Raw genomic sequence first — 230,686 nt, forward strand, 5'->3', positions numbered from 1 at the left:
AACACGCCAACTGGCCAACGCTCGAATGCAAGGACACAAGGTGCTCGATAACGCCATTAAACGCCTTATCGATACCCGCTCTAACACTGGCTGGACAACCGATGGCCATACTGGCATGGATGTGCAAGTCTTTGCCACAGGCCCTGCGGCTACGATATTTGCTGGGCATCAAGATAATACTGATATTGCCAACAAAATAATAAGCCTATTACCCAAGGTGATGCCAGCTCAGCAATCGCATACTCAAGACGCCCCAAAAGCGGCGGTGATAACGCCAGCAACCGTAGAGGACAAAGTGCAATCACCAACACAAAAGCCTAACGCCGCTAACGTCACACTCGTCCAGTAACAGGCACTTACCACAGCGTGATTAGTCCCTAATGTGCTTAACTTTTCAGTTTAAGTTGGCAAAATACATGAGGGGCTTAAGTGCTGAACTTAGTTTTGACCTATAGGCGTTGGCGACTTCACTCTGGCGTGCTGTATGGTTAAAGCTGCACGCCAGATGCGCTTAACATTAGCTAGTGATGATGAATCGTCACCTTCAATTTATGCTCCAAGCACAATATAAAGATGATGGTGAAGCTGTAAGATGTGAAGCGTTAACACATGGCGTCTCCAGACTAAAAAGAGACTTAACTCCATATAATTAATAGGTTAGCCAAAAATCAGCTCAGCAGCAGAATAAAATGATTATTTATAATCTCTGCCCATGGGATATAATCCCTGCAAATTTTCCCTATGATATTGGTTATTCGTGCTATCTAATCCATCACAACTGATCGTAAGAAACAGTCATCTACTTGAATCAAAAGATGTTTTACTGCTCAACATCGAAGGCGACTTATTAGCAAAAGAGCTACTGAGCGTCGCGAATAAGGTCAGCACCTTAGCACTGGATTTCAACCACCATTTACCACTATTACCCTACGGCTCTGAGCGGCTACAACTGAATTTTGGCCATCAAATGACCAATGATGAGCGATTCGATTGTGTCGTGCTGTTTTATCCTAAGTCTAAAAGCTTAGCGCCCTACCTACTGAATTTAGCCGGTCTGCACCTTAAACCAGGTGGGCAACTGCTGGTAGTGGGTGAAAATAAGGGTGGAGTGCGCTCACTAACTAAACAGCTACCAAACTACTTTGATGCAGTTAGCAAACTGGATAACGCTCGCCACTGTTTGTTATTTAGCGCCGAGCTAATAGAAGCCGCACCGCAAATGAATCTCAATGACTGGGTCAGCCGCTATACACTCGATACTCCACAAGGCGCATTAACCATCTGTAATTTGGTGGGAGTATTTAGCGAAAAACGTTTAGATGAAGGCACGAAGTTACTGCTTGAACATTTGCCGAAACTCTCGGGTAGAGTGCTCGATTTTGGCTGCGGCGCCGGCGTGATTAGCGCCGCCTTACTCAAAGCAGACCCCGCTATCACAATGGAGTGTGTCGATATTAACGCCATGGCACTAGCCTCATGTGAGCTGACGCTCGCGGCCAATAATATGACCGCTAAAATCTATCCATCAGACGGCTTAGCACAAACCCAGGGGCAATTTGACGCGATTATCTCTAACCCGCCGTTTCATGATGGCTTACATCGCACCACGAATATCGCCACCCAATTTGTACAAGATAGCGCACAAAAACTCACTCGCGGTGGACAATGGCATATCGTCGCCAATCGCCACCTGCCCTATAGTGAGGCTATCGCTGGCACTTTTAAGGGCGTCAATGTCAGCGCTGAAAACAATAAGTACAAGGTTTACTCGCAACGCAAATGACCTATTGTTAACGCTAGGATGAAGAGATTAGCTAGCCGCCCCCCTGTCGCCTAGCTTTTTTCACTGTAGCCCACTGGCGGAAAAGTGAATTCAACCGCCCCCCATCAAGCCTTAACACCCACTGCTGTTATCATGGCGTATTGATAAATAATTTAATGATTTAATTTGATTAGTATTGCGAGACCCAGCTCAACACTTAGCAAATTAAGGCTTCATTGGCTAAACTTTATGCTGTTATACTCGAGTGACTAATAATAAGAGTCAACTTGTGGAAACACTTATGCTGTCCCCTGAACTAATCGAACTAAGCAGTGATGGTACATTAGCTCAACTCAAAGTGACCCCGGCTATCCACGGCCCCATTTCCGTCGAGATGATTAACCAACTACTTTCGTTGAGCGAATTTTGTCAGCTATATCCACTGAAACCTGTTATCGATAAAGCCGTCATACAAGTCAACCAACTTATCGATCAAGATGACGGCCACAGCCCCCAACTGTTTAACATTGCAGAGCGCCGTGATGGCAAGCTTGAATTTAAGCTTGCCGAAGACAAGATGAGCGCTGCAATGACCCTCACCGCAGCATGGGGTGGCAAGGAGATCAGCTTGCCCAATATTCTTAACGCATTAAAGCAACAAGCTATCTGTATGGGGTTAAGCAAGTTAAAAATTCAATCAGCACTGCAGCAATTAACCCAGCTGCGTCCGGGTGAGCAGTGCACCGAAGTGATAGCCCACGGCAAAGCAGCAATTAACGGTGTCCACGCCAGCATTGAACGTAAAGTGCCCCTGGCGAGAGAACGTTTACTGCAGCCACAAAAGCGCGAAGATGGCACCGTCGATATGCGCAATCTCGGTGAGGTCATCATGGTCAAACCGAATGACGTTTTAATGATTAAAACACCTGCAACTCATGGCTCTGAGGGTTATAAAGTCAACGGCGAAAAGCTCACCCCAGTGATAGGCAAAGATATAAAAATGGTCGCTGGCAATGGAACTCACTTCTTAAGAGATTGCCACAACACGCTTATCGCCAGTAAAGCTGGCCAGCCTGTCGAAACCACTAACGGCATGCAGGTTGACGATGTACTGCAAATAAAAGATGTCGATATCGGTTATGGTAATGTCGATTTTAAAGGCAGCATCTTAATCACAGGTGACGTCCATGAAGGAATGGTCGTTAAAAGCAGTGGCGATATTACCGTCATGGGCTTTGTCGATTCGGCCCACCTTATTGCGCAAGGGGATATCACCGTCAGTAAAGGGGTGATCGGCCGCCAGCTAAAAGATGAGCGACTGTCGACCACTTTAGAGGCGAAGGGGCAGATCTCGGCACAATTTGTACAGTATTCAAATGTTACGGCCGACAAAGATATCCTGATCACCAAACAACTGCTGCACAGTCACACCGAAACTCAATCTCGGCTCACCGTCAGTGATGCCAATGGTCGTCGAGGCGATTTAGTTGGTGGCATAGCCAAAGCGAATAAAGGCATCAAGGCGGTGATCATCGGTGCCACCGCGGGCACCAAAACAGAAACCTATTGCGCCATGCACTTAGGTGAGCTGAAAGAGGCATTAAAACAGCTGGATCAAGGTATCAAACAGATGGTGGTCGCTAGGCTCAATATTGAGTCAAGGTTAAACAAGTTGCCACCAAAAGCCAGTTGGCAAGATGATGAGTTGATGGTTGAACAAGTCAAAGGAATGCTCGAAGAGAAACATCGTATTACCGCCGAATGCGCCCGTGAGGAGGTGGAATACACCTTACTGCAACGAGAAGTGGAAGATTATTATCAGCAATATCGGATCGAAGCCAGTAAACATATTTTTGCCAATGTTGAGCTGCATATAGGCCCAGCTCACCAGCGAACCCAGCGCGAACATGGCCCCTGCATTGTGAACAATCATAATCATGAGATCAGCTTCGACTATAGCCGTCATTGACCAGTGTCATCTCTGTCTCAATATTCTCAGGTATAACTTAGTGTTATACCTGTTTCATATTTAGCATATTTACAGGCATAATTCGCCCATATGATGCCCAATCAACAAGAGATATGACGTGGAACTCCTTAAGATAGACTGTTTAGGTAAAGAGCTAAGATTAGAGGGCTCAATGGCGGGCTGGCAACAACTGTATTGGGGCGGACAATTAGTGTCGGCGCTACCGGCATCTGCCAATAATGAGGGCTTAAAACAGCATCAGTTTGAACTAAAAAATCCATTAGCTGATGGCCAGCCGAGCATCATAATCACCCTATCTATTGACCTAGCATGGCAACCTTTTCATTTAGAATACAGCCTATTAAAAGACGATGACATCATCACTCAAGGCAGCCGTAACAGCAAAGACATAGAACAACAAACACCGGTACAACCGATAGCAGCCAAGCCACAATTTAGCTGGGTTGGTTTAGGCTCATTGGGATTTAAGTTATTTAAGAGTGCCAAGGTGATCAAGGTGGTACTTGCTGGTGCCAGTGTGGCCGCATACTCTTGGCTCTTTTCGCTGCAATTTGCTTTAGCGCTTATCGCCTGCTTAGTGTTTCATGAATATGGTCATATCCGCGCCATGCAATATTTCGGTATGAAAACAAAAGGGATTTACCTTATCCCTTTCATGGGCGGCTTGGCGCTTAGTGACGAAAAAATCAATACCCGTTGGCAAGATGTGGTGATCTCTATCATGGGGCCCACCTTCGGCCTATTGATGTCGCTGGCGGCATTATTGGCTTACTGGGCCACTGGCAATATCTTTTTTGCCGGATTAGCCACCTTTAACGCACTACTAAACCTATTTAACCTATTGCCAATTTTACCCTTAGATGGCGGCCATATTCTTAAAAGCATCAGTTTTTCGATGAATAGTACGCTGGGGCTTATGGCCTGTATCGCTGGCGCCGCAGTGGGTGTGTTTATCAGCTATACACTAGGGTTAGCACTACTGGGTTTCTTACTCTTAATCGGCAGCATGGAGATAGTGTTTGAATGGAAAACGCGTCATCAGAGTCATCTATTGCCATTAGACAGATACGGACAACTCTTCTCGGCGATTTGGTATCTGCTAACGGTTGGGGCCTTGGTAGCTATCATCTGGTATTTCGCGGGTAGCGGCGACGACATGCTCGGCCTGCCATTGAAAATACTACAAAGTTAAGCCACTGAAATCGGCAATAAGAAAGTAGGCCTAGCCCTGCTTTCTTATGCATGGCCATGATAAGAGCAAATTACAGGCATAAAAAAACCTGCTAAAAAGCAGGCAAGTGTCTCTCATCAAGCGATTTGGTACAGATGGCGAGACTTGAACTCGCACGGCCGTTAGGCCACTAGCACCTGAAGCTAGCGTGTCTACCAATTCCACCACATCTGCAATGTCATCGACAAAAAAACCTGCTATAGAGCAGGTTAATTATCTCTCTATGAGAGTATTTGATAATGGTACCGAAGGACGGACTTGAACCGTCACTCCCGAAGGAAACGGATTTTGAATCCGTCGTGTCTACCAATTCCACCACTCCGGCTTATCAAATAGACTTTGCTAAACAACATCTCCTTAGCAAGTGAACAGAATTATACCTTCGCTTTAGCCAATGGCAAGTCTTTTGAACACGATTAATTATCGAATGAGCAAATTTCACTCGCCTGGGAAGTGGATAAACCCAACATCAACCTTGCGAATAAATAATAACACGATCACCAGCACAGATTTAACCAAATTAATGCAGATCAGAAACGCTTTGGCATCATTAATTGATCAAGATCAGCATACTGCATATCTAATAGCGCTAATTTAGCTGTGACATCTTTATAAACATCTGCGAAAGAGGACTTCTCAAATGGCATTTTGGTTAGATTTAATGTTCGGTAACCCCATTGGTTTAATGTCTATGTTAGTTATCTTCACCACCATTGGAATAATGTCATACATCATGTGGCTGTTTATATCGAAGTCAAAACCAGAATAGATAGGGTCTTTTAAGGCTCAGTGTTAATACACATTTCTAATGCAAAGGGGGCTTACGCCCCCTCTTTTTATCTCAACATCACTCAAGCAGCGTGTTTGCGGCTTGGCACCATACTATGAATAAAGTGCGGTCTAGCTTTCATCAACAACTGGATCTGCTCTTGATTAGGCTCACCTTGCGGCAAGCGTAGAACTTGACGATTAAGGTGACTCCTTGCTGCCATTGAGATTTTATAATCGGCAGTGGGCCCTTGAATTGCATAATGTTTCTTATTACCTAAATACTCTAAAATATTACTCTCGAGTAAGCTTTTTACTGCCGCCTCATTTTCAGGCAGGGTCAAAATGGTTTCACCTTGTAAGAAAAACTCGCGCAGTAATGCCCGCTCCGTCGGATCGAGTAACAGCACCTTCTTTTCAATGACTTCAAGGGTGCGCTTCCCTTTGAGGTGTGTAATCGCCTCGTCGATAAAGTAGTTCGCGACTTTCATCAACAGATAAGCCATACCAAGCAGCAGCCCTAATCCAATAATATGTGCGTGCTGATTAACCAACCCTTCTAACTTAAGCGTACTAATCACCGATAGCGGCGCGAACATCAAAGCCGCACTAACTAATGTCAGCCATAGGATTAAGTTAAACATCACTTGCTTTGGCGTTGCATGTTTAAAAAGAGTTAAATTCAACTTTTCCATTGTATTATCCAGTGTCAAAAAATCTGCAGTAGTTAAATAATGCAAATTAGATACCAAAAATGAGTTGAATTACGCCTAAGATAAAATAAAGGTAACTCACTAAAAATAGACTGGTTTCAACGCTATATTACGTAATGTAGCGAGAGCCTAAAAGAGATGTACTTTATCGGCTTTATATGAAGTGTATGCGATGGTGAGCGAAATAGAACGCCGTTGGATCTGAGCTTATCTATCATTTATAGAGATCTATAACTCAAAGACAAATGCCTTATCCCTTTAAGCAGCTCAACTAGCAACCCAAGGGTCAATCATTAAAGGCGAATCGCACAATGGGATGCCATTGGCATCGATAGGCGCTCTTAATCGCCATCATTTGAGCCAATATACTGACAGTCGCAGTTAAACCAGTTTGCTTGCGTCACCACTAACTAACACCGACCAGTCACTTATCAGCTCATATTGCAGGCTTTACTTGTTATAAGCTTTAGCCGCAAGCTTGCTCAGCACTCTACTGACGGCGACAAAACCAAAGGTGCCAGTCACTACCGTTACTGCACCAAAACCTGATGCGCAGTCCATACGCATACTACCTTCGGCCGTCGCCTTGGTATTACAAACGCTACCATCACCTTGAGGATAAACCAATTGCTCAGTCGAGAACACGGCTTCAATACTAAAGCGCCGCTGCAGGTTTTTGGAAAAATGGTACTCACGGCGCAGTATATTTCTGACTTTAGCCAGCAAGGGATCTTGGTAGGTCTTTGCTAAATCAGTTACCTGTATTTGAGTGGGGTCCGTTTGCCCTCCCGCACCACCGACTGTAACGATGGGGAGTTTTTGCCGCTTGCACCAAGCAATAAGCGCCGCCTTAGGTTTTACCGCATCAATACAATCGATGACGTAATCGAGCGAGCCACCGGCCTTTTTACCGTTAAAATACTCAGCAAGATTATCGAGAGTGATGAAGTCTTCCACCTCATTAACTCGACACTCAGGGTTTATCTGCCGAATACGCTCTGCCATCACCGCAACCTTAGACTCACCAACAGTCTCTTTTAGTGCATGCAACTGTCTGTTGGTATTAGTCACGCAGATATCATCGAGATCGATTAAGGTAATTTCACCTATACCGCTGCGTGCTAATGACTCTGCAGCCCAGGTGCCTACCCCACCAATTCCCACCACTGCCACATGGGACTGTGCAAACAGGGTTAATGCCTTAGCACCATAAAGGCGACCTATGCCGGCGAATCGATTTAAGTATGCATCTGTATGTGTTGGCAAGCTCAAGCTGTACTCCAAAATAGAGATTAAAAAACGTGTCGATTTTATCCTAAACCCTAGCAAAGCGAAAACGAAACCCGTGCAATATACGCTGAGTTAACCTTAACTCAATGCAGGCGATTAACCTTATATTTACTACGTACACAGCCAAAACTCTTACTCACCATGTATTACATGGTGCCTTTTCAACCGCATTTATTCGACTTGATACTAAGAAAAACACACTTTGTTGATCAAAATACAACTGTTCAACAGAATTATCACACCACTAGGCTGCATTACTCTGTAAATAAACTACAATGTTAGCTGCTACTTATTCAGAAAAACTTAATTAACCTTGTTAATTAGTCGCTTGAGTGTGTCAGCAGGAGAACAAATGCGGCTTACGCCTAGCGATTACTTTTTACACAAGATGAGCAAATTGTTTGCAAAACTTGACTAAAAAGCTTTCTCAATCGGTAAAAGTTTGATCTAAGCCACAATTTTAAAACCACAAAAAGGTACACTGCAGACCATCTTGTTGCGAGTAGGGATGCTCGTAACAAAATATGGAAACGATGTTAATAACCATTACAAAATGGAACAGAACTCAGTTCTTGGGAGCACAACACATGAAAAAATCTTTAATCTCTGCATCAATCGCCTCAGTACTCACTTTGGCTTCATTCGGTGCGCTAGCCGATGGCCCTAACTTTTACGGTCGTTTAGACCTAACCGTGACAAACTCAGACACGGGTCTAACTACACAAGAAGGTAAAAAAGGCACCATTCTAGAAAACAACTTTTCCAACCTAGGTGTTAAGGGTAGCGAGAAGATTGCAGACGGCTTCGACGTTGTTTACCAAATGGAATTCCAAGTAGAGAACACTTCATCTAAAGGTGATGTATTTAAGGCGCGTAACACTTTCCTAGGCCTTAAGAGCGCCGCTGGTACTGTACTTGTAGGTCGTAACGACACTGTATTTAAACAATCAGAAGGCAGCATCGACCTATTTGGTAACAGTAACGCCGATATCGACCGTTTAGTTGGTGCTCAGTCACGTGTAGCTGACGGCATCTGGTACTACTCACCAAAGATTGCTGACTTAGTCACCGTCAACGCAACTTATCTGATGGAAGATAACCATGCCAGCGATAAAGAGCAGTATGCATTTAGTGCAACGGTAGGTGACAAGAAGTTTAAAGCGCAAAACTACTATGTCGCTGCAGCTTATAACAAAGGTATTGCTGGTATCGATGCCTACCGTGGTGTAGCTCAAGTTAAATTAGGCGATTTCAAAGTGGGTGGTCTATTCCAAAACTCTGAAAGCGTTGTTGATGGTTCAGAAGATGGCAACACTTACTTCGTTAACGTCGCTTACAACCTTAATGGCGTTAACCTAAAAGCTGAATACGGTAAAGATGAAGCTGGCTTTGGTAAGTACTCTAAACAAGCTCAAGATGGTACTGACATCGATGTACAAGTTATCACAGTTGGTGCCGACTACCGCGTAGCTAAATCAACACTGGTATATGGCCACTATGCTATGTACGAAGGTGATTACAAAAATGCTGGCGGCGTGACAGTAGATTTAGAAGATGATGATGTATTCACTGTTGGTGTACGTTACGACTTCTAATCGGCTGAGTCTCTGACTCTAGTTCGATAAAAAGGCGACCTTAGGGTCGCCTTTTTGCAATTTGTTATAGGTTCTTGAAATAAATAACCTAACCCTTTCTCACCAAGCGATACACTGATTCAGTTAACCAGGGCACCTGTTTGCTAACAAAGCGGGGGTTTTGATCCAGCACATCATCACAGCGTAAACGCTCAATCTCGAAGTATTCGCTCATATTAGCCATCACCCAATCGTCAGATACGGCAAATGGTGGGCCATTAAGGGCGGCCTGAGGGTAATCTAAGGTAATGAGTAAACCAATACTTTGGGGGGCGATAAGCTTGGCTAGCTGCTTAACATATTGCTGGCGCATCGCCTCGGGCCACGCAATTAGGGCGGCTCTATCATAAAAGGCAGTGCAGTGCGCAGTCAGATGAGTCGGTAAGGTAAATAGGTCACCTTGATAAAGGGTTACCTGCTCGGTGCTATAACGTGTATGCTCCCCTAGGGGTTGAACCTCGACACTTAATTCATTGTCGGTGAAAAACTGCTCAACGGCATCTTGATTGAGCTCGCAAGCAACCACTTCTAGCCCTTGTTCTGCCAAATAACACAGATCTAAACTCTTACCACACATGGGCACAAATACACTTGCCCCCGACGCCACATTCAACTGCGGCCAGTGTTCAATCAATAATGGGTTAACCTCACCGAGATGAAAGCCTATCTGTTGCGATGCCCACTTTTCGTGCCAAAAACTTGGTTGCATATCCTGCTCCACTGCGACTCATGACAAATAATCTGCAGGATACTCTACTGCCAAGTGTTGGCGAGTGTAAAACTAAGCTTAACTAAACGCACGAAAATCAGGCAATATTTAATACCTTTTGTACCCGTCTGAGCCAGACGCAGTTTTCACACTCACAGTTACGCCGTGACAAATGATGTGGCGTTAAGCTCGAATCGATAAAGTCGACTGCGATCAACAACTGTTGTTTTAGCTCTTGCACCGATTTTTGCTCAACGGCCACCAGCTCATCATTATGGTTCATCCAAGTACATTCCATTCCCTGATGACAATGAATACATTGCATATCCGTACTGTTAAAAAAACCGGCATGAGGGCAAAACTTTAACTCCATCGACTGCACAATACGTTTTCTAGGGTATTCTAATAACTCTATTAACAGGGCTTTATCGGGTTGTGACATCACACCCTCCTACTTATCGGGTATAGCGCTTCATTTACGCGGTTAATATTATATTAGCTTCAGGTTACCTTTATGGCTGTGGTTCAGAATTGATGTAGGTCAACATCAGCAGCGAAAAAATCAGTTAGGAGTCCCAAGTATGAAAAATCTCGCTATTGTGCAGTTGCCGTTGTTCTTGTTATAAAAACATATTCATTATTAACGATACCCATCATGGCCAATATCAGTGCAGCAACGCCGCAGTTACAGCATTTCTATATCTCTGAAGAGCAATCCATCTATCTGCTCAAGGCCGATGATGCGCGCAAACATAGAGCCTGGATCCGCCTATGCAAACAGCAGTTATTCAAATTAGGCTACCAAGAGATAGAGTTAGTCGGTAAAGGTGCTTACGGCTTTGTTTTTGCGGGGGTTGATGCCCAGCATAATGCTCACGTATTTAAATTTTCACGCATGACCCTGCCGCAACACATTCAAGACCGCCTCGAAGAGGAAGCCTTTATGCTATCGCAGGTGACCCACCCCAATGTGCCACCTATGATTAAATTTGAGCGTGTGGGCAAACAGGGCATTTTAGTGATGGCAAGGGCTCCTGGAGAAGATCTCGATAAACTCTGCCTGCGCAGGGGCGCACTGCCAGTGGCGATGATCATGAGCATTGCTCGGCAACTCGCTAATATCGTGCAGTATCTGCATCATGGCCGCCCCCTTGTCCATGGCGATATTAAACCTTCTAACTTAGTTTACGATGTTGACAGCCAGCATCTGTCATTAATTGACTGGGGCTCGGCAGTCTTTGCTCAGCGTGATGGCGAGGGCAATCCGGTTAATGGCAATGTGATGGACCTGCTCTCAAATGATCAACAACATACTAATGCACGCATGGGGGATGTCTATTTCATCGGGGAAGAGCAACTCAATGGCACATTGTCGAGCCCAAGGTTCGACGAGCAAGGGGTTGCAGCCACCTTATACGCTTTAGCTTCGGGGCAAGCTAGCCGCTTTGGCAGCAAGGTGATCCCCGCCGCCAGTATCGGCTTGCCCATTGAGCTTGCCCGCACTTTAGATGGCATGCTCAGTGACGACCCCAAAATTCGTAATCAAGCTGGCGACTATTTTCTCAAAAGCATGGCCCATAGCCATCGATTACATCTACCGGAGTTACCTCAACCGGCCCTTAAACCGGACATTCCGGTATGGTCTCTGCCCCGCAGCAAGGAGGTCGAAACTGTCAGTTACAGCTCGCGTAAATCGTTTCTTAAAGAGCACAATAGTGACGACCCCATCGCAAAGATGGACGATCTACAGCTTGAGAAATACTATCGCAACTTTATGGCGGGTATGGGTGATACCGAAAAAGGCTTTATCGCCGCCGTTGGCCGAGTCGGGCAATATTCAATCGTCGGCGGACTGGCGATTCATTGGCAAGAGTCTGGCGTATATATCGACTCCAACCTCGCGACCTATAACAGTGAGGAAAAAGCAGCATTAGTGCGGGCGGTGAATAATATGGTGACCTTAGCGCGGGGAATTCGTCGCATTGGGGTGTTTAAGGCCTGCTTCTTTAATGCTCGAGATACCTTGCATCTTGAGCGCAGCGATACCAGCCAGCCCTTTAAGCTCAGCCCAGATCAACAGCTTCCCTTTGAAGTGGGTGATGTGCCCTCATTAGAAGATAAGTCGCGGCTACACTCATATTTTGAAGATGGCCGCGATCCCGATGAAAACCTCGAACTCCCTAAAGCGATTATGACTGAGTTGGGCTGGATAAATCAGATTCATCACACTGGCTGTATTATTTTCGAAGTACTGCCTAACCACATGAAAATTCACAGCTATTTACGCTTACTCAATCCTAGGAAACAGGCGGCATTTCGCGCCAGTTTGGACAGGATCTTAAGCCATGTAGATAAAATACAGGGCAAAGGGGTCTCTGGTTTTATGAAATTACCTTATAAAAATACTCGCCGTTTTAACCATATCGACAGTAAACCCGAGCACTTTTACCCTAAAAACCCTAAGGCGCTAGGTGCAGATGATTAGTGTTTCGGAGACTGTTTATCGTCATCCTTTGCACTATCTTGTTTATCGTCCAGGCGATGAGTATCAGTCTCATCCTGCTTGTGTTCATAATCGCCATCGAAAGTATTGCCTTTATCCCCTTTAAAGGGATCATCACCAAAGGGCGAGCGCCCATTGGCTGAGTCATGAGGATTAAAAGGGCCTTGACCAAAACTGGCGTGAAAGCCACCTTGGCGTAGCACTTTCAATTGCATACGTTTATAGAGTAACCCCGCCAGTGGGATACGCGTAATAGGAGTCAGCAACAGTAAACCGATAAAGTCAGTCACAAATCCAGGGATCAGCAGGAGCAAACCAGCAATGGCCAGCATCATCCCTTCGACAATCTCCTGCCCTGGCGCCTCCCCTCGTGCCAGCTTTTGTTGCACCTGCATGAGGGTGTGGATCCCTTGACTACGGACCAAGGACACCCCAACCACCGCCGTCAATAAGACTAATCCAACCGTGGTCCAACTGCCTAAGGCTTCACCGACACGGATCAGTACGTTTAACTCAATGACTGGCACCAGTACAAAGATCACTAATAGAATAAAAAACACACTGACCTCACTAAATAATTTTTAATTCATTGAAAACTAAATGGGGGTGAAAGGGTCTACTTTCAAGTCGGGCAATTACCCCTAGCGGTAAAGCCTGAGCAAATTAGCTGGGATAATCTCACTATTTTAAGCGTCGTTTAATGCAACGAGGCAGTAAAAGTCGTAAAGTATCCGCCATTGAGAGTGACGCTGTTATGTGCCGGCCAGTCAGTAATAAACTGAGCATTGACCACTACAACATAAAATCACAACCGAAGAAGACCATAATACCATGCATGATACTTGTTTATTAGTCATGACAACGTGCCCAACCCAAGACAGTGCGATCGCCATCGCGCGCGCTTTAGTGGATACCAAGCTCGCTGCTTGTGTGCAACTGTCCGCTCCGGTGACGTCGGTGTACCTTTGGCAGGACAGCATTTGCGAAGAGCAAGAGATCTCGCTGCAAATCAAATGCCTCAGCCAAGCCTATGATGCAGTTGCTGAACTGATATTAACTTTGCATCCCTATGATGTGCCAGAACTTATCGCTACCGAGATAGCTTATGGCTCTGCTGCTTATTTAGATTGGATAAAAGAAACCACACAAATATGAAAAAATTACTGTTCATCGCTCTCGCTTCATTTCTATTGCTTGCCCCCAGTGCACATAGCGAAGGCATTTTCGGCGCCAATAAATTCGATTTTCTAAAGGATGAGCCCAAGCTAATGCCTGTGGATGAGGCATTCGTATTCGATTTTAAACAACAAGACCAACGCCTTGAGCTCAGCTGGGTGATTGCCGATGGCTACTATATGTATCGCGACAAACTTAAGTTTGAAGCGGACGGCGCCACGCTTGGCGAAATACAACTCCCCCAAGGCAAAACCCATACCGATGAGTATTTTGGCGAGCAGCAAGTATATTACGCTTACGTTGAAATCCCGGTGGCCATTAAACAGGCGGCTAACAATGGCACGCTCAGCGTAACCTTTATGGGCTGTGCCGAAGGCAAACTCTGTTATCCGCCCACCAAGCGCAGTGTACAGCTGAGTGACGTCGCCGCTAACGAGGGGATCTTACCGGCAAGCGATAATGTCACGACTGGTACTGCGGCTAATCACTCGCCAGCATCTAATACGCCTATCACAGAACAAGATTCACTAAGCCAGATGTTATCGGGCGATAACCTACTGTGGACCTTAATCATCTTCTTTGGTTTAGGCATTGGCCTCGCATTAACTCCCTGCGTATTCCCCATGTACCCTATTTTGTCGGGCATTATTGTCGGTCAAGGTGAAAAACTATCAACAGCCAAAGCGTTCAGCTTATCGATGGTTTACGTTCAAGGTATGGCAATCACCTACTCCTTACTTGGCCTTGTTGTTGCCTCCGCGGGAATGAAATACCAAGCCGCGTTGCAACACCCTGCGGTATTGATTGTATTAGCCATGTTGTTTTTCGTGCTCAGCTTATCCATGTTTGGTCTATACGACTTAAAACTACCCTCGAGCTGGCAAGAAAAAATGAACCGCTTCTCCAATAATCAAAAAGGCGGCAATGTTGCTGGCGTGTTCTTGATGGGCGTGATTTCTGGTTTAGTCGCCTCACCTTGTACCACTGCGCCACTCTCGGGCGCACTGGTGTATGTGGCGCAGACTGGCGATCTACTGCAAGGCTTTTTGGCGCTATATGTGTTGAGCATGGGCATGGGCTTACCACTACTGATCATTGGCTCCTCAGGTGGCAAACTCCTGCCAAGAGCCGGCGCATGGATGGATGTGATAAAAACCATCTTTGGCTTCCTGCTGATTGCCGTGTCCATCATCATGCTAGGCCGTATCTGGACCGGGCTCACCTCGGATGTCCTATGGGCACTGTGGGGCGTGAGCTTGGCCGGTTACCTGATGCACCAAAATAAACTGACTGAATTTAGCTGGAAGCAAACCGTTCGTTCGGTATTACTATTATTGATGCTGTTAGCTAGCTTCTCTTACGGCTTCCAAGCGGTCATGACAAGCCTGGGTTTCCAAGCGCATAACGGCAATCAAACCAGCAATCATATGGTGAGCCACAAAACCATCAAGTCACTGGCCGACCTGCAAATTGAAATTGAGGCCGCCAGTGCACAAGGTCAACCTGTGATGCTCGATCTCTACGCCGATTGGTGCGTCGCCTGTAAAGAGTTTGAAAATATCACCTTTAAAGACGCCGCTGTGCAGCAACGTCTCGCCCAAATGGTATTTTTGCAAGCCGATGTGACTAAAATGGATAAACTCGATGTGGAGCTGTTAGAACATTACGACGTGTTAGGCCTTCCTAGTCTGTTGATGTTTGATGCTCAAGGGCAGTTGCGTGACGAGCTGCGGGTCACAGGTTTTATGAAGCCTGCGGCATTTGCCAGTCACCTCGATCTCGTCCTAGAGAAATAACCGCCATAAGCCACTGATGATATCTATTTTTTAAAAACCTCCTTCGGGAGGTTTTTTGTTATTCGCCAGCAAGCAATAGCGTCTTACCACGGATAAAAGTGGCTCTGTACAGTGATTTTTTATTTATTGTTAATCTAAATCTTATATTATAAGTGCTGTTTAGTGTCATGGAACACACCTCATCCCCCAAGGAGCAACATGGAACCCGCCATACTCATCATTACCTTAGCCTGTGGCATCTTAGTTAGTCGTATCGGATTACCCCCCTTAATAGGCTATTTAGTGGCGGGCTTTATGTTGTTTTTGTTTGGCCTAGATGAAACCAGCTTGCCACTGTTGGAGCAGCTCGCCAATTTAGGGGTCACGCTACTGCTATTTGCTATCGGGTTAAAGCTGGATCTGCGCAGCTTATTTAAAGTGGAAGTGTGGGCAGGCTCCAGCCTGCATTTAATTGGCTCTATGCTGTTTTTGGTGCCGCTACTCAAACTACTAGGCTTAATAGGACTAGAACAACTGAGTGGCTTAGATCTAGAGCAATTGGCCCTACTCGCCTTTGCCTTGAGCTTTTCAAGTACCATTTTTGCCGTCAAAGTACTCGAAGATAAAGGTGACATGCAATCCCTTTATGGCCGAGTCGCTATTGGTATTTTGATCATGCAAGATATCTTTGCGGTCGCATTTTTGACTATATCCAAAGGTGATATCCCCTCCATCTGGGCGCTGAGTTTGCTGTTATTACCCTTTGCTAGACCACTTATTTATAAGGCATTCGACCGTGTGGGTCACGGCGAGCTGCTGGTTCTCTTTGGCCTAGTCATGGCCTTAGTGGTAGGCGCGGGCCTATTTGAATTGGTCGGTTTAAAACCGGATTTAGGCGCCTTGGTTGTTGGTATCTTACTAGCAGGACACGCCAAATCATCGGAACTGGCTAAATCATTATTTTACTTTAAAGAGCTATTTTTGGTCGCCTTCTTCTTAACTGTCGGTCTAAATGGATTACCTAGCTTTAGTGATATTGGCGTTGCCGCGCTGCTGGTCTTGGTGATACCGATTAAGATAGTGCTCTTCCTCTATCTATTGACCTACTTCAAGCTGCGCTCGCGCACCTCATTGATGACCTCATTTAACCTAGGTAACTACAGTGAGTTTGGCCTCATTGTGGCCGCTGTTGCCACCAGTAAAGGCTGGTTACCGGCCCATTGGATGGTGATTTTAGCGGTGGCATTAAGCCTTAGCTTCCTCTTTGCCGCTCCGCTAAACGCCGCTTCCAGCCGTTTATATCAAAAGTACCAAAGTCGCCTACAGAAGCTAGAGCGCCATCCACTGCATCCTGAAGACAGACCAATACGCGTCGGTAATCCACGCTTTCTAATCTTAGGTATGGGCCGAATAGGTTCAGGAGCCTACGACGAGCTAGCCAATAAATTTGAAGGCGAAATTTTAGGAATTGAACATAAACAGGAGTTAGTGGATTTTCATCGAAGCGAGGGGCGAAACGTGGTGCAAGGTGATGCATCCGATACCGATTTTTGGGAAAAGCTCGATCGCGCGCCGAACCTAGAATTAGTGCTGCTGGCGATGCCCCAACATACGGGTAATGAGTTTGCCGTTGAGCAACTTAAGCGTTTAAATTATCAAGGTAAGTTAAGTGCTATTGTACAATACAGTGAAGATGCACTCTCACTCAAAGAGGCGGGAGTCCACAGTGTATTTAACCTCTACGAGGCCGCTGGCGCGGGTTTTGTTGAACATGTTATCCACGAGTTGCAATCGGGCCAGCAACACGACGCGGATATAGTTGTCGAATCCACTAACGCCAGCTAAATATCTAAGCATCGGTTGATATTGGCTACCTGCTATCCCATTGATAACAGGTAGCCAGTGAGCATTTACTGGCACAAGCTATTATTGCTCAGCCCCATTATTTAAGGCTCTACGGCGCAAGTTAATTTCGTCTCCCCCCTGCGCCGATTCCCCCCTTCCCTTAGCATCCACGTTGATCTTACCCACATAGACACTATGATTGACATGATATTCGCCGATAAACAAAAACTGCGTTACACAATCGGTAAACTCATGATATAAAAATGACAAGGAACGAATCACGACCCAATAATGGCGTGAAAATACTGTGACCAGTACTTGGCGCAGAGAGTGATCACCCTTTTCAGAGAAGCTTGATAGCATGGCAAATCCCGCGCAACGCGCCAATAAATTATTTGTGCAAACCTTTGGCACCAATGCTGACGATCTCTATCGTGCCCCAGGACGTGTTAATTTGATCGGTGAACATACCGATTACAATGACGGTTTTGTATTGCCTGCTGCAATTAATTTTCACACCATCATCGCAGTAAAAAAACGCGAAGATGATCGCTTCAGAGCAGTATCCGATGTCTATCCTGGCAAAATTAACAGCTGGCACTTTGGCCAAGAAGGCAAGATGGATCCAGAGGACGGTTGGATAAACTACCTCAAAGGCTTTACTGCCGCGATGGCCGCTTCAGGCTTACCAGCCAAGGGGATGGACATCGCTGTGGTGGGTAACGTGCCTTTGGGCGCAGGGCTATCATCTTCGGCGGCATTAGAAATCGCTTTCGGCACGGCCATCAACGAATGCAGTCAGCTACGCCTCTCTCCGTTAGCCGTTGCTCAAATGGCCCAGCGTGGTGAAAACCAATACGTGGGTTACGCCTGTGGCATTATGGATCAAATTATCAGCGCACTGGGGCAACCCGATCATGCGTTATTAATTGATTGTGAAGATCTCGACAGTGAACCCGTACCAATACCCGAAAGCCTGAGTCTGATCATCGTTAACTCCAATCTCCCGCGCGGTGAAGTCGAGGCACAAGAAGCGATACGTCGTCAGCAGTGCCAACAGGTGGCGGATCACTTTGCGATCGACAGCCTACGTCACTTGGACTTAACGACCTTAGAGACCGCTCGCAGCGAGCTGCCGGAGCTTATTTATCGCCGCGCACGCCATGTGCTCAGCGAAAATCGTCGCACTCAAAACGCCGCCCATGCTCTGCAGGCCGGTAACATTGCCCGCTTAAGTGAGTTGATGGCGCAATCTCATGCCTCGATGCGTGATGATTTTGAAATAAGCTTGCCGGAAATCGACACCTTAGTTGAAATCATCGCTCAGGTTGTCGGCCAACAAGGTGGAGTGCGTATGACAGGCAAAGGATTTGGTGGCTGCGTCGTTGCGCTAGTAGACCATGAACTGAGCGATACTGTGGTGGCGGCGATTGAAGCCCAATATCAAGTGAGAACTGGGATTGAACCGACCGTTTATCTATGTTCGGCCAGTGGTGGCGCTAGCCGCATTGACGAAAGCTGGCTTGAGGGTGAGCTTTATTAAGCGTAAATCCTGTCGCTGAAATATTGTTTTTGCATTCGGCCTTTTAGCTCCTTAACGACAACCGCCAAGGTAATGCTCGAGGGCCGTTAGTCGCAAGTCTGTGCCACAACAGATTTTAGAGACTACAGCAAAGGCAAAATGTGTGGGGAAACAGAGGATAAAGCGTCGTTTAAGGTGAAGGTAGAAATTACTCAACAATAGGCACATCTAAGCGGTTAATCGGGGGTTAATCGATATTGTTAGATAGAGGCCCTAGTTTACACTAGAACCTCATACCCAAATGACAAACACTAACATCAAACCTCATACCTAACTGACAAGCGGGTTGATACAAGCTGACACTTAACTTTCATCGTCATCCGACCAATCATCGAAACCATCATCTATGCTGTCGACTTCCAATTCAACGTCATCATCGTCATCATCTGAATCTAAATCGACATCAATTTTCACTTTCTTTGGCGCCGGTGCAGGCTTAGCATGTATCGCTTCAACCCAAGCAGAATGCTGACGCATAAACTGTTCTCGGGTAACCTGCCATTTAGCATCATATTCTGCTTTAGCGGCTTTGATCTCCTCATCCGTAAGGTCATGCAGGTTTACCTTAACAATATCAACTGCATATTCAATCACGGCATCTCTTGCCGTGTTATAAAGATAAACGCGTCCCGCAGAGGCTTCAGGGAACTCTTTATCATGAATGAGAATGGTGTTACCTCGAGCAGTACGCAGCTCACCATACCAGACAGATTCTTTAGAAGTGTCATACATATATGCTAATACCCTTAAATCAACACATACCAATATAAAATTATTAAGCTGACAATTTCGTTAGCTTAGTCATTGTCATCACTCAGAAATAACCTGCAGCGATGCTTGCGCACATTCTTAATAAAAATCGGCAGAAATCAATAGCCAAATCGATCTATTTCATCTAATTGCTATCAAATTGTGCATTCTGCAGATACTCATATCGAATTTAGCCGATCAAATCAGTTATTCAAGTTTTTTCTAAACACAAGCACCATCAACCTCCTCATCGATGTGGCCTGTTCGCTGCTAGCACTATCCTTGTTCAGCTGCCATATTAAGCACAATTTTCCCGGTATGCTGACCGGACTCCATCAAGCGGTGCGCCGCGACCACATCGCGAAAGGCAAACTCAGCAAACAGCCGAGGCATGAGTGAATGTACCGAGGAGGTTGCAAATAAGGGCCATACTTGCTCACGTAATGCATCAGCTATTTTCGCCTTCGCCGCTATCGATTGTGGCCTGAGTGTCGCGCCAGTCCAAGTAATGCGCTTGGCCATTAAGCGAAACACATCAACATTCGCCGTCACGCCGCGTAACAGCGCTATGGTCACTAAACGCCCCTCCAGCGCCAAGGCTTTCAAATTAAGATTAACCATATCGCCCGAGGCCATGTCGAGCACGACATCGACGCCCTCAGGGGCTATGGCTAAAATCTGCTCCAGTAATGTGTCATCTCGGTAATTAAGCGCGTGATCGGCGCCTAATTCGAGGCAATAATGACATTTTTGCTGGCTCGAAGAGGTGGTGATAACCTTGGCGCCAAATTGCTTAGCCAGAGCGATAGCGGCCGAGCCTATGCCCCCCGAACCACCGTGAATTAATACCGTTTCTCCAGCTTGCAAGCCACCACGCATAAATAGGTGCCCCCACACGGTAAAAAATGTCTCAGGCAGCGCCGCCGCTTGGGCCAAATTAATCCCGTGAGGGATGGGTAAGCAGTGGTCAGCCCAAGTCACCACCAGATCGCTGTAACCACCACCAGGTACCAAGGCGCAGACTTGATCGCCAATACACCACTGCGTCACTGACTCACCAAGGGCGACAATGGTACCCGACACTTCAAGCCCTAACACTGGGCTAGCCCCCTCTGGCGCAGGGTAAAGCCCTTTACGCTGGGCGATATCGGGGCCATTAACCCCAGCGTAGTGTACCTTAATCAATACCTGTTCGGGCGCAGGTGACGCCACCTCCCCCTGAATCAAAGAGATCACCTCTGCCTCGCCAAAGTGACTAACATGCGCCTGCAGGCAAGATAACGTACTTTTATTCATGGGGGATCCTCTTATTCATTGAAATGTCAGTGGCTGGCCTCGATTTAGCTATCTCATTGCATTAAAGTTTGTATCAATCCCTAATAATTCAACCCTCTATATAGCAATAAATTTCACTGTATTAAATCAATCACGTCAAAAACATCATACTTAAAGGGCATAATTACCCACTTTGATATAAATTAAGGCTAATAAAAAACCCAGCTTTTACACTGGGTTCATATATGGTTTGAACTTTAACTTTACAGTTTTAAATAAACCGTCTGCTAAAATGGGATATCGTCATCCCAACCATCATCCAAATCTGGAGTAAAGTTTTGCTGTGGCTGTTGCGGCGCTGGACGCTGCTGTGGTGCCGCTTGTTGCTGCGGAGCCGCTTGAGGCTTAGGTGCATAAGCCGGCGCTGCAGGAGCCGTTTGCTGCTGTGGCGCGCCATAGCCTTGCTGAGGAGCGGCTTGTTGCGGCGCTCCATAACCCTGCTGCTGCGGCGCTGCTTGTTGTGGTGCTGGGCGTGAAGCGGGAGCGGCTGGCTGCTGTGCGTATTGGTTTTGCTGTGGCGCGTAACCACCTGCACTTTGTCCCATACCGCCTTGCTGACCACCTTGACCACGGCTGTCTAGCATCTGCATTTCACTGGCATTGATTTCAGTTTTGTAACGGTCTTGGCCAGTTTGCTGGTCTTGCCACTTACTGGTTTGCAGTTTGCCTTCGAGGTAAACTTTAGAGCCTTTCTTTAGGTATTCACCCGCGATCTCCGCTAAGCGGCGATACATGACGATGTTGTGCCATTCTGTACGCTCTTGCACTTGACCTTGCTGGTCTTTCCAAGACTCACTGGTCGCCACTGTAAAGTTGGCTACGGCATTGCCATTTGGCATGTAGCGTACTTCAGGGTCTTTCCCTAAGTTACCGACCAAAATTACCTTATTGACACCACGACTGGCCATTGAAATCTCCTGCGATATTCTTACAAATCTAATATAAATACTGCTTAACGGGTGAGGTCAACTCAAGTCCCAAACAGTTAATTGACAGAGCCTAACACAGCTCGCGCTTGTCTCAAATCGAAAAGCTCATCAACTTTCAAATAAGCGACTTTCTCCTCAAGTACCACGATAGCCTCGGCTACACCAGGCAGCTGTGACAACTTAGTGGCCATGGCTCTGGCTTCCTCTTTGCCCTCAACTTCGGCTTCTAAGGTGTAGCTCTTTAATAGCACGGGATTTTCCATGCCTAAGGTTAATAGTAACCAAATAAACATCAAGCCTAATGCAACAGCAAATACCCCAGCCGCGCCGACCAATTGGTAAGCTCCGCCGCCAAGCAAGCCGCCACAAAATGCCCCTAGAAATTGGCTGGTCGAATACACGCCCATGGCAGAGCCTTTATCCCCTACCGGACAAAATTTAGCAATCAAGCTCGGCAGTGAGGCTTCAAGATAGTTAAACCCTGTAAAAAACAGCACAATCGCAGCACTGAGTACCACTAAGCTATTTGCAAATAACGCCATTGAAGCGAGCGCTGCCATCATGATTAACAGGGCAATTTGAAAGGTGGCCTTGGTGTTTTTCTTTTTCACGCCGATGATGATCAACGGCACCATAAGGAAAAACGCGCCAATAAAAGCAGGGAAATAGAGCATCCAGTGCTTTTCTTTAACTAAACCCGCATCGACCAAATCCAATGGCAATGCCACAAATACCGCCGTTAACACCAGATGCAAAATAAAAATACCGGCGTCAAGCCTGAACAGCTGCGGATCTTTGAGCATGGCTTTAAGCTTAGCTGGCGCCGCAACCGTATCGCCTTTTGGCGCTTGGCTAATAGGGTTTGGCACCAGCAACTGTACAATAACCATGCCCAGCAAGGCTAAACCTGCTGTCATAGCAAACAGCCCTGAGAGGCCAAGATGCTGCGCGACAATGGGGCCGACCAGCAGCGAAAGCGCAAAGGAGAAACCGATACACATACCGATAATCGCCATCACTTTAGTGCGCTGCTCATCGCGAGTTAAATCGGCAGCTAAGGCTAAAACGGCCGCGGCAATCGCGCCCATCCCCTGCATAGCGCGTCCGGCAACCACCCCATAAATAGAGTCCGCCATGGCTGCAACTACGCTGCCAATAGCAAACACCAACAAGCCAATTAAAATAATTGGCTTGCGCCCATATTTGTCTGACAAGATCCCCATTGGGATCTGCAACACCGCCTGAGTTAACCCATACGCCCCGATGGCAACCCCCACCCATAATGGCGAGAAGCCCTCTAAGTGTTGCCCATAAAGCGCAAACACTGGCATGATCATAAACAAGCCCATCATGCGCAAACCAAATACACTGGCTAACGAAAACGCGACTTTTTTCTCAGTCTTAGACAGTCCATTATTGGCCATTTTTCGCCCTGATATGAATACATTAATAAGCCGTGCATGTTATCACGAAGCGTGGATTTAGCTCAAAAAGAAAAATTAAAGATGCGATGTATATGTAACCTCAGATCGGTTTAACGTAACACTGAAATCACGTTGAATTCTGCTGATGTAATATTGAGTTGTGGCTTATTCTCTTTGAGTTGATAAGCCACTAAACCTCCTATCACATTAAGCATGAAACCATGTACGCTGCGGTGCCGCGTATGCTCTATTTGTGAGATGTTTTTTAGCTGGTCATTGATTGTTTCGATAATAAATCGTCTAGAAAGCATGGCTCTATCCCATAATGATAAAGCCTTTGCTTTCATGTTTTTACGCACGTTATTAACGATAGTTACCCCACGTTCTAATAGGTCGCCTGCTAACGCTTTGCCGATATACCCCTTATCAGCATAGAGTTTATCCATTGATTCAACGACCATACCTTTTACGGGTTTCGTGTCATGCACATTCGCAGGTGTTATTTTGGCTGCAACGATGCCGCCTCGATGGTTCACAATAAGATGAAGTTTAAAACCATAGAACCAGCCCATCGTGCCTTTTCCTCGGCTGGCGAGACCTGCTAGCGTTTTATGCCTTGGAATTCGTAAATTATGACAAACCTTAATGCTCGTTGAGTCAACGAATTCGATGCCTGTTGGGGCGCTTTTTAAAGAGGAAAAATAACTGCACATTGGAATGACTGTACTCGGCATGACTTCAAGAAATCGAGTGTAGCTGAGTAAGTTTGGAAAATCAGATTTGTAGAAACGAGCCAGATATCCTGTGTAAAAATTCTTGAAGTCACGATGATTAGACATATGGAAGGCAATGATAATTGTCATAATTTCACTCATCGTCATTCTGCCAGCGCGCTTACGCTTGCGGGTTCCATCAGTTAGACACTGTTGTTCCTGTAACCCTCCCTTATATCGATCATATTTTGAGAGAGTTTTCCTCAATTAATCGCTCATATAATTTAGGCGGTAAATCATTCAGTGATTCATGTGGCCGATCATAATTATATTCTTCAATCCAACTATCTGTGATTTCCCTTACTTCAGTCAAGCTATTGAACAAGTAACAGTCTAATACTTCATTTCGATAAGTGCGGTTGAATCGCTCAATATACGCATTTTGCGTTGGTTTTCCTGGCTTAATAAAATCTAACTTGATGCCATGTTCTTCAGCCCATATCTCAAGTGCATGTGAGATAAATTCTGGCCCATTATCTTGCCTTAATCGCTTTGGGTAACCACGGTAGGCTGCGATTCTATCCAGCACGCGTATAACCCTCTGTGCAGGTAAGCTCGAGTCCACTTCGATGGCTAACGCTTCACGATGATAATCATCAATGACATTAAATGTTCTGAAAGACTTGCCTGAAAATAAGTTATCACTCATAAAATCCATAGACCAGCATTCATTAGCCTTTGCTGGAACGGCCAGTGGCTCAGGCTCTCGAGAAGGTAAGCGCTTTTTACCTTTACGCCGTAAGTTAAGCTTCAAACCACAATAAATACGGTACACACGTTTATGGTTCCATTTATGGCCTAGGAGCCGTAGCCGCTTAAATATCTTCCGAAACCCATAGGCCTTATGTTTTTCAGCAATGTCTGATACTGCCTCAATAATATCATTATCATCTATACGTTTAAGTTGATAATAATATGTGCAACGACTGATGTTTAACGCATCACAAGCCAGCACAACACCTAGGCCAAATTCATTAATGGCATAGTGGGCTAATACCTTTCGTTCTGCTGGCCTTATAGCTTTTTTTCAACAATATCTTTGAGTGCCATATTTTGTAAGCTGACATCAGCAAACATCTTTTTAAGTTTGGCGTTCTCGGCTTCTAATTCCCGCATACGGGTTAAGTCAGAGGCTTGCATCCCACCGTACTTAGATTTCCATTTGTAATAGGTACTTTGACCTACATTATGTTTGCGACATAACTCAGGCACAGTCTGTGCACCAGACTCGCCTTCTTTGAGGATGTTGATAATTTGGCTTTCAGTAAAACGTGTCTTTTTCATGTGATTCTCCATTTGGTTTAGTGTAAATGGAAAACTCTATTTAAAACATTCTGATTTTAAGGGAGGGTTACATTCCCATTGAGGAATAAAAGCATTACAAAAATCATCGACATCACAAAATACATCCACTAAATTATTCATATGCCCTCTGCGTGATTGATTAATCTTGGTCGAGAGATCTGATCACAAAGAGGGCTATTAGTTCAATTTCTTATCTCGAGTTCAGGTTATGTAGCTATTCAATCACAAAGCCATAATCGTTCGTCAACATTCCCCCTATCGCTTTTGTGTGAGCTTGCTATGACCTGAGACAATTTTTATGCGATAATCAGTCTCTTTTTTATTCGGACAATCAGAGAGACAGATGGACAAGATTGAAGTTCGTGGCGCCCGCACCCACAATCTAAAAAACATCAACCTGACAATCCCAAGGGACAAGCTGATCGTTATCACCGGCCTATCGGGCTCGGGTAAATCGTCATTAGCCTTCGATACCCTTTATGCTGAGGGGCAGCGTCGTTATGTCGAATCCCTCTCTGCTTATGCCCGTCAGTTTTTAAGCTTAATGGAAAAGCCCGATGTAGATCATATCGAAGGCCTAAGCCCAGCCATCTCTATCGAGCAAAAATCCACCTCTCATAACCCACGTTCAACCGTGGGCACGATTACCGAAATCTACGATTACCTAAGATTACTGTTTGCCCGTGTCGGCGAGCCAAGATGCCCCACCCACAATCAACCATTGGCGGCGCAAACCGTTAGCCAGATGGTCGACAAGGTGCTGGAGATGCCAGAGGACAGCCGCTTGATGCTGCTCGCACCAGTGATTAACGATCGCAAAGGTGAACACGTCAAACTGCTTGAGAGCCTATCGGCACAAGGGTTTATCCGCGCTCGTATCGATGGTGAAGTGTGCGACCTGTCCGATCCGCCAACCCTTGAACTGCACGTCAAGCACACCATTGAAGTGGTGGTCGACCGTTTTAAGGTGCGTGAAGATATCACCCAGCGCTTAGCGGAATCATTCGAAACCGCCCTTGAGCTTTCGGGGGGGATAGCCACCGTCGCCTCTATGGATGGCGATATCGACGAGCTATTGTTTTCTGCCAACTTTGCCTGTCCACATTGTGGCTATTCTATGGCCGAGCTCGAGCCGCGTATTTTCTCGTTTAACAATCCGGCTGGCGCCTGCCCCACCTGTGATGGTTTAGGGGTGCAACAGTTTTTTGATGCCGAACGCGTGATCACCAACACTGAGTTATCCCTTGCAGGCGGTGCGATCCGCGGCTGGGATAGACGCAACTTTTACTATTTCCAGATGCTCAGTTCATTGGCCGAGCATTATAAGTTTGATGTCGAAGTGCCCTATGAGCAGCTCAGCGATAAAATTCGCCGAATCGTACTACATGGCTCGGGTAAAGAGAGTATCGCGTTTAAATACATCAACGATCGTGGCGATGTCGTGGTGCGTAACCACCCTTTCGAGGGGATCTTAAACAATATGGACAGGCGCTATCGTGAGACCGAATCTAATTCGGTGCGCGAAGAGTTAGCCAAGTATATTAATACGCAAGCCTGTAACAGTTGTGGCGGTTCGCGTCTGCGCGAAGAGGCGCGTAATGTCTTTATTGAAGATCTTAATCTGCCAAAGCTGACCGAATGGTCAATTGGCGAGGCGATGAGCTATTTTGAGCAGCTATCACTCACAGGTCAGCGCGCGCAAATTGCCGAAAAAATCTTAAAAGAGGTACGCGATCGCTTAGGCTTCTTGGTCAATGTCGGGCTTAACTATTTGAGCTTGTCGCGCTCTGCCGACACCTTATCTGGCGGAGAGGCGCAGCGTATTCGTTTAGCCAGCCAGATTGGCGCAGGTCTTGTTGGCGTTATGTATGTTCTCGACGAACCTTCCATTGGCTTGCATCAGCGCGATAACGAACGTTTACTGCAAACCCTCATTCATCTAAGGGATCTGGGTAATACCGTTATCGTGGTTGAGCACGATGAAGATGCAATCCGCATGGCGGATCACATCATCGACATCGGCCCAGGTGCTGGGGTTCATGGTGGTCAGGTGATTTGTGATGGCACCTTAGATGACATTATCAGCTGTAAAGACTCGATAACTGGGCAATATATCTCTGGCATTAAGCAGATCCACATCAGCGAAACGCCAGCGCAATATAATCCAGAGCAAGTTATCGAACTGTTTGGCGCAACTGGCAACAACTTGCAAAACGTTGACTTAACCATACCCGTAGGCCTGTTTACCTGCGTGACGGGAGTGTCAGGCTCAGGAAAGTCAACGCTTATCAACGACACCTTTTATAAGATCGCTCATCGTCAGCTAAATGGTGCCACGGTCGATGAACCCGCCCCTTACAAGCGAGTAGAGGGGATGGATCATTGCGATAAAGTGGTCGATATCGATCAAAGCCCCATTGGCCGTACACCGCGATCAAACCCAGCCACCTATACCGGCATCTTTACCCCTATTCGTGAGCTGTTCGCCGCGACCCAAGAAGCCAGAACCCGTGGCTATAAGCCGGGGCGTTTCTCCTTTAATGTGAAAGGTGGACGCTGTGAAGCCTGTCAGGGCGATGGTCTGATCAAAGTTGAGATGCATTTCCTACCCGATGTGTATGTACCTTGCGATAGCTGTAAGAGTAAACGCTATAACCGTGAAACCTTAGAGGTGCGTTACAAAGGCAAGAATATTCACGAAGTGTTAGAGATGACCGTTGAGGAAGCTCGAGAGTTCTTCGATGCCGTACCAGCCATTGCCCGTAAGCTACAAACCTTAATGGAGGTTGGCCTGTCTTATATCGGCCTTGGCCAGAGTGCAACCACCCTCTCTGGCGGTGAAGCACAACGGGTCAAACTGGCCAAAGAGCTGTCAAAACGTGACACAGGCAAGACCTTGTATATCTTAGATGAGCCAACGACTGGCTTACACTTTGCCGATATTCAGCTATTACTAGATGTACTGCATCGCCTTAAGGCTCACGGCAATACCATAGTGGTGATTGAACACAATCTCGATGTGATCAAAACCGCCGATTGGATCATCGATCTTGGCCCTGAAGGCGGCTCAGGTGGCGGCACCATTTTGGTCAGCGGTACTCCTACGCAAGTAGCTGAGCATCCAACGTCTCATACCGCGCGCTTCCTTAAGCCTTTACTCAAGGCGTAAGCCAACTCGCGTTGCTCTATTAAAGATAACCGCCAAAGCCAGTATGAAATCATTCTGGCTTTGGCGGTCTTTATCAATTAATTCTGGCTTTGACTGTCTTTATTAATTAATTGTAGCTAAGTTATAGCCTAGCCCACCACCCAAGCTAGGTGCCCATGAGAGTGCTCAATCCTGCTCGCATCATCACCCTCATCTCGCTCTTGTTCGCCTTTACGCTGCTCTTGTCCGCTTGTAGCAGTACAGACGATGCTTGTCACCGCCAATTGCAGCTCAATTGGGCCAATCAGACTCAGCTCCTAGAGGATGTAAACAAATTAAGCTCGCCCGCTTTTGCTGGGCGTAAAACCATGACGCTTGGCGCAGCAATGACCCGAGACTACCTTAACCTGCGTATGCAACAGGCGGGCTTAATGCCTTGGCCTAGGCTGCACGCCCCACTTCCCTCTAATGCCCCTCCGCGCGATAGGGAATTTGACCAGCACTTTAGCTATCAATATCAGTTTACTGAGCGCCAGGGTGTCAATCTCATCGGCATGCTACCTGCAACTCAAGCTAGCGACCAATGGCGGCTGATTGTCGCCCACTATGATCATTTAGGTACACAAGACACCGAGATTTACCCAGGCGCCGACGACAATGCCTCGGGGATAGCCGCGATGCTAGCGCTGGCTGAGCATGCCAAGGGCCAGCAGCGGCCAAGTCATTTACTCTTTATCGCCACCGATGCGGAAGAACCAGGGCTCTATGGCAGCAAAGCCTTAGTCGCAATGCTACAAGATGACAACAGCCAACCTGCGATGGCACAAATTGAATTCGTGATTAATTTAGATATGGTGGGGCGCCCCAACCGCCACCACACCCTCTATATAGAAGGGCGCCAAAATTTTACCCAATTTACAGCGATACAAAACCGTTTAAGGCAAACGGTAGGGTTGTGTATCAGAGCCAATCACCCACCCGAAGCGGGTAAATCGATACAAAGGATAGATTGGTTAAGATCGTCAGATCACATCTCCTTTTATCAAGCCGGCTTGCCTTGGCTCTATTTGGGTATTCCACCCCATAGCGATTACCATCAAACCAGTGACATCGCATCAAAGCTAGATATCGAGTTTCTAGCAGCTGTTACAGAAACGGCTTACAAACTACTCATTATCGACAGTTATCTCTTAAATAACCGAGCAAAACAATAGATTAATTTGTAATTTATTAAAAAACAACTCACTGTTAATTATAGACTTTAGCTGTAAAGCCCCCTGTTTACCCCTAAAAATCAGACTTAAGTGGTAGCCAATCTATCAACTCACTGCTATAATAATCGGCTTACTGATACTTTTCGGTGCGGGAAGTCGACACGGGGTTGATTTTCTGTCTATAAAATCTTTAGTGCAGTCTCTGCACTTTGCTACACCACAAGGCTACAACCCATGTCATCCAATGAAAAAACTTTCCGCGAACTCGGTCTTGCCGAGCCTTTGTTGCGTGCTCTTGACGAGCTTGGTTACGAAAAACCAACGCCAATTCAATCTGCTAGTATCGAGCCACTTATGGCCGGTAAAGACATTTTAGGTCAAGCACAAACCGGTACCGGTAAAACCGGTGCATTTGCGCTGCCGCTATTAAATGCGATCGACCCAACGTCAAATACGCCACAAATTTTAGTATTAGCCCCAACTCGTGAGCTTGCCGTGCAAGTCGCCGAAGCATTTGGTAGCTATTCAAAATTCATGAAAGGTATGCACGTACTGCCGATTTACGGCGGCCAAAGCATGCATCAACAACTTAATGCATTGCGTCGTGGTCCACAAATCATTGTCGGTACGCCTGGCCGTGTAATGGATCATATGCGTCGTGGCACCCTTAAGCTTGATACGCTTAAAGCTATGGTGCTCGATGAAGCCGATGAAATGCTAAAAATGGGCTTCATCGATGATATCGAATGGATCCTAGAGCACACGCCGAAACAACGCCAGCTTGCATTATTCTCAGCCACTATGCCTGAGCAAATTAAGCGCGTTGCCAATAAGTACCTGACTGAACCAACGCACATCAGTATCGCTGCTAGCCATACTACGGTTGCATCAATCGAACAACGTTTCGTTCAAGTATCGCAACACAACAAGCTAGAAGCCCTAGTACGTGTGCTAGAAGTTGAAAATACTGAAGGTATTATCATCTTCGTTCGTACACGAAACAGCTGTGTTGAACTGGCAGAAAAGCTTGAAGCTCGCGGTTATGCTTCATCACCACTACATGGTGATATGAACCAACAGGCTCGTGAACGCGCCGTTGATCAGCTAAAACGTGGTCAGCTTGATATTATTATCGCTACCGACGTGGCGGCACGTGGTCTTGACGTTGAACGTATTGGTCACGTTGTAAACTACGATATCCCATACGATACCGAAGCCTATGTTCACCGTATTGGTCGTACTGGCCGTGCTGGTCGTACAGGTATGGCAATTCTGTTTGTGACGCACAGAGAAATGCGTATGCTACGTACCATTGAGCGCGCGACTAAGAGCCGTATCTCGCCAATGGACGTGCCTAGCCCAGAGACTGTGACCGAGCGTCGTCTTTCTCGTTTAGGTGAGCAGATTTCTGAAGTCATTGCTAAAGATTCTTTAGACTTCATGAAAGGCGCTGTTGCACAACTATGTCAAGAGTTAGAAGTCGATACTGATGTACTTGCAGCGGCGTTACTACAGCAAGTTCAGAAAGATCGTCCATTGCAGCTACCTAATATCAACGAACGTCAACGCGACAGTCGTGATGAGCGTAGCAGTCGTGAACGCGGTGAACGCGGTGATCGTGCTCCTCGCGAACGTACCCGTCGTGATTCACGCCCAACGCCAAGCAATCTAGGAACGGCTGATACCTTAAAGGATCATCCAGACGTTAAGATGTGCCGCTATGTTATCGACGTGGGTCGTGACCATGGTGTTGGTGTCGGTAACATTGTTGGTGCTGTGGCTAACGAAGCCAACATCGACAGTCGTTATATTGGACAAATCCAACTATTTGATTCAATGACCGCCATCGACTTGCCAGACGGCATGCCAAAAGATGTATTACAACATCTGAAGAAGGTGCGTGTATGTGGTAAGCCACTTAACATCCGTGAAGCCGGCACCGAACTGCCAGCAAGCGCGGGTGATGACAGCCGTCCACCACGTCGTCGTAAGCCAGCAGGCGACCGTAAACCACACCGTAAGGGTGGTAAAGACAACGCCTAATTAGGCCGAGTCCGGCTCACTTAAAGCCACCATGTGTTGACATAACCTAGCGTGGCTAAATAAGAGAGTTACCTCATCGCAAACGCGACAAAAAAGGAGCCTAATGGCTCCTTTTTTACGTTTCCCTAATAAGATTTATGTTGCTGAGATTGACTCAGCGTTACCAGAAAGCACTGAGCATACAAACCGCAATGTCGCTATCCAAGCGCGCCTTTATCTATATCAATCTATGCGTTTCAATCCAGCCTGCTGCTCTGCCATTAATGCGGCGGCGCAGACTTGGCAAATACACGCATCGCAGCGAACATTAACGGTTAATGATGCCTTTGGCACAAACGCCTGCCGCTGACACCAACAAGAGGCGCTGGGCTGCTGGTTGGCGATAGCACACTGATTTAATTGCTGGCATAGGGGGCAGTTTATCGCTGCACCTAATATCAAGTTTGACTCAGCAGTCGCAACCGCTTTGTTGTGTGTCATACCTCATCATCCCCAATAAAAAAGGAGTGTCAGCAACCAAGCTAACACCCCTTAATTCAGATTATTATACGGCAATCGCAGAGCCTATTAACGCCTAAGATTACTGTTTATCAGGATTCACGGGGTAAGATTGGCTACCTAAAACTGCGCCACCATCAACCGATTGACCATAATAACCTTGGTGCTTATGGTATTGCTTCTGTAGCGCTTCAACATCCCCCTTAAAGCGTGGATCTTGTGGGCGATCTTTCGAATTAATGTAAGCTGCAACATCCCAAGCTTGTTGGTTTGTCAGCTGAATACTCTTACCAAATGGCATATTCTCGTAAATGAAGTTCGCTGCAGTATTGACCCTGTGCATGCCTGCGCCCCAGTTAAAGCTCTGTGGCCCCCACAATGGCGGTAAGCTATAAACACCCGCAATAGCAAGCCCTTGGCCATCATCACCATGACAGGCTTGACAATGCGCTTGGTAAACCGTAGCTCCGCGCTCAGGAGAATAGGCTAACTCAGGCTTTTCAATCGGTGGAAAACCACGACCAGGAAGCTTTGCCAACTCATCGATATTCATCGCAGCTTTAACCGCCGCGGGCAGAGCAAAGTCTTCACGCTTGCCGCCTTTGAGCAACTCTGCATCGCTCAATTCTGGCACTTCGCCCGTCACTTGATATTGATCCATCAAGCCGCTCATGGCCAACCAGTAGGAATAAGCAGATAACGCCACTAACTCGTCACTGCCATCTGCCGGTGCTTTCCCGTTCATCGAGTAGGTAAAGCAACCTTGAATACGTTCTTGATAGCTGTTGACCTTATCGTTTTTCTTACGATAAGCAGGGTAAGCCATATAGGCAGCCCATAGCGGTGATGCATTGGGTTTACGCCCTGCATCCATATGGCAGTTAGAGCAGTTCAGCTCGTTACCGACATATTTACCACGTAACTGCTGAGTATTAACAAACAGCTGATAACCCTGTTTAACTTTATCGCCAAATGCCCCTTGAGGTATGGCACTCATCTCTCTTGGCGTTAAATAAACCGTATCATCTGACTTTGGCTTGACTTGTAATTCAGCCTGTTTGTCAGGTAACTCAGCGGCAATAACTAGGCTTGGCACACAGAGTCCAATCAACGCTATCAAAGCACTGCGTAGCGATTTAACATGATTCATGGTCAGACTCCCTATTTGATCTCGGCAAAATACTTGGCTAACGCATCAATCTCTTCTGCGGTTAGCTTATTTGCAATGGTCCCCATCATTGCATCTACATCACCCTTGCGAGTGCCCGCTTGCCAAGCAAGTAACTGGGTCTTGATATAGCTTGCCTGCTGACCAGCAAGACGTGGGAACTGGCCCCCACCTATGCCAGACGGACCATGACAGGTGACACATGCTGGGATCATTCTGTCCCAGTCACCTTGATACACTAATTCTTGGGTTGGGTCGCTGTACACTGCGGCTTCACCGCGAAGGTGAACACTGACTTCAGGCACTTCTTGAGATGAGAAATAGTCCGCGACAGGCTTAATTGCATCACCTTGGAGCACCATAGACATAGGCGTCATGCTGGCATTTTGGCGTTGGCCTGTTTGGAACAACTTGATCTGCTGAGTGATATATTCAGCAGATAGCCCTGCTAATCTTGGGCCTAATGGCTCAACACCTTGCCCTGTTGGGCCATGACATGACGCACACAATTGTGCTGATGGCGGCATCGCCATTGGCTCTGCCAATAAAGGCATCGACAATAACAACAAAGCCGAACCTAACGTTATCGATCTCATAATATCCTCCCGATTATAACTGCCCTTAATGATAGAGGGATTCGAACGAATAAGGTAATGGATTTCATCAAAAAAATTATAAAAGCTCCCCGAAAAACAAAAACGCATCCGTTCAATAACAGGATGCGTTCAAACATAACGATGGCAACACAACCTAGACTTATTGCCCTGGACGAACCCCTAAAGTATGGCAAATCGCATAAGTTAGCTCGGCACGGTTCAAGGTGTAAAAATGAAAATCTTTAACTCCTTCTCGCGATAACACTTTCACCATATCAATGGCCACATTAGCACCTACCATTTGTCGTGTCGCAGGGTCGTCATCTAAGCCTTCAAATTGGTTATGTAACCAGCGGGGAATCGACACATTGGTCATGCCAGCAAAGCGTTTAAGTTGCTTAAAGTTGGTAACAGGTAAGATGCCTGGAATAATTTCAACATCAATACCCGCGGCCACGCAACGATCACGAAAACGTAAGTAGGACTCGACATCGAAGAAAAACTGCGTGATAGCACGGTTGGCCCCTGCATCAATTTTCTTTTTTAAATTAATCAGATCCGCTTGCGCATTGGTCGCATCAGGATGGCCTTCTGGATAAGCCGCTACCGAGATATCAAAATCGGCCACCGAACGTAATAGGCGCACCAAATCATTAGCAAATCGAGTGGGCTTGGCACTGCCCTCGGGTAAATCGCCACGCAGTGCCACTATGTCACGCACTCCGGAATGCCAATAATGCTTGGCCAGCTCAACTAGCTCTTCATCACTGGCATCCACTAAGGTCAGGTGCGGCGCAGCCACCAGATCGGTTTCTTTCTGAATGCGTTCAATCACCCCGTGGGTACGATCACGTACGCCGGAATTAGCGCCATAGGTTACCGAGACAAACTTAGGCTTTAACGGTTCGAGACGCCTGATTGAGTTCCACAAGATCTGTTCCATCTCAGGGGTGGCTGGCGGGAAGAATTCAAACGAGACGTTAATGTCACCATTAAGCTCAGACAAGCTTTGGTTTAATGAGTTTGCATGTTGCGCGTGGTGAAAAGCCATCTTTATTCCCTCAGACGTTCGACGATAGTACTTAGACGTTTGGACGTCTATATGTCTACATACTAGAGAAACTCAGTTCTAAGTCAAGCGTAAAAGTTAACCAAAATTAAAATAGTCTATTCGCCTCTACAACAAACCGATTACAGCATGAGCGACATGAGCATCAAGCCATTGTTACATAAAATGTATTACCTGCTTACCGACAAGGTGTTGCCGATATAACTACCGGCTGGATAACAGAAATTTTCCAAGAAAAAGCGAATAATGTGGCATTGAGATGAAGTATTAGATGCACTATATAGCGGCATTATCGACAAAAAAAGCGGCCCAAGTGCTAACTTGGGCCGCTTAAGGTATGACGTCTGAGAAGAGGTTACTCTTGCAATAGATCGCGGCAGATCTGCGCCAGATCCGATTGCACCGCAGCAGCGGTGACTTCACGGCCGGCACCTGGACCACGAATAATCAAAGGATTATCTTGATAAAAGTGACTACGAATCACAAACACATTATCACCGGGCGTTAAGTTAGCATAAGGATCGTTGCGATCCACCCACTCAATCCCGACCTGCGCTGCAAGTTGACCGTCACTGTGTTGCAAGGAAGCCACATAGCGCAACACTTTATTTTGCTCCGCAGCCGCTTGATATTGACGTAGCATCTCAGCATCTAGCTCACTGATACGCTCGATAAATTCAGCCAACGGGAGCTGCGCAAGATGCGGCGGCACTAAAGAGTGCAGCGCAATATCATCAAGCTCAATATCATGGCCTATCTCTCGCGCTAAGATAAGCAATTTACGCTGCATATCTCGCCCCGACAGATCGTCACGCGGATCGGGCTCTGTCAGCCCAAGCGCCTTAGCCTGCAGCACCAATTCAGAGAAGGGTTTAGTACCATCGAAATGTTCAAACAACCAGCATAAGGTGCCGGAAAAAATCCCCCCCACCGCTTCGATGGCGTCGCCACTGTTATGTAAATCATTTAGGGCATGTTGCACGGGTAATCCCGCACCACAACTGGCATTGTAGCGCCAAAAAAGTCGACGATTATCCAGCTGCTGTTTTAATTCTTGATAAAAAGGTAAAGGCCCACTGCCAGCCAGCTTATTGGCGCTAACCATATGAATACCACGGGCAAAAAATGCTGGATACTGCAACGCTAAATCGGCGCTAGCACTGATATCTAACGCGATAAGTTCATCACATTCAACATGGCGTAATCGTTCAAACAGGTGGCTGTAATCCCAAGGGGTTGCTTGCTCATTAAATTGCTGCTGCCAGTGATTAAGATCGATATCGGTCTCGCTTAATAGCGCCAGCTTGGAACTCAGTAATCCCACCAACTCGAGACTGACCTCAAGCTCCTTGTTTAATACCGGTCTCGCCCGCTTAAACAGCTCAATCCACGCATCACCAATATTACCAATACCCAGCAGTAATACTCCGATACGTTTACGCGGGCCAGCGCAGCGACGATGTACCTTTTGCGTCAATAGGCTCACCTGCCCCTTAGGGACCAAAGTGACCAAACTTAGGCCATCGTTACACAATGGGTGAGCATCGCGGCTTAATAGACGTGAAAAACCCCGGCGATAAAGTGCAGCATCGGCACTGACCAACGCCACTAAGCCTAAGTCTTGTCGCACCTCTAATGCATCGATCCCCAGTGCTTGAGTATTGACTTCAAATATCGCCCGCGCTTGTTTTTCACTCTCGTGGGTAAAGGCCAGCTCTGCAAGGCCAGACGCCGATGACCAGTAGGCCAAGGGAGCCAGTCCTGCCTTAGCAAAACACTCTAATAATTGAGGCAGCTCGGCATTAAAGCTTAAGCTAAACAACGACACGCTAGGTAGACTAGTAACGACGGGCGCGCTAGCCGATAAGCTCTTAGGCGCAATAAGCGTAAAATCGGTATGGGGCGCATAACTCGAGCGCACCGCTAGGCTCACGTTAGTGTCAAACAGTGGCTGTAAGGTACGGTTATGCAGTACCGGCGAACCAAGATGGGCTAAGCGATTAGCCTCGGTTAATGACATGCTTTTGAGCAGGCGTGCATCGTTAATGCGATTGGGATCGGCATTAAACACCCCTTCCACATCGGTCCAAATGGTCACCCGTTCAATATTGGCGAGGCTGGCCAGCAAGGTGGCGCTAAAGTCTGAACCATTACGGCCCAGCAACAGGGTATCGCCCTTATCATTAGCACAGATAAAACCGGTGATCACTAGGCGTTCATTAGGGTGAGCATTCAGCATCGCCTGCACTTTTTGCTTTGATTGCCCTATGCGAATTTGCGGTACCGCCCCTTCATCGGCCACTAATAAAGTGCGCGCATCCACATCGACTGCCCCGACGCCTGATTCACGCAGCAGCGCGGCAAGTAAACGCGATGACCAGCGCTCGCCAAAACTAACCACTTGATTGCGTTGGTAATCCGTTAAATCGGCAAGAGAAAGTAATGTGCTGAGTTGGGATTTATCGGTCGATAGACGCTCGCGCAAGCTGCGCGCCTGTTCGTTAGATAACAGTTGCTCGATCAGATTTTGCTGGTAACTGATCAACACTTGCAACTCTTCTTGCCACAACAGACCGGACTCGGTTAGCTCAAGTAATTTATATAAAAAATTAGTACTCTTGCCCGCAGCAGAAACCACGATGAGATCATCGCTATGGCCATGGGTGAGTAATATATGAGCGACACGGCGGTAACAATCTGCATCCGCTAAACTAGAACCGCCAAATTTATGCAAATGACATCGTGTCATTTTTTGCTCCTCAATACCTTTAACAACTTACCGCGATAGCCGCATCTAAACCCGCTTGAATATCTGCCACCAGATCGTCACCATCTTCAATCCCAACAGATAAACGAATAAGGGTATCTTTCACCCCTGCCTCTAAACGAGCCGCTGGCTCCATCGCTCTGTGGGTCATGGTAGCAGGAACCGCCACTAAGCTCTCTACTCCACCCAAGCTTTCGGCTAAAGAGAAGTATTCTAACGCATTTAAAAAGGCAATAAGCTCTGCTTCGCCACCTTTTAACTCAAAACTGAGCATGGCACCAAAACCTTTTTGCTGTTTTAACGCGATCTCATGGCCTGGATGGTCCGCCAAACCAGGATAATAGACCTTATCAACGGCGCGATGACGGGTTAGCAAAGCCAACACCTGCTGTGCGTTGGCTTGATGCTGACGCATTCTCACCGCAATTGTTCTTAAGCCGCGTAGGGTCAAATAGCTATCGAAGGCTGAGCCGGTTAACCCTAAGGTATTAGACCACCAATGTAACAGCTCACCCACTTCAGCATCTTTAGCGACAACCGCGCCGCCGACCACATCGCTATGCCCGTTGATATATTTAGTCGTTGAGTGGATCACTATGTCAGCGCCGAGCAACAGAGGTTGTTGCAAGATAGGCGATAAAAAGGTGTTATCGACTACCACTAGCGCCCCCACTTCATGGCTCTGGCTCGCAATCGCTGCGATATCAACCACGCGCAGTAATGGGTTCGAAGGGGTTTCTAACCAGACCATTTTAGGTTGGCGAGCAATAACGTCTGCCAAAGCAGCGGCATTCGTTTGGTCAACCACTGCCAGTTTAAATGCCCCTTTCTTGGCGAGGTGGGTAAATAGTCGATAGCTGCCGCCATAGCAATCGTGCGGCACCACGAGTAGATCATCGGGCCCCAGTAAATTGGTTACTAAGGTGATGGCCGCCATGCCAGTGCATGTCACTATGCCTGCCGCCCCACGTTCCAGCTCCGCTATGGCGTCAGCCAAAATACAGCGAGTCGGATTACCCGAGCGGCTATAATCAAAATCTCTCGGTTGTTGATGGCCATCAAAGGAGTAATTGGTCGACAAATAGATGGGCGGTACAACGGCACCATATTGGGTATCGGATTCTATCCCCCCACGCACAGCTGCCGTGGCTAATTTACGCTCAGTCATCTTTTACTCCTAAAGTTAAATCGGCGGCAGTCATCTATACTTTATAGATGTCTGGACGTCTAAATGTACCTAAGGCAAGCGGTAGCGTCAACATATTTAGACGTTTAGACGTCCAAACATGTAGAAATCTATTTGCAATTAACAAAAATTAGAGGCAATAATTTGACTGTACCCGGTAAGGGTATAAAATCTGCCCCGAATTTGAGAATTAACAGGTGAGTCAATGACTGAGTGGAATGGCGATTATATCAGCCCCTATGCTGAACATGGTAAGAAGAATGAGCAAGTGAAAAAAATCACTGTCTCTATTCCCCTCAAGGTGCTTAAGATTTTAACCGACGAACGCACTCGTCGTCAGGTGAATAACTTACGCCACGCTACAAACAGCGAATTGCTTTGTGAAGCTTTTTTGCATGCTTATACTGGCCAACCTTTACCCCATGATGATGACTTGTCAAAAGACAAACCCGACAGTATTCCAGCCGAAGTGAAAAAGCTGATGACTGAGATGGGCATCGAATGGGAAGACGTCGAGTAAATCGACTTTACCTATCCTGTTTTGCTAAAGAGGGATCGCACTGCGATCCCTCCTCTTTATCACGTCTAAACACACTGCAACCCCTGGTGGTATAGTGCCTGAACTTATGATTGATCCCATGATCCTTGGCCTAGCGTCGCTGATCATCTTTATTGGCGCCCTAACCCAAAGCCTGATCGGTTTTGGCTTAGCCGTTGTCGCCTCGCCGTTACTCTATCTCGTCGACCCAAGCCTAGTGCCCGCACCTGTCATTATGATGGGCTTTTCTATCGCCTTACTCACCCTGCTAAGAGAGAGGCGCGCACTGGAATTTAACGGCTTACAATATGCTTTACTGGGGCGTATCCCTGGCGGAATATTAGGCGCAACCTTATTATTGCTAGCACCACAACCAGTATTGGGATTAGCCATTGCAATCATTGTGGCTCTAGCCGTGGTTCTGAGCCTATTCAAGCTACGTCTCCCCATAAATCGCAGTAATCTTTTTATGGCGGGCATATTGTCGGGGATCTTTGGTAATATCGCTGCCATTGGTGGACCGCCAATGGCTATTTTACTCTCGGGAAAAGACGCCAAACAGTTTCGCGCAGCCTTGTCAGCCTTCTTCATCTTTAGCTCAATGATCGCCTTAATCATTTTGGCTTTCAGTGGATTACTCACACTGCGTCATCTGTATCTTTCAATGCTATTGCTACCATCGGTCCTGCTAGGCTTTGTAGTTGCTAATCGTATTGTCGGCGGCATCGACAAACAAAAAACCCAACGCCTTACCCTGATATTGTGCAGTACAAGTGCGCTGATCTTAGCGGTAAAATCGATTATAGAACTAACGTAACGACCTCAAATAGGTGTCCGTAAAAGGGAATAAAAATCAGCAAACAAGATAATCACTAAAAATGATATGAGGTTCGGATCACGCCCCCAATGGCATCATCACTGCCAAACAGCCCGGTTAAGTCCAGATTAAAGGTGCGACCAATACTAAAGCCTGTACCAACCGAATACAGGTCGATTGCGGTATTGTTTAAATTGTGGCGATAACCCACACGTAACGCCAACCAATCCGTGGTTTTTAGCTCCCCTGCGAAGCGCCAATATTGTGTACTAACCACTTCATCGAAACCTTGATGAGCATTCAAATCGATATCACTTGTTAGGGTAAGTGCAGCCCAATCATAAGCCACCCCAGCAGTATATAAAGGCTCAACTCGATAAGTAAATTGCCGCCCTAATGACTCTACACTCTGTTGTTTTGGGTCGATTAAATTGCGTCCAGACAAGCCAACGGTTAGCCCATTAAAAGGCTTAATTACCACACCAACATCAAGATTAAATACCGTATCATCATTACGATAGGGGGAATCATTACCACTATCAAAAGTCACGTTATTCGCATTAACTACATAATTGTAAGTGTCGATACGCTGTATTTTGGGCGAGAGCCCAACCGATATTGGCATGTTGACAATTGATAGAGGAAAACTCAATACAACGCCAACATCAGACACTCCCCCCGACACCAACGCCCCGAGAGAGCCTAACTCTGAAACATTTGCAGGATTGTTAACATCAAAATGGTCTAAATTGCTTTGAATCGCATCTGCAACACCTACCGCCTCGATATAAGTCTTATGAAACAGTGTCATTGGCATCTGCACCGTCGGCAAGACAATCGATGTACCTTGTGTCGCAGAGGTTCTCTCTGCTTGCGGCGATGCAATCCCCCGCGCCTCTTTAGTCGCATCTAACACTGACAAGGCAGGATGATTGAAGAGATCTCCATGTTGATGACTTACGGCAACGTGTGAACTGTTTAAAGCAGAGTTATGTACACCATCATATTGCTGCTCGGCAAAGGAAAACCTAGTGAGACTCATCAGCGTGATTAACACTATTATGCTAAGGCACTTCATTCCCTTTTCTCCCCCCTCCGAATAATGGTCATTTTAAGCGTGTTGAAAGATTAGTACGCTCGATTGTTAAAGATAGTTCATTTCTTAAGTGCTAGATGATATGGCAAGTAAAAATACTGATATTTAGCCCGTATTTAACCTTTACTCCCCCAGCCTCTGCTGCGTAAATATGCTCGATAATCCACTATGGCTGATAAGATCAAAATACTGCCCATCGCGACGTATTTCCCAAAAATAACGCCCCCTTTCGACGACAATCACAGCGTTAGCGATAACAAGTTCATTAACATTACAGCCATTATTTAGCAGATGTTTAACTACAAAAGTGTGATTCACCTCCACCAGTAATTGATAGCCAACACCTCATCCCTGCAAAAACAGCAAACAATAAAAGGCTTTTAATACAAAAACTTAAACCACATCAATTAGATTAATATCAATGATATTTTTATCAATTAGATTTTTATTGTAAAGGTGATCAACCTCAAACTCACATCTCGACTCCTTTAGTAAACTTTTTAACAACAAACACCCGCTTTGTTTAATAAAAAATCACCACGGGTGGTGATTAAGGAAAGATGATGAAAAACATAGTAAAAATTGCAACGTGCATCATGCTCACATTCTCGTTAGGCGCCCAAGTTTATGCCGTAGATGGCGGTAACCCGAAAAAAGGTAAACACCTCTACAAGAAAGAGTGTAAAGCCTGCCATAGCAAAGGCGATGCGGGCGGTGAAATCACTCCGATGAGTAAAACCATGAGCCAGTGGGATCGCTATTTTAAACGTGATCAACACAAGGTTAAGCCTGAGGTTTTTGAGCAACTCTCCGAAAAAGACCGCTTGGATATTCAGCAGTTTCTTTATGACCATGCGGCAGATTCCGATCAACCACAGACTTGCGGTTAAGACTCACTAAGCCCATCTACTGCGCACCTCGCGCGACGGAGAGACAAAGATGCGTACACTACTATCGATTTTAATTGCCAATGCATTAGCCTTTTCTGGCGGCGCGTACAGTGCCGTTCAAGAACAACAAAAGCTGGCAGACTTAAAACAGCAACTAGCTGAGCTATCAGAAGAAATTGACGATATTAATAGCCGCGTAGACAAAAATGAGCGCCACACAGCACTGGATAGAATCCAACTCACAGGAGATTTTCGTACCAAGGCTCATTCATTGCATTATCAAAATGTCACTTGGAACCCTGCCATCAAAGTTGACTTCAATGATTTTGGCCAAAAAGCCATGTCTGGCACCTTTGGAATGCCAAACGATGCCAACTCGCCATTAGGCAAGATGTTAAGCGCCAACCCTGAATTAGCCAGTGCGTTCCAAAATGGCATGTTGCAGGGAGTAATGCCTTATGTGCTGGCGCCAAAATCGGTACAAGATATCGATAATGATATTTTCTATACCACCCGCCTCAGACTCAATCTAAAAGCCAAAGTATGGGACAACGTTGGCTTTTCAGCTCGATTAAGCATGTATAAAAACTGGGGGGACTCAACTGGCACCCAAGTATTTGATTCATGGCGTTCGTTCACCATGGATGGCAGTAGTAGCGGCAATACCAGCGGCGACTGGCTCAGAGTCGAGCGCGCCTACTTCGACTGGAAAAACATCGGTGGCACCAACACCTATCTTTCTATCGGTCGTCGTCCCTCAACCTACGGCCCACCCTCTCATTACAGAGAAAACGAGAAGCGCGGCGGCACCCCATCAGGTCACTTAGTCAACTTTAACTTCGATGGCGCCACCTTAGGTTACAACTTAGGCGAGATCACTGGTATTGATGGCCAAGTAGTGCGTTTCTGTTACGGCCAAGGCTTTGAGTCACAATGGGGTAATGGCGAAATGTTTGGTGATATCGTCACCAAAGATACGCATCTAGGTGGTTTTAATATCGACGCCATCAACGACGGTAACCACTTCCTGCAATTTACTCTGTTTGGTGCCAAAGACATTAACGACGGCTTCAAAGGCACCATGGCTTTTCCTACTCAACTGGCAGGCATTTTTGCCCCAACCATGTACCAAGATATGCAGAAGTTTGAAAACTTCAACTTTCAAACCCGGGTACAACCTAGTGGGGTGATTGGTGACATGTATTTAGGGGGGGTCGGTTACGCCTATGAAAGCGATGAGGATATGAAGCTATTCGCCTCTTTTGGCTGGACACGAGCCGAAGGCAACGGCAATGCCGGTATGTTTGGCGGCATGTTAAGTGATGCGGTATTTGAAGCACAGCTCAACGCCGACGGCAGCGAAATTATCATGATGCCAGACGCCGCCGATAGCGCCGACACTAAAGATGGGTACGGCGTTTATGTCGGCATCCAAATTCCGGCGCCTTACGGTAAGTTAGGTCTGGAATATAACTATGGCTCTAAATACTGGACTCCGTTTACTCAAGCGCAAGACGATCCTATTGGCAGTAAGCTTGCCACCCGTGGTCATGTTGCCGAAGCCTACTACATGTTTGATATCAACCCACGTATGTTTATCAAACTGGCAGGGCTGTATTACGACTATGAATACACAGGTAGCGGTACCCCTGTTGGCGCGCCGCAAAAAATTGATGATGTCATTGAAGGCGGCGCTTATTCGATGCTGCCTGTGGTCGACACCGCCTTTGACATCAATGCCTCGTTAACAGTCAACTTCTAAACTTAGACTATCCCCCGGCTCACGCCGGGGGTAGGGATCACCCGATGAAACATCCACGCTTTTTAATCTCGATAATGGCCATGGGGCTATTGGGACTGGCCAGCGCCAATGCCGCAGACAATCCCCATAAAGACGCCATTGAAGGCCCCTTTACCCAAGGGACACAAGTCACGGCACAATGTGTTGAATGTCATGAAGATCATGCTAAAGACTTTATGAAATCATCCCACTGGACGTGGGAATTGCAACAAGAACTTCCCGGACGCACAGTTAAACGTGGCAAAAAAAATGCCATCAATAACTTTTGCACCTCAATCTCGGGTAACGAACCCAGGTGTACTAGTTGCCATGCCGGTTATGGCTGGAAAGACGACAGCTTCGACTTCACCGACATGACCAAGGTCGACTGCTTGGTCTGTCACGACACCACAGGGACCTATATTAAAGATCCTGCCGGTGCGGGTGAAGCGCTAGCCAAGGTCAACCTTGAGCGCGTAGCGCAAAATGTCGGTATGCCAGTCCGCGATAACTGCGGTACTTGCCACTTCTATGGCGGCGGTGGAGATGCGGTTAAACATGGCGATCTCGACTCCTCCATGGCTTACCCAGATAAGGCAACCGATGTCCATATGGACAGCGATGGCAACGACTTCCAGTGCCAAACCTGCCATGCTACCGAGCAACATCAAATCAGCGGTAATGCCATGGGTGTATCACCAGGCGGCACGAATGACATTGGCTGTGAAAGCTGCCATGAAGCTGCGCCTCACAGCAATAACCGCCTTAACACCCATACCGCTAGTGTGGCTTGTCAGACATGCCATATCCCCTTCTTTGCGCGCAATGAGCCCACCAAGATGAGCTGGGATTGGTCTACTGCTGGTAGCGATCAAGAAGAAACCGTCGATGAATATGGCAAGCACACCTTTATGAAGAAAAAAGGCAGCTTCGTGTGGGCTAAGATGGTAGCTCCTGAATATGCTTGGTACAACGGCAAAGCCGATGCCTACATGGTCGGCGATAAAATGGATCCCACCAAGATAACTAAACTGACTTACCCCATAGGCGATATTACCGACGCTACCGCTAAGATCTATCCGTTCAAAGTACACAGAGGCAAACAGATCTACGATAAGAAACAAAATATCTTTGTCACGGCCAAGGTTTATGGCAAAGGCGGCTACTGGAAAGATTTCGACTGGGATAAAGCCGCCAAACTGGGTATGGAAGCTAACCAAGCATTAACCGAGCAAGGTATCACATACAGTGGCGAGCATGGCTTTGCTGAAACCGAAATGTGGTGGCGTATCAACCATATGGTATCACCATCAGCTCAAGCTCTTAAATGTAACGACTGCCACAACAAAGGCACTCGTATGGATTGGCAAGCCTTAGGTTATGACGGCGACCCGATGAAAAACAAGCAAGGAGTAAAGCACGCTAAGTAAAGTTAAAAAGCGAGTCAGTATCCCTGCAATAACTGACAATGACTCCCCCGAAAGCCGGGGAGTCATTGCTTTAACAACACGAGACACTTTTTTGATATTAGGCTAGGGCCTGTTGAGCTTTGCAGGTTAAATTTCGTTCGAGACTGAAACGTTTTAATCGAGGCGAGTGGATTGCAGCCTAGTCATCTAAGCAAAATTCACTTAACAAAGAGTAAAACGTTTTTAGCCGAACCCTTCGGGCAGCGTTTGTTGATCATTTCTACTGCGTTCTCAGCTTGTTATGTAGAATAACTACACCACAAAGCTTCTGCCTTGTATAAATACCCAACAATTGGCTACAAAAATAACCTTGAAAGATCAACAGGCCCTTGCGATTTGCAGTCAATTTATGCCTTACCGCCAGCCGCTGTCGACTTATGTTCTGAATTCCCCCATTCGTAAATAGATAACTTTGTTCAATTTACAGCCTATAGCCATAATGCTAATGTTAATGTTAACAAAAAGTAAATACCAACTATTTTTCTGGGCTCCAGAAAGCGGCACAGGGTGGGTAACTCATGATTCAATCCTTTCGTCTATTGCTCAACAATAAGTCTTTTGTCGAGCTTTTACTATCGTCGACAATGATCAATTTGTTATCGCTAGCACTGCCATTAACCATGTTACAAATCTACGATCGCATCTTACCCAATGAAAGCTTCGGTACCGCAAGCATTTTAGCCATTGGCGTGAGTCTTGCCATTTTACTCGAATTACTCTTGCGCTATGCTCGTAGCTGGTTACTCGGTGCTTCTGCTGCAAACTTTGAACTAAAAACCACCACCCAAGTGGTAGAGCGCCTACTAAAAGCCGACTACCAACAGCTAGCTTCATTAGGTACAGGTAAAGTATTCCACGCTCTGAATAGTATTAGCACAATGCGCGAGATTTACTCAGGCCAAGCGGCTGTCGCATTAATGGATTTGCCATTTGTCTTTATCTTCCTTGCATTAGTCGCCTATATTGGTGGCCCATTAGTCTTTATTCCGCTAGTGATGTGGTTGCTTGTGGGGCTACGAGTGTGGCAAATCGGGAAACAGTTATCGGCGGCCACCAGTGAGCTGGCCACCAGCGACAATGAGCGTACGAGTTTACTCATGTTAGTGTTATCCGGACTGACGACCACTAAATCAATGGCGCTAGAATCGCGGATCACATATGCCTATAAAGAAATTAACCATCGACGTTTAGCACAGCAAAACCAAGTTGATTGGCTCTCTTGTAAACTCCAAGAGCTTATTCAGGGGGCTGCACAGGCAACGACTTTAGCCATAGTGTTAATTGGTTGTTTTGAAGTCCTCAATGGCGACCTCACCACAGGTGGCCTAGCTGCATGCTCCATTTTAGCTGGCAGAGCAGTTGCCCCATTAAGTGCCATAGGCAGTTTACGGGCAAAATTTATTGCCGCTCAAAATGCGATGTTGGATGTCAATGAGATCGTGGCTACCCCCCAAGAGTCCTTTAACGGCAAACAGCGCTATCAGCAAAAACTGCCCGCAGGTCCCATTAGCTTCCAGCAGGTGAGTGCCAATCAAACCAGTGCCAAATTAACTGACCTCAGCGTTGAGATCCCAAGCGGTAGCATGGTCACTATCACCTCTAATCCTCTGACACATGCTAGTTTGTTGCTCAGTACTGTCGGCGCATTTCACCAAGTAACACAAGGCCAAATTACGATTGCAGGCATAGCCCAAGGTGACCATGATGCTCACGAATATCGCCAGTCCATCTGTTATGCCCCGCCTTGGGCGACACTCTTTTCAGGATCAATTTTAGATAACATGACCCTATTTAGGCATGAGCGTGACAGTCAGGCGATGGCATTGGCCGATCAGCTAGGATTAGCCGATACGATTGCCCAACTTCCAGCTGGATACCAAACCAGAGTAGCGAGTAACGATAACCACCTACTCAATCAAGGCGCTATAAAACTGATTTCTCTGGTAAGAGTATTGGCGCAATCACCTTCAATACTGTTACTCGATGAACCTATGGTGTCACTCGATGCTGACTCTCAGACACGACTGTTGTCCTTATTAAAAGAGAGTAAAGGAGAAATGACCATTCTGGTTGCGTCCCACTTTAAGGATGTCGCTCACATCAGTGATTATTGCATTAATATTGATCAAACAGGCTCAGCGTCCATGGCTCCAACAACCGAGGCTGCAGAATGAATACCGATAACAAGCAATATCAAAACCTTAAGACACCATTGGTTAACCTCCTAAGCCAATTGGGGTTAAACGGGCAATCCAGCAACGTACAACAAAGTGATTTAGCCGATGAATTGACCTATTTAGAAGCCTACATCTTACTCAAAAAACATCATGTTGGCGTCAGTGTCCAAGCCATAGATTCGGCACTTCTGAGCCACAGCATCTACCCCTTTCTCTTACTCCCCGTCGATGGCGAACCCATAGTTGCCCGCCGAAGCGAGCAACAATATCAATACTTGGACAAGCACCAACAATGGACCAAACTAAACTCACTGCCATCTCATGGTTATGTCTTTATTATCGACAGCTTGCCTTCGAGTGCTAAGAAAGCGAGTTCATTCGCCACCCACTTACGCAAACAACGTAAGTGGTACGCACCGGTATTTTGGCTCAGCCTTCTCTCAAGTTTAACGGGATTAGCTATTCCCTTATTTACCATGGTGGTTTATGACAGAGTCATTGGAGGGCAAGCACCAGAAATATTGCCCAATATCGCTTTGGGCGCGATATTGGCATTGGGCATATTTATTGGAAGTAGATTGATCCGCGCCAGAGTGGTTGCCACTAGCAGTAATCGCTTTGCTCGCGATCTGTCAGGGATCACTTTTAACCGCTTACTGAGCATGCCACTCACTGTACTCTCACGTGTTGGGCTGTCAAACCATTTAGCCAGAATACGCAATGCTGAAAAAGTACGTAGCCTTATCTCTGGCCCCAATGGTACCGGCCTGCTGGATCTCCCTTTTACCCTAGTAGCGCTGATAGCCATAACCTTACTCAGTGGCTGGCTGGTGCTGGTGCCCTTATTGATGTTACTGCTATTCTACTGGATCATGAAGGTGCTCACTCAGTTTGCTCAAGCAGCCAGCCCCACCATCAGTAACGAATATCAGGCCAGTCTCAATGAATTAGCCAAGCAACTGCTGCAGTTGAAAGCAGCTGGTGAAACCCAAGCTTGGTACCGTCAGTTTGTACGCCGCTGCCAAGAGCATTGCCGGCAACAATTTTTGTATAATAAGCGCGCCGGACTCAACAGCGCAGTTGCTCATGCGATGGGACTTTTTACCGCGCTGGCCACAGTATTTACCGGTGTATTTTTAGTGCTCAATCAAAGCATATCACCGGGTGAATTGATTGCCTGCGTCATGCTCATTTGGCGGATTACTGGGCCAGCACAATTGGCTTTTGCATCGCGACAAAAACTCACCATGATGAACGGGGCAATCAACCAATTTGATCGCTTTATGGCGGTCACCACTGAATTTAATCAACTCAGATTAGACGCACCAGACAGGCAAAAACCCCCAGCAATTTCATTTAAACACCTTACACTACGTTACAGCGCCGACAGCGAACCGGCCTTATCTGGTATCACTTTTGATATAGACGCTGGCGAGACAGTGGCCATCATTGGCCCTAACGGTTGCGGTAAAACCTCATTATTGCTCAGCACTATAGGAGTCATTGATACTCAAGCGGGCTACGTCACTATCAATGGTAAAAACCTCAAACAGTTTGACCCCGAAATTTTTCGTCAATGGGCGGCCTACAGCCCAACTCACAGCGATATTATGCCAGGCAGTCTTGCCGATAATTTACGCTTAGCCAAACCTGATGCCACCGATGATCAATTACGGCAAGCCTTAGAAGATGCTGGCGCTGGCGCATTATTGCAAGCATTAGATAACGATATTAATACCGATTTATATGCCCAAGAAAGCAGCATGCTAGCCGCCGTTGAAAGCGGTTACTTAAGCCTTGCACGCGCCCTACTCAAACGCTCTTCGCTACTTGTGATGGATGAGCCCATAGCGAACCGTAATCCTTATGCTAAAAAAGCTTTTATCAGCGCCTTAAAGCAACTTAAAGGACATACCACTATCTTGTTTACCAGCCACGACCAGGAGTTAATCCAACAGGCTGATAAAGTCGTTATTTTAGATAAGGGCACGGTGATCTATGCCGGTCCACTTCCAGAACAAGCTCCCCCCCCAGCAAACAAATTAACGCCCACATTGGAGGCTTCAATATGAATGATCACCAGCTTAGCCAAAGCTCTTGGCCAGAACATGAATTTACTGAAGCCATTGAGTCACCAGCGGAAAAGCGCGTCATCAAGCGCATCACCATATTCATTACAGCTGTAGTCGTGATCATGGTGATTTGGTCAATATTGACCAATATAGAAGAGATAGCGAAAGCCAAGGGGCAAGTGGTGCCATTAGGGCATAGGCAAGTAATTCAAAGCCAACTCGGCGGCACCCTTGCTTCTATCGAAGTTGCCGAAGGCGATATGGTCAAAAAAGGGGATATCATTGGCCACTTTGTCGCAATCGACAGTCAAGCCGTGGTCGAAGAACTTCTCAGTAAACAAGCCAATTTAGAGCTTAAAATAGAACGTTACAACGCTTTTATTGAAGGCAGAGAAGCCGATTTTGACACCTACACCATCAGCCACCCTTCTCTAGTACAAGAACATCTGAAAAGCTTGGCTCGCATGAATCAAGAGAAGCAAGCTTTAGTGCAACTATCACAGTCAGATATCGCCAAATCAGAGGCAGAACTTGCAAGTATCGAGCAGGAGATCCCTCCGCTTAAGAATCAAATTAACTCGGCGCAGCAGACGCTTAAAATGATGAATGCGGTCAAAGAAGCGCAAGCAGTATCAAAACTGAGCATGCTAGAGTCGCAACAAAAACTCGACGCCTATATTCGTGAATTAAAAGGCCTTCAAGGCAAAGAAGTCGTGCTAGCGCGTAATATCGAAAACTTACAAAAACAACTCGAACAAAAACAAGCTAGCCTATTCAACGAGGTAGGAGAAAAGCGTGCCGATACACAAGCAGAACTACTTGGAGTACTGGCACGCTTAAAGTCATCAAACTCTCAAGTGCTGCAAAATACATTACATTCACCAGTCGATGGCATCATTCAATCGCTACCCAACACCTCCTCGGGTAGTGTTATTCAACCGGGTGGTACTGTTGCCGTTATTGTGCCCACCACCCCAACAGCCCTATTAGAAGCTAAACTGTCTCCAAGAGATATCGGTTTCGTCACCGTAGGTCAGCACGCTCGAATTAAAATTGATGCCTTTGATTATAGCCGTTATGGTGCCATCGATGGTGTGGTTAAACGCATCTCACCTAGCACGGATGCCGACGAAAAGGGCGGCGTATTTTATAAAGTACAAATTGCGATCGAAAAACCCTATTTTGGCGATCAACCCGGTAAGTTAGATCTAATTCCCGGTATGACAGGCGAAGCCAATATCGTCACAGGTGATAAAACCGTATTTCAATATTTATGGAAACCTGTATTTACCAATATCACCCAAGCTTTTGGTGAACGATAGGAAGCTACGCTATGAGTCAAGATAAACACTCGCCAACAAAACAAATGGGGCATGACACCGAAGCGAAAAAACGAGACGACAAGTCAAAGCGTAAAGCCAGAGCTATCGATAAAGATGTTGAACGACTCAAGGCAAAAGAGTACCGAGATGCCCAGCTTAATACGCGTTTTAACCAAGATATGGTGGCAGCCAAACCATGGAGCCACCCACTTGCTGAGCAAGAAGATGATGATGCACAAGGTGGTCAACTCACGGCAACGAACACCGTTGCCGACGCCGACGCCAAACCAGCAAACAGCAGCGAGGTCATCACCCAGCTTAGAGATATCGACCCGATTAAGGCAACACCGAACGACGAGATAGCACTATCCCCTAGCCCAGCATCAACGCTACCGCCACCAGAACTAAGTTCACCACCTCGCTCAGCAGAAACTACTGGGATAACGCCATTTTCAGGGTTTGAGCCACCAAGTAACCAATTGAGCTCATTATCGCCTATTCCCCAAATACTTAAGACCACTGGAGCGACGCCGGCATTTTCGATCACTATGTCACCAAGCCCCAAAGCGCCCTCTAAAACGGCTCAACCAATGTTGCTAACCCCCTCTGTGCAGCCACAAGTATCCACTGGCACTGGCACTGGCACTGGCACTGGCACTGGCACTGGCACTGGCACTGGCACTGGCACTGGCACTGGCACTGGCACTGGCACTGGCACTGGCACTGGCACTGGCACTGGCACTGGCACTGGCACTGGCACTGGCACTGGCACTGGCACTGGCACTGGCACTGGCACTGGCACTGGCACTGGCACTGGCACTGGCACTGGCACTGGCACTGGCACTGGCACTGGCACTGGCACTGGCACTGGCACTGGCACTGGCACTGGCACTGGCACTGGCACTGGCACTGGCACTGGCACTGGCACTGGCACTGGCACTGGCACTGGCACTGGCACTGGCACTGGCACTGGCACTGGCACTGGCACTGGCACTGGCACTGGCACTGGCACTGGCACTGGCACTGGCACTGGCACTGGCACGAATGAAAAGCCATTAGAGATACAGAGTCAAGAACAAAATCAACATGTTAAAGAAAATAGCCCTGTTGATACAGTTAATGGTCAACTTACCGCCCATGGTAATGGCAGTGATGCAGTTACTTGGTCAACTTCTAACTTACAGGGACAGTTTGGTAGCCTCATTTTAGATTCGCAAACAGGTCAGTGGCATTACGTTTTAGATAACAATTCACCTCAAACAGATGCCCTATCTTCTGGCGAGCATCAAACCGAACAGTTTGTTATTAAAGCCACTGATAGCCAAGGGCATTCAGTCAACACACTTATCAGTATTGAAGTGGAAGGTACCAATGATCTCCCCACTATTTCAGGGCTGCACCATGCAAGTCTTAACGAAATGGGAACTGTTGATACTGTTAGCGGTCAATTAATTGCCACAGATCCAGACCATGCAGACACCTTAACTTGGGCGGTAACAAAGGCTTTAGGCCAATATGGTCACCTCATTATTGATCCCACTACTGGTGCCTGGCAGTATCAGTTAGACAACAGTTCAGCAAGTACCCTTGGGCTACATAATGGTCAAGTAGTTACTGAAACATTTAGTGTTACCGCCACAGACAGTAGTGGATTACCTGTAAATCAAATCGTCACAATTGAAATTCATGGGACAGATGAGATCGCTCTAATTAATGGCGTATCCAGTGCTTCTTTGAACGAAGATAGAGATGTTAATTTGGGGCAACTGCATACGAGCGGGCAGCTTACTCTCATTGATCCTGATGCTGATCAAAGCCTGTTTACTGCAGCCTCATTGCAAGGCCAATATGGCAGACTGTCGATAGATGAACACGGCCACTGGACTTACACCGCTGATAACTCACAAGCCGTGATTCAAGGGCTGAAATCGGGTGAGTCACTCACGGATACCGTGCTGGTTCACTCGGTTGATGGCACTTCACAGCAAGTCACTGTCACCATTAACGGCACTGACGATAACGCGCTGATTGCAGGCTCTTCAACGGCCAGCTTAACTGAAGATAAAGACCTCTACCAAGGCCAACTGCGTGTCGATGGCGCACTCACCGTAACTGATGCAGATAATGGTCAAGCCCAGTTCAATGCTGAAAGTCTGCAAGGCCAGTTTGGTACCTTGTCGATTGACTCAAACGGCCACTGGACTTACACCGCCGACAATGCCCAAGCGGCTATTCAAGGGCTGAAATCGGGTGAGTCACTCACCGATACTTTATTGGTCCACAGCATCGATGGCACCGAGCAAAAAGTCACTGTCACCATTAACGGCACTGACGATAACGCGGTAATTACAGGCTCTTCAACGGCCAGCTTAACTGAAGATAAAGACCTCTACCAAGGCCAACTGCGTGTTGATGGCGCACTCACCGTCACTGATGCTGACAACGGTCAAGCCCAGTTCAATGCTGAAAGTCTGCAAGGCCAGTTTGGTACCTTGTCGATTGACTCAAACGGCCACTGGACTTATACCGCCGACAATGCCCAAGCGGCTATTCAAGGGCTGAAATCGGGTGAGTCACTCACCGATACTTTATTGGTCCACAGCATCGATGGCACCGAGCAAAAAGTCACTGTCACCATTAACGGCACTGACGATAACGCGGTAATTGCAGGCTCTTCAACGGCCAGCTTAACTGAAGATAAAGACCTCTACCAAGGCCAACTGCGTGTTGATGGCGCACTCACCGTCACTGATGCTGACAACGGTCAAGCCCAGTTCAATGCTGAAAGTCTGCAAGGCCAGTTTGGTACCTTGTCGATTGACTCAAACGGCCACTGGACTTATACCGCCGACAATGCCCAAGCGGCTATTCAAGGGCTGAAATCGGGTGAGTCACTCACCGATACTTTATTGGTCCACAGCATCGATGGCACCGAGCAAAAAGTCACTGTCACCATTAACGGCACTGACGATAACGCGGTAATTGCAGGCTCTTCAACGGCCAGCTTAACTGAAGATAAAGACCTCTACCAAGGCCAACTGCGTGTCGATGGCGCACTCACCGTGACTGATGCTGACAACGGTCAAGCCCAGTTCAATGCTGAGAGTTTACAAGGCCAATTTGGTACGCTGTCGATCAACGAGCAGGGCCATTGGACCTATATTGCGGATAACAGCTCTGCACAAATCCAAGCCTTAAGTAATCAACACAGCCTAACAGAAACTCTCTCAGTCAAATCTCTTGATGGCAAAGAGCAAGAAATCATAGTAACAATTCATGGCGCCAATGATGGTGCCATTATAACAGGTGTAGACCGAGGAACTGTTCAAGAAGGAATTGATGGTAACCCTAAACAACTGACAGCCTATGGTGAGTTGAGCGTAGCCGATATTGATACGGGAGAAGAGCATTTCAAACTTCAGCTTGGGGTATTTGGTAGTGAACATTTAGGGCAATTTGCAGTTTTACCTAATGGTCATTGGTCCTATGTTGTTCATAATGAGGATCCAAGGGTTCAAGCCTTAGGGGCAGGTATTGTTATCACTGATTCTCTGCAAATAACTAGTGCAGACGGAACCCAACATACAATTTCAGTTGATATAACAGGGACCAATGATGCACCTACTGTGCAGGGTGGTGTCACTTTAGCAACGGGCACTGAAGATACCTCGGTGATAATTACACAAGCAAGCCTGTTAGCAAATGCAAGCGATGTTGATCAAAATGATGTTGGCATGCTGAGTGTCCATAACTTAACAGCGGATCATGGAAGCATCGCCTCAAACCCTGACGGCAGCTTTACCTTTACCCCAGAAAAAGACTACAACGGTGATGTGCACTTTAGTTATGACGTGAAAGATGCCCATGGTGGGGTAACGCATACAGGGGCTAGCACCACCTTAGCGGCTGTCAACGACAATCCAGATGTGGCGCCAATTTCTGAACATATTAATGAAGATGATCTGCACACCCACGCCTTAAATCTACTGCAAGGCGCTACCGACAAAGAAGGTGATGCACTAAATATTAGCCATTTAACCTTCGCCATTGATGGGCATTCTCCATCCGCACAATTGCCAAGCGGCCTGTCACTCGCACCGGATGGACACACTTTATTAGTCGATGCCACCAGCCCTGCTTTTCAACACTTAGCCAGCGGACAAACTGCACAAATTACAGTCTCCTACTTTGTTGAAGATGGTCATGGGGGAAGCAGTCCACAAACGGCAAATTTAACCATTGAAGGGACGGATGACAAAGCCACACTAATCTCCAATGTCATTCAACTGACTGAGACTCAAGCCTTAGATAGTCAACACACTATTTATCATGGTCAACTTCAACTCGTCGACCCTGACAGTGGCGACCAAACCGACTTTGTTTTCAGTGGCCAATATTTAGGCCAAGGCTACGCACCAGGCACTTTGACAGTTTGGCCTGGTGGCAAGTATCAATTCTATTTAGATAGCGCGACCAATCGCGACGCCGATAAGCTAATTGCCAGTTTGCATAGCGGTGAGTCGATGGAAATCCCCTATCAAGTAGAAACCAGCGACGGTCAAAAACTGACTATTATGGTTAAGGTCATTGGCGAAGACAATCAAGCCGGTATTGAGGTGGGTAAGTATTCTAGCCTAACAAATGATGTGTATGAAGATCGGCTCAGTCCAGCCAATACACCAAACCAAATCTATAGCGGGGGGAACCTCAAAGTAATCGATCCCGATCACCACCAAGCGGGCTTTGTTGCTCAAAGCCTCAATACCCCAGAGGGTCACTTCTGTATTAACGAACGAGGTAATTGGTCGTATCTAATTGACAATACAAAAGTTCAACACCTAGGTGCGAATGAAACCATACAAAAAATATTTACGGTTTCATCTATTGATGGCTCAGCAACGCAAAGCATTACGGTCACGCTGCATGGTACCAATGATGCACCTGTGGTAAGTAGCGCAATTAGGCTTAATACGGGCATAGAAGATACCCAGATAGTACTCACCCCAGCACAATTACTCGCTAATGCCACTGATATAGACGATAACGATGCAGGTAAATTAACCATTGATAACCTGCATGCCGATCATGGAAGTATCGCCTCAAACCCTGACGGCAGCTTTACCTTTACCCCAGAAAAAGACTACAACGGTGATGTGCACTTTAGTTATGACGTCAAAGATGCCCATGGTGGGGTCACACATACGGGCGCTAGCACTACGCTAGCGGCAGTTGATGACAAAGCCATCATCGACGGTTTAGACACCGGAGATATTAACGAAAGTAGCAGACCAAACCGCTCACCCGATCATGCCCAACCTGGCATGGGTGAAATTACCAATGATCTTTTATATGCCGACGGCAAACTCAATATTGTTGATGGCGATATTGGAGAAAATACGTTTGATACTAAAGGCTCAGGATATAATTACCACGGACAATATGGTCATCTTATGTTACTCGAAGATGGCACTTGGCACTACACAGTAGAATTGGGCCAACAGGCTTCAGGTGTGGGCTCAACCATTGATAAGCTGGGCGAAAATGAAACCCTGACCGATACCATTAAAGTGTTTTCCAAAGATGGTACAGGCCACGATATCGTCATTACCATCCATGGCGATAATGACAAGCCTTATTGCTCATCTGAAGTCGCCCTGAATTCAGGACACGAAGACACTGCTCAGGTATTAACCCTCAGCCAATTACTGCAAAACACCATAGATGTTGACGCCAATGATCTGGGCAAACTCAGTATTGCTAATCTGCATGCCGATCATGGCTCCATCGCCTCAAACCCTGATGGCAGCTTTACCTTTACCCCAGAAAAAGACTACAACGGTGATGTGCACTTTAGTTATGACGTCAAAGATGCCCATGGTGGAGTTACGCATACAGGTGCTAGCACTACGTTAGCCGCTGTTGATGATGCCACACAAATATCAGGCCCTAATACAGGGACAGCCACAGAAGACGTCGCAGCAAATTGGTGGACAGGCATTCCTGGTAAACTTGATTCCATGGACGACTGGCAAGTCATTTCTATCACCGACAGTGACAGCCATGTAGATCAAGTACAGGTTGAGTTTGCTGGCAAACAATATACTTGGCACTTAGGCCAAGACTTAGACATCATGACACCCCTTGGGAAATTTGAGCTACATTCGATCACGTCAGGCGCGGATGCTGGCAAATATGCTTGGTTATATATTGGTGACAACAATAACCCAGAAGTACAAGGCCTCAAGTCGGGTGAATCGCTAAATGAAAGCATTAAGCTCATCGCCCCCGACGGCACGACATTCCCGCTATCTGTTACCATTCAAGGTACTGATGACGGCATCATTATCGACACACATGGCACATTAGCCCATGTCGTCGAAAACAGCTCAGTTAGTCACAATATTAGCGGGCAACTTATGGCACATGATGCCGATACCCATGATAACGTGACTTGGGGCCATACCCCTCAAGCAGGGGTTGCAGGTCAATATGGTACCTTCCATGTTGATAGTAATGGAGCTTGGCACTTTGATATTGACAGCGCCAAGGCGGCAGAACTTGGGCAAGGGCGTGTCTATTATGAACGTTTCACCATTGAAGCGACGTCAAGTGATGGCAGTCACACCAGCAAATCTGTTTCTATTGAAATCGAGGGAAGCAACGACAACCCTCGAGTGACAGGTAGCCTTACTCTTAGCCAAGGCAGTGAAGACAGCGACTACATCATCACTCCAGCGGAGCTATTACAAAACGCGACCAATGTTGATATCAATGATCGCGGCTGGTTAAGAGTGAGTAATCTTAACGTTGACCATGGCAAAATCACGCTGTCAGCAGACGGCAACTATGTTTTCCACCCAGAGAAAGATTATAACGGCAGTGTCCATTTTAGCTACGATGTGATCGATCGTCATGGAGGCGCTACGCCAGCGAGCGCTAACCTAGATCTTCAGGCGGTCAATGATGCCCCCGTCATTAGTGCGGATGTGGTGTTAGCAAACGGCTCAGAAGACACAAAAGTACAACTCACTTCTGCAGTATTACTCGCTAATGCGACCGATGTTGATATCAATGACATTGGCAAACTTAGCATTGATAACCTGAATGCAAATCATGGCTCCATCGCCTCAAACCCTGATGGCAGCTTTACCTTTACCCCAGAGAAAGACTATCACGGTGACGTGCACTTTAGTTATGACGTTAAAGATGCCCATGGTGGGGTCACGCATACTGGCGCGAATATTAGCTTGTCCGCAGTGAATGATGCTGCCACCATCGACGGGCAAACGCATTCATCCGTATCCGCCTCGGTGACAGAAGACAGTAACACACAGGTGATCAGCGGCCAATTGACTCTCGTTGACACTGACAATGGCGAAGATAAGTTCAGTCTCAACACGCCCATGCAAGGGGTTTATGGCCACTTAACCATAGATACCGATGGCAATTGGCAATATCAGCTCGACAACAATTTAGCCAGCACGGATAACTTAGCCGCTGGGCAAGTGGTCAGTGACAGCTTTACGGTGCACTCACCTGACGGCACCGCCAGTAAAACAATCAGTGTGATGATCCATGGCCACGATGATGCTCCTAGCCTTAGTCTGAATGAGGGCGGCGCAGTGCAATCACTCGATCTGCTCGGTGGCCTAAACGCAGGTAAAGTTAGTCAAATGCAGTTTTCAACCGATGGAGTGCACTACAGTAGCCAAGTGCCCGATGGCTTTGTGCTTGCCAGTGACGGGCACACCCTACAGGTTGATCCAGCCCATACCAGCTACAATCACCTGGGCAACGGCATCGCGCTTGGTATTCACATACAATATCAACTGGAGCAAGGCGCGGGGCATTCAAGCCTATTAACCCAACAACAAGCGAATGTAGTGATCTCAGGGACCAGCGATCGCCCCATCATTCATACCTTTACCCCGCATGCTGACCAGTTCAGCGGCCCGGTGTCGGGCGATCTATTGCAAGGCGTAGCCGATATCGATGATAATGCCCATCTAACCTTGCATGATCTGCAATTTAAAGACCCCAACACCCATCACTATGTAACAGTACAAGCAGGACAAAGCCATAATATGACTGGCGTAGGTACCATAGCCATCAACCAGAATGGTCACTACACCTTTAATCCGGATAGCCACTTTAGCGGCCAGACACCTGCATTTATCTATCGAATCACAGATACCCATGGCACACCGCAGGACAATAGCCAAAGCACCTTAATCATCCATATTGACGCCAATCACGCGCCAACAGTGCAAAACTTAGTGGTCACCACCGATGAAGATCGGGCTCTGCACTTTAGCCAAAGCCAATTTGGTTACCAAGATAGTGACAGTGACCCTATCGACCATATTACGATTACCCAGTTGCCCGACCCCAGCGAAGGACAACTGTTGTTAAATGGTCAGCCAATAGCCCAATCTAGTCAGGTCATGGCTAGCGAACTGAAGGATTTAGTTTTTAATCCCAGTCCCAATTATCATGGTCAGGCTCATTTTAACTTTACCGTTAACGACGGCCATCAAGACTCAAGTGAAAGCCAAGCGGAAATCACCATTTCATCAGTCAACGACCGCCCACTGCTGTCAATTAATCAAGTGACTCATACCCAAGGTTACTTAGTTGAAACCGATGTCGATACCGGTGATAGCCATAGTTTTTCGGTCATCCAAGGCACAGGGCAGTTCGGCACTTTGAGTGTCGACGCCACCACGGGAGCCTATTGCTACACACAAAACAGCTCGGTGGCAGGAATGGCCTACGATAACAGCCAGCGAAGTTACACAGGCACCGACATTTTTGAAGTAAAAGTGACCGATAGCCAAGGGGCACAAGCAACGAAGTACATTACATTTGCAGCCCATGCCAGCCTCTCATCAGCAGGGGATCATCTGCAAGTCAGTACCTCTGTACCAACACAACCCTTGGTGACTGACACTCCACCCATACTAGGAGCCACACGAATAGCGCCATCAAACAGTGTCAGCATAGATTTAGCCACATTAAGCGACACGGGCGACTCAGCAACTGACAGTGTCACTAAAGACAACAGCCCTACAATCGTTGGCCAGACGAGTACGCCTTTCTCTCAGGTTTCGATTTTTGACAATGGTCGCCATGTTGCCTCGGTTCGCTCCGATGAACAGGGGCATTATCAGGTAGATCTTGCCGCACTTCCCGATGCGACTCATCATTTCAGTGCGATGGCTTTAGCACCTAGCGCTACCACGCCAGCAATATCTCCAATCCTTGATGTCACCATAGATACCCATATCGATATCATGGTCGACCCGATAACCAATGACAATATGCTTGAGGCAAGTGAGCTCAATCAGCCACTCACAATCAGTGGCACAGCCACTGGCATCGAGGATGGTCAAGTAGTGACCATCTCCATGGGCGGGCACCACTACTCAGCAACTGTCTATCAAGGGAGTTGGCACACTGAGCTGTCTGTCGCAGAAGTACAGAGCTTACCTGGCGGACTAGTAAATGTTGTTGCCTCGGCCGTCGATCATGCAGGCAATGCCTCCTCATTCAATAGTCCCTTATTTGTTGGTGATGCTGCCAATCCAATACCATCATTGAGCTTTAAAACCCCACCAACGCCAACAGGCGTTGGCGATGTTGGCTCACATATCTCGGGCGATTTGATTGCGCCGCCATTGATGCAACAACTCAGCCCAACGTTAGGTAGTGGTGGTTGGGCAATTACCGATGGTCACGGCCACACATCAACCAGTTTACATGGCCAATACGGTACCTTGACCATAGACCCTGCAACGGGTCATGTTGATTACCTCTTTAGCCAAGCCCCTAAGGTTAGTGGAAAAGATGCTGGCGGGACGCATAGGGCAGGTGAAAAAATATCAGAAGAACACCACGATATTTTTCAGGTAGTATATCACGATGCCCATGCATCAAATGTTGATGTAAAAGTGAATCTTGATGTGACATACATTCATGGTCGCAGTGGACAGAACCAAAGTACCACTCAGCTTGTCGGCATGACGGTCACACCAGACACCTCGATGGCGCCATCTCCCAGCCATGCTGCACCTGTGATGCATGATGCACCGCAAAACGATGAGGTAACAAGGGTGACAATTGATGACATCGACCTATCCGGTGACACCATAGATCATCAAGCAGATAGTCCAGCCGTCGCCAAAGCAGAGACAGAGACCGACGCAGAGGTAGCTCATGCTGCACTCCCTTTGCCTGCGGCACCTGTCGATCACTACCTACATATGGTGGGTCTGACTCAAGGAGATATTACCTCACCTACAGATACCCCCATGATGGCCGCTCTGCCGGATGTCACCACGTTAGCCAGTCATGATGTGGACAGCGATATGCTTGATACCCTAACCCACGACCACTTTGACAACCCTCTGTCGGACGAGGAGCCACACCGAGACGAACCAAGGCATATACTTGATGACTCCATTGATGATATAGAGCATCAATCCAATGATGATGACTTATTACACAATGCGCTTAACGATATGCATAATCACACCTAAGCCACATTAGTTGTCACTAAAATGGCCAATTCGATACAGCTTTTTTATCGAGTTGGCCATTTTGTCTCACACCCTCGTCAACCATGGCTATATAAGCTGCTTAATCCTATGAATAACCACAAAAAATGTGGCATTAAAATTGCGTTAGTAAGAGACCATTTTCTGCGGCAAGCTATATGAGTTGTAATAGCAACAGACTGAAACATATTAATCAATTTACAGGTGAATTCGGCGGAGCTTTTGCCGATTTAGGCACTTTTTTACCTTTAGTGCTTGGCCTTATCGCCCTGAATCACTTCTCGGCTCAAGGGATCTTTATCGGCTTTGGCCTGTTCGCCCTATTTAGCGCCTTCTACTACCGCAGGCCGATACCTGTACAACCGATGAAAGTGATTGCCGCGCTCGTGATAGCCCAAGGGTTAACCCCCGGCATGTTGCAAGCCAGCGGTATAATGATGGGGGTAATTCTTTTAATCTTGGCTTATAGTGGCGCCATTACTTGGATGGCTAAACAGCTGTCGCCTGCCATCAGCATTGGAATACAATTGGCCATAGGGTTACAACTGATTTGGATGGGGGCCCAGATGATGAGCGACACTTGGCTCATCGGTATCTTGACCTTTAGTACCCTGTTTGCCAGCCGTTTCTTACCCCTGCCCTACCTTGTGATGCCTTTAGTGCTAGTGGTCGGGATTGTATGGCAATATAACAGCGGCTTCGCCCCTAGCTTTACACTGGCAGCCAGCAACGATTGGCAACTGGGCTGGCCCAGCATGCAAGAGTGGGCCTCTGCCGCCGGATTATTAGTCCTGCCGCAGCTAGCACTAACGCTCACCAATGCGGTGATCGCTACCTCAGCTATGGCGAAAGAAAAGTTTCCCCACGATGCCAATCATCACCCAGACAGATTTTCACCTCAACGCCTCGCTACCAGCTCTGGTTGGGCCAACCTGTTATTAGCCCCTTTTGGCGCAGCCGCCATGTGCCATGGCGCTGGAGGGCTAGCGGTGCAATATCATTTTGGTGCCAGAACCTGGATTGCACCAGCCCTGTTTGGCACCAGTTGCTTACTCATCGCCCTATGTTGGGGTGAGAACATCGCGAGTCTACTCTCGCTTATCCCCTTAGCGGTGCTCGGCAGCCTGCTTGCCATTGCTGGAGTGCAGTTGGCATGGTCAAAACGCTTTATCGACGGTAAACCCTTTTGTATTTTTGTCATTCTCTCGACCGCGACGATCTGTTTATTTGTCAATACCGCAGCGGGCTTAGCGACAGGGATGATATTGGAGATGGGGCGCCGTCACTGGCACACCATCTCAGATTTACGCTCATGACCATTTGCTGATAACCCCGTCGGTCAGTGAGCACCGCATTACTTAAGATAGGATAACTCAGTTTGCAACTGCAATAACTGCTGCCGCTCATCCTGCAGTTTATGTTGGTACTTCATCACCTTGTCTTGCTTGCCTTCCGCCTTAGCTTCCTTTAATGCTTGGGTATACTCGGCAATATCTTGGTTAACATCGTCAATATCCTCAATCAACTCCTGGCGTAACGCTGCATTGCTGCAGTTAGCTTTAGCCGCTTCAAGTGCCTTAGTTAACCCATTAACTTTATGTGAGTTATGCTGTTTTTTAGCCTGTGCTAGCTGAGTTTCAATTTCACAAAATTTTCTTTCACAGCCCATTAAATGTGTGCAATCGCTCGATGCCATGACCATAGGCGATGGCAACAGCATTAAGGCCGAAACCGCTAACATCTTTTTAATACGTAATTTTTTCATCGATATAACCTCTTTATGGTGGCACTAGCTAATAATAAATAGGGATGCTGACGTTTATTTCAAGGTCAACAATAGCAGGCTGTTTGGCTGAGTTGCCGAGCTCACCTGTAGGCAGGAACCGTGTGCAAGTATCACTGAGAGCTACTTGACCTAATGCCAGAAACAAAAATGCCGATGAGGGTAACCCTCATCGGCATCTATCAACACTGCAGGCTAAAAGCTATTGCTAACTAATGGGCAAATCAACAATTGACCATCGAATTGGCGATTAGCTAATTCTTTGGCGAACCGCCTCAAATAAACAAATACCCGTCGCGACCGATACATTTAAACTCGAAACGCTGCCCGACATTGGGATGGAGGCAAGTGAATCACAGCTCTCACGAGTCAAACGACGCAGGCCCTTATCTTCGGCGCCCATGGCGATGGCTAGCGGTCCTTTAAGGTCGGCTTGATACAGATTATGCTCAGCTTCACCTGCTGCACCGATGATCCAAATCCCCTTGTCTTGCAGGCTCTTCATGGTACGTGCGAGGTTAGTCACCTGAAACAGTGGCACCACTTCAGCCGCGCCACATGCTACCTTGCTAACCGTTGGGGTTAGGCCAACCGAGTTATCACGTGGCACGATGACGCCGTGAACACCTGCGGCATCAGCGTTACGTAAACAAGCCCCCAGATTATGTGGGTCGGTAACGCCATCCAGGATAAGCAAAAATGGGGTGTCGGTCTTTTCCACTAAGGCTAACAGATCGTTGTCGTTAAGCTGTTTAACTGCTTTAACGCGAGCCAAAACCCCCTGATGTTGGGTGCTACCCGCTTTCTCATCAAGCGCCTTACGCGATGTTTTTTGAATTGACACGCCATACTGGGCGGCGATTTCAAGTAGTGGGATTAAGCGTTGATCGTCACGACCTTGCAATACCCACATCTCAATCACACGTTCGGGACTATGGTTAAGCACTGCTTCAAGTGCATGAATGCCGAAGGTGATATCTTGTTTTTTCATTAATATATTTTCTCTTATTACTGCGCTTATTACTTAGTGACTTTACGCTTTACTGGCTTACGTTTTTTGGCGCCAGTTTTGGCTGCATCCGCTTTGGCTTTAGCTGCACCACCTTTAGCCCCATTGGTTTTACGCTTGGCGGGGGCTTTGGCGTCTGCCTTGGGATTACCGGCTGCGGTCTTAGCGCTACTGCGTCGAGGTTTGCGGGCCGTTTTATCGCCAGTCCCTTTACCTTGCTTAGCACCTTCAAGGTTAACCCGCTCACGGGCCGTCAGCGGGTTATTACTCTTACCTCGCCTTGGCGAGCGTCCCTCATCACCAACCATCACAAGATCGATTTGGCGATCATCAAGATTCACGCTGGCCACTTTAACCGTCACCGGATCGCCAATCTGATACACCTGACCAGAGGCTTCGCCCACAAGGCGTTGACGCATATTATCGTAATGATAATAGTCACCGCCTAGGCTAGAGATATGTACTAAACCATCGATAAACAAGTCACTTAGGCGTACAAACAGACCAAAGTGAGTCACCGAGGCGATCACAGCTTCAAAGGTATCCCCCACATGATCTCGCATAAACTCACATTTAAGCCAATCGCTGACATCTCGGGTGGCTTCATCGGCGCGGCGCTCAGTGGTTGAACACTCTTCGCCGAGCAGGTCTAACTCTTCAATCTGGTAATGGTAACCCCCATCTGGGGTCCATTTATCTTTGCCTTCACCTCGCTCCTTGGCTAATAGGTAGCGAATGACGCGATGTAAGATAAGGTCGGGATAGCGGCGAATGGGCGAAGTGAAGTGGGAATACTCCTCTAGTGCCAATCCAAAATGCCCTTGATTATCTGGGGTATAGGTAGCTTGGCGCATCGAGCGCAGCAACATTACCTGTATCAGTTCAGCATCGGGTCGGTCGGCAATCTGTTCCATTAAGGCTTGATAATCAGCCGGAGTCGGCTCTAACCCACCAGCCATGGTGAGTCCACGCTCTTTAAGGAAGTCCTTAAAATTAGTGAGTTTTTGCTCTGATGGCGCTTCATGCACTCGATATAGCACTTCACCTTTATGCTTTTGCACAAATTTAGCCGAGGCAACGTTAGCCAAAATCATACATTCTTCAATGATTTTATGGGCCTGGTTCCGATGACGCTGCTCAATACGCTCAATCTTACGATCGGCGTTAAACACAAACTGAGTCTCTGTAGTTTCAAAGGCAATAGCGCCGCGCTTAGCGCGGTTTTGCTCTAAGACCAGATACAAAGATTGCAGCGTCTGTAGATGCGGGAAGATAGGTTTGAGCTCATCGCTCACCTCACCACCTTCGAGCATATCGGCAACTTGGGTATAGGTTAAACGTGCGTGAGAGTGCATCACCGCTGGGTAAAACTTATAACCCGACAGTTTACCTGAGGCTGAGATAGTCATTTCTGCCACCATGCACAAGCGATCGACCCCTGGATTGAGTGAACACAGGCCGTTTGACAGCTTCTCTGGCAACATAGGGATCACTTGCGATGGGAAGTAAACCGAGTTACCTCGTGCACGCGCCTCTTGATCCAGCGCCGATTCGGTGCGCACATAATGACTCACATCGGCAATGGCAACCCATAAGCGCCAGCCACCGCTTTTTTTAGTTTCGGCATAAACGGCATCATCGAAATCGCGTGCATCTTCACCGTCAATGGTCACCAAAGGCAGCTTACGCAGGTCGACACGACCTTGCTTTTCCTCTTCGGTTACCTCATCGGGGATCTTGCGCAGTTTCTTTTCGATAGCGCTCGACCAAGTGTGGGGAAGATCGTAATTACGTAATGCAATTTCTATCTCCATACCGGGTGCCATCTCTTTGCCTAACACTTCAACCACTTTACCGGCAGCCTTGATATGGCGGCCTGGACGACGGGTTAATTCGACTACTACCACATCGCCTTGACGGGCGCCGTTGCGATCTTCGTTAGGGATTAAAATCTCTTGGGTGATACGTTTGTCATCGGCGATGACAAAGGCCATGCCTGAGTCGATATGAAAACGGCCCACCAATGGGGCGGTGCGCTGATGAGTTAGGCGCACAATACGTGCTTCGCCGCGCCCTTTTCTATCGACGCCAGCTTTTTGAGCTAAAACCTTATCACCGTGAAAATACATCAACATGTCACGGTTATTGATATAAAGGTCATCACCCCCTTCGTCGAGCTTTAAAAAGCCAAAACCATCGCGGTGGCCAATCACAGTGCCACTGAGTAGGTCCATGCGCTCAGGTAAGCCATAGGCTTGCCCGCGCGTAAAGACTAGCTCACCATCACGTTCCATCGCGCGTAGACGACGACGCAATGCTTCTAATTGCTCTTCATCAACAATGTTGAGTGCATCTGCAATTTTTTCGCGATTGAGGGGTGATTTTTGTGAGCGCAAGTATTCTAAAATATACTCACGGCTGGGGATGGGGTTGTCGTACTTCTGTTGTTCACGCTTTAAATGCGGATCGTTGATCATTCAATATCCAAAATGTCAGCCCATGCTTAATTGCTTGGGGCAATTACCGGGATCTCAGATGCTCCTGCTTTGCCCTCTTAACTGCACTGGCGGGCATTTTTGCTTCTAGCACCATCAATAATTGTAAGGCTTGTTGTTTCATCGCCTCATCACTAAATACATCATTGTATAGCCAATGATAACCCATTTCGTAATCTCGTGGGCTACCATAGCCTTCGCCAAACAACCTCACTAACATCATACGTGCAGGAAGATCGCCACTGGCGGCAGCGGGCAGTGTGTATTGCACTGCACGCTCTCTATCTTGGATGACAAACTTACCATCTCGGTAATATTCGGCAATCCTAACCATGGCTTCGGCGCTACCTTGTTCGGCGGCATCGCGAAGCAATGAAATACCCCTTGGCGGATTGGCGGTCACGCAAATCCCATAATTGAGCATTTCAGCCCAAAGGTACTGATACAGCGGTTGTTTCAGCACTTCGGCACGGGCCTCAATATCTTGCAGTAACTGGCAGTCGTCACTGGTGACTCGAGTGAGATACGATTTATCTCGTATCATATCAATCAATTGTTCTTGGCTGTAAACTTCAACAGCCTCGGTATCTGCGTAGCTGGTTAAAGATAAGGAACTCAAAATAATAAAGAATACCAATCGTAGCATAACAAAATTCTCTATATCGATTTCGCGCCCTGTATCACCTGTAGGAACACAGTCATTGGGCAGTATAACTTATCTTATCGGCAGCTGGGCATATACCTTAATAACGCTCGTCTATCTATAGCCGTTTCTTTTGCCTGACTCAATAAAAAGGCCGCTTAACGCGGCCCTTATGATTAACTAAACGGATTCACCAGAATCATGGTCTCGTTTCTATCGGGACCCGTTGAGATAATATCGACTGGCGTTTCCAGCAACTCTTCAAGACGCTTAATGTAGTTCAATGCCGCTTGTGGCAATTGATCAACAGAAGTGGCGCCGAAAGTAGTTTCACTCCAACCAGACATGGTTTCGAGTACAGGTGTTACCTGCTCGTAACCTTCAGCCGCTAACGGAGTCGTAGTTGCTACAGTACCGTCTGGGTATTGATAGCCAACACAGATCTTAACTTCTTCTAGGCCGTCTAAAACGTCTAGTTTAGTTAAGCAGAAACCGCTAACACTGTTGATTTGAACGGCGCGCTTCATTGCGACAACGTCTAACCAACCTGGACGACGCTTACGACCAGTAGTGGCACCGAACTCGTGACCCTTAGTACCTAAGTAGTCGCCGATTTCGTTTTTCAATTCTGTTGGGAAAGGACCTGCACCAACACGAGTGGTGTATGCCTTCATGATACCCAAAACGTAATCTAGATGACGTGGACCAAATCCTGAACCCGTTGCAACACCACCGGCGGTAGTATTAGAAGAGGTTACGAACGGATAAGTACCATGGTCAATATCTAATAACGTGCCCTGAGCACCTTCAAATAGAATTGGTTCGCCAGCTTTGCGTGCCTGATCAAGCAGCTCAGATACGTCTGTACACATGCTCTTCAAGTAATCAGCAATGGCTAGAGCATCTTTCAATGTCTCTTCGTAATCAACTGCTTCACACTTGTAGTATTCGGTCAGCATGAAGTTATGGTAAGCCATAACTTCTTTTAGTTTAACGGCAAACAATTCTGCATCAAACAGATCACCTACACGTAAACCGCGACGAGAAACTTTGTCTTCGTATGCTGGACCAATGCCACGACCCGTAGTACCAATAGCATTGTTGCCACGCGCTTTTTCGCGAGCGACATCTAACGCACAATGGAATGGAAGGATCAAAGGACACGCTTCAGAGATAAGTAGACGTTCCTCTACAGGTACGCCACGCTCTTTAAGCATGTTGATCTCAGTCATCAGAGCGTCTGGTGCTACCACCACGCCATTACCAATAATGCATTTCACATTATCGCGTAAAATTCCTGATGGAATAAGATGAAGAACGGTTTTGTCACCATCGATAACCAGTGTGTGACCCGCATTGTGGCCACCTTGGTAACGAACGACATATTTGGCCTGTTCGGTAAGTAGATCGACTATCTTACCCTTTCCTTCGTCACCCCATTGGGTGCCGAGAACTACGACGTTTTTGCCCATTATTTGCTGCAAGGTAGTGGTTAAAACGGGATTTTAGCAGATCTTAGGGGGGAAGTGGCAAGTAATTTATGAAAAAATAATCAATATGATCACCCCTGCAGTGACTAAACTACCGCCCAGCCTCTGAAGAAGACTTTGATTTTGATTGGAAATGTCTTGTAAGTAAGCACGCCAACGATTAGGGAATAATAAAGGTCCAATACCTTCGATAACCAGCACTAAACCGAGCGCAAGCATGATTAATTGCAGTGACATAAACAGCGTTCCTTAAATAGGACAATGAAATAATCTCAATCCTAAAAATAGCAGAATTTAGTTATAAAAAAACCCAGCGTAATGCTGGGTTTTTGAATTTTCGAAGCGAAATATTAACGCTTAGAGAATTGTGGCTTACGACGTGCTTTACGTAGACCCACTTTCTTACGCTCAACTTTACGAGCATCACGGGTAACGAAACCAGCAGCGCGTAGAGATGGACGTAGAGCTTCATCAAGTTCCATCAGTGCACGAGTGATACCGTGACGGATTGCACCTGCTTGGCCAGTGGTTCCACCGCCTTTAACAGTTACATAGATGTCTAGCTTGTCAGTCATTTCAACTAGCTCTAGAGGTTGACGAACAACCATACGAGCAGTTTCACGACCAAAGTATTCGTCAAGTGGACGTTGGTTCACGACGATGTTACCACTACCTGCTTTAGCGAATACGCGAGCAGTAGATGTTTTGCGACGGCCAGTGCCGTAGTACTGAGTTGCAGCCATTTGCTTAATCCTGTTTAGATATCAAGAACTTGAGGTTGTTGTGCAGCGTGGTTATGTTCTGTACCAGCGTAAACTTTAAGTTTACGGAACATGGCACGTCCTAAAGGACCTTTAGGTAACATACCCTTCACTGCTTTCTCGATGATCATTTCAGGCTTATGATCTTGCAGCTTTTCAAAGGTGATCTGCTTGATGCCACCGATGAAACCAGAGTGCGAGTAGTACACTTTGCCTTTCGCTTTATTACCAGTAACAGTAACTTTCTCAGCGTTGATAACGATGATGTAATCGCCAGTGTCAACGTGCGGTGTATACTCTGGCTTGTGCTTACCACGTAAACGGGTAGCAATTTCAGTAGCGATACGACCTAAAGTTTTACCTTCAGCGTCAACAACATACCAGTCGCGAGTAACGGTTTCTGGTGTAGCAGTAAAAGTAGTCTTCATTTACAAAAACCCAATGTTAAAATTCTGTCTCACATGCCGTCATTCATTATTAAATAACAACACAAAAAGTGCCATTCCCCGCCCCTTCGAGCAAAGAATAAGGCTTTACAACTTCCACCGTATAGATGGAGTAACGAGGGCAGGTCGCGAATTATAGACAAAGCTGAGTTAAAAATCATCTAATTTTTTAGCTAATTTAAATGATTTACCCCGCGTTACGCTAATCGTACTTGGGTAACAGAATAAATTAATCGTGATTTTGATTACTTCAGCAGTTAACGCGCCAATCATGGCGCGTAACTCATTGGGATAATCAACGTTTATAAACCGATATCTTTAAGGGAGGTGTTCCAATGCTAAATAATCATGGGATTGCATTTCAATAAGGCGTGAGCGGCAGCGCCTAAATTCAAATGAGAGTAACCCCTCAGTATAGATCTGCTCCAGCTCAACTTCAGCCGAGATAATCAATTTAACGTTGCGCTCATAAAACTCATCAACCATGGCGAGGAAGCGCCGAGCAATATCATCGCCTGTCGTATTGCTCCCCATCTGCTCGACTCCGCTGAGCAATACCGTATGATAAAGGCACGCCAACTCCATATAATCGCGCTGGCTACGGGGACCATCACACAGGTCTCGAAAGTTGATGAGCAGCACACCTTGCGCTTGCTGACGTATGGTGATTTCGCGGCCATCGATATCAATTGGCGCGTAAGATATTTCTGACTCTGGCGCTAACTGAGCAAAATAACTCAGCAAATTTTTATCGGCCTGTGGATCAAGAGGATAGTGGTATATTTCGGCTTGCTCTAAAGTGCGCAAACGGTAATCGATGCCACTATCAACATTTAAAATTTCACAATGTTTATTAATCAAGGCTATCGCCGGTAAGAAACGGGCACGCTGCAGTCCATTTCGGTACAACTCATCGGGAATAATATTAGAGGTAGCAACTAATACCACCCCTTCAGCGAAGAGGGCTTCAAATAGCGTGCCGAGCAGCATAGCATCGGTAATATCCGAGACAAAAAACTCATCAAAACAGATCACCTGATAACGTTCGGCCATCCGCTTAGCAATCACCAATAAGGGATCTCGCTGACCTTTTAGCCCATCTAAATCCAAATGAATTTGGTGCATGAAACGATGAAAATGGGCACGCAACTTTTTATCACCCGGCAAGGCATCATAAAAGGTGTCCATCAAATAGGTTTTACCACGTCCCACGCCGCCCCAAAGGTATAAGCCTTTCACTTGGGAAGTCGATTTACCCATAAAGCCAAATAATTTTGCCAATCCTTTAGGGGGCTGCTGGCTTACGATAAGTTCATCATAGACACGTTGCAGCGACTTAACCGCTTGTTCTTGCGCGGGATCATGGGAGAAATCTGTTCGCTGTAAATCTTGCTGGTAATGTTCCCAGGGAGTGAGATGTGACACGTGAAATATTCTCTTCTATCCTTAAATCAACGAGGCGATGTTAGCACGAGCAATGCTAAATCTCATAAATATCTACTTAATTCCATCTAACTAACATCAACCATCACACCAACCTAACTCACTGATTAGGTGAATTAAACCATTAAAATACGTTCATTTAGACTTAAGTCGCATACGCTGTACGATAGTCGAAAATAACAACTACACTAGAACGGCTATACGCTTAACAAGTGGCACTTGTACATATCATAAAAACATTGAGGGATGACTCAACGGCATGGATTCAGCACTTTTAAGTAAGCGTACCTAAGTCATACCACTCAGACAAAAGACGGCAAAACAGCGCCACGAAATGCTCGCCATAAGCGCAATACAACCATTAACAAGGCACTGAATAAATGACAAAAAAATTAACCTTTGTTAATCAAGCTGAACTTTGCGTAAACGAGTACGGTCGGAGTGAATAACAGATTTAAGATTAATGACTTGATATGAGGTAAATCAACCTTATATCTATGATTATCATAAGTCCATTATCCCAACTATTGGAGTCATGACATAAATGAAAACAAAATTATCACTACTATCAGCAGCGTTACTAGGTGCTAGCCTCATGGTGATGCCTGCCGTCTCTCAGGCAGCGATTCCATTAGCGGTGGGTGGTCAAGAACTCCCAAGCTTAGCCCCTATGTTAGAAAAAACTACCCCTGCGGTGGTCGCCGTAGCAGTATCAGGAACCCACGTATCTAAGCAACGACTGCCCGACGCGTTCCGTTATTTCTTTGGGCCAAATGCCCCACGCGAACAGGTACAAGAACGCCCCTTTAAAGGCTTAGGTTCAGGGGTGATTATCGATGCCGACAAAGGTTATATTGTCACCAATAACCACGTGATCGATGGCGCAGATGAGATCTTAATCGGTTTGCATGACGGCCGTGAAATAGAAGCTAAATTAATCGGTGCAGATGCTGAATCCGATATTGCTCTATTACAAATTAAAGCCAAAAATCTAGTGGCATTAAAGCGTGCCGACTCTGATGAACTAAGGGTGGGTGACTTTGCAGTGGCCATTGGTAACCCCTTTGGTCTGGGGCAAACTGTCACTTCAGGTATTGTCAGTGCTATGGGCCGCTCAGGGCTGGGGATTGAGATGCTAGAAAACTTCATTCAAACCGATGCGGCCATTAACAGCGGGAATTCGGGAGGAGCCCTAGTCAACCTTAATGGCGAACTTATCGGTATCAATACTGCGATTGTGGCCCCAGGCGGCGGTAACGTAGGTATTGGCTTTGCGATCCCAGCCAACATGGTCAATAACCTCGTTGAGCAGATCATTGAACATGGCGAAGTGCGTCGCGGTGTACTTGGTGTCAGTGGACGCGATCTCGATAAAGCCCTAGCCGAAGGTTTTGGCTTAGAAACCCAACATGGTGGTTTTGTTAACGAGGTGATGCCTGATAGCGCCGCCGATAAAGCGGGTATCAAAGCTGGTGATATTATCATTAGCGTTAACGATAAGCCCATTAAGTCGTTCCAAGAATTACGCGCCAAAGTGGCCACCATGGGGGCGGGTGCAACGGTAAAATTAGGACTGATCCGTGATGGCGATAAAGAAACCGTAACCGCCACCTTGGGTGAGGCAAATCAAGCCAGCGAAACCGCAGCGGGAGCCGTACACCCAATGCTAGCCGGTGCAACACTTGAAAATGTTAAGAGAGGTGTTGAGATCACCGAAATAGCTCAAGGCTCTCCAGCTGCAGCCAGTGGTTTGCTCAAAGGCGATATTATTGTAGGTATAAACCGTACCCGAATAGATAATCTTAAAGCCCTTAAAGCTGAGCTCAAAGATTCCACGGGTGTGGTGGCACTGAAAATATTGCGTGACGGCAATAGTCTCTATCTCGTCCTACGTTAAATGCTCTCCCAACAAGGAGGCGATAATCCCATTATCGCCTCCTTGTTTTTTTACTCGGCTTATGTTGCTGCAATAACCTGACATAGCTAATAGTGCACTATAAATAAACATGTTAATCTTACTCAACTTTTTTCCTAATTCATTCAATAATGACTCTTAAAGACACTGCGATATATGTTGGCAAAGCTGTATTTTTTGGGCTGATCATGGCTGGCGTCTTTTTGACCCTTACCCCACTACTGACAGGGCAACACTCGAGTAATAACTTGTTTCAGTCCCGCGGTAAGCAAGGAATTGAGTTGTCATTTTCACATGCGGTTCGTCGGGCTGCCCCCGCGGTAGTGAACATCTACAGCCTGAGCATAGACCAAAATCAACCATTAAACTCTGGAGCACTGCAAGGGCTGGGCTCTGGGGTTATCATGAGTAAAGCGGGCTACATACTGACCAACTACCATGTGATTAAAAAAGCCGATGAAATCGTGGTCGCTTTGCAAGATGGTCGCAAGTTTACCTCTGAAGTGGTGGGATCTGATCCTGTAACCGATTTGGCAGTCTTAAAAATCGAAGGTGACAGCCTGCCAATCGTCCCAATTAACCTTGAGATCCCGGCACAAGTGGGTGATGTGGTGTTAGCCATAGGTAATCCGTACAACTTAGGCCAAACCATTACACAAGGGATCATCAGTGCTACTGGGCGCAATGGCCTCAGCTCGCGTTACCTCGATTTTTTACAAACAGATGCTGCCATCAATGCAGGGAACTCTGGCGGGGCACTTATCGACACCAGCGGTCAACTGATTGGCATTAATACGGCCGCATTTCAGGTGGGTGGTGAAGGTGGTGGACATGGGATTAACTTCGCGATCCCCATTAAATTAGCCCACAGCATTATGGGTAAACTGATAAAAGATGGTCGGGTGATCCGTGGCGCATTAGGTATTACAGGCGAGCCTATTAACCCTGTGATGGCACAAATTCTTAATCTGCCCGATCTCACAGGGGTATTGATAACCGATATTGATCGCCAAGGCCCTGCAGCCTTTGCCAAGCTCAGACCCAGTGATGTGATCACCAAGTTTAACGATGAAGTGGTGCCTGGCGTTGAGATGCTGATGGACAGAATTGCAGAAACCCCACCAGGTACTAAAGTCACCATGACCATCATACGTAATGGTCAATACTTTGATGTGCCCGTGACAATAGGTGAAAGCATTTAGGAAACTGTGTTCGGTTACGTAAAACCTAGCCCACCATGGTTTTATCACCCTTAATGAACAATTAAAGTCAGCAATTGCTGGCCTTAATTATGCTTATGAACAAAGTAACTCTAACGTCTTACATAAGCTAGATTTTGGTTAAACAGCGGGCCCAGTTTACTGGGACTGGCATCGCGCTAAAAGTGACAGCACTACTTCTTTTGTTCGCGATTAAATAGGTGCAACCAAAAAGCACATTCGAGCAGCACGCCAGCCACCAAAAAGAGCAATGCACCTAGATGCAAGCCAATAACATAGCAGCCCAATGCCGTTAGCAGTAACACAATTAATATCACTATCCTTTTGCCGTGCTCCATATACTCTCCTTAGCATAATGAATCTGCCTTCTTACCATTAGGCCACAAATGTCTTATTTTCGAGCCATTGCTAACGATAGCATAATGAAAACAAGTTCTTTATTCATCTGTTCCTATTACCACATAATTGATGTGTGACCACACCTGACCTTGTGAAAATAGATGTTTACAATCAATGGGTTAAGTTACTAAAACCGCTAAAAACTCGAACGCATATCTTTGTCTTGTCCGCATTACGCGAGCCTATAGCGAATCCTGATAAATCCACTGTTTACGATATTATCAATATTGCTAAAACTAAAAGACCATCTCAAATAATTTAGGAGATGGTCTTTTCTAAGCACTTAAAGTGAGTTTTACACTCTAACCCTTATATTACTGATGAATCTTAGGCAATACTGCGGCTTTATCCGTGTAGTCTCCGTGACAGTTACCACAAGTAAACTTAGCTGTGCCCCAAGGCATTTGGAACTTACCATCATCGGTAAACTGCTTAGCATCTGGTGAAAGATCTAGGGTAAAGAGGTGAGACTTGATATCACCAAATACTACATCAGAGGTCCCCATCTTAGGCGCTGTCGTTACCGCACTCTTAGCCAGCTTGGGCATATGACAATCGGTACACTCAGCCATCACACCATGCCCAATTGAACCACCGCCATCAGTGAACGCCATAGTGTGACAGTCAGTACACGCTTTCACCGCATTCATGTGTAGACCATCGCTACTATCTTGGTTTTTGGTCGACTTATGCGAATCGTGACAAGTAGTACACGTCATACTGCTCTTAGGACCAATTTCATCACCCGCTTTATAAGTGCCGTGATCTTCAGGAACAACTCCTAACAGCTCATCAGCGGTTTGGTGATGCTGCGCAAGGCCACCTTTAGCGACAATACGACCACCCACTTTCGCACCGTTAGGAAATGCTTCATTGTACTTGCTCACAAATGATGGATAATCTTTCTCGCCATCTCGGGTATGACACTCGGCACAGGTTACCGCTTTACCATAACCCATATCATCGGCAAGGAAATCTTCCGTAGTACGCGCAATCGCTATCTTGGTAATATTGTCTGTAGATGGGGCCTTAACGTGGAAGCTACCTGCACCATGGCAAGATTCACACTGGATCCCTTGCTCAGCAAACGTGCCATTCATGCCCGCCAAATTATCTTGACGATCAGGATTACGATCATCGCCCCCCGCCACATCTGTGGTGCGCTTCCAACCTGTAGTATGACAATTACCACAGCTGTACTTGTAGTTAAACTCGGTCGCTTTATAGTCTCCCATCACGTTCGCATCGGCAGGATGATTATCAGGAATATTGAGTTCGCCTTTACCGTTACGAATGTTGTATTGCACATCCTTACCCGTAACTATATAGCCATCTTTATCTAACCAACGCATCTTCCAATGGTAGCCACCAACAACATAACTCACATCGGCATAGCTAGTTGGGGCACCTAAATCATTATTTGGCGTAGCATCAACCAATAAGTCGATGGCACCAGTAATGGTTGTCTCAGGTGTATACGGGAAGCTTGGCTGTTCACCAGCACTGATTTTTTGGATTTTGAAGTTGTGGCCAGTCTTAGAAAACGATGCATGCTGATCACTATGACACCCTGCACAAGCCGCAGAGCCCACATAGGACAAGACTTCAGGCTCTGGTGTAACAGCAGCCTCGACAGTCACAGTGACTTCACCAATCGCTTCATCGGTACCATCTGTAATCGTATAAGCAAACTTCACTTCGCCAGCCGATGCTCCTGCGGTAAAATTAACTTTCCCCTCTTTTATCACGGCATTCGTTGAATCAACAGATACAAGCGTTAAGGTGTCACCATCGACATCGGTATCATTGACTAACACGTCAATGATAACCATTTCAGACACGGTCACTTTAGCCGTATCAGCAACGGCTACCGGCGGATTATTCTCTTCGATTGGTGGAATAATAGTGTCGTCATTATCGCTACCACACGCCACTAGCATAGAAACCATACTAGCGAGCAGTAGCTTTTTACATGGAATTTGATTACTCATTTTGTTCATCCTCTCGTGGCTTATGACAATCACCAACTTGCAGGGAGGGCGATTGATATGTCTCTTTGGACATACTCACAGTATTTGCGCTTTACCACTTAAGGGATAGATGAGGCGATTTCACAACAACGCTGAGTCTGTTAACTTTAATTATCATATCCAATTAAAAGCAAATAAAATCAATTACTTAAAATCTATGACAGGTTGTGATTTTGCAGTACAAACTGGCCAGTTGTTGTCAGGATGTAGATCTTGCTCTCATTTTGTTGCACCAACCCCGCTTTTTTTAATTGGCGTAAATGAAAATTAAACTTAGTATGGTCAGAAGCATCAACTAAACGGTAAAGATCCATAAATTTTAACTGTTTATGCGTGCCGAGTTGTTTAAGGGTTTGCCGCCGTAAAGGGTTAGCAAGCGCAGCATAAACACTATCGGGATCGATATCAGATGCGGATTTTAACAGCTGCTTTTCTGCAATACTGCGTTTGATGGTCATCAACAGCTCGCCAGCATTAAAAGGCTTGGTCATCACACTATCGGCCCCTTTCTTCATCGCATCAACAGCTGTATCTACGGTCGCATAAGCAGTAATGACGACTATCGCTAAAAATGGATTCAATTGACGTAAGTTAGATATCGCCTCGACCCCTGTCATGCCTGGCATCAATAGATCCATTAAGGCAATATCGAAAATATCGCGCTCACAAGCCGCTATGGCTGCCTCAGCGCAATCAACCGCAGTCACCTGATGGCCTTCAAGCTCTAATATCTCCACCATATTGATACGCAGATCGGCATCATCTTCTGCAATTAAAATATGACTCATGATGTTTCCTCATCAGTGCGAAAATGAATATCGATTAGTGTACCTTCCCCTAGCGCACTCTGTATTGTCATCTCACCATGGTGAGCACGAACAATGGCATCACAGATGGCCAACCCCAGTCCTGTACCCTGACCTATTGCTTTGGTTGAAAAAAATAGTTCGGTAGCCCGATTCACGACTTCTGTATCCATACCGTGACCAAAATCTTGTACCGATAAACAGATACCATCCTGAAGCTTTTTAATCGTCAGTAGGATCATCCCTCTCGGCTCACTCGCATCCATCGCATTTGACAGCAAGTTTATCAATAACTCTTCCAGCTTAATCTTCTGTCCACTCATTTGGATATCTTGCTCACATTCAACGGTAATTTGAAAATCCCGCCGTTTATGTGACAACAACCTTATCGCCGCTTGCGCAACCCTAGCGAGGTTAACGGACGAAAATGACTCCGAACGAGGCCGAGCATAGGCAAGTAACTCTTTACTTATGTCGGCAGCGCGACTAATACCCATTCTGACTCGATTAACATACTCCTGCTGCGCACTATCGGTTATGGGGTATTTTCGCTCTAACAACTCAAGGGCTAATGAAGATGATGCCAATGGATTATTGATCTCATGGGCGACCCCCGTAGCCAGCCGGCCAATGGCTTTAAATTTGTCAGCCTCTATCGCACGCTTTAGTTTTGCTTCAGTCTGCATCTCTCTTTCAATATCAAATACCTTTAAAGCCTTAAACAGGGTAAACAAAATCAGGCCTCCCGCTAATGTTCGCAACACCGGAACCCCAACGTGCAGCTCGGTTGCCACCAATCCAGCCATGATGCCGTAAATCCATAAACCTAACCCTGTGGCAATAAAATAGTGCCCGTATTTATGCTTGGCTTTCATTAAGCTATAACCATAAATCGCGATGCCACAGCCAGCTAGAAACGCACTGCCAAACCCTAGTAACAATCGCGTGAAGTGGGCAGCCTCCCGAAACAGATACTCAGACAGGCTGAAGACACTAGAAAAATATGCCACGACCATAAAATAGACCGCTAAGATAGCGATGATCAGCCCCCGCCCAACTTTGGCAAAAGCGTTAGGCACGATACCAAACAACAACCAGGCAAAAATCATTAAACTGGCAAATGATAGTGCCAATTTAAGCAATCGCAGCCACTCGACTAATACTTGATATTGAGGCTGAATATCCGCTTCAAACAGAATCACATACAGTTCAGACCATTCATGAAAAGCATGAGAAAAACCAAATAACGCCAGTGCCCATAGGGTGGGCGAAATAGATAACTGGCTATACTTAAAGTTTCTAAATAACACCACGCAGCCGATGGAAAAGAATACCAAGCCGTAAAAGAGATAGATGTTAAAAATGATAAAAGTCGACATCTGCTCACAATAACAGCTATCAACCAAGGCAAAAGTGAGCTCATAAGCAATTTATGAACATAGAATAGGATATATAAAAAAGCCACCGAGCTATCGGTGGCTTTTTAACTTATATAAACGAGTCGCTAGACAAGTGGGTTAACTCACTCTCACCACTTCGCCACCGAGGCCTTTAAACTTATCTTCGATATGCTCATAGCCTCTATCTAAATGATAGATACGGTCAACTGTAGTGATGCCATCGGCAACTAAACCGGCAATCACCAAGCTTGCAGAGGCGCGTAGATCGGTTGCCATCACTTGAGCACCATTAAGCTTTTCAATACCTTGAATAATACAAGTATTACCTTCTAGCTCCATCGTCGCCCCCATACGGATAAGCTCAGGAACATGCATGAAGCGATTTTCAAAAATCGTTTCGGTAATGGTCGCGGTACCATCGGCTAAGGCGTTAAGCACGCAAAACTGCGCTTGCATGTCGGTAGGAAAGCCAGGGTAAGGCATGGTCTTGATATTGACCGCCTTTGGACGTTTACCTTGCATATCGAGCTCAATCCAATCATCACCGGTGGTGATCTGCGCTCCGGCATCTTCGAGTTTGGCAAGCACAGATTCTAATGTTGAAGGATCGGCAGCAGTGCAGCGGATTTTACCGCGCGTGACAGCAGCCGCAACCAAGAAACTGCCGGTTTCGATACGATCAGGCATAACCCGATAGTGACAACCATTTAATTTTTCAACGCCTTGAATACGAATAGTATCAGTACCCGCACCGCTGATCTTAGCGCCCATAGCAATTAAACAATTAGCTAAATCAATAACCTCCGGCTCACGCGCCGCATTCTCAATCACAGTTTCGCCATCGGCAAGCGCTGCAGCCATGATTAAGTTTTCGGTGGCACCAACGCTGATCATATCCATAAAGATATGTGCGCCTTTTAAGCGGCCATCGACACGCGCCTTGATGTAGCCTTCTTTCACCTCAATTTTAGCGCCCATCTGTTCTAAACCATGCAGATGCAAGTTAACTGGACGTGCGCCAATAGCGCAACCGCCAGGCAATGACACATCGGCGGTACCATAACGGGCCAATAATGGGCCTAAAATCAGAATAGACGCCCGCATGGTTTTCACCAATTCATAGGGCGCGCAAAACTCATTAAGGTGGGTGGTAGAGATGGTGATTTCGCCACTGTCGGCCCGCTTAACATCAGCTCCTAAGCAACGTAATAGTTCGCAGCTGGTATTAACGTCTCTGAGGTTAGGCACATTGCTGACGACAAAATCTGTGTGGGCTAACACACCCGCCATCAAAATAGGCAGCGCGGCGTTTTTTGCACCAGAAATAACAACTTCACCGGCCAATGCACCACTGGCCTGAATTTTTAGTTTATCCACAATGACTCTCTACGCTGGCATGTTGAAGATTTTTTCACGCTTCCATTGCGTTGGAGTAAATGCATTTATCGTGATGGCGTGCAATGCACCGCTAGTCACTTGCTCCATCAAAGGGGCATAAATCATCTGCTGCTGTTTCACTCGGCTAGCGCCATCGAAACACTCACCCACGGCAACAATTTTATAATGGGTGCCATCTTGAGTCACGTGTACTTCTTCTAGAGATAGCGCTTCAGTCAGAAGCTGCTCAATCGCTTTACATTCCATGAACGGGTAACCTTTAATTGGCTTCTTCGACGAAGAAGTCTTGTAAATCATATAAATCAATCAATTTTTGTAATTGCAGCGGTGCCTGGCTCAAAATCAATGAGCCACCGTCTTGACGCTGTTGTGCCATCAATTGCAGCAGTAATGCCACCCCTGCCGTATCGGCGCTGGTGATGCCTGATAAATCGAGCCGTGACACATCTGAAGTGAGTAACTGCTCAACTTCAGGCCAGAGTGCAATCACTGCTTGCTTGGACAACTCGCCGCAAACCGAGCAAGTACTGCCTTCGCAGTTAAACGTCAGCATTACAGCTTAGTCTCCAATTTGCCTAAGCTAATTTGGTTATTGGTGTGTGTCAGTAACTCTTCAATCACCGAATCGATACCATTTTGGCGGATCAAATTAGAAATTTCAGCACTCTTTGAAGAGAGTAAGCTCACCCCTTCAGCCACCAAATCAAACGCTTTCCAGCTATCATCTTTAAGGCGGCGCACTCTAAACTGCAGCTTAATAGGTGGACGGCCTTGTTCGATAATCTGTACGTTAACATCAACCATTTTTTCGTCAGCAAAACTTTTTGCTGGGGCAAATTCCACTTTCTGGTTGGTGTACTCGGTAAATGCTTGAGCATAGGTGGCAATTAAATAGGTCTTAAAAGCCTCGGCAAAACGATCGCGCTGATCGGGTGTACTCTGGCGTAAATAGGAGCCCATTACCTTGTATGCGGCATATTTGTAATCGACATAAGGCATCAACTCATCAGAGACTATCACCTTAAGGTGGTCAGGATTGGTCTTAATTATGTCAATATCCTGATGAAAGCGGGCAAAAGTCTTATTGGCTACCGATTCAACCATGGCATAAGGATTTTGAATATTCACCTCTGGGTCGGCAGCATAGCTGACAGAGCTAACTAAATACGCCATGCAGGCAAAGATGACTTTGCATAACTGTTTCATAATGATCCCTATTAATTGTCTTTCGATTTAACACTATATAAAAACTGGCCGATCAGATCTTCGAGCACTAACGCGGAATGGGTATCGTCGATATAGTCACCCTCTTGCAGCATGCCAATATCGTCCATGACAAACCCAGGTGTAAGCCCTAAAAACTGCTCACCTAATAAACCTGACGTTAAAATCGACAGACTACTGGTTTCTGGAAACTGCTCATACTGCTTATCCATCGCCAATTCAACTACGGCAACCAGCTCTGTTGGATCTAAGCTGATTTGAGTCACTCGCCCTACTACAACCCCACCGACTTTAACTGGTGAGCGCACTTTAAGGCCACCAATGTTGGTGAATTTAGCATACAGGGTGTAATGGCTTTGACCCGGCTTAACCTCGACGTTAGCGACATTAAACACCAACACTAAAAACGCCATCAAACCAGACAGAATAAACACGCCCACTAATAATTCAATTTTTCGAGTCAACATACTCTGATTACCACTCAATTCTTTAGATACCACACTGCGCGGTACAATTAGTTCATCCGTAAACAAACATTCATTAATTACCAAACATCATGGCAGTTAATAGAAAATCTAACGCCAATACTGCCAAACTCGATTGCACAACAGTCTGGGTGGTCGCTCGGCTGATCCCCTCTGGATTTGGGATCACATTATAACCTCGATATAAGGCTATCCAAGTCACTACAACCGCAAACACCAGGCTTTTAATTAAGCAATTAACGATATCTTGGCGCCACTCTACCGATGCCTGCAAAATCGACCAAAAGCTGCCGCCATCGATCCCTTTCCACTCGACACCGACAATATGTCCACCGTAAATACCCACGGCGGTAAACATTAACGCCAATAATGGTAGGCTGATCACCCCGGCCCAAAAACGAGGAGCAATGATCTGCCGCAGCGGATCGATAGCCATCATCTCTAGGCTCGATAGCTGCTCTGTGCTCTTCATTAAGCCAATCTCAGCCGTCAACGCTGAGCCAGCTCGCCCAGCAAACAACAATGCGGTTACCACAGGGCCGAGCTCTCTGAGCAAACTCAGCGCCACCATAGGCCCTAAGCTATCTTCAGTGCCAAACCCTACCAAGATATTATAGCCCTGCAGCGCCAGCACCATACCGATAAACAAGCCAGAGACCAAGATGATCACCATAGATTGCACACCGATAACATACAGTTGCTTGATGAGCAGCGGGATCCCTTTACGCGGCTTAGGTACTCGGGCAATGGCGCCCCAAAGCATCAGCCCTGCACTGCCAAGTCCAGTCACACTGGCTATCGCACTACGACCGATACCAGCAATGTGATCAGTTAAGCTCACCTAACATCTCCTCTTGGTAATTTACAGCAGGAAAATGAAATGGCACTGGGCCATCAGGCTCCCCACCAATAAACTGCTTCAACTTTGGGTTGTCGGCCAGCCTTAACTCTTCAGGCGTACCGTGAGCGATAATGCGCTTGTCTGCCAACACATAGACATAATCGGCAATGCCCAATACCTCTTGTACATCGTGAGACACTACGACAGAGGTTAAGTTAAGTGCATCGCTTAACTCTCTGATAAGCTTAACCAACACCCCCATAGAAATTGGGTCTTGGCCCGCAAATGGCTCATCGTATAAAATCAGCTCAGGTTCTAAGGCGATGGCTCTGGCTAGTGCAGCACGTCGCTGCATACCACCAGATAACTCACTAGGCATCATCTTCGCAGCACCGCGCAGGCCTACGGCCTCTAACTTCATCAGCACGATACGCTTAATGATGGCTTCAGGTAAGCCTGAATGTTCACGCAAAGCAAAGGCAACATTGTCGAACACATTCATGTCGGTAAACAGTGCGCCACTTTGAAATAACATACTCATACGTTTACGCAGCTCAAACAGCTCACTGCGGTTGCACTGATGTACATCGATACCATCGATTTTAATATTGCCGCGATTGGGCTGTAATTGACCACCGATTAACTTAAGCAGGGTGGTTTTACCTATCCCACTGGGGCCCATAATGGCCGTGACTTTCCCTTTAGGGATCGACAGGCTAACATCTTCATAAATCACATGAGAACCGCGACTAAAAGCCAGATGTTCAATCTCGACTAGCGGCGTGGCGTCATCATCTGTTCGTTCATTGATCATTGTAAGACCTATATGTTCCGTGATAAATCGGCACAAAAAGAGGCAAATTGTACGTAATTGACCTATTGTGCACAACTGAATCGACACTATCTTGCCGCAATACTTTCAATTTTGTCCAAATCCAGCGAAAATGCGCGGCAGACACTCAAACAAAAATGAACTTTAATGCTTTTTAATATTTTTTTACTGCTTGCTGGATTAGCCACTCTAGTATGGAGTGCCGACAAATTCGTTTATGGTGCAGGCGCATTTGCCCGCAATTTGGGCCTACCACCCATGTTAATTGGTTTAACGATTGTTGCCATGGGCAGCTCGGCGCCGGAAATGTTTGTCGCCGCGACGGCATCAATGGAAGGTATGACCGATACCGCCATTGGTAATGTACTAGGCTCAAACGTTGCCAACATCAGTTTAATTCTCGGGCTCACCGCACTACTGGGTGCCATCTCCGTTAGCTCGCAAACTTTAAAGCGTGAAATTCCGATGATGCTGGCCGCCACTGTGATTGCTGGGTATTTCCTACATGACGGCCAACTGACCCGCATTGAGGGCGTGGGCCTAATGCTGCTGTTTTTAGCCTTAATGGGCTACCTGATTTGGCACGCCGTCAGCAATAAAGAAGCCGATCTATTAGCCGATGAATCCGATAGCGAAATCCCCAAAGATGTCCCAACAATCAAAGCCATACTCTGGTTAGTCGTCGGTATTATTTTACTCCCCTTATCGGCCGACTGGATGGTCGATGGCGCCGTGGGTATCGCTAAAGCGTACCACTTATCGGATCTGGTGATTGGTCTCACCATTATAGCCGTTGGTACCAGTCTGCCAGAATTAGCCGCCTGTGTTGCCGGAGTACTGAAAAAAGAAGATGATTTAGCCATAGGCAACATCGTCGGCTCCAATCTATTTAATATTTTAGCGGTATTAGCACTGCCTGCACTGATTGCACCTGGTGCTGTCGATGCCGCCGCCAGCACGCGAGACTTTTACATGGTGTTGGCGACCAGCAGTGCCTTAGCCATACTAATCCTACTAACGGGTAAGTCGCGTCAGCTCAAACCTTGGCACGGCGGAGTGTTATTGATGAGCTTTGTTGTTTATCAGGTGCTGGTTTTTCAATCCTAATTGCAGGTCTAGCCCGAACTGATTTTTTAAAGAGAGAACAAGATGGTAGATGCAGATCAACTACGTCAATGGGGGCGTAATGTTATCGATATCGAGCGCAATGCCCTCGATAATCTTTATCAATATGTCGATTCAAGCGAATTTGCCAAGGCATGCCAGTTAATTCTGAGTTGTACTGGTAAGGTGATCGTGATGGGCATGGGTAAATCGGGCCATATTGGCAACAAGATTTCTGCCACCTTAGCCAGCACTGGCACCCCCGCCTTCTTTGTACATCCTGGCGAAGCCAGCCACGGTGATCTTGGCGTACTGAGTGAAAATGATATTGTACTTGCTATCTCCAACTCGGGTGAAGCCAGTGAAATTTTAACCTTGATGCCGGTGATCAAACGTATGGGGCTGCCAGTGATTGCAGTAACGGGAAAGCCCGACTCCAATATGGCAAAGCATTCGATGGTGCATCTGTGTATCGACGTACCAGAAGAAGCCTGCCCACTTGGGCTCGCGCCGACCTCCAGTACCACTGCAACCCTAGTGATGGGCGATGCCCTTGCCGTGGCTCTATTGCAGGCTAGAGGCTTTACTAAAGATGATTTTGCGCTATCGCACCCCGGTGGCAGCTTAGGCCGTAAATTGCTACTAAGGGTCAGCGATGTGATGCACAAAGGCGATGAACTCCCCATAGTACCCCAACACATCTGCATTACCGACGCATTGTATGAGATCTCTAAAAAAGGCCTCGGCATGACCGCCGTGATCGATGACAATGGCGTATTGGTTGGCATCTTTACCGATGGCGATCTGCGCCGCGTGATCGATGCCGAAGTCGACCTTAGAAACACCTCCATCAGCCACGTTATGACCCAAGGCTGCGTGACCGTCAGCGACGGCATTTTAGCCGCTGAAGCGCTTAACATAATGGAAGAAAAGCAGATTAATGGCTTAATTGTGACTAACCTTCAACAGCAACCCATTGGCGCACTCAATATGCTCGATATGGTTAAAGCAGGAGTGATATAAGATGCCACATCAAGGTTTTTACGGCCCTATCGCTGACTCAGTCTGGCAAAAAGCTAAACAGATTAAACTACTGATTTGTGACGTAGACGGCGTGTTTTCTGACGGGCTGGTTTATATGAGTAACTCTGGCGACGAGCTAAAAACGTTCCATACTCGTGATGGCTATGGCGTTCGCTCGCTACTGACTAGCGATATTGCCGTGGCGATTATCACCGGACGTAAATCGAAAATTGTCGAAGACCGTATGACGGCCCTTGGCATTAGCCATATTTATCAAGGGGTCGACAACAAGCTCATCCCCTACCAAGAGCTTCTGGCACGCTATCAAGTCAGCCCACAACAGGTGGCCTATATTGGCGATGACATGGTCGACCTACCCGTAATGCAACAAGTCGGCTTGTCGGTGTGCGTCGCCGATGGTCACCCTTATGTTAAGCAGCATGCCGATATGGTCACCCATATTAATGGCGGCCATGGTGCGCTACGTGAATTAACCGACCTTATTTTGCTAAGCCAAGATAAGTTTGAATCGGCTCACGGTATGAGCATATGAATAGAGTCACCCTGGCGATTATCGCGTTTTTTGGTACCGCTTTAGTGCTCTATTGGCAGGTGCAGACTAAGCAAGGATCACAAGCGCTGTTGCTCGACGCGTCCGATCGTCCAGATTATGTGATTAACAACATTAATAGCGTGCAATACGACGAACAAGGCAAACTTAATAGCCGCGTCTCGGCTAGCCATATGGAACACTATGCCGAGCGTAATATGACCTATTTTACCCAGCCTACTTATCTGGTCTATCCCGATAACGGCGATGCTCAGTGGCGGTTGCGCTCGGCTCGGGGTACATTAGACAAAGACAGTGGCAAAGTCATCTTGGAAAATAATGTCATTATTGATGCCATTAGCCCTGAAGAGCCCATCCAAACCATAGAAACCAACTACATGGAATTGGACCTCAACACCATGATCATGACATCCGATCAAACCATTCGGATCACCGGTAACGATTTTTTGATTACCGGAAAAGGCTTATATGCCGACCTCAATGCACAAAAAGTACGACTGACGAGCCAGGTAGAAGGAACATATGAAACTAAATAATCTTATTCTTGCAGGCCTGTTAACCATGGTTAGCCTGCAGAGTGCGGCGAATGAAACCGACCTGCTGCAAGAGGTTAAGATTTCAGCCGCAAGCCAAGAAGCTGATATTAAAAATAATCAGATTATCTTCAATGGCCCAGTAGAGGTGACTCAAGGCTCCATTAAAATTTTAGCCGATGAATTACGCGCCTTTACCAAAGAAAATAGTAGCGGCAAAATCTTAGTGGCAAAGGGTAAGCCAGCCACTTATACACAGGTGATGGAAAATGGTCGTCCAGCGTCAGCCAGCGCCAATGAGATCCGCTATGAACTGTCGACCCGCACTCTAACCCTAATTGGTAATGCCACCCTCGAACAAGAAGGTAGCCAAGTCACAGGTAATCAAATTCGCTACAACATTGAGCAGCAACAGTTGATAGCCGAAAGTACGGGTAGCGATCGCGTTATCACCATCATTCAACCCGAAAGTTACCAAGACAACAGCAAAAGTCAGCCCCAAGAACAGCCCAAGCAGGAAAAGCAATGACAGAGATGACGCTAAAAGCGGTTAACTTAGCCAAAAGCTACAAAAGCCGCGCCGTGGTACAAGATGTCAGCTTAACCGTACGCACAGGGCAAATCGTCGGCTTGCTAGGGCCTAATGGCGCAGGTAAAACCACCACCTTTTACATGGTGGTCGGTCTAGTCCAGAGTGACAAGGGACGTATTTTTATTGACGATGACGATCTCACTTTAGATCCTATGCATTTGCGCGCCCGCAAAGGGATTGGCTATCTACCGCAAGAAGCCAGTATTTTTCGGAAATTATCGGTACGCGATAATATTATGGCGGTATTACAAACCCGACGCGAGCTCAGTAACGATGCGCGCGAAGAGGAGTTGGAGCACCTGCTAGAAGAGTTTCATATTACTCACATCCGCGATAGTCAGGGGATGGCACTGTCCGGTGGCGAACGTCGTCGCGTCGAAATCGCCCGAGCATTAGCCGCCAATCCTAAGTTTATTTTGCTTGATGAACCCTTCGCCGGGGTCGATCCCATTTCGGTTATCGACATCAAAAAGATTATTGAGCAACTGAAAAATCGTGGCCTTGGCGTACTGATCACCGACCACAACGTACGTGAAACATTGGATGTGTGTGAAAAAGCCTACATTGTCAGTCACGGTAATTTGATTGCCGAAGGAACACCCGATGAGATCTTAGATAACCAACAAGTTCGAGCGGTGTACTTAGGAGAACAATTCAAGCTATAGTTAACGTTATTAGCGCTCAAGGTAAAAGGCTAAACCGCTCTTACCTTGTTAAGTAGATCATTCGCCTTAGCGGTTTAATACCAGAGGCAGCTTTCTCACTTTAGAATTAGAAACAAGGGAATAGCAGTACGATGAAAGCGTCACTTCAGCTCAAAATGGGTCAGCATTTAACCATGACGCCCCAGTTGCAACAGGCCATTCGTCTGTTGCAACTCTCGTCATTGGAATTGCAGCAAGAGATCCAGCAAGCATTAGAGTCTAACCCTCTACTCGAGTTAGACGAGGAGCAAGAAGGCGCCAATATCGACTCAGAACAAGAGCGTAATGACAACTTCGACACCGATTACAATGAGCAACTGCAAGTCGACTCGAGTGAAGACAATTCAAGCTTAGAAACCTCCGATGCACTCAATCAAGACTCTATGCCCGATGAGCTTCCCGTCGACACCACATGGGATGAGGTCTATACCGCCTCACCCAACTCCAGCTCTGGTGCCATGCGCGACGATGACATGCCCTTTCAAGGGGAAACCAGCGAAGGCTTGTATGAACACCTCGAATGGCAAAAAAACCTCACGCCCTTTTCTGACAACGATCTTGCTATCGCCACCGCCATCATTGACGCCATAGACGAGCGCGGCTACTTGACGCAAACGTGCGACGATATTCTCGAAGCCATGGGCGATCCTGAAATCGAACTCGACGAAATTGAAGCGGTATTAAAACGGGTACAACATTTCGATCCTATCGGGATTGGTGCCAGAGACCTCAGCGAATGCCTGATGATCCAACTGGCCCAATACAACCCCGACACCCCGCATATCGACAACGCCAGACTCTTGATCCGTGATTACTTAGATCTTATCGCCGGACGAGACTTTCGCCTATTGATGCGTAAGACCAAGCTGAAAGAGGATGACCTGCGTGAGGCCATAGCGCTAATTCAAACCCTCAATCCGCGCCCGGGGCTGGCCATTACTGCCAGTCGCGACGAATACGTGATCCCCGATGTCACAGTTAGCAAGAAAAAAGGTCGCTGGGTGGTCGAGCTTAATCCCGATAGTATGCCTAAGATTAATGTAAACCAACATTATGCCTCGATGGCACGCAGCACCAAAAACCAAGCCGATGGCCAGTTTATTCGTGGTCACTTGCAAGAAGCTAAATGGTTTCTAAAAAGTTTAGAGAGCCGCAACGATACCTTGCTTAAGGTCACCAACTGCATTGTCGATTTCCAGCAAGGTTTTTTCGAGTTTGGTGAAGAAGCGATGAAACCTATGGTGCTTAATGATATTGCCGAAGCGGTCGAGATGCATGAATCGACCATCTCGCGGGTCACTACCCAAAAGTATATGCACACGCCAAGAGGGATTTTTGAGCTGAAATACTTTTTCTCCAGCCATGTCGGGACCGACGATGGTGGTGAATGCTCTTCTACTGCGATCCGCGCTTTTATTAAGAAGCTAGTCGCCGCAGAAAATCAAAAGAAACCCTTAAGTGACAGTAAGATGGCACAACTGCTGGCAGAGCAAGGTATCCAAGTCGCTCGACGCACGATTGCAAAATATCGTGAGGCGATGTTGATACCGCCGTCAAATCAACGTAAAAGCTTATAATCAACAACTGGAAACCGGAGGAATCACTTTATGCAAATAAATCTGACTGGGCACCACATCGAGATCACCCAATCTCTGCGCAACTATGTTGAAGAAAAGTTTACAAAGCTTGAACGGCATTTCGATCAGATCAATAATGTCCATGTGATATTAAATGTCGAAAAATTGATGCAAAAAGTTGAAGCAAAGTTACATCTCCGTGGTGGGGAAGTATTTGCAACATCAGAGCACGCGGACATGTATGCCGCGATAGATTCCCTGATCGATAAATTAGATCGTCAGGTCATTAAACACAAAGAGAAGCTAATAAAGCATTAACGATGGAACTTAGTACCATCCTGCGGCCGGAGTGCACAACCTGCGCCACTCCGGGCAGTAAGAAAAAGGTACTGGAACTTATCAGCGACTTGGCCGCTGTCCAGTACCCCACCCTTTCCTCTCAAGAGATTTTTGAAAGCCTTTTGGCGAGAGAGAAAATGGGCAGCACAGGTATAGGCAATGGTATCGCGATCCCTCACGGACGGCTGACGAATATTGAGAAGCCAGTCGCCGTATTGATTAAATGTGCTGAGCCAATCGCATTCGATGCAATTGATAATCAGCCCGTCGATATCCTCTTTGCATTATTGGTTCCTTCAGAGCAATGCGAACAGCACCTTAGCACCCTCGCCGCGATGGCAGAGAAATTAAGTGATAAAGCCATCATCAAACAGCTAAGAAAAACCCACGACGAGGCAGAATTGTATCAGGTGATCACCCAATGAAATTGGTAATGGTATCTGGGCGATCAGGCTCAGGAAAATCGGTAGTCCTTAGGGTACTGGAAGATCTGGGTTATTACTGTGTCGATAATCTGCCACTACAGATGATGGACTCACTGCTCAGTCAGCTCAAAGGTCGAAATGAACTCGTAGCCATAAGCGTCGATGTGCGCAACATGCCCAGCGAGGACATTCAGCTGGAGAAGCAGCTAGCTAATCTCCCTAAAGATACCGAAATACTGAGTTTCTTCTTAAACTCATCTGACGATGTGTTACTTAAACGCTACAGTGAAACCCGCAGGTTACATCCACTGTCACGCTCAAAAGCCTCTCTCAAAGAAGCCATTCAACTTGAAGGCAAAATGCTCGAGCCTATCTCTAAGATGGTCGATCACTACATCGACACCTCTACCCTTAACATCTATGATTTAAGCGATAAGGTACGCGAGATCTTACTAGGCACAGTAGACAAGGAGTTAGTGATTAACTTTGAGTCATTTGGCTTTAAATACGGTATGCCAAGTGAAGCAGACTTTATGTTTGACGTGCGTTTTCTGCCCAATCCCCACTGGGAAACGGAGTTACGCCCGCTGACGGGTCTCGACCAACCAGTGCAGCAGTTTTTAAGTCAGCAGCCGCTAGTAAATAAGTTTATTTGGCAGATAGAAAATCTATTCGAAACGTGGCTGCCACACCTTGAGCGCAATAACCGTAGCTACTTAACGATCGCCATTGGTTGTACCGGCGGCCAACATCGCTCGGTGTATGTGACCGATCAACTGGCCAAGCTGTTCAATAAAGGGAAACATAAGGTACAGGCGCGCCACAGAGAACTTCAGCATGAACAAGCTTGAACGCCAATTAACCATCTGCAACAAGCTGGGGTTGCATGCGCGAGCCGCCACCAAACTGGCGGTATTGGCCGCTCAGTTTGATGCCCAAGTCACCTTAATTCAAGGTGACAAGCAAGCTTCAGCCGCCAGTGTGCTTGGGCTATTAATGCTAGAAACCGGCTTTGGTAAAACTATTACCATCACCAGTGAAGGCCAAGATGCCCAAGCGGCACTCGATGCCATTAGCGCACTGATTGACGCAAAATTCGAAGAAGCCGTATAATCGCCCCACCTCGAGCCTAAACGGCTCATCTCATTCTATAATTATCCCGAGTTCAGGTTACTTAGCCAATAACCTATGTCGCCGCGCCATTTTTCCAAGGGGAAGTCATGCCGATCGAAGTGTTAGATAATGAAACTACAGATCAACGTTTACAGCAGCTGACGCAAGCCCTGAGCAGCGGTATGTTTGTCCATGTGCGTAGTATGCTGCACGACATGGCGGCCTCGGATATCGCCTTTATTTTAGAGTCCTCTCCACCGCGTGCGCGGCAAGTATTATGGCAACTTATCGATCAAGCCCATACGGGTGAGATACTCGATGAACTCAGTGAAGAGCTCAAAGATCAATTTATTAGCCAGATGAGCCCTGAGCGCGTAGCAAAAGCGGCCGAAAATATGGATACCGACGACCTGGCCTACATACTGCGTAGCCTGCCAGACAGCGTATTCAATCAAGTACTGCAATCGATGCGCAGCCAAGATAGGGCGCGAGTCGAACAGGCTCTGTCATACCCAGAAGACACCGCCGGCAGCTTAATGAACACAGATACGGTGACCCTAAGGCCAGATGTGAATGTCGACGTGATCCTGCGTTACCTGCGTATTCGTGGTGAATTACCAGAAGCCACCGATACCCTATATGTGGTTGACAAGCACGACAGCCTGCTTGGTGGCGTAGCGATCGCCGATCTGCTCACCTGCGATCCGAATGCATCGGTGCGCGACATCATGAACCAAGAGCTCGAAGGGATCCCTGTGGGTATGCACGACAGTGAAGTCGCGCAGCTATTTGAACGCCACGACTGGGTATCGGCACCTGTGGTCGATGAAAAAACCAATAAACTGCTTGGGCGGATCACCATAGATGACGTTGTCGATGTGATCCGTGAAGATGCTGAGCATTCGATGATGGGGATGGCCGGAATGGATGATGAGACCGACACCTTCGGCCCGGTCCTTAAGAGTACCTTTCGGCGCTCACTCTGGCTGACGATTAATCTATTTGCCGCACTGTTAGCGGCGTCGGTGAGCAATATGTTTGAAGGCACCATAGAACAATTTGCTACCATTGCGGTATTAATGACCATAGTGCCCAGCATGGGCGGAGTGGCTGGTAACCAAACCTTAGCTTTAGTGATCCGCGGTATCGCACTAGGACAGATAGGTCAAAGTAACTCACGTTGGTTAGTTGGCAAGGAGTTAGCGATCGGCTTTCTTAATGGCCTGCTCTGGTCTATTTTGGTGTTTGCTGCCGTTTGGCTATGGAAAGACGATGTCGCCCTAGGCGCTTTAATTGGCGGCGCCATGTTAATCAACATGACGGTGGCTGGATTTGCTGGCGCCACTATCCCGCTACTGCTTAAAAAGCTCAATGTCGACCCTGCGCTGGCGGGTGGCATGGTGCTGACCACTGTCACCGATGTAATAGGCTTATTTGCTTTTTTAGGCTTGGCCACCCTCTACTTACTGCACTAGCTTGTTAGGCACCGCTCGTGGTGTAATGGCTTAAGCGGTGCCATTAGCTTCTTTGCTGAGTGTTCAACCCTGGCTATTGCGCCATAATCACCATCAATTGCTGTTGCAGTGCCTGACTGTCTTCGCGGCCATATTTAATGATTAGCTCATCTTTCCCGTCATGATTAAGATCGCTCACGCTGAGCATCTCACCATCGCGGGGCAGCTGTAGTTTAAGAGTTTCATCGTTGCGATTAAACAGGCTGTCACTCGGCTCGCCTAAATACACCGTGAGTGCCTGCTCGCCACCAGAGAGCAAGAGATCTTGATAGCCATCGCCGTCAATATCGGCAAAAGTCACCACAGGTTGCCCCGTTTGCCCCGAAGTTAAACTAAAGCTTAGCTCCACCTCTTTGGTAATATTAGGTTTACTGGCAAAGCGGCTAGTGGCATCACTTTTAAATAAGTGTACATCTTGATCAATGCTCCCCGACACGAGCGCACCGATGATCTGCGACACACCAATATCGAAGCCCGACACCAGCACTTCATCAACCTTATCATTATCGATATCCACCAGCTCAAAACCCGTTAAGGTACCCTCGGCGCGGATCACACTGCTAGGCACCTTGGCAAACTGCAGCTTGTCTTTTATTTTACTGCCTAGGTAAATTTCATAATCGTTAACCCGATCCAGCACTCCTGAACTCTTGGTATAGCGCACCACCATATCTGCCAGACCATCATGGTTAATGTCGCCCAAATGTTCGACCTTTCGATAGACTAAATTACTTTGATCCAGCGCCTCACCATAAGCATCACGTTTACTCCACCAATCTTGCCCGCTGATGGCCAAACTCACAGGTAAGTAATTGGGTAAGGGTGTAAACAGGCCATCATCTTGCTGGTAATACACTTCAAACTCGCCCTCAGCTACCTTGACAATATCATCGCGACCGTCAAGATTAAGATCGGCGAAATAGAGGCTAGCCTCGGTATACTTGGCACCATCAAAATACAACAGCATCTGCGGCTGGATAGGTAATATTTGAGTGATGTAGCGCTTATCGGCTTGCTGTATCAATAGTGCGCTCTGCTCAAAGCTGCTAATAATAAAGTCATCCAGCCCATCACGATTAAGATCGCGTACAAAGCGCCCACGGGAGATAAAATCGACTCGCGAGCTCAAGATCAGCGGCTCGACCGTCATTAATGGCACAAATTCAACTTGGCTGTCACGCCACTGTAATCTCCATAAACGGTCGCTAGAGAGAAAGTACAGTGCTTGTATGGCATCGGGATTTTCTAGGTTATCAGGTGAGATATCGAACGCAAACAGCGCATTAGGTAGAGGTTGCTTTACCCGCTGACGATATTGTTTTACTTCAGTATCGAACGCATACACCCCCAGCCAGCGTTGATGCCTATCATCGACACCGATAGCGACTAACTCTTTACCTGGATCTGGCAACAAGTTGACCGTTAGGATGGGATGGGTAATGCGAAACCCAGCGTCTATATGGTGCGAGTACAATGATAGTCGGCTACTGATCGATGCGCCCTGCGCTGTAGACAGAGCAAGCAGCAATATCATGGCAAGTGACCATCGCAAACCGATTTGGGCTGTGTTCATGTAAAACTCGCTCCTTTCATTGCCTAATTATCAACTTAACTAATCTACCGACTCTCGGGCAAAAGAACAGGCAGGTTAACAGCTTGTTACAAATCAAAGCCGCAGCTCCCTGCCGCGAAGCATCTGCACAATAGCCAGACAACGAATCATAAGGGGCCAAGACTTGGTGTTCATCACCTCATTAAACACAAGATGGGCTCACTCTTTCACGTTTTAGCACCTTAGTCTTAACCCGTGACTTGCTATCATGACACCATCAAAATAGTGACTCATATCACAGTTAATGTATAGCACCAATGCGAGAATCCGCCGCGTCAATATTAGCCATTTTTCACCACAGATAAGCTCAACACGCCGGAATATTATGCACAGCTCAACTCGCACCACCTTTGAAGGCAACGCCTTGGCGCTCGTCTCTTTTTTACTTTGGGGACTATTACCGCTTTACTATCAATACCTGCCTAATGCCGATATCAATGAGATGCTGGCCATCAGGCTACTCTTCTCGGTGCCCTTTATGCTGTTAGCCTTTATTATACTGCGTAAGCCTTTGCCATCCATACAGCAATTAATGGCGCATAAGCGATCGATCGCCTTATGTGGCCTGGCGTCGCTGATCATGTGCATATCTTGGTACAGTTTTACTTGGGCCATCACCCATGGTCAGGTGCTCGCCGCCAGTTTAGGCTTTTTTATTAATCCACTGTTCGCTATTGCCTTGGGCGTACTGTTTCTCGGCGATAAACTGTCACAAGCACAAAAGTGGGCAGTGATATTGGGGATTGCAGGCATCAGCTACATGGTATTTCACTACGGTGAGCTACCTTGGCTGGCATTATTGATGGGCGGTTTCTTTGCCCTTTACGGCCTGTGTAAAAAATTTATTCACTTTGACTCGCTCACCTCAGTCACTATCGAAGCGGCGCTATTGGCTCCCATAGCGGCAATCTACTTAATTTGGCTGATATTTACCGATCAAAGCAGTGCCTTGTCAGGCTCAACCACCCAACTACTGCTTTATATTGGTTCGGCGCCAGTCACTCTGCTGCCGCTTATCTTCTTTGCGCTCGCCATTCGAGCCACCAGTCTATCGATGATTGGCTTAATGCAATATATCGAGCCAACCATGCACTTTCTGTTAGCCGTGCTGGTCTTTAATGAACATTTTGCTCAGGTGAAGGCGGTGAGCTTTGCCCTGATCTGGAGCGGATTAATCCTTTGTTCGCTAGAGGCTTTGCCGACACTACGTCGCCGTTTGTCCACCTTTAGACAGCAGAACTAGCATGGCTATAATCTCATCGACCACCCGCTGGCTAAAGATCATCGATAGGTGCAATGGCACCTTAAAGACTTTATTTATCGCCAGCGGCCAGTGAGAACTTCGGCTCGGCACTATGGTCAGATCCAGCGGCGTACGATAGGAGTAGAGCGGCATATTGGCAATGGGTTGCTGCACTTCGTCGAGCAACTTTAGCAACTCGCTATTAGGCCGCAACTGCCGCATCCCTTTAGAGGGGTAAGGTAGAAAAGCCAAGTAACTGCCTTGATGTGGTGATGAGATAGAAAATAACGCCTCGGTGCGCGCCGCGCCACCAAGTATCTGCAGATAATAGCGGGCCACGATGCCGCCCATACTAAACCCCACCAGCACTATGTTATCGTCGGTGCCAAAACGCTGCTCAATTGCTTGTTTCAGTTGCTGCGCGGCGTGCTCTATGCCGTGGCGGCCATCAAAGGGCGCCAGTGTAGGCGCAAAACACTCATGCCCATGCGCCGTTAACTTATTACGCATCCAAGCCATCACATGGCCCGTGTTAAAAATGCCATGAATTAACACCACCTTCATTGCTCCCCCCTCCGTCATAGCCTTGCCTTGACGATAAGATTATCGCCCGCTTATTCGCGATATTTGCTATCATTGCCGCTTTGCTCAAGCATACCATCGAATACGGATCCCCAAGCTATGTCAATCAACGATTTGTTAGCCAAGGCGCTACACCAACGAGCGCAGTTGATTGCTGACGCAAAAACTAATAATACTAATTGTTTTCGGGTATTTCATGGCACAGTCGAGGGCATTAACGGCCTCAATATCGACCGCTACGGCAATGCTTGGTTAATCCAAACGTTTCATCAAACCTTAAGCGATAATGAGCTCAATCAGATCCGCGCCGCCTTAAGCCAAATTGACCCGCTTGTGGTGATCTATAACGATCGCTCCAACAAAAACTCGCGTATTCTCAACCCGCTTGACGACACATTAGAAGCCTTTGCCAATACCGAACAGCAGATGCAGGAAAACGGTATCCATTTCACCAACAAGCTGCGTCACGAAGGACAAGATCCGCTACTGTTTCTCGATATGCGCGCCGGCCGTGAATATGTACACGCCAATAGCCGAGATAAAACCGTATTAAACCTGTTTTCTTATACTTGCGGTATTGGTACTGCGGCCGCCGTTGGCGGCGCCAGCCGTGTAATGAATGTGGATTTCTCCTCGTTTGCCTTGGCCGCTGGACGTAAAAATGCCCAGCTCAACGGCGTTGAAGCGGTATGTGAGTTTGTACAAAGTGATGCCTTCCCGGCCATGCGTCAGCTCGCGGGGATGCCAGTGGGCGGACGACGCAATCAAAAATTGCCTAACTACCCTAAATTGCCGCAAACACAATTTGATTTAGTGTTTCTCGACCCACCAAGATTTGCCAAGAGCCCCTTTGGCACAGTGGATCTGATTAACGACTATCAAAGCCTGTTTAAACCCGCCATGCTGGCCACTAAAAGTGGTGGCACCATAGTGTGCTGTAATAATGTCGCTAAAGTCGACCGTCAAACTTGGTTCGATGCCCTAAGCCGCTGCGTCGAAAAACAGGGACGTAAGATCAGCCACGCCACTTGGTTAGCTTGCCACAGTGACGTCCCCTCTTTTGATGGCAACCACCCGCTCAAAATGGTGGCGCTGCAAATAGCATAAACCAACCTTTCCCTAAGCGGCTGGTTACCACAACAAGCCGCTTAAACCCTCACTTTAAGCCTTTTGCTACCAACATCCACATCAAAACGAGTTTATTAACACTTTTTATCACCATCTACGGCGATATACAGCAAGTAAACCCCTCAAAATAAGCGTTAATAAATTAACAATAAAACATCATTAGATAGCAAAGCGCTTGACCTTTACGCTCAATAAACCTGCTCCAAACAGCAATTTTAAGTTAAATTTTCATCATTGATAAAAATTAACTTTACTTCGTCATCGAAGCGCCCTACATTCGCCGCCAAATTAAACAGTAACAAATAACCACCAACAACCATATTGGCATTCAAGTGGCTATTTATCACATTAAACTCGGAGGTTCTAATGGTAGAATGCGCTGCTAGCTGCAAATCGAACAATCCTGCAGCACCTGTCATTGGGCTGTCTTTTTTTGCTATAGCCTCGGGTTTTTTGATGAGCCTAATTCCACTGTCGCTAACGGCATTTGAATTGGATGTCGCTCTGGCCCCTTGGTTAGCCAGTGTGTTCTATCTCGGCCTGCTCATTGGCGCGACGAGTATTGAGCGCGTGGTGGCCAAAATTGGCCATCGCCTGGCTTTTATCCTGTTTCTGGGGTTATTGATCGCCAGTGTTATTACCCAGCTGTTGATCCCTAGCGCCGAGTTTTGGTTAGCGGCACGCTTTATTGCCGGTATCGCCGTCGCAGGCGTATTTGTGGTAGTCGAGTCATGGTTGCTAATGGCCAGCACGCCTAAGGCGCGAGCCAAACGCCTTGGCATCTATATGACTTCGTTATATGGCGGTAGTGCCGTGGGACAATTAGCCATAGATCCACTAGGAACCACAGGCGCAGCGCCGTACCTGTTTGTTATCGCCTTGCTGTTTTTGGCTATTTTAGCGCCCTTGTTAATTACCTCTGGGCAGCCTGAGAGCCAGCACCAGCAAAAGCTGCCCTTAAAAGAGATAAAATCCTTGAGTCGTCCGGCCATGCTGGGCTGCTTAGCATCGGGTCTATTATTGGGGCCCATTTATGGCTTAATGCCTATGTATATTGCCAACCAACCAGAGCAGGCTGAACATACAGGCGCATTGATGGCCAGCATCATTTTAGGCGGTATGCTAGTACAGCCGTTGGTGAGCTACTTGTCGACGCGGATCGGTAAGAGCCTGTTGATGGCGATGTTTTGTCTTATTGGCGCGACGGCAGTGCTCGGGATATTACAAGCAAGCAGCTTTGTGCCTTTGGTGATAAGTTACCTGGTGTTAGGCGCATGCAGCTTCGCGCTCTACCCAATTGCGATCACCTTAGCGTGCGATCTGTTACCTATGGCGAAAATCGTGTCGGCCACCGAAGTGATGTTACTGAGCTACAGTGTCGGCTCTGTGTTAGGCCCAATATTGGCGGCAAACTTGTCTGATGCGACCCATGGTGTGGTGTTTTACTTGGGTGGCTGTTTAATTACCACCTGTATTTATATGCTAATTAAAAGCATGGAAAACATTCGCACTGGTGATACCCCAATCGCGGGATAAGCCACAATTAACGGCTCGCCATCGACCCTAGATGATACCAGGAGATGGCGAGACTGTTTGCGCTTTTTCTCAGGCTTGATGGCGCGAAGATATATTGCGCCATCAGGGCCGAAAGCTTAGCACTGCAACACTCCCCCTCAACGTCAGAGGCCCTTAAATGGGTGAGCCTGGCGGCAAGCTCAGCGGCTGCTTAATTAACCTCACCTTGGCATCTAACAACCCTTGCTCAACCCCTTGTCTGAGCCATTCAAAATGCGCGGCTTCAAAATCGCTGCTGCGTTTCACCTTACGGCTTAACTGCTTAAGTGCATATTGCAAACGATCATAGAGTAAGGCCTGCACCTCGGGCGCGGTCTGTTCGTTATGATAACAGGCTAATAGCTCATCAAAGACCACCGCATTGACGCGCATCCATACACCAAGATCAGCACCCGATGGGCTATCGCTATAGGCGGTCACGCCCAGTAATCGGTCGACCAAATTAATCACTGATAGCTGTTCTTTATCGGCCAAATAGGCCTGACTGACGCGATTAAGCCGCCAAGGCGACAACAAGGCTTGGGCCACATGGCGGCTCAGCACCTCGGCCATACCAATCGGATCAATCACTACCCCGTTAGCCCCTTGGAAACTCTCGCGCGTGGCGCGGTAATTGCCCGACTTAGGCACAAGCTGCTCTATCACCTCTGATGGTACGCGCAGTGCGTCCATGCTTAGGGTCTGTAACAGACTGTCTAAGGCTTCTTGTTGCAATGCGGGGGCTAAATAATGCCAGCTTTGACCCAGCTCAGAAGACCCATAGTGATAATCTGTGCCGCCAATAAACTTCGCTGCGGCGGTAATTTGATAACGGGTTAATAGGTAGATGGGGACAAAAGCATCGCGTAGCTCACCAAAGGGCTGCCCAGCTAACAAGGCCTGATGACAAAACTGCTCAATCGCCTTGCTACGCACCGCAGCAAGACGGTTAAGCTCGGCCACGGGATCGTTACCATTGTCCCATAAGCTGGCATAGGCATTGCTGGCGTTTTGGCCGCGTGAATCTGCTTCACCAATATAACGCAGCCCTTGGCGCTCGACATCGCTCATCAGCGCCGCCAACTTACTGGCCTGATTGGACTCACTATACTGGCCATAACCATAGGCTATGGTGTACCTGTCCCAGGGCCCTATTCCCTCACCGTAGGGCTGACTAATCTCAATGTTATCGCCATTGAGGGTGATCTTTGGATGGGGATAATCCATAACCGAGGCATTGTCGTTAGTCGATGCGGCAAAGTTATGGTCAAGCCCCAAGGTGTGGCCCACTTCATGGGCCGCTAACTGACGAATCCGGGCTAATGACAGCGCCATACTGGCTTCTTCTGCGCTGGCCCTATCAGGCCAACCGGCGGTGAGTCCGCGGGCAATCAGGTGATCTTGTCGCACCCGCTGGCTTCCCAGTGTGACATGCCCTTTGATGATTTCACCGGTACGCGGATCAGTAATGGCGCTGCCGTACGACCAACCACGCGTCGCGCGGTGCACCCATTGGATCACGTTGTAGCGTATATCTTGCGGATCGGCATCTTCTGGTAACAGCTCAACCTTAAAGCCATCAATAAAGCCCGCCTCGGTAAAGGCATCTTGCCACCAACGCGCCCCATCGAGTAACGCCGAGCGAATAGGCTCTGGCACACCAGGGTCGAGATAATAGGTGATGGGTTTAACCACTTCCGATGGGGCATCACCGGGGATCTTTTTCTCTAGGCGGTGGCGTAACAGATGACGCTTGACGATATCTCTATCGACATCGGCCGCATAGTCGAGATAAGCATCTGACAAATAACCGCTCATCGGATGATAAGCTCGTGGGCGATAGTCGTTGTCTGGTAAGGCGACAAACGAGTAACGCAAACGAATAGACAGGTGGTGCGCATCGGGTGTCACCTTTGCCACTTGGCTGCCCGCTTTGGCGCCAGTAAAGGTGAGTAACACATCGACATCACTATTTTGCTCAAACGACTTCACCCCTTGGGGTAACACCAGTGATTTGCCAGTGTCCAGGCGATAATCCCCCTGCTGCGTCTCTTTAAGGGTGCTGCTAATGCCGTGCAGATCGCTTAACAGCAGCTCGCTTACCGCCACCAAAGGACGCTTACCAGGTACTACTTTGCCGCGCCACAGCACCGACTCGGCAAAGGCTTCGTTAACCGCGCGCACCTCCGCTTGATCCTCGGTCTCAGCGCGGTAATCGGTGTTGAGCTGCTTTAAAATCAAATAAGGGCCATGGCGCTCAAACTGCACCATGCGCGTAGCACCCAGTTGGCCGCGATCTAGCCCTATTTCATTGGAGCCGACACCATGGGGCAAACTGGTGATGAGTAAAAAGGGCTGCTCGAGTCGGTTAGCTTCGAGATAGAGTTCGCCAGAATCTTGCTCATAGTAGAAATTAATAAAGCCATTAGCCGCCTGACTCTGTTTGATCAGGTTGGCGCTGTTATCCGTTGCAGCCATGACATTGACCGCTGGCGCTAGAGCCAATACCACGGCCAGCGCTAATGTTGAGGGCTTCATTTTATCTCCTGTTATTGGCGTACTGGCAAAGTACGCTTCTCCATTATGGGTTTCCGCTGGGTTAACAAGCTGCCGTTAACGGCACTACTGCGGTTGATTGATCCAATGGGCTAAGGTGTCGAACAACTCATTAAGCACGATGGGCTTAGTAATATGCGCGTTCATACCTGCCGCTAAGCTTTTTTCGCGATCGCCCGACATCGCATGGGCGGTCATGGCGATAATAGGTAACTGCTGCGCCGAATAACGCTCGCGTAGCAACTTAGTGGCAGTTAACCCATCCATCACTGGCATCTGAATGTCCATCAGCACCGCATCATAACGGCGCTGCTCAACCCGTTCTATCGCCAGCTGACCATTTTCGGCCACATCCACTTCATAACCCGCACTCTTCAGCAGTTCTGTCGCCACCTGCTGGTTTATAAAGTTATCTTCAACCAGAAGGATCACCCCAGAGGCTTGATTATTGCCCAGCTTAGGCGGCTCAGGTGGCGGAGCCAATTTAGGCTGGTCGATAAAGGCACCGATGATCTCATCGAACAATGCCGATGCCTTAAACGGCTTTTGCAGCATGGCGTAAATCTTAAGTTCATCCAAATCCTCTTTTAATGGATCTGAGGCATAAGCGGTCATCATGATGATCACCGGCCGTTTAGGCAATCGGCCATCGGCGACCATGATGTCGAGTTCTCTGACCACTTCCACGCCGTCCATTTCGGGCATCATCCAATCCACGAGTAGCAGATCGACCGGATCACGCTCGAGCTTATACAAGGCCTCGGCGCCGCTAGAGGCGGTCTCGACACTAAAGTGGAAATCACGCAGGGCGCTGGAATAGATCTGTAACGCCGTAGGGTTGTCATCGACCACCAAGGTTTTTAAATTACCCAGTACCTCGGGCACCACCAAAGGCTTAACCTCTGCCTCAGCGGCGATCTCGAAGCTGATGGTAAAGCTAAAGATACTGCCGACTCCAAGCTCACTTTGCACCTGCATGGTGCCGCCCATCATAGAGACTAAATGCTTACTGATGGATAAGCCTAATCCGGTGCCGCCATATTTACGCGTGGTCGACCCATCGGCCTGTGCAAAGGCATCAAACAGGCTCTCTTGCTGCTCTTTGCTGATGCCGATACCGGTGTCGCGCACCCAAAACTTAAGGGTGATACGATGATCGCGCTCGCCCACATCTTCGCAACCCAGTTCAATTTCACCGCTTTGGGTAAATTTAACCGCATTGCTGAGCATGTTAACCAGCACCTGCCCTAGGCGCAGCGGATCGCCCTCTAAAATAAGCCCCGCCGTGACGGGGGCGTACAGCAGCAGCTCGACCCCTTTTTCTTGGGCATTGAGCGCATTGAGATCCAGTGCGTGATCCAGCACCTTATCCAGCGGGAAGGCGACTCTTTCTAGCTCAAGTTTACCAGCCTCAATCTTAGAGAAATCGAGAATATCGTTGATGATCCGCAGTAAGGATTGCGCCGAGAAACTGGCTTTATCAAGATAATCGGCCTGCTGTGGCGTTAATGAGGTGCGGCTCGCCAATTGCAACATACCGATAATGGCATTCATGGGCGTGCGGATCTCGTGGCTCATATTGGCCAAAAACTCACTCTTGTACAGGTTGGCCGATTCAGCATCTTGCTTAGCTTCCAGCAGCGCCACCTCATTACTCTTATGTCGAGTAATGTCTTTATGCGTGCCCACCATGCGCTTGGGCTGATTGTCGCTAGTGTATTCCACTACCCGACCTCGGCTTAACACCCAGTGATACATGCCGCTCTTACCGCGCATTCTAAACTCAATATCGTAGGCGCCAACCGGATTGGCTAAGTACTCATTGCGATACTCTTCGACGCGGATGCGATCGTCTGGATGGATCAGCTCGTCAATGGTCGAGACTAAAGCGGGAAACTCATTAGTTTCATAACCTAACATCGAATAGTAAGCCGGATTACAGATGATCTGCTCCGAGTCCAAATACCAATCCCACAGACCATCTTCTACCGCATCCATCGCCAGATGGTAACGCTCTTCAGATAAGCGCAGCTGCTCTGCCGATTCATATTCGCGTGTCACATCGCGCCACACGGCAATCAAGCCCAGCAGCTCACCACGGCGGTTGTAAAAGGGGATTTTAAGGGTATCGAGCAGTACCGGCTTACCCGCCAGCTCCACTTTTTCTTGATAACGTAGCGGCATACGTTCCGACAACACGCGCTCATCTTCGGCCCGAATACGAATGGACTGCTCGCTTGAGGTCATTGTCTGCGAGTCTTGGCCTATCATCTCACTTTCGGTATAGCCCAGCATCCGCTCGGCAGACTTGTTACAGCCAAGGTACTTACCTTCTTTGTCTTTAAAGACAATCGCTTCGGGGATCGAATCTAACAAGGAGCGCAGTAAAGCGTACTCGCGCTCGCGCCGCTCTGTGGTCTCTTTCAATCGCGCCGTGCGCCGTGCCACCAAGTTATCGAGACGACGATTTTGCTCGGCGAGGTGGCGAGTATATTGTTGGTTCTCTTCAAAAATACGGCTCACCAACTGGAACCAAGGCTCCCAGCCTGGGGTGATCTTCTCTGGCGGCTTGCGCGGCTCTTGCGAGCAGCCTTCGAGATGGCTTAATAAACGAGATGCAGGATTAACAAACGAGCGCCGCGTCTGCCAATGCACTATGGTCACCAGCACCGACAAGGCGATCACCACCAACAAAAACGTCAGCTCTAACTTTTCCCACGAATCTTTAAACAGCTCGTTGTGATCTTGCAGGTACAATAAGCGCCACGGCGCATTTTGCAGTGCCACCGAATGGATATAGTACCCATTGCGCATAATGCCATCATGGGCGTCAAACAGCTCAGACTCTGGCACCGAATGCAGCGCCGAAGGGATCTTTTGACTGATGTGGTACACCCGATTGATATCGTCATTATTGATATCACTGTGAGACAGGATATTGTTTTGCTGATCGAGCAAAATTACCGTACCCGGCATCTTAAAATAGAGGCGGATCTGTTTATCGAGCGACGATAAGGTCATGTCTAAGTTGATTGAGCCGATAAACTCATCTTCGAGGTACACCGGCACTCCAACGGTAGTCAATAATCCCTTACCATTGGTCTCGACATAGCCTGGGCTCCACGCCACACTGCGCTGAGGATTCATTGCTGGCGTAACAAGTTGAAACTGCTGTTTATTTAATAGTTCATCCCGAAAGCGCTGCTCATCTGAAGGCCAAGGGTAATAGGACATCATTCGGTGCTTAGAGATGTAATATACTGAGGATGCTTTGGGGGCGGCTTCGGTCGCCACCGGAAATGACAAAGAAAGTTCGAACAACATTTCCAGCTCTTGATAAAACTTATCGCTGCGCCCCTCGAGCGAACCTGCGCCAGTAATACGGCCCATATTGGTAAATGGCTTACCGCTTTTAGCGTAACTGGGTTCTAGGGTAAAAAATTGGCCACTTTCATTAAATTTTTCATATTGGGGTAGCCGCTCGGTACGTACCAACTCACCGAGCTTCAGGTGATCCACTGCAACATTTCTGAGACTCTTTACCGCCCGAATACTCGACTCTAACAGCAGGTCGATTTGCAACACATGACGCTCGACTAACTCTTCGCGCTGGGTCATCATCTGGGTCTTTTGCCGCTCAAAGAACACCCACGCCGTCAGCAACGCCATAATAATCACACCTATGTAGGTGTAAAACACAGCGCGATTATAATTTTTCTGGATCGGCGACTTCAGCTGTAAGTCGGGTTCAGTCGGTTTCATGAGTTACCTTTGATAACAAACTCATGCCATCATTGGGCGCAATGATGACACTGAAGATTGTGCCTATAATATCAGGAACCTAAGCCGTTGTAATAGCAAACTGATCTCGAGGGTCCAAAGTCTGCATAAAGGGGCGAAATGCATCGACTGGCTCGGCGCACTTGCCCCCTCATACACTATTTCAGCCTGCTGGGATTATAAATTTTCCTCAGCAAACTCGGCCAGACGCGAACGCACCACACCATTAAGGTAGACGTTGGCACTGCCATCAAAGTTTTTAAAGCGCTCCACAATATAGGTTAATCCAGAGGTCACTGCCGTTAAGTAGTTAGAATCAATTTGAGCTAAGTTACCGCTGCAAATCAACTTAGTCCCTTCGCCCATCCGAGTGATCATGGTTTTAATTTGTGATGCGGTTAGGTTTTGACACTCATCGAGTAATACCACCGAGTTTTGAATCGACCGTCCGCGCATAAAGTTAATCGATTTAAATTGGATATTGGCCTTATCCATGATGTAATTCATGCTACCGCTGGGGTTGACATCATTTTTATGCAGCACCTCGAGGGTATCGGTAATGGCTGCAAGCCACGGCGCCATTTTCTCCTCCTCGGTACCCGGTAAAAAGCCTATCGATTCGGCAATTTCAGGCGTATTACGGGTAACAATCACCTTGTCATATAAACCGCGTTCTACCACCATCTCCAGTGCTGCCGCCATCGCCAGCAGCGTCTTACCACAACCGGCGGGGCCAGTTAAGATCACCAGATCGATATCGGGATCGAGCAAGGCTTGCAGCGCCATGCCTTGGTAGATATTTTTCGGTTTGATCCCCCAAGCATCGAGGTGCAATAAGCGCTCGCGTCCCAGATCGAGGATCTCCAACTCCTTGCCATCATTACGCAGTATTCGACCACAAAAATTAGACCCCTCATCGATAAGATATTGATTAACATAGTAATTTTCATCACCTACTTCGCAAAGCGGTACACTATGAACCGTATGGCGCCCTTGGATCTCGGTGCCGACATGCTCTTTACGAGCCCAAAAATCGCCATCGAATTGATGAAAGCCTTTGGTGAGAAAGCGAATATCATCGATCAGCTGATCGGTACGATAATCTTCCACCAACATAATACCCGCGCCTTTGGCCTTAAGGCGCATATTGATATCTTTGGTGACCAGCACCACTTTTCGAGGATGGTGGAGATTTTGCAGGTGTAATGCGGTATTAATAATGCGGTTATCGTTGTGATCGCCAGGCAGCGATACTTGGGTAGATTGCAATTGATGGTCGGGGAAAATAGAGAGTGAACCAACGGCGTCTCCATGACCTTCGCGTTTAGGTAACGCAACCCCTTGTACAATCTGCTCAGGGGTGGTTTGCCCACCGAGAATATCTTCTAGCGCCCTGATAGCGACTCGAGCATCTCGGCTCACATCACGCTTTCTGTCTTTGATCTGGTCTAGCTCTTCCAGAACGGTCATGGGGACAACTACATCATGCTCTTTAAACGAATAAATGGCTAAAGGTTCATGCAGTAACACATTGGTATCCAGTACAAACAACTTCTTGTCGTCTTGTTCCATGGGCGCCTCCACTTGTGCGTTGGGGGTTAATTTAGGCTAAGCACATACTGCGATAATGAGTATCTCCTGTGATAAGTAGGCTAGATTTTACCGACCAAAAAAGCGCCGATGTCACTTCATACTGACACCAAAATCTTGAGGCATCAATCGATAATTTACCCCGCAGCGCCTATCTCATCACGCCTAAGCGTGATCGCCATTGATGACACTAAGATGACAAAGCCTGCAGCATAAAAAACGATCGCACAATTTGTAATCTCACCAGATAGCCATTAGGCTTTTAGCTGAGGCGCGACGGGGCATTTATGTTCGACATCATAGTCCCGATTGGATAACATACGCGCCCTTTCGTGATTCACCCTGTAGATGAGAATTTGTAATGCCCTTTTCCTTAGGTCAACGTTGGATTAGTGATACCGAATCAGAACTTGGTTTAGGTACTGTTGTTGGATTAGAAGACCGTATGGTCACCGTCATGTTTCCTGCCACAGATGAAAACCGGATGTTCTCACGGGCTGACGCGCCCTTAACGCGTGTAATTTATAATCCAGGCGACACGATTGAGAGTCACGAAGGGTGGAGCTTAACGGTTAGCGAACTCGAAGAGAAAAACCAGCTGATCATCTACCACGGTATCCATAGCGAAACCGGTGAACAGGTGAGCCTGCGAGAAACCCTGCTCAATCACAATATTCGCTTTAATAAGCCGCAAGATAGACTCTTTGCTGGCCAAATCGATCGCCTTGACCGTTTTGGCGTGCGCTACCAAAGCCAACTGTTACGCCATAAGCTGGCCACCTCAGATCTGCTTGGCCTACAAGGCCCACGTGTAGGATTGATCCCGCACCAGCAATGGATAGCCCATGAAGTGGGGCAACGTTTTGCGCCGCGTGTCTTACTGGCCGATGAAGTGGGCTTAGGTAAAACCATCGAAGCTGGCCTTATCATCCACCAGCAACTACTCACCGGTCGCGCCGAGCGCATCTTAGTGATCGTGCCCGATACCTTGCGCCATCAATGGTTGGTCGAGATGCTGCGCCGCTTTAATTTGCGCTTCTCAGTGTTTGATGAAGACAGATGTGTCGAAGCATACGCCGATAACGACAACCCTTTTTACACCGAACAGCTGGTGATCTGCTCTTTAGAGCTGCTGCGTAAAAAGAAACGCTTAGAACAAGCCTTAGACGCCGATTGGGACTTAATGGTGGTCGATGAAGCCCATCATTTAGAATGGACCGAAGAGGCGCCAAGCCGCGCTTATCGCGTTGTCGAAGCCCTCAGTGAAGTGGTGCCAGGTGTATTACTGCTGACCGCGACTCCAGATCAACTCGGTCATCAGAGTCACTTTGCCCGTTTACGCCTGCTCGATCCCGATCGTTTTTACGATTATCAAGCCTTCCTTAACGAAGAAGCCAGCTACAAAGAGGTTGCGACCGCAGCCGACCAACTGAGCAAAGGGGTGAAACTCTCCGATGATGCAGTGGCGAGCTTAACCGAGCTGTTAAGCGAAAAAGATATCACCCCAGCCCTGCGCCTTATCGAAGATGAAAGCCTCGATGCCGACCAACGCCAAGCGGCACGTGAAGAGTTATTGCAAGAGCTGCTCGACCGTCACGGCACCGGCCGAGTGCTATACCGCAACAGCCGCGCCTCGGTCAAAGGCTTCCCGACACGTATTTTCCATGCTCACCCACAGAGCATGCCAGAGCAATATGTGACCGCGGCAAGAGTGTCAGCCATGATGGGTGGCCAAAGCGATCTTAACAACAAGGTCAAACAAGCCCTTAGCCCTGAAAAAATGTATCAGGCCTTCGAGAGTGATAGCGCCAGTTGGTGGAAATTTGATCCGCGCGTCGATTGGTTAATCGATTTCCTTAAAAGTCATCGCAGTAAAAAAGTGCTGATCATCGCCAGCCAAGCCGAAACCGCCCTTAGCCTTGAAGAGGCGCTGCGCACCCGTGAAGGTATTCAGGCGACCGTATTCCATGAAGGCATGTCGATTATTGAACGCGATAAAGCCGGCGCCTACTTTGCTCAAGAAACTGGCGGAGCCCAGGCCTTGATCTGCTCCGAAATAGGCTCAGAAGGACGTAACTTCCAGTTTGCTAGCCATCTGGTGTTGTTTGATCTGCCGCTTAACCCCGATCTACTCGAGCAGCGTATTGGCCGTCTCGACCGTATTGGGCAGGCTAACGATGTCGAAATCCATCTGCCTTACCTTGAGCGCACCGCTCAAGAGAGCCTGATGCATTGGTACCACAAAGGGTTAAACGCATTCGAACAAACCTGTCCTATTGGCCATATTCTGTTTAATGAGTTTTCACAAGAGCTGCTTACCCAGCTGGTTTATCAAGATGAAGACCAATTTACTCAGCTACTTAACCATACGCAAACGCGTTATAAGGAGCTGAAAAAAGCCATGGAACAGGGCCGTGACAAACTGCTAGAGATCAACTCTCATGGCGGTGAAAAAGCCAAGAAATTGGTTGAAAGTTTAGCGGCGCGTGACCAAGATACTCAACTGATCGGCTCAGTTATTCGCCTATGGGACATCATAGGTGTTGAGCAGGAAGACAGCGGCGACAACGCCATTGTGCTGCGCCCCAGTGAGCACATGATGTTCCCCACCTACCCAGGCCTACCAGAAGATGGCATCACGGTAACTTTCGATCGCGAGATGGCGCTGTCACGCGATGATATTGCGCTGATAACCCAAGAGCATCCGTTAGTGCAGACCGGGCTGGATTTGATCACCTCTTCAGAAACGGGCACCACCAGCGTGGCTATCTTGAAAAACAAGGCGCTACCTGCGGGGACTATTTTCTTAGAGCTTATCTATATGGCAGATGCATCGGCGCCAAAATCGAGCCAGTTGTATCGCTATATGCCGCCAACGCCAGTGCGTATTTTGCTGGATAAAAATGGCAACAATCTGTCTGATAATGTCAGCTATGAAAGCTTCGACAAACAACTGAGTGCGGTGAATCGTCACATTGCCAGTAAACTGGTCAATGCCTCGCAAACCATATTGCACCCCTTGTTTGCTAAGGGTGAAACCTACGCCGAGGCCGAACTTAAACTGCTGGCCGATAGCGCCAGAGCCAAAATGACCAGTCAGCTAACTGCCGAACTTGAGCGCCTCGAATCGCTCAAGGCCGTTAACCCTAACATCCGTGATGAGGAGCTTGAGCACCTTAAATCACAGATGAGTGAGCTTAATGGCTATTTAGATGGTTGTTTATTGCAACTCGATGCCGTGCGCTTGGTGTTGGTGAGCCACGCTTAACCCAGATAGGGTAAGCTGACACGATAACAAAACGCTGGTTTGACATGCTCATCCAGCGTTTTTTTATGCTGTATCCTAGGGCCTGTTGATCTTTCAAGGTTATTTTTGCAGCCAATTGTTGGGTATTTATACAAGGCAGAAGCTTTGTGGTGTAGTTATTCTACATAAAAAGCTGACAACGCAGTAGAAATGACCAACAAACGCTGCCCGAAGGGTTCAGCAAAGATCAACAGGCCCTAGGCTTGCTACCCAACAAGCATGGCGATGTTTGAACACATTTCAGCACAAGACACAGTTTTAATTTACACCGTAAAAATGCGATGATGCTCGCCGGCAAATGATTCAGGCTAAGGTGTCTATGAGATCGGTTATTAAATGTGGCCTATTACTATGGGTTGGCTCTTTTTTGTTCGTCAGCGTATCCAGCCAAGGCGCGCAACCTAGCTATGACTATTTGCCCGCGAATGAAGTCACACAGCTTGATTTGGGCGAGCAAACCAGCCAGGCATTGGTGCGCAGCTGGCGTGGCGATCATCAATATGGTGCGGCGATTTTATTAGCCGATTTGGGGCAGCATGCCGATCCGAGCGGCGTGACCGCCTATCTGCGACGCCACCTTAATGACAAAGGCTGGGCCACCATCAGTTTGAGCGCGCCACAAGCTGCGCCAGCGATTAACCACAAGACGGATGCAGAGGAGATCCATAAGGCTGGAGAGCAGCAGCTGGCACTCAAGGCCACGCAGCCCCTGCCCCATCTAAGCCCTGATGAATGGCAAAGTCTCAGACAAAAGCAGAATAATCAGTTAATTCAAACAATGGATCGGCTCGATGCCTTAGGGGAGCCCTATCCAGGTAAACGCATGTTAATCGCTACCGAGCAGGGCGCAGGCTTAGTGATCCAACTGCTATATGCTGGCACATTGCCCAAGCCAGATCTGTTGGTGGTGATCAATCCCTACCTTACACCAGCACAAGACAATGCCCAGTTAGCAGAGCAACTGGCACAGCTGACCATTCCGGTATTAGATATTTTGTCGCCAGACGCTACGCCCAACGCCATCGCCACCGCAGCTGAGCGACGGGCGCTGTCGCCGCAAAACCAGCCGCTACGTTATCAACAGCAGCCACTGGCACTCAACTTAGACCAAGCCAACGCGTGGCAAAATACCTTAGTGCTGATCGATGGCTTTGCACGGCGCATCGCAAAAGCCTATCCGTAACGATACGCTAGCGCTGAGTTACTTTTTATCTTTACTGAGCATTAACGCCAATGCCACCAATACCACTATGATGCCCATATAGAGCAGCTCCAGCATGGAGGTGGGTTTCATTTCGCTAAAGTAAGAAAACACCTTGATGATCAACATCATCAAAATGACTTTACCCAGCTTGCTCTTCAATGAATCGATACTGCTGATCACTAAGATTTTTCCGCCAGCGACACTGTCTTCAGCAGCCTGCAAGTTACTGATAAACAACTCATAAAGCCCAAAGGCAAAAATCAGTAATACAGAGCCAAGCAAGAAGGTGTCCAAAATCTCAACCACCACCATCACCAAGTCATTACGGATATCTAAACTCCCAGTGATGACATAGGCATACAGTAATTCGAGCATATGCAGCATATCTTTAATGCCCATGATAAACACCGCAAACGCGGCGACCACACAGGCAAAAACGCCGACGATCACCGTCAGGCGGCTATTCCAGAGAAAACGTTCAAATAGCAGTCTCATCTATCATTCCTAAAACACAATAAAATTAGCTGTATAGTAACCGCCTTCCACGCAGACGTCTGCAGTAAGCACAAGAGGCGTGACATAGCATCACTGGCTCATGTTATGTCGCACTGCAAGTGTGATACTAGCAAGTGCTACCACCAAGGCTGCCGATGGCGATAAGGACGCTCAGGATCTTTCGTCTGCCTAATCGCCGCGATCAACCGATTCTTCCCCAGCAGCAAGGCTATCTGACTAAAGGTTTCACGCCGTAACAAACTGCGTTCACTGGCGCGCCAATTAGTATTAATACTGCACTTAATGGCTGCGTTGGCATCTGGCGAGGTATCGCATAACTTGGCCGCCAAGGCCTGAGCCTGTGCCATGGGCTGCTCACACACGTGAGTCAGTAGGCCGTACTCATGGGCTTGCTTGGCCTCTATCACATCGGCCGTCATGGTCAGTAGCATGGCGACATCTTTTGATACTAACTCTCGAAGACCGACCAAGCCGGCCATATCGGGCACTAAGCCCCATTTGGCTTCCATGATAGATAAACGACACTCAGGACTGGCAATACGCATATCGGCTCCCAGGGCGATTTGTAGTCCACCGCCATAGCAGATCCCCTCTAACACGCAGATCACCGGCACAGGTAACCGACGCCAACCTATGGACACTTGCTGGGCTAAATTGGCGTTGCCAGGCAGCCACTTAAACAGCAGCTTGAGCGCTTGCTTGGGTGCTTTCATCACGCTGGCCACATCGAGACCCGAGCTAAAGTTGCCGCCACTGCCCGTTAAAATAACGCAGCGCACACTGGGATCTTTGGCGATTTGTTGCTGCACGTACCTGATGGAGGTAAACATGGCATAATTAAGCGCATTGTATTTTTCTGGGCGGTGTAATTCGACAATCGCGATGCCTGAGTCGAGGGTCAAATTGACATATGGGTGCTGCATTCCTTTACTCCTAAAAACCTACTGGTCTGTCCACACCAGAATGCTAACACAGTTGATACATTTATCTAGAACAGATAACAAAATGCGTTTTCCTTGATGAGCGCCAAAAAAATGACGCTTTGATTTCTTTTTTAAATCAAAATGATCGATAATGATTACCCAGTAGTGTTTGCGACCTTTATCGTGACGAATTGTCGCTAAAAACAAGGTGTGAACCCTGAAACGCATTGATGACCGCTTGAGTCTTCTTTAATTATCGCGCCAAATATAGCGCTCCTAGGGTTTCTAGGATGAACCAATAAAAACTGCCCCAACTCCCTGCAATTAGTGCATTTGGCAACCCAGCTCACTAATTTAGTGTAATCTTCAATAGAAGGGCAGATTAGGATGTTATAACTAGCATGTCGATACCAGTACTTATATGCGATGACTCAGCACTCGCAAGAAAGCAGATGGCACGAACACTCCCAAAAGAATGGGATGTGGAGATCCACTTTGCCGCCAACGGCGCCGAGGGCATAGAAGCCATTAGAGCCGGTAAAGGTGAAGTGGTATTTCTTGACCTTAACATGCCGGTAATGGACGGTTACGAGGTGCTGGAGGTCATTCAAAAGGAAGATCTTCCCGCTTTGGTTGTCGTGGTGTCTGGTGACATTCAGATTAAGGCCCATGAGCGAGTCAAAGCTTTAGGCGCGCTGGATTTTATTCAAAAACCGGTAAGCGCCGAGGCCATCAGCCATATTTTGCAAGAGTATGGCATTTTAACCATAGCCAAAAGTGATGCAGCTAATAACAGCCCAATGATCGAAGTCGATCTTAGGGACGCTTGCCAAGAAGTCGCTAACGTCGCCATGGGACGCGCAGCCGATCTATTGGCTAAATTACTCGATGTGTTTGTGTTATTGCCGATCCCCAATGTTAACGTGCTTGAGGTCAGTGAGCTGACCATGACGCTCAAGGCGACCGAAGAAAACGGCACCATCTCTGCCCTATGCCAAGGATTTATTGGTGCTGGTATTGCCGGCGAAGCCCTCTTACTGTTTCACGACTCTTCGTTCCAAGACATGGCCAAATTGATGGGGCTCGCCAACCCCGAAGATGCCAATACTGAGATTGAAGTAATGATCGATACCGGTAACGTGCTTATCGGTGCGTTTCTTAACGGGATTTCCGAACAGCTACACATGAAATTTAGCCAAAGCCATCCAGTAGTGCTTGGCAGACATTGCACAGTGAACGATCTTATCCATGATAACGCCGAAAAATGGGCCAGAACCCTAGCCATGGAGATCAATTACCGTATCGAAGGCCACAATATTCAATGCGATCTGCTGCTGCTATTCACTGAAGAATCGTTACCGACGCTTAATTATAAGCTAGGTTACTTGCTAGATTAGTTGGATAACACCATGACCTATGACAAAAGCGCAATGAACGAACTGCATTGGCTCATCGATATGGTACAAACCATCGAGGTGGGGTTAGTGGTATTAGATCGAAACTACGATATCCAACTGTGGAACGGCTTCATGGAGAACCACAGCGGTATCTCGCCCAATTCGATAAAAGGCGCCAACCTGTTCGACCAATTTGAATACCTACCCGCCACTTGGTTAAAGCAGAAGATGGAGTCGGTATTTCTATTGAAAAACCGCGCCTTTATCAGCTGGGAACAGCGGCCTTATGTATTTAAATTTAGTAATTATCGGCCGATCACCGGCCGCGCCGATTTCATGTACCAAAATGTCACCTTACTGCCACTCTCTTCACTCACAGGGCAGATAACCCACATCAGCATGATCATCTATGATGTAACCGATGTCGCCATTAACCGCCTTCAGCTCAAAGCCGCCAATGAACGCCTAGAGCATCTCAGCCAAACCGACGGCTTAACTCAGCTACATAATCGCCGTCATTGGCAACAGTGCATGCAGCATGAGTTTGACCGCCATTCACGCTATGGTTCGCCCACCACCTTAGTGATGTTCGATATTGATCACTTTAAGCGCATCAACGACACCTACGGCCATATTGCCGGAGACAAGGTGATCCAACACGTGTCGCACATACTAAGGCAATCACTGCGAGAAACCGACTGTGCAGGCCGATATGGCGGTGAAGAGTTCTCGGTGATCTTATCAAACACCAGCGCCGAAGATGCCCTTAAATTTGCCGAACGCTATCGTGAAAAAATCGCCGCTTCACAGATGCGTTACGAAAATGCCAAAATCAGTGTCACTGTTAGTATTGGCATTTGCGAAATACAGCCCGAGTTTGATAACAGTGCGCAGTGGCTAGCCAGTGTCGACAGCGCCTTATACCTAGCAAAGCAAGCTGGGCGTAACCGCAGCGAAATCTACTCTCCTCAGGCCGAAGCGAACTAAGCCATAAGTGACCACAGACTAGTGACTAAAAAGCCCCAATCTCCGTTAACAGACTGGGGCTTTTTATCACAAGACGCGCCGTGACTAATGACTAATTAATGAAAGCGCGCATCATCTTCTTCATCTTCTTCAATTTCGTCACCAATAAAGTAGGTGCCCCAGCCGTCATAATCAACTTTTTGCTTGGCCGCTAACAAGATCAGCTCTTCACAGGCTTTATCGAGCAATCCCACTTCAAGCTTATGGTAGGCAATGGCGTCGAAGCAGAAGATAACCGAGCCATCATCGAGTTCCATCTCTTCAGCATCGTTAACTTCATAACCCATTTTAAAGGCTTCAACGGCGGCCTTTTCTAGGCGATCAAAATTGGTCGCTGAGAAATGGTGCTCAATCGTGTACTCAGCATCGGGCTCAGAACCATCGGCAAGAATCGCCTCAACGATCTCTTGATTCTCTTGTTTCTGTTCCTGTAACTGACGTTCTGTAGACATGGATCACTCCGAAATAAACAATAATTAGGCTGAGTTAAACGGCTTTTTTAGCCATAAGAGCCGCAGCTTCTTGGTTTAACTGGGTTAACTTTTCCGCCATCATGGCATGAATACGACTTGAAAGCTCTTTTACTTGCGCCTTAGCAAGCCCTTTAGTCTCAATCGGATCCATCATCTCAATAATCACCACGCCATTATTCCAGCGGTTAAGTTTGATGTGTTCTTGATTGGACGCCAGCACTGGCACCATAGCGACACCGGCTTCAATGGCGGTATGAAACGCACCGGATTTAAAAGGTAACAACCCTTTACCGCGTGAGCGTGTGCCTTCGGGGAAAATCCACACAGATAGGCACTTCTCTTTAATTTTCTGCGCCGTTTGTGCCATAGTTTCAAAGGCACGATTACGGTTTTTACGATCGATTAAAATATTGCCCGACAACCAATAGATCTGCCCAAAAAAGGGGATCCACGCTAGGCTCTTTTTACCCAAACTCACCGTCCCCTTCGGCACTGCTGCCGTGTGGGTAAACATATCAAAGTTGTTTTGATGATTGGCTAAATAGATACAAGGCTCTGATATTGGCGCTTTTGATTTACGCAACACCACTTTGACACCCAATATGGGCGCCGCCCAAGAAAAAATGGTAGCGAACAGGTGTACATTATCTCGATGACGCGGACGCAATAAGCAGTACAAGCCACCAAATACAAACGCCAGCAATAACATAATAGCCAAGATCAATGATCTGAAGATTAACAGCACAACATACTCCTGTGATTTCAGTGGCGGCATTATACCAGTAAGCAAAAATGACTTACACCTGTAGCCTGAAGATTTAATCCCCCATTCATCTTGATGGCTTTTGTTGGCCAATACTTAATCTATCAGACTGAATTTAATAGTAAAAAAAACAGGCTGTTCTCATCAAAGCAGCCTATTAGGTTAATGCAGTATTTTGAAGGTATCTGTTTTATGAATTAGCAGATACTTTTTTAATCGAACTAGATGCAGACAACAGTGGATGCAGCAGACGAAACAGTACCGCACTCGACGCTAATGTCGCCACGATGGTCGCACCGCTGGGCAGATCTAAGCTCGCCGATAATATCAACCCTGCCCCGTAACCCACTAAGCCAACCAAATAAGCCCAAGCCCACCTTGCCTTACCGCAATATTTGTTCACTGCTAAGGCGGGTAAAATAAGCGAACTAAACACCAAATAAACCCCCACCAGCTCTACAGACAGAGTGATCACTAAGGCAAACAGCAAATAAAATCCTGCCCCCTCGAGCCAGCAGGGTTTAATGGCAATCGTCCCCAGCACCAATAACGACACGATTGCAGGCAAGAGTAACTGCGACCAGTTGACCCACAATATTTGTCCCGACATTAATTGCTTGAGCATTTCACTACCGTGAGGATCGCTAGCCAGCAATAACATGGCAGCCACCGCCGATAACACATAAAAGCAGCCAATAATGGCTTCCAGTTCATCGGCCATACGCTTAGCTAACCAAGCAATGAACCCCGCCCCCATTAAGGCAAAGAGCGCTGGCATCCACACATTAGAATAGGGCAGGTGTTCAATCTCATGGTGAGTATGAGCAATGATCGCCCCCAGCGCAGCCACTTGAGCTATGGCCAAATCAATAAAAATAATGCCGCGTTTTAGCACTTGGCTGCCCAGCACTACGTGGGTCGACAGCACTAATATGCCTGCGGCAAAGGCAGGTAATAAGATGGATAACAGATCTAAATCAAACATGGTGTGTACCTCACTATGTAACCCCAATAGCGCCTGTGCATGCACAGGCACTAGGGTTGGCTTATTGTTGGCTGTGGCTCAACAACAAGGTGATGACACTTTGATAGAGCGAAAACAGATCGTCGCTGTCCTCATTGCCACCAACCGACATAGGTAACACCTGCACTGGTAATGCCGTGCGTTCCCCAAGCCATTGCGCGCCGCGCAGGTCTTGATAAGACGCCACTATAATGGCCATCACATCACCCTGCTGCGCACGATGTTGCAGCTCGGCTAAGTGCGTCGTCGTTGGCGCGAGGCCAGGCTTAGGTTCCAGATCGCCCACCTGTTCGATACCTAACCAATTAAACAGGTAACGAAAACTACTGTGGTAGGCAATCACTTTTTGACCAATGAGTGGTGCAGCCAACGCTTGCCACTTCACCGTAGCCGCCTGCCAACGGGTGCTAAAGTCTGCCAATGCCGCATCGTACTGCGTCTTCGAATCTGGCTCTAGCTGCACCAGTTTGAGGTGCAACGCCTCGGCCACCTTAAGCAGACGTTCTGGGTCAAAATGCAGGTGTGGATTGCCCTGAACATGCACATCTCCCATGCTGCGATCGACATTTTCAAGCCTATCTAGGGTCTCGACCTGCTCGGCGGCAAAAAATAAACCTTCTTCAGTTGAGCGCACCTTGGCATTAGCCGATTTCATCTGCAACATAGGCAACCAACCCACTTCAAGATCGGCACCGGCGCACACCACCAGATCGGCCTGACGCATCTTAGCAATCAGGCTAGGTCTGGCTTGCACTTGATGTGGGTCTTGCATGGCTGTGGTCGCAGAGTAGATATTAGCCTCTGGCGCCAGCTCGTTAACTAATGCCGCGTATTCGGGTTCACAAGCAAACACATTCAGCGCCGCTTGTGCTGCACTGGTCAGCGTCAACGTCATTGCCAGACAACTGGCTTGAATCACTTTAGAATTGATGCGCACTGTGAGCCCCCAATGTCATAACATATTGTAGCGTTAACAGATTATCATCTTCGATACCGTCAAAGTTGGTGCCATTTTGATGGGTATATTGCAATCGCACCGTGGAGAAATGGCTTGGGTGCCACGCCAAGCTGACTTCGGTTTCCTTAAGCGCTTGTTCATGGAAATACTCGTCATGTAGCTCCTTCGTATCCACCCGGCCATAGCGCAGGCCCGCAGACCAATTGGGGCTAAATTGATACACAGAGCTGACATACCAACCCGTTTGATCATCGGGGCGATGCTCTTCGCTATGCGCATCTATGATAGTGTGTGCCGCTAACGGCGCAAAATCGCTCACCTGAAAGTACTCACCACTCAGGGTGAGGTGCTGGTATTTGTAGTTTCCTTTAGGTGCCCATTTATAGACAAAGTCAGCAATGTAGGTATTTTCACCTGTGAACATTGCCCCATGACTATGTTCATGGCCATCGTCGATAATAATTTCACTCTCGTGCGCTTCATGGGCAGTCAGGCGACCATTTTCATTACGTAAATAACTCAAGCCCAGTAGCCAAGAACTGCTAATTCCGATATCACCGCCCAACTTAGTGTAGGCGGTATAAACGCCAACATTATCGAATTCACGTTCGCCATGTTCATCTTCGGCGCGTAGGCTGTCCCCCTTAAAGGCTTCGACCCCCATGCTCCAATACAGATCCGTGGGGGCAACGTAATCGAGTCGTAGCCCGTCATCGAAATAGTGACTGCCTAAAAATGCCCGATAAACCGCCGGACGCTCGGCAAAGGCATCGCTATGAACATGCTGATTATTTAAATAACCGATATCCGATAAGAAGCGGCCGGCGCGCACAGAAAAACCTGCTGGCATGGATAAAGTTTGAATAAATGCCTCTTCCAGACCGACCTCTGTCTCACTACCGTGAGTTTCCAGCACCGCGGTTAACTTGCCATAAAAAAGTGCATCGATATTGGCACTTAATGCCAATTCGGTATGGCCAAGACCAAAGCCCTCTTCTCGCTCAGCCATTGGCCGTTCGGCACTTTGATAGTAGCCATCCAGTACGGCACTTATCGCAGGGTTAGAAAGGGTGGCGTCTTGCGCGCTTACCAGCGTAGATACACAGGCACAGGCCGCTGCCAGCGCAGTAATACAGGGATTAAAGCTTGTCATAACATCTCCAAAAAAACAGGCATAGTTCTCTGCCGTCAATCGACAGAGAGAAATAGTCAAAAAATATGGCAATAGGACTATCTAGCGTTTAGGAGGCGCTCGACTGTGGAAATAGCTAACGTGTGAACGCAATGTCGCAGAGACATTGGCAACACAGGGCTCAAAGGTAAGTTGCGGTAGTGAAAAATTAAAGTCATTAACAGGTAGAAGGCTGTTGAGCTGAATTTTTTGAATGCAGAGGGTGCAATGGTTTTTGGCACCATCATCAACATGTTCTAAGCTATGAGCAGGCGCAGCAACAGACAAGCAAAACAGTACAGCACTAAGCCATATTGCTACCCCTCTTGCTAAGCCTTTCATTGTTAATGCCATGTTGTTGACTATTGTTCCAAGCTGATATGACAGAATTTTTGACCAAGTGTATGGATTGACTCGGTGAAGTCAAGTTACAAATAGCCTGGTGATCAACCAAGGTTGTAACATAAAGTAAATGCTCAGATGTACATTATAAAGCATGCGCGAGATCACTTACTGATACCAGTAAATTAAGTCTGACTTAAGTAATATTGACTAGAATCAGGGCCATTGGGTGAGATCACCCCAACCCAGATTTCAACAGTCCCAGCAAGGAAACAAACAGTATGAAGGAATTTCTACGCGAAAATTTCAAGATGATTTTTTGGACATCGGTTTTCTTTATTGCGGTACTCGGCGGTATCTATTACGTTGAAGCGGCGCTGGAAGCCCAAGTGCAAGTGATCGACTAACGACATCTCACCTGTGGTGAGTCAGTTCACTCACCACAGCAAGATAACCGCCATCACGCTACTCCCATACCCAGTGTTATCAGTGAACCTCAGACATCACTGCCTCAGCCCAGATATCCAGCTTTATCAGCGCTAAACGATTGGGCCATGATTAACGATATTTTTGCCGCTGCTCACTGTCATCGACTCGCGTCAGTTCAGGGGCTTGTATCACTTTTAAGTGATCCATCATATGGCTTATCAGCAAGGCTATACTGGCAATAATGGCAACAGGTGTGGTGATATGGCGCATCTCTGGGGCAAAGTAGCCATACAGCAACGCCGCAGCGGCCAGATAAAACCCCATCATCTTTAATCGTGTCAGTATCGGGTTTTTGCCCAACCACGCAAGGCAATGGGGGCACTGAATTTGTGCATTTAACCCCTTACCTCGTTGAGCCTTAACACTATCAACCCCAAACGTTTTACTACAATGTGTACACAGCACGATAAGACTCTCTGATGATATTCGCCTGCAGTTTAACAGATCATAATTAAATTTCGCAGTTGTGATTTTGGGGTCATAATAAAGGAACTATCAACGCCTATATTAAAGGACTTAATTTATGCTGCGCTCTGCCTCGTTCATGTTAACGCTTAGCCTCAGCCTTAGTTGGTTGACCTTCGCGGCATTGGCCACCACTCCCGAAACCACCACTGCGACTCAAACCGCTAGCCCTTCAGCGCTAAGCAACCAAGAAGATAGCGATAATCCCATCCGCCAATTACACCACTTGCAGCAATTAATCGATACCGACGTCAGTCAGCTTCCTCGCGCGCAGGGGGAAATGAAACAGTTTATTGAGTACCGTATTCGTGAGCATGCAAGGCGATTTCATCAACGACTCGCCACACTGATGAAAGATGACTCATTCGACAGGTCGCAGCTATTACCGCTCATCCAAGCTTATCTGAACTTTATCAACCAAGCTGACCAATATTACGCTGACGACATCAAACGCATTAAGTCACAACTGGGCAAGCAAAACGATAACGACACCATGTTTGCTTTGGCTAATCGCGATAGAGAACAAGATGAGATGTTGAGTGCCAAATATGACACGCTCAACTGGTTGAGTCAGCTGGGCGAAGATATCACCGCCGCCAAAGCGCAGTTTACCCAGACCCTAGTGAAGCGCGCCGACATCCTCAATAGTCTAGTCCTATTTATTCAAGATAAATTACAACTCGCCATTGACGAAGTTGCTCAGGCCGGAAAAGATGTTACCAGTGAGCAAACCGCTCGAGTGCTGCAACTCAAAGAACGTTTAACCCTCACCAGCGACAGCCTAGCGGTGGCAATCGATCTGCTCGATAACCTAGAACAAGACACCACTATCTTAAAGCAGACGCTATTTAGTATCTCTGGTGATATCACCCAAGATGTATTAAACATCAACTTAGTCAGTAATTTGATTGAGGAATGGTGGGAAAATGCCAAAACAAAATTAATCGATAACGGCCCAGGAATGATGTTTAAGCTGTTTATCTTTATGTTAATTATCTTTCTGGCCGGCCTCGCGGGTAGAACGGTTAAACGTATCAGCAGGCGAGCTGTAAGCAATTCTAAACTGAAATTTAGCAAGTTATTGCAAGATTTCTTTGTATCACTCTCAGGCAAAGTCGTATTTGCGTTAGGGTTAATGGTGGCCTTATCACAACTGGGATTTGAACTCGGCCCCATCCTCGCTGGCTTTGGTGTCGCCGGTGTGATTATCGGTTTCGCCTTACAAGAAACCCTGTCTAACTTTGCCTCTGGCATGATGATCTTAATCTATCGCCCCTACGATGTGGGCGATCTGATTAACGCCGCTGGCGTAACGGGTAAAGTGAGCCAGATGAGTCTCGTCTCAACCATAGTAAAAACACTTGATAATCAAAGGTTAATTATCCCCAACAACAAAATTTGGGGCGATACCATTAATAACATTACGGTGGAGAGTCAGCGTCGAGTCGATATGACCTTTGGCATAGGCTATGGTGATGATATTGAAAAGGCTGAGCAGGTGTTAAAATCGATCGTTGATAAACACCCTAAAGTACTCACCGATCCTGCGCCCAACATTAAGCTGCATGCCTTAGGCGAGTCATCGGTAGACTTTATTGTGCGTCCATGGGCCAAACCTGAAGACTATTGGGATGTGTATTGGGACATTACCCGTGAGGTGAAGATGCGCTTCGACCAAGAAAATATCTCAATCCCATTCCCGCAGCGCGATGTGCACATTTATCAAACCCAGCAAAACGCTTTACCAAGCGAGTAACTGTATGCAGCCGGCAGAGTAACTGGCTGCAGTCATGTCAATCAAGCGACTCACAACAAATAGGGGGCGATAATCTCGCCCCCTATTTTGTTAATTTATCCCACGGCTGGAACGCTAATGAAGATCATTAATCGGCGTTATGCCAAACCAACAATCTCATTATGCTGATTAATATCAATGTTCAGATACCCTGGCCGAATACCTAAGCCCGGCATCGTCATCACCTGTCCGACAATGGCGGTAATAAACCCAGCTCCGGCATTTATTTTTAGCTCACTGATGGGTAACTCAAAGCCTGTAGGCACCCCTTTGAGTTTAGGATCGTGGCTAATCGACAGCGGCGTCTTCGCCACGCAAAGGGGTAAATGTTCAAAACCATGATGCTTAAGATCGGCTAACTGCGCCTGCGCCTTAGCCGATAACTGTATGCCTGATGCGCCATATCCCGCCTCGGCAATGGTCATTAGCTTGGCTTCAATACTCTGCTCAAGCGGATACAAAAAGCGGAATTGACTGGGGGTCTCGGTAGCCTTAACCACCAGCTCGGCTAATGCTTGCGCGCCCTGACTGCCTTGAGTAAAAGCATCACTGATCTCGCAGCCAAACACCCCTTGTGCCATCACTTGCTCACGCAACCAAGTTAGCTCCTCAAGGGTATCGCTTTGAAAACGATTTATCGCGACCACCACAGGCACCCCATATTGCGCCACATTGTTGATATGCCAGCGCAGATTATCGAACCCCACCGCTAATTTAGTCAATTCGCTCGTGTCACTCTGGCATGCAACCGCGTGCGATTTAAGCGCCTTCACCGTCACCACAATCACCGCCGCATCCGGCGATTTACCCGCCTGACGAGCCTTAATGTTGCAGTATTTCTCAAAGCCCATATCGGAGCCAAAACCACCTTCGGTCACCACGATGTCGGCCAACTTTAAGGCGATATCATCGGCAATGATAGAAGAGTTTCCGTGGGCGATATTGGCAAAAGGCCCGGCGTGAATAAGACAGGGGGCGCCGCTTAAGGTTTGCATCAGGGTCGGGGCGATGGCTTCACTCATGATCACTGTCATGGCGCCCGCTACGCCTAAATCCTCGGCGGTAATCAAATCACCTGTGGTATTTTGAGCCAACACAATACGGCCGATCCGCTGGCGCATATCTTGTAAATCGCGGCTTAGAGCTAAAATCGCCATTAATTCTGACGCCGCGCTGATATCGAATCCACTGTCGTGCTCTGGGCCATTGCCTAGCGCATTAGGCACGTTACCGCCTAACCCCACTCGGATATGACGTAGACTGCGCTCATTTTGATCCACCACGCGGCGCCAGACAATGTGGTTAGCATCGATATTGAGCGGCGTTAATCCCGACTGCTCAGCAAAGGCCTCTGCGCCCAGACGATGCTCATGATACAGACGCGCATCAATCGCAGCAGCGGCTAAGTTATGGGCACTACTTACGGCATGAATATCGCCGGTAAGATGTAAATTAAGCGACTCCATCGGCACCACTTGCGCTAAGCCACCACCGGCAGCGCCGCCTTTAATACCAAATACGGGCCCCATACTGGGCTGACGAATACAGGCGCAGGCACGCTGTCCTATCGCCTGTAATCCTTGAGTTAAGCCTATGCTGGTTACCGTTTTTCCTTCACCAAAAGGGGTTGGCGTCACCGCCGTGACAACCACTAACTTACCGTCGCGGTTATCCGCTAATCGTTGTTTGATATCAATATTAACTTTGGCTTTGTAATCGCCATAAGCAATTAATTCAGAGGGTAATATCCCAAATTGTTGCGCAATAGCCTCGATAGGCTGCAACTGGGCTTGGCGCGAGATGTCGATATCAGACAGCATAGGCAAACTCCTATTATACAAATCACTTGGAAACGATGAGCTACGTCGAATATAAAATAAAAACAACCAATTACAAACCTATTCATGGGTTCACTGTCAGTTAATTAAGGATTTATGAATCTAAATCAATTTAATAACCGATAGCCGCTCTATATCGTTGGGTTTTGGCGACTATGCAGCAGGCAGCAGGCGAAACTTAAGGTTAATCGAATATAGCCTTAAGCCGTGGTGTGACTATGGCGTAATAAACTGTTACTCATGGGGATAATACGTGAGTTCTCGCCCTAGCGAGCCGACCTAAACTACGCCAGTGGAAGGGACTGTGTCGCTCAGCACGATGTTTTTAATGCTCTGAGCCACAACAAGCAAACAGCCAGCATGTGCGCTGGCTGCATTGTTAAAGCGAAACATCAATCGAGAAAGCTGACCCGGCCAGACAGATGTGGCCGTCGTCCCTTGCCATCCCTGAGTTCGAAGATTAAGCCCGCTTCGGGATCATTCTCCGCCCCAAAACTCACCTGAGCCGGCATAAATAATGGCAACTTAAATTCCACGTCCACGCTACAGGATTTATCACCGATTTGCGGCATCAAGGCCGCAATGCTGCGCGCTTTGGACCACATGCCATGAGCGAGAACACGATCGAAACCAAAACGTTTTGACAGCACAGGATGCAGATGGATCAAATTATAATCGCCAGATGCCTTAGCGTAACGCCGCCCAAGATCTTCACTCAAGCGCCAATTAAGCGGAGCATCCCACGCCATTGGTGTGGCTTTAGGTGGCCGTACTCGACGGCCCACACTGTCGATACGATACAGGTAAGTCGACAGCGACTCCCACACGAGCTCATCACCGACAAAGGCTTTAGAGACCAATTCAAACTCTAAGCCCGAATCGGTTATCTGGCTGCTTTGTAAGCCGCAGTCGATATGAAATGATTCATCCACCGTCACTTGACGGTATTGAGTAATGCTGTTTTTAAGGTGGATCATCCCCAGCAGCGGAAAAGTGATCGCCGAATGGGTGAAGATGCTCGCGTGCAGACGAAACGCCATCACATAAAGATATGTCATCGGTAGATGCTGGCCATCAAACTCAAAACCACACACAGTGGCATACTGGCGCACTTTGTCGGCCGATACACCGACATCACGACAAGTGATATAAATATGGGGCAGAGGCTGCTGATCCCAACCGGGTTTACGGCCAAAAAAAATCTTGCGGTAAAGCGATAACAGCGACGGTATCGCCTTCAAATCCACACAAATATCGTTATTCACGCGATCCAAACCCTTCAACAATGATTAAATCGAAAGCCAACAATTATACCTTAAAATCACAGTTTGTATTTATAAGGTTATGCCGACAGGTGCCAAGCCGTTATGGCTATGGCAAAATATCATTCCTTTATCCGTTGTGCTCAACGCCATTGGTAGCCTGCAATGCAAGACAAAAATTTTGACCCACTCGCCAGTAAATTTGCTAAAAATATCTACGGCACCCCTAAAGGCGAAGTACGAGCCGCCGTGGTGTGGCGCGATATCACTGAGGCATTACGCCACTTTAACGGCCAAAAATTACGCATCTTAGATGCTGGCGGCGGCTTTGGTTTTTTTAGCCAGAAACTGGCTAAGCTCGGCCACCAAGTCACCTTGTGTGACATTTCAGCCGAAATGCTGACGCTGGCGCGATCGCAAATAGACGAATATAATGCTAACCATTCATGTCAGCTTAATATAGAACTTATTCACGCACCAATACAGACGCTAACCCCAAGTGAGCATGGCCAGTTTGATTTGGTACTGTGTCATGCCGTGGCCGAGTGGCTCAGTGATGCCGAGAACACCTTGGCGACACTGACACAGCTCATAGCCCCTAACGGCTTATTTTCGCTGATGTTTTATAACAAAGAAGCGATGCGTTTTCATAGCCTTATCTCGGGTAACTTCGATTATGTTGCCGCCGATTTTAAGGTAAAGAAAAAAGTCGGCTTAACCCCTACTCACCCACTGTATATTGATGACGTTAAACAGTGGCTTGATAAGTGGCAGATGCAGCTAGTGTCACAATCTGGGGTGCGGGTGATCCACGACTACCTTAAAACCCACCAGCCACCCAACTTCGACTTTCAGCAGCTGCTCGATATGGAGCTGATCTACTCACAACACCCAAGCTATATCGCGCTAGGACGTTATGTACACTTTATTGCTAAATGGCGAGCTGATTAATCACAGGCTTGTTGCCAGCAATTTTGTAGCTGGGCCTTAAATTGCTGGCGCATGATGGCGACTATGCTCTTATCCCCTACTACATGGCCTGCGCCCACCACGATAAACAATGGCGCGGGCGTGGTGTCTCGGGTCATTAAGTCGGCAATTTTACGGCTCATGGCTTGATTACGTTGCCAGAGCATTTTGTCAATTAAACTCATGTCATCACCTTGCTGCATCTGACCTACCATTAACTGATCTATCGCGGCTTCGTCGCCTGCTCGCCACGCGGTTATCAATGCCAGCATCTCTTCATCCGGCGCCTCAATGGCTTCAAGCACCATTTCCCACTGTACTTGGGGAGCAAAAGAAGCCATGAGCTCAAACTGAAACTCACTGCTTTCAAGCTCAATCACAGGACGCTGCCCATTTTTTTGGGTCAATATTTGATCCACGCCCCATTGGGCTTGATAACCCAGCGCATCGAAACGCATCACCCCTAGCTGCATCGCTTGCATCCAAGGAGAGTAGGGTTTTAGTGCGCTGCAGATGGCCTGATTAGATTGACAAAAGCGCGCCATACGCTGCGCCGTGGCTTCATCTTGTTGCTGGGGCATCAAGCCGTAACGACGGATCAAGCTAACGACATCGGTTTGAGTCACATCCACTTCCACCACTAAAGCACCAGCCTTAGCAAAAACCGCTTCAATTTGCGGCGCCATGGGATAAAAATCTTCCCGACCAACATGGATAGAACCGAGTAAATAGGCGGTCTTACCTTGATAATTAATCTGATAAAACGGAGGCTTATCTGTTACTGCCGCCCTAATCTGTGTACTGCTAAAGAGCCCCACGAGCAACACCATTAACAGTAAACACAAACGCTGACTTGTTGCCATCAGGCTAGCCCCTTATAATTCGCTCAAATTTTATGATTAAGAGGCTGTTATGCCACACTCTCAACTGATAACGCAACTGCAAGAAAACCTTCAGATCGCTTATCGTCAAGCGATCGATGCCGATGCTAAACTGGATGAACTGAATAAAGCGGGTTACGGAAAGTTCGTCGCTATCTTCACTCAAGATCAAGGCTTCGCAGCGCACAGCAACCGCTTTAGCCCTTATGTGCAAGAGTTGGCGCAAGAGATGACACAACTGCCCACAGATACTGACGCCTTAGCGCCAGCACTAGAGCAGTTTGTCCGTAAACTGGGCGCGTTACTGCAAACCTTGCAAGCCTTTAAGGCTCAAGCAAAATAATTTATTCCGACCAGTATGTCCGTCGCACCAGCTTTAAAGCTTAGATTTTAAAGCTTAGGCGCGACGGTTTTTTTAAGCCAATCGGCTAACATCTTCGACTCGTAGCGCAAGGGTCTATCGTTCGCTACGCCAATGGTCTGCATAAAGCCCAGATCGGTAAGCTTTTCCTCGCCCGCCATAATCACTTGTTCACCTTGCAACACTTGATAGCTAAAAGTCATGCGCGGTGGATAGAGATCTTTCACCACCCTGATCTCGCTGACGCTAGCGCCGAAAGTCGGTCTGACATCACCTGCAAGGTCGAGATCGGTCACGACTAAGGCTAACTTTTGCTCTGGCTTTAGGATTTTACTCGCGGCTTTATTGAGGTTTTTGGTTAAAGTTTCAAAGGTGCGCAGCTCATAGCGCGACTGAATGTCACCCACCGCTTTGACATCGCGATACTTATCCACCCCTTGCCAAGTAATGTTGACAATCCCTGCCTCGGTGACGGGATCGGCAGTTACCTCATTGGCGCTGACATTGAGGGACACCATAGTCCCTATCAATACGCCAGCAAGTAATGGTAGCGTGGACAATCTCATAACAGCCTCCTTTAGGCTAAACCCGATTAGGTTCAATATATAGCAACTGTACAAAAGCTAACCTGAATAATAGCTTAATACAAAGCTAACAAGCGATACCCTGGTGTTTTTTGATCGCTAAATCCGGTTTAATATACTGTAAATTCGCTAAGTTATCCCATTAACATCGCATTTCGCGCGACGATAAAAAACGTTGCCAAAACAGTATTGCTATAGCATCGTATGCTGCCAAACGCTAAGCCCATTAAGTCAGCAAATCTGCTTACACGCCTCACCATGGAGACCATGATGCAAAAACACTTACCATTATTAGTGAGCATACTGCTGTTTTCTGCGGCGGCTGCGAGCTTAATAGGGATAAACCAAACCCAACAAGACTCAGGACCAGAAACTTGGTCAGCCTTCGTTTATAGCCAAGGTTTTAATTCTGGACATTATCAGAAACAAGATGATTTTAATGATTATCCCAGTTGTAAAGCCTTTGCTATTCAGCAAGCCAAAGCTCAGGGAGATGTGGTGTGGGAGTGTGGCCTGCGCTGTCGATTTGATTCAAGCCGCCAAGGGTTCCAATGTGAAACGATGCGCCGCGATTAACGGTTTATTCAATACCGAGAGAACACCATAACTTAGCATTGCCTTCAATCTTGGGAGCTCTGAACACCAGAGCGAGAGCCCTAAGCACCTGAGCAATAGTCCTAAGCAAGAGCCTTGAGCGCTCCGCTGCTATCCACCTAGGCACAACGACATCTGCTCGCCATAACCTCCCCCCCATTAAACACCTGCTTGTTTTTTGTTCAGCCTTTATTCAACTACCTTAGATTAATCTTTGTGCAACCACTAAATCACTGAATGCATTCAACCCCCTTCGATGAGGGGACTGCTTGCAACTTGAAATCATTTATCGATTCAAACAGTAATAAACGGCTGCAGATAACGGGCCTGTCGACACATTATTGGAGCAAATTATGATACACAAACTGATGACAACAACGCGAGTCAACTATTCAGGCAAGCTGGCCCTTATCGCAGCCCTTATCTTTGGCCTCGCTATTTCATCTCAAGTGAGTGCGAAACCCTTATCCCCTGAAGGAAAAGCCGCAGTAGAGCAACACTTTGAACGGTTAGCACAACAACAGGAAATGAGTGAAGAGCAACTTATTAGCGGCATCGAAACGACACTTGATGCACAAATAGCCCAAGTTGAACAACGCTTTATGAAAGAGACTTGCGCCAAACACCAACGTCATTACGATCGGCAAAGCCAAAGCTGTTATGAGTAACACCGACGCAGCACAAACATGCCGTTATCTTGCCCCATACGAGCTTGGGGCAAGCGACACGCTATAGCTGACCTGCTAGCACAAGCTATAGAACATTAAAAAGGAAAGCGTGCACTCAGGCGGGGATAAGCTGCCTTGAGCTGTTTCTTTTTATGAGAAAACTTCTTACCTTGCGGCGTAGCCTGACCCGAAGGCACAAAAGGTAGCTCTTCACCAGTGCGATCTTCAAATATCTGCCCCGCAATCAAGTCATACTCTTCGATAAAAGGGTAAGCGTAGCCATCTTTCTCAGGCCATTGCTGTAGATCTCCGAGTGCATCAGGTTCTTGCAGCACTTTCTCAAACCACTCTTGGCCCAAAGAGATCAAAAAGCAGCGAAACTCGGCAAAACCATATTCACTATCGCAGCCAGTTACAATATAAGCCGCGCCCCAGATGGACCATTGATAAGCACGGCGCATCTGCTGTGTGAAATGTTTATCAAACGCCGCCAGTTCCTCATCACTTAACAGAGTCAGTTGCTGTTTGAGGTTGTCCGCCAAGCTCTGTTGGTCTTGATCTGGATGGCTACGGGTTACCAATTGCCAAAATTCAATGTCTGTCATGTCACTCTCATCCAATCAAAAATCGGCACTATATTAACCTAACCTAGGCCAATGGACAGCTAAGCAATCGAGATCAGTGTAAATAGTTGGACTAATGCAGAGGTTTTTTCTACACTCGCTGGCAAATTTTTAGTCGACGAATTGCCATGAAACGACCCCACTTTGCCATGCTACTGCTTATCTGTTTATATCTGGTCATCTCTGTTATTGCAGTATGGCGCACCCTGGCGACCCAAAGTTTAGATCTATTTACTATCGGAGTGATCCCCGTCGTTATTGGGCTACTGCTACGCGCCGAATGGGCTGGCTTGCTGCTTAAAATTTATGTCGCCATTCAAACGCTGGCATTTAGTGCCTTGGGGATGACAGCAATTATCGCCTATCAGATCACTCCTGAAGAGGTCAAAGTGGTCTTTAAGGGTCAACAGATCTCAATTCCTTTAATCGCCATCGTTGTCACCCTACTCTTGCTATTTCAGTGGTGGGTCGCAATGTCAAAATCAACCAAAGCCTACCTCAGCAGACCTGAGCGTTCAGGGCCATCGGTTGCTAAACCCTAAGCCTTAAGGTAATTTAAAAACCTAAGTATTTACAATTATTAAGCTGAGATCCATTACCATGGCCACCCTATCCCCTAGTGAACTCTCCATTTTGTTGGTTGAGCCTTCAGACACCCAGCGTAAGATCATTACCAGCCGTCTCAGCCAAGAGGGTATTAGCAATATTCAAACGGCCAACACACTTGCGCAGGCCATGATCATTATTTCGCGCCATCAACCCGATTTAGTCGCCAGCGCGATGCATTTTGAAGATGGCACTGCATTAGACCTGCTCAATACCTTGAAACAGAATCCGGCTTTTTGTGACATCCAATTTATGCTGGTCTCGAGCGAATGCCGCCGTGAACAGCTGGAGATCTATCGTCAATCAGGTGTAGTGGCAATCTTACCCAAGCCATTTTCGTCTGAGCATCTAGGTAAGGCCCTCAATGCCACCATAGATCTGCTGAGCCATGACGAGCTCGATCTGGACCATTTTGATGTGCACAATATTCGGGTACTGGTGGTCGATGACAGCAAGATGGCGCGCAATATTATCCGCCGCACCATTACTAATTTAGGGTTAAAGCTGATCACCGAAGCAAATGATGGCGCCGAGGCTATCGCCTTGATGCAAGACAATATGTATGACCTTGTGATCACCGATTACAATATGCCCAATGCCGATGGCTTAGCCCTGACTCAGTTTATTCGTAATCACAGCCAGCAATCTCATGTCCCCATTCTGATGGTGTCATCTGAGGCAAACGATACGCATCTCAGCAATGTGTCGCAGGCCGGAGTCAATGCCTTATGTGACAAGCCTTTCGAGCCACAATTAGTCAAACAATTGCTCTACTCCCTACTCGATAACTAGGATTTTGCTCAATTTTGAGCTAAACCCCCATTGTTCAACATAAAACCGCTTTCATTATAGGGTTGCTTATGGCATGTTAGTTCCAGCAATTGCAAGTACCTAATGTAATTGGTGTTACTAAATCTATGGAAAGAAGAGACTATCCAAATGAATAAAACTGAACTGGTTGCAAAAATAGCTGAAAGTGCTGAACTGACTAAAGCTGAAGCTGGACGTGCATTAAAATCTTTCGAACAAACCGTAGCGGAAGCGATGAAGAACGGTGAGAAAATCTCTATTGTTGGTTTTGGTTCTTTTGAAACAACAAGCCGCGCTGCACGTACTGGTCGCAACCCACAAACTGGCAAGGAAATTCAAATCCCTGCAGCGACAGTACCTAAGTTCAAAGCAGGTAAAACACTAAAAGATAGCGTTAACTAAAATCGGCTTTACCTCTATAAAAAACCTCCTCATTTAGGAGGTTTTTTTATGCCTTATATTAAGGCACTGTTTATTATCGGTTACTTAATGGCCTAGCATTACAGCTGCACCAATACAGTGCCTCTACATCTCAACAGTCCCCATCTTGGTTCATGCTATCACAGCTTATAAATACAAGACCCTGAAAATAAACATATAAATTATTGGCATGGGGTTAGCAACGGCGTAAGCACTACCTAACAATACTCATAATAATACGGCTAGGTAGTATCCCTATACCAATAAAAAGGAATGAGTATGAACACAGCACTTCGAAACCTAAGCCTGCTCGCAGCAACCATGATGTTAGCCGTGCCCGCCAGCGCAGCCGTCACTGCTAATGCGGGAATGACCTCCAATTACTTATGGCGCGGCGTGACACAAACCAATGATGGCGTCGCCGTGCAAGGCGGAGTGGATTACGAACATGATAGCGGCTTTTACTTAGGCACTTGGGCGTCTAATGTTGATTTTGGCGATGACACCAGCTACGAAATTGATTTCTATGGCGGCTATGCAGGGAGCATCACTGACGATCTGGGTTACGATGTCAGCTATCTCTATTATGCCTACCCAGATAGCGACGCTAGCGTTGACTTTGGCGAACTCAAAGCCGCGCTCAGCTGGAAATGGTTTAGCCTCAGTTACTCTTATGTGGTTAATGCCGATGACGATGTCGCCAGTGCACCACTAGATAATGACGATATGAGTTATGTGGATGCGGCGGCTTCATGGCCACTATCAGACAGCTTGTCGTTAACCGTGCATTATGGCTACTCCAGTGGTGATGTGGTGACCGCTTGGTTTGATGAAGACAGCTATAGCGATTACTCGATTGCGCTCAGCAAAGACACAGATGTGGGCAGCTTCTCTTTCTTGATCAGCGATACCGACCTTGAAAATGACGACCCTAAAGTGGTGATAGGTTATAGCTATAGTTTTGATCTATAAGCTTTAGGGCAAATGTGTGATCTGTTACTAGATGCGCCGCCGCTAATATTGCGAGCGGCGTAATTTTGAGAACAATTAAAACGAATAAAATCAAAATCTAAATTATTAAAATAGGATAACACTCACAGCATTATTCACCCATAGATATAAATGCAATTGTGTTAAGCCGATCTCAAAATGCTCCTAAACTCCCTGCTACCTTTCTCATTAGCGCTCACTAATGTGCAGCTAACTCATTGAGGTATCAGCTAAAGCATTACGTAGCGCCGATAACTATCGCTTTGGCTTCATGTGCTAGCCAAAGCTTGTGGTACCGATAGGCACACCCTAAGTGCTGCGTGGTACTCAATGACAGTGATGAAGGAATTCGCTATGCCACAATTACGTGATGTTATTCCCAATGATGCAGAGATTGAAGCCATGACCGCCCCTAAAAATCCTCAGGCGGCTTGCGAGTTACAACATAGACGCGAAGTAAAAAAACGCTTAGAAGCCTTGCTCGAACAGGCGCAGCTTAAGCGGGCAATGGGAGGTGATTTTTACTGAATTTACCAAAGGCCAGTCCAAGATAGACCAAAGCAAACATCTCGGGGCGATATACCTCGCCCCTAAAGCGCAGTCCTCACAGTACATTATCGACTTCAATATAACTGACGCCCCTGTGAGCAATCCCCATATGGCTAACCGTTAAAGGGTGCTATCTTAAATAACATATTGATTATTAATTCACCCTAGTGCTGACGAGGTTGAAATGAATCACATCTACAACACCGCGCTGGTGTTTATCTTACTCAGCCTTGCAGGCTGTCAACCCAACTCACCAGCACAGGCGCTAGGCACCCTTGAGCGCGATCGTATTTTACTGCGCGCCACCGCCGCAGAACTCATCACCGCGCAACCGATTAACGAGGGCAGCCTAGTACAACAGGGCGATCTGCTAGTGCAGCTAGATAGCCGTAAAGCTAAAACCAAGGTGGCGATAGCCGATGCTCAATGGCAACAAGCACGCTCCTACCTGCTACGTCTCACCAATGGCGAGCGCCCCGAAGATATCGCCGGTGCCCAAGCCAATGTACAGCGCGCTAACGCGGCCACGGTACAAGCAGACAAAACCTATCAACGTATCTATCGCCTCAAGCAACAGCAACTGGTGAGCCAATCGGAACTTGACCAAGCGATCGCTAATCGCGATCGCGCCGAAGCCGAGCTGCATGTGGCTGACGAAAACCTCAGTAAACTGCTGGTCGGTGTGCGCCAAGAAGATATTCAACAGGCAATGGCAGCCATGGACGCTGCGGCCGCTAACTTGCAACTGGCGCAACAAACCTTGGCAGAGCTCAGCATAGTGGCAACCCGTAATGGGCGCCTCGACAGTCTGCCCTTTAATGTCGGTGAGCGGGTGCCAAGTAATACGGTGGTGGCCGTATTACAAGCCGACAACGCCCCCTATGCGCGGGTTTATATCCCCGAGCCCAATATGGCGACGTTACATTTAGGGCTGCAACTTAATGTCTATGTCGATGGCCTTGATACACCACTGACAGGCACCTTGCGCTGGCTTAGCAAAGATCCCGCCTTCACGCCTTACTACGCACTTAACCAACAGGACAGATCGCGCTTAGCCTATTTAGCAGAATTTACCCTGACTGACGCCGCCGAACTGCCCAGCGGCATCCCCGTACAGGTGGAGTTACCCTGATGCTCCCAAGCAGTCAATTGGCGATCGATGCCCGCGGTATCAGCAAGCAGTTTGGTCAGTTTGAGGCGGTGTCCAATCTTAATCTACAGGTACCGCAAGGGCATATTTACGGTTTTCTAGGCCCCAATGGTTGCGGTAAATCCACCACTATACGTATGCTCACCGGGCTGATGACCCCCACTCATGGCACTATCATCTGCCTTGGGCTAACGATCCCACAGCAGGCGGAGCAACTGCGCAGCCGCATTGGTTATATGACGCAAAAATTCTCCCTCTATGACGACTTAACGGTAAAGGAAAACCTGCGCTTTATCGCCGATATTTATGGCCTCAGCCCCAATGACTGCAAACGTAAAATTGACCAGCTGCAATCGACCTACAACTTAGTCCCTCAGCAAAATCAACTGGCTGCCACCTTAAGTGGTGGCCAAAAACAGCGCTTAGCATTGGCCTGCGCCTGCATTAACAACCCAGAGCTGCTGTTTCTCGACGAACCCACCTCGGCGGTCGATCCTCAGAATCGCCGCGACTTTTGGGAGCAGCTGTTTGATCTTTCAGAGCAAGGCACCAGTATTTTAGTCACCACCCACTATATGGATGAAGCCGAGCGCTGCCACCAGCTGGCAATAATGGAGCAGGGACACATGCGCGCCAATGGCAATCCGCAAGCTTTACTGGCAAAGATGGAGGTAAATGTACTTGAGGTAAGCGCTAACAATTTGCGCCAATTGAAAAGCCAGCTCAGCCAATTAAGCCAGGTACGCAGCGCCGCCCAACTTGGCGATCGGCTAAGGGTATTGATAAATAAAGATATTAACGACCCATGTCAATGGATCAAGCAGCAATGCAGCACGCTCGATGAGCGCAATATCAGCCATGTGAATGCCAGCCTAGAAGATCTGTTTGTCACTGTTACAGGCAAACATCAGCATAATGCAGGAGCGCCAGATGACACTCATGGCTAGCCTAAGACGCATTAAAGCAATCACCATAAAAGAGATCCGTCAACTTAAACGCGATCGCATCACCTTCGCCATGATAGTGATGATCCCGTTGATCCAATTGCTATTATTTGGCTACGCCATCAACACAGATGTTCGCAATGTGCCGGTTGTGGTGGTCGATCAGAGTGATTCGGTAACTGGGCGTTGGATTGTCGAGGCCATCAGGGTCTCGCAAGTCGTCTCTATCGAAGGCTATTACGCCACCGCCACCGCTGCCGAGGCTGCCATTACCCGCGGCGAAGTGCGCGCCGCGCTGATCTTGCCGCCTAATCTTGAACATAAACAGGCCAATAACGAGCCTATCGGCCAATGGATCATCGATGGATCAGATACCATGGTGGCCGCCGCAATCAGCCAACTGCGTAACATGCCATTAGCGCAAATCAGCGACCAGCCCCTAGCCAGCTCCCCCACCTTCGAAGTCGCCCTATTTTATAACCCAGAGCAACGCTCGGCGGTGAATATTGTTCCGGGTTTAATTGCCGTTATTCTTACTATGACGATGATCTTATTTACTTCGGCGGCCATCGTCCGTGAGCGAGAAAAAGGCAATCTAGAGCTGCTGATCACCACCCCCATCAAACCACTGGAGCTGATGCTAGGTAAAATTTTACCCTACATTGTTGTGGGGCTTATCCAGATGAGCATCATCTTGGGGCTCGGGCATCTGATTTTTGATGTGCCTTTAAACGGTACCATTGCACAGCTATTACTGGGCACCTTACTGTTTATTGCTGCCAGTCTTACCTTAGGCTTGATCATCTCCACTATCGCGACAACCCAGCTGCAAGCGATGCAGATGACCATCTTTATTATCTTGCCGACCATCTTACTGTCGGGCTTTATGTTTCCGTTCGAAGCCATGCCTAAACCCGCACAATGGATAGCTGAACTCCTACCCGCCACCCACTTTATGCGTATTATCCGCGCCATAGTGCTGCGCGGCGGCCAATTGAGCGATCTGCCATTTGACACCCTCTGGCTGCTTGGCTTTACCCTGCTGGGGATCATAGTCGCATCACTACGCTTCACTAAGCGGCTCGATTAACCCATTGTTAAACATAAAAAGCGCCCTAAGGCGCTTAATCAACAACGAAGCCTGACAGCCCTTACGCCTGTGCTTCTTGCTGACGCTTCTTAATAAAGTATTCCCGTGTGAGACGAAACACCACAGGGCTCAACAGCGACAGCGCGATAAGGTTAGGGATCGCCATCATGGCATTAAGGGTATCGGCCAGTAACCAGATAAAGTCCAGTGAACTCACCGCGCCTAACGGCACCACTAACACCCAAATCAGCCTAAAGGGCTTAACCGCACGAACACCTAATAAATACTGCACGCACTTTTCACTGTAAACGCTCCACCCCAAAATCGTGGTAAAGGCAAACACCGACAGTGCGATCGCTACAATATAATTGCCCATAGGCAAGGCATGAGAAAAAGCAAATGAGGTCAAGGCCGCGCCATTTTCGCCCGAGGTCCATGCTCCTGACACCACAATCGCTAACCCCGTGATAGTACATACCACTAAGGTATCGATAAAGGTGCCCAGCATAGCAACCAAGCCTTGGGCCACCGGATTATTGGTCTGCGCCGCCGCATGGGCAATGGGCGCACTACCTAAACCCGCTTCATTCGAAAACACGCCGCGCGCCACACCAAAGCGGATCGCCGCCCATACCGCAGCACCAGCAAAGCCACCTTGAGCGGCCACCGGATTAAAGGCGCTATGAATAATTAATGCAAAAGCGGCAGGCACTTCATCGGCATATACCACCAGCACTGCCAGCCCAGCGGCAATATAAAACACCGTCATTAACGGCACCAACTTACCCGCTACATCGGCAATACGTTTAATACCGCCCATCAATACAGCGCCAACCAACACCATTAAGATAGCCCCTGTCACCCAGTTGGGCACCCCAAAGTTACTGCTTAACGCATCGGCGACCGAGTTAGCCTGCACCGTATTACCAATACCAAAACCGGCAAACGAACCAAACAAGGCAAACGCCGTACCCAGCCACGCCCACTTACTGCCAAGACCATTTTTGATGTAGTACATAGGGCCACCAATATGGTTACCGTTATCGTCTACCTCGCGGTATTTAACCGCTAATACCGCCTCAGAAAACTTGGTCGCCATTCCCACGAGGGCGGTACACCACATCCAAAATAACGCCCCAGGGCCGCCAATAAAAATGGCCGTCGCCACCCCAGCAATATTACCCGTACCTATGGTCGCCGACAGCGAGGTCATCAAGGCATTAAACGGGCTGATCTCGCCCTTCATGTTTTTATCTTTATCAGGAATGCGTCCAGACCACAGCAGTTTAAAGCCAGTCCCAAGCTTTAAAATCGGCATTAACTTCAAGCCAAAGGAGAGAAATAAGCCCACGCCCAAGATCATCACCAGCATGGGCACACCCCACACAACCCCATTGATCATACTGACAAATTCTGTAATACCTTCCATTAAAACCTCGTCATTTTTATCGTTATTTTTGGTGATCTACGCCACTATTGATTGACTGCACCTCAGAGTACAACGAAAGCAACGTAAAATGAAAGCAAGGAATGTTAACAAATTGAAACAACACAAGAGGTTGCGATCTCTAGTTTAATGGCGAATAAGCAAGTCACATGGTAATGTTTGTCAAGCGCCACAGGACCGTTATGCAGCTCCTTAGCGTTAGGGTCTAAGTGGCTTACGCTAGAGCAACATCCACCGAGTTATCACCTCTTCGATTTGATCTTGTGCGGAGGTTATGGACACAGGAATCTTGCCCTTTGAATGAAAGTATTGCCATTTTTCTTCAGATTAGTGGCGGTTGGTAAGTGTGTTTTAAGTTAAACCTTTATTTCTGCGAGGACCGGTCTAGAGGAAGCCGCAAGCCTTTTTAGTGATGAAGAATGCGAGCAGCTGAACAAGAATATCATATGAGCCGAAGACTAGAGTTGAGTTGACAGGAACTGCCCCACGAAACAAGGGGACAAGACGAAATCACGTGATCTAATGGCTACCGTAAATGATGCAGCAGTTATTTATACGCGTATAATTTCTAGTAGCAAAAAACAGAGTGCGTATGATTCAGCAAAACTGATATATCCAATACTTAATAAATCACGAATAAGCCTATTCCATATTTCCATGAAAAGTTTACTTATGACAGATACCATCAAAATGGCATTCAAGAGCAAGACACACAATGCCACTAGCGGATTATCAATGTTGTTGAAAATGGTATCGTTTTCGCGAGAATGAGGGGTATATCTAAATATTGAGTAGTCTAAGCTGTAAACAAAAAAAATAATAAGCGTCCAAACCACGTTAAATTTTGTATCGATTCTTTTCATATCATTGACTTCCTTATCAGTCTAGCTAGTTATAAACTAGCGCTGCGGACAACACCTTACAACATTAACCTTTTGATAACAATATCAATGTGATTTGTTGATGTAAAGAAACGAATAGCCTAGGTCTTAAGCAACTCCTACTCAGCGAAATTCTGCTGAATCAAAAAGTATAAATGCTAAGTTTTCATGGCATGGAGAACCCCCTTTGGCGATAACCTTTATTTCAAGGTTATCGCCTGGGTAGCCATACACTGATTAACGCTGTTAATCCCAGTAATAGCGTCGAGATCCACAGGCAGGCCATCAACCCAAATGCCTGATACACCCAGCCCGACAACAAGGTGCCTAGCAAGCGGCCAAGGGCATTGGCCATATAGTAAAAACCAACATCGAGCGACACGCCATCGTCACTGGCGTAACTGACGATCAGATAACTGTGTAAGGCGGAATTTACCGCGAAAACGGCGCCAAAAATCAACAAACCTATCAGTAACGTCGCTTGCGCATAAGGCGCAGCAAACAACGTCATCAGCAGCGCGATACTCGCTGGGATCAATGTCAGCAAGCTCGCCCACTTAAGTGCGGTGCCTCCATCAGGCACCTTGACGACACTCAAGCCAGTGCGACTCTGGCCTGTGAGCTTGGGGGCGATACTCTGCACCGCGCCATAGCCTATCACCCACAGCGCCAGAAAGCCGCCGACCGCCGCATGGCCCCAACCAAACTGGCTGGCTAAATAGACCGGCAGCGCCACCACAAACCACACATCTCGGGCGGCAAACAGACACAGGCGTGCGGCAGATAAGATGTTGATTGAGCGGCTTTTAGAAAACAGCTCACTAAATTTGGGCTTATTTTTAGCCTTGCCTAAGTCTTGCTTAAGGTTAACGATACTGAGCAGCCACACAATGCCCAGCAGTGCTGCCATTAACCCTAGGGCACCACTAAACCCCAGCAGTGACAGTAACGCGCCCCCTAAGAAAAACCCTAAGCCCTTGAGGGCATTTTTAGAGCCCGTTAGCAGGGCAATATAGCGGTATAACCTGCCCTCATCGCCCTTAGCCACCAGCATTTTTACGCTGCTTTTGGCGCTCATTTTATTGAGATCTTTAGCGATCCCAGAGCAAGCCTGGCTTGCCATAACCCAAGGTACGGTGAGCCAAACACTGGGCACCAGTAACATTGCCAGCGCAGCCACTTGCAGCCCTAACCCCATATTCATGGTGCGATTAAGCCCAAGACGTGCGCCAAGATAACCACCCACTAAATTAGTCACCACGCCAAAAATCTCATAAAAAACAAATAGCATGGCAATCGACAGCGGCGAGTAGCCTAACTGATAAAAATGCAGCACCACCAGCATGCGCAGCGCGCCATCGGTAAGCGTAAATGCCCAATAGTTTCCAGTGACAATGAGGTATTGGCGTATTTCAAACGGCAATGCGCGAATTGTGGCGAACATCTAATATCCTTACTACTACGCTTTGTCTATACGCCCGACCATTCTGACCAACTCGGCGGTGCGATTGGCATAGCCCCACTCATTGTCGTACCAAACATACAGCTTAAGCTGAGTATCGTTGATCACCATGGTCGACAAGGCATCGACGATAGCTGAGCGCGGATCTGTCTTGTAATCCACCGACACCAGCGGGCGCGTTTCATAGCCTAAAATACCGTTAAGCTCAGCTGCTGCCGCCTGTTTAAATAGGTCGTTCACCTCGGTGACGGTGACAGGGCGCTGCATCTCAAACACGCAATCAGTGATGGAGGCGTTAGCCAATGGCACCCTGACCGCATGGCCGTTTAGTTTCCCCTTAAGCTCAGGAAAAATATGGGTGATCGCGGTGGCGGAACCAGTGGTGGTCGGAATAAGCGATTCACCGCAGGCACGGGCACGGCGCAGATCTTTATGGGGCGCATCTAAGATGGTTTGCGTATTGGTAATGTCATGAATGGTGGTCATCGAGCCATGTTTTATGCCTATCTGCTCATGCAGCACTTTCACCACTGGCGCTAAACAATTGGTCGTACACGACGCAGCGGTGACGATAGGATGCTTAGCGGCATCATACAGCTGATGATTAACCCCCATGACGATATTCAGTACGCCCGCCTCTTTGACAGGCGCCGTCACCACCACACGTTTAACACCTTGATCTAAATAGGCTTGCAATAAGGCTGTGGTTTTCATCACACCCGAGGCTTCAATTACCACATCGCATGCCGACCAGTCGGTGGCGGCGATAGTGCTATTCATACTGGTCGCTATCCGTTTATCGCCAATGACAATATCGCTCCCCTCAGCTATCGCCTCATGGCACCAGCGACCATGGATAGAATCAAATGTTAAGAGGTGGGCTAAGGTAAGCGCATCACCGGCGGGATCGTTAATCTGCACAAACTCAATATCGTCCCACGCCCACGCGGCCCGAAGCGCCAAACGCCCCATGCGGCCAAAACCGTTAATGCCGACTTTAATTGTCATGTTACTCTCCTGAAAAGGGCAATTCTGCTCGGTTAATGTTTAGATGCGGCGCCAATGGCCCGCTGGTATTTTGCTTTATCTCGATTAACAAATGCCACTAACGACAACATCACCGGCACTTCAACCAGCACGCCAACCACAGTGGCTAACGCCGCGCCAGAATGCAGGCCAAACAGTGAAATAGCTACCGCAACGGCGAGTTCAAAAAAGTTAGAGGTGGCGATCATGCACGCAGGACCCGCGACATTTTGGGCAATAGTGAGTTTTTTCGCGGCAAAGTAGGCAATAAAGAAGATGCCATAGGTTTGGATAAGCAGCGGAATGGCAATCAGGGCAATATTCTGTGGCTGCGCCAATATGGTATTGGCCTGCAAACCAAATAGCAGTATGACGGTGGCGAGAAGACCCAATATCGACCAAGGTTTAATGCGACCAATAAAGCCATCAACCCCCTTTGAGCCGCCGCGGCGATTTAACCACTGGCGTGTTATCACTCCCGCGATTAAGGGCAGCACCACATATAACCCCACAGAGATTAACAGGGTTTGCCAAGGCACCTGAATATCGCTCACCCCAAGCAGAAAAGCGCAGATGGGGGCAAAGGCAAACACCATAATAAGATCGTTAACCGATACCTGTACCAAGGTGTAGTTAGGATCGCCTTTGGTCAACTGGCTCCACACAAACACCATCGCCGTACAGGGGGCAACGCCGAGCAAAATCATGCCTGCGATATACTCGCTAGCGGTTTGCGCATCCACTAAACTGGCAAAGAAAACCTTAAAAAATAACCAGCCAAGTAGCGCCATGCTAAAGGGTTTTATCAGCCAGTTAATCACCAGCGTCAGCACCAATCCCTTAGGGCTTTTGCCCACATTTTTGACCGCCGTAAAATCAATTTGCACCATCATGGGGTAGATCATCAACCAAATTAGCAGCGCGATCAGCAAGTTGACCCTGGCATATTCTAATGAAGCAATAAGGGCAAACAGCGCCGGAAAAAAATGGCCCAACACCACGCCACACCCAATCGCTAAACCAACCCACACACTTAAGTAACGTTCAAAGAGTCCCATGCTGTTCACCTATCTTGCTGTAGTATTTAATCTTAACTTGCCTGACTCAGCTGATTTAACAGCATGCCTTAATACGTTCAGGGCGCTGCCCCATCGCATCTAGACGGGCCAGTGCCGCCGCCACTAAGTTAGGGTTACCCTGCCAAGTTTGCTCGATAACATTATGCACCCATGGCAGCAATGCCGGATTGATACGGTAAAACACCCACTGGCCTTGGCGACGAGAACTCAACAGTTCGGCTTTACGCAACTGGGCAAGATGACGCGATATTTTGGGTTGGCTCAAATTCAATGCACAGATTAACTCGCACACACACAGCTCACCCTGACCGTAAATCAGCAGCAGGCTGAGTAATCGAGTTTCATCGGACAGCGCTTTAAAAATCCCAGTGGCCATACACGGCTCCAACACAGACATATTACATATGCTTAAGCATATATATGGATTTTCATATGTTCAAGTTGGCAGTCGATTTATTCTGCGTTAGGGCCCTTTAGGCCAAAAAAAAGCGAGTGCCTTGGCACTCGCTGATTCATCGCTTGGGGGAAATGGACTGCGGATAAGCTAGTTACCGGCTATCTTCATTTCGTCGAGTAAGATACCGCCGGTGCGGATAGACGATCGCATATCGCGATCTTTAGCCACCGCCACAATATTGCGGTACATATCTTTAAGATTACCCGCGATAGTGATCTCTTCTACTGGGTATTGCACCACCCCGTTTTCGACATAGAAGCCGGCCGCGCCGCGAGAATAATCGCCCGTCACGCCGTTAACCCCTTGTCCCATCACTTCGGTCACGATTAAGCCTGTGCCCATCTGCTTGATGAGTTCATCGAAGGTTTGCCCTGTGTGCCCTAAAGTCCAGTTATAGATGCCGCCCGCATGGCCCGTATTGGTTAAACCGAGTTTACGCGCCGAATAACTGGTCAGCAGGTAGGTGGATAAGATCCCCTGACTGATAATATTACGCTCAATGGTCGCCACGCCTTCACTGTCATAAAAAGCACTGGCCAGCGCCCCTTTTAGATGCGGTTGCTCGGCAATGTTAAACCAATCGGGGAAAACTTGTGTGTCGATGGCGTCTTGCAAAAAGCTTGATTTACGGTACAAGCTGCCGCCACTGATGGCCCCTACAAGGTGGCCCATCAAGCCAGTTGCCACATCGGGGGCAAACAGAATCGGTAACTTGGTGGTCGCTATCTTACGTGCACCCAGTCGACTAACGGTTTTTTCAGCCGCTTTTAGCCCGACAGTTTCTGGCGTCCACAGGTCGCTGAACTTGCGCGCTATGGTGTAATCATAATCACGCTGCATCTGGCCTTCTTGCTCACCAATCACTACACAACTGAGGCTGTAACGCGAGCTGACATAGCCATTTAAGAAACCGTGGCTATTGCCATACACTTTAGCACCGGTATGGGCATTAGCGCTGGCGCCATCGGAGTTTTTTATACGAGCGTCAGCGCTTAATGCGGCTTCTTCGGCGCGCGCGGCGAGTAATTCAAGCTCTGCTGGGGTCGTGTCATGCGGATAGTACAACTCAAGATCGTCAATATGTTTAGCCATTAAGTCGGCATCGGCAAGGCCATTGAAAGGATCTTCTGAGGTAAATTTAGCAATATCATCGGCGGCTTTAACGGCGCGGCGGATCGCTTCAGGGCTTAAATCTGACGTAGATGAGCTGCCTTTGCAGCCGCCCCTAAACAGGGTGATGCCCAAGGCGCCATCTTTATTAAACTCAACGGTTTCAACTTCTTTTAGACGAGTCGATACCGATAAGCCTTGCTGCTTACTAATCGCGACTTCGGCACCTGTGGTACCCAATGTAGCGGCATACTCTAATGCCATAGCAACGGCGTCTTTTAATGAATCCAGTTCAAGTTCAATGCTAGAAGAAGGCACAAATCTACTCTTTCGTTGTCAATAATGGCTGTAGCATAACAAACCCGCTAGGCTTTCACATTAAATAACTGCCGTCCCCAATAGGCGATATTCCAATGAAATGGTATTATTAGGGGAGTTTTTGTTAGAGATTTTTGATTATGAATATTGTTGGTGACTCAGAACATTTTAAACAGCCCTTTGACCATGACGAAGAATATGTCAGTAGAGCTGAAACCAAGCGAGAAATCGCGATTTACCAAGAGCTTGGTAAACAGTTAGTTGCACTCAGTAAGAGCCAGATTGATAAGCTGGATCTGGATGAGTTGCTATACGACAACGTGCTCAAGGCTAAAACCATCCGCATCAATACCGAAGCCTATCGTCGCCATCTGCAATACATTGGCAAGATAATGCGTAATATCGATATTAATGTACTGCAAAGCGATCTTAAAAATGTGCTTAACCAAAACCGCAATGAGAGCTCAAAAATCAATGTGGCGGAAAAGACAAAAGATCAGCTGTTAACTGGTGGCGATGATGCTATTCAAGCCTTAATCGAGCAGCACCCGACGCTAGAGCGACAAAAGTTGCGCCAATTAGTGAGACAAGCAAACAAAGAGCTGGCAAAACAACCAGAGCAAGCCTCAAAGTCAGCCCTTGAGCTAGTGAAATATATCAAGGCAGAAACCGCCGAATAAGGTTACGGTTTTGCTGACGTTTATCGCTCAAGCTATCCATATATCTTGAGTTATCATAGCCATATCATCTCTAAACTTATAAGCCCGCTTACTCGCGGGCTTATTATTTTTTACCACAGCCTAAACGATTTAGCTCAGTGAGCCACAGCGCGATTGAGTCGATAACGCACCCCAACATAGGCGAGCAGTAGATACCCTAACGCCAGCGCCCACAACTGCCACCACCGAGGCACCACATCCGCCCAACTGGCGCCTAATTGATTAAGCTGCAATATACCTTGGATTGACGGCACAGCCGGGATCAACTGCGACAACCCAATCAGCGGCGCAGGAATCAGCTCCAGCGGCCATACAAAACCAGACACAAACAGAATGGGCATAGAGACAAGTAACAAAGTTTGCGTTGGCAAGTCTCGACGACTAAAAAGACAACTAAAAGCCACTCCAGCCAAGGCAGTCGATAAGATAAAAGGCACCAAAAACAGCGCCACCTGCAACAATTTTCCCTGCACGCTCACGCCATACCAGTAGTAACAAAAACCAAAGTAAAAGCTAGTCATTACGCTATAGATGAGACCAAGGGTGGTAACGCGCGCGCCGATCAATTGCAGCGGACTCATGTCGCTCCAGTAACCTTGTCGCCCCCATTGGCCCGCGCCTAAAATGCTGCCGCCAATAAGCAAGGTTTGATGCAGCACTAACAGCAATACCCCAGGCACCACATAAGCGGTATAGCCTAGTGATGGGTTAAATGCAGGCACACTATTGAGCTTAATCGGATTTAAGTCTCGCTCAACCTGCTTAGCCGAGCGACCATGGGCCAGTAGACCATTAAACTGCACATATTTACCCGCATCGATCCCCGCGGCGGTTAACCCCTCAATAATCGCCGAGTAGATCAGAAAATAGTTGGCATCGCCGCCATAGGCCAACGTCACCCCTTCTTGTCGCAGTAAATCGCGCCTAAAGCCCTCGGGAATAACTAAATAGCCATGGGCCTTGCCACTGACAATCATCGCCTTGGCCTCATTGATGCTCGTCACCTGTGCGACCACATCTAACTTAGGGTTAGCGTCAGCATGGCGGATCAAACGCCGGCTCAAACTAGAGTGGTCGGCGTCAAGTACCACTATCTGCTGCAGGGTCGCCACTTCATTGAGATAAGGTAAGGGATAAAGTACAGCATAAAACAGCACACCACCAAAGAGGGTGATAGCGATGGCCTTATCGGTCACGATTGATTTCAACTCAGCCCAGATCAATGCGCCAAAGTTCATATTAGCGCTCCTCATTGTGAGCCAGATTATCGACAGCCGTGGCCGAAGCTTGGGCTCTAGACTTGAGGAAAACGATTAAGGGCAATAACAGTAAAAAGCCCCAATAGCTGCCCAGTTGCTGCACGAGTATCGTGCTGGTCTGATCATAACTGACCACGCCAATATGAGTGTCGATATAATGGCTCGATGGCATCACCAAACGCCACCACTGGGCCAATATCGGCATCTCTTGGGTGGGAAAGGTCACCCCCATAAAGGCAAACGCCGGTGCAAAGAGCGCGGTACAAAAACTGATCACTCTTGCACTGTCTTGTAGTAGCCAAAAAATGGTTAACACCAACAACCAGATTGCCAGCAGCATCACGAATAGCCCCAACAACAGCTGCCAGCTGTCTCCCGCCAGCGGTAAGCCTAAATAACGATATAAAAGACTGAAAATCACCGCGCTGTGTAATAAGAGTAGTGGCATATACAGCCCTATTTTAACGGCGATCACTCGATAGGTGCCCAATGACCACCAAGGCTGTGGATGCCCGAGACTTAACTCACGATTGAGTGAGTTGGCAAACACTAACATGGCGATGATCTGCAGCAACGCCAGTAGCACGGGTGGCAGTAAAAATACCACATAATTATTGTTAGCATTATATAAGGCGCTGGTTTGGCTACTAAGGGCATTGATATTGATCTCAGCCTGAGCCATAGGCACACCCGCTGCGAGCTGCTTAATCAGCGCCTTTTGCTGCAGTGCTGTGGCAAGAGTCAACTGCAGTTGGCTTGAAAGCAATTTTCCCACCAATAAATATTGGCCGTTATAACGAATATCGATAGTCGGCTGATGGCCCGTCAATAGGTCGTGGTTAAGTTGATAAGGCAATACGACCATGGCATAAGTGTTTGAACGCTGCATCGAGGCTTTTGCTTGCAGCACATCAGGGTAATGCAGCGGTTTTATCACAGAGTTGGCTTGAATTTGCCTCACCAGCATGCGGCTAAGCTGGCTTTGATCTTGGTCGACAATGGCCACAGGCAATTCACGTGGCACACCTGCGCTAAACAGCCACCACAGGCCAAATACCCCAAGCAGTGGGATATAGCTGATCAGCGCCAGCTGCCAAGGATCATGCCACAGCGCATTTAACTCTCGTTGTAAAAGCTGCCTAAAGGGCATCACATCAACGCACCAACAGGGTGGTCATACCGACGCGCAAATCGGCAATCGGCTCAGTGGGTCGCAACTCCATTTCAAAGGTGCGCATATCAAAATCGTGACCACTCTCGGTCGAGCGCCACGTGGCAAAATGGCCCAGCACACTAATGTGATCCACCGTAAAGGGGTAACTGGCCCCTAAGGCCGGGATCTGCACTTCTAGCTGTTGGCCGACTTTATAGTCTTTGAGTTGATCTTCGCGTACCTGAAAAATCGCCCACACATCTTGCATGTCGATAATGCTGACCACAGGAAAACCGCTCGGGGCCAGCTCGCCACTTTGCAGTAACACCTCACTGACTTCACCCGACTTGGGTGAACGCATCTGGCTGTCGGCTAAAATGGCACTCACCTCATTAACCGCCCCTTGTGCCATCCGAGCGTTACCTTCGGCGGCCGCTTTAATCTCTTCACGTGCCCCTTCGTCGGTCATTTGGTACATGGCATAGGCTGCTTGCTCGGTATACTTTGCCGCCTGCCACTGGGTAAAGGCTTCGTCACGTTTTTGTCGAGCCAATACCCCTTCAACAAACAGGGCTTCTACACGTTGATAGGTAGTTTGCGCCAGCGTTGCGGCGGCCTTGGCTTTAAGCCATTGCTCTTTAGCGGCGGTGATTTGCTGCTTACGTGCGCCATTATCGGCTTCTTGCTGCTTGGCCTTAGCGGCATCGCGCCCACCTTGCGCCTGCATCAACTTGGCGTTGAGTTCTGGACTATCGATGGCAAACAATAGATCGCCACTAGCCACCTTATCGCCACGGCGCACTAACACCTGCGATACTCGGCCCGGAACTTTGGAGGAGATATTGTATTCACGCGCCTCAATTTGTCCCTGCAAGCGCTCGGGCACTGGGGTGTAAGCCAAGGTCAGTCCGTAAGCTAAAATAGCCACCAAGGCCAGTAACGCCACAATGGCTACAATTCGATTGGTGCGCATGTTTATTTCTCCTGTGCGCCGCGTGCGCGACCGATAAATTCATCTAACTGACCACTGACCGCCATGAGCTTGGCATAAGCCACCACATAACGGTAACGCGCCGCTAATTGCTGGGTGGCTACGGCGCTAAGTTTTAACTCGGCATCGACCTTTTCAATGGAGGTAGATAATCCTTGGCTAAAGGCTAAATCACGTAAGCGTTTATTTTCGTGAGCTAAAGACAAAGACAGATCTAAAGACTTCACCTCCTCTTCAGCCTGTTGTAGCTGACGATAACTCTGGTCGAGCAGCAGGCTCAAGTCCTGTTGCGTCTGCGCCTTTGTGTAGCGCGCCTGTAATAGTGCGCTCTTAGCGGCTTCCACCTTGCCACTGCGACCATCACGACTTAATAGCGGCACCTTCACCCCGACACCCACCATCCAGTCGGGCTCCACCTTGGCAAACAGGCTGTCATCTTCATACAGGGTATAGTTACCGTACAAAAACACCGTTGGCCGATAGCCGCCTTTTTCTACATCGATAAGCCCTTGGGCTTGGGCTTCTTTCGCTTCGAGTAGCTTCAGCGCCGGGTGCTGAGCCAGCATCAGTTGGCTTAATTGCGGCAAAGAGGGCGGCGTTGGCAGCAAAAACAAGGGCGATGCGGTATCGACCGAGGACTGATGTAACATGCGCGACAAGGCTATTTGGGTCATCTCTAACTGACGTCGAGCACTAGCGTGATCGACCTTGGCATTTTCTAATGCGACCTGAGCATTAAGGCGCTCGACCTTAGCAATTTGTCCTTGCTGCTCCAACTTAAGCGCATGCTCGGCATGCTCGGTGAGCGATTCAACCAACTGCCCTTTGGTACTGGCTAACGCGTGGCTCACCGACACGGCGTAATATCGCTCCACCAGCTGCACAAACAGATCGCGAGTCGACAGTTGGTGCTCTTGCTGTTTTTCCACCACGTGGGCAGCTTGAATCGCTTGCGCCGCAGTGATGCGCCCGCCGGTATAGATAGGCCACATCGCCTGTAGGCTAGCGCGAAAAATATCTTGTTCGGTAAAGGGGGTCACAAACAACGATCCGGGAATGGCACCAATCGCCCCACCTAAGGCTGGGGGTAAACTGCCGGGGTCGAGGCTAGCCAACGGATTTAGATCGCGCAGATCCAGCTCAATGGGTTGCTCTAACCGGGTATAGCTACCGTTCACAGAGAGAGAGGGAAAGTTCAGCGAGTCGGTGGCGCTTTGCTGCGCGGTCGCCCGATTCACTTGTTGCTCACTGGCTTGCAGCTTGTCGCTGACCTTCAGCAGTTGTTGCCACGCATCGGCAAATTGAAGCGCCTTAGCGGCATCAATTTGAGCCGCTGTAGGTTGAGTAGTTTGAGCGGCAGTGTCTGACACTGGACGCGCAGTTTGTGCCATAACGCTGCTCACGCACAGTGATAACAATATGCTGGTTAAATATTTCATTGGCCCCTCTAGAGTTATAACTCTAATCCTTGGTGGATGTTAACATCCATCCCATATAAGTAGTAGCCAGATGGGCACAAACACACTCGATACTGTCTGCATCTGTGCTCAACTTCATTCAGACTATCACTCTGTATGAATGAAGTTGAGCGTTAGGTACGCTTTACCTATCCGATTGACCGACTCATATTACGCTATTGTGGCCTGAGCCAGATCAACATAGCTCGAATGAGTAATACCTTACGCGGTACCACCCACGGTTAAGCGGTCCAGTTTAAGGCTAGGCTGCCCCACCCCGACGGGCACGCTTTGGCCATCTTTACCACACACGCCAACCCCTTTATCGAGGGCCAAATCATTCCCCACCATAGAAATTTGCCCCATGGCCTCTGGCCCATTACCGATCAAGGTTGCGCCTTTAATGGCTTGGGTTATTTCGCCATTTTCAATGAGATAAGCTTCAGAAGCCGAGAAAACAAATTTACCCGATGTGATATCCACCTGACCACCGCCAAAGTTAGGCGCATAAATGCCCTTTTTTACCGACTTAATGATATCGCTCGGATCGGACTCACCCGCTTCCATGTATGTGTTGGTCATACGCGGCATAGGGAGGTGGGCATAAGACTCGCGGCGACCGTTGCCCGTCGATTGTTCGCCCATTAGGCGCGCATTGAGCTTGTCTTGCATATAGCCTTTTAAGATACCGTTTTCGATCAAGACTGTCTTTTGGGTCGCCACCCCTTCATCATCGATGCTCAGTGAACCACGACGATTAACTATGGTGCCATCATCCACCACCGTCACTAGGCTAGATGCCACCTGTTGCCCCACTTTGCCACTAAAGGCACTGCTGCCCTTGCGATTAAAGTCACCCTCTAGGCCATGACCGACCGCTTCATGCAGTAACACGCCCGGCCAACCTGCGCCCAACACCACAGGCATTTCACCAGCAGGGGCATCGATGGCAGTTAGGTTCACCGAGGCTTGGCGCACCGCTTCGCGGGCAAATCCAAAACAGTAAGGTAAGCCGGTCTCATCGGCATCAAATAGCACCTGATAATCATGACGTCCACCGCCACCACTGGCACCGCGTTCACGTTTACCGTCTTGCTCTAAGATCACACTACAGTTGAAGCGCACCAAGGGGCGGATATCGGCTGCAAGCGTGCCATCACTGGCGGCAACTAAGATCTCCTCATGGACGCCAGAGAGGCTAATGACCACCTGAATAATGCGACTGTCTAAGCTGCGCACATAGGCATCGGCTTGTTTAAGTAAGGCAATTTTCTTCACCTCTTCCATGGCCGCGATCGGGTCAGCACTTTGATACAGCGATTGCACCTGCTGTCGTTTCCAGGCTTTAACTTGGCCACTGTTGCCCGCCGCCGAAATGCCGCGCGCCGCTTCAACGGCCGCGTTTAAGGCGTTAGGGGTAATTTCATCGGCGTAAGCAAACCCGGTTTTTTCACCTGAGATCGCCCGCACACCCACGCCGCGTTCGATATGGAAACTGCCATCCTTAACGATGCCATCTTCTAATACCCAAGATTCGTGACGACTGCCTTGAAAATAGAGATCAGAAAAATCGACCTGATGCTGATGAATGCTATTTAAATAGCCTTGCAACTGATCAAGCGACAATCCATCTTGCAATAAGCTCTGTTCTACTTGGGTTAAAAATGGCATTAATACTCTCTCTTTAGCTCGCCTTGTGCGAGTTATTTCATGATTCATTCAATACCCAGATCGCTTAGGATCTGAGCTTAGGCACGCTAAACCGATTATGTTTAGCCACAGGTATGGCACGGCGAATAGGCGCTAGCTCATCCAGCTCGATAGTCGTTGACAGCCACCCGATTTGCTCATTTTTCTGTGCCACTATGTCGCCCCATGGGTTTATCACACAACTGTGACCCCAGGTTTCGCGACTGCCCTGATTATGTTGCCCCCACTGCGCCGCAGCCAAGACAAAACATTGGTTTTCTATCGCCCGCGCCTGCAACAAGGGCTGCCAGTGTGCCTTGCCAGTGACGTTAGTAAACGCCGCAGGCAGCACAATGATCTCGGCGCCCATCTCTCGCATGGCGCGAAACAGGTCGGCAAATCTGAGGTCGTAGCATATCGCCATACCGACTTTACCGAAAGGTGTATCGACCACAGTGATCCGCTCTCCTGGGCAAAAAGTCTCACTTTCGCGATAGCTTTTAGTGCCATCGGCCACATCCACATCAAACAGGTGCAGCTTGTCATAGTGGCCTAACGTAGCGCCCTTATCATCAAACAGATAACTGCGGCTATAAACCCGTCCATCGTCGGCTAAAATCGGTATCGTGCCGGCCACCAGATAAACCCCATATTGCGCCGCTTTTTGCGCCAAAGCCTGCTTTAGCGGGCTGTGCTGGTCAGTACTTGCATAGGCGAGTTGCTGGCTTTCATGGCCACCAAACAACAAACAACACTCGGGTAACACCACTAGATGTGGCTGCGCACTCGGCGCTAATAGCTTAAGCTGCTCGTCGATAAATTGAAGATTTTCGCTGACATCGCGGCTGCTTTGACATTGTAATAAGCTGACCTGCATACACTGGCTCCTTGTTATCACGGGTCGAATTGGCGCTGGAAAGATTGCCCTGCTGTGTTATCGGTTTGGGCGACTCATTAAACGCTGGCCGCGCCTCAACCGCTGGCTGTGGGATCTCAACTCCTGCGGCGTTAGTCTCAATCGGCGCCTCGTCTTCCATTGTGGTAGGCGACGTTGCCTTGGGCACCACTTGCTTGCGCAGATGTTCTGGCAGCACAGACTCGGGGATCTCTATCTCTTTACTCTTACGCTCGAGTTCTTCGAGCTTAGGCTCTGACATGGTACCTGTGAGCCTAAAGCGGATTTCTGAAATCACCTCAATCACAGGTTCTAGCACCTTGGTCAAGGCAAATGCCCCCAAGCCTAAGGTCCAACCGCCAGTACTCAGTAATACCACAGTCGGTACACTGGAGGCCAGTTGCGGCACGAAGCGAATATCATAATTTAAGCTTTCGGTGGTCAGGTCGGTATAACCGCGCACCCGCATATTACCGGCCACGGCATCCATCTCAGAATCTGTGGTTTTAACCACGCCATTGTCTATCTTAAGCGTGCCAGTAAAAGAGGTAAAATAGAGCCCTTTGCCAAATACGTCCGAAAAGTCCAGCGACAGCTTACGTAGCAAAGAATCTAGGCTAAACAGCGAGAAAATCCGCGCGCCTTTATCACTGACTTGCGACAGATGACCTTTACCTAGTTGATAGTTCACTTGGCCATTTAAGGTCTCTAACGAAAACGCATAAGGTGCACCGGCCCAAGATAACTGGGCTTGCAGCGCCACGGGCGACTCTTGAAGCCCTGTATTTATGCCTAAACGTTCTGACACCTCATCGAAGGTGTTAGCCTTAAGATCTAGTTCAAACTCGGTACGATTTTGCTGTTCGCGATTAAGCCAAGCCCCTTTGCCCTTAAAGGTGATACCTTCAGTGGTGAGCGAGATCGTCTGAATTTGATAATTGCCATTTTCAGGTGAGGCTTGCAACACCAGATGACCTAAAGGCTTATCAAACACACTAAATTCATCGACATCGATGGCCAATGGCGGCAGATGGTTCAAGACGGTGTCTTGAGTAAAATTCGCCGCTGACGACTCGCTTTGAGTCGCCACAGCAAAGTCAAAATGACTAGCAACCACCTTGATTCCTTGGGTGGCCCAATCGGGGTAAAAATCGATGCGACCTAAAAACTCTTTGGCTTGCCCCTCAAAACGCCAGCCATGCTCTGTGGTGTGACCTTGCAACGCCAAATCGGTCAGCGGCTGACCAAATAACAATAATTTATCTATGTTGCCATCGAGAGAGATAAGCGCAGGAAAAAATCCACGCTCGACCGCCTTATCTTCCACTATCTCGGCGCTCATCAAGGTTGAGGCGATGCTATGATCAGGATCTATTTGTGGGGATTGAGCCGTTGATGACTCTGGCGTTAAGGCCTTAGCCATGGCCGTATCGAGTTCATCGGTACTGGCGGGCACGGCCGCTATCAATGCTTGGATAATAGGCAGCCACTGCACAAAATCGGTCTCGGGCAGATCCAGTTGCAGGTGACCTTTATCGCGGCGTAATTCATCTCCGGGCTTGAAGGTGCGCCCCAGTAGCAGGTCAAAATGAGCTAATTGGCCGGCCGATTGTTCATTGAAACCGCCCCAAAATTCGAGTTTCTCCCCCAGTTTGGCTCCCAGTGACGATTGCTTATTATCGCCGATGAGTTCAAGGGATAGGTTGGTGGTAGTGTCGGCGCTTTTGGCAAAATCGCCGGGCAAGGTAAGGCTTACGCCCTTAAGATCGCTGCTGATCTGCGCTTGCATGCGATAACCCAAGGGGTCGAAAATTAATGTGAGCGCGCCAACCCAATCGAGGTTGCCCTGATAATAGTCACTCAAGGGGTTGTCTAGCATGGGCGATAAACCATCGAGCTGCCAACGCCCCAGCATATCCAGGTTTAACCCGTAATTCTGGTTAACCTTACCAGTGTCGAAACTCAAAGAGATGGGTTGATCGAATAACTGCGCCGTAATGGCCTCGCCCGTGACCACTTCATTGACAAAATAGATCTTACCCGTCACATCATTGAGCTGTACGCCGGGTTGACTGATGTACACCGGCGTCTGGTTAAAGGATACGCTGCCACGAATATCTTCTTGACCACCGTCATACAAGGGAATGGTCAAGTCCAACTTGGCATCGACCTCGCCTTGCACCTGCACCACCTCAAGCGTGGCACCAACGCTATCTCTGAGTGGCGACTGTAACAATACGGCGGTTGCCGCATCGCCATGGGTGTGCAGATCACTTTTGACGGTTAAGACAGTCTCCTTCCCCATGCGGGCAATGCCCACATGAGTACCGTCGGCGACCACATCGAGTAGTTTGCCCTTCTCGACCCAGATATCCATGGCCGCATTTTCAAATAAGGCGCTTAAGCTCAAGGCGTCCACTTCGGGCCAATCGGGCACAAATTGATAACGCGCCTGTTGCAGGGTAAATCCCGCCTGAAACACACCACTGTTATCGTCATAAGGGAAGTTGGCTAAGGGGCCATGCCATAACACCTTGGCATCGTCACTGCGTCCAGCCTTAATGGCGCCAGTCAGGTAATCGATTAAGGTGTTACTCATGCCATGCTGCGGAAAGTAGCGCTTAGCATTGGCAGCGTCTTTCACTATCACATCGGCCAGCAAGCTCAAGTGTGCCTTATCAACAAACTGCATTTTTAGGCCGGCGTCGAGACGTAAATCGGCATTGGCAAGCTGTAAACGCGGGGCGATCAGCGCCGCCTTGTCCATATCATACTTAACGGTTGCTGGCTCACCACTTAGGCGCAGCGGCTCAGCAAAGCCGCTATCAAAGTCGATGCGATAATCCTGCTTAGGTAACGACACATACAGGTCTGTACCATCAAGGCCAAGCACGACATCGATAGGGCCACTGCCCGGGATACCTTGCTCATATTGCCAAGCCAGCTGTTGTCCCTTGGCAGCAAAACGCAGCGCGGGCGCAGCTTGGTTAAGCTCATACTCGAGGCGCGCATCGACAATCGAGCCGCTGGGCGACATCGCTTGCCAAGTATTAAGCCCAGCCAACTCCATACCCGGTACCAAGGGCAGCAGCGGCAGCAGCACACTGGCGTCGAGCCGATTGATCGCCCCTTGTAGGCGATCTTGTTGCTGACTCAGGCTGACATTAAGCTCTGGCCACGCTTGCTGATTAGTCACAAAGGCTAAATTGTGACTGGTTAAGTGCCAACCTTGGCTGGTAGGGGCCCAATTAAATTGCCCCGCTTGGATCTCAAATTTTTGCTGCTCACCATTTAGCTGCCACTGTAACCAGCTAGGGGTAAATGCCATAGTGGCAGACGTAATTTGCCGCCGTGCAAAACTAGCCCACGCCTGTAAGTTCACCACTCCTTCAAGCGGTAAACTGCGGTTTTTATCGTAAGGATTAACTTGTTTTGAAGCCCATTCACCGAGATCTAACGCGTTAGCGGCAACATAGAGTTGGCCGACCAATTCATCGGGGCGACTCCCATCACCATTAATATCGACACGAAGTGATAAACGCTCGACCTCGGAGGCCCCATGGTCGAGAAACAGTTGCCCCTGGCCACGATGAGAGTCACCAAGATTGCGCCAGCGCAAATTATTGATATGGATAGGCGGATATTGATGTCCATCGCTGAGTAGCTGCATTTTAACATCGGTAATGGCAAACCTATCGAGCTGCTCTAATAGCAACTTATATACCCAGTCGGTATTGGCTGCAGGCCCACTCGATGCTGCGTTAGTGCTAGCACTTGAGTTTAATTGATCGATATTTAGGGCGACTTGCACCCCTTCAAAAATGACATTCTCAATTTGTGGTGAGGCCGACACTAGGCTTTGCCAAAAGTCGAGTTTCACATGCACATCTTTGATCACTAAAGTAAAAGGTAAATTATTTTGCGGTGGTAGCACCAAGTTTTTAACCGTCATCGCTGGCCCAAACGCCTGCCATTCAGCCGTCAACTCGGTGACATTAACCACGACTTGGTATTCTTGTTCGATATAGCTGACCAGCTGCTGACGCACCTGATCCAGCTTGGGGAGCAAACCACGAAACAAGCTCACACTAAGGGCAAACACCACCAAAATAATCGCTAACGTTTGCCAGCATAAACGGCCAAAGCTACGGGGACAAAATGAACGTGACACTACATTATCACCACATCAAATTTATTCTGCGCATACATAGGCTCACTCTGCAGCCGCACCCGCTTACCGATATAGGCGCCCAGCTCAGCTAATAAATGACTCTCTTCACCCGTTAAACTGGTGTGCACCGCTGGTGAACAATAGACTAAAAACTCATCGACATCATAGCCACGGTCGAGGCGAATGATCTCACGGAAAATTTCATAAGAAACCGTTTCCACCGTTTTTAAGGTACCTTTACCTAAACAAACCGGGCATTCACCGCACAGCACATGCTCTAAACTTTCTCGGGTGCGTTTACGGGTCATCTCGACTAGGCCAAGGCCTGAAAAACCACTGACATTGGTTTTTACTCTATCGGTCGCTAGGGCGGCTTCTAAGGTGGTTAATACCCGTTTTTTGTGGTCTTCATTAAGCATATCGATAAAGTCGATAATGATAATGCCACCTAAATTACGCAGCCGCAGCTGACGGGCAATGGCATGGGTCGCCTCGAGGTTGGTGTTAAAAATGGTTTCTTCAAGATTACGATGGCCGACAAACGCGCCAGTATTGATATCGACCGTGGTCATGGCTTCGGTTTGATCTATGATCAAGTAACCACCAGACTTTAGCTCGACCTTGCGCCCAAGGGCGCGCTGCACTTCATTTTCGACATCATAAAGATCAAAAATGGGCACTCGACCCGAGTAGTGCTCAATCTTCTCGGCGATCTCCGGCATAAACTCTTGGGCAAATTGCAGCAGCTCTTCATAGGTCTGGCCCGAATCCACCTGAATTTGGTCCAGTTCGGTGCCGACAAAATCCCGTACAATACGCACCGGCAACGCTAAATCTTGATACAACAGCGCCACGCCAGGACGTTTACGGCGCTCGCTGACCTTACCCCAAACACGACGTAGGAAGGCGGCATCTTGCACTAGCTCTTGCTCGCCCGCATTTTCGGCGGCGGTGCGGATAATAAAGCCGCCATCTTCATCAACAAAAGGCTCGGTTAACCCTTTTAGGCGGGCACGCACCTCTTCAGACTCGATGCGTTGCGATACCCCAATGTGGCTTGAACCCGGCATGAAGACTAAATAACGCGAAGGCAGGGTGATGTCTGTGGTTAAACGCGCCCCCTTAGTGCCCAAGGGATCTTTCACCACTTGCACCATAATATCTTGCCCCTGACGGACTAGCTCACCAATGTCACGCACCACAAAGTTGCCTTTTTCTACATCGGCGACACACTCGGTATGGGGCACAATATCAGAGGCATGCAGGAAGGCGGCTTTATCTAAACCGATATCGACAAAGGCGGCTTGCATACCGGGTAATACACGGCTGACTTTGCCTTTGTAGATATTGCCAACCAAGCCACGCTTCATGCGCCGCTCGATATGCACCTCTTGCAAGATGCCATATTCAACCAGGGCGACCCGGGCTTCGGTCGGCGTCACATTGATCAATAACTCAGAACCAATCTTACGCTGCACTCTGTTTTTGACAATGTGACTCATGACTACTCACTTACTCTAATTTAAGGCGTTAGCGTTATTCCCAACACTACAGCTAATTGGCTCAAAATTATAAGACCTGCATCTCGCGCAGCAGGGCTTTGGTTTCCACTAAGGGCAAGCCAACAACCGCCGAATAGCTGCCTTTGATCGCTTCGACAAAACACCCACCGAGACCTTGTATGCCATAGGCTCCGGCCTTATCCATCGGCTCTTGGGTGGCAATATACGCGAGGATATCTTGTTGTGTTAGGCCACAAAATTGCACTTTAGTTTCAACGAGACACGATAACGTCTTGGTGCCATCGGTCACGGCCACCGCCGTCATCACGCTATGCTCGCGCCCCGACAACTGCTGCAGCATCTGCTCGGCATCGGCTGCATCTACTGGTTTACCTAAGATCTGTCCATCGAGCACCACTATGGTATCCGAGCCCAATACCACCGCGGGTGACTGGCCGTAAAGCGCCAAGCCAGCTTGCGCTTTTTCCACCGCTAGACGCTGCACAAACTGGGCGGCGGTTTCACCTGCTTGGTGACTCTCATCGATATCGGCAGCTAATACGTCAAAGCTAAACTCGGGGGAGGCCATGCCAATTTGGGCTAATAATTCGCGGCGACGCGGCGACGCTGAGGCTAATACTAATGTCATGTTTATCTCACTTTATAGGTGCGCCGCACCCGTCTGAGCATCCAAAAGACCCAAGGCCAAATGATTAAACTCGATACGGCAGGTAAAAACAGGCTGACATCGAAACTGGCCACATCAACCACAAACTCGACCCAAAATACCACCAGATGGTGCAAACACACCAAACAGGCGATCACTAAGGCTTGCTGCCACATGGGGAAGGTGCGCAGGCGCTGAAAATGCAATACCACCACATAGACAACTAATGACATAGACAAGGCTCGAATGCCCAAATGGGCCCCAAGTAAAATATCCAGCAGTACGCCTAAGATCCACGCCGATAAAATATTGTATCTGTGGGGCAACGCCATCGCCCAGTAGATCATCACCAGCAAGACCCAATCGGGGCGCCAACCTTCGACGATGCTAGGTAATGGCATGATTTGAAACAACATCGCCACCAGAAAACTTAACCATACGACCCAGCGGCCGTTGGGAACATGCATACTCATGGTGTTACCTCTACCGCAGCGTCATCCGGCTTGTCAGTCTCATCACTGCTAGGCGCAGCATAACCATCGGGCCACAGCAATAGCAGATAGCGAATTCTGTCTAATGCTGCCAGAGGCTGGGCAGTAACGGTGGCGTAACTCTGGCCATCGTCTTTGCCGACGCTGATAATACGCGCCACGGGATATCCTTCGGGAAAACGCTTACCTAAGCCAGATGACACCAAGAGATCGCCCACTCGAAGATCGGTACTCTTCGCGACGTGGCGTAGCTCCAGTTCGTCAATTTCACCCGTACCTTGCACCATCAGACGCACATCATTGCGGGTTACTCGCACCGGAATGGCATGGGTAACATCTGAGATCAATAACACCCGGCTGGTGAGTTCGCTAATCTCTACCACTTGACCGACCACGCCGTGAGCATCGACCACGGGCTGTCCGACAAACACGCCACTGCGTGCACCGTGGTTTAATACCACGTAATGACGATAGGGATCGCTGGCCACTTCCATCACCTCGGCGACCACTTTTTTGGCATCCATATGCACAGGAGACCCCAGCAGGGAGCGCAGACGATCATTTTCTTGGCGCAGGTGTTCAAAACGCTGCAAGCGTTCACTCATTAGCAGTTGTTGGCGTAGTAGCTCTTTGTTTTGCTTAGCCAGCATGTTACGGGTCGCCAAGCTTTCTGCCGACCAGTCAAGTACCGCACCTGGAATGTTGGCAACGTATTGTAAGGGGCTTAAAATGGAGGAGATGGATTGACGCACAGGCTCAAGCCTATCGTTAGCCACCAACAGGATCACCGACAACATAATTGCCAATGTTAGCCTGAATTGATTTGAAATACCGCGCGCAAAAATGGGTTTCATAAAACACTTAAGGCAGCTACCTGCGGCGACTGGGATAACAACTCGACTCGAGTCGTTTGGCTAAATGAGTACAAAAAGCGCATAAACCAGGTTGCCAGCATTAAGCTGCCTAAATTAAGTCGAATTAATTTTCTTCTGAAAAGAGATCGCCGCCATGCATATCGATCATCTCTAAGGCTTTACCGCCACCACGAGCGACGCACGTTAGTGGGTCATCGGCCAGCATCACCGGAATACCGGTTTCTTGCATCAATAAACGGTCGAGATCACGCAGTAGCGAACCACCACCGGTGAGCACCATGCCGCGCTCAGAGATATCTGATGCCAACTCTGGCGGCGACTGCTCTAGCGCCACCATCACGGCACTAACGATGCCAGACAGTGGCTCTTGTAGTGCTTCTAAAATTTCGTTGCTGTTAAGCGTAAAGCTGCGCGGAACCCCTTCGGCAAGGTTACGACCACGCACTTCAATTTCCAGTACTTCATCACCCGGATAAGCCGTGCCTATGGTGTGTTTAATCCGCTCGGCGGTGGCTTCACCAATCAGGCTGCCGTAGTTACGACGCACATAATTGATGATGGCATCATCAAACTTGTCACCACCAATACGCACTGAAGAGGAGTACACCACGCCATTAAGCGAGATAATTGCCACTTCGGTGGTACCACCACCGATGTCGATAACCATAGAGCCTGTGGCTTCCGACACTGGAAGACCTGCACCTATTGCCGCCGCCATTGGCTCTTCAATTAAATAGACTTCACGCGCACCTGCGCCCATCGCCGATTCACGGATCGCGCGACGCTCCACTTGAGTCGCCCCAACAGGCACGCACACCAACACCCGTGGGCTTGGACGAAAAACGCTGTTGTTATGCACTTGCTTAATGAAATGCTGCAACATTTTCTCGGTGACATAAAAATCGGCAATCACGCCATCTTTCATTGGCCGAATGGCCTGAATGTTACCCGGTGTACGGCCCAGCATCTGCTTGGCTTCTGTGCCCACAGCGGCAACAGACTTTTGCCCACCACTGCCGCGTTCGCCACGAATAGCAACAACCGAAGGCTCGTTTAACACTATGCCCTCTTCGCGAACGTAAATTAAGGTGTTTGCCGTACCCAAATCGATCGAAAGATCGTTAGAAAAAATGCCACGCAGCTTCTTGAACATGTAACCAGCCTGTCTCAGTCGAGTCGGAAAAATAAAAATCAGGTAACTTTATCAATCACCCCCCGATTCCACAAGGATATTATGCCGATCGCACCATAAATATCTGTTCATTTGTGAGGGTTTGTATCACAAGTGAGATTACTGGGCTAACCCTGCATCTCATCGTAAGAATTTATACCGCCCATCGCATCATCATAACCAGTTAACAAGTCACTATTGGCTTAACGTACTTCACGCCAAAATATCACCTTGTCGTGACCTCGATAAGTGCCAAAGTAAGCATTCGCACGTGGATCGTAAAGCGTGGTCGGTGTCGAGCCATCAAAATTCCAATACCACTTTAACCACGGCTTAACGTGTTGCTTTAGCGGAACCTCACCGGCAGCATTTGGCACAGAGAAATAGCTATAGCCTCGACCTAAACTAAGGCTGCCACTCTGCAGGGTTAAAGTGGGGTTACTGTAGGCGCGGATGGCAGGAAAGCCTGCCGGCGGTTGCATATATAATCCCTCAGTCGATGCCTCGGTTGCATCGAGTGAGGTTTGAGTATTGTAGAGTGAGCAGTTATCTATGCTGTTAATCACCCAAGTGGCCTCTCCTGTGGACGCGACGCTGCTAACATATTCGGCGCGCAGCGGCAGACGTAAACTTTCAGACTCTGGACCATAACCATTTTCTAACGCCAAACGCCCGTACCTAAGCGTAAATGCATCACCATCGGCGATATCGGTAAAGGTAAAGCTTCGGCAGCTGCCAGCAGCGTCATCCTGATAACAGATCCCGTCCTCGTCACTCACATCTGCAATCGACAAGGTCAAATCAAACTTGCCATCAAATGGTGTGAGCGGCGTTGGGCTGCGCAGATAATTGACTTGCGCGCCAATTAATTCGGCAACATTAGGTGTGCTCAAATAATTAACCACGCCCGATAACGCTGGAGCCAGACTATCAGCAATCGCCGCCCTGCTAGAGGTATCGAGATACTGACGCCCGCCCCAGCTATTACGCTGCTGAACATCTCGATGCTGATAGCGCCACCACTCACCCTGTTGATAATTAGTCGTCACGCCATTATTGGCACTATAGCCCACCACTTGTATCCTTGGCTCGGCTCCCGCGGTAAAACTAAAGGGTTGGTTCATATAGGTGAATGTACCGCAGCTATGAGTCACTTCAGGTATGTTACCCGTGATCCCCAAATAAGCGGGAGTAAAGCGGCCAAACACCTCACTGCTCGACTTGTCGATAACAATGGTAACCCCGTCATAATTTAATGCAGAGGACAAGGCTACCTTCATGGTGCCCACTTCGTTCCAGCTCTGCTCGCTAATCGAAAGTGCTGTTTCGGTATTAGATAGCGTAAATTCAACCGATGCTAGCCCTAAGCTACCATCACTACCTGAGCTAGGCTCCACGACTTGCGAGCGCATACCAAATCCTGAGTAGACAAAATTTTGCAACGCGTTGTTATCGCTAAAATCACTGTCGCCATCACTTTGCCAACAGGCCGCTTTTACCTGCATAGCAAACGGCTCAGCGGCAGCGGCTAATATTTGACAATTTTCATCATAGGGATCACTAGCATCGCAACGCTTATTACTGCCGCCATTGAAAAAGTGAAAACCCGCTGGCGCGGCGGTAAAGGTATCACTGTGACTCAAGGTTAAGGTATCAGTGCCACCGGTTGGTAAATTTACAGTATGAAGATGCTCTGCCGTTAACCTGACGACACCAGCCTCAGGATAATTGGCACTCAATGTCGCCACCCCTTGCCCATTAAAATGAACATCCATGCTACTTGTGGTGCCAGCATCGATCTCTGTGGTTGCAGTGGGCGCAAGTAGACTATTGAGGGTTAATTTAGCTGGGTTGTTGACGGCTGATGGACGCTCGTAACCTAAGCTGAAATGAATCGTCTTGGTCTGATCGGCAAACAGAGGCTGACACTGCTGAGTCTGGGTATCTTTGGTTACCGCAAACAAATTAAAGTTAGTGCTGTCCTTACAAGACAAGGTGTTAGGCACATCGAAGTAGAAGCCCGTATCTTCAAAATTCAACAAACATTGTGAATTATTCACCAAGCCACCGTCGATATAACAGCGATAGGGCGCACTTGGCGCCGTGGCACCGAGTCCTACCGACACGGAACCGCCATCGGTGTGCCACAGTTGTGTTTGGGTATTACCGCTAAAACTCACATCGCTATATTTATGACTATTTTTAGTAAGCTCGACCGAACTCCGCACACTTGACTCACTGGAACAATCATTGTTGATGCAGGCGCGCAGCGTGATCGCTTTAGCCGCGCAGCTGAGTGCGCCAGAGGTAAATTCGACGCGATAGTGATCGATTATGACGGGATCGATAGGTTCTTTGTTACACATGCCGCCGAAGTCAGCATCTTCTATGGCACTGGGGTCAAAATCCACATTACCATTACCTGTAATATCTAAATCATCCCCAGATGCTAATGCTCCACTAATACTAGCATTACCAGTAAGTTTGACAGTACCAGCAACATAAATGATGGCATTAAGCACATTTTGTCCTGCAATCGATAAATTCCCTCTGACATAAATAATTAAGTTCTCAGCCTTGCCAAATTGATTCACACTGGCCTGATTTAAGGTCAAATTATCAAAATACAAACGCGTGCTTGCACTATTAGTGCGAATATAATCCCCTTGTTTCACTTCACCATCAGCAAAGTTATAATCTATATTATTCAATAAAATAGAGCATATAGAGGCGTCATTCTTACCATCACATTCCAGATTACCAAGTTCAGGCCCAATATCTGTAGGTGGCATTAAACCAGGATCATGATTACCAGAAGGGGGGTTCGTAAAAATATTATCGCATTGTGGCACTGCCAATACAGACAGAGGCATCAGTATGATGAATAGCATTGAGCTAACAAATAATTTACTCACGCGCCTCGACCTCTACTTTACGGTTAACTCTCATGCAATTATCACCGTCACATGGCCCTGCGAAGCAGGTGGCTTCACTGCTAATAAGATACTGCACTGCGCCACTGTAATCGCTCGCTCGGCATGCAAGCTGGACGCTACACCCCTTAAAGCCCACCACATTGGGTGGCGTCCAAGATTGAGCGCTGTAATCGCACTCTCCGGCGCTCGCATCGAGCGGAAATAAGCGTGCTAGCGCCACATCGGCGCCACTGTTGGCTGCGGCAAAAGCCCGAGTGCCCAGCACCTCTAAATTCACCTGTTCGTCAGCATCTTGCACCACATTGATCAGCGCCGACGCCAGCAAAAACATCACTGTGATGACAAACAGGCCGATCACCAAGGCGCCACCACGCTGGGCACTCAAGGTCGATGATATTATGGGGTTAACCTTAGGGGACATTGATCACCTGCACTTGGTGCTGATATTGAAATGTTTGACCGTTAACCTCAAATAGTGGGCTTAACTGCACCACCGCATTATTCATTAAGGTTCTAGGTGTGTAACGAATGGGCGCGTCACTGATGAGATTATTCACCACATTTTCGGCCATCAATACCCCAGCCCCCATCTGAGCGGGGCTAGGCTGAGCGGCACTAAAATTATAGCCACTATAACGCCTCACCTCGCCGCTGGCCAAAAAGCAGTAACTGACGGACTCCGTTACCGTAAAATAGCGCCGCTGCGGCGACGCTTCATCAAAACGCACCGCGCGGTGAAACTCCACCAAACTGCCATTCACCTGTTTAATATCAAACATGCGCCCTGTCGTCCCTGCAGGTGTTGCGCCATAAACATGCGCAGCCGTTAGCGGGTAAACTACCATTTTATGAGCCTCATCAATCGTTTGTGATGGCTGCATAATACTGCCGTTAGCGGCAGCCTCACCCGGTGCAATAGGCAGTTGCAGGTAACTGGCACTGCTCATTATGGGCACATATTCGATGCACTGGTAAATGGTCGATGCAGGGGTAACGCGGATGCTATTGGGCAGCGCGTTACGTAGCTCGCGCGTCATACGCTCGATGGCAAATCGGCTTTGGCTCAACACCTGATCGACCGAAGTCGATTCAACAAAAATACGGGTGCCCAGCACGATAAAACTGCTCACGCCGACCGCTAAAATCCCTAAAATAATGATCACTGTGACCATCTCCACCAGCGTAAAGCCTGAGTGCTGGCGGCGAGTATGAACACTTAGGAAGCGATTGGGCATCAGTAGTTACTCCGCAGCGCGTTATAGACGATGGCTTCGCCACTGGGGGTGGTTACCGTAATGGTGATTAATTTACTCTTGCTGTCGTTATTAGGGTAAGTGACCTGCACCGCCAGTTGATAGTTAAGGTACTCATCGGCATAGGTTCGAGAGGAGTTCAGCATTAGGCTTGATTGAGTCAAACCATGGTAATCGTCCACATCACGATAGGCGTTACGGTTTAACCCAGCGGCGCCAAAGTCACTCTCTGCGGTGCAAGGTAAGCCTGCAGGCAAGCCCCTATCTGGGCGCGCGGCGGCGCCACATGCGGGCACGCCGCCATTAGGGTTGGTGTTTTGATCGTAACGCTTGCCCCAAATTTCATTGAGTAATGAATGGGCTAACTCGGCAGAGCGCACACGATGCAGAGTCTCTGCGGCGCGGTCGGCTTGGGGAAACAGCATGGTCGATAGCATAACCAAGGCGATGCTGAGCACTAACATGCCGACCACCAATTCAATTAAGGTAAACCCTTGCGCCCCATGATGGCCTAGGCGGCGGATAAAGTAACGGCCATGGTAAGTGTTAGCGTCCATGGATATAGCCCTGACTTTCAATCCTAAGCGTTAACACCTCATCAGCGCTCACCTTAATATCGCAGCCATTACTGCATGCGGGGACACTGCCGTCACGGGCAAATTGCAGCGCAAACACCGACAGGCCGTTAAGGCTTAATGCTGTGTTATTGGGCAGTGCTTGCGCTGTACCTGTCACGATAACGCTGCTGCAATCCTCTTGGTAGATCATCATCCGGTAGGCCTTATTATCGACATTGACGCCATAGCAACGGTCTTGATTATTCATCGCCATCAACTGCACCCGCCGCAACTCGGCGATAAACTCATCTCTTAAGGTGAAGGCGCTAAAATTGCTAGCAGAAAAAAACCGTGGCAACACCACCACAGACAAGATGGCAATCAACATGATGGTGGTCACTAGCTCTACAAGGGTAATGCCTTGCTGTTTTTCCATTGATATTCCGCCCACAAACCGCTGATAGCGTTATATTTTCTAATAACTCAATGAGTATGGCAAATAATGCCGCCCATTTCAGATTTTTATAGCACAGCTTGGTAAAAATGATGCGCATAAAAAGCAGTAACAAAAAAGGCCTGCTAAGCAGGCCTTTTCATTGGGAGTTTTATTAACAACCCGTGGTCACACTGGTGATGGCTAAGGTGCCGCCAGTATCTGTTACGCTGTTTTCATATTTGACATAACAAGCGCCAGTATCAGTAGTCGCTATAGGACTATTTTGCCCTTGAGGGTAGAAATAGATGATGTCATCCTCGGTATCATAAACCCACTCAGTCGTCTCATCGGCATCAGACTCCGCAGAGGCATCAATATCCAAAACATGCTCTAAGCTGCCGGTCCATACTGCAATAGGGTGACCATAATTGAGCTTTACAGGGGTTCCGGCAGCATCAACTTTAACAGTTGGAGCGTCATCAACGCCCAGCGCTTCATTCCCGGCAATCAGCGACTTGGAATAGATAAGACTATCGCCTCCTTTCAGCGCCGCCTCTAAGCCGGCGATGGTCGATGCGCGCGCATCACTTTGCAAGTTAATAAATTTAGGCGCGGCGGTGACCGCCAAAATACCTAAAATAATAATCACCACGACAAGCTCAATAAGCGTAAAGCCTTGTTGTTTTTTCATACTGTGTTTCCTTTAATTAAAAATAATAAATTATATAAATGACTTAGGCTTAATGGCATTAATGAGTGAAGCTCACTACTGCACCTGTTGCGGGGTTATAGGTCACCCCTTTACCCACATCTAAATCTGGAGTCGGAGTGGCAATACCACTAGCTTGATCTAATGCCAATGAATTGACTTGATGATAAACACACAAATCGATATTACTGACTAGATCACCATTGAGATCAACCGCGCTGCCCCCACTACCGTCTAGCACTCTCGCAGTAAACCTTTGATTACGCGCATCTTGGGTATAAAGCACATTACGCGGTGGGCTCTGTAATATGGCATTAAATACCTCTTGGCAACTGGCATCGCTCATCTGCGTGACATCACTGGCGTTAGGCACTGTCGCTGTTGGAAAACCAAAGCGGGGATCCAATGAAATGGTGGTGCCGTCGAGTACGACACTGTTCGCATTGCGACCATCAACTTCCCACTGTGAACGCACAAAGCTAACTGCAGTGGCAAGCCCACCAGCAACGCCATCGACGCTGGCATCTTCGGCATCATCGGTCACATTCAGAAAACGCGGGATCGCGGTTGCCGCTAAAATGCCCAAGATCACGATGACAATAACTAACTCAATAAGCGAGAACCCTTGCTGCTTTAGTCGTCCCATCTTGGTGGTCATATTCATATTTATTGCCTCTATGCTATATAGCGCTAATTCTAACAGTTACACAAAAATTAAAAACTATTGATATATCAATATTTAGTCAAATTTTTCCAAATAACTCGGCCGCTATTTAACTGATAACTTAACTTATCGCCATTGCGGCTGACATACTCACAAACTGGCCCACTATCGGTCGTTGCAACTCTTACAGCAACCTGCTGAGGTTTTGGCCCCAATAACTGCAACCACAACTGCCGACACCCGGCCTCATCTGCGTGCTTAAGGGTTGGCAGCCCTTGTTGATTAATCAGCACTGGCTCAACGCTGGGGCTCGCCTCACCTGTCGACCAGTGCAACACCAAAGTGTCCGGCCGACCTTGTCTCAACCACTGAGAGCGCACCATGGCAAGTACGTTTACTAAACGGGTATGTTCCATTTTCAACCCTTGGGCAGAGACATCCTCGACACTCCCCATAAAACGAAACGCTAATACCGCTAACATGATCAACACCACCACGATGGCGACCACCTTGCCGTAAAGCTTGATTAACTCACTATCGGCGAGTTGTTGTCGCTGCATCTAGCACCTACCCAATACCTGCCGAATATAAGTGCGCGGCCTCATTTTTCAACCCCCTTTGACCGCATTAAGCATGTCCCACATCGGCAAGTAAATTCCTAGGGCCAAAATCAATACTATGACTGCGACAATCCCAATTAAAATAGGTTCTAATTTTGCGGTGAGATTTTTGAGATCATAATCGACCTCCCCTTCATAAAAATCGGCGGCATCGTTAAGCAGTTGATCGATTTGACCGGTCTCTTCACCGACGGCCACCATTTGCAACACTAGCGGCGTAAACAACTGGCTCTGATTCGACACCCGCAGCATAGAATCACCCGACTCGATACCACGGCGCATCGCCACGATGCGGTCATGCATATAGGCGTTGTCGACTGCATCGGCGACGAGGCTGAGCGCCTGAGTCATTGGCACGCCAGCGCTGAGCATCATCGAGAAGCTACGGCAATAACGTGATAGGGTCGAGCGCTCGATAATGCTGCCCACCGCAGGGATCTTGAGCTTCCACTGATCCCACTGTTTCTCGCCCTTCTCGCTGTTATGCCAGTAGCGGGTCCCAACAAACCCCAGCAGCAGCCCCAGCAATAATAGATACCAATAATTGACAAAAAAGTTCGAGGTGGCGATCAACAATTTGGTGGCCCAAGGCAAGTCAGCACCAAAACGAGAAAACATCTCGGCAAACTTGGGGATCACCATAATATTAAGCACCACCATGGCCAACGCTACGGCGATTAATACAAAAATGGGGTAGCGCATCGCGGCTTTAATTCGACGGCGCGTCTCTTGTTCGCGCTCGATATAACCCGAGAGCTGAATAAAAGCATCTTCGAGCTTACCCGTGTTCTCTCCCACATGGATCATCGACACAAACAGCGCATCAAAGACATCTGGATGATGATTCATCGCCGACGATAAGGGCCGACCAGCGGTCAACTGCTCAGAAATATCTTTTAACGCCAGCTTCATTCGCTGTGAATGGGTGCTCTCCGACAACCCTGCTATCGCGCGTAAAATAGGGATCCCTGAACGTGTTAATGAGTACATCTGCCGAGTAAAAATTTGTAACTCATCTAACCCTACCTTGCCTTTAAACAGGGTTCCTAAATTAAAGTCACGCTTAGGTTTAGTTTCAATCAGCTCTAGAGGGATCACCGCGCGCGACATTAATTGGTCGGCGGCGGCGCTTGCCGATACGGCGTCGAGCCGTCCGGTCACCGCCTTGCCTTGGGCGTCTCTACCACGGTACTGATAAACCGGCATGGTTATCCCTCACTCTGTGGGCTATGCATCTGACTCGCCAGCGGTATCTGGGTCTCAGAGGCATCCTCTACCAACTTAGCCACTTCCTCTATGGTGGTGATGCCTTGGGCGAGGTAATCAAAGGCCGATTCGGCCAATGGCGTAAAGTTAGGACTGCGATAAGCTGCAGCGGCAAAATCTTGTGGGTTACCACTGCGCATCGCCTCAATCATGGCATCATCGAGTTCTAAAATTTCAAACACCCCCACTCGGCCACGATAACCGCTACCACCACAGCTTTGACAACCTGTACCGATACGTAAATTGGCGTGGGAAAAATCACGTCTGCTTACCGAACTAAGCCAGGCATTATCTTGGGCGCTCATCTCATAGGGCTGCGCGCAATGCTGGCATACCCGGCGCACCAAACGCTGAGCAATAATGACCCGCAGCGCACTGGCCACCAAGTAACTGGCGGCGCCCATATCGAGTAAGCGCAGCGCACTGGTCACGGCATCGTTAGTGTGCAGGGTCGATAACACAAAGTGACCGGTAAGCGCGCCTCGCAGGCCAATTTCGACCGTTTCTTGGTCACGCATCTCCCCCACCATGATGATGTCGGGATCTTGACGTAACGTGGTGCGCAATACATTAGAAAAATCTAGGCCAATCTTGTGATTCACTTGCACCTGATTGATGCGAGGCAATTGATATTCAATCGGATCTTCAACAGTAATAATTTTACGATCAGCGGTGTTGAGTTCACTGAGTACACCATACAAGGTGGTGGTTTTACCGCTACCCGTGGGCCCCGTCACCAATAGCATACCGTGGGGACGCTTAATCTGTCGCCGTACTCGGGCGAGCATGGCAGGCGGCATGCCGGTTTCATTAAGCGTTAACAGCCCAGCGGATTGGTCGAGCAAACGCATCACCACAGATTCGCCATGATAAATCGGCATGGTCGACATACGCACATCAATCTTATGGCCCTTGACCGTCATGTGAAAACGGCCATCTTGGGGCAAACGTTTCTCTGAAATATCCAGCCCAGCCATCAACTTAAGGCGTAACACTAGCGCGGCTGCGATATTGACTTCCGACAGGGTATGCTCCTGCAACTGGCCATCAATACGCTGACGAATACGCAATACTTTTTCGCCCGGCTCAATATGAATATCCGAGGCGCGCATCTGCACCGCGTCCTCAAAAATCGACTGCAGTAACTTAACCACTGTGGTTTCATTGTCACTGTCGGCATCGGTCAAACTGGCCAGATTAAATTGATCGTCGGCGGCATACTCCTCATCGAGCTTGCCCGCGATCTGCGCAATTTCACCTGTGCGGCGATACAAATTATCAAATGCGTGCAGCAGTTGAGTTTCGGTCACCACCGCAATTTGGATCGTTTTAGGGGCAAGCAACACTTCGATGTTATCCATCGCCTGCAGATCGGCCGGATCGCTCATGGCCACTAACACGCTGTCACCGTGATCTTCAACCACTAAGGCGCGATAACGGCGCGCCTGAACCTCTGGCAGTAAATTCACCACTTGCGGTGCGATCGCTCGGCGGCTGATATCCAAAAAGGGAATATTAAGCTGCTGAGATAAAAACCTCAGTAGCTGCTCTTCACTGATATAAGCCAGATCGATTAAGGTGCGCCCCAGTTTTTTACCGGACTTTTTTTGCTCCGCCAAGGCCTGAATTAGCTGTTCTTCGCTAATGATCTGTTCTTGTACCAACAGGTCGCCTAGGCGCATTTTTAACTTGGGTTTCACTCAACATCTCCTAACTGCGCTAAACGTTGTTCGATAAAGGCGCTGGCAGAGGCTGATAAGCCATCGAGAGCCAACGCTTGGCGATAGGCTTGTTTCGCGGATAAAAACTGTTGCTGAGAGTCGAGCGCATAGGCCAGCCCCATCCACCATTTGGCTTGATTGGGATCGACTCTCGTCAGCTGGCGATAACTCTGCTCAGCCAACGCAAACTGTTGTACTTGCTGCGCTAAATGGCTCTGCATGGTCCACTTTTGCACTGCAAGCAGATCAGCATCAGGAATCGTCGCTAACGCCGCTAATGCCTTATCTATGGCCCCGGATGCCTCATACAGCCTGGCTTGCAGTAGGGCATAATTAAAATGTTCAGGATACAAGACTCGCCCTTGCGCTAACGTGCTGTCGGCATCGCCGAGCCGCCCTTGACCATAGTAGAGCGCCGCTAAATGTTGCCTTGCCTGATGCAGGCTAGGATCGAGGCCAATCGCTTCAGAAAAATAGTCCTGGGCCTGCTGAAGTTGCCCCTCATTTTGTGCTCTCTGCCCTAAAGCAAACCGCTTTTGGGCCAGTGCCGATGGCGTGAGCTTAACTTCTTTCACCGCCATTGCACCTGCCACTTGACGAGGCTCTGCCGCGTTAGGCTGGCGCACTAGTTGTTGATTCACCTCACTGGCGGCTACTCTATTTTTGTCTGATGTATGTTGCATCGCAATATGTCTGCCCGCATTGTCGCCAGTGATGGCATCGACGCTGCCATGGGGACTGCTATCGGTATTGGGGTTTGCCTTCGCATTTGTCGTGATATTCGCCGCTAATGTTTGGTTATCTATCCCCTTAGCCGCGACATCAGGCAACTGCTGCTGTGACTCTGCCAGCGCGTTCATATCCTTTGCTTCTGTAGGCTCAGATGACGCTAACTCTTGTGCCGCGACATTGACTGCGGGCAGCTGCGCTTGCTGTAAATCTTGCTCAAGCTGGGTATTATTTTGGGTTAAAATGGCCAGCTGCTGCCACGCCATGGTGGCGCCAATAGTGCCACATACAGACAATAACAAGAGTAAAGCCCAAGGCAAGAGACGAGCAAAAGCACCCGGCGTAGGTGCAACATACTGTACATCAGGCACTGGAAGGGTTTCTATGGGCTGAGCTTGCTGGCGCTTATCGAGATCTTTGAGCATGGTATTAATCACACTCATACGAGTGCCCCACTCACCCAGCGCCACACCGCGATAGAGAGTACTGATACGGTGGCAACCACAGCAAACCACCAGCGTGGACTGCGCCGCTCGGCTCCTGCATCTTCGGTATCGCTAATGGCTGCACGAATATGACGAGGCAGCACTTGTGACGCCCCTTCACCAAAGGCCAATAACAGCGCTTTATGAGACAAAATATTGATCAACCTTGGGATCCCTCGTGCCGCCTTGGCAATATGCCGACAACCACTGGGTGAAAATAACGCGGCGCCTTGATAGCCCGCAATGTGTAACCTATGGGTGAGATAAGCGGCGGTTTCGTCATAGGTTAACGGCCGTAATCGATAGCTAAAGGTGATGCGCTGCCTTAACTGGCGAAACGGCTTTAAACTCAAACGTTCATCTAATTCTGGTTGGGCAAACAACACCACCTGCAATAACTTACGGCTTTCGGTTTCGAGATTGGTAAATAGCCGCAGCGCCTCGAGGCTCTCGTCAGGCAACGCCTGAGCCTCATCTAACACCAGCACAATGGCGTGACCATGGGCCGATAAGGCGATCAGCTGTTGCTGAATTAAGGTGGTCAGCTGCTGTTGATCAATATTGGCTGAGTATTTAAGCCCCAGCTCTAACGCAACCGCCCAGCGCAGTTCAGCGGGCGTGAGATAAGGATTCGGCAGGTACGCACAATGGAACCGAGCGGGAATATCATTAAGCAGCTTGCGGCAGAGAAGAGTCTTACCTGTGCCGACCTCGCCAATCACCTTGATAAAGCCTTCGCCAGTTTGCAACGCCGTTTGCAGCACTTGCAGCGCCTCAACATGAGGCGCTAGCCCAAAGAAAAACTCCGTATTGGGCGTTAATGAAAACGGGGTCTGCGCCATGCCAAAGTGCTGCTGATACAAGTGACGCTACTCCTTTACAGGCTCTGGATACCAACGGTCGAGCAAGGCTTTTGAGCGTTCAAGCTCAGCCTTCCAAGTATCGGCACCGACTACGGTAGGTTTGAGTAAAATCACCAGCTCGGTTTTTCTCAGTGACTGACTGCGGTTGGTAAATACCTCACCAAGCAAGGGGATGTCGCCTAAGAAGGGCACTTTAGAAACCAGCTCAATATTTTCACTCTTCATCAAACCACCAATCACCACCACATCACCGGTGCGCGCTTTAATCACGGTATCTGACTCGCGGATCTCGCTCTGTGCCAGTGGCAACTCCAGAGTGCTGTTAGAAATTTTGATGGATTTATTTTGCTCTTTAATGTCGATAACCGACGGATGAACATGCAGTAACACATTACCTTCGGCATCGATTTGCGGCGTAACATCTAGGGCGATACCAGAGAAAAATGGCGTCAGTTCTACCTCCGGGGTGGTAACTGGTGTGGTGCCCGCCACGGTAGTTGAAGAGACGTCGGTGACAAAATACTCGTCACTGCCCACTTTAATCACCGCCTTTTGGTTGTTCGAGGCGGTCACCCTTGGACTAGACAGCACATCGACATCGCCTTGGGTATCGAGCAAGGTGATCATACTAGCGAAATCACTGCCAGTGATTTGTAAGGAGGTTACGCCCCCTATCGCGGCGCTGATCTGATCGCCAAACGAACCCGCCGAGGTACCAAAGTTAACACTGGTATTACCATTGGCTAAAGCGGTGCCCACGACGTTATCCCACTGGATCCCCTGCTGATAACCGTCCGACAAGGTGACCTCTAAAATTTTGGCTTCGAGGATCACTTGCCGTTGCAGGTGACTCTCGGCAGTTTGCAAGAAGGTTTTCACCTGACGTAACTCGTTAGGAAAGGCGCGAACCGTGACTAAACCGGCCTGCGGCGTAATGACCACTTGGCGGCCGTTGCCTGTCTCGCCAACAATCGACACTAAGGTCTCTTTCAAGTCGCCCCAAAAATCACTCTTGGTGGTCGACCGGATAAAGGTGCCATTGGTGGTGTCGTTACTGTTATTGTTGTTCGAATCGTTATTGGAGCCAAAATTACCGTTATTATTGTTACCGTTGTTATTGCTGTTGCTGTTTGAGTTATTGGTATCGGAGATTCGTCCCGAGTTGACCGAAGTGAGCGAAAGGCCGTTGCGCTCCATGTGCAGGTAATTTAGCGCGAAGGTCTCGGTGCGCATGCCCGCAGGATAGACGCGTAAAATACGCCCATCACGACTCACTTCATAGCCATAAATATCTTCCACGACTTGCAAGGCTTCACTCAATGTCACCCCTTTTAATGACAGTGAGATCGTGCCGCTGACATTGGGATGCACCGCCACACTCAGTGGGGTGCCCTGCACTAGGCTTGGAAAAAACACCTTGGCATCAACGTCATTAGCCGACACATCGAAACGTCGCTCTGGGGGCATCATGGGCGCTGGGCTCCCCAGTAATGAGGCCGAGGCAAGCTCACGCTGCACCGAGTCTGGCATGACAGCCGCTGGCGGCATATTCACCTGATATTCTTGCTGAGAAATAGAGCTGGATAATGCCGACTTTGACTCGACAGGCTGCGGACGATCCGTTGTCTGACATGCCACTAAAAGCAGCGCCACGAGTGGCGTGAAGGTTCTTATTGCGGTCATTTATTGTCCCTTAGTCTCTGTTACGGCTTGGTACAAGGAGAAGTGTCGGCCATCGGCTAGCCACACGCCTTTGGCGTTAATGCGCACTATTTTAACCCCTTGTACCCGGTCACCTAGGGTGAACATCTTATTATTAAAAATCGCGGTCGCGCTATTATCCGATATCAACACACTGTTTAATTTAAGTGTATCAGCCCCTTGTTGTTGACTGACTGAGTGCGACACCGCGCCAACGCCCGGTTGAGTCGGATCCCGTAACGATTGCGCCTGCGCCGGGATAACCAGCATACAGGCTGAAGCAATCAACAAGGCTAAGCCAGATTTCATCTTATTTCGCCACACTGATAAAGTCCTTATTGATACTTAAGGTGTATAACTCCAATACCACGCTTGCCTTAGGGTGCTTATCGACGCTGTAATCGAGCTGCTTCCAGTAAAGCTTATTGGGCATATTTTCTACCGCTTGCACAAACTTCAGCGTGGCAAAATAGTCGCCCACGAAGGTGAGCTTAATACCATGACTGTACAAATTCAGCTTGTCTTGATCACCGACCGGCAGTAAAGGTTGTGGAGCGAGGGTATCGAACGAATGTAATTTCACTCCTTTAATCTGCCCCAGCAATTGGCTCAACATCGCCGGCATATGCTCAGCTGGCACCATATCAACCATCTGAAATGACAGCTGTTGGTCGATATCCGCCAACTGTTGCTCTAACGTGGTTAATCGTTGCCGATATTCTTGGTCGGGATCTTGGGCTAAGCGCTGCTGATAGAGTTCAATTTGCTGCATTGAGACCTTGTTTTCTGTGGTCATCGCGCTTACTTGACGCTGCAGCGTATCACGCTTAAGCAGTAACGACTCTAATGGAAAATAGAGTAGCGCAGCGATAACCATAAGCGCAGCGCCAGCTATCATCAGCCGCTCACGCTGAGTGAGTACATTAAACTGAGCGCCCCATTGGGACCAAAATGGCTTCATTGGCTCGACTCCTTTGCGGCTTCACTGCGAAGCACGAATGACAGCGGCTCGCCTTCGCCCCGGCTGATGGTCAAGGTGCTAAAGGCTTGCCCTTTTAAGGTATCGACCTGCTTTAAACGCTCCACCCAACGCGGCACATCCTGCGGCGCACTGCTGTAGCCTTCAAATATCACTTGTTTTTCCATAATCTGGATACGGGTCAGCCATGTGCGACTGTCTGCCACACTGGCCAAGTCGGTTAATAAGGAGGAGTAGCCATGACTGGTGAGCGCTTGCACTTGGCCGAGCTCACCCAGCAATTGGCGTTTCAGCTCAAGCTGCTGGGTCACCAGATCCACCTTAGCCACTAACGTCGGTGAAGCCCCGCGCGCGCCGAGCTGCTGCTCTAACTGCAGTTTTTGGCGGTCATAGTCTGCCTTTTGCGCGCTTAATTGCGTATGTTGTTGCTGCAGACGATTAACGCTCCAATAGGTGATGCCATTGGCTATCAGTAACAAGAGTCCCACCGCTATCGCCACTTGGCATAAACGTGCAAAAGAGAGCCGTAATTGGGGGGGTAACAGTGAGGGATGAAATAGGTTAACCCTGAGTTTTTGCGCCATCTACGCCACCTCCTGTTGAGCATCTCGACTAAACTCGGCGTAAGCAAGCTCAGCCAGTTTGTCTGCGACGCGCTCGCAGGGGATCACCTCGACCTGCTGGTCAAAGTTGGCCGATAGCAAATTAGCCAACTCATTACGATCGCCTTCCATTAACAAGTCAATTGAGGCCACCGGGGCTTGACGGAATTGGCTTTCAAAGTAATCCATCGAGCGTTGCAGCTCGATACTCAGATTATCGGCTATACCTAAACGCAGATCCGCCGCCGATACCGTATCTATCTGATTAAAGCCTCTGACGCTGCGCTGCATAAACAGTTGCCCCTGCTTAATCACAGCCAGCATCAGCTCACTGTTTGGCATATGGCACAAGACCAATCTCGCTTGATTGTCATTCACCTGATAATTACTGATGGCCATCTCTTCAATACTGATGCCGGCAATGGTGAGTTCATGTTGCTTAGCGGCCAACGCCAAAGCGCTGAGCATGGCACGCTCGGCCACCACCACAGTTAACTTGTTGCTACTCGATTGCGGCGCTTCAAAATAATCTAAATGCAGCGCATTGACGGGTTTGACCACCATATCTTTAATCGACCAAAATAAGGCTTGGCTTATCTCTTCATCGGCAACCGGTGGCTTGTCGACTAGTAGCAATTGGTAATAGCAATCGCTAAGGACAATGTGCATATTGGCAGCGGGAATTTGTTCAGCAAGACTTGCCAAAGCAAGATGCCAATCATGTTTGATTAGCGGAATTTTAATCAAGGCTGGCGATTCAGCCCCGCAATATACCGTCAGTTCGTCGACGCCAATATAAACACCAACATTAGCACTAGGGTGTGATGTTTGCCAAAAAGCCAGTTTACTGAAAAAACGTTGTTGCATTAAGCTGTGCCCACTATGTTATGCCCAATCTGAGTTGAGACACCCAAACCACCAAAAAATCCAATCACAGCGCAATATCGAACCAGAGGGTAAGTGTTAAACATCGAAAAAATTGTGGTCATTGTAGCGACTAATTTCTTAATTTTATAGAAAAAAGCCCAGAACCATGCGATATCTTCAATTTAGTTCACTCTAGCATAGTCATATTTGCCAACGCCCTTACCCCTCTCACTATTATATTTCTTGTACCGGATCGCTAAACAGGCTGCCCTGCCCGGCACTGACCCCTAGAATTTTAAGGGTTTGCCACTCTTCGAATGACTCTATCGCTTCGGCAAACACCCGCACTTCAGCGCGATATAAGCCGCCGATAAGGCTTCTTACAAACAATTGATTCTCTTGGCGTAAATGAATCTGCCGCACGATAGAACGATGCAATTTAATGATATCGAATTTACAGCTAGTGATGTATTGCATGCTCACCACCTGTTGGCCAACTCGGTCAACGCACAGGCTAGCCCCCATTTTACTGATCATATTCAATGTGGGCGTTAACTGCTCAATATTATTGACCACAATATCTTCATTGACCTCAATAATAAGTTTGCATGCCAGATTACGGTATTCGAGTAAGGTGGTTTTAAACCAACGAATAAATGCCCGGCTGGTCAGGGTATCGAGGCTAAGATTGATACTGTAACGCTGAGTGCTTTGAGGGTTGCTGCCTAACAAGTCAAATAACACAGCTTCTATCACCTGACGCTCAATTTGAGGGGTAAGACCGCACTTAATCGCCATGGGTAAAAACAGGGTGGCCCGAACCAAGTTACCTTTGCTGTCGCGTAGCCTACTCGACACCTCTCTGTGGTGCTCTACCCCATCACTGTCCAACACCGGCTGAGAATAGATAACCACCCGCTTGTTAACCAGCGCATACTCTAAAAAGCTGCGCCAACGCACCGAACCTCGGGCAAACTCTTCATCGACGGCCCCCTTGTCATACATAAACCAGCCGCTAGGTCCCTGAAACTGCGCTGCACGTAACGCCATTTCCGCCTCTTCAATCAACTGCTCTTTACTGTCGCCCACCTTAAAATAAGCCACACCAATATGGAAAAAATCATCACGATTAACCAAGTCATCCAATGGCTGTGCCAAACAGACCTTAAGCAATTTAGCCACCAGCTTTTCAACATCGACCAAGGAAATTTGCGGAATAACAATGGCAAACTGATTATAAGAACGGCGTGAAAAAATACTGTTAGCGTAACTGTTGAGCAACTGGTTAATGTCATTAATGGTGTGGCTCAGCATCTCTTGGATGGTGAACTCATCATGCTCTTGCTGCAATAGATCCAGATCTTCCATCTCAAGCAGCAACAGCACTCCTGGGGCGATCATCCCCTGATCGTTACTTAACGCATCGAGCCGATTTTTTAAAAACAACCGATTTCCTATGCCCGTGACGGGATCGAGGAAGGTGTTAGACCGAATCACCTTATCGAAACGCGCTCGCTGTTTTTGCGCATCATCGAGTTCCAGCAGCAATTGTGTTAAGGCACGGTTAATGAGCCTTGGTCGCCCATGACCACGTTCGGCCAAAGCTTTGTCATAATCGCCAGATAAGATAAGGTGGCTACGCTTAGCTAAATCTTCAATGCCTTCGAGTTGTTGGGCTAACCAGAGATATCCCCAGCGCACAAAGCTCGCGATAGCCGTTAAGCCTAGCAGCAAAATCAACCCGCCATAACCACTGATCTGATTGAATTGCAGCGGACGGGGCAAACTGAGCTCAAACATAAGCGCTGCTTGATCGGCTGTAGCGGACAAACTTGCTATTGGCGCGACAGGTAAGATGGCACGTTCATAACGAATAACGCGCCGCTCGCCTTGAGGACTATCATAGCGATATAACACCTCATTTTGACGTGTTAACACAAACTGCTGTGCCTGATAGGCCGACAATAGTTGTGGTAGCCAAAGATCGAGCCCTTGTATATGCGCTGGCGTTTGATGCTGCGACAAAATAGTGCTGAGTTGTGTGACTTGCTGTCGCTGCTGTTTATAGGTCAGCTGTACTACACTAAACACCGCAGTCAGCAGAAAAATAAACGCCATTGCCACTAGCGATAACAGCCAGAAACTGGTGAGCTTTTTAGTTAATAGTACATTTGCTTTCATGCCGCTTCCTGCAGAATTATTGTTATATTTTTTGCTGCTACTGGTTTTTATACCAATAAAATTAAATGGTTAATTTATTAATGCGACAAATGTTTATCTACGCTCGTTAGCCAATGGCTAAATGTAACCCTGATAAAGTCAAAATCAGCTTAATTACCATACAAACAAACCGTATTGGGTACAAATAAAAAAAGGGCCCTCAGGCCCTTTATCAGTCAGCGGGATATCGCTTACGCCATATAGTGCTCTGGCAAGGTTTCTATCGCCGCCACACCCGAGTCGATAGCCGCTTGCGCTACCGCCTTGGCTACGTTTGAGAGTAGACGTGTATCCATCGGCTTAGGGATGACATACTCTGGGCCAAATGTTAACTCAGAGACATCAGGATAAGCGGCCAATACGGCGGCAGGTACTGGCTCTTTGGCCAATGCCGCAATCGCATGCACTGCGGCAATCTTCATTTCATCGTTAATTTGCGAGGCGCGCACATCCAGCGCACCGCGGAAAATAAATGGGAAGCATAAGACGTTGTTAACTTGGTTAGGATAATCACTGCGACCCGTTCCCATGATCAGATCTTTACGCACGTCATGGGCAAGCTCGGGTCTGATCTCAGGATCTGGATTAGAACAAGCAAAAATCACTGGTTTGTCGGCCATTAACATAACATCGTCAGCGGTTAATACATCTGGACCCGATAGACCCAAGAACGCATCGGCTCCTTTGATCACATCTTGTAAGGTACGTTTGTCGGTGTTGTTGGCAAACAGGGCTTTGTACTCGTTAATATCTTCACGACGAGTATGGATAACCCCTTTACGGTCAAGCATGTAAACGTTTTCACGCTGCACGCCACACTTTACAAGCATGGTCATACAGGCAATCGCGGCTGCGCCAGCGCCCATACAAACAAAAACCGCTTCTTCCAGTTTTTTGCCTTGGATCTCTAGTGCGTTGATCATTCCCGCCGCGGTAACAATGGCTGTACCATGCTGGTCATCATGAAATACCGGTACGTTACAACGCTCGATTAGGGCCTTTTCTATTTCAAAACACTCTGGCGCCTTAATATCTTCAAGGTTAATACCACCAAAGGTATCGGCAATGGCCTCAACGGTATTAATAAACTCTTCCGTTGTACGGTGTTTCACTTCAATATCTGTCGCATCGATATTAGCAAAATGTTTGAACAATAATGCCTTACCTTCCATTACAGGTTTTGACGCCAGCGGTCCAAGGTTACCTAGGCCCAAAATTGCCGTGCCGTTAGAGATAACTGCCACGGTATTTCCTTTAGCGGTAAAGCGATAGGCGTTATCAGGGTTGGCGGCAATTTCACGGACAGGTTCCGCGACACCAGGGCTGTACGCCAACGCCAGATCCATACTGGTCTCGGCGGGCTTGGTCAGGCTAACTGCGGTTTTACCTGGAACGGGGAACTCATGGTAGTCAAGGGCTTGTTGACGAAAATCGGCCATCTTAATAATCCTGAAAAGTGCGACAAGTTAAATCTTAGAGTGAGGTCTTACGCCCTACTATCTCAGCCTGAATCAAACAGAGCTAAGCTGTAGCGTCGTTAGAGGCTAAGATACTCGAATCAACCCACTTTTTAAACAAGATATTAGAAAATTTCAGTTTATTATGTCAGCAAACAGGCTAAGGCTCATTTTGCAAACTTATCTGGGATGGATGATAACTGATCATCTGCCATTTTTTGTAGGAATAATACAACTCTCCACGCACAATTACGCGGCTTTGAAGCAAGTCCAAGGTCAAAATGTTGTTAAATTTACCAGATTCTTCTCTACGTATGCCTACATAAAATATTTCATCGATAATGAGCCACAAATATTGCCCTTTTGTTTCAAAACCGGTCACAGTACCAGCCACCTCTCGCCAACGGTTCAAATCATCTCGGTTAAGTTGCTCAACGCGCTTCGCTTGATAACTAGGATGGCGCCATAACCCCTGCTTTGTTGCTCTGGCTTGGCGCTCTAATGTGTCGAAACATTGCCAAAAGTAATCATTGTGATACACCCGGCTTTTAGCATAGCCATGATTAAGCAGCAACTCTTGCAAATGCTCGCCCGCTTGAGTGAAAACATAAGCTAAGGTTCTACCGTGGGGATCTAAACGTTTGCGATCGAACGCTAACTGTAACGTTTGTCCGGCCTGAACCTGTTGCAGTAAAAACTGACGTGCCTGATTGGCAAACGGCTCAGATAATTCGGGATATTGCGAGTCTATTTCTGGTGCATCGACACCAATAAGCTGTACCTGGCGATCATCACTGAGAACTAACGTGTCGCCATCGATAACATGACTGAGTGTCACGGTTTCATCGAATTGGGTGGGCACACAGACACTGGGCTGGGCTGCAAAACAGTAGCAGGGCAATAAACCGCATAAGACGAGTAGGTATCTGCTGTATCTGTTCATCTATAATCATATCCTTCGATTAACGGTTCACTTAGATAGCCTGAATTCAGTATGACCATTCATGAATTGAAATCGATAATGGCCCAGGCTGCTTTATATCAAACTGACCTTACATACTGTCAGGGTTTAGCTTACACAACAATCCATAATCAGCCGTTAATCATCCAAATCGCAGGCAACAAAAAAGGCACCATTAAGGCACCTTTTTTCACGTTCATTGCAAAAGTAATAATTACTTCTTGCCAAGTGCGCCGAAACGCTTGTTGAACTTGTCGATACGTCCGCCAGTATCCATAACTTTCTGGGTACCAGTGTAGAATGGGTGACATGCACCACATACGTCCAAATGCAGTGGCTTACCTGCAGTTGAGTTTACTTTGATAACGTTGCCACAAGTACAAGTTGCAGTGATTTCTGCATAATCAGGATGAATGCCTGGTTTCATTGGGATTACCTCAAGTTAAAGGCCATGTCGCTCTTCCAACCCGAAGTCGGACACCACATGCAGTTAATAGAATATTCAGGCGCGAGATAGTACAGGATACGACCAGGAGATACAAGCATAGGCTGCACCTATCAGAGTAATTATCATCATGACCGTTGTACTCGCCATCCTGCCAGGCGCAGCATTAACCTCTGTATTGGCTCACTTCTAGACTCAGGCAGTCAATAGAGCTTAGCTTACATGGCCTCAAATATCTGCTGAGCTTGCTTGGCATCGCGATAACGCTCCTTCACGCGATGCGATGGGCAACGCAGCACCACGTCGGCGCGCAGACCATGGATTTGACCTCGATTAAATGCATTGGGATTGGCATCAAAAATCGCCAACATGGCGCCGTAAGGGCTCAGTTGCCATGGCTTGGCGTAGGCACTGCCAATACGCCATAGGGTTTGCTGCGCATCGTAGTTTAGCTGACAATCGGCCTGCACTAAATCTGCCGCCACATCCCCTTGCGGGGCATTTTGCCGAGCCTTGGACTGAGCTTTTAATGGCTTTGAGGATTGCGTGGTTAGCGTATTGCTTGCCACCAGCGGCTTGGCTGTGATGCTTGGCTTAGACTGAGCCGGGAAATGCGCTGAGCGAGCAGCATCAAACAGTGTAATCCGCTTAACCTCGCGCCACTGGTTAACGTGATACTCCTGCACAATCAACTCGGCACTGGCGTCGGTCACATCTTCAAGACCGGTGAGTTGCAACATAAAATTATTCACCGGTGTAACCATTAAACGTTCTTGTCCACTTTGCTGCGCCACCACAAACTGCAATTTGTCGACACTAGGCTGGTCGGTCACTATGTTAAGTTTGAGCTTAGGATTGAACCCAAGATTAAATTGCACTTGATTAATACTCACGTGAGTCACTGCCGCCCAGCCAAAGTGGCTTACCGATAGCTGCGCGAGTAATAGGAGGTACATCAGAGTTTTCATAGCCACATTTTTATAGTCAAAAACCGTACAACTATTAAGCACAAATCCTGCTAACGATTCAATCTATTTATCCACTGCAACAGGGACCACAACGCCACTAAGCTCCCGAAAACATGGTAAAACCGCCGCCAAGAAAAGATAGTGGTAGCCCTAACGATGTACGCTGGTTACACTTGTTCTACCTTAAGTTTGCTTGTCTGGTTTTATGTCTGTGTTTGTCGAAGTTGCCCTGCCCGTCCCACTACGCCAAAACTTTAGTTATCGCGTCAAAGAGAGCGACAGCCCTCTGGCGGTCAAAGGCGTGCGCGTGAAAGTTCCATTTGGTCGTCAGCAACTTATAGGCTTAGTCACAGGGGTAACTGACACCTGTGATTTAGCGCCGCAGCAGATAAAATCGGTAAGTGAATTTTTAGATACTGAGCCACTGCTGCCCGACTCTTTATATCAACTGACTCAATGGGCGGCGCGCTACTATTTTTGCAGTGTGGGCCAAATGCTCTCCCAAGCCCTGCCGGTCGCCTTACGAAAAGGCGCACAGGTTAGCGCCGAAAGCACCCGTTTTTGGTGCCTAACCAGCGCAGGGCAAGCTGCCGATCTCGACACCTTAAAGCGCGCGCCAGCCCAACGCAAAGTGATGCAACATTTGCTGCAAGGTGAGCTGACTCAAGAAGAATTAAACGCGCTCGAACTGAGTAAACCCGCGCTAAAAGCATTGCAGGAGCGTGGCTGGATAACCCACCAAGACAGAGCCAATCAACTCGACCTTAGCTGGCGCGACAACTTAACCCTCGATGAAGAGCCCCATAAGCTCAATCCAGAGCAGGCAATTGCGGTGGCAACCCTCAACCAGCAAACAGGCTATCACTGCACCTTACTCGAAGGGATCACCGGCTCGGGCAAGACAGAGGTCTATTTAGCCTTGCTAGAAACCGTGCTCAAACAGGGGAAGCAAGCACTCATTTTAGTCCCCGAAATTGGCCTAACACCGCAAACCATCAGCCGTTTTAAGCAACGTTTTAAGGTGCAGGTCGCGGTGATCCACTCAGGATTGACGGACAATCAGCGCCTTAGCGCCTGGCGACAGGCTCGCGCGGGTGAAGCGGCCATCATTATTGGCACGCGCTCGGCGCTGTTCACCCCGATGCGTTATCCCGGCATTATCATCTTAGATGAAGAGCACGATAGCAGCTTTAAACAGCAAGAGGGGGTGGGCTATCACGCCCGCGATTTAGCCGTGATGCGTGGCCATTTAGAAAAAATCCCCGTGTTACTTGGCAGCGCCACGCCGTCACTGGAAACCCTGCAAAATGCCCTTAGCGGTCGCTACCAACACCTAAGCTTAGGGGAACGCGCCGGCGCGGCCGAAAAAGTGCGCCAAGGCATTATCGATATTCGTAATCAGCCGCTCAAAAATGGGCTGTCTCATGCGCTACTCAATGAGATGCGTATTCACCTCGATGCGGGCAATCAGGTGCTGCTGTTTCTCAATCGCCGTGGATTCGCCCCCGCCCTGTTGTGCCATGAATGTGGCCACCTGCATGAGTGTGATCGCTGTGATGCCTTTTTTACCGTGCATCAATCATTGGGCGAAATTCGCTGTCATCATTGTGGCAATCAGTACGCCATACCGCGCCAGTGCCATCAATGTGGTAGCACCATGTTGATGGGCCAAGGGGTGGGCACAGAACAATTAGCCGAAGCGCTGGCGAAAGAGTTTCCCCAATATCCTGTGGTGCGCATCGACCGTGACACCACCAGCCGCAAAGGGGCGCTCGAGGGTCATCTCAATGCCATCCACAAGGGGGAATATAAAATCTTGGTCGGTACCCAGATGCTGGCAAAAGGGCATCACTTTCCCGATGTTACCTTAGTGGGGTTGCTGGACGTAGATGGCGCCCTCTTTAGCGCCGATTTTCGCGCGCCAGAGCGCTTTGGCCAGCTCTATACCCAAGTGTCGGGACGCGCAGGGCGAGCCAGCAAAGCTGGCACGGTATTATTACAGACCCATCAGTGCGATAATCCCATCTTGCGCGAGCTGATGCACAAAGGTTACGGTGAGTTTGCTCGGGGTCAATTAGAGGAGCGCAAGCAAGCCTTGTTACCGCCAGCATGGCACATGTTGCTGCTGCGCGCCGAAGCCCATCGCGCCGAAGATGCTGATGAGTTTTTACAGCAGATTGCCGCTATCTTACCGCAAAATGAGCAGTGTGAAGTGATAGGCCCAATGCCTGCACCCATGGACAAAAAAGCGGGCAAATTTCGCCGCCAATTGATGTTTCAAACCAAAGAGCGCAGCCTGCTACAAAAGTCGTTCGAGGTCGCGCTACCACAAATCGAAGCCTTACCCTTGGCCAAAAAGTGCCGCTGGAGCTTAGATCGCGACCCGCAAGATCTGTTGTAATAAAAAATATGCCAAATAGCACATAAAATTCATGCCAGAGGATAGCAATTAGCCACCACTAGCGGCTAAAATGTACGGTTATCCCTGAATCTTTTTATCTTTAAGTAACTGTCGATTAAACGCCAATGAAATCACATATTCAATCTTTGCTCGAACAAGCCATTCAGACCCTAAAGCAGCAGGAGATCGTGCCTGCCGATTTTGAAGCGCGCATTCAAGTCGACCGAACTAAAGACAAAACCCACGGTGATTTTGCCACTAACTTAGCCATGATGTTGACTAAAGTGGCGCGCAAAAATCCGCGTGAGTTAGCCCAGCTGATCATCGACAGTTTGCCGCAAGACAGCCAAGTGGCTAAAGTGGAAATTGCAGGGCCGGGCTTTATCAACTTCTTTATTGATGACAATGCCTTAGCCACACAGCTAATGACAGCGCTCAAAGACGATCACCTTGGCGTGGTACTTCCCACCCCACAAACTGTGGTGGTTGACTACTCGTCACCAAACCTTGCCAAAGAGATGCACGTAGGCCACCTACGTTCAACCATCATTGGTGACAGTGTGGTACGCGCACTGGAATTTCAGGGTCACAAGGTGATCCGTCAAAACCATGTTGGCGATTGGGGCACCCAGTTCGGCATGTTACTGGCTTACATGGAAGAACTGCGCGCCGCGAAAGGCGAGCAAGCCAAAATGGAACTGTCAGATCTTGAAAGTTTCTACCGCGCCGCCAAAGTGCGCTTCGATGAGTCAGAAGAGTTCGCCATCCGCGCCCGTAAGCTGGTGGTGGAACTGCAGTCAGGCGATGAGTACTGCAACAAATTATGGCGTGAGTTTAACGACATATCCTTAAGCCACTGCCATCAAGTATATGAGCGTTTAGGCGTGAGCCTGACTCGCGCCGATGTGCGCGGTGAAAGTGCTTACAATGACGATTTAGCCCAAGTTGTGGCCGACCTTGACGCACAAGGCCTATTGTCTGAAAGCAATGGCGCTAAAGTGGTGTTCCAAGACGAATTTAAAACCAAAGAGGGTGAGCCGCTGCCGGTGATCATCCAAAAAGCCGATGGCGGTTATCTGTACGCCACCAGTGATTTGGCGGCGATGCGCTATCGCTCAAATGTGCTTAAAGCCGATCGCGCGCTCTACTTTGTCGACCTGCGCCAAGGGCTACACTTCCAGCAAGTGTTTAATTTAGCGCGCAAAGCCAACTTTGTTAATCCGAACATGAGCCTTGAGCATATGGGCTTTGGCACCATGAACGGCGAAGATGGCCGTCCATTCAAGACCCGCTCCGGTGGCGTCGTGAAACTGGTGGATCTGCTCAGCGAAGCAGAAACGCGCGCATTAGAATTAGTGCGCAGCAAAAACCCAGATATGGATCAAGCTGAGCTGGAGCAGATCGCTAAAGTCGTGGGCATCAGCTCGGTCAAATATGCCGATCTGTCGAAAAACCGTACCAGCGATTACATCTTCAGCTTTGAGCAGATGCTCAGTTTTGAAGGCAACACCGCACCTTACCTGCTTTACGCCTATACCCGCGTAGCCGGTATTTTCAAGCGTGCCGCCGATATAGACTTAAGCGATGCCAGCATCACACTTGAGCATGACAAAGAGAAAGAGCTTGGCACTAAATTGGCCCAGTTTGGCGAAGTGCTTAATCGCATGGTCGACAAAGGTCAGCCCCATGCCCTATGTGGTTACCTGTTTGAGCTTGCGGGTGCATTCTCAAGCTTTTATGAGGCCTGCCCAGTCCTTGCGGCCGATTCAGAAGCCGAGAAGAAGAGCCGTTTACTCTTGTCGCAACTTACCGCCAAAACGTTGAAACAAGGTCTAGATCTATTAGGTATCGACACCTTAGAGCGCATGTAACGAAAGGCGGTAACATGAGCAATCGCGACTACGCCAACAGAAAACCGGCCAAAAAAGGCCGGTCCCGTGGTGGCCGAGGAAAATCGGCTACCCAAGCACCACGACGCTTACCGATATTGCTGACCTTAGTGACAGTCGCCCTACTGGGCGGCTTTAGTTATTTTCTCTGGAGCATTAACGATAGCGCCGACGAGCAAGCGCCAGCCCCTGTGGTTAAACCGGCAATTCAACCTAAGGTTGAAAAGCGCGATCCTAACGCCTTGCCGCCCAAACCCAAGGAAGAGTGGACTTATCAGCGCGAATTAGAAAATAAACGCGTTGAAGTCGATATTCCAGAGCAGACCCAACCGACTCGTCCCTATCAGATGCAGTGCGGCTCCTTTAGAAAAGAAGCCCAAGCCAATGAGATGAAGGCGATGATAGCCTTTCAAGGACTCGAAGCCCAAGTGCGAAGAGTAGAAGGCAGTAGCGGCATATGGTACAAGGTGGTACTTGGTCCTTATGATCGTAAACGCATGGCTGAAAGGCAGCGCCATGTGCTACAGCGCGGTGGCCTCAACGGTTGCCAGATTTGGTTTTGGGAAGGCAGTTAAGCCTCTATTAACTGAAACGGGCCTAGTGCCCGTTTTTTATTGCCCCCCTTTTTTGGCCTGCTGTAAATGATGAAAAATACCGCAACCGCACGCAGTTTCAGCTTAAAAAACGGCAAACGCTAACAACGGCCACTCACTTGCCTTGAATTTTTAACGGCCGTCCCCCATATCTTAAACATTGTCCACCGATGGGTTTCCTACCCCTCGGCTAGAGAAGAGGAAATATCGTGACCACAATCGTTTCAGTACGTCGCAACAATCAAGTTGTCATTGCCGGTGATGGCCAAGTCTCACTGGGAAATACAGTGATGAAAGGAAACGCAAAAAAGGTTCGACGCCTTTACCATAATAAAGTCCTCGCCGGATTTGCTGGCGGTACTGCCGATGCATTCACCTTGTTTGAGCGCTTCGAAGCAAAATTAGAGATGCACCAAGGACACCTGATGCGCGCCGCGGTCGAAATGGCCAAAGATTGGCGTTCAGACAAGGTGCTACGCAAGCTCGAAGCCCTATTGGCCGTAGCCGATAGCGAATGCTCATTGATCATTACGGGTAACGGTGACGTAGTGCAACCAGAGAACGATCTGATTGCCATCGGCTCAGGGGGTAATTTTGCCCAAGCCGCGGCCACGGCGCTGCTTGAAAATACCGAGCTCAGCGCGAAAGAGATCGCTGAGAAATCGTTAACTATTGCCGGTGATATCTGCGTGTTCACCAACCAATTCAAAACGATAGAAGAACTGAATTACTGATCTTGAGCTCAGCTCGAAATCAATAACCAATGCAGCATGCATTAAGGGAAAACTATGTCTGAGATGACTCCTAGAGAGATTGTTCACGAACTGGACAGTCATATCATTGGCCAACAAGCGGCAAAACGCTCTGTCGCCATTGCCCTACGTAATCGCTGGCGCCGTATGCAGCTTAACGAAGATCTGCGCCAAGAGGTCACCCCCAAAAATATTCTGATGATCGGCCCAACCGGTGTCGGTAAAACCGAAATTGCTCGCCGTTTAGCCAAGCTGGCCAAGGCGCCTTTTATTAAGGTGGAAGCGACTAAGTTCACCGAAGTGGGCTATGTGGGTAAAGAAGTTGAGCAGATCATTCGCGATCTTACCGACGCCGCAATTAAGCTGACCCGCGAAGAGCAGATGACCAAATGCAAATTCAGGGCCGAAGAAGCCGCTGAAGAGCGCATTCTCGATGCATTATTGCCTAAGCCTAAAGAAGATTGGGACAGCGAAAGCAAAGATGACTCGGCCACGCGTCAGGTATTTCGCAAGAAGTTACGCGAAGGCCAGCTAGACGATAAAGAGATTGAAATTGACATCTCAGCGCCGCAAGTGGGTATCGAAATCATGTCGCCTCCCGGCATGGAAGAGATGACCAATCAGCTGCAAAGCCTGTTCCAAAACATGGGCCCAGGCGCCAGTAAGCGCCGCAAGATGCCCATCAAGGAAGCTTACAAGCTACTTATCGAAGAGGAAGCCGCTAAGCTGGTCAACCAGGACGACCTAAAAGAGCAAGCCATTGAATTGGTTGAGCAGCACGGCATTGTGTTTCTTGATGAAATTGACAAAATTTGTAAGCGCGGTGAATCATCAGGCCCTGATGTCTCACGCGAAGGGGTACAACGTGACCTACTGCCGCTGGTTGAGGGCTGCACTGTCACTACAAAACATGGCATGGTAAAAACCGACCATATTTTATTTATCGCCTCTGGTGCATTCCAGATGTCTAAACCGTCAGATCTGATCCCAGAGCTGCAGGGGCGTTTGCCGATCCGTGTCGAACTGCAAGCGCTATCGGCCGATGATTTTAAACGCATTTTGACCGAGCCGCACGCCTCGCTCACCGAGCAATACGTAGCGCTTATGGCAACCGAAGGCGTTAAGATTGAGTTTACCGAATCGGGTATAGAGCGCATTGCTCAAGCTGCATGGCAGGTTAACGAGCGCACCGAAAACATCGGCGCACGTCGTCTACACACTGTGATGGAGCGCCTAATGGAAGAGCTCTCTTTTGAAGCGTCGGATAAATCGGGTAGCAGCACCATTATCGACGCTGACTACGTTAATGCACACCTGGATAACTTAGTACAAGACGAAGACTTAAGCCGCTTTATCTTGTAATACTTAGGGGCCTAGGCGGTATCACCTAGGCCCCCTTTGTATAAATCTAAGTATTATTGCTCTTTACCTCACATAACAAGGCCAATCAGATGTCTGTAGAAAGCCCCAAGGTCACAGGACTAAAACTCAAGCGCAAGTCTCGCCTATTAGAAGTCAGTTTCGATGATGGCAACACTTACGCGTTAAGCTGTGAACTACTGCGAGTGTACTCGCCATCGGCAGAAGTCCATGGCCACGGTAATCCTGTGCTGGTCACCCATAAGAAAAACGTCAATATCGATGCCATCACGCCCGTTGGTAACTATGCGGTCAAAATTGTCTTCGATGATGGTCACGATACTGGCTTGTTCTCTTGGAAAGTCTTGTATGACTTAGCCACCAATCAGGTGTCATTGTGGGAAAACTATCTCGCCAGACTGCGCGCCGCCAAGGCAAGTCGCGAACCTATGATTGATATGGCCGTTAAATACCATAACTAGGGTCTGTTGACCCTATTTTCAATCTAAGCAAGAGAAACCCGCTGCGTGTCAAAACTCAAAGCCGATGTGTCTATCATCCAAGCAGGCATTTTCAGTCAATGGGATGACGAAAGTGACGCTCTGCCTAAATTTATGAAAGCCACTGTGCATGTGCCTGCCATCCTAGATATCGAATTTGGCTTTGTGGCGCAAATAAAAAAAGCCAAGAATCAAAAACTCAGATATTGCATATATCATCCCGATATTCCTGACGATAAAGGTAATGCCCGCCCACCTTTTGAAGGTGACGTTTTCGTCGCATCTAATGACTGGACATTCTACCTCGGTGACACAATCTGGGCACCTGAACACAACAAAGTGGGCAAGTGGCGCATGACCTTAGCGCTAAAAGATAAGGTGGTCGCCGACAAGACATTTTACGTCCACTTACATGATGAACAGAGCCAAGTCAGTGCCTTTTGGAAACATCGCGGCTATTAATTCCCACCCAAAAACGCCTATTCCAGCGACTCTTAGAGCCTTAATCCCGCTTATTTTGTGAGCCAGGCGGATATTTTGCACATATTGCCGTCAATGCGGACTTATGTCCTCTAGCCATTTTAAAGCGGCCATTACTATCGAGAATAATCATTTACAGAGGATTATTCATGACTGCACATATCAATGGTAAAGTGGGCGACTTTGCCGAAACCATCATCATGCCTGGCGACCCACTGCGCGCTAAATATATCGCCGAACACTACCTCGATGACGCCAAAGAGATCACCAACATTCGTAATATGTTGGGCTATACCGGATTTTATAAAGGCCAGCGTATTTCAGTCATGGGACACGGCATGGGCATCCCTTCAATGGTGCTTTACGCCCATGAACTGATCGCCGAATTTAATGTTAAACGCATTATTCGTGTCGGTAGCCTAGGAGCAACGCAACACCACGTTAAGATTAACGATGTGATCCTAGCGCAAGCAGCAGGCACTGACTCACCCACCAATGCCAAACGTAGCAGCGGCTACCAAATGGCGACCTCAGCCACATTCGACTTACTGCATAAAGCCTACACTATCGCCCAAGAGAAACAGATCAGCGTGAAGGTAGGTAACATTTTCAGTGGTGACATGTATTACGACCCAGATGAAGACATGATCCCTGCCCTAGAACGTTTTGGGGTACTGGGCGTCGATATGGAAGTGGCCGGTTTATATGGCTTAGCGCATCACAAAGGCATCGAATCATTGGCGATTTTAACGGTATCCGATCACTGCTTAACCGGTGAAGAGACCACTGCCGAGGCGCGCCAACTGACATTTAATCAAATGATTGAGCTGGCATTAGCAACCGCTCATCAGTAACACCACTAGGCATGAAGGTTAGCTTCATGCCATTTAGGCGCGCTCATTATGAGCAGCATCAGCAAATTAGGACGTAAAAAATGAAAAATAAAATATCCTTAACCTTGCTCAGCTTTTTAGCCAATTTTGTCATGGCAGGCTTCGCAACCCAATTTGGTATGTTGATAGAACCGATAGCAAACAAATTTTCAGCTAACGTTAACGAAGTCGCCTCTATTTTCTCCCTGCTCAATGGCGGTGCCCTCGCCGGCACCATAGCAGCCTTTTTCTTAATTGAAAAAATAGGTGTCAAACGCATCACCTTAATCAGCTATGTCACTATTGCGGCCAGTGCAGCGGCCATGCACTTCACCAGCTCATTGAGCGTCGTCATGCTTGCCATGACCCTGATTGGGTTATGCGGTGGTGTAGGGCTATGTATTGCTGGCACCATTGTGGTCTCGGTTTGGAAAGATAAAATCCAAAGCACCATGCTTGTGGTGCAAGACGCCACCTTTAACGTGGCAGGCGTGGTGTTTCCGATGATCACCACTTACGCATTGAGCAATGCGTTATCATGGAGTTACAGCTACCTTGCTGTCGGTATTGTCGCCCTTGGTACCGCATTTGTGGCCTTATTAACCAACTTTTCATTGTGTGAAAGCAGCAATGAAACCACTGGGGCTAAAGATGAGTCTGAATGGAACCTTGGGATCATCAGCGGTGGCGTAGGCTTATTTCTTGGCATGTTGGCGCTGTACACCTTCCTAACTTGGGCGCCAATGTTTGTAAAAACCAAGTTCGACATCCCCTTCGAAGACGCTGGCAATATCATTACTCAATATTGGTCTGCTGCACTGGTTGGTGCCTTGGTCTCAACTGTGATTGTGTCGCGGGTCAAAATCCAGCATTTCGTGATGGGGATGATAAGCCTCGCCTTGATCATCACCAGCTTGATTGTGACCACAGACAACTTGGAGTCGATTGGCTACCTAACTTATGGTTACGGCTTTGCCTGCGCCGCCTTGTATAACGCCTTTATTGCTTATGGCGTTTCGTTTGTTAAAACTGCCAGTAGCCGCAATGTGTCATACATTTTAATCAGCGGTAGCGCTGGCGCCATGTTTAGCCCCGCCATTAGCTCGCTATTTGAAAGTGTTATCGGTCTGCAAACCGTGATGTATGCGATTCCGGTAATTTACGCCTTAATCATCACCATGTTAGTGGTTTCAAATCGTCAGCAAGTCGGGTTAACAGCCCAAACGAATTAATCTTAAGCCGTACTTGATGGTAAACTTAGGCCCCGAATATCTTATTTGGGGCCTATTCAATAAAGGCTTTAAGACCCGCTAAATCACAGATCACTAAGCCCTCTTTATCCCGTTTAATCAACCCTAAATCTTCAAGGCTTTTCACTGCGCGGCGATACACTCTATCTGTGGTAGCAAAACGCTCAGCTTCTAAATAACACTTAGTAAACCCTTCTACTGGTTGGTCTTTTAAATGTTGATGATAAAGATCATAGGCAATGTTATACGCGATGGGATAGAGCATTCTACGCGTAAAAATGTCCACCGTATCTTGATAATCGATGGCGATGGCACTGGCAAAAAACAATGCAAATTGGGGCGTTTTAAGCAAAGCCTGCTGCAGCTTATCGCCATTAATAATCGATATAGCTAAAGGTTCTTCGGCGATAATGTCGAGTTGGCACAGATAGTTGGTAAAAAACTCCATTTCACCAAACAACTGCGAATCGCAGTTCATGGTTCCCAGCTGAAAACTCCGGCCATTTCGAGCGGTATACCCCATAGAAATACGCCCATGGGGCACCAAAATCAGCGCATCAACCCGCTGGCCTTGCTGCATTAACTTATGCTGCGCCGCGACGGTTTTGGTTTCGGTAATGCACTCTCGCATCACCCGTTCAATGGCATCATGTTCCTGTTGCCACATCGGCTGAAAACGGCCTTTAGCCAGCGGTTTTAGCTGCATAATGGTATCGATATTAGATTAAGGTTAACGGTTAAATCTGCGGTGATTAGGCGATCGGTGCCTTGTTGATCAGCGATAGGGGCGTATTTATATCAAAAATGACACCGCGCACCTCAGTAATCCCCATCGCCTGCAGTCGAGCCGTGTGCATGGTTAAATAGGCGCTAGCCGACGCTTCATCCTCAAACAGGTAAATACCACCGCCAAGCTTATCGCCTGCGCTCTCAGTCCAAATTTTCCAGATAAGCCCAGGTTCGTTATTGATCGACTCGGCTAACCCTTGCAATGCTCGTGACATCTCCTCGCCAAATGGACCCGAAAAATCAAAATCAACTTGCAGTAACTTACTCATCATCACGCTCCAACAGTTTGCTCTACATCTAGGGCAGGCTCAACACCTGCCAAAAAGGAGATCAATTTACGCCTTTAACTCATCACTTTGCAAGGTGCGATAAGCACGATGCTCGCGATCTTGCTCACTTAAGCCAAATTGCGCGGCTAAGTTCAGCAGTTGCTGTCGATAATCATCAAGCAAGCTGACCTCATCGGTCATGATGGCAAACTCGGCAAAATCCCCCAGCCCTTCAAGATGATCGACCGTAATATGAAAATCACCGACAAAATAGATGCTGCGCACCTTATTCATCTGCAGCACACTCACATATCCCAGCGTCTGCAGCATGCTGATGGCTTTAGAGACATCGCTAATATTGGTGGCTTCACAACGGTCGGCCTCGGGGCCTTTGACTATCCAAAGTTTGATCCCCGATGGCTGCATATCTCGGATACAGAGGCTTTTATGTTGCGCTAATAGGTGCTGCTCAGGCGTGTCGAAATAGGTGTCTGATTCTAGGTTATCTTGCAGCATCACCTCATGGGGCATACTGCGTAATTTTGCTAGAAATCTGCTTTTAGATGGGATGCGGTACTTTAATTCGACCTCAAATTTCCCCTGAAAATGTTGCTGGCTCACAACGTCTACTCACTGCTACATACATGCCGCTAGCATAACATGAGTCGGTTAATCTGGCCTATTGAAGAGACAGCATTCGATTAGTAATGAGGAATAACGCTTGGATTCATCCGTTGAGCCTTGGCACACTTATATTCATTGAAGCGGTATCGTTAATTGGCAAATTTATGATGCCATTTAGGCGCCTAAGAGATCCCCTTTGGCGCCCTAGATGATGCTATGGGTTACACCTGTTTTTCGCTACCGTTCAGCTTACGAAACTCAGCCCAGATCTCAGCGCAATCCTCTCGTCCCTCCTCAATGTGCGTCATCGCAAGGGTCGTCGTGTCGGTCCCATCTAGATAGTCACGTAAGTGCTGATCGGAGAACCCATGCTCAGCGGCGTCCACATGGGTTGAGGCGTAGTAACAGGTTTTGATACCTGCCCACATCATTACCGCCACGCACATGGGACAAGGTTCACATGTGGCGTACATGACGCAATCGGACAGATCCAGTGTGTCCAGTTTTTTACACGCCTCACGTACAGCGACCATTTCAGCATGACCAGAGATATCAGTATCTTTGAGCACAGTATTGCCTACGGCGCAGACGACCTCATTATTGCGTACCAGTGTCGCGCCAAATGGGCCGCCAGTTCCCTCCTGCATCCCCTTGATAGTGACATCACAGGCAGGCGGAAAATAGTTGTCCATATCTTGTTGATTGATCATGTTCAGTCTCCATTTATTCAATATAATTATTTAGATACGATTATGCGCTTTTACGAGCACCGACAAGCAGGTAGCCGATAAAGCCGATGGTTAAGCCGCTGAAGAATGCCCAACTGTTGATCGTCGCCAGTACAGTTACATCTGGAAATGCCTTGCCAGCCATAGTGATGATAAAGCTAGTGATCAGCACGCCAACCGCGCGTCGATTGACTCCGCCTTTATGCCCACCGTCTGAGCCAGGCTCTGGGTAAATCGCATCAAGATCAAGCTTTTGACGTCGCTCAAAGTAATAGCTGGCGAGCATGATACCGGCAATAGGGCCTAACATAGAGCCAATGAAACTATAAAACAGAAAGAGCATTGTGGTATTTTCGACAAACTTCCAAGGCAAGATAAGCGTACCAACCACTGCTGCAACTAAACCGCCCGTCTTAACGGTGAACCATTTAGGGAACTGAGCAGTGAGCTGAAGCCCCGATGGCAACATATTACCAAATACCACGAATGCCGTAGCGCCCACGTTCATCGCTAGAAGCAGTAATATTACGATGAATGGATTACCGATAGAGTTAATCGCATCAACAAAAATCGTTGGATTATTAATGTCCACCGAACCACCTGATATTGCCCAGAGCGAAGCCATGAAGCTCACTGTGACGATGGCAAACAGAATGTATGAGATGAGCATGCCTAAAGGAAATCCCTTGATGGGATCTGACATCGATTTGGCGTTACGCGTCAGATCGCCTGTATTAACGATCGGCGCAGCCCAATTTGATACCAGCATAGAGACACAGGTAATGAAGCTAATAACCGTCACCTCAGTATCAGGTGCGGGATGATAACTAAACACCTCGCCTAGGCTTCCCACATTTTGAATCGCAAGAAATACCCCAATCACCATAAGCACCCACACCACAGGCGAAGCCCAGGTGGAGAATTTATCGATAAGCTTTTGGCCTGCGAGATATAAAACCACAGTGATGCCAGCCATAATAAGGTATGAGATCGCTGTTGGTATCGCCAGACCCGCAATGGTCGTGCCACCGCCAATTTGGGAGAATCCAGGGAACAGGATCTCGAGCACAATATCGAGGGCCTTAGCAGAGGAGATAGTACAGAGACCAAAAAACACGAATCCGGCAACAAAACCGCGGATCATGGCAGGAAAGACCGCCCCCTTGATCCCAAAAGTATCACGAATTTGCATCGCGAAAGGGATACCATACTTAGCCGCTGCTCGGCCATTTAACACATAGCCAATAGACACGATTATGGCCGCGAGAAGGATGGCAGCAACAACCTGTAATGCATTGAGTCCTAAGGCAAAGAAGCCTACAACGGTAAAGTAACTGAGAATGTTGTGAATTGGCCCCATCCACACAGTGACAAAGTTGCTCGTTCCCCAAGTCCGCTTGTTAGGCCCTAGAGGCAGCACCTCATCGGCGTAACCCCGTGCAGCAAGACGCTGCCTATCCCGATCCGTGAAGGCCGATATGCTGGGGGATTCGACTTCATTGCCCAGAGTATTACTTATATCCATAGTGATATCCTATTACTATTTTAATAATTTTAAGTAGGGTGATGTAACGATCATTCAATAATCAAAAGTGATCTGCTGTAATAAACTGATAACAAATTAACAAACAGATGAGGAGGTGATAAATTATAAAATCGAATCGGACTTATCCATATTACCAATAGCGCACACAACCATTAACCAAAAAGAAACCAGAAACACACAAAGACAACAAAAAATGAAACGCCAACCAATTCAAAGGGACAACATTATTGATACAAATCAATGAATGTTGATTATTATTTGAGCCGTTTATTATTCAAATTATTGAGCTGAGTCACACATCGACAACATGTCAACACGACACACATCAATCTCTACCCACCTCAAAAAAAATTGATTTTTTAATAAAGCAAAAAACCTAAATAACAAGCCACTCTCGCCCCTCTTCCTCTTAATCGATCACAGAGGTAGCTGACTTTAAGCTGTTACGTTCTAAGGTTCAAACAGCTCAAACAATTCTCTTCAATATCTATCTCAAAAACTCTTTTAAAATTCAGATAGCAGAAAGCCCGTTATGTTTCGATAACGGGCTTTCTTAATGTGGCGCTGAGATAGCTGACTTTAAATAATAAGAACCTAGGGTTCAAAAACTGACTGTAACGACTGCCTCAAGGTTAGAACCATAACAAAAAAGGGCCACTCTTTCGAGTAGCCCTTTTTCTTAATATGCTGCAGAGGTAGCAGGCTTTAAACGCTAGGAACCCTAGGGTTCAAGCTGTTTCATAAGCCTTTTAAAAAAGACAATAAATTAAACGAAAAAAGGCTTCCATTACTGGAAGCCTTTTTTCTTAATGTGGCGGAGAGATAGGGATTTGAACCCTAGATGGGCTATAAACCCATGCCGGTTTTCAAGACCGGTGCATTCGACCACTCTGCCATCTCTCCGAACGCCGAGAATAATAAGGATACCGCCGAAAAATGTAAAGCCTAAATTGTACTGAATGACTAACAAATAGCCCATTAAGGCTATTTTTAATGATAACCGGCTTAAAAACCATCTTTATGCTGTCAATTTACACACTAAAGTTAGCTTTGATTGGCCTGATGCTACTGCTAATATCGCTGCAACGGCTCACAATAAGCCCATGTTTATCCCGTACAGCCACGTTTATCACCCGCAGACTGAGGCGTATCTAGATAAAAGTGACGCTTTACTTCTAATGACTCATGACGATTCAAATGGCGATTAAGTCTTAGCCAATAAGAGTGTCCCCCTCTATCGCGTTGATGAGGTCGCCAGCAACTGTTGTAGCTCAGACAGTGAAGCCACTTGATAATGGGGCGTTATCCCCTCTGGTTGCACTTGATTGCTGTGATTTAACCAGCAAGTATCGAATCCCGCATTGAGCCCACCTTGAATGTCTGAGTGGGGATTGTCACCCACCATCAATACATGTTCCCTTGGCGGGTGATTCATCTGCGATAACGCATGATTAAAAATGGCCACATCGGGTTTGGCGACCCCTACCTCTTCAGATATCACCACTGGCGAAAACGCGTGTAACAAACCTGTGCGTTGCAGCCGTATGGTCTGCAGCGCAGTGAAGCCGTTGGTGATGATGCCCATGTTAACTTTACCATGCAGAGCATCGATCAACTCTTTCGCCCCCGGTAACAAGGTGCAAATGTCGGCCATGGCGGTCAAAAAGGCGCTATTAAGCTGCTCGGCGGTCACTTTTAACTTGTCGGCCCATGCCTGAAAACGGGTGATCTGCAGGTGAGCTGCGCTGATCTTGCCGTCTTGATAGGCAACCCATAACGGTAAATTGACCGTTTGATACACCTCAAAATCGGTGTGCGTAAAATCCACGCCAAAACGCGAAAACATCAGCTGTAAACCATGAAAGGCATCAAAATGAAACAGGGTTTCGTCGGCATCAAACAATATCCATTGGTACTTCATCAAACGCTCCAATTACGTCAACTCACCATTTATTGCGGCTACTTTAATGCCAAGCGACCTTAATGCCAACTCTTAAGTCAGCCAATACAGCCCTCAATGCCACGCGGGTTATTTCACGACTTGATAGCTATCACTGGCCCAATCGTAGCGATATAACACCCCTTGCCACTCATACACTATTACGCCATTGCGTTGCTTAACACGCGCGTTAGCTGGCAGAGTCTTAATCGCGTGGCTGGTCTGCACTCCGGTGGTGATTTGCAGTGGCGGCTGCACAGGTATCGACTGTGTAGCAGGCTTAACGACATCGCGCCGCTCATAACGGTAAGGGTAGCGCCACGCCTGTTGCCAATAAGGGCGGTAATATGGACGATAAGAGTAAGGACGCCAATAGGCAGAGCCTGTACTAAACCCTATGCCCCAACGCCAAGGCTCCCTGTAGTCATGCCCCCAGCGGTGATCCCAAGTTGAGCTCCAGCTGGGCTCAAGCCAAACATTGCTACGCCAACTGAAACGATCGTCATCTTGATTACCTGCGGCCACAGGCATCACGCCCAATAACATCAGTAAACTTAGACCAATGGCAGGCAAAACATGCCTTTTAATAAGGTATCGATAAACCGGTTTAAGCTGTTTCATCTGCTATGCTCCAGAGAAAAACATCACCTCATATTACGCCGATTGATGCTGGCTTCAAACTCAGGCCATTTTGCTGAAAAATGACCCATTAACGAATTTGGGAATAGCCAGCAAAAATGGTATAGTGCGCGCCATATCACATTATTCTTAGCGCGAGTATTTCCACATGAGTTTTAAGGATTTACGCAGTTTCATCGATCACCTCGAGCGTAACGGTGAACTTAAACGTATTAGCTATGCTGTCGATCCACACCTAGAGATGACAGAAATTGCCGACCGCGTCTTACGCGCTAAAGGCCCGGCACTCCTGTTTGAAAATCCTGTGGGTAAAACCATGCCGGTACTCGCCAACTTATTTGGCACACCTAAACGGGTGGCCATGGCGCTAGGTAAAGAAGACCCATTGGCTCTGCGTGATGTGGGTGAATTGCTCGCCTTTTTAAAAGAGCCTGAACCGCCGCGCGGCTTTAAAGATGCGATAGCCAAAATCCCTATGTTTAAGCAGGCACTCAACATGCCGCCTAAAACCGTACGCAACCCACCCTGCCAAGAGGTGGTGCTAACTGGCGATGATGTCGATTTAACTCAACTGCCCATCCAGCACTGCTGGCCTGGCGATGTTGCGCCACTGGTCACTTGGGGCCTCACCATCACCAAAGGGCCGCGCCAAAAACGGCAAAATTTGGGGATCTATCGCCAACAGTTACTGGGTAAAAATAAGCTTATCATGCGCTGGCTTGACCATCGCGGCGGCGCTCTCGACTTTAAAGATTTTAAGCAGCAGCACCCGGGCGAACGCTACCCTGTGGTGGTGGCGCTGGGCAGCGATCCGGTCACTATTTTAGGGGCGGTAACCCCCGTGCCGGACTCCATGAGCGAATATGCCTTTGCCGGGTTATTACGGGGTGAGCGCACCGAAGTCTGTAAAGCCATTAGTTGCGATCTTGAAGTGCCGGCGACCAGCGAAATTATCTTAGAGGGGTACATAGACCCAGACGAGATGGCCGAAGAAGGTCCTTATGGCGATCACACCGGCTATTACAACGAAACCGATGAGTTTCCAGTGTTTACCGTCACCCATATCAGCCACAGAAAAGACGCCATCTACCATAGCACCTATACCGGCAGGCCGCCCGATGAGCCCGCCATGCTTGGGGTTGCACTGAATGAAGTCTTTGTGCCTATTTTGCGTAAACAATACCCTGAGATCACCGACTTTTACTTGCCACCTGAAGGATGCTCTTATCGCATGGCGGTGATCTCCATCCGTAAGCAATATCCAGGGCATGCTAAACGGGTGATGATGGGCGCTTGGTCTTTCTTGCGTCAGTTTATGTATACCAAATTTATTGTGGTGGTCGACGATGATGTCAATTGTCGCGATTGGAACGATGTCATATGGGCCATTACCACCCGTATGGATCCTAAACGCGACACTGTGATGATAGATAACACCCCTATCGATTATCTCGACTTTGCCTCTCCGGTGGCAGGCCTAGGCTCGAAAATGGGCATGGATGCAACCAACAAGTGGCCGGGCGAAACCGATCGTGAATGGGGCACCCCCATTGTCATGGATGAAGCGGTCAAACAGAAAGTCGATAAGATTTGGGACGAATTGGGCATCGATGATGCGCCAACCCTATAATTGAGCTGCGACAGCGGCCTAGCCTAGGCCGCCTTACAGTGCACAACATTAACTGAAAACTCTAACCCATTGCATAGTTAACTTGGATAGCGACTATTCGAAGGAGATAGAAACCTCCAGAGAGAGGTCTAGAAGGAAACAAAATGAACACCATTCGCTGTAAAGTAGAAAACGTCACCGCCTTTAATGATGCCGTCTATCAGGTCACCTTGACCCCTGAAACTGAATTTGACTTTAATGCTGGCCAATACCTTTGTGTCGTCATGGGTGAGCAAGACAAACGCCCCTTCTCGATAGCATCGGCCCCTGGTGCAAAACATATCGAGCTGCACATTGGCGCCGCCGTCAGCGAAAGCTACCCGATGCAAGTGGTCGAAAAACTACAACACAGCGAATACATCGATATCGAAGCTCCCGGTGGCAACGCTCACCTGCGTAGCGATAGCGCTCGTCCACGCCTACTGATCGCCGGTGGCACTGGTTTTTCGTACATTAAGAGCATTGTCGAGCAGCAGATTGCCTTGGGGCAAACGGTTGAAACCATGCTCTATTGGGGCTGCCGCGATCAAGACGCCATGTACTTTGAAACCATCGCGCGGCAGTGGCATCAGGCTCACCCTTGGTTGCATTTTGTGCCCGTAGTCGAGCAAGCACCGGCAAACTGGCAGGGAAAGCAAGCCAACTTGCTAGAACAGATCAAACAAGATTTTATCAGCCTAAGCGGCTACGACATCTACATTGCAGGACGATTTGATATGGTAGGTGCGGCGCGCGAAGTGTTCCGTGACATAGGTGTCGAAGAAGAGCACCTTTACGGCGATGCGTTCGCTTTTATTAAGTGATTAACACGACCAATATAATGGCTTATTGATAGCGTAAAAAGGGCGTTATCTGCGGTAAGTGTTGGAGTAACATCCACTGCCACAGATAGCGCCCTTTTTGTAGCTTAGTTATTCGCAGCCTTACTGCCACGCTTCACCCACTACAGCGAGACTTTCTCATATTTGGTCCAGGTGACTAAGTTGCCTAATAGCGGCACCACCCACACGGCTGAACCTTGATCATTATAGATACGATAATAAAACAGCTCTTCGTCACGAATATTGTGCTTGCGGATCTCACGGTAAAAATGCATCGCAGATGAGCTTACCACCTCAGGTTTAATCAAATCTTTTTGCAGCACCTTCACATGAAACACATCCACCTCGAGCTCGCCAATGTGCTGGCGATACTGCTCAAACACGCCGCGCACTTGATACTTAATCGGGGTGGTTAAACAATCTTGATCGGTAATGCAGGCACTGGAGTAAAATTTGCCACTCAGCGGCTGATCATACACCATGGAGATACTCATATCCGCGCGCACTAACAACTCATTAGCCACCGGAAAATAGATATCACCGTGATAATGATGCTCCACCAACTCATCGCCATCTGAGTCGCCCGAAGGGATTAAGATGCGATTGTAGCGAATACGATTCTCCATCATTTCGCTGAGCTCATTAAACTTAACCATATTGAGGCCGGCGGGCACTTGCCCTGTGGCGGTTAAGTTGATCAGATGATCGCCCATGCAATGGCCCTGCTCATCGGGAGGGCAAATCGCTAAGGAATAATGATTACCGTCGGTAAGGGCGAATCCCTTAAAATCTTGCATAGCGTCGATATGATTGGTCTCAGGCGCGATATGTTTTTGCCACATCGACGGATGCAGTTGAGTTTCGCCATGGGGATAAATCAGGGTTAATGGGCTGGTTTTACCGCCAAGGTTAATATCGAGGGTTTTGTCGGCGCGCCAATGGCCAGCCTGCTTGACCACTTGATGGTAGTCGCTGTTGTACCAAAAGGCCGCGACTAAGGCTAGCAGCACTACAATGCCACCAATTTTGACCATTAGGGAAACATCAATCAGCGCATGCTTAATCGATTCGGCATCGTTGACCGCCAACATGGTAACGTGGGATTTAGCCGATACATGCAGCTGATAGCCACGTCTGGCCACGGTTTTTAATTGAATTTCTGGATAGGGTTCGAGCTTCTTACGCAACGTGCTGACGCATTGTGTCAATGAGGTTGCGGCAACCACACGGTCTGGCCAACCCACCTGCAGCAGCAGATCCTTATCGCATATCGCATCAGGGACCGACAGCAAATGGGCCAAAATCGCCGACTCGGAAAACGTCAGATGGATCGTGGTCGCCGTTGCACGGTCATATAATTGTTGCGCTTCACCATCGAACTCCAGATATGGAGTAATTTTCACCACCTAGCACCTCTATCATTCCAAATAGCAAAATTAGGAATATCTTATTATTATCATTAAAAATTTTAGTAAAAGCCCGACTGGTTTACTGTGATAAATTACTAATTTTTTTTAACATTAAGTGCGATATGTACCGATAATGTGAAATAAATGCGATTCACGTCTAAAGCCGCCATCATCAAGGCTTAATGCTGCGAGAGTGTGATGGCTTTAAAATCGAATATCAAGCCTTTCGGCTGACAAACTAAATGGCCTTACGCTCAAAGGTGCGCAGGGTCAGCCAAGCTAACAACCCCGTCCACAACAACATCAGTCCATATAACCACAACTCGCCCCCCTGAAATTGACTCAATAAAGGTAAGCTGCCCATAGGTGCATGGGTGGCAAGCTGATTGATAGCCCGGTAGATATCGGTCGGATTTAATGCCATTAACAGTTGCACTAGCCATTGTACTCTTGGCCCTAAATCGGCCACCAGCAACGCCAATAACAGTAAATCATAAATTAACACTAAAGCGAACCACAACGATAATAGTATGCCGACCGCTTTGGCCTTTTCTGTGGCCCGCAGACTGACCACATAGCTTAGCAAAATAAACGTCAGGGCTAATAAACTGCTGCTGGCAATAAACTGGCCAAACACCCACAAGGTTTGCAGCCATTGATAATCTTGCCCAAAACAGCACAAAATGATCGCGCTCATGGTAAAACTGCTCACGATGGCGGCCAACATAATACCGCTATGGGCCAGTAATTTACCTAAGAAAATATCCATTTTAGTCAGTGGATAGCTGAGCAGTAACAGCATGGTTCCCGACTCATCTTCACCAACAAATGCATCGTAGCAAAGTAAGATGGCCGCCAAAGGGATAATAGCCACCGCTATGGTGGATAAGCTGGCGATAACACTCACCAGCGATGGGAACGCTAAGGTGCCAGACACTGCGCTACCAGCAAATGTAACACTGAAGGACAGCAGAAAAAACAAGCCAAAAATTACCGCCACCCAACGATTACGCAAGCTGTCTTTAAACTCTTTTGCAGCGATGATCATCATAGGCTGGCGCCAGATCGCCCCACCGATTATCGACATCATTTATACTCCCATTGGTTGCAATACGGGCTCGGCAACGAAACCTAAACCTTGCTCTGAGCAGTGCTGCATCTGCGCCATGTTGTGATGATAAATCTCGGCCAGCCCAGGCAAATGTAAGGTGAAATCAAAACGCTGGCATTTAGTGGTTAAGTACTTAACTAGCGCGGGCTGCTCAGACTGGGCGCAGCGCAGCGCACCTTGGCGATAAAACGGCTGTAAATAGGGGTGCGCCGCCAGCAGCGACGCTACCCCGTCGAGTTCAATTTTAACCAGCAACGGACTCGCCTTTGCCAGCTCGGCAAACGTGCCATACGCCAAGCATTGACCGCGACCTAACATCATCGCCACATCCAGCTGCGACTCCACTAAATTAAGCTCATGGGTACAGATGATCACCGCGCAACCTTGGCGCTTTAATTGGGCCACTTTTTGGTAGAGAAAACTCGATGCTTGCGGATCTAAGCCCACCGTCGGCTCATCGAGTAGTAATAACTGTGGTGAAGCCAAAATCGCTTGCGCAAAGCCCAGCCGCTGCTTCATCCCCTTAGAGTAACCCTTAACCAATTTATGCTGGGCATAACCTAGGCCGAACTCCTCAATTAACTGCGCGACCCGCTGATGACTCTCCCCTTTGAGAGCGGCAAAATAACGTAAAATTTCCAACCCGGTTAACTTGTCATAAAAATTTATATTTTCTGGCAAATACCCCACGTTGCTAGGTTTATGCCCTGGCATTAACCTCTGCCCCAACACTTCGACCCGGCCAGTATCTGGGGGCAACAGGCCTAATATCACCTTGATTAAGGTCGACTTACCCGCACCGTTATGGCCCAGTAGCGCCATTGTCATCCCACTGGGCAAGCTAAGATTAATCTGATTAAGGGCGCGTAGTTCGGCAAACTGATGCCCAACGCCTTCAAGTTGTACTACTAAGTTATTGACACTCATAATGTGCCCCTCGTGTGCGTCGCCGCGCTATTTTCCATCAAAGGGTAACGGTCGATAACACCACTGGCGTCGACCGCCTGTATTTGGTTATCGAGCCACTTAAGCAGTGTGACTATAGGACTGGCCATTAAAAAACTCGCCTCGGGATAGAGCCAAAACAATCGATCGAGACGATCGTTTGGCAGATACATACTGTCGCCCACGCCATCCCCATTGAGATCCCAGCCACGATAGTCACTCCAATAATTGCCCCGCTGTTGCTCGCTCCACTCGACGCTCTGCTCCCCTACGTAACGCACCTGAGTGCTGTTATCGATAAAGCGATTGAGGGACACTTGATTACTCTCACCGCCCAGCGCCATGGCAATGCCGACATCATTATTGGCTATATGATTATCCTTAATGTGGTTATCGCGGGCACCATAGATAAAAATGCCCTTACCTTCGGAAAACAGATCGCCTTTAACTGCATCAGGCGCGCTGATATAGGCCATTCTATTAGCCTCAACCAAGGCGCCATTGGTCATATTAAGCAATACGCCAAACTCTTTGGCATGGGTGACTTGATTATGGGCAAGGTGAATATCGGTGGAGTTCATCAACGCATAGCCGCCATCGACGCGGCTGGCCTGGTTGTCCATGGCGCGGTCTTGCTGGGTATACATGTAATGAATGCCATATTGCATGTCACTCATCTGATTGCCATACACTTGGCTGTCCTTACCCGACTCTAAATAGATACCATCTCTGACTTGCTGGATCTGATTGTCGCTGATCAAAGCGCTATCCACTCGCTGCAGATGGACGCCATCACCGCGATCTAACTTAAAGGTGTAGCTGTCACCGGTGATGCGATTGCCGCAAATGGTCAACTGCTGCAGCCGCTGGGCATAAATACCAAAGCCTTGGCCATGCAATTGATTATTCAGCAGCTGAACATCATCGCTGCCAGCATGCAGTAAAATGGCGGCATCTTTTTGGTACAGGTCACCGCCCCACTGACGAATGGTAAGGCCATTAATAGTCACATTAGCGGCGTTAATCGTCAGCGCCGATCCTTGCTGCTGCGCCTCGATAATCGCACCGGGTGATCCTTTGAGATACAGGCTTTTATCGATAACAAATTGCCCCGAATAGATGCCAGGTTGCAACACAATATGGCTACCCGCTGCTGCCTGTGCTAACTGCTGCGTCAGTTCAGCACCATCACTGACCTCGATAGTCGCCCTATTCGGCGCCGTATCTTGCTGCTTAACCGCTGCCGTGCACCTTGTGTTAGCGACATCTATCTCACTGGCGCTAAGCGCCATGCTGCTTAGGCTCAACACTAAGCCCATGCTCATTAAAGGCATCAATAGCGTCACAGTGCACCACTGCCGGGCTCTCATCGCTGCAGGCTCAACTTATTCTGCCGTTAACAAGGGCAAGGTGATCTGCTCATAACTGAATATCGCGCCGCCATATTTACGGGCAAATTCTTCGGCAGCCGCTTGGGTTGAAAAAGGCGCCACGGCGCTGCCCATGACCGCTTTACGACTGGTGCCATAGACATACCACGCCTGAGTCGCGTCAATAAAGGCGCTGTCGTCTGGATGGTCCCAATCGGTTACCGCCATATCATGAACATATGCTTGACTAATTTTGCGCTGATTTTCCGGCTGCAGGGCAAACATAAACATGTCCCGCGTTGAACAGAAACTCGGGTTAATCTCGCCGCCGCTGAGCAGCAACTCTCCCTTAGGGCCGGGGTATTTCTTAATCATCATGCCACACATATGGCAGCGTTCATGCTCACCGATGGCCTTGGCGTGCTCATGACCGGCATTAGCAGGTGCGGTGTCGCAGCCGAAGGTCAACAACGACAGTAATATCACTAACAATGAGGTTCTGATGGCCATATCGACTCCTTAATGGCGATGCCAGAGTGGCGATTCAATGCCTCACCTCGCGGCCGCGAGATGAGGCTTGAACGAACAGTTAAATTGCGAAGTTTTGCCCCGCATACAGAATAAACATACGCAAGCACATCATGCCGCTCACCGCGCATAAACCCGAGAGGTAAAATGCCTGTGATGAATGGCTAAATTGCTTACCAGTGGCGAAGTTAAGCAGCAGCGGACCACCGAAGCCCACGCCGACAACACCTAACCAGAAGACCACCGCCCACGTGCCCGATTGAAAGGCTTCAAACGCACTCTGTGCGCCAGCGTTGCCGGTCATCAACGACATAATGATCATGAACAGGAACAGCGCCTCGGCAAACATAATCGGCCACTCTGCACCGTGCAAAATCTGCATATCTTGGCTGTGTCTATCTTCCTTAAATAGGCTCACGGCCAACATCTTAGCCGCCGCCGCACCGGCCGATAATCCCGATGCCACAAACAGCGCCGGTAATACCGAAGTATTAATGATCGGAAAGCGGATCAACGCCGAGATCAAAAAGCCAGTGTAAGCACATACCGCCAATGCCAGCACCAATACCAATGCCTCACAAGGACGGCGCCAGGCGCGTAACTTGTCGATAATGGGTAACAGTGGACGTAGCAATGGGATCTGCTTAATCTCTTCTTCCAAGGCAAACAGGGCGATCACAGCCACCAGCGGAATATAAGCTGTCAGCGCAATCACCCCGACCGACATCACCGAGTTAAGGTTGTAGTAAACCAATATGCGCCAGAAAAACAGCGGATTAGTTAAGTCCAGTACCAGACACAGCATCCCCAAGGCGATAGTAACAAACGACACCAGCGCCGAGGCCTTCAAAAAAGGGGTATTGATGGTTTGTTGTTTATAAAACCGAATAAACAAGGCTACCGCTAACGCCCCACCCGAAATACCTGCAAAAAACAGGTATACGGCAATGGGCCATGGCCAGGCGACGCCTTCAGACAGCCCGATGGTAAATTCAAGTGTTCCGTCCATAGCTATACTCCCAATTTCACTACAGGTATGTATCGTAAACTGGGTTCAGTACCGAAATGCGACTTGATACGAACAGAGTCTTTTACCGCCAATAACCGACTCACATAAGAGTTAGGGTCATTGATATCGCCAAAGATCAATGCGTCGTATCGACACTGTTGCACACAAGCTGGTAACTCGCCCTTCGCCAATTTGCTGTTTAAACAAAAATCACAGTTGTCGGCGACATCTGTGGCCTCATTGATGTAACGCGCATTGTAAGGACACGCCGCAATACAGTATTTACAGCCCGCACACTTACTGGCATCCATAGTGACGATGCCCGTGGCAGGATCGCGATGCGCAGCGCCCGTAGGACACACCGAAACACAAGGCGCGTTTTGGCATTGCTGGCACGACACACGTACATATTTACGTTCACAACCACAGTCGGTCTTACCGCAATGAGGACATTTTTGCCCCTCAACGTGGCCTGACTGCTGCTCTAGCAGTAAACGAGATTGCCCCTCGGGCAAGTTATTGGCCGTATTACAGGCCACTTTACAATCGCCACAACCCACACATTTATTTTGATCGAACACCATCACGTAATGCGGTTTGTTGCTATTGGCGTTTTCCTCTTTGACAGATGAACACCCTAAGGGCCCCAGTATCAAAGAGCTGGCTCCCAAGCATTTAAGGAACCTCCGTCTCTCTATATTTTCACTCACAGCATCCTCCATCGGTCGGCATTGATGCCCACCTGTTTTAACCTGATTTTTAGGTGACTCTTTTACTCAGATGCAGTCACGATACGGTTAGCTATTTTCTGCTCAGCTTTCAAAATCGCATTGTTAATTGATGCTCGGTTAATACTTGGGTTGTCGCTATTCAATAACTGTTGCCAATAGACGATCGCTTGCTGAAAGTCCCTATTCAAGTAAGCGTGAGTCGCCATTAGTAGCAGAGATTGAACTTCATTCGGATCGAGTGCTAGGGCTTGAGAGATGGCATCGGCCACCTCTTCGCTCATGTCTCGACCATCACGGTAATAGAGCGCATTGGCTTTCATGCCGAGCACTTCAGCGTCTGTCTCTATTGCCAGTAATTTGTCCAGTGTGACGACCGACTCACGGTATAACCCGCCCTCTGTATAGGCGTAGGCTAAGTTGAGTAAAGCAATTTTATTGCTTGGTGTTTCACTGGCGGCTTGGGCATTTTTATTAATATCGGCGGCAATAAGGTAGTCGATGTTTTCATCGATAAAGCCCTTATCCCACTCATTAAAACGACCAAGTTGACTGTAAATTAATAGGGGAACCAGCAGCAGGGTAGCCGTCATAGCACTGGGAATTTTCCAGCCATCCCGTGTCAAGGTGGCAGACTTGAGGTCTCTAGTGTCAACGTTTTTTATGGCTCGGAGATGAAGTATCCATAAAGGAGCGATGAAACTCATTAACGTAACCACTATGGCAATAACCAGACTATTCATAACCATCCCTACTGCTGGTGAGTAAACTTAGTGACCAGAGCCCATCATGCCACCCATGCCCATACCGCTTAGCCCCATGCCTTTGGCGTTTTCACCGGGCTCTTCGACTTTGACCAGCTCCACATCAAATATCAGGGTTGAGCTAGGCGGAATAATGCCCACCACCTCTTTGCCATAAGCAAGATCCGATGGAATGGTCAAACGAAAAGTGGAGCCTTCAGGCATGAGAGCGATGCCCTCTTTCCAGCCATCGATAACCGACATTAAGGCAAAACGATTGGGTTCATTGCGATCATAAGAGCTATCAAAAACGGTGCCGTCGACCAGTTGCCCTTTGTAATGCACGGTAACCACATCGGACTCTAGCGGTTTACGCCCAGTGCCTAAGGTGATGACTTCATATTGCAGGCCCGAGTCGGTCACCGTAACACCTGGGTTGGTTTTATTGGTGGCAAGATACGCGCTGCCGGCAGCGATATTTTTAATCGACAGATCTTCGATACGCTGGTCTCGAATAGTGTTGAGCAGCTCGGCTCGCGTATTTAAATGGGTCAAGATCTCCTCGTCTGACATCTTGCCCTCGCCCTTAAGCGCATCAATCATCCCTTGGATGACAGTGTCGATATGGATCTCGGCGCCAAGCTCAGTCTGATTGTAAATTTTGCCGGAGATATAATGGCCAACCGACGCCCCCATGGCATAAGAGGCATCATTCACTTCTTGGCTCACTTCACTGGCCGAGGCCATCAACGAGAAACCGCAAAGTAGGGATAAAGTGGTCAGCGATAAAGACTTCTTGGTGATCGTTTTCATATTGATTCTCTCTAAACGTTATTGCTCGAATGAATGTCAAATGGATAAAAATCTTATTGTTATGGTTTTTCAGTGGCTCGACCCGATAGGCGCCAGCCATAGATGCCATCGTGCATCTGCCTCACTTGGGTGTACCCTAGCTTCATCACTTCTCGCGCCGCGATTTCGCTGGCATTACAGAGACGATTGGCACAGTAAAACACCATGACGGCATCTTTCTCTTTAGGCAGTAACGCCTTCCAGTTGTCGACGTTGAAGTACACTGCCCCAGGAATAAACCCTTCAGCCCAAAGCTCTAAAGTATTCACATCAAAGAAATACACTCCCCCTTGCTTGAGTAAGCTCTCGGCTTCCAGCAGGCTGATGGTGTTGAGCTTGATCTCATGGTAGGTCGCAGGCGCCATCTCCCCGCCCCCTCCGGCATAACAAGGGGCGATACCGCTTGCTATCATGGCCGCTAAGATCATTCCAACGCATTGTTTCATATGCTTGCTCCTATTGACCCAGGCACAAAGGGTTATCAGTCCCCCATGCCTAGGTCCGTTAGCAATCCCTTTTAGTGAGCTTTAGCCGAATAGCCGCTGCCGTCTAAAATGTTTTGCGCTTGTGTTACATAGGTCAGTGCTGCATCGAGACGTTTTTGGCTATAACGGAAGCCATGCACACCCCAAGAGCCATCTTTCTTAATCAGATCAACTGCCTCTTGTGCTTTCTCTGCGAGCATAAGCACTTGAGTCTTGTCTTCAGTTGATAGCTTAGTGACTTCGAGTAACTGATCGATACGAACCAAAGCTTGTTCTACTTGGGTGAACACCTCTTTGATTGGCTTCTGCCACTTCATCACTTCACCGTAGATCTCCATCTGATCTTCATAATGCAGACCAGTTTCTAGCTCTGACTGGAACTGACTATGACAACCTTTGTTTTCAACCACGTCGTGGTCGGAAATTGAGGTACGAGCACAGGTCCACATTAAGTCAAGGTATGAACGACCCTCTTCATTTTTCGCCACTGTCCAACCTTTCGCCCCTTCAGGACCTGCAACACGCGACTGGCCTTCTGGTGGGTTAAGAGTTTTACGCGTTGGGTTGACGTCAATTTTCCACATGTGTGACTTACGCACGGCGTCGAAACCGGCTTGGTCTGGGAATTGAATCGCTTTGAAGTTTTCACAACTGCCCATGTTAGGCATGTGACAGCTTTGACACGTTTGTTCGCTATGGGTATCGGTATTGCTAGCGATTAGGGTTTGCGCTTCATGGCAATCCTTACAATCTGTTTTCAGCTTAGGCTTAGTGATATCCGACTTCCAATCACCATCGGTGACTTCGTGTGGATCATGACAAGTAGTACAGCGCATGCCTTTTTCATAGTGAGCAGAGTTGTACATTTGCGACCCTTCGGTACCACATGAAGGACAAAGTGACTTCATTTTCACGCCAAAGGCATACTCACGCTTCTCTTGAGCTTGCGGTGTATCGGCCAAGGTCTCGTCATATTGGAAACGTTGATGACAACGCTCACAGTTTGACTCCATACCACCGGTACCACCATCTAAGTGACCGCCTGCGCCATGACACTCTTCACACGCGATACCGCGGCTAATCGTGTGCTCTTGCAGTTTCTTCGGATCGCCCAAGGCATCAAAGAACTCTTGCTTGCTTTGGAAGTCGAACTTGAAGGTATGGCACACTTCACAGTATGAACTCGCTGGTTGGAACAATAACTCTTTACGGTACTTAGCGCCGTAAGAGCTCATGCCCCACTGATGCGAACCACTGGCACCGAACTCTTCCATTGTGGTGGGGAATTCAGGGATAACAGCATTGATTTTTTGAGCCATTTCTGGGGTGAGCCATTCCGCCCAACCACGAGAGAACTGGTTACCACCGGCAATCATCTTACCGGTACCATCTTTAAGTAAACCGCCTTCGATATGATAAGTACCGCGGACTAGCCAAGAGTCGATAAAGCCATATTTGGTGCGGGGCGTCCCCACTGTGGCATAAATCGCATCAGGGGTAATACCATCTGGCAAGATGGAGGTATCCTTAGTCTGATACATGGTTTGTTCGATGTCGTTACCCACTTCTGGGTGCTCACCAGGGAAACGAATTGTTTTAGCATGACGAGAACGCTGCCACTTTTCATATTGGGTTGCATGACATTCGGCACATTTTTCGGGGCCGACAAAGTTATTAGGATAGTCAAGAATCGATTTAGCCCCTAAGCGGTACTGCACCGCACGCGGCGTACCGACTCTGGCGCTATATTTAGGGCTGTGACCTGTATCTAAATATTCTTCACCACGGTCACTAATGTGATATTCGCCGACTAAATTACCGGCTTCGTGGTATTTAAACATGGGGTGGTTCTCAAATAAGAAGTCAAATAGCTCTGCTTCTTGAACCACGTAATCTTGCAGTGTTTTCACACCATTCTTTTGTTCTGTACCTTGGTAGTTAGCAATCGCATTTTGCGCGGTTTTGCCCATTTCTGGTACGCTGTTATATTTACCACCAGCAGCGTTAACATTAGCAATGGCACCGAAACAAAATAGCACGCTTAAGGCTACCTTGTGTTTCCATCGTCTCATCATTCACTCCTAAATTTTATTTTATTTTGTATTGCTATAACCAACATTTAATTGCTCATCCATTACACAACCATCTGTTGGATTTAATAAAAACAACCGTTAACCGAACGACTTATACAACTGAGCAAGTTCAGTATTCTTCACATAAAAACCATTAAAAACATGAGCTAGCGCACACCTCCTGCGCCATTATCTATCAACAGTTGTAAAAACAGCAAAAGACAATTAAAAACAACACTTTAATGTGATGTTGAAATCTGTTTTTTAGATATGAATTGAACTCTTTTAGATGTAAAAACACCTCAAAATAAAGATTTATTTTTCAAAAATATTCAGCGAATAGGATGGATTGTTTTTACTTGCTTAAGCTCACAGAAACGCTTGCGCCATTAATTTACTGTGCATTTAACACAGTCTCTATTTATCTATATAAGCAAAGTTAACGCTATCGATTAATAAATGCAGACACGCAAATAATTAATATCATCGGTGGAACTATGGCGGCAGAAATTGGGTTATTACTACTTATTATTGCAACAGTAATGTGTTTACTCATCGCAGCGTTACCACTATTTAAAAGCAGCAGCGGTGAACCACAAACCCATACACTCACCAGCTTATTAATTCATCTCAATACTGTTGCCCTACTGGGGGCAATTGTTATTTTGGGCTATCTGTTTATTACTAACGATTTTTCGGTCGCTTACGTGGCCAACCATTCCAACACCCAATTAGCCAGCATCTATAAGGTGGCGGCGGTATGGGGCGGTCATGAAGGCTCAATGCTATTTTGGATAACCGCCACCGCTCTGTGGAGCAGTTATATCGTCAACCAGCACAAAGCTAACAATGCCTTTATGCGCAGCCTTTGCGCCATTCTCGCCGCCATCATGTGCGGTTTCTTACTCTTCTTACTGTTTACCTCTAACCCGTTTGCACGCTTGCTGCCCAACATCCCGCTCGAGGGACGCGACCTAAACCCTATACTGCAAGACATTGGGCTAATATTGCATCCGCCACTGCTGTTTGTCGGCTATGTGGGGCTGACGGTCTGTTTTGCTGCGGCCGTGGCCGCGCTACTCGATACCCAAGCTAACATTCAAGCCCACTGCAAGCGCATCCGTCCATGGGCTATTTTAACTTGGGTAGCACTCACTGGTGGCAACGCCTTTGGCTCATGGTGGGCCTATAACGAGCTAGGTTGGGGAGGGTGGTGGTTTTGGGACCCAGTCGAAAACGCCTCATTTATTCCTTGGTTAGTGGCCACCGCCATGATGCATGCACTCATATTGAGCAGTAAACGAGATGATTTTTATGCTTCGACCCTATTCACTTGTTTGTTAGGCTTTGCCATCTGCCTACTGGGCACCTTCTTAGTGCGCTCAGGGGTGGTGCAATCGGTCCATGCCTTTGCCGCCGATCCGAGCCGAGGCGTGTCGATTTTGACTCTACTGATATTATTTTCGGCTGGGGGCTTTACCCTGTTTGCCTACCGCGCGCCGTCATTACTCAAAACTAGCCGCTATAGCCTGCACAGCAAAGAAAGCCTGATGATGCTGGGCAATCTTATCCTTCTCGTTGCAGCTCTTTCCATCTTACTTGGCACCTGTTACCCGTTGCTGTATGAAGTCCTTACCCAGCAAAGCATTTCCGTTGGCGCGCCCTACTTCAACAGTCTGTTTATTCCGTTGCTGGTATTGATTTGCCTGCTAATGGGCGCAGCGCCGCTGGTGCGCTGGCAACAGGCACAGCCCAAGGTGTTTATGCAATTAAGCCTATATGCTGGGCTGGCATTCGGGCTGGCGTTGCTACTGAACCTGATAGCGTTACCCCAGCTTAGCGGCTACTTTATTTGCGGCAGTTTTTCTGCCCTATGGTTGATTATCTGCATCGTGGCGGCGGTGCGGTTGCACTATGGTCACCGAGCGCCCAGTACTGGCAGAACCCAGCATTTTAACGCCATGTGCCTGGCCCATTTGGCCGTGGCAGTGAGTATTTTAGGCGCAACCACTGTGTCTCATTTTGAGCAGGAAGAGTTACTCCGAATGGGCCCGGGACAAGGTAAAGTCGTCGCGGGGTACACCTTTGTTTATGAAGTAACTGAGCAGGTTGAATATCCAAGCTACAGTGCGATTCAGGCCAAAATTCAGGTTAGCGATGCCAAGGGGCAAGTGTTTGCTTATATTTACCCACAGCGACAGACCTTTAACACTAACGGCATGCAACTCTCGGCAGCGGGGATCCATCGCAGTTTGTTTGGCGACATCTACATCTCCATGGGGACGCCGCTCAGCGACAGCGAATACCTTGTGCGGATCAGTTATAAACCTTTGGTCAATTGGATTTGGATAGGAGCCTTAATGATGATGGTGGCCGGTATCTGCCTGCTACGCCGCCCAGCAACTCCCAGCGCTGCGCGTAACCCTCACAGCGCAGGGCATCGCCTTGGTGCGCCGTCAGTACATAATGGAGGGCTGTGATGAAGTCTAAGCTCACACTTTGCCGACTTGTCACATTCAACTGCCTGTTATGGCTAGGATTAAGCGTATTTTCGGCCAACGCTACAACGCCGTCATCCTTGCCAGCATCAACGCCAGCCCCTGTCTACTCGCAAGCCGAAATAAAAGCCCTGGGATTTGATATCGCTAAGTCGCTACGCTGTCCCATGTCGGCCAATCAAAACCTGTTGGACTCGCAAACTAAGATAGCCAATGAGCTCAAAGCAGAAATTTTTCTGCAGTTAGAACAAGGCAAACGTAAAAGCGAGATCATCGATTTTATGGTGGCCCGTTACGGCCAGCAGATCCGCTATATGCCAACATTTTCCGTAGGAACTTTAGTGCTGTATCTGTTTCCGCTGGGGTTATTGCTATTGGTGGCGGCATGGGGATTCAAGCAACATCAATCGACAACATCTTCCTCTAAAATTAGTAATATGGATACGCATCATGACTAAACAACTGCTGGTTATCATCGGCTTATCAATGCTACTCACCATGGGACAATCGCAGGGGGCCATGCCAAATGAAAAGGTGTACGCCACTGGTGATAACTTACCTAAACCCATGATCATGTCGCGCTTTATCGAGATGCAACACGCGCGCAAAGTCAGTGAAGTCCCTTTTGAAACGCTTGAGGGGGCCAAGGTTAAGCTGAGCGATTATCGCGGCAATCTGGTACTGGTTAACCTGTGGGCCACTTGGTGCGCACCCTGCATTAAAGAGATCCCGATGATGGACAAGATCCGGCGCGATAATCACACCAATAAGTTAGTGGTACTGCCACTGTCTATCGATGAGCAATACGAGCAAGTGGCCGCATTTTTAACCCGCCATAACTTAGGAGACTACCCTACGTTGATCGATCCACAGCAGCAGATCGATCAGATGCTTCCAGCAGATGTAGTGCCTGCTACCTATGTGTTTGATGGCGAAGGTAACCTCATCGGTTTTTTGCGCGGTTATTTAGATTGGGGCGATAAAGAGGTGCAACCCTACCTTGAACAACTCACCGCCAAGTATGCATCACCCACTCGTTCTTAATTTGCCATAGTTTATCCCCCCCGCTTTCATTGCTCCCGCCCGACAACGCGACCCTTTCGTCGGGCGGTCTTTTTTATCTCGGCATCGCTAGCTTGAGCTGCGACCACGACTTTCAATTACCGCACCATTAAATTAGAATTGCGCCATTAATCGTTATGTCCCAAGGCCAGTTTGATGAAATTAACCGCACTACAGCAACCGCTTTATGATCACCTTTATCGCGATATTCACCAGTTCCGCTCTACCTTCGATCTGCCCATTGAAGATACCAGCAGCCTCGACGATAAAGCGGATACATTACACACCTCTTTAGCGATTGAAGAGCTGACCGAGCTAGCTGAAGCCGATTGCCGCATAGAACAAGCCGATGCGATTGTCGACTCTGTTTATGTATTGATGGGGCGTCTGGTGCATATGGGTGCCAAACAGGTTAACGACTGTATTGCTATCAGCTACCTTATCGATCTGCTGCTGCATGTGGCCAATAATCGTGATATCGATTTTGTGCGCTGCTGGGATGAAGTGCACTCGAGCAACATGAGTAAGGTGTGCCGTAATGAACAAGAGTTAGCAGAAACCGTCGCTCATTATGCTAAACAGGGTGTTGACATTATCGGTAGCAAGAAAGGCGACTTCATCATAGCTAAATGTGCTAAAGATGTTGATATGGCAGGTAAAGTCGTGCGCCAAGGCAAGGTGCTAAAATCAGTTTACTACCGCCCTGCCGATCTAAGTCGCTTGATAAAAGCCTAATTTATCCTTCTCAGGAGCTGTCTAACATGATCCGTCTGAAATGAGATGAGACCTAGGTATCATTAATTGAATCCCAGCCGTGACCCAGTTAACAGCTAAGATAATAAGCACTACTCGCTAACCGATTTAGATGATTGAATAGGGTTAAATGAATCTAGTGCTTATCGTCCCTGAGGAATTATCATGACCAATAATATTGCAGCCTTACTCGCCACTACGGCGCTATTTTTTAGCACTCAGGTATTGGCTAATGGCGGTTGCGCCTTTGAAGGCAAGCAAGAAGGCTTTATTGCCACTTGCAGTGAGGAGAAACAAGAAGTGATTCTAACCGGTATCGTTCCAGCACAAACTTTAGTGACCGAACTTAGCGAATTTGGCGAAGGTTACCAAACTTATCAAGTCGATACAGCAGCCATCGAACCATTAAAAGCGATCACAGAGCCGACTGAAATTGTCGTTATTATTGGCACTTGGTGCCCTGATTGTCACCGCGAAACACCGCGCTTTATTCGCATCATAGAGCAGTTGAACAATCCCAACGTCAAGGTGACCTACATAGGGGTGGATCGCAGCAAACAAGATAGCGAAGGCTTAGCGGCGCAGTACGAATTTAGCCGTATTCCGACCTTTATCGTCAAACAGCAAGGTAAAGAGATTGGCCGCATTGTTGAGCGTCCACAGACCTCACTAGAAGTCGATCTGGCCAACATTCTTAACTAGGCCGTTAGCCATGACTCATAAGAAAGCCGCATTAGCGGCTTTTTTTTGTGCAGTCATGTTAACTAATCCAGTGCTAACTTGTTGCATGCAAATTAAGCGGGAGTTCTTGCTTAATGAGACGCTCTGGGGCTGCAACTGTGGGTTAATCGCAGATATATGTGGACAATAAAGACGTGATTATGCAGCAGATGTAGCTGCAATTCGCCGAGATAATTGTAGTAATACGCCTTCACGCAGCGCACCGCCCGACAAATTTAACGACTCAATATGCAGCACATTAAATAAGCCCAGTAAAATCGATAATCCTGCGGCAAAAGTGGGGGCTCGCTCAGGATGTAAGCCTGCAATCTGCAGCATGCTAACATCGGTTTGACCTAGCACTTCATCGCGTAATTGCAACAATATCGCAGGAGTGATGGTTGCAGACAGGCCACGCGCGTTGAGTAGTTCAACGATTGATTGCACTGTACCCGATGCGCCAACCACACTATGCCAACTAAGCTGAAGCAGTTGAGCACGATAATCACCCAACAGGTTAACGACCTGTGCCTGTGCAGAATCAAAGTCTGCCAGCTGAAATGGAAATTGAGTGAAAAACAGTTGCTTAAACGTAACGCAGCCCATAGAAAGGCTGGTTTTGAGGAGCACTTTGTCGCCATCACCAATAATAAACTCAGTGCTGGCACCACCAATGTCGATCACCAATCGGCGACCCTCTGTGGTGGTAGTCGCAACCATGCCTTGATAGATCAATTCCGCTTCACGCAGCCCCGAAATAATCTCAATCGGTTGACCTAAAATAGGCAGCGCCGCTTGGCAAAATGCGCTGGCATTATTGATGCTGCGCAGTGTCGCGGTGGCAATAACGGTAATATGGTCGCGGCTAATGCCCTCTTTATCGAGCATCTGTGAAAACATCTTTAGGCAGTCAAGCCCACGGGTAAACACCTCGGGGCTTAATACGCCATCAGGGCCAATGCCTTCGGCAAGGCGCACCTTGCGCTTATATTTTGCCACCACTTTAGGGCTGCCGGCGACGGTTTGCGCCACCAGCATATTAAAACTATTTGATCCTAAGGTAATGGCCGCATACTTAGGCCCTAAGCCAGCGCGCTTCATTTAGCTGTGTCTACGCGTCCTATCGTGACGTCTTGGGCGTGCGCCAGGACGTGCACCTTGTGGTTTGCCACTACCAGGGCGGCCAGCGGGACGCGTGGTGTGCTTACGATGAATGCGTACAGGCGGCGGTAAATCACTCAGCAAGGCTTCACTGTCGTAATTAGTGACAGGAATAGAGTGCTGAATATAACTCTCGATCGCCGGTAAGTTGAGGGCATACTCTTCACAGGCAAAACTGATCGACTTCCCTTTTTGACCCGCACGTCCCGTACGACCAATACGGTGTACATAGTCTTCGCAATCATCGGGAAGATCGTAATTATATACATGAGATACGTCAGAAATATGCAGACCACGTGCAGCTACATCGGTGGCTACCAAGATATCCAACTTACCTTGGGTAAAATCTTCTAAGATACGAATACGCTTCTTCTGTGGCACATCACCCGTTAGCAGTCCAACACGATGTCCGTCACCTTCTAAGTGGGCCCAGATATTCTCGCAGCTGTGCTTGGTGTTAGAGAAGACAATGGCTTTATCTGGCCAATCTTCTTCAATCAGCGTCAGCAACAGACGCATCTTCTCTTCCTGTGAAGGATAGAAAATTTCTTCAGTAATATTTTTTGAGGTTTTTTCGCTTGGGGCAATTTCCACTTTCTCGGGATCATTCATATGATCATAAGCCAGCTCTTGCACCTTCATCGACAGCGTCGCCGAGAACAACATATTCAGGCGCGATTTGGCGTCTGGCATACGTCTAAATAGGAAACGAATATCTTTAATAAAGCCTAAGTCAAACATGCGATCGGCTTCATCGAGCACCACTGCCTGAATCGAGCTGACATTGAGTACCCCTTGGCGAACGTAATCGATGATACGCCCAGTGGTACCAATTAAGATGTCGACGCCTTTATCAAGCACCTTACGCTGAACGTCGTAGCTTTCACCACCAAAAACAATCCCGACTTTTAGCCCGGTGTGCTTGGCCAGCAAGTTGGCATCTTTGGCAATTTGAATCGCTAGTTCGCGTGTCGGCGCCATCACAATCGCACGAGGCTGATTGATCTCACGTCCTTCAGGAGCTGGAGTGGTCAATAAGTGGTTAAAGGTGGCGACCAAAAAGGCTAAGGTTTTACCTGTGCCTGTCTGTGCTTGACCCGCAATATCTTTATGCTGGAGTAAAATTGGTAATGATAATGCTTGGATTGGCGTGCAATATTCAAAACCGCTTTCGATTAGTGCCTGTTGTATCTCTGGATGCAGAGTAAAGTCGGCAAACTTTGTATTTGTTAAATGTGTTTCGCTCATAGCGCAAGCATACCAGTTAGGGTTGCAATAAGGAACTTAATCGTTTGAAATAGCGGCTAATGAAAAAACAGCTCTGAAAGCCGCTAAAAAAATCTTGAAAAGCTGATTTCAGACCCAATATACAGCTTAAGCCATTAACAAACCAGTAATGGCACCTCAACTGGAGAACATCATGAGCGATAAAATTATTACCTTAAGCGACGACAGCTTCGAAAACGACGTACTTAAGTCTGACATCCCTGTAGTGGTGGATTTCTGGGCTGAATGGTGTGGTCCTTGTAAGATGATCGCCCCAATCCTAGATGACGTAGCAGAAGAGTACGAAGGCAAGGTAACTATCGCCAAGCTAAACGTTGACCAAAACAATGCTTCACCTGCTAAGTATGGCGTACGTGGTATCCCTACTTTACTTATCTTCAAAAACGGTGAGCTAGCCGACACAAAAGTGGGCGCATTGTCTAAGACTCAACTTAAAGAGTTTATCGACGCACAGCTGTAATATCCCGATCTCTATGACATTTTGATCGCAGAAAGTGACTCTCGACACAGCTTACAAAAGTAATTGTGTCGGGATTCGCTAAATTTCTAGACGCCTAGCCTTGTTAGTGCTACTTTAATAACCAGACTCATTCTAACTAACCCACTTCTTGCTATTCGATCGATATTCTTAATATGTTGTACATTCATTGATCAAAGATAGCATTGTCACGTAAGAACAAGACCCACCAAGATGAATTTATCAGAATTAAAAGACACACCGATTTCAGATTTAGTACAACTCGCCCAAGACATGAAGCTAGAAAATATGGCCCGCGCTCGCAAGCAGGACATCATTTTCGCAATCCTTAAAGCCCACGCAAAAAGCGGCGAAGATATTTTCGGTGGTGGTGTTTTAGAGATTCTGCAAGATGGTTTTGGCTTCCTTCGTAGTGCTGACGGCTCATATCTCGCTGGCCCAGACGATATCTATGTTTCACCCAGCCAAATTCGCCGTTTCAACATGCGCACCGGTGACACCATCTTTGGTAAGATTCGTCCACCAAAAGAGGGCGAACGTTATTTTGCCTTATTGAAAGTCACCGAAGTTAACTTCGACAAGCCTGAAAACTCTCGTAATAAAATCCTGTTTGAAAACCTTACCCCACTGCATGCTGAAGAGCGTATGCGTATGGAGCGTGGTAATGGTTCAACTGAAGATATTACCTCGCGAATTTTAGATTTGTGCTCACCAATTGGTAAAGGTCAGCGTGGTTTGATCGTGGCGCCGCCAAAAGCCGGTAAAACACTACTACTACAAAACATGGCCCAAAGCATTGCCTACAACAACCCTGAAGTAGTGTTGATGGTACTACTGATTGATGAGCGCCCTGAAGAAGTGACCGAAATGCAACGCATGGTAAAAGGTGAAGTTATCGCTTCTACCTTCGATGAACCAGCAAGTCGTCACGTACAAGTGGCCGAAATGGTTATCGAAAAAGCCAAGCGTTTAGTTGAACATAAAAAAGACGTGGTGATCTTACTCGATTCGATTACCCGCCTAGCACGTGCTTACAACACAGTGATCCCATCATCAGGTAAGGTACTTACCGGTGGTGTTGACGCTAACGCACTGCATCGTCCAAAGCGCTTCTTCGGCGCGGCACGTAACATCGAACATGGTGGCAGCTTAACCATTATCGCGACAGCGTTGGTTGATACGGGTTCGAAAATGGACGAAGTGATCTACGAAGAATTTAAAGGTACAGGTAACCAAGAGCTTCACCTGTCGCGTAAAGCAGCAGAAAAACGTGTATTCCCAGCGATTGATTTCAACCGCTCTGGTACTCGTCGTGAAGAGAAACTGACCACACCTGAAGAGCTACAAAAAATGTGGATCTTACGCAAAATCCTTAATCCAATGGATGAAGTGACGGGTATGGAGTTCCTTATCGATAAGCTTGCCATGACGAAAACGAACGAAGAGTTCTTTACCGCCATGAAACGCTCTAAAAGCTAATGATAAGTTAGCTTTACTGAATAAAAATGCCGCTAATTAGCGGCATTTTTTATGGTAAGCAGATGCTGTTTCTATACCAAGGCACCGGCCATCTTGCGGCGTAAATAGGCAATTTGTTGCATGTGCGGCAGATCTTTCGGGCAGTTATCCTGACAACCAAGTAAGGTCATGCAGCCAAACACGCCATCTTGATTACCAATCACATGGTAAAAATCTTCCACGCTACGAGCATCACGACTGTCGAGTTCGAAGCGAGCGATTTTCATCATGCCTACGGCACCCACAAAGGTGTCGCGCATCTGCTTGGTGGCACAGGCAGACACACACACACCGCACTCAACGCAGCGATCGAGCTCATACAGCTTTGCCGCCTCCTCTGGGGCCATTGGCGCCTCGATGCGATGGATATCGATTTCATCTTGCCTTGGATGCAACCACAACTTTAGGCGTTCGGCGAGTTCGCGCATAAACTTACCCGTGTTGACCGACAGATCGCCAATTAATTCAAAGCCGGGCAGCGGCATCAAGGTGATCTCACCTTTAGGGTATTTACTGGTTAAGGTGCGGCACGCCAGTGTGGGATACCCATTGATCACCATGGCGCAGCTACCACAAATACCGGCGCGACAGACAAAATCAAACTGCAGCGAGGGATCCTGTTTTTCCCTGAGCATATTAAGGGCGATAAATACCGTCATGCCGGGGGCTTCTTCAAGCTGGTATTTAACCATCTTGGGCTTATCGCCAGGTTCTTGCGGATCATAGCGAAAGATAGAAAACGTTAATAGACGACCCTGACTCATTACTTTTGCTCTCCCGCTGGGCGATTGTCGAACGGCTTGTCATGCAAGCGCTCATTTTTCTCTTGTAAAGACGGCGGCACCTCAAAAGGCATCAAAGCCCGCTGCCGCTCAAAGCGATTGGCATTGTCACCTAATCCGCTCAAAATTTCGGTAATTTGTTGCTCACGCTTGGCGGTATCAGGATGCGCTATCGCATTATTGATTCCGTAACCACGGTAACCTGGTGGTAATTCCATTTTCATCACATCCAACTGTTCATAATCCAGCGCGGGTAGCGTGGCATCAGCACTTGGCCAGCTCGATAGCGTGCGGTTGAGCCACTCTTTATCATTACGCTGTGGAAAGTCTTCACGGGCGTGGGCACCGCGACTTTCGGTGCGCGCCTCAGCCCCACAAGCGACTGTGAGCGCCACTTTAAGCATGCGCTTAACTCGCAGTGCTTCTACCAATTCAGGGTTAGCGTGGCGCTTTTTACAGGTTAAGCCGATATTGCGCGAGCGCAGCAACAAGGCTTGCAACTCATCCACCGCTTTTTGCAGCTCGGGACCATTACGGAAAATGCCCACGTAGTCCATCATAATCCGTTGCATCTCAAGCTTAATATCAAACGCTGACTCACTGCCCTGCCCTTCAACTAAATCATCGATTTCGCCGCGTACCTGATTAACAAACTTTTCCACCAGCGCAGTATCAATCTCTAAGGTATTTTGCTGACAAAAATCGGCGACATATTTACCTATGATCATGCCTCCTACCACGGTTTCAGCCAAGGAGTTACCGCCTAAACGGTTAAAGCCGTGCATGTCCCAACACGCCGCCTCGCCCACGCTAAATAACCCTTTAAGCTGCGGGCTTTGACCTGTGGCATCGGTGCGAATACCGCCCATCGAATAGTGCTGGGTCGGGCGCACTGGGATCCAATCTTTGGCTGGATCGATACCTAAAAAGTTTTCGCAGATCTCTTTGACTTCGCGCAGGTTAGTCTCGACATGTTTGCGCCCCAACAAGGTAATATCGAGCCACAGGTGCGGCCCATACGGGCTATCGACCCCTTTCCCTTTGCGAATATGCTCAGTCATGCGCCGCGATACCACATCACGGGATGCCAGCTCCTTTTTCTCTGGCTCATAATCGGGCATAAAACGATGGCCATCTTTATCACGCAGTAAGCCACCGTCCCCCCGACAGCCTTCGGTGGTTAAAATCCCCACTGGCACAATGGCGGTGGGATGAAACTGCACCGCCTCCATATTACCCAGCTTGGCCACACCGGTTTCAAGCGCTAATGCTTGACCAATGCCTTCGCAGATAATGGCATTCGTTGAGACTTCGTAAATTCGTCCATAACCGCCAGTGGCAATCGTGGTCGATTTAGCAATATAGGCACGTAACTCGCCCGTGATCAGGCAGCGAGCGACCACACCGTGGCAGCGCGACCCATCGTGAATTAAGGCTAAGGCTTCGATACGCTCATGAACGGGGATATCTAATGAAATAGCTTTATTATCGACAGCATAAAGCAATGAGTGACCCGTGCCGTCTGCCGTATAGCAGGTGCGCCACTTCTTGGTGCCGCCAAAGTCGCGGGCATTAATTAACCCATGCGCTTCTTCAGCTTCTTCAATAGTGACCTTTTGGGCATTGACCACGACATCACGCGGCCCTTTGGTTACCCGCGTCCAAGGTACACCCCAGTTTGCCAGTTCGCGCACCGCTTTGGGGGCACAATGGGCAAACATACGCGCGACCTCTTGATCGCAACCCCAGTCCGATCCTTTTACCGTATCTTGAAAATGGACATCTTCATCATCGCCCATCCCTTTTACCGTATTGCCAAGGCTTGCCTGCATCCCCCCTTGGGCGGCGGCCGAATGCGAACGTTTAGCTGGGATCAATGACAATACAACAGTATCTAAACCTCGCTCTTTTGAAGCGATTGCCACCCTTAGCCCCGCGAGTCCAGCTCCAACGACCAGAGAATCGGTATATATCAGTTTCACACTTGCTCCTTAACAGGGTATTGAACCACCACTTATTGGCTCGCATAGGGAAGAAAGGCGAGCAATGACGCGATGCCAATCACCACAAACACAACACTTATAATGGTTTTTATTTTTTTAATTCGCGCGCGATGATTAAGTGCTTTCTCGGCGCCCCACTTTATGGCGACTCGATAAAGGCCAATGGCGGCATGAAGCTCGACACATAATAGCAATGGTAAATACACCATCCACACACCATCATTCCAAATGCGCTCGGCGCTGCCGGATGGACCAATAGTCTCGGGGGCACTACCAATCAACCACAGGTGTACTGGTAATAACAAAAAGATCCCCACGCCCGTGATGGCCTGCCAGACCCATAACTTAGTATCGCCATGAGTGATCACCGTCATCTGCTTACGCAAAGCTCGCTGCTGTGCCAAGTTAAGTGGCATTTTATGCACCGCCACCAACACGTGTATCAAGGCCAGCACAGCCACCACTACGGCTATAATAGATACTACCCAAGGATAACCATGACCATCGGCACTTAAAAAGCTCAGTTCCATGGTTTTGGCCACCATGGTCATCGCATCGCCTCCCAGTAAAATAGAGGACACTAACAGCAGGTGAGTCCATAAAAACAGGGTCAATATGACACCGGTGAGACTCTGGCTCAGATCGAGCCAGCCACTTAATTTATTGTTATAACGAGTCAGCGACATATCTTCCCCTTATCGATGGCATCAGGTTGCCTTAAAATTGGTAACCAATAGCCCTAATGTCGCTCACAAACAGTCACTAAACCGTGAGGCAGATCAAAACACTAACTAATACTTCACAAAATGCTAAACTACCTAAGCTAACCCATCATCAAGGTACAAAAGGTGTGATAGGCAATGTCAGCTCACGGCCAATAATGAGGTATGACACCAAGCTCAACACGCCAATGCTAATAAGATAAATAATCAATATCTTGATAACCTTACGCAGCCCACGACGATTAAGCGTCAAGCCCCACTTCAATGCCACTCGATACAAACCTATCATGGCGTGGATCACCACAGCCGGCAGCAACAAGGCATACAGTAACCACGCATTGGCGTGATACACGCGTTCAGCAGAAAGATGTGGGCCTATCTCAGGGTTAGTGATCATGGTAAAAATATGCACTGGCGCTAAGAAAAACAAAATAAAGCCCGTGGCTAACTGCCAAAACCAGGCGTGACTGTCTTTATGGTTAATGCCCTGCATATGGCGCCTTAAGGCGCGCCACTGGCCCAACTGCGCCGGAAAACGCCGCAGTGCCACCGCCGCATGAACAATGACCACTAACATGATAAAAATCGAAAATACCTTAGTGACAATCGGCATACCATGACCTGTCGAGGTAAACAGCCCCCCTTCAAGAAACTGCACCACATGATAAAATGCCTCTTTACCTAATAAAATACTGGATTCAAAGTGCAGGTGAGCCAATAAAAAGCACCCCAGCATGATGCCAGTTGCACTTTGAATTTTGTCCGCCTTGGCAGACCATGGACTGCCCAGCGACGCATAATGGATATGATGAGATTGCATACTTTTGGGATTCATTATCATTCAACGCCTAGTGTCGGGATCTACACCATAGCAGCAAGCGTGCAGGGTAAACGCCTGTAATAAGCAAAGCGTGATTTACCTCACCCAGCAAGCAAGCAACTTTTGACTTAGTTCACAAACAAACCTTAAAATACAAAACAAAGGTCAAACCACTTAACCAAATATAATCATAGAGTTAAACAACCAATTTAAACAAAACAATCCATTCGAAAATAGCGTTATAAGTGCTTGAATCGGCACTTTTATTCTACCGAGCGCAAATATCAATAACAGATCACTCTGCCTTTAACCGCCGCATGGTTTACAATAACGCCATTATTGACCTAAGAGAGAAGATCCCATGGCTTGGATCCAGTTAAAAATTGATACCGACAATCAACACGCCGAACAATTAAGCGATATGCTGATGGACTTTGGTGCCCTGTCGATCACCTATGAAGATGGCAAAGACAACCCGATTTACGAGCCAAATTTAGGTGAGACTCCGCTATGGAGCCACACCGTACTGACGGCGCTGTTTGAAGCCGACTATGATCTAGCCCCTATCGTTGACATGCTCAAGCTGCAGCCTTACTTAGGCGTCGACTTTAGCCACAAAGTAGAGCAAGTTGAAGATAAAGACTGGGAACGGGAATGGATGGACAATTTCCACCCCATCCAGTTTGGCAAACGTCTGTGGATCTGCCCTAGCTGGCGTGAAGTGCCCGACCCACAAGCCGTGAATGTGATGCTCGACCCAGGCCTAGCCTTTGGTACCGGCACCCATCCAACCACGGCGCTGTGTTTAGAATGGTTAGATGGACTGCAACTTAACGGCAAAGAGGTGATCGACTTTGGCTGTGGCTCTGGCATTTTAGCCGTAGCCGCGCTGAAACTTGGCGCAGCAAAAGTCACAGGCATCGATATTGACTACCAAGCCATCGATGCCTCTAAAGCCAATGCCGAACGCAACGGTGTTGCCGATAAACTGGCGCTATT

202 protein-coding genes and 3 tRNA genes (2 of these 205 running past the window's edge) are annotated in these 230,686 nt (G+C 48.1%); 79 read left to right on the forward strand and 126 right to left on the reverse strand.

Going from position 1 to position 230,686, the window contains the following annotated elements; genetic code table 11:
- From AC5YB1_RS16860 to AC5YB1_RS16875, 4 genes are all read left to right on the forward strand, one after another.
- Positions 1-349: the 3' portion of an alkaline phosphatase gene (locus tag AC5YB1_RS16860; RefSeq protein WP_494521670.1), read on the forward strand. Its footprint begins 1,085 nt before the window's first position; the window shows 349 of its 1,434 coding nt (coding positions 1,086-1,434); its start codon lies beyond the left edge, outside the window; the stop codon is at positions 347-349.
- 408 nt (positions 350-757) lie between these two features.
- Positions 758-1,783: a methyltransferase gene (locus AC5YB1_RS16865; RefSeq protein ID WP_494520102.1), complete on the forward strand. Its 1,026-nt coding sequence runs from the start codon at positions 758-760 to the stop codon at positions 1,781-1,783.
- Positions 1,784-2,063: 280 nt separating this feature from the next.
- Positions 2,064-3,731 (forward strand): flagellar assembly protein A, encoded by a 1,668-nt coding sequence (locus AC5YB1_RS16870; RefSeq protein ID WP_475515793.1) that lies wholly within the window; start codon positions 2,064-2,066, stop codon positions 3,729-3,731.
- Positions 3,732-3,903: 172 nt separating this feature from the next.
- The gene (locus AC5YB1_RS16875) at positions 3,904-4,944 is read left to right on the forward strand and encodes a site-2 protease family protein (protein ID WP_475516917.1); all 1,041 of its coding nucleotides are present in this window, start codon (positions 3,904-3,906) and stop codon (positions 4,942-4,944) included.
- 126 nt (positions 4,945-5,070) lie between these two features.
- Here the strand turns inward: AC5YB1_RS16875 and AC5YB1_RS16880 are convergent.
- Both AC5YB1_RS16880 and AC5YB1_RS16885 read right to left on the reverse strand, forming a co-directional pair.
- A tRNA-Leu gene (locus AC5YB1_RS16880) sits at positions 5,071-5,157 on the reverse strand.
- Between the two features lie 66 nt (positions 5,158-5,223).
- Positions 5,224-5,308 (reverse strand) — tRNA-Leu (locus AC5YB1_RS16885).
- 315 nt (positions 5,309-5,623) lie between these two features.
- On the opposite strand from AC5YB1_RS16885, the gene AC5YB1_RS16890 reads away from it, so the two are divergent.
- Positions 5,624-5,752, forward strand: a complete 129-nt coding sequence (locus AC5YB1_RS16890; RefSeq protein WP_110455829.1) for a DUF3149 domain-containing protein — start codon at positions 5,624-5,626, stop codon at positions 5,750-5,752.
- Between the two features lie 82 nt (positions 5,753-5,834).
- Here AC5YB1_RS16890 and AC5YB1_RS16895 read toward each other — a convergent pair whose 3' ends face one another.
- Both AC5YB1_RS16895 and tcdA read right to left on the reverse strand, forming a co-directional pair.
- A complete protein-coding gene (locus tag AC5YB1_RS16895) occupies positions 5,835-6,446 on the reverse strand; it encodes a superinfection exclusion B family protein (protein WP_494520103.1) in 612 nt (203 codons plus the stop codon).
- A gap of 468 nt (positions 6,447-6,914) precedes the next feature.
- A complete protein-coding gene (gene tcdA, locus AC5YB1_RS16900; protein ID WP_494520104.1) occupies positions 6,915-7,736 on the reverse strand; it encodes a tRNA cyclic N6-threonylcarbamoyladenosine(37) synthase TcdA in 822 nt (273 codons plus the stop codon).
- Positions 7,737-8,341: 605 nt separating this feature from the next.
- On the opposite strand from tcdA, the gene AC5YB1_RS16905 reads away from it, so the two are divergent.
- Positions 8,342-9,349, forward strand: coding sequence for a porin (locus tag AC5YB1_RS16905; RefSeq protein ID WP_494520105.1), 1,008 nt, complete (start codon positions 8,342-8,344; stop codon positions 9,347-9,349).
- Between the two features lie 88 nt (positions 9,350-9,437).
- Here the strand turns inward: AC5YB1_RS16905 and AC5YB1_RS16910 are convergent, their stop codons facing one another.
- Entirely contained in the window at positions 9,438-10,097 is a 660-nt protein-coding gene (locus AC5YB1_RS16910; protein WP_494520106.1) for a thiopurine S-methyltransferase, read from the reverse strand.
- Between the two features lie 97 nt (positions 10,098-10,194).
- On the reverse strand, positions 10,195-10,539 hold the full coding sequence (locus AC5YB1_RS16915) for a hypothetical protein (protein WP_494520107.1): 345 nt from the start codon (positions 10,537-10,539) through the stop codon (positions 10,195-10,197).
- Between the two features lie 213 nt (positions 10,540-10,752).
- Between AC5YB1_RS16915 and AC5YB1_RS16920 the strand changes: the two genes are divergently transcribed.
- A complete protein-coding gene (locus AC5YB1_RS16920; RefSeq protein ID WP_494520108.1) occupies positions 10,753-12,582 on the forward strand; it encodes a protein kinase domain-containing protein in 1,830 nt (609 codons plus the stop codon).
- On the opposite strand, the gene AC5YB1_RS16925 is transcribed toward AC5YB1_RS16920, so the two are convergent.
- A complete protein-coding gene (locus AC5YB1_RS16925) occupies positions 12,579-13,160 on the reverse strand; it encodes an FxsA family protein (RefSeq protein ID WP_494520109.1) in 582 nt (193 codons plus the stop codon). The two genes, AC5YB1_RS16920 and AC5YB1_RS16925, sit on opposite strands and share 4 nt — an antisense overlap.
- Positions 13,161-13,431: 271 nt before the next feature.
- On the opposite strand from AC5YB1_RS16925, the gene cutA reads away from it, so the two are divergent.
- The 3 genes from cutA to AC5YB1_RS16940 all read left to right on the forward strand — a co-directional run bounded on the left by cutA (position 13,432) and on the right by AC5YB1_RS16940 (position 17,396).
- Positions 13,432-13,755: a divalent-cation tolerance protein CutA gene (gene cutA / locus AC5YB1_RS16930; RefSeq protein ID WP_494520110.1), complete on the forward strand. Its 324-nt coding sequence runs from the start codon at positions 13,432-13,434 to the stop codon at positions 13,753-13,755.
- Positions 13,752-15,572: a protein-disulfide reductase DsbD gene (locus tag AC5YB1_RS16935; protein WP_494520111.1), complete on the forward strand. Its 1,821-nt coding sequence runs from the start codon at positions 13,752-13,754 to the stop codon at positions 15,570-15,572. The genes cutA and AC5YB1_RS16935 overlap by 4 nt, the downstream gene beginning before the upstream one ends.
- Before the next feature lie 198 nt (positions 15,573-15,770).
- Positions 15,771-17,396, forward strand: coding sequence for a cation:proton antiporter domain-containing protein (locus AC5YB1_RS16940; RefSeq protein ID WP_494520112.1), 1,626 nt, complete (start codon positions 15,771-15,773; stop codon positions 17,394-17,396).
- 81 nt (positions 17,397-17,477) lie between these two features.
- Here AC5YB1_RS16940 and AC5YB1_RS16945 read toward each other — a convergent pair whose 3' ends face one another.
- Complete coding sequence (locus AC5YB1_RS16945; protein ID WP_494520113.1) at positions 17,478-17,759, reverse strand: hypothetical protein; 282 nt, start codon at positions 17,757-17,759, stop codon at positions 17,478-17,480.
- Here AC5YB1_RS16945 and galK point away from each other — a divergent pair.
- Entirely contained in the window at positions 17,758-18,939 is a 1,182-nt protein-coding gene (galK, locus tag AC5YB1_RS16950; RefSeq protein WP_494520114.1) for a galactokinase, read from the forward strand. The genes AC5YB1_RS16945 and galK overlap by 2 nt on opposite strands.
- 342 nt (positions 18,940-19,281) lie before the next feature.
- Here galK and AC5YB1_RS16955 read toward each other — a convergent pair whose 3' ends face one another.
- From AC5YB1_RS16955 to AC5YB1_RS16980, 6 genes are all read right to left on the reverse strand, one after another.
- A complete protein-coding gene (locus tag AC5YB1_RS16955; RefSeq protein ID WP_475515782.1) occupies positions 19,282-19,710 on the reverse strand; it encodes a hypothetical protein in 429 nt (142 codons plus the stop codon).
- A 294-nt stretch (positions 19,711-20,004) separates the two neighbouring features.
- Complete coding sequence (locus AC5YB1_RS16960; protein WP_494520115.1) at positions 20,005-21,024, reverse strand: NAD(P)H-quinone oxidoreductase; 1,020 nt, start codon at positions 21,022-21,024, stop codon at positions 20,005-20,007.
- 266 nt (positions 21,025-21,290) lie between these two features.
- Positions 21,291-21,971: a single-stranded DNA-binding protein gene (locus AC5YB1_RS16965; protein WP_475515776.1), complete on the reverse strand. Its 681-nt coding sequence runs from the start codon at positions 21,969-21,971 to the stop codon at positions 21,291-21,293.
- A gap of 77 nt (positions 21,972-22,048) precedes the next feature.
- Entirely contained in the window at positions 22,049-23,416 is a 1,368-nt protein-coding gene (locus tag AC5YB1_RS16970; RefSeq protein ID WP_494520116.1) for an MFS transporter, read from the reverse strand.
- A gap of 110 nt (positions 23,417-23,526) precedes the next feature.
- Complete coding sequence (locus AC5YB1_RS16975) at positions 23,527-24,396, reverse strand: IS982 family transposase (RefSeq protein ID WP_494520117.1); 870 nt, start codon at positions 24,394-24,396, stop codon at positions 23,527-23,529.
- Positions 24,371-25,473 (reverse strand): IS3 family transposase gene (locus AC5YB1_RS16980; RefSeq protein ID WP_494519615.1). Its coding sequence is split into 2 segments (ribosomal slippage): positions 24,371-25,209 and positions 25,209-25,473, totalling 1,104 coding nucleotides; the frame shifts between segments, so codons are not numbered across the junction. The genes AC5YB1_RS16975 and AC5YB1_RS16980 overlap by 26 nt, the downstream gene beginning before the upstream one ends.
- Before the next feature lie 364 nt (positions 25,474-25,837).
- Here AC5YB1_RS16980 and uvrA point away from each other — a divergent pair.
- From uvrA to AC5YB1_RS16995, 3 genes are all read left to right on the forward strand, one after another.
- Positions 25,838-28,663: an excinuclease ABC subunit UvrA gene (gene uvrA, locus AC5YB1_RS16985; RefSeq protein WP_494520118.1), complete on the forward strand. Its 2,826-nt coding sequence runs from the start codon at positions 25,838-25,840 to the stop codon at positions 28,661-28,663.
- 155 nt (positions 28,664-28,818) lie between these two features.
- A complete protein-coding gene (locus tag AC5YB1_RS16990; protein WP_494520119.1) occupies positions 28,819-29,856 on the forward strand; it encodes a M28 family peptidase in 1,038 nt (345 codons plus the stop codon).
- Positions 29,857-30,090: 234 nt separating this feature from the next.
- Positions 30,091-31,899 (forward strand): DEAD/DEAH box helicase, encoded by a 1,809-nt coding sequence (locus AC5YB1_RS16995; RefSeq protein ID WP_494520120.1) that lies wholly within the window; start codon positions 30,091-30,093, stop codon positions 31,897-31,899.
- A 222-nt stretch (positions 31,900-32,121) separates the two neighbouring features.
- On the opposite strand, the gene AC5YB1_RS17000 is transcribed toward AC5YB1_RS16995, so the two are convergent.
- The 6 genes from AC5YB1_RS17000 to metB form a co-directional block, all read right to left on the reverse strand.
- A complete protein-coding gene (locus AC5YB1_RS17000; protein WP_494520121.1) occupies positions 32,122-32,379 on the reverse strand; it encodes a cysteine-rich CWC family protein in 258 nt (85 codons plus the stop codon).
- Positions 32,380-32,479: 100 nt separating this feature from the next.
- Positions 32,480-33,547, reverse strand: a complete 1,068-nt coding sequence (locus tag AC5YB1_RS17005) for a c-type cytochrome (RefSeq protein WP_494520122.1) — start codon at positions 33,545-33,547, stop codon at positions 32,480-32,482.
- Between the two features lie 11 nt (positions 33,548-33,558).
- A complete protein-coding gene (locus tag AC5YB1_RS17010; protein ID WP_475516914.1) occupies positions 33,559-34,119 on the reverse strand; it encodes a c-type cytochrome in 561 nt (186 codons plus the stop codon).
- A 202-nt stretch (positions 34,120-34,321) separates the two neighbouring features.
- Positions 34,322-35,212 (reverse strand): methylenetetrahydrofolate reductase, encoded by an 891-nt coding sequence (metF, locus tag AC5YB1_RS17015; protein WP_475515770.1) that lies wholly within the window; start codon positions 35,210-35,212, stop codon positions 34,322-34,324.
- Positions 35,213-35,585: 373 nt separating this feature from the next.
- Entirely contained in the window at positions 35,586-37,979 is a 2,394-nt protein-coding gene (locus AC5YB1_RS17020; protein WP_475515769.1) for a bifunctional aspartate kinase/homoserine dehydrogenase II, read from the reverse strand.
- A gap of 19 nt (positions 37,980-37,998) precedes the next feature.
- Complete coding sequence (gene metB / locus AC5YB1_RS17025) at positions 37,999-39,165, reverse strand: cystathionine gamma-synthase (protein WP_494520123.1); 1,167 nt, start codon at positions 39,163-39,165, stop codon at positions 37,999-38,001.
- 223 nt (positions 39,166-39,388) lie between these two features.
- Between metB and metJ the strand changes: the two genes are divergently transcribed.
- Positions 39,389-39,703: a met regulon transcriptional regulator MetJ gene (gene metJ / locus AC5YB1_RS17030; RefSeq protein WP_110455796.1), complete on the forward strand. Its 315-nt coding sequence runs from the start codon at positions 39,389-39,391 to the stop codon at positions 39,701-39,703.
- A gap of 106 nt (positions 39,704-39,809) precedes the next feature.
- Positions 39,810-40,538: a sulfite exporter TauE/SafE family protein gene (locus tag AC5YB1_RS17035; protein WP_494521671.1), complete on the forward strand. Its 729-nt coding sequence runs from the start codon at positions 39,810-39,812 to the stop codon at positions 40,536-40,538.
- 55 nt (positions 40,539-40,593) lie between these two features.
- Here the strand turns inward: AC5YB1_RS17035 and traF are convergent, their stop codons facing one another.
- Positions 40,594-41,580 carry a conjugal transfer protein TraF gene (traF, locus tag AC5YB1_RS17040; protein ID WP_494520124.1) on the reverse strand — a complete coding sequence of 329 codons (987 nt, stop codon included), beginning with the start codon at positions 41,578-41,580 and terminating at the stop codon, positions 40,594-40,596.
- 614 nt (positions 41,581-42,194) lie between these two features.
- Here traF and AC5YB1_RS17045 point away from each other — a divergent pair.
- The 8 genes from AC5YB1_RS17045 (at position 42,195) to AC5YB1_RS17080 (ending at position 63,216) form a co-directional block, all read left to right on the forward strand.
- A complete protein-coding gene (locus tag AC5YB1_RS17045) occupies positions 42,195-42,524 on the forward strand; it encodes a c-type cytochrome (RefSeq protein WP_494520125.1) in 330 nt (109 codons plus the stop codon).
- 49 nt (positions 42,525-42,573) lie between these two features.
- Entirely contained in the window at positions 42,574-44,286 is a 1,713-nt protein-coding gene (locus AC5YB1_RS17050; protein WP_494520126.1) for a DUF3373 domain-containing protein, read from the forward strand.
- 74 nt (positions 44,287-44,360) lie between these two features.
- On the forward strand, positions 44,361-45,734 hold the full coding sequence (locus AC5YB1_RS17055; RefSeq protein WP_494521672.1) for a tetrathionate reductase family octaheme c-type cytochrome: 1,374 nt from the start codon (positions 44,361-44,363) through the stop codon (positions 45,732-45,734).
- Positions 45,735-46,291: 557 nt separating this feature from the next.
- On the forward strand, positions 46,292-47,947 hold the full coding sequence (locus AC5YB1_RS17060; RefSeq protein WP_494520127.1) for an ABC transporter transmembrane domain-containing protein: 1,656 nt from the start codon (positions 46,292-46,294) through the stop codon (positions 47,945-47,947).
- Positions 47,944-50,022 carry a peptidase domain-containing ABC transporter gene (locus AC5YB1_RS17065; RefSeq protein ID WP_494520128.1) on the forward strand — a complete coding sequence of 693 codons (2,079 nt, stop codon included), beginning with the start codon at positions 47,944-47,946 and terminating at the stop codon, positions 50,020-50,022. The genes AC5YB1_RS17060 and AC5YB1_RS17065 overlap by 4 nt, the downstream gene beginning before the upstream one ends.
- Positions 50,019-51,344 (forward strand): HlyD family type I secretion periplasmic adaptor subunit, encoded by a 1,326-nt coding sequence (locus tag AC5YB1_RS17070; RefSeq protein ID WP_494520129.1) that lies wholly within the window; start codon positions 50,019-50,021, stop codon positions 51,342-51,344. Before AC5YB1_RS17065 ends, AC5YB1_RS17070 begins: the two co-directional genes overlap by 4 nt.
- Positions 51,345-51,355: 11 nt before the next feature.
- A complete protein-coding gene (locus AC5YB1_RS17075) occupies positions 51,356-61,882 on the forward strand; it encodes a VCBS domain-containing protein (protein WP_494520130.1) in 10,527 nt (3,508 codons plus the stop codon).
- Positions 61,883-62,058: 176 nt separating this feature from the next.
- Entirely contained in the window at positions 62,059-63,216 is a 1,158-nt protein-coding gene (locus tag AC5YB1_RS17080; protein WP_475515764.1) for a putative sulfate/molybdate transporter, read from the forward strand.
- Positions 63,217-63,254: 38 nt separating this feature from the next.
- Here the strand turns inward: AC5YB1_RS17080 and AC5YB1_RS17085 are convergent, their stop codons facing one another.
- The 9 genes from AC5YB1_RS17085 to zapE form a co-directional block, all read right to left on the reverse strand.
- Positions 63,255-63,665 (reverse strand): DUF1090 domain-containing protein, encoded by a 411-nt coding sequence (locus AC5YB1_RS17085; protein ID WP_494520131.1) that lies wholly within the window; start codon positions 63,663-63,665, stop codon positions 63,255-63,257.
- Positions 63,666-63,933: 268 nt separating this feature from the next.
- Entirely contained in the window at positions 63,934-64,674 is a 741-nt protein-coding gene (gene rlmB / locus AC5YB1_RS17090; RefSeq protein ID WP_494520132.1) for a 23S rRNA (guanosine(2251)-2'-O)-methyltransferase RlmB, read from the reverse strand.
- A 29-nt stretch (positions 64,675-64,703) separates the two neighbouring features.
- Complete coding sequence (gene rnr, locus AC5YB1_RS17095) at positions 64,704-67,169, reverse strand: ribonuclease R (RefSeq protein ID WP_494520133.1); 2,466 nt, start codon at positions 67,167-67,169, stop codon at positions 64,704-64,706.
- A gap of 43 nt (positions 67,170-67,212) precedes the next feature.
- Complete coding sequence (locus AC5YB1_RS17100) at positions 67,213-67,833, reverse strand: tetratricopeptide repeat protein (RefSeq protein ID WP_475515760.1); 621 nt, start codon at positions 67,831-67,833, stop codon at positions 67,213-67,215.
- Between the two features lie 173 nt (positions 67,834-68,006).
- On the reverse strand, positions 68,007-69,302 hold the full coding sequence (locus AC5YB1_RS17105; protein WP_494520134.1) for an adenylosuccinate synthase: 1,296 nt from the start codon (positions 69,300-69,302) through the stop codon (positions 68,007-68,009).
- A 66-nt stretch (positions 69,303-69,368) separates the two neighbouring features.
- Positions 69,369-69,557, reverse strand: a complete 189-nt coding sequence (locus AC5YB1_RS17110; RefSeq protein WP_475515758.1) for a DUF2065 domain-containing protein — start codon at positions 69,555-69,557, stop codon at positions 69,369-69,371.
- Positions 69,558-69,670: 113 nt separating this feature from the next.
- Positions 69,671-70,063 carry a 30S ribosomal protein S9 gene (gene rpsI / locus AC5YB1_RS17115; RefSeq protein WP_028762637.1) on the reverse strand — a complete coding sequence of 131 codons (393 nt, stop codon included), beginning with the start codon at positions 70,061-70,063 and terminating at the stop codon, positions 69,671-69,673.
- Positions 70,064-70,077: 14 nt separating this feature from the next.
- Complete coding sequence (rplM, locus tag AC5YB1_RS17120) at positions 70,078-70,509, reverse strand: 50S ribosomal protein L13 (protein WP_110455785.1); 432 nt, start codon at positions 70,507-70,509, stop codon at positions 70,078-70,080.
- A gap of 336 nt (positions 70,510-70,845) precedes the next feature.
- Positions 70,846-71,952, reverse strand: coding sequence for a cell division protein ZapE (zapE, locus tag AC5YB1_RS17125; protein WP_494520135.1), 1,107 nt, complete (start codon positions 71,950-71,952; stop codon positions 70,846-70,848).
- Positions 71,953-72,514: 562 nt separating this feature from the next.
- On the opposite strand from zapE, the gene degQ reads away from it, so the two are divergent.
- Entirely contained in the window at positions 72,515-73,867 is a 1,353-nt protein-coding gene (gene degQ, locus AC5YB1_RS17130; protein ID WP_475515756.1) for a Do family serine endopeptidase DegQ, read from the forward strand.
- Between the two features lie 149 nt (positions 73,868-74,016).
- Positions 74,017-75,087, forward strand: a complete 1,071-nt coding sequence (degS, locus tag AC5YB1_RS17135) for an outer membrane-stress sensor serine endopeptidase DegS (protein WP_475515755.1) — start codon at positions 74,017-74,019, stop codon at positions 75,085-75,087.
- 191 nt (positions 75,088-75,278) lie between these two features.
- Here the strand turns inward: degS and AC5YB1_RS17140 are convergent, their stop codons facing one another.
- The 11 genes from AC5YB1_RS17140 to AC5YB1_RS17190 form a co-directional block, all read right to left on the reverse strand.
- A complete protein-coding gene (locus AC5YB1_RS17140; RefSeq protein WP_494520136.1) occupies positions 75,279-75,443 on the reverse strand; it encodes a hypothetical protein in 165 nt (54 codons plus the stop codon).
- Positions 75,444-75,818: 375 nt separating this feature from the next.
- A complete protein-coding gene (locus AC5YB1_RS17145; RefSeq protein WP_494520137.1) occupies positions 75,819-77,495 on the reverse strand; it encodes an Ig-like domain-containing protein in 1,677 nt (558 codons plus the stop codon).
- A gap of 194 nt (positions 77,496-77,689) precedes the next feature.
- Complete coding sequence (locus AC5YB1_RS17150) at positions 77,690-78,322, reverse strand: winged helix-turn-helix domain-containing protein (protein WP_494520138.1); 633 nt, start codon at positions 78,320-78,322, stop codon at positions 77,690-77,692.
- The gene (locus AC5YB1_RS17155; RefSeq protein ID WP_494520139.1) at positions 78,319-79,719 is read right to left on the reverse strand and encodes a sensor histidine kinase; all 1,401 of its coding nucleotides are present in this window, start codon (positions 79,717-79,719) and stop codon (positions 78,319-78,321) included. The genes AC5YB1_RS17150 and AC5YB1_RS17155 overlap by 4 nt, the downstream gene beginning before the upstream one ends.
- A gap of 138 nt (positions 79,720-79,857) precedes the next feature.
- Positions 79,858-81,117 carry a UDP-N-acetylglucosamine 1-carboxyvinyltransferase gene (gene murA, locus AC5YB1_RS17160; RefSeq protein WP_494520140.1) on the reverse strand — a complete coding sequence of 420 codons (1,260 nt, stop codon included), beginning with the start codon at positions 81,115-81,117 and terminating at the stop codon, positions 79,858-79,860.
- 9 nt (positions 81,118-81,126) lie between these two features.
- Entirely contained in the window at positions 81,127-81,384 is a 258-nt protein-coding gene (locus AC5YB1_RS17165; protein WP_110455780.1) for a BolA family protein, read from the reverse strand.
- 13 nt (positions 81,385-81,397) lie between these two features.
- Positions 81,398-81,691 carry an STAS domain-containing protein gene (locus tag AC5YB1_RS17170; RefSeq protein ID WP_494520141.1) on the reverse strand — a complete coding sequence of 98 codons (294 nt, stop codon included), beginning with the start codon at positions 81,689-81,691 and terminating at the stop codon, positions 81,398-81,400.
- The gene (locus AC5YB1_RS17175) at positions 81,691-82,347 is read right to left on the reverse strand and encodes an MlaC/ttg2D family ABC transporter substrate-binding protein (RefSeq protein ID WP_494521673.1); all 657 of its coding nucleotides are present in this window, start codon (positions 82,345-82,347) and stop codon (positions 81,691-81,693) included. Before AC5YB1_RS17175 ends, AC5YB1_RS17170 begins: the two co-directional genes overlap by 1 nt.
- A gap of 8 nt (positions 82,348-82,355) precedes the next feature.
- Positions 82,356-82,829: an outer membrane lipid asymmetry maintenance protein MlaD gene (gene mlaD, locus AC5YB1_RS17180; protein ID WP_494520142.1), complete on the reverse strand. Its 474-nt coding sequence runs from the start codon at positions 82,827-82,829 to the stop codon at positions 82,356-82,358.
- 73 nt (positions 82,830-82,902) lie between these two features.
- Positions 82,903-83,688 (reverse strand): lipid asymmetry maintenance ABC transporter permease subunit MlaE, encoded by a 786-nt coding sequence (gene mlaE, locus AC5YB1_RS17185; protein ID WP_494520143.1) that lies wholly within the window; start codon positions 83,686-83,688, stop codon positions 82,903-82,905.
- Complete coding sequence (locus tag AC5YB1_RS17190) at positions 83,675-84,502, reverse strand: ATP-binding cassette domain-containing protein (protein WP_494520144.1); 828 nt, start codon at positions 84,500-84,502, stop codon at positions 83,675-83,677. Before AC5YB1_RS17190 ends, mlaE begins: the two co-directional genes overlap by 14 nt.
- A 165-nt stretch (positions 84,503-84,667) precedes the next feature.
- On the opposite strand from AC5YB1_RS17190, the gene AC5YB1_RS17195 reads away from it, so the two are divergent.
- From AC5YB1_RS17195 to mgtE, 12 genes are all read left to right on the forward strand, one after another.
- The gene (locus tag AC5YB1_RS17195) at positions 84,668-85,627 is read left to right on the forward strand and encodes a calcium/sodium antiporter (protein ID WP_494520145.1); all 960 of its coding nucleotides are present in this window, start codon (positions 84,668-84,670) and stop codon (positions 85,625-85,627) included.
- Positions 85,628-85,669: 42 nt separating this feature from the next.
- The gene (locus tag AC5YB1_RS17200) at positions 85,670-86,647 is read left to right on the forward strand and encodes a KpsF/GutQ family sugar-phosphate isomerase (protein WP_494520146.1); all 978 of its coding nucleotides are present in this window, start codon (positions 85,670-85,672) and stop codon (positions 86,645-86,647) included.
- Between the two features lies 1 nt (position 86,648).
- Complete coding sequence (kdsC, locus tag AC5YB1_RS17205) at positions 86,649-87,200, forward strand: 3-deoxy-manno-octulosonate-8-phosphatase KdsC (protein ID WP_494520147.1); 552 nt, start codon at positions 86,649-86,651, stop codon at positions 87,198-87,200.
- The gene (lptC, locus tag AC5YB1_RS17210; RefSeq protein ID WP_494520148.1) at positions 87,197-87,754 is read left to right on the forward strand and encodes an LPS export ABC transporter periplasmic protein LptC; all 558 of its coding nucleotides are present in this window, start codon (positions 87,197-87,199) and stop codon (positions 87,752-87,754) included. The genes kdsC and lptC overlap by 4 nt, the downstream gene beginning before the upstream one ends.
- Positions 87,741-88,280: a lipopolysaccharide transport periplasmic protein LptA gene (gene lptA / locus AC5YB1_RS17215; protein ID WP_494520149.1), complete on the forward strand. Its 540-nt coding sequence runs from the start codon at positions 87,741-87,743 to the stop codon at positions 88,278-88,280. The genes lptC and lptA overlap by 14 nt, the downstream gene beginning before the upstream one ends.
- On the forward strand, positions 88,277-89,008 hold the full coding sequence (gene lptB / locus AC5YB1_RS17220; protein ID WP_494520150.1) for an LPS export ABC transporter ATP-binding protein: 732 nt from the start codon (positions 88,277-88,279) through the stop codon (positions 89,006-89,008). The genes lptA and lptB overlap by 4 nt, the downstream gene beginning before the upstream one ends.
- 131 nt (positions 89,009-89,139) lie before the next feature.
- Positions 89,140-90,624 (forward strand): RNA polymerase factor sigma-54, encoded by a 1,485-nt coding sequence (locus tag AC5YB1_RS17225; protein WP_494520151.1) that lies wholly within the window; start codon positions 89,140-89,142, stop codon positions 90,622-90,624.
- 30 nt (positions 90,625-90,654) lie between these two features.
- On the forward strand, positions 90,655-90,942 hold the full coding sequence (hpf, locus tag AC5YB1_RS17230) for a ribosome hibernation promoting factor (RefSeq protein ID WP_494520152.1): 288 nt from the start codon (positions 90,655-90,657) through the stop codon (positions 90,940-90,942).
- Positions 90,943-90,944: 2 nt separating this feature from the next.
- A complete protein-coding gene (gene ptsN, locus AC5YB1_RS17235) occupies positions 90,945-91,388 on the forward strand; it encodes a PTS IIA-like nitrogen regulatory protein PtsN (protein ID WP_494520153.1) in 444 nt (147 codons plus the stop codon).
- Positions 91,385-92,239, forward strand: a complete 855-nt coding sequence (gene rapZ, locus AC5YB1_RS17240; protein WP_494520154.1) for an RNase adapter RapZ — start codon at positions 91,385-91,387, stop codon at positions 92,237-92,239. The genes ptsN and rapZ overlap by 4 nt, the downstream gene beginning before the upstream one ends.
- Entirely contained in the window at positions 92,226-92,501 is a 276-nt protein-coding gene (locus tag AC5YB1_RS17245) for an HPr family phosphocarrier protein (RefSeq protein ID WP_494520155.1), read from the forward strand. Before rapZ ends, AC5YB1_RS17245 begins: the two co-directional genes overlap by 14 nt.
- Before the next feature lie 107 nt (positions 92,502-92,608).
- Complete coding sequence (gene mgtE / locus AC5YB1_RS17250; RefSeq protein ID WP_494520156.1) at positions 92,609-93,976, forward strand: magnesium transporter; 1,368 nt, start codon at positions 92,609-92,611, stop codon at positions 93,974-93,976.
- A gap of 73 nt (positions 93,977-94,049) precedes the next feature.
- On the opposite strand, the gene AC5YB1_RS17255 is transcribed toward mgtE, so the two are convergent.
- Positions 94,050-95,588, reverse strand: a complete 1,539-nt coding sequence (locus tag AC5YB1_RS17255; protein ID WP_494520157.1) for an FG-GAP repeat domain-containing protein — start codon at positions 95,586-95,588, stop codon at positions 94,050-94,052.
- Between the two features lie 364 nt (positions 95,589-95,952).
- On the opposite strand from AC5YB1_RS17255, the gene rarD reads away from it, so the two are divergent.
- Positions 95,953-96,870, forward strand: a complete 918-nt coding sequence (gene rarD, locus AC5YB1_RS17260; RefSeq protein ID WP_494520158.1) for an EamA family transporter RarD — start codon at positions 95,953-95,955, stop codon at positions 96,868-96,870.
- Here the strand turns inward: rarD and AC5YB1_RS17265 are convergent.
- Positions 96,832-97,452, reverse strand: coding sequence for a lipase family alpha/beta hydrolase (locus AC5YB1_RS17265; RefSeq protein ID WP_494520159.1), 621 nt, complete (start codon positions 97,450-97,452; stop codon positions 96,832-96,834). The two genes, rarD and AC5YB1_RS17265, sit on opposite strands and share 39 nt — an antisense overlap.
- 99 nt (positions 97,453-97,551) lie before the next feature.
- Between AC5YB1_RS17265 and AC5YB1_RS17270 the strand changes: the two genes are divergently transcribed.
- Positions 97,552-98,559: a class I SAM-dependent rRNA methyltransferase gene (locus AC5YB1_RS17270; protein WP_494520160.1), complete on the forward strand. Its 1,008-nt coding sequence runs from the start codon at positions 97,552-97,554 to the stop codon at positions 98,557-98,559.
- A gap of 236 nt (positions 98,560-98,795) precedes the next feature.
- Here AC5YB1_RS17270 and AC5YB1_RS17275 read toward each other — a convergent pair whose 3' ends face one another.
- Positions 98,796-98,999 (reverse strand): hypothetical protein, encoded by a 204-nt coding sequence (locus tag AC5YB1_RS17275; RefSeq protein WP_475517073.1) that lies wholly within the window; start codon positions 98,997-98,999, stop codon positions 98,796-98,798.
- On the opposite strand from AC5YB1_RS17275, the gene AC5YB1_RS17280 reads away from it, so the two are divergent.
- Entirely contained in the window at positions 98,947-100,116 is a 1,170-nt protein-coding gene (locus AC5YB1_RS17280; RefSeq protein ID WP_494520161.1) for an MFS transporter, read from the forward strand. The genes AC5YB1_RS17275 and AC5YB1_RS17280 overlap by 53 nt on opposite strands.
- 153 nt (positions 100,117-100,269) lie before the next feature.
- On the opposite strand, the gene AC5YB1_RS17285 is transcribed toward AC5YB1_RS17280, so the two are convergent.
- From AC5YB1_RS17285 to AC5YB1_RS17295, 3 genes are all read right to left on the reverse strand, one after another.
- A complete protein-coding gene (locus AC5YB1_RS17285; protein ID WP_494520162.1) occupies positions 100,270-102,672 on the reverse strand; it encodes a zinc-dependent metalloprotease in 2,403 nt (800 codons plus the stop codon).
- 84 nt (positions 102,673-102,756) lie between these two features.
- Complete coding sequence (locus AC5YB1_RS17290) at positions 102,757-106,452, reverse strand: response regulator (protein WP_494520163.1); 3,696 nt, start codon at positions 106,450-106,452, stop codon at positions 102,757-102,759.
- Between the two features lie 195 nt (positions 106,453-106,647).
- The gene (locus AC5YB1_RS17295) at positions 106,648-108,042 is read right to left on the reverse strand and encodes a PhoH family protein (RefSeq protein WP_494520164.1); all 1,395 of its coding nucleotides are present in this window, start codon (positions 108,040-108,042) and stop codon (positions 106,648-106,650) included.
- Positions 108,043-108,421: 379 nt separating this feature from the next.
- Here AC5YB1_RS17295 and rapA point away from each other — a divergent pair, with 379 nt between their 5' ends.
- Positions 108,422-111,328, forward strand: a complete 2,907-nt coding sequence (rapA, locus tag AC5YB1_RS17300) for an RNA polymerase-associated protein RapA (protein ID WP_494520165.1) — start codon at positions 108,422-108,424, stop codon at positions 111,326-111,328.
- 358 nt (positions 111,329-111,686) lie between these two features.
- Positions 111,687-112,550, forward strand: coding sequence for a DUF3530 family protein (locus AC5YB1_RS17305; protein ID WP_494520166.1), 864 nt, complete (start codon positions 111,687-111,689; stop codon positions 112,548-112,550).
- 18 nt (positions 112,551-112,568) lie between these two features.
- Here AC5YB1_RS17305 and AC5YB1_RS17310 read toward each other — a convergent pair whose 3' ends face one another.
- Together AC5YB1_RS17310 and AC5YB1_RS17315 are read right to left on the reverse strand one after the other, a co-directional pair.
- Positions 112,569-113,066: a YqhA family protein gene (locus AC5YB1_RS17310; protein WP_494520167.1), complete on the reverse strand. Its 498-nt coding sequence runs from the start codon at positions 113,064-113,066 to the stop codon at positions 112,569-112,571.
- 137 nt (positions 113,067-113,203) lie between these two features.
- Positions 113,204-114,010: a crotonase/enoyl-CoA hydratase family protein gene (locus AC5YB1_RS17315; protein ID WP_494520168.1), complete on the reverse strand. Its 807-nt coding sequence runs from the start codon at positions 114,008-114,010 to the stop codon at positions 113,204-113,206.
- A 401-nt stretch (positions 114,011-114,411) separates the two neighbouring features.
- Between AC5YB1_RS17315 and AC5YB1_RS17320 the strand changes: the two genes are divergently transcribed.
- Entirely contained in the window at positions 114,412-115,407 is a 996-nt protein-coding gene (locus AC5YB1_RS17320) for a response regulator (RefSeq protein ID WP_494520169.1), read from the forward strand.
- 12 nt (positions 115,408-115,419) lie between these two features.
- Complete coding sequence (locus AC5YB1_RS17325) at positions 115,420-116,394, forward strand: GGDEF domain-containing protein (protein ID WP_494520170.1); 975 nt, start codon at positions 115,420-115,422, stop codon at positions 116,392-116,394.
- A gap of 95 nt (positions 116,395-116,489) precedes the next feature.
- Here AC5YB1_RS17325 and rraB read toward each other — a convergent pair whose 3' ends face one another.
- From rraB to AC5YB1_RS17355, 6 genes are all read right to left on the reverse strand, one after another.
- Positions 116,490-116,885 carry a ribonuclease E inhibitor RraB gene (gene rraB / locus AC5YB1_RS17330; RefSeq protein WP_494520171.1) on the reverse strand — a complete coding sequence of 132 codons (396 nt, stop codon included), beginning with the start codon at positions 116,883-116,885 and terminating at the stop codon, positions 116,490-116,492.
- Positions 116,886-116,919: 34 nt separating this feature from the next.
- Complete coding sequence (locus tag AC5YB1_RS17335) at positions 116,920-117,651, reverse strand: 1-acylglycerol-3-phosphate O-acyltransferase (RefSeq protein WP_494520172.1); 732 nt, start codon at positions 117,649-117,651, stop codon at positions 116,920-116,922.
- A 208-nt stretch (positions 117,652-117,859) separates the two neighbouring features.
- Positions 117,860-118,654 (reverse strand): metal ABC transporter permease, encoded by a 795-nt coding sequence (locus AC5YB1_RS17340; RefSeq protein ID WP_494520173.1) that lies wholly within the window; start codon positions 118,652-118,654, stop codon positions 117,860-117,862.
- A gap of 61 nt (positions 118,655-118,715) precedes the next feature.
- On the reverse strand, positions 118,716-119,630 hold the full coding sequence (locus AC5YB1_RS17345; protein WP_494520174.1) for a metal ABC transporter solute-binding protein, Zn/Mn family: 915 nt from the start codon (positions 119,628-119,630) through the stop codon (positions 118,716-118,718).
- A complete protein-coding gene (locus AC5YB1_RS17350) occupies positions 119,614-120,804 on the reverse strand; it encodes a hypothetical protein (protein ID WP_494520175.1) in 1,191 nt (396 codons plus the stop codon). Before AC5YB1_RS17350 ends, AC5YB1_RS17345 begins: the two co-directional genes overlap by 17 nt.
- Positions 120,805-120,885: 81 nt before the next feature.
- Entirely contained in the window at positions 120,886-121,164 is a 279-nt protein-coding gene (locus AC5YB1_RS17355; RefSeq protein ID WP_494520176.1) for an ABC-type zinc uptake system zinc chaperone, read from the reverse strand.
- A 281-nt stretch (positions 121,165-121,445) separates the two neighbouring features.
- Between AC5YB1_RS17355 and AC5YB1_RS17360 the strand changes: the two genes are divergently transcribed.
- Positions 121,446-121,571: a hypothetical protein gene (locus tag AC5YB1_RS17360; protein WP_259650878.1), complete on the forward strand. Its 126-nt coding sequence runs from the start codon at positions 121,446-121,448 to the stop codon at positions 121,569-121,571.
- A gap of 151 nt (positions 121,572-121,722) precedes the next feature.
- On the opposite strand, the gene AC5YB1_RS17365 is transcribed toward AC5YB1_RS17360, so the two are convergent.
- Positions 121,723-122,058 carry a hypothetical protein gene (locus tag AC5YB1_RS17365; protein WP_494520177.1) on the reverse strand — a complete coding sequence of 112 codons (336 nt, stop codon included), beginning with the start codon at positions 122,056-122,058 and terminating at the stop codon, positions 121,723-121,725.
- 118 nt (positions 122,059-122,176) lie between these two features.
- Here AC5YB1_RS17365 and AC5YB1_RS17370 point away from each other — a divergent pair, with 118 nt between their 5' ends.
- A complete protein-coding gene (locus AC5YB1_RS17370; RefSeq protein WP_494520178.1) occupies positions 122,177-123,874 on the forward strand; it encodes a mechanosensitive ion channel family protein in 1,698 nt (565 codons plus the stop codon).
- Between the two features lie 137 nt (positions 123,875-124,011).
- On the opposite strand, the gene AC5YB1_RS17375 is transcribed toward AC5YB1_RS17370, so the two are convergent.
- The gene (locus AC5YB1_RS17375; protein WP_494520179.1) at positions 124,012-125,733 is read right to left on the reverse strand and encodes a formate--tetrahydrofolate ligase; all 1,722 of its coding nucleotides are present in this window, start codon (positions 125,731-125,733) and stop codon (positions 124,012-124,014) included.
- Between the two features lie 410 nt (positions 125,734-126,143).
- Complete coding sequence (locus AC5YB1_RS17380) at positions 126,144-127,016, reverse strand: MaoC/PaaZ C-terminal domain-containing protein (protein ID WP_494520180.1); 873 nt, start codon at positions 127,014-127,016, stop codon at positions 126,144-126,146.
- A gap of 162 nt (positions 127,017-127,178) precedes the next feature.
- On the opposite strand from AC5YB1_RS17380, the gene AC5YB1_RS17385 reads away from it, so the two are divergent.
- Positions 127,179-127,964 carry a methyltransferase domain-containing protein gene (locus AC5YB1_RS17385; protein ID WP_494520181.1) on the forward strand — a complete coding sequence of 262 codons (786 nt, stop codon included), beginning with the start codon at positions 127,179-127,181 and terminating at the stop codon, positions 127,962-127,964.
- On the opposite strand, the gene AC5YB1_RS17390 is transcribed toward AC5YB1_RS17385, so the two are convergent.
- Positions 127,961-128,845 (reverse strand): TraB/GumN family protein, encoded by an 885-nt coding sequence (locus AC5YB1_RS17390; RefSeq protein ID WP_494520182.1) that lies wholly within the window; start codon positions 128,843-128,845, stop codon positions 127,961-127,963. The two genes, AC5YB1_RS17385 and AC5YB1_RS17390, sit on opposite strands and share 4 nt — an antisense overlap.
- Positions 128,846-128,894: 49 nt before the next feature.
- Between AC5YB1_RS17390 and AC5YB1_RS17395 the strand changes: the two genes are divergently transcribed.
- Complete coding sequence (locus AC5YB1_RS17395; RefSeq protein ID WP_494520183.1) at positions 128,895-129,206, forward strand: prephenate dehydrogenase; 312 nt, start codon at positions 128,895-128,897, stop codon at positions 129,204-129,206.
- A 47-nt stretch (positions 129,207-129,253) separates the two neighbouring features.
- On the opposite strand, the gene AC5YB1_RS17400 is transcribed toward AC5YB1_RS17395, so the two are convergent.
- Entirely contained in the window at positions 129,254-129,790 is a 537-nt protein-coding gene (locus AC5YB1_RS17400) for a DUF3016 domain-containing protein (RefSeq protein ID WP_494520184.1), read from the reverse strand.
- A gap of 285 nt (positions 129,791-130,075) precedes the next feature.
- On the opposite strand from AC5YB1_RS17400, the gene AC5YB1_RS17405 reads away from it, so the two are divergent.
- Complete coding sequence (locus AC5YB1_RS17405) at positions 130,076-130,384, forward strand: hypothetical protein (protein ID WP_494520185.1); 309 nt, start codon at positions 130,076-130,078, stop codon at positions 130,382-130,384.
- Between the two features lie 371 nt (positions 130,385-130,755).
- Complete coding sequence (locus tag AC5YB1_RS17410) at positions 130,756-131,070, forward strand: hypothetical protein (protein WP_494520186.1); 315 nt, start codon at positions 130,756-130,758, stop codon at positions 131,068-131,070.
- 95 nt (positions 131,071-131,165) lie between these two features.
- Here AC5YB1_RS17410 and AC5YB1_RS17415 read toward each other — a convergent pair whose 3' ends face one another.
- Positions 131,166-131,675, reverse strand: coding sequence for a DUF4240 domain-containing protein (locus AC5YB1_RS17415; protein WP_494520187.1), 510 nt, complete (start codon positions 131,673-131,675; stop codon positions 131,166-131,168).
- Positions 131,676-131,821: 146 nt separating this feature from the next.
- On the opposite strand from AC5YB1_RS17415, the gene AC5YB1_RS17420 reads away from it, so the two are divergent.
- The 8 genes from AC5YB1_RS17420 (at position 131,822) to AC5YB1_RS17455 (ending at position 138,252) form a co-directional block, all read left to right on the forward strand.
- Positions 131,822-132,235, forward strand: coding sequence for a hypothetical protein (locus tag AC5YB1_RS17420; RefSeq protein WP_494520188.1), 414 nt, complete (start codon positions 131,822-131,824; stop codon positions 132,233-132,235).
- 58 nt (positions 132,236-132,293) lie between these two features.
- Positions 132,294-133,091 carry a response regulator gene (locus AC5YB1_RS17425; RefSeq protein WP_494520189.1) on the forward strand — a complete coding sequence of 266 codons (798 nt, stop codon included), beginning with the start codon at positions 132,294-132,296 and terminating at the stop codon, positions 133,089-133,091.
- 147 nt (positions 133,092-133,238) lie between these two features.
- Positions 133,239-133,511 carry an HU family DNA-binding protein gene (locus tag AC5YB1_RS17430; RefSeq protein WP_119977178.1) on the forward strand — a complete coding sequence of 91 codons (273 nt, stop codon included), beginning with the start codon at positions 133,239-133,241 and terminating at the stop codon, positions 133,509-133,511.
- A 297-nt stretch (positions 133,512-133,808) separates the two neighbouring features.
- Positions 133,809-134,501 (forward strand): TorF family putative porin, encoded by a 693-nt coding sequence (locus AC5YB1_RS17435; protein ID WP_494520190.1) that lies wholly within the window; start codon positions 133,809-133,811, stop codon positions 134,499-134,501.
- Between the two features lie 372 nt (positions 134,502-134,873).
- A complete protein-coding gene (locus tag AC5YB1_RS17440; protein ID WP_494520191.1) occupies positions 134,874-135,047 on the forward strand; it encodes a hypothetical protein in 174 nt (57 codons plus the stop codon).
- Between the two features lie 205 nt (positions 135,048-135,252).
- Complete coding sequence (locus tag AC5YB1_RS17445) at positions 135,253-136,200, forward strand: HlyD family secretion protein (RefSeq protein WP_494520192.1); 948 nt, start codon at positions 135,253-135,255, stop codon at positions 136,198-136,200.
- The gene (locus AC5YB1_RS17450; RefSeq protein WP_494520193.1) at positions 136,200-137,165 is read left to right on the forward strand and encodes an ABC transporter ATP-binding protein; all 966 of its coding nucleotides are present in this window, start codon (positions 136,200-136,202) and stop codon (positions 137,163-137,165) included. The genes AC5YB1_RS17445 and AC5YB1_RS17450 overlap by 1 nt, the downstream gene beginning before the upstream one ends.
- On the forward strand, positions 137,158-138,252 hold the full coding sequence (locus tag AC5YB1_RS17455) for an ABC transporter permease (RefSeq protein WP_475516909.1): 1,095 nt from the start codon (positions 137,158-137,160) through the stop codon (positions 138,250-138,252). The genes AC5YB1_RS17450 and AC5YB1_RS17455 overlap by 8 nt, the downstream gene beginning before the upstream one ends.
- 61 nt (positions 138,253-138,313) lie before the next feature.
- On the opposite strand, the gene AC5YB1_RS17460 is transcribed toward AC5YB1_RS17455, so the two are convergent.
- The 6 genes from AC5YB1_RS17460 to pmbA form a co-directional block, all read right to left on the reverse strand.
- A complete protein-coding gene (locus AC5YB1_RS17460) occupies positions 138,314-139,681 on the reverse strand; it encodes an alanine/glycine:cation symporter family protein (protein ID WP_494520194.1) in 1,368 nt (455 codons plus the stop codon).
- A gap of 1,110 nt (positions 139,682-140,791) precedes the next feature.
- The gene (gene arsJ / locus AC5YB1_RS17465; protein WP_494520195.1) at positions 140,792-142,024 is read right to left on the reverse strand and encodes an organoarsenical effux MFS transporter ArsJ; all 1,233 of its coding nucleotides are present in this window, start codon (positions 142,022-142,024) and stop codon (positions 140,792-140,794) included.
- Between the two features lie 15 nt (positions 142,025-142,039).
- Complete coding sequence (locus AC5YB1_RS17470; protein WP_494520196.1) at positions 142,040-143,050, reverse strand: ArsJ-associated glyceraldehyde-3-phosphate dehydrogenase; 1,011 nt, start codon at positions 143,048-143,050, stop codon at positions 142,040-142,042.
- A gap of 32 nt (positions 143,051-143,082) precedes the next feature.
- On the reverse strand, positions 143,083-144,126 hold the full coding sequence (gene arsB / locus AC5YB1_RS17475) for an ACR3 family arsenite efflux transporter (RefSeq protein ID WP_494520197.1): 1,044 nt from the start codon (positions 144,124-144,126) through the stop codon (positions 143,083-143,085).
- A gap of 55 nt (positions 144,127-144,181) precedes the next feature.
- Complete coding sequence (locus tag AC5YB1_RS17480; RefSeq protein WP_110455718.1) at positions 144,182-144,523, reverse strand: metalloregulator ArsR/SmtB family transcription factor; 342 nt, start codon at positions 144,521-144,523, stop codon at positions 144,182-144,184.
- 168 nt (positions 144,524-144,691) lie between these two features.
- On the reverse strand, positions 144,692-146,032 hold the full coding sequence (gene pmbA, locus AC5YB1_RS17485) for a metalloprotease PmbA (protein WP_494520198.1): 1,341 nt from the start codon (positions 146,030-146,032) through the stop codon (positions 144,692-144,694).
- A 140-nt stretch (positions 146,033-146,172) separates the two neighbouring features.
- On the opposite strand from pmbA, the gene yjgA reads away from it, so the two are divergent.
- On the forward strand, positions 146,173-146,712 hold the full coding sequence (yjgA, locus tag AC5YB1_RS17490; RefSeq protein ID WP_475515688.1) for a ribosome biogenesis factor YjgA: 540 nt from the start codon (positions 146,173-146,175) through the stop codon (positions 146,710-146,712).
- A 134-nt stretch (positions 146,713-146,846) separates the two neighbouring features.
- Here the strand turns inward: yjgA and AC5YB1_RS17495 are convergent, their stop codons facing one another.
- From AC5YB1_RS17495 to AC5YB1_RS17660, 34 genes are all read right to left on the reverse strand, one after another.
- On the reverse strand, positions 146,847-147,989 hold the full coding sequence (locus AC5YB1_RS17495) for an ABC transporter permease (RefSeq protein ID WP_494520199.1): 1,143 nt from the start codon (positions 147,987-147,989) through the stop codon (positions 146,847-146,849).
- Between the two features lies 1 nt (position 147,990).
- Positions 147,991-149,160: an ABC transporter permease gene (locus AC5YB1_RS17500; protein WP_494521674.1), complete on the reverse strand. Its 1,170-nt coding sequence runs from the start codon at positions 149,158-149,160 to the stop codon at positions 147,991-147,993.
- Positions 149,161-149,164: 4 nt separating this feature from the next.
- A complete protein-coding gene (locus AC5YB1_RS17505; protein ID WP_494520200.1) occupies positions 149,165-150,136 on the reverse strand; it encodes an HlyD family secretion protein in 972 nt (323 codons plus the stop codon).
- 2 nt (positions 150,137-150,138) lie between these two features.
- Positions 150,139-151,593 carry a TolC family protein gene (locus AC5YB1_RS17510; protein WP_494520201.1) on the reverse strand — a complete coding sequence of 485 codons (1,455 nt, stop codon included), beginning with the start codon at positions 151,591-151,593 and terminating at the stop codon, positions 150,139-150,141.
- Between the two features lie 240 nt (positions 151,594-151,833).
- The gene (gene tldD, locus AC5YB1_RS17515; RefSeq protein WP_494520202.1) at positions 151,834-153,282 is read right to left on the reverse strand and encodes a metalloprotease TldD; all 1,449 of its coding nucleotides are present in this window, start codon (positions 153,280-153,282) and stop codon (positions 151,834-151,836) included.
- A gap of 64 nt (positions 153,283-153,346) precedes the next feature.
- Entirely contained in the window at positions 153,347-154,177 is an 831-nt protein-coding gene (locus AC5YB1_RS17520) for a carbon-nitrogen hydrolase family protein (RefSeq protein WP_494520203.1), read from the reverse strand.
- Positions 154,101-158,366 carry a YhdP family protein gene (locus AC5YB1_RS17525; RefSeq protein ID WP_494520204.1) on the reverse strand — a complete coding sequence of 1,422 codons (4,266 nt, stop codon included), beginning with the start codon at positions 158,364-158,366 and terminating at the stop codon, positions 154,101-154,103. Before AC5YB1_RS17525 ends, AC5YB1_RS17520 begins: the two co-directional genes overlap by 77 nt.
- On the reverse strand, positions 158,366-159,868 hold the full coding sequence (gene rng, locus AC5YB1_RS17530; protein WP_494520205.1) for a ribonuclease G: 1,503 nt from the start codon (positions 159,866-159,868) through the stop codon (positions 158,366-158,368). Before rng ends, AC5YB1_RS17525 begins: the two co-directional genes overlap by 1 nt.
- A 67-nt stretch (positions 159,869-159,935) precedes the next feature.
- Complete coding sequence (locus AC5YB1_RS17535) at positions 159,936-160,517, reverse strand: Maf family protein (protein ID WP_494520206.1); 582 nt, start codon at positions 160,515-160,517, stop codon at positions 159,936-159,938.
- A gap of 2 nt (positions 160,518-160,519) precedes the next feature.
- On the reverse strand, positions 160,520-161,008 hold the full coding sequence (gene mreD, locus AC5YB1_RS17540) for a rod shape-determining protein MreD (protein ID WP_494520207.1): 489 nt from the start codon (positions 161,006-161,008) through the stop codon (positions 160,520-160,522).
- Positions 161,005-161,880 (reverse strand): rod shape-determining protein MreC, encoded by an 876-nt coding sequence (mreC, locus tag AC5YB1_RS17545; RefSeq protein WP_494520208.1) that lies wholly within the window; start codon positions 161,878-161,880, stop codon positions 161,005-161,007. Before mreC ends, mreD begins: the two co-directional genes overlap by 4 nt.
- 124 nt (positions 161,881-162,004) lie before the next feature.
- Complete coding sequence (locus AC5YB1_RS17550; RefSeq protein ID WP_494520209.1) at positions 162,005-163,054, reverse strand: rod shape-determining protein; 1,050 nt, start codon at positions 163,052-163,054, stop codon at positions 162,005-162,007.
- Between the two features lie 221 nt (positions 163,055-163,275).
- A complete protein-coding gene (locus AC5YB1_RS17555; protein ID WP_494520210.1) occupies positions 163,276-165,987 on the reverse strand; it encodes a DUF8470 domain-containing protein in 2,712 nt (903 codons plus the stop codon).
- Positions 165,980-166,429: an MSHA biogenesis protein MshP gene (locus AC5YB1_RS17560; protein WP_494520211.1), complete on the reverse strand. Its 450-nt coding sequence runs from the start codon at positions 166,427-166,429 to the stop codon at positions 165,980-165,982. Before AC5YB1_RS17560 ends, AC5YB1_RS17555 begins: the two co-directional genes overlap by 8 nt.
- Positions 166,419-167,243: a PilW family protein gene (locus AC5YB1_RS17565; RefSeq protein ID WP_494520212.1), complete on the reverse strand. Its 825-nt coding sequence runs from the start codon at positions 167,241-167,243 to the stop codon at positions 166,419-166,421. The genes AC5YB1_RS17560 and AC5YB1_RS17565 overlap by 11 nt, the downstream gene beginning before the upstream one ends.
- On the reverse strand, positions 167,243-167,818 hold the full coding sequence (locus AC5YB1_RS17570) for a prepilin-type N-terminal cleavage/methylation domain-containing protein (protein ID WP_494520213.1): 576 nt from the start codon (positions 167,816-167,818) through the stop codon (positions 167,243-167,245). The genes AC5YB1_RS17565 and AC5YB1_RS17570 overlap by 1 nt, the downstream gene beginning before the upstream one ends.
- Positions 167,808-168,254, reverse strand: coding sequence for a pilus assembly FimT family protein (locus tag AC5YB1_RS17575; RefSeq protein WP_494520214.1), 447 nt, complete (start codon positions 168,252-168,254; stop codon positions 167,808-167,810). The genes AC5YB1_RS17570 and AC5YB1_RS17575 overlap by 11 nt, the downstream gene beginning before the upstream one ends.
- A 172-nt stretch (positions 168,255-168,426) precedes the next feature.
- Positions 168,427-168,945 carry a type II secretion system protein gene (locus AC5YB1_RS17580; protein WP_494520215.1) on the reverse strand — a complete coding sequence of 173 codons (519 nt, stop codon included), beginning with the start codon at positions 168,943-168,945 and terminating at the stop codon, positions 168,427-168,429.
- A 58-nt stretch (positions 168,946-169,003) separates the two neighbouring features.
- On the reverse strand, positions 169,004-169,627 hold the full coding sequence (locus AC5YB1_RS17585) for a prepilin-type N-terminal cleavage/methylation domain-containing protein (RefSeq protein ID WP_494520216.1): 624 nt from the start codon (positions 169,625-169,627) through the stop codon (positions 169,004-169,006).
- 68 nt (positions 169,628-169,695) lie between these two features.
- Positions 169,696-170,187: a hypothetical protein gene (locus AC5YB1_RS17590; protein ID WP_494520217.1), complete on the reverse strand. Its 492-nt coding sequence runs from the start codon at positions 170,185-170,187 to the stop codon at positions 169,696-169,698.
- A gap of 48 nt (positions 170,188-170,235) precedes the next feature.
- A complete protein-coding gene (locus AC5YB1_RS17595; protein WP_494520218.1) occupies positions 170,236-171,453 on the reverse strand; it encodes a type II secretion system F family protein in 1,218 nt (405 codons plus the stop codon).
- 2 nt (positions 171,454-171,455) lie between these two features.
- The gene (locus AC5YB1_RS17600) at positions 171,456-173,213 is read right to left on the reverse strand and encodes a GspE/PulE family protein (RefSeq protein WP_494520219.1); all 1,758 of its coding nucleotides are present in this window, start codon (positions 173,211-173,213) and stop codon (positions 171,456-171,458) included.
- Complete coding sequence (locus AC5YB1_RS17605; protein WP_494520220.1) at positions 173,210-174,406, reverse strand: tetratricopeptide repeat protein; 1,197 nt, start codon at positions 174,404-174,406, stop codon at positions 173,210-173,212. The genes AC5YB1_RS17600 and AC5YB1_RS17605 overlap by 4 nt, the downstream gene beginning before the upstream one ends.
- The gene (locus tag AC5YB1_RS17610; RefSeq protein ID WP_494520221.1) at positions 174,403-175,311 is read right to left on the reverse strand and encodes an ExeA family protein; all 909 of its coding nucleotides are present in this window, start codon (positions 175,309-175,311) and stop codon (positions 174,403-174,405) included. Before AC5YB1_RS17610 ends, AC5YB1_RS17605 begins: the two co-directional genes overlap by 4 nt.
- A 6-nt stretch (positions 175,312-175,317) precedes the next feature.
- Entirely contained in the window at positions 175,318-176,994 is a 1,677-nt protein-coding gene (gene mshL / locus AC5YB1_RS17615) for a pilus (MSHA type) biogenesis protein MshL (protein ID WP_494520222.1), read from the reverse strand.
- Positions 176,995-177,321 (reverse strand): AKAP95 family protein, encoded by a 327-nt coding sequence (locus tag AC5YB1_RS17620; protein ID WP_494520223.1) that lies wholly within the window; start codon positions 177,319-177,321, stop codon positions 176,995-176,997.
- A gap of 1 nt (position 177,322) precedes the next feature.
- Positions 177,323-177,973: an MSHA biogenesis protein MshJ gene (locus tag AC5YB1_RS17625; RefSeq protein ID WP_494520224.1), complete on the reverse strand. Its 651-nt coding sequence runs from the start codon at positions 177,971-177,973 to the stop codon at positions 177,323-177,325.
- Positions 177,970-178,575, reverse strand: a complete 606-nt coding sequence (locus tag AC5YB1_RS17630; RefSeq protein WP_494520225.1) for a PilN domain-containing protein — start codon at positions 178,573-178,575, stop codon at positions 177,970-177,972. Before AC5YB1_RS17630 ends, AC5YB1_RS17625 begins: the two co-directional genes overlap by 4 nt.
- A complete protein-coding gene (locus tag AC5YB1_RS17635; protein ID WP_494520226.1) occupies positions 178,576-179,460 on the reverse strand; it encodes an MSHA biogenesis protein MshI in 885 nt (294 codons plus the stop codon).
- 234 nt (positions 179,461-179,694) lie between these two features.
- A complete protein-coding gene (csrD, locus tag AC5YB1_RS17640; RefSeq protein ID WP_494520227.1) occupies positions 179,695-181,641 on the reverse strand; it encodes an RNase E specificity factor CsrD in 1,947 nt (648 codons plus the stop codon).
- Between the two features lie 230 nt (positions 181,642-181,871).
- Positions 181,872-183,119 (reverse strand): malic enzyme-like NAD(P)-binding protein, encoded by a 1,248-nt coding sequence (locus tag AC5YB1_RS17645; protein ID WP_494520228.1) that lies wholly within the window; start codon positions 183,117-183,119, stop codon positions 181,872-181,874.
- 178 nt (positions 183,120-183,297) lie between these two features.
- The gene (locus AC5YB1_RS17650) at positions 183,298-184,080 is read right to left on the reverse strand and encodes a thermonuclease family protein (protein WP_494520229.1); all 783 of its coding nucleotides are present in this window, start codon (positions 184,078-184,080) and stop codon (positions 183,298-183,300) included.
- 232 nt (positions 184,081-184,312) lie between these two features.
- Positions 184,313-184,525 carry a 50S ribosomal protein L31 gene (rpmE, locus tag AC5YB1_RS17655; protein ID WP_110455686.1) on the reverse strand — a complete coding sequence of 71 codons (213 nt, stop codon included), beginning with the start codon at positions 184,523-184,525 and terminating at the stop codon, positions 184,313-184,315.
- Between the two features lie 236 nt (positions 184,526-184,761).
- Positions 184,762-185,511: a FimV/HubP family polar landmark protein gene (locus tag AC5YB1_RS17660; RefSeq protein ID WP_494520230.1), complete on the reverse strand. Its 750-nt coding sequence runs from the start codon at positions 185,509-185,511 to the stop codon at positions 184,762-184,764.
- Between the two features lie 205 nt (positions 185,512-185,716).
- Between AC5YB1_RS17660 and priA the strand changes: the two genes are divergently transcribed.
- The 9 genes from priA (at position 185,717) to tsgA (ending at position 195,589) form a co-directional block, all read left to right on the forward strand.
- Entirely contained in the window at positions 185,717-187,912 is a 2,196-nt protein-coding gene (gene priA / locus AC5YB1_RS17665; protein ID WP_494520231.1) for a primosomal protein N', read from the forward strand.
- A gap of 125 nt (positions 187,913-188,037) precedes the next feature.
- Positions 188,038-189,783 carry an arginine--tRNA ligase gene (gene argS / locus AC5YB1_RS17670; protein WP_494520232.1) on the forward strand — a complete coding sequence of 582 codons (1,746 nt, stop codon included), beginning with the start codon at positions 188,038-188,040 and terminating at the stop codon, positions 189,781-189,783.
- A 14-nt stretch (positions 189,784-189,797) separates the two neighbouring features.
- Complete coding sequence (locus AC5YB1_RS17675; RefSeq protein WP_494520233.1) at positions 189,798-190,376, forward strand: SPOR domain-containing protein; 579 nt, start codon at positions 189,798-189,800, stop codon at positions 190,374-190,376.
- A 227-nt stretch (positions 190,377-190,603) separates the two neighbouring features.
- Positions 190,604-191,128, forward strand: a complete 525-nt coding sequence (gene hslV / locus AC5YB1_RS17680) for an ATP-dependent protease subunit HslV (RefSeq protein ID WP_494520234.1) — start codon at positions 190,604-190,606, stop codon at positions 191,126-191,128.
- Between the two features lie 54 nt (positions 191,129-191,182).
- The gene (hslU, locus tag AC5YB1_RS17685; protein WP_494520235.1) at positions 191,183-192,508 is read left to right on the forward strand and encodes an ATP-dependent protease ATPase subunit HslU; all 1,326 of its coding nucleotides are present in this window, start codon (positions 191,183-191,185) and stop codon (positions 192,506-192,508) included.
- An 89-nt stretch (positions 192,509-192,597) separates the two neighbouring features.
- Complete coding sequence (locus AC5YB1_RS17690; protein ID WP_475515649.1) at positions 192,598-192,987, forward strand: gamma-butyrobetaine hydroxylase family protein; 390 nt, start codon at positions 192,598-192,600, stop codon at positions 192,985-192,987.
- 45 nt (positions 192,988-193,032) lie between these two features.
- Complete coding sequence (locus AC5YB1_RS17695; RefSeq protein ID WP_494520236.1) at positions 193,033-193,467, forward strand: DUF3859 domain-containing protein; 435 nt, start codon at positions 193,033-193,035, stop codon at positions 193,465-193,467.
- 167 nt (positions 193,468-193,634) lie between these two features.
- Complete coding sequence (deoD, locus tag AC5YB1_RS17700) at positions 193,635-194,339, forward strand: purine-nucleoside phosphorylase (protein WP_110455677.1); 705 nt, start codon at positions 193,635-193,637, stop codon at positions 194,337-194,339.
- 80 nt (positions 194,340-194,419) lie between these two features.
- Positions 194,420-195,589 (forward strand): MFS transporter TsgA, encoded by a 1,170-nt coding sequence (tsgA, locus tag AC5YB1_RS17705; RefSeq protein WP_494520237.1) that lies wholly within the window; start codon positions 194,420-194,422, stop codon positions 195,587-195,589.
- A 52-nt stretch (positions 195,590-195,641) separates the two neighbouring features.
- On the opposite strand, the gene AC5YB1_RS17710 is transcribed toward tsgA, so the two are convergent.
- The 8 genes from AC5YB1_RS17710 to AC5YB1_RS17745 form a co-directional block, all read right to left on the reverse strand.
- Positions 195,642-196,313, reverse strand: coding sequence for a Crp/Fnr family transcriptional regulator (locus tag AC5YB1_RS17710; RefSeq protein ID WP_494520238.1), 672 nt, complete (start codon positions 196,311-196,313; stop codon positions 195,642-195,644).
- Positions 196,314-196,359: 46 nt separating this feature from the next.
- Positions 196,360-196,665, reverse strand: coding sequence for a monooxygenase (locus AC5YB1_RS17715; protein WP_494520239.1), 306 nt, complete (start codon positions 196,663-196,665; stop codon positions 196,360-196,362).
- A 66-nt stretch (positions 196,666-196,731) separates the two neighbouring features.
- The gene (gene cyaB, locus AC5YB1_RS17720) at positions 196,732-197,286 is read right to left on the reverse strand and encodes a class IV adenylate cyclase (protein WP_494520240.1); all 555 of its coding nucleotides are present in this window, start codon (positions 197,284-197,286) and stop codon (positions 196,732-196,734) included.
- 224 nt (positions 197,287-197,510) lie between these two features.
- On the reverse strand, positions 197,511-197,999 hold the full coding sequence (locus tag AC5YB1_RS17725; protein ID WP_494520241.1) for a nucleoside deaminase: 489 nt from the start codon (positions 197,997-197,999) through the stop codon (positions 197,511-197,513).
- A 40-nt stretch (positions 198,000-198,039) separates the two neighbouring features.
- Positions 198,040-199,542 carry a cytosine permease gene (locus tag AC5YB1_RS17730; protein ID WP_494520242.1) on the reverse strand — a complete coding sequence of 501 codons (1,503 nt, stop codon included), beginning with the start codon at positions 199,540-199,542 and terminating at the stop codon, positions 198,040-198,042.
- Between the two features lie 833 nt (positions 199,543-200,375).
- Positions 200,376-200,466 (reverse strand) — tRNA-Ser (locus tag AC5YB1_RS17735).
- A 331-nt stretch (positions 200,467-200,797) separates the two neighbouring features.
- A complete protein-coding gene (yjjG, locus tag AC5YB1_RS17740; protein WP_494520243.1) occupies positions 200,798-201,484 on the reverse strand; it encodes a pyrimidine 5'-nucleotidase in 687 nt (228 codons plus the stop codon).
- Between the two features lie 108 nt (positions 201,485-201,592).
- Positions 201,593-202,123 carry a hypothetical protein gene (locus tag AC5YB1_RS17745; RefSeq protein ID WP_494520244.1) on the reverse strand — a complete coding sequence of 177 codons (531 nt, stop codon included), beginning with the start codon at positions 202,121-202,123 and terminating at the stop codon, positions 201,593-201,595.
- Positions 202,124-202,289: 166 nt separating this feature from the next.
- Between AC5YB1_RS17745 and ubiD the strand changes: the two genes are divergently transcribed.
- Complete coding sequence (ubiD, locus tag AC5YB1_RS17750) at positions 202,290-203,771, forward strand: 4-hydroxy-3-polyprenylbenzoate decarboxylase (RefSeq protein WP_494520245.1); 1,482 nt, start codon at positions 202,290-202,292, stop codon at positions 203,769-203,771.
- A gap of 143 nt (positions 203,772-203,914) precedes the next feature.
- Positions 203,915-204,613 carry an NAD(P)H-flavin reductase gene (gene fre, locus AC5YB1_RS17755; protein WP_494520246.1) on the forward strand — a complete coding sequence of 233 codons (699 nt, stop codon included), beginning with the start codon at positions 203,915-203,917 and terminating at the stop codon, positions 204,611-204,613.
- A gap of 140 nt (positions 204,614-204,753) precedes the next feature.
- On the opposite strand, the gene AC5YB1_RS17760 is transcribed toward fre, so the two are convergent.
- From AC5YB1_RS17760 to AC5YB1_RS17810, 11 genes are all read right to left on the reverse strand, one after another.
- Positions 204,754-206,037: a winged helix-turn-helix domain-containing protein gene (locus tag AC5YB1_RS17760; RefSeq protein ID WP_475515639.1), complete on the reverse strand. Its 1,284-nt coding sequence runs from the start codon at positions 206,035-206,037 to the stop codon at positions 204,754-204,756.
- A 241-nt stretch (positions 206,038-206,278) separates the two neighbouring features.
- Positions 206,279-207,130: an ABC transporter permease gene (locus tag AC5YB1_RS17765; protein WP_494520247.1), complete on the reverse strand. Its 852-nt coding sequence runs from the start codon at positions 207,128-207,130 to the stop codon at positions 206,279-206,281.
- On the reverse strand, positions 207,131-208,078 hold the full coding sequence (locus AC5YB1_RS17770; RefSeq protein ID WP_494520248.1) for an ABC transporter ATP-binding protein: 948 nt from the start codon (positions 208,076-208,078) through the stop codon (positions 207,131-207,133).
- The gene (nosD, locus tag AC5YB1_RS17775; protein ID WP_494520249.1) at positions 208,075-209,421 is read right to left on the reverse strand and encodes a nitrous oxide reductase family maturation protein NosD; all 1,347 of its coding nucleotides are present in this window, start codon (positions 209,419-209,421) and stop codon (positions 208,075-208,077) included. Before nosD ends, AC5YB1_RS17770 begins: the two co-directional genes overlap by 4 nt.
- 60 nt (positions 209,422-209,481) lie before the next feature.
- Entirely contained in the window at positions 209,482-209,976 is a 495-nt protein-coding gene (locus AC5YB1_RS17780) for a nitrous oxide reductase accessory protein NosL (RefSeq protein WP_494520250.1), read from the reverse strand.
- Between the two features lie 79 nt (positions 209,977-210,055).
- Complete coding sequence (nrfD, locus tag AC5YB1_RS17785) at positions 210,056-211,003, reverse strand: NrfD/PsrC family molybdoenzyme membrane anchor subunit (RefSeq protein WP_475515634.1); 948 nt, start codon at positions 211,001-211,003, stop codon at positions 210,056-210,058.
- A 2-nt stretch (positions 211,004-211,005) separates the two neighbouring features.
- Complete coding sequence (locus AC5YB1_RS17790) at positions 211,006-211,713, reverse strand: 4Fe-4S dicluster domain-containing protein (protein WP_494520251.1); 708 nt, start codon at positions 211,711-211,713, stop codon at positions 211,006-211,008.
- A 62-nt stretch (positions 211,714-211,775) separates the two neighbouring features.
- On the reverse strand, positions 211,776-212,474 hold the full coding sequence (locus AC5YB1_RS17795; RefSeq protein ID WP_494520252.1) for a tetratricopeptide repeat protein: 699 nt from the start codon (positions 212,472-212,474) through the stop codon (positions 211,776-211,778).
- 27 nt (positions 212,475-212,501) lie between these two features.
- Positions 212,502-213,287: an FKBP-type peptidyl-prolyl cis-trans isomerase gene (locus AC5YB1_RS17800; protein ID WP_494520253.1), complete on the reverse strand. Its 786-nt coding sequence runs from the start codon at positions 213,285-213,287 to the stop codon at positions 212,502-212,504.
- Between the two features lie 59 nt (positions 213,288-213,346).
- The gene (locus tag AC5YB1_RS17805) at positions 213,347-213,772 is read right to left on the reverse strand and encodes a rhodanese-like domain-containing protein (RefSeq protein WP_494520254.1); all 426 of its coding nucleotides are present in this window, start codon (positions 213,770-213,772) and stop codon (positions 213,347-213,349) included.
- A gap of 71 nt (positions 213,773-213,843) precedes the next feature.
- Positions 213,844-215,883 carry a multiheme c-type cytochrome gene (locus AC5YB1_RS17810; protein ID WP_494520255.1) on the reverse strand — a complete coding sequence of 680 codons (2,040 nt, stop codon included), beginning with the start codon at positions 215,881-215,883 and terminating at the stop codon, positions 213,844-213,846.
- A 497-nt stretch (positions 215,884-216,380) separates the two neighbouring features.
- Between AC5YB1_RS17810 and AC5YB1_RS17815 the strand changes: the two genes are divergently transcribed.
- The 5 genes from AC5YB1_RS17815 to AC5YB1_RS17835 all read left to right on the forward strand — a co-directional run bounded on the left by AC5YB1_RS17815 (position 216,381) and on the right by AC5YB1_RS17835 (position 220,898).
- Positions 216,381-218,363: a heme lyase CcmF/NrfE family subunit gene (locus AC5YB1_RS17815; RefSeq protein WP_494520256.1), complete on the forward strand. Its 1,983-nt coding sequence runs from the start codon at positions 216,381-216,383 to the stop codon at positions 218,361-218,363.
- Positions 218,363-218,839 (forward strand): cytochrome c-type biogenesis protein, encoded by a 477-nt coding sequence (locus AC5YB1_RS17820; protein ID WP_494520257.1) that lies wholly within the window; start codon positions 218,363-218,365, stop codon positions 218,837-218,839. Before AC5YB1_RS17815 ends, AC5YB1_RS17820 begins: the two co-directional genes overlap by 1 nt.
- Positions 218,832-219,425, forward strand: coding sequence for a TlpA family protein disulfide reductase (locus AC5YB1_RS17825; RefSeq protein ID WP_494520258.1), 594 nt, complete (start codon positions 218,832-218,834; stop codon positions 219,423-219,425). The genes AC5YB1_RS17820 and AC5YB1_RS17825 overlap by 8 nt, the downstream gene beginning before the upstream one ends.
- Positions 219,426-219,599: 174 nt before the next feature.
- Positions 219,600-220,178: a nucleoside triphosphate pyrophosphohydrolase family protein gene (locus AC5YB1_RS17830; RefSeq protein ID WP_494520259.1), complete on the forward strand. Its 579-nt coding sequence runs from the start codon at positions 219,600-219,602 to the stop codon at positions 220,176-220,178.
- 183 nt (positions 220,179-220,361) lie between these two features.
- Entirely contained in the window at positions 220,362-220,898 is a 537-nt protein-coding gene (locus AC5YB1_RS17835; RefSeq protein WP_494520260.1) for a DUF6568 family protein, read from the forward strand.
- A gap of 177 nt (positions 220,899-221,075) precedes the next feature.
- On the opposite strand, the gene AC5YB1_RS17840 is transcribed toward AC5YB1_RS17835, so the two are convergent.
- Complete coding sequence (locus AC5YB1_RS17840) at positions 221,076-222,017, reverse strand: Ppx/GppA phosphatase family protein (protein WP_494520261.1); 942 nt, start codon at positions 222,015-222,017, stop codon at positions 221,076-221,078.
- Entirely contained in the window at positions 222,018-223,325 is a 1,308-nt protein-coding gene (gene rhlB, locus AC5YB1_RS17845; RefSeq protein ID WP_494520262.1) for an ATP-dependent RNA helicase RhlB, read from the reverse strand.
- Positions 223,326-223,497: 172 nt separating this feature from the next.
- Here rhlB and trxA point away from each other — a divergent pair, with 172 nt between their 5' ends.
- Both trxA and rho read left to right on the forward strand, forming a co-directional pair.
- Positions 223,498-223,824, forward strand: a complete 327-nt coding sequence (gene trxA / locus AC5YB1_RS17850) for a thioredoxin TrxA (protein ID WP_110455649.1) — start codon at positions 223,498-223,500, stop codon at positions 223,822-223,824.
- 231 nt (positions 223,825-224,055) lie between these two features.
- Positions 224,056-225,321, forward strand: coding sequence for a transcription termination factor Rho (gene rho, locus AC5YB1_RS17855; RefSeq protein WP_475515622.1), 1,266 nt, complete (start codon positions 224,056-224,058; stop codon positions 225,319-225,321).
- 71 nt (positions 225,322-225,392) lie between these two features.
- Here the strand turns inward: rho and AC5YB1_RS17860 are convergent, their stop codons facing one another.
- The 4 genes from AC5YB1_RS17860 to AC5YB1_RS17875 form a co-directional block, all read right to left on the reverse strand.
- Positions 225,393-226,124: a fumarate reductase iron-sulfur subunit gene (locus AC5YB1_RS17860; protein ID WP_475515621.1), complete on the reverse strand. Its 732-nt coding sequence runs from the start codon at positions 226,122-226,124 to the stop codon at positions 225,393-225,395.
- Positions 226,124-228,124, reverse strand: coding sequence for a fumarate reductase flavoprotein subunit (locus tag AC5YB1_RS17865; protein ID WP_475515620.1), 2,001 nt, complete (start codon positions 228,122-228,124; stop codon positions 226,124-226,126). Before AC5YB1_RS17865 ends, AC5YB1_RS17860 begins: the two co-directional genes overlap by 1 nt.
- 32 nt (positions 228,125-228,156) lie before the next feature.
- Positions 228,157-228,831 (reverse strand): fumarate reductase cytochrome b subunit, encoded by a 675-nt coding sequence (locus AC5YB1_RS17870; protein ID WP_475515619.1) that lies wholly within the window; start codon positions 228,829-228,831, stop codon positions 228,157-228,159.
- Between the two features lie 148 nt (positions 228,832-228,979).
- Positions 228,980-229,702 carry a fumarate reductase cytochrome b subunit gene (locus tag AC5YB1_RS17875; RefSeq protein WP_475515618.1) on the reverse strand — a complete coding sequence of 241 codons (723 nt, stop codon included), beginning with the start codon at positions 229,700-229,702 and terminating at the stop codon, positions 228,980-228,982.
- Positions 229,703-230,048: 346 nt separating this feature from the next.
- On the opposite strand from AC5YB1_RS17875, the gene prmA reads away from it, so the two are divergent.
- Positions 230,049-230,686: the 5' portion of a 50S ribosomal protein L11 methyltransferase gene (prmA, locus tag AC5YB1_RS17880; RefSeq protein ID WP_475515617.1), read on the forward strand. The gene runs 244 nt beyond the window's last position; only the first 638 of its 882 coding nucleotides appear in the window; it begins with the start codon at positions 230,049-230,051; its stop codon lies beyond the right edge, outside the window.

The sequence above is a fragment of the Shewanella sp. 433 genome (assembly GCF_059338565.1).

Coding starts and splice junctions, on each gene's coding strand:
- AC5YB1_RS17415 (WP_494520187.1), bottom strand. CDS start 131,675: ATGACAGACATTGAATTTTGGCAATTGGTAACCCGTAGCCATCCAGAT.
- AC5YB1_RS17605 (WP_494520220.1), bottom strand. CDS start 174,406: ATGAGTGTGATTAATACCATGCTCAAAGATCTCGATAAGCGCCAGCAA.
- AC5YB1_RS17620 (WP_494520223.1), bottom strand. CDS start 177,321: ATGAAATCTGGCTTAGCCTTGTTGATTGCTTCAGCCTGTATGCTGGTT.
- rpmE (WP_110455686.1), bottom strand. CDS start 184,525: ATGAAACCAGGCATTCATCCTGATTATGCAGAAATCACTGCAACTTGT.
- AC5YB1_RS17100 (WP_475515760.1), bottom strand. CDS start 67,833: ATGCTACGATTGGTATTCTTTATTATTTTGAGTTCCTTATCTTTAACC.
- AC5YB1_RS17535 (WP_494520206.1), bottom strand. CDS start 160,517: ATGACATTAGTATTAGCCTCAGCGTCGCCGCGTCGCCGCGAATTATTA.
- AC5YB1_RS17145 (WP_494520137.1), bottom strand. CDS start 77,495: ATGAGTAATCAAATTCCATGTAAAAAGCTACTGCTCGCTAGTATGGTT.
- yjgA (WP_475515688.1), top strand. CDS start 146,173: ATGAATATTGTTGGTGACTCAGAACATTTTAAACAGCCCTTTGACCAT.
- AC5YB1_RS17495 (WP_494520199.1), bottom strand. CDS start 147,989: ATGAACTTTGGCGCATTGATCTGGGCTGAGTTGAAATCAATCGTGACC.
- ubiD (WP_494520245.1), top strand. CDS start 202,290: ATGAGTTTTAAGGATTTACGCAGTTTCATCGATCACCTCGAGCGTAAC.
- AC5YB1_RS17830 (WP_494520259.1), top strand. CDS start 219,600: ATGAAATTAACCGCACTACAGCAACCGCTTTATGATCACCTTTATCGC.
- AC5YB1_RS17470 (WP_494520196.1), bottom strand. CDS start 143,050: ATGACAATTAAAGTCGGCATTAACGGTTTTGGCCGCATGGGGCGTTTG.
- AC5YB1_RS17805 (WP_494520254.1), bottom strand. CDS start 213,772: ATGAAACAATGCGTTGGAATGATCTTAGCGGCCATGATAGCAAGCGGT.
- rapA (WP_494520165.1), top strand. CDS start 108,422: ATGCCCTTTTCCTTAGGTCAACGTTGGATTAGTGATACCGAATCAGAA.
- AC5YB1_RS17835 (WP_494520260.1), top strand. CDS start 220,362: ATGACCAATAATATTGCAGCCTTACTCGCCACTACGGCGCTATTTTTT.
- AC5YB1_RS17010 (WP_475516914.1), bottom strand. CDS start 34,119: ATGCCTTTATTGGCAGAGCCAATGGCGATGCCGCCATCAGCACAATTG.
- AC5YB1_RS17350 (WP_494520175.1), bottom strand. CDS start 120,804: ATGACAAGCTTTAATCCCTGTATTACTGCGCTGGCAGCGGCCTGTGCC.
- AC5YB1_RS16945 (WP_494520113.1), bottom strand. CDS start 17,759: ATGCTATCAAGCTTCTCTGAAAAGGGTGATCACTCTCTGCGCCAAGTA.
- AC5YB1_RS17170 (WP_494520141.1), bottom strand. CDS start 81,691: ATGCTGACGTTTAACTGCGAAGGCAGTACTTGCTCGGTTTGCGGCGAG.
- rnr (WP_494520133.1), bottom strand. CDS start 67,169: ATGATCAACGATCCGCATTTAAAGCGTGAACAACAGAAGTACGACAAC.
- AC5YB1_RS17340 (WP_494520173.1), bottom strand. CDS start 118,654: ATGTTTGATTTAGATCTGTTATCCATCTTATTACCTGCCTTTGCCGCA.
- rplM (WP_110455785.1), bottom strand. CDS start 70,509: ATGAAGACTACTTTTACTGCTACACCAGAAACCGTTACTCGCGACTGG.
- AC5YB1_RS16940 (WP_494520112.1), top strand. CDS start 15,771: ATGGAACCCGCCATACTCATCATTACCTTAGCCTGTGGCATCTTAGTT.
- AC5YB1_RS17630 (WP_494520225.1), bottom strand. CDS start 178,575: ATGGCGCAAAAACTCAGGGTTAACCTATTTCATCCCTCACTGTTACCC.
- AC5YB1_RS17280 (WP_494520161.1), top strand. CDS start 98,947: ATGGTAGAATGCGCTGCTAGCTGCAAATCGAACAATCCTGCAGCACCT.
- AC5YB1_RS17710 (WP_494520238.1), bottom strand. CDS start 196,313: ATGCAGCTAAAACCGCTGGCTAAAGGCCGTTTTCAGCCGATGTGGCAA.
- galK (WP_494520114.1), top strand. CDS start 17,758: ATGGCAAATCCCGCGCAACGCGCCAATAAATTATTTGTGCAAACCTTT.
- AC5YB1_RS17520 (WP_494520203.1), bottom strand. CDS start 154,177: ATGCAGGTCAGCTTATTACAATGTCAAAGCAGCCGCGATGTCAGCGAA.
- AC5YB1_RS17570 (WP_494520213.1), bottom strand. CDS start 167,818: ATGGACGCTAACACTTACCATGGCCGTTACTTTATCCGCCGCCTAGGC.
- AC5YB1_RS17770 (WP_494520248.1), bottom strand. CDS start 208,078: ATGAGTGTCAATAACTTAGTAGTACAACTTGAAGGCGTTGGGCATCAG.
- arsJ (WP_494520195.1), bottom strand. CDS start 142,024: ATGTTCGCCACAATTCGCGCATTGCCGTTTGAAATACGCCAATACCTC.
- AC5YB1_RS17660 (WP_494520230.1), bottom strand. CDS start 185,511: ATGAAAACTCTGATGTACCTCCTATTACTCGCGCAGCTATCGGTAAGC.
- arsB (WP_494520197.1), bottom strand. CDS start 144,126: ATGGGACTCTTTGAACGTTACTTAAGTGTGTGGGTTGGTTTAGCGATT.
- AC5YB1_RS17045 (WP_494520125.1), top strand. CDS start 42,195: ATGATGAAAAACATAGTAAAAATTGCAACGTGCATCATGCTCACATTC.
- AC5YB1_RS17050 (WP_494520126.1), top strand. CDS start 42,574: ATGCGTACACTACTATCGATTTTAATTGCCAATGCATTAGCCTTTTCT.
- AC5YB1_RS17795 (WP_494520252.1), bottom strand. CDS start 212,474: ATGAATAGTCTGGTTATTGCCATAGTGGTTACGTTAATGAGTTTCATC.
- mreC (WP_494520208.1), bottom strand. CDS start 161,880: ATGAAACCCATTTTTGCGCGCGGTATTTCAAATCAATTCAGGCTAACA.
- AC5YB1_RS17195 (WP_494520145.1), top strand. CDS start 84,668: ATGCTTTTTAATATTTTTTTACTGCTTGCTGGATTAGCCACTCTAGTA.
- AC5YB1_RS17375 (WP_494520179.1), bottom strand. CDS start 125,733: ATGCTGTCTGATATCGACATCTCGCGCCAAGCCCAGTTGCAGCCTATC.
- AC5YB1_RS17295 (WP_494520164.1), bottom strand. CDS start 108,042: ATGGAACAAGACGACAAGAAGTTGTTTGTACTGGATACCAATGTGTTA.
- AC5YB1_RS16970 (WP_494520116.1), bottom strand. CDS start 23,416: ATGGCCAATAATGGACTGTCTAAGACTGAGAAAAAAGTCGCGTTTTCG.
- traF (WP_494520124.1), bottom strand. CDS start 41,580: ATGAGTCTCACTAGGTTTTCCTTTGCCGAGCAGCAATATGATGGTGTA.
- AC5YB1_RS17275 (WP_475517073.1), bottom strand. CDS start 98,999: ATGACAGGTGCTGCAGGATTGTTCGATTTGCAGCTAGCAGCGCATTCT.
- AC5YB1_RS16995 (WP_494520120.1), top strand. CDS start 30,091: ATGTCATCCAATGAAAAAACTTTCCGCGAACTCGGTCTTGCCGAGCCT.
- AC5YB1_RS17435 (WP_494520190.1), top strand. CDS start 133,809: ATGAACACAGCACTTCGAAACCTAAGCCTGCTCGCAGCAACCATGATG.
- AC5YB1_RS16895 (WP_494520103.1), bottom strand. CDS start 6,446: ATGGAAAAGTTGAATTTAACTCTTTTTAAACATGCAACGCCAAAGCAA.
- tldD (WP_494520202.1), bottom strand. CDS start 153,282: ATGCCATTTTTAACCCAAGTAGAACAGAGCTTATTGCAAGATGGATTG.
- AC5YB1_RS17155 (WP_494520139.1), bottom strand. CDS start 79,719: ATGTCGACTTTTATCATTTTTAACATCTATCTCTTTTACGGCTTGGTA.
- AC5YB1_RS17860 (WP_475515621.1), bottom strand. CDS start 226,124: ATGAGTCAGGGTCGTCTATTAACGTTTTCTATCTTTCGCTATGATCCG.
- AC5YB1_RS17270 (WP_494520160.1), top strand. CDS start 97,552: ATGTCAATCAACGATTTGTTAGCCAAGGCGCTACACCAACGAGCGCAG.
- AC5YB1_RS17590 (WP_494520217.1), bottom strand. CDS start 170,187: ATGCAGCGACAACAACTCGCCGATAGTGAGTTAATCAAGCTTTACGGC.
- AC5YB1_RS17825 (WP_494520258.1), top strand. CDS start 218,832: ATGACTAAACAACTGCTGGTTATCATCGGCTTATCAATGCTACTCACC.
- deoD (WP_110455677.1), top strand. CDS start 193,635: ATGACTGCACATATCAATGGTAAAGTGGGCGACTTTGCCGAAACCATC.
- AC5YB1_RS16890 (WP_110455829.1), top strand. CDS start 5,624: ATGGCATTTTGGTTAGATTTAATGTTCGGTAACCCCATTGGTTTAATG.
- AC5YB1_RS17510 (WP_494520201.1), bottom strand. CDS start 151,593: ATGAAATATTTAACCAGCATATTGTTATCACTGTGCGTGAGCAGCGTT.
- AC5YB1_RS17410 (WP_494520186.1), top strand. CDS start 130,756: ATGATACACAAACTGATGACAACAACGCGAGTCAACTATTCAGGCAAG.
- AC5YB1_RS17005 (WP_494520122.1), bottom strand. CDS start 33,547: ATGAATCATGTTAAATCGCTACGCAGTGCTTTGATAGCGTTGATTGGA.
- AC5YB1_RS17190 (WP_494520144.1), bottom strand. CDS start 84,502: ATGATCAATGAACGAACAGATGATGACGCCACGCCGCTAGTCGAGATT.
- AC5YB1_RS17460 (WP_494520194.1), bottom strand. CDS start 139,681: ATGGAAGGTATTACAGAATTTGTCAGTATGATCAATGGGGTTGTGTGG.
- AC5YB1_RS17265 (WP_494520159.1), bottom strand. CDS start 97,452: ATGACGGAGGGGGGAGCAATGAAGGTGGTGTTAATTCATGGCATTTTT.
- AC5YB1_RS17455 (WP_475516909.1), top strand. CDS start 137,158: ATGGCTAGCCTAAGACGCATTAAAGCAATCACCATAAAAGAGATCCGT.
- AC5YB1_RS17430 (WP_119977178.1), top strand. CDS start 133,239: ATGAATAAAACTGAACTGGTTGCAAAAATAGCTGAAAGTGCTGAACTG.
- AC5YB1_RS17580 (WP_494520215.1), bottom strand. CDS start 168,945: ATGAAAAAACAACAAGGCTTTACGCTTATTGAGCTTGTCGTGGTGATT.
- metJ (WP_110455796.1), top strand. CDS start 39,389: ATGACTGAGTGGAATGGCGATTATATCAGCCCCTATGCTGAACATGGT.
- AC5YB1_RS17440 (WP_494520191.1), top strand. CDS start 134,874: ATGCCACAATTACGTGATGTTATTCCCAATGATGCAGAGATTGAAGCC.
- AC5YB1_RS17690 (WP_475515649.1), top strand. CDS start 192,598: ATGTCTGTAGAAAGCCCCAAGGTCACAGGACTAAAACTCAAGCGCAAG.
- AC5YB1_RS17105 (WP_494520134.1), bottom strand. CDS start 69,302: ATGGGCAAAAACGTCGTAGTTCTCGGCACCCAATGGGGTGACGAAGGA.
- AC5YB1_RS17725 (WP_494520241.1), bottom strand. CDS start 197,999: ATGATCAATCAACAAGATATGGACAACTATTTTCCGCCTGCCTGTGAT.
- lptC (WP_494520148.1), top strand. CDS start 87,197: ATGAATAGAGTCACCCTGGCGATTATCGCGTTTTTTGGTACCGCTTTA.
- AC5YB1_RS17140 (WP_494520136.1), bottom strand. CDS start 75,443: ATGGAGCACGGCAAAAGGATAGTGATATTAATTGTGTTACTGCTAACG.
- rarD (WP_494520158.1), top strand. CDS start 95,953: ATGCACAGCTCAACTCGCACCACCTTTGAAGGCAACGCCTTGGCGCTC.
- mreD (WP_494520207.1), bottom strand. CDS start 161,008: ATGAGTATGCATGTTCCCAACGGCCGCTGGGTCGTATGGTTAAGTTTT.
- degS (WP_475515755.1), top strand. CDS start 74,017: ATGACTCTTAAAGACACTGCGATATATGTTGGCAAAGCTGTATTTTTT.
- tsgA (WP_494520237.1), top strand. CDS start 194,420: ATGAAAAATAAAATATCCTTAACCTTGCTCAGCTTTTTAGCCAATTTT.
- rpsI (WP_028762637.1), bottom strand. CDS start 70,063: ATGGCTGCAACTCAGTACTACGGCACTGGCCGTCGCAAAACATCTACT.
- lptA (WP_494520149.1), top strand. CDS start 87,741: ATGAAACTAAATAATCTTATTCTTGCAGGCCTGTTAACCATGGTTAGC.
- yjjG (WP_494520243.1), bottom strand. CDS start 201,484: ATGAAGTACCAATGGATATTGTTTGATGCCGACGAAACCCTGTTTCAT.
- AC5YB1_RS17370 (WP_494520178.1), top strand. CDS start 122,177: ATGCTGCGCTCTGCCTCGTTCATGTTAACGCTTAGCCTCAGCCTTAGT.
- nrfD (WP_475515634.1), bottom strand. CDS start 211,003: ATGGACGGAACACTTGAATTTACCATCGGGCTGTCTGAAGGCGTCGCC.
- AC5YB1_RS17325 (WP_494520170.1), top strand. CDS start 115,420: ATGACCTATGACAAAAGCGCAATGAACGAACTGCATTGGCTCATCGAT.
- AC5YB1_RS17320 (WP_494520169.1), top strand. CDS start 114,412: ATGTCGATACCAGTACTTATATGCGATGACTCAGCACTCGCAAGAAAG.
- AC5YB1_RS17480 (WP_110455718.1), bottom strand. CDS start 144,523: ATGGCCACTGGGATTTTTAAAGCGCTGTCCGATGAAACTCGATTACTC.
- priA (WP_494520231.1), top strand. CDS start 185,717: ATGTCTGTGTTTGTCGAAGTTGCCCTGCCCGTCCCACTACGCCAAAAC.
- AC5YB1_RS17310 (WP_494520167.1), bottom strand. CDS start 113,066: ATGAGACTGCTATTTGAACGTTTTCTCTGGAATAGCCGCCTGACGGTG.
- AC5YB1_RS17745 (WP_494520244.1), bottom strand. CDS start 202,123: ATGAAACAGCTTAAACCGGTTTATCGATACCTTATTAAAAGGCATGTT.
- AC5YB1_RS17645 (WP_494520228.1), bottom strand. CDS start 183,119: ATGGCCGATTTTCGTCAACAAGCCCTTGACTACCATGAGTTCCCCGTT.
- AC5YB1_RS17400 (WP_494520184.1), bottom strand. CDS start 129,790: ATGAGATTGTCCACGCTACCATTACTTGCTGGCGTATTGATAGGGACT.
- mgtE (WP_494520156.1), top strand. CDS start 92,609: ATGCCGATCGAAGTGTTAGATAATGAAACTACAGATCAACGTTTACAG.
- AC5YB1_RS17780 (WP_494520250.1), bottom strand. CDS start 209,976: ATGGCCATCAGAACCTCATTGTTAGTGATATTACTGTCGTTGTTGACC.
- cutA (WP_494520110.1), top strand. CDS start 13,432: ATGCATGATACTTGTTTATTAGTCATGACAACGTGCCCAACCCAAGAC.
- AC5YB1_RS17055 (WP_494521672.1), top strand. CDS start 44,361: ATGGCCATGGGGCTATTGGGACTGGCCAGCGCCAATGCCGCAGACAAT.
- rho (WP_475515622.1), top strand. CDS start 224,056: ATGAATTTATCAGAATTAAAAGACACACCGATTTCAGATTTAGTACAA.
- AC5YB1_RS17550 (WP_494520209.1), bottom strand. CDS start 163,054: ATGTTCAAGAAGCTGCGTGGCATTTTTTCTAACGATCTTTCGATCGAT.
- AC5YB1_RS17080 (WP_475515764.1), top strand. CDS start 62,059: ATGAGTTGTAATAGCAACAGACTGAAACATATTAATCAATTTACAGGT.
- AC5YB1_RS17560 (WP_494520211.1), bottom strand. CDS start 166,429: ATGTCCCCTAAGGTTAACCCCATAATATCATCGACCTTGAGTGCCCAG.
- AC5YB1_RS17810 (WP_494520255.1), bottom strand. CDS start 215,883: ATGAGACGATGGAAACACAAGGTAGCCTTAAGCGTGCTATTTTGTTTC.
- AC5YB1_RS17625 (WP_494520224.1), bottom strand. CDS start 177,973: ATGAAGCCATTTTGGTCCCAATGGGGCGCTCAGTTTAATGTACTCACT.
- AC5YB1_RS16870 (WP_475515793.1), top strand. CDS start 2,064: ATGCTGTCCCCTGAACTAATCGAACTAAGCAGTGATGGTACATTAGCT.
- AC5YB1_RS17425 (WP_494520189.1), top strand. CDS start 132,294: ATGGCCACCCTATCCCCTAGTGAACTCTCCATTTTGTTGGTTGAGCCT.
- AC5YB1_RS17595 (WP_494520218.1), bottom strand. CDS start 171,453: ATGCCGGTTTATCAGTACCGTGGTAGAGACGCCCAAGGCAAGGCGGTG.
- lptB (WP_494520150.1), top strand. CDS start 88,277: ATGACAGAGATGACGCTAAAAGCGGTTAACTTAGCCAAAAGCTACAAA.
- AC5YB1_RS17675 (WP_494520233.1), top strand. CDS start 189,798: ATGAGCAATCGCGACTACGCCAACAGAAAACCGGCCAAAAAAGGCCGG.
- rraB (WP_494520171.1), bottom strand. CDS start 116,885: ATGTCTACAGAACGTCAGTTACAGGAACAGAAACAAGAGAATCAAGAG.
- hslU (WP_494520235.1), top strand. CDS start 191,183: ATGTCTGAGATGACTCCTAGAGAGATTGTTCACGAACTGGACAGTCAT.
- rng (WP_494520205.1), bottom strand. CDS start 159,868: ATGAGTCACATTGTCAAAAACAGAGTGCAGCGTAAGATTGGTTCTGAG.
- AC5YB1_RS16935 (WP_494520111.1), top strand. CDS start 13,752: ATGAAAAAATTACTGTTCATCGCTCTCGCTTCATTTCTATTGCTTGCC.
- AC5YB1_RS17000 (WP_494520121.1), bottom strand. CDS start 32,379: ATGACACACAACAAAGCGGTTGCGACTGCTGAGTCAAACTTGATATTA.
- AC5YB1_RS17820 (WP_494520257.1), top strand. CDS start 218,363: ATGAAGTCTAAGCTCACACTTTGCCGACTTGTCACATTCAACTGCCTG.
- AC5YB1_RS16955 (WP_475515782.1), bottom strand. CDS start 19,710: ATGTATGACACTTCTAAAGAATCTGTCTGGTATGGTGAGCTGCGTACT.
- AC5YB1_RS17730 (WP_494520242.1), bottom strand. CDS start 199,542: ATGGATATAAGTAATACTCTGGGCAATGAAGTCGAATCCCCCAGCATA.
- kdsC (WP_494520147.1), top strand. CDS start 86,649: ATGCCACATCAAGGTTTTTACGGCCCTATCGCTGACTCAGTCTGGCAA.
- degQ (WP_475515756.1), top strand. CDS start 72,515: ATGAAAACAAAATTATCACTACTATCAGCAGCGTTACTAGGTGCTAGC.
- AC5YB1_RS17875 (WP_475515618.1), bottom strand. CDS start 229,702: ATGAATCCCAAAAGTATGCAATCTCATCATATCCATTATGCGTCGCTG.
- AC5YB1_RS17450 (WP_494520193.1), top strand. CDS start 136,200: ATGCTCCCAAGCAGTCAATTGGCGATCGATGCCCGCGGTATCAGCAAG.
- AC5YB1_RS17565 (WP_494520212.1), bottom strand. CDS start 167,243: ATGCCCAATCGCTTCCTAAGTGTTCATACTCGCCGCCAGCACTCAGGC.
- AC5YB1_RS17840 (WP_494520261.1), bottom strand. CDS start 222,017: ATGAAGCGCGCTGGCTTAGGGCCTAAGTATGCGGCCATTACCTTAGGA.
- mlaD (WP_494520142.1), bottom strand. CDS start 82,829: ATGTTGACTCGAAAAATTGAATTATTAGTGGGCGTGTTTATTCTGTCT.
- AC5YB1_RS17245 (WP_494520155.1), top strand. CDS start 92,226: ATGAACAAGCTTGAACGCCAATTAACCATCTGCAACAAGCTGGGGTTG.
- AC5YB1_RS16960 (WP_494520115.1), bottom strand. CDS start 21,024: ATGAATAAAAGTACGTTATCTTGCCTGCAGGCGCATGTTAGTCACTTT.
- AC5YB1_RS17800 (WP_494520253.1), bottom strand. CDS start 213,287: ATGAAAACGATCACCAAGAAGTCTTTATCGCTGACCACTTTATCCCTA.
- AC5YB1_RS17405 (WP_494520185.1), top strand. CDS start 130,076: ATGATGCAAAAACACTTACCATTATTAGTGAGCATACTGCTGTTTTCT.
- AC5YB1_RS17360 (WP_259650878.1), top strand. CDS start 121,446: ATGAAGGAATTTCTACGCGAAAATTTCAAGATGATTTTTTGGACATCG.
- AC5YB1_RS16910 (WP_494520106.1), bottom strand. CDS start 10,097: ATGCAACCAAGTTTTTGGCACGAAAAGTGGGCATCGCAACAGATAGGC.
- AC5YB1_RS17355 (WP_494520176.1), bottom strand. CDS start 121,164: ATGAAAGGCTTAGCAAGAGGGGTAGCAATATGGCTTAGTGCTGTACTG.
- AC5YB1_RS16965 (WP_475515776.1), bottom strand. CDS start 21,971: ATGGCCAGTCGTGGTGTCAATAAGGTAATTTTGGTCGGTAACTTAGGG.
- ptsN (WP_494520153.1), top strand. CDS start 90,945: ATGGAACTTAGTACCATCCTGCGGCCGGAGTGCACAACCTGCGCCACT.
- AC5YB1_RS17500 (WP_494521674.1), bottom strand. CDS start 149,160: ATGCCCTTTAGGCAGCTTTTACAACGAGAGTTAAATGCGCTGTGGCAT.
- AC5YB1_RS17065 (WP_494520128.1), top strand. CDS start 47,944: ATGAATACCGATAACAAGCAATATCAAAACCTTAAGACACCATTGGTT.
- AC5YB1_RS17075 (WP_494520130.1), top strand. CDS start 51,356: ATGAGTCAAGATAAACACTCGCCAACAAAACAAATGGGGCATGACACC.
- metF (WP_475515770.1), bottom strand. CDS start 35,212: ATGGCTTTTCACCACGCGCAACATGCAAACTCATTAAACCAAAGCTTG.
- AC5YB1_RS17110 (WP_475515758.1), bottom strand. CDS start 69,557: ATGTCACTGCAATTAATCATGCTTGCGCTCGGTTTAGTGCTGGTTATC.
- AC5YB1_RS17395 (WP_494520183.1), top strand. CDS start 128,895: ATGCCACACTCTCAACTGATAACGCAACTGCAAGAAAACCTTCAGATC.
- AC5YB1_RS16915 (WP_494520107.1), bottom strand. CDS start 10,539: ATGTCACAACCCGATAAAGCCCTGTTAATAGAGTTATTAGAATACCCT.
- AC5YB1_RS17650 (WP_494520229.1), bottom strand. CDS start 184,080: ATGAACAGATACAGCAGATACCTACTCGTCTTATGCGGTTTATTGCCC.
- AC5YB1_RS17385 (WP_494520181.1), top strand. CDS start 127,179: ATGCAAGACAAAAATTTTGACCCACTCGCCAGTAAATTTGCTAAAAAT.
- csrD (WP_494520227.1), bottom strand. CDS start 181,641: ATGAAAGCAAATGTACTATTAACTAAAAAGCTCACCAGTTTCTGGCTG.
- trxA (WP_110455649.1), top strand. CDS start 223,498: ATGAGCGATAAAATTATTACCTTAAGCGACGACAGCTTCGAAAACGAC.
- rapZ (WP_494520154.1), top strand. CDS start 91,385: ATGAAATTGGTAATGGTATCTGGGCGATCAGGCTCAGGAAAATCGGTA.
- AC5YB1_RS17585 (WP_494520216.1), bottom strand. CDS start 169,627: ATGAATATGACCACCAAGATGGGACGACTAAAGCAGCAAGGGTTCTCG.
- hpf (WP_494520152.1), top strand. CDS start 90,655: ATGCAAATAAATCTGACTGGGCACCACATCGAGATCACCCAATCTCTG.
- AC5YB1_RS17290 (WP_494520163.1), bottom strand. CDS start 106,452: ATGAAACCGACTGAACCCGACTTACAGCTGAAGTCGCCGATCCAGAAA.
- AC5YB1_RS17715 (WP_494520239.1), bottom strand. CDS start 196,665: ATGAGTAAGTTACTGCAAGTTGATTTTGATTTTTCGGGTCCATTTGGC.
- AC5YB1_RS17445 (WP_494520192.1), top strand. CDS start 135,253: ATGAATCACATCTACAACACCGCGCTGGTGTTTATCTTACTCAGCCTT.
- AC5YB1_RS17060 (WP_494520127.1), top strand. CDS start 46,292: ATGATTCAATCCTTTCGTCTATTGCTCAACAATAAGTCTTTTGTCGAG.
- AC5YB1_RS16875 (WP_475516917.1), top strand. CDS start 3,904: ATGGCGGGCTGGCAACAACTGTATTGGGGCGGACAATTAGTGTCGGCG.
- AC5YB1_RS17070 (WP_494520129.1), top strand. CDS start 50,019: ATGAATGATCACCAGCTTAGCCAAAGCTCTTGGCCAGAACATGAATTT.
- AC5YB1_RS17315 (WP_494520168.1), bottom strand. CDS start 114,010: ATGCAGCACCCATATGTCAATTTGACCCTCGACTCAGGCATCGCGATT.
- AC5YB1_RS17305 (WP_494520166.1), top strand. CDS start 111,687: ATGAGATCGGTTATTAAATGTGGCCTATTACTATGGGTTGGCTCTTTT.
- AC5YB1_RS16990 (WP_494520119.1), top strand. CDS start 28,819: ATGAGAGTGCTCAATCCTGCTCGCATCATCACCCTCATCTCGCTCTTG.
- AC5YB1_RS17020 (WP_475515769.1), bottom strand. CDS start 37,979: ATGACACGATGTCATTTGCATAAATTTGGCGGTTCTAGTTTAGCGGAT.
- rhlB (WP_494520262.1), bottom strand. CDS start 223,325: ATGAGCGAAACACATTTAACAAATACAAAGTTTGCCGACTTTACTCTG.
- mshL (WP_494520222.1), bottom strand. CDS start 176,994: ATGACCGCAATAAGAACCTTCACGCCACTCGTGGCGCTGCTTTTAGTG.
- rlmB (WP_494520132.1), bottom strand. CDS start 64,674: ATGAAAAAACAAGATATCACCTTCGGCATTCATGCACTTGAAGCAGTG.
- AC5YB1_RS17765 (WP_494520247.1), bottom strand. CDS start 207,130: ATGATGTCGATAATCGGTGGGGCGATCTGGCGCCAGCCTATGATGATC.
- AC5YB1_RS17225 (WP_494520151.1), top strand. CDS start 89,140: ATGAAAGCGTCACTTCAGCTCAAAATGGGTCAGCATTTAACCATGACG.
- AC5YB1_RS17150 (WP_494520138.1), bottom strand. CDS start 78,322: ATGAGTCATATTTTAATTGCAGAAGATGATGCCGATCTGCGTATCAAT.
- argS (WP_494520232.1), top strand. CDS start 188,038: ATGAAATCACATATTCAATCTTTGCTCGAACAAGCCATTCAGACCCTA.
- fre (WP_494520246.1), top strand. CDS start 203,915: ATGAACACCATTCGCTGTAAAGTAGAAAACGTCACCGCCTTTAATGAT.
- AC5YB1_RS17390 (WP_494520182.1), bottom strand. CDS start 128,845: ATGGCAACAAGTCAGCGTTTGTGTTTACTGTTAATGGTGTTGCTCGTG.
- uvrA (WP_494520118.1), top strand. CDS start 25,838: ATGGACAAGATTGAAGTTCGTGGCGCCCGCACCCACAATCTAAAAAAC.
- AC5YB1_RS17505 (WP_494520200.1), bottom strand. CDS start 150,136: ATGCGCACCAATCGAATTGTAGCCATTGTGGCGTTACTGGCCTTGGTG.
- AC5YB1_RS17815 (WP_494520256.1), top strand. CDS start 216,381: ATGGCGGCAGAAATTGGGTTATTACTACTTATTATTGCAACAGTAATG.
- nosD (WP_494520249.1), bottom strand. CDS start 209,421: ATGAGCATGGGCTTAGTGTTGAGCCTAAGCAGCATGGCGCTTAGCGCC.
- metB (WP_494520123.1), bottom strand. CDS start 39,165: ATGACTGAGCGTAAATTAGCCACGGCAGCTGTGCGTGGGGGGATAGAA.
- AC5YB1_RS16920 (WP_494520108.1), top strand. CDS start 10,753: ATGGCCAATATCAGTGCAGCAACGCCGCAGTTACAGCATTTCTATATC.
- AC5YB1_RS17285 (WP_494520162.1), bottom strand. CDS start 102,672: ATGAAGCCCTCAACATTAGCGCTGGCCGTGGTATTGGCTCTAGCGCCA.
- AC5YB1_RS17165 (WP_110455780.1), bottom strand. CDS start 81,384: ATGGAATGTAAAGCGATTGAGCAGCTTCTGACTGAAGCGCTATCTCTA.
- AC5YB1_RS17870 (WP_475515619.1), bottom strand. CDS start 228,831: ATGTCGCTGACTCGTTATAACAATAAATTAAGTGGCTGGCTCGATCTG.
- AC5YB1_RS17420 (WP_494520188.1), top strand. CDS start 131,822: ATGAAACGACCCCACTTTGCCATGCTACTGCTTATCTGTTTATATCTG.
- AC5YB1_RS17085 (WP_494520131.1), bottom strand. CDS start 63,665: ATGAAAAAATTACGTATTAAAAAGATGTTAGCGGTTTCGGCCTTAATG.
- AC5YB1_RS17035 (WP_494521671.1), top strand. CDS start 39,810: ATGATTGATCCCATGATCCTTGGCCTAGCGTCGCTGATCATCTTTATT.
- AC5YB1_RS16905 (WP_494520105.1), top strand. CDS start 8,342: ATGAAAAAATCTTTAATCTCTGCATCAATCGCCTCAGTACTCACTTTG.
- AC5YB1_RS17200 (WP_494520146.1), top strand. CDS start 85,670: ATGGTAGATGCAGATCAACTACGTCAATGGGGGCGTAATGTTATCGAT.
- AC5YB1_RS17635 (WP_494520226.1), bottom strand. CDS start 179,460: ATGCAACAACGTTTTTTCAGTAAACTGGCTTTTTGGCAAACATCACAC.
- AC5YB1_RS17255 (WP_494520157.1), bottom strand. CDS start 95,588: ATGAACACAGCCCAAATCGGTTTGCGATGGTCACTTGCCATGATATTG.
- AC5YB1_RS17575 (WP_494520214.1), bottom strand. CDS start 168,254: ATGGAAAAACAGCAAGGCATTACCCTTGTAGAGCTAGTGACCACCATC.